Annotated in this window: 231 protein-coding genes, 9 tRNA genes, 6 rRNA genes, 8 pseudogenes, 2 riboswitches and 2 other annotated features (1 of these 258 only partly in view); of the genes and pseudogenes, 44 read left to right on the top strand and 210 right to left on the bottom strand. The window is 41.2% G+C overall.

The window, feature by feature from the left end; all coding sequences use genetic code 11:
* The 3 genes in view from cydD to KFZ58_RS01895 are tightly spaced (at most 46 nt apart) and all read right to left on the bottom strand, a layout consistent with a single transcriptional unit that may run on beyond the window.
* Positions 1–793 carry the beginning of a thiol reductant ABC exporter subunit CydD gene (cydD, locus tag KFZ58_RS01905; protein WP_235793187.1) on the bottom strand. 941 nt of this gene lie to the left of the window's left edge, so only the first 793 of its 1734 coding nucleotides appear in the window; the start codon lies at positions 791–793; the stop codon falls past the left edge of the window.
* A 46-nt stretch (positions 794–839) separates the two neighbouring features.
* Positions 840–1853 carry a cytochrome d ubiquinol oxidase subunit II gene (locus tag KFZ58_RS01900; protein ID WP_235793186.1) on the bottom strand — a complete coding sequence of 338 codons (1014 nt, stop codon included), beginning with the start codon at positions 1851–1853 and terminating at the stop codon, positions 840–842.
* A complete protein-coding gene (locus KFZ58_RS01895) occupies positions 1850–3211 on the bottom strand; it encodes a cytochrome ubiquinol oxidase subunit I (protein WP_235793185.1) in 1362 nt (453 codons plus the stop codon). Before KFZ58_RS01895 ends, KFZ58_RS01900 begins: the two co-directional genes overlap by 4 nt.
* 497 nt (positions 3212–3708) lie before the next feature.
* Here KFZ58_RS01895 and KFZ58_RS01890 point away from each other — a divergent pair, with 497 nt between their 5' ends.
* The gene (locus KFZ58_RS01890) at positions 3709–4710 is read left to right on the top strand and encodes an LLM class flavin-dependent oxidoreductase (protein ID WP_235793184.1); all 1002 of its coding nucleotides are present in this window, start codon (positions 3709–3711) and stop codon (positions 4708–4710) included.
* Between the two features lie 188 nt (positions 4711–4898).
* On the opposite strand, the gene KFZ58_RS01885 is transcribed toward KFZ58_RS01890, so the two are convergent.
* The 7 genes and pseudogenes from KFZ58_RS01885 to KFZ58_RS01855 all read right to left on the bottom strand — a co-directional run bounded on the left by KFZ58_RS01885 (position 4899) and on the right by KFZ58_RS01855 (position 13430).
* Positions 4899–6251 (bottom strand): MATE family efflux transporter, encoded by a 1353-nt coding sequence (locus KFZ58_RS01885; RefSeq protein ID WP_235793183.1) that lies wholly within the window; start codon positions 6249–6251, stop codon positions 4899–4901.
* A gap of 179 nt (positions 6252–6430) precedes the next feature.
* Entirely contained in the window at positions 6431–7078 is a 648-nt protein-coding gene (locus tag KFZ58_RS01880; protein WP_235793182.1) for an SDR family oxidoreductase, read from the bottom strand.
* Between the two features lie 222 nt (positions 7079–7300).
* Complete coding sequence (locus KFZ58_RS01875; protein ID WP_235793181.1) at positions 7301–8743, bottom strand: RNA-guided endonuclease InsQ/TnpB family protein; 1443 nt, start codon at positions 8741–8743, stop codon at positions 7301–7303.
* A 193-nt stretch (positions 8744–8936) separates the two neighbouring features.
* Positions 8937–10886 carry an ABC transporter permease gene (locus KFZ58_RS01870; protein ID WP_235793180.1) on the bottom strand — a complete coding sequence of 650 codons (1950 nt, stop codon included), beginning with the start codon at positions 10884–10886 and terminating at the stop codon, positions 8937–8939.
* Positions 10876–11634: an ABC transporter ATP-binding protein gene (locus KFZ58_RS01865; protein ID WP_235793179.1), complete on the bottom strand. Its 759-nt coding sequence runs from the start codon at positions 11632–11634 to the stop codon at positions 10876–10878. The genes KFZ58_RS01870 and KFZ58_RS01865 overlap by 11 nt, the downstream gene beginning before the upstream one ends.
* 103 nt (positions 11635–11737) lie before the next feature.
* Positions 11738–12741, bottom strand: a pseudogene (locus KFZ58_RS01860) (sensor histidine kinase).
* Entirely contained in the window at positions 12738–13430 is a 693-nt protein-coding gene (locus KFZ58_RS01855) for a response regulator transcription factor (RefSeq protein WP_235793178.1), read from the bottom strand. The pseudogene KFZ58_RS01860 and the gene KFZ58_RS01855 overlap by 4 nt, the downstream one beginning before the upstream one ends.
* A gap of 202 nt (positions 13431–13632) precedes the next feature.
* Here KFZ58_RS01855 and KFZ58_RS01850 point away from each other — a divergent pair, with 202 nt between their 5' ends.
* Positions 13633–14526 (top strand): patatin-like phospholipase family protein, encoded by an 894-nt coding sequence (locus tag KFZ58_RS01850; RefSeq protein WP_235793177.1) that lies wholly within the window; start codon positions 13633–13635, stop codon positions 14524–14526.
* Between the two features lie 69 nt (positions 14527–14595).
* Here KFZ58_RS01850 and csaA read toward each other — a convergent pair whose 3' ends face one another.
* A complete protein-coding gene (csaA, locus tag KFZ58_RS01845) occupies positions 14596–14925 on the bottom strand; it encodes a chaperone CsaA (protein WP_235793176.1) in 330 nt (109 codons plus the stop codon).
* Positions 14926–15153: 228 nt separating this feature from the next.
* Here csaA and moaC point away from each other — a divergent pair.
* Positions 15154–15639, top strand: a pseudogene (gene moaC / locus KFZ58_RS01840) (cyclic pyranopterin monophosphate synthase MoaC); the annotation flags it as partial.
* A 386-nt stretch (positions 15640–16025) separates the two neighbouring features.
* Here the strand turns inward: moaC and KFZ58_RS01835 are convergent.
* From KFZ58_RS01835 to mobA, 9 genes are all read right to left on the bottom strand, one after another.
* Positions 16026–17342 (bottom strand): TIGR02679 domain-containing protein, encoded by a 1317-nt coding sequence (locus KFZ58_RS01835; protein ID WP_235793175.1) that lies wholly within the window; start codon positions 17340–17342, stop codon positions 16026–16028.
* A complete protein-coding gene (locus tag KFZ58_RS01830; protein ID WP_235793174.1) occupies positions 17329–21474 on the bottom strand; it encodes a TIGR02680 family protein in 4146 nt (1381 codons plus the stop codon). Before KFZ58_RS01830 ends, KFZ58_RS01835 begins: the two co-directional genes overlap by 14 nt.
* Positions 21471–22694: a TIGR02678 family protein gene (locus KFZ58_RS01825; protein ID WP_235793173.1), complete on the bottom strand. Its 1224-nt coding sequence runs from the start codon at positions 22692–22694 to the stop codon at positions 21471–21473. Before KFZ58_RS01825 ends, KFZ58_RS01830 begins: the two co-directional genes overlap by 4 nt.
* A gap of 3 nt (positions 22695–22697) precedes the next feature.
* Positions 22698–24206 (bottom strand): TIGR02677 family protein, encoded by a 1509-nt coding sequence (locus KFZ58_RS01820; RefSeq protein WP_235793172.1) that lies wholly within the window; start codon positions 24204–24206, stop codon positions 22698–22700.
* 134 nt (positions 24207–24340) lie between these two features.
* Positions 24341–25261 (bottom strand): S66 peptidase family protein, encoded by a 921-nt coding sequence (locus KFZ58_RS01815; protein ID WP_235793171.1) that lies wholly within the window; start codon positions 25259–25261, stop codon positions 24341–24343.
* A 278-nt stretch (positions 25262–25539) separates the two neighbouring features.
* Positions 25540–26199 carry a molybdate ABC transporter permease subunit gene (gene modB, locus KFZ58_RS01810; protein WP_235793170.1) on the bottom strand — a complete coding sequence of 220 codons (660 nt, stop codon included), beginning with the start codon at positions 26197–26199 and terminating at the stop codon, positions 25540–25542.
* Positions 26199–26969, bottom strand: a complete 771-nt coding sequence (modA, locus tag KFZ58_RS01805) for a molybdate ABC transporter substrate-binding protein (RefSeq protein ID WP_235794632.1) — start codon at positions 26967–26969, stop codon at positions 26199–26201. The genes modB and modA overlap by 1 nt, the downstream gene beginning before the upstream one ends.
* Before the next feature lie 5 nt (positions 26970–26974).
* Positions 26975–27502 carry a MogA/MoaB family molybdenum cofactor biosynthesis protein gene (locus tag KFZ58_RS01800; RefSeq protein WP_235793169.1) on the bottom strand — a complete coding sequence of 176 codons (528 nt, stop codon included), beginning with the start codon at positions 27500–27502 and terminating at the stop codon, positions 26975–26977.
* A gap of 12 nt (positions 27503–27514) precedes the next feature.
* On the bottom strand, positions 27515–28093 hold the full coding sequence (gene mobA, locus KFZ58_RS01795; protein ID WP_235793168.1) for a molybdenum cofactor guanylyltransferase: 579 nt from the start codon (positions 28091–28093) through the stop codon (positions 27515–27517).
* A 130-nt stretch (positions 28094–28223) separates the two neighbouring features.
* Here mobA and KFZ58_RS01790 point away from each other — a divergent pair, with 130 nt between their 5' ends.
* Positions 28224–28943: a Crp/Fnr family transcriptional regulator gene (locus KFZ58_RS01790; RefSeq protein ID WP_235793167.1), complete on the top strand. Its 720-nt coding sequence runs from the start codon at positions 28224–28226 to the stop codon at positions 28941–28943.
* 31 nt (positions 28944–28974) lie between these two features.
* Here KFZ58_RS01790 and mobB read toward each other — a convergent pair whose 3' ends face one another.
* The 10 genes from mobB to KFZ58_RS01740 form a co-directional block, all read right to left on the bottom strand.
* Complete coding sequence (gene mobB, locus KFZ58_RS01785) at positions 28975–29466, bottom strand: molybdopterin-guanine dinucleotide biosynthesis protein B (RefSeq protein ID WP_235793166.1); 492 nt, start codon at positions 29464–29466, stop codon at positions 28975–28977.
* Between the two features lie 15 nt (positions 29467–29481).
* Positions 29482–29703: a MoaD/ThiS family protein gene (locus tag KFZ58_RS01780; protein ID WP_370642388.1), complete on the bottom strand. Its 222-nt coding sequence runs from the start codon at positions 29701–29703 to the stop codon at positions 29482–29484.
* Positions 29700–30173: a molybdenum cofactor biosynthesis protein MoaE gene (locus KFZ58_RS01775; RefSeq protein WP_235793165.1), complete on the bottom strand. Its 474-nt coding sequence runs from the start codon at positions 30171–30173 to the stop codon at positions 29700–29702. The genes KFZ58_RS01780 and KFZ58_RS01775 overlap by 4 nt, the downstream gene beginning before the upstream one ends.
* A complete protein-coding gene (locus tag KFZ58_RS01770) occupies positions 30166–31470 on the bottom strand; it encodes a molybdopterin molybdotransferase MoeA (RefSeq protein ID WP_370642485.1) in 1305 nt (434 codons plus the stop codon). Before KFZ58_RS01770 ends, KFZ58_RS01775 begins: the two co-directional genes overlap by 8 nt.
* Positions 31471–31479: 9 nt before the next feature.
* Positions 31480–32490, bottom strand: a complete 1011-nt coding sequence (locus KFZ58_RS01765; RefSeq protein WP_235793163.1) for a MoeB/ThiF family adenylyltransferase — start codon at positions 32488–32490, stop codon at positions 31480–31482.
* Between the two features lie 35 nt (positions 32491–32525).
* Positions 32526–33530 carry a GTP 3',8-cyclase MoaA gene (moaA, locus tag KFZ58_RS01760; RefSeq protein WP_235794631.1) on the bottom strand — a complete coding sequence of 335 codons (1005 nt, stop codon included), beginning with the start codon at positions 33528–33530 and terminating at the stop codon, positions 32526–32528.
* Between the two features lie 117 nt (positions 33531–33647).
* A complete protein-coding gene (gene fdhD, locus KFZ58_RS01755) occupies positions 33648–34445 on the bottom strand; it encodes a formate dehydrogenase accessory sulfurtransferase FdhD (protein WP_235793162.1) in 798 nt (265 codons plus the stop codon).
* 72 nt (positions 34446–34517) lie between these two features.
* Positions 34518–35156 (bottom strand): helical membrane plugin domain-containing protein, encoded by a 639-nt coding sequence (locus KFZ58_RS01750; RefSeq protein WP_235793161.1) that lies wholly within the window; start codon positions 35154–35156, stop codon positions 34518–34520.
* A complete protein-coding gene (gene fdhF, locus KFZ58_RS01745; RefSeq protein ID WP_370642484.1) occupies positions 35149–38130 on the bottom strand; it encodes a formate dehydrogenase subunit alpha in 2982 nt (993 codons plus the stop codon). Before fdhF ends, KFZ58_RS01750 begins: the two co-directional genes overlap by 8 nt.
* Before the next feature lie 584 nt (positions 38131–38714).
* Complete coding sequence (locus tag KFZ58_RS01740) at positions 38715–39413, bottom strand: Crp/Fnr family transcriptional regulator (RefSeq protein WP_235793159.1); 699 nt, start codon at positions 39411–39413, stop codon at positions 38715–38717.
* A 239-nt stretch (positions 39414–39652) separates the two neighbouring features.
* Here KFZ58_RS01740 and KFZ58_RS01735 point away from each other — a divergent pair, with 239 nt between their 5' ends.
* Positions 39653–40129: a flavodoxin domain-containing protein gene (locus KFZ58_RS01735; RefSeq protein WP_235793158.1), complete on the top strand. Its 477-nt coding sequence runs from the start codon at positions 39653–39655 to the stop codon at positions 40127–40129.
* Between the two features lie 128 nt (positions 40130–40257).
* On the opposite strand, the gene KFZ58_RS01730 is transcribed toward KFZ58_RS01735, so the two are convergent.
* From KFZ58_RS01730 to KFZ58_RS01700, 7 genes and pseudogenes are all read right to left on the bottom strand, one after another.
* Positions 40258–42150 carry a heavy metal translocating P-type ATPase gene (locus tag KFZ58_RS01730; protein WP_235793157.1) on the bottom strand — a complete coding sequence of 631 codons (1893 nt, stop codon included), beginning with the start codon at positions 42148–42150 and terminating at the stop codon, positions 40258–40260.
* A 320-nt stretch (positions 42151–42470) separates the two neighbouring features.
* A complete protein-coding gene (locus KFZ58_RS01725; RefSeq protein ID WP_235793156.1) occupies positions 42471–42680 on the bottom strand; it encodes a heavy-metal-associated domain-containing protein in 210 nt (69 codons plus the stop codon).
* A gap of 265 nt (positions 42681–42945) precedes the next feature.
* Positions 42946–43500: a tetratricopeptide repeat protein gene (locus KFZ58_RS01720; RefSeq protein ID WP_235793155.1), complete on the bottom strand. Its 555-nt coding sequence runs from the start codon at positions 43498–43500 to the stop codon at positions 42946–42948.
* A pseudogene (locus tag KFZ58_RS19270) lies at positions 43470–44018 on the bottom strand (tetratricopeptide repeat protein); the annotation flags it as partial. The pseudogene KFZ58_RS19270 and the gene KFZ58_RS01720, both read right to left, overlap by 31 nt.
* A gap of 443 nt (positions 44019–44461) precedes the next feature.
* Positions 44462–44929, bottom strand: a complete 468-nt coding sequence (locus KFZ58_RS01710; RefSeq protein WP_235793154.1) for a hypothetical protein — start codon at positions 44927–44929, stop codon at positions 44462–44464.
* Positions 44930–44956: 27 nt separating this feature from the next.
* The gene (locus tag KFZ58_RS01705; protein ID WP_235793153.1) at positions 44957–45631 is read right to left on the bottom strand and encodes a TDT family transporter; all 675 of its coding nucleotides are present in this window, start codon (positions 45629–45631) and stop codon (positions 44957–44959) included.
* Positions 45628–45993, bottom strand: coding sequence for a hypothetical protein (locus KFZ58_RS01700; protein WP_235793152.1), 366 nt, complete (start codon positions 45991–45993; stop codon positions 45628–45630). Before KFZ58_RS01700 ends, KFZ58_RS01705 begins: the two co-directional genes overlap by 4 nt.
* Before the next feature lie 188 nt (positions 45994–46181).
* Between KFZ58_RS01700 and ric the strand changes: the two genes are divergently transcribed.
* On the top strand, positions 46182–46874 hold the full coding sequence (ric, locus tag KFZ58_RS01695) for an iron-sulfur cluster repair di-iron protein (protein ID WP_235793151.1): 693 nt from the start codon (positions 46182–46184) through the stop codon (positions 46872–46874).
* 51 nt (positions 46875–46925) lie between these two features.
* Here ric and KFZ58_RS01690 read toward each other — a convergent pair whose 3' ends face one another.
* Positions 46926–47627 carry a Crp/Fnr family transcriptional regulator gene (locus KFZ58_RS01690; RefSeq protein WP_235793150.1) on the bottom strand — a complete coding sequence of 234 codons (702 nt, stop codon included), beginning with the start codon at positions 47625–47627 and terminating at the stop codon, positions 46926–46928.
* Positions 47628–47935: 308 nt separating this feature from the next.
* On the opposite strand from KFZ58_RS01690, the pseudogene KFZ58_RS01685 reads away from it, so the two are divergent.
* The 6 genes and pseudogenes from KFZ58_RS01685 to KFZ58_RS01660 all read left to right on the top strand — a co-directional run bounded on the left by KFZ58_RS01685 (position 47936) and on the right by KFZ58_RS01660 (position 52484).
* A pseudogene (locus KFZ58_RS01685) lies at positions 47936–49836 on the top strand (heavy metal translocating P-type ATPase).
* A gap of 124 nt (positions 49837–49960) precedes the next feature.
* Positions 49961–50170, top strand: a complete 210-nt coding sequence (locus KFZ58_RS01680; RefSeq protein ID WP_235793149.1) for a heavy-metal-associated domain-containing protein — start codon at positions 49961–49963, stop codon at positions 50168–50170.
* 156 nt (positions 50171–50326) lie between these two features.
* On the top strand, positions 50327–50824 hold the full coding sequence (locus KFZ58_RS01675; protein WP_235793148.1) for a Dps family protein: 498 nt from the start codon (positions 50327–50329) through the stop codon (positions 50822–50824).
* 729 nt (positions 50825–51553) lie between these two features.
* A complete protein-coding gene (locus tag KFZ58_RS01670; RefSeq protein WP_235793147.1) occupies positions 51554–51727 on the top strand; it encodes a hypothetical protein in 174 nt (57 codons plus the stop codon).
* Entirely contained in the window at positions 51724–52023 is a 300-nt protein-coding gene (locus KFZ58_RS01665) for a hypothetical protein (RefSeq protein WP_235793146.1), read from the top strand. The genes KFZ58_RS01670 and KFZ58_RS01665 overlap by 4 nt, the downstream gene beginning before the upstream one ends.
* Positions 52024–52064: 41 nt before the next feature.
* Entirely contained in the window at positions 52065–52484 is a 420-nt protein-coding gene (locus KFZ58_RS01660) for a hypothetical protein (protein ID WP_235793145.1), read from the top strand.
* Here KFZ58_RS01660 and KFZ58_RS01655 read toward each other — a convergent pair.
* Positions 52477–52629 (bottom strand): hypothetical protein, encoded by a 153-nt coding sequence (locus tag KFZ58_RS01655; protein WP_235793144.1) that lies wholly within the window; start codon positions 52627–52629, stop codon positions 52477–52479. The genes KFZ58_RS01660 and KFZ58_RS01655 overlap by 8 nt on opposite strands.
* Before the next feature lie 489 nt (positions 52630–53118).
* On the opposite strand from KFZ58_RS01655, the gene KFZ58_RS01650 reads away from it, so the two are divergent.
* Together KFZ58_RS01650 and KFZ58_RS01645 are read left to right on the top strand one after the other, a co-directional pair.
* Positions 53119–53505, top strand: coding sequence for a hypothetical protein (locus KFZ58_RS01650; RefSeq protein WP_235793143.1), 387 nt, complete (start codon positions 53119–53121; stop codon positions 53503–53505).
* A gap of 26 nt (positions 53506–53531) precedes the next feature.
* Positions 53532–54257: a prenyltransferase gene (locus KFZ58_RS01645; protein ID WP_235793142.1), complete on the top strand. Its 726-nt coding sequence runs from the start codon at positions 53532–53534 to the stop codon at positions 54255–54257.
* A gap of 259 nt (positions 54258–54516) precedes the next feature.
* Here KFZ58_RS01645 and narI read toward each other — a convergent pair whose 3' ends face one another.
* The 8 genes from narI to KFZ58_RS01605 all read right to left on the bottom strand — a co-directional run bounded on the left by narI (position 54517) and on the right by KFZ58_RS01605 (position 62867).
* A complete protein-coding gene (gene narI, locus KFZ58_RS01640) occupies positions 54517–55209 on the bottom strand; it encodes a respiratory nitrate reductase subunit gamma (RefSeq protein ID WP_235793141.1) in 693 nt (230 codons plus the stop codon).
* Positions 55210–55250: 41 nt separating this feature from the next.
* Positions 55251–55856, bottom strand: a complete 606-nt coding sequence (gene narJ, locus KFZ58_RS01635) for a nitrate reductase molybdenum cofactor assembly chaperone (protein ID WP_235793140.1) — start codon at positions 55854–55856, stop codon at positions 55251–55253.
* Complete coding sequence (narH, locus tag KFZ58_RS01630; protein WP_235793139.1) at positions 55853–57355, bottom strand: nitrate reductase subunit beta; 1503 nt, start codon at positions 57353–57355, stop codon at positions 55853–55855. The genes narJ and narH overlap by 4 nt, the downstream gene beginning before the upstream one ends.
* Entirely contained in the window at positions 57345–61031 is a 3687-nt protein-coding gene (locus KFZ58_RS01625) for a nitrate reductase subunit alpha (RefSeq protein ID WP_235793138.1), read from the bottom strand. The genes narH and KFZ58_RS01625 overlap by 11 nt, the downstream gene beginning before the upstream one ends.
* A gap of 3 nt (positions 61032–61034) precedes the next feature.
* Positions 61035–61307, bottom strand: a complete 273-nt coding sequence (locus KFZ58_RS01620) for a hypothetical protein (protein ID WP_235793137.1) — start codon at positions 61305–61307, stop codon at positions 61035–61037.
* Between the two features lie 15 nt (positions 61308–61322).
* The gene (locus KFZ58_RS01615; protein ID WP_235793136.1) at positions 61323–61652 is read right to left on the bottom strand and encodes a hypothetical protein; all 330 of its coding nucleotides are present in this window, start codon (positions 61650–61652) and stop codon (positions 61323–61325) included.
* Positions 61653–61682: 30 nt separating this feature from the next.
* Positions 61683–62099: a hemerythrin domain-containing protein gene (locus tag KFZ58_RS01610; protein WP_235793135.1), complete on the bottom strand. Its 417-nt coding sequence runs from the start codon at positions 62097–62099 to the stop codon at positions 61683–61685.
* Between the two features lie 657 nt (positions 62100–62756).
* Entirely contained in the window at positions 62757–62867 is a 111-nt protein-coding gene (locus tag KFZ58_RS01605) for a YjcZ family sporulation protein (protein ID WP_235793134.1), read from the bottom strand.
* A 267-nt stretch (positions 62868–63134) separates the two neighbouring features.
* Here KFZ58_RS01605 and KFZ58_RS01600 point away from each other — a divergent pair, with 267 nt between their 5' ends.
* Positions 63135–63569 carry an Hsp20/alpha crystallin family protein gene (locus tag KFZ58_RS01600; RefSeq protein ID WP_235793133.1) on the top strand — a complete coding sequence of 145 codons (435 nt, stop codon included), beginning with the start codon at positions 63135–63137 and terminating at the stop codon, positions 63567–63569.
* Positions 63570–63781: 212 nt separating this feature from the next.
* On the opposite strand, the gene KFZ58_RS01595 is transcribed toward KFZ58_RS01600, so the two are convergent.
* The 3 genes from KFZ58_RS01595 to KFZ58_RS01585 all read right to left on the bottom strand — a co-directional run bounded on the left by KFZ58_RS01595 (position 63782) and on the right by KFZ58_RS01585 (position 65291).
* Entirely contained in the window at positions 63782–64222 is a 441-nt protein-coding gene (locus KFZ58_RS01595) for a GNAT family N-acetyltransferase (RefSeq protein ID WP_235793132.1), read from the bottom strand.
* 31 nt (positions 64223–64253) lie between these two features.
* The gene (locus KFZ58_RS01590; RefSeq protein ID WP_235793131.1) at positions 64254–64964 is read right to left on the bottom strand and encodes a class I SAM-dependent methyltransferase; all 711 of its coding nucleotides are present in this window, start codon (positions 64962–64964) and stop codon (positions 64254–64256) included.
* An 87-nt stretch (positions 64965–65051) separates the two neighbouring features.
* Positions 65052–65291: a YppG family protein gene (locus KFZ58_RS01585; RefSeq protein ID WP_235794630.1), complete on the bottom strand. Its 240-nt coding sequence runs from the start codon at positions 65289–65291 to the stop codon at positions 65052–65054.
* 154 nt (positions 65292–65445) lie between these two features.
* On the opposite strand from KFZ58_RS01585, the gene KFZ58_RS01580 reads away from it, so the two are divergent.
* Positions 65446–66219 (top strand): DUF2268 domain-containing putative Zn-dependent protease, encoded by a 774-nt coding sequence (locus tag KFZ58_RS01580; RefSeq protein ID WP_235793130.1) that lies wholly within the window; start codon positions 65446–65448, stop codon positions 66217–66219.
* Positions 66220–66301: 82 nt separating this feature from the next.
* Here the strand turns inward: KFZ58_RS01580 and KFZ58_RS01575 are convergent, their stop codons facing one another.
* Positions 66302–66574 carry a hypothetical protein gene (locus KFZ58_RS01575; protein ID WP_235793129.1) on the bottom strand — a complete coding sequence of 91 codons (273 nt, stop codon included), beginning with the start codon at positions 66572–66574 and terminating at the stop codon, positions 66302–66304.
* A 209-nt stretch (positions 66575–66783) separates the two neighbouring features.
* Between KFZ58_RS01575 and KFZ58_RS01570 the strand changes: the two genes are divergently transcribed.
* Both KFZ58_RS01570 and KFZ58_RS01565 read left to right on the top strand, forming a co-directional pair.
* Positions 66784–66885: a YjcZ family sporulation protein gene (locus tag KFZ58_RS01570; protein WP_235793128.1), complete on the top strand. Its 102-nt coding sequence runs from the start codon at positions 66784–66786 to the stop codon at positions 66883–66885.
* A gap of 31 nt (positions 66886–66916) precedes the next feature.
* Positions 66917–67081, top strand: a complete 165-nt coding sequence (locus tag KFZ58_RS01565; RefSeq protein WP_304956809.1) for a YjcZ family sporulation protein — start codon at positions 66917–66919, stop codon at positions 67079–67081.
* A 72-nt stretch (positions 67082–67153) separates the two neighbouring features.
* On the opposite strand, the gene KFZ58_RS01560 is transcribed toward KFZ58_RS01565, so the two are convergent.
* Complete coding sequence (locus tag KFZ58_RS01560) at positions 67154–67723, bottom strand: NADPH-dependent FMN reductase (protein WP_235793127.1); 570 nt, start codon at positions 67721–67723, stop codon at positions 67154–67156.
* A gap of 348 nt (positions 67724–68071) precedes the next feature.
* Here KFZ58_RS01560 and KFZ58_RS01555 point away from each other — a divergent pair, with 348 nt between their 5' ends.
* From KFZ58_RS01555 to KFZ58_RS01535, 5 genes are all read left to right on the top strand, one after another.
* Positions 68072–68446, top strand: a complete 375-nt coding sequence (locus KFZ58_RS01555) for a GntR family transcriptional regulator (protein WP_235793126.1) — start codon at positions 68072–68074, stop codon at positions 68444–68446.
* The gene (locus KFZ58_RS01550) at positions 68446–69312 is read left to right on the top strand and encodes an ATP-binding cassette domain-containing protein (RefSeq protein WP_235793125.1); all 867 of its coding nucleotides are present in this window, start codon (positions 68446–68448) and stop codon (positions 69310–69312) included. Before KFZ58_RS01555 ends, KFZ58_RS01550 begins: the two co-directional genes overlap by 1 nt.
* Before the next feature lies 1 nt (position 69313).
* Entirely contained in the window at positions 69314–70084 is a 771-nt protein-coding gene (locus KFZ58_RS01545) for a hypothetical protein (RefSeq protein ID WP_235793124.1), read from the top strand.
* 157 nt (positions 70085–70241) lie between these two features.
* The gene (locus KFZ58_RS01540; RefSeq protein ID WP_235793123.1) at positions 70242–71429 is read left to right on the top strand and encodes an amidohydrolase; all 1188 of its coding nucleotides are present in this window, start codon (positions 70242–70244) and stop codon (positions 71427–71429) included.
* A 169-nt stretch (positions 71430–71598) separates the two neighbouring features.
* Positions 71599–73185: a peptide chain release factor 3 gene (locus KFZ58_RS01535; RefSeq protein WP_235793122.1), complete on the top strand. Its 1587-nt coding sequence runs from the start codon at positions 71599–71601 to the stop codon at positions 73183–73185.
* Here KFZ58_RS01535 and KFZ58_RS01530 read toward each other — a convergent pair.
* The gene (locus KFZ58_RS01530; protein ID WP_235793121.1) at positions 73150–73455 is read right to left on the bottom strand and encodes a hypothetical protein; all 306 of its coding nucleotides are present in this window, start codon (positions 73453–73455) and stop codon (positions 73150–73152) included. The genes KFZ58_RS01535 and KFZ58_RS01530 overlap by 36 nt on opposite strands.
* A 328-nt stretch (positions 73456–73783) precedes the next feature.
* Between KFZ58_RS01530 and KFZ58_RS01525 the strand changes: the two genes are divergently transcribed.
* The 7 genes from KFZ58_RS01525 (at position 73784) to KFZ58_RS01495 (ending at position 78131) form a co-directional block, all read left to right on the top strand.
* Positions 73784–74989 carry a Bcr/CflA family efflux MFS transporter gene (locus KFZ58_RS01525; RefSeq protein WP_235793120.1) on the top strand — a complete coding sequence of 402 codons (1206 nt, stop codon included), beginning with the start codon at positions 73784–73786 and terminating at the stop codon, positions 74987–74989.
* A 173-nt stretch (positions 74990–75162) separates the two neighbouring features.
* The gene (locus KFZ58_RS01520) at positions 75163–75474 is read left to right on the top strand and encodes an AbrB/MazE/SpoVT family DNA-binding domain-containing protein (RefSeq protein WP_235793119.1); all 312 of its coding nucleotides are present in this window, start codon (positions 75163–75165) and stop codon (positions 75472–75474) included.
* Positions 75475–75744: a type II toxin-antitoxin system RelE family toxin gene (locus tag KFZ58_RS01515; protein WP_235793118.1), complete on the top strand. Its 270-nt coding sequence runs from the start codon at positions 75475–75477 to the stop codon at positions 75742–75744.
* A gap of 113 nt (positions 75745–75857) precedes the next feature.
* Complete coding sequence (locus tag KFZ58_RS01510; RefSeq protein WP_235793117.1) at positions 75858–76571, top strand: GNAT family N-acetyltransferase; 714 nt, start codon at positions 75858–75860, stop codon at positions 76569–76571.
* A 110-nt stretch (positions 76572–76681) separates the two neighbouring features.
* Positions 76682–76960 (top strand): hypothetical protein, encoded by a 279-nt coding sequence (locus tag KFZ58_RS01505; protein ID WP_235793116.1) that lies wholly within the window; start codon positions 76682–76684, stop codon positions 76958–76960.
* 238 nt (positions 76961–77198) lie between these two features.
* Entirely contained in the window at positions 77199–77741 is a 543-nt protein-coding gene (locus tag KFZ58_RS01500) for an NADPH-dependent FMN reductase (RefSeq protein ID WP_235793115.1), read from the top strand.
* A gap of 54 nt (positions 77742–77795) precedes the next feature.
* The gene (locus KFZ58_RS01495; protein WP_235793114.1) at positions 77796–78131 is read left to right on the top strand and encodes a DnaJ family domain-containing protein; all 336 of its coding nucleotides are present in this window, start codon (positions 77796–77798) and stop codon (positions 78129–78131) included.
* 80 nt (positions 78132–78211) lie between these two features.
* On the opposite strand, the gene KFZ58_RS01490 is transcribed toward KFZ58_RS01495, so the two are convergent.
* Positions 78212–78886, bottom strand: a complete 675-nt coding sequence (locus tag KFZ58_RS01490) for a Fic family protein (protein ID WP_235793113.1) — start codon at positions 78884–78886, stop codon at positions 78212–78214.
* A gap of 261 nt (positions 78887–79147) precedes the next feature.
* On the opposite strand from KFZ58_RS01490, the gene KFZ58_RS01485 reads away from it, so the two are divergent.
* Positions 79148–80314 (top strand): RNA-guided endonuclease InsQ/TnpB family protein, encoded by a 1167-nt coding sequence (locus tag KFZ58_RS01485; RefSeq protein WP_235793112.1) that lies wholly within the window; start codon positions 79148–79150, stop codon positions 80312–80314.
* 234 nt (positions 80315–80548) lie between these two features.
* On the opposite strand, the gene KFZ58_RS01480 is transcribed toward KFZ58_RS01485, so the two are convergent.
* From KFZ58_RS01480 to KFZ58_RS01470, 3 genes are all read right to left on the bottom strand, one after another.
* On the bottom strand, positions 80549–80800 hold the full coding sequence (locus tag KFZ58_RS01480; RefSeq protein WP_235793111.1) for a hypothetical protein: 252 nt from the start codon (positions 80798–80800) through the stop codon (positions 80549–80551).
* Between the two features lie 53 nt (positions 80801–80853).
* Positions 80854–81174 (bottom strand): cupin domain-containing protein, encoded by a 321-nt coding sequence (locus tag KFZ58_RS01475; RefSeq protein ID WP_235793110.1) that lies wholly within the window; start codon positions 81172–81174, stop codon positions 80854–80856.
* 141 nt (positions 81175–81315) lie between these two features.
* Entirely contained in the window at positions 81316–81768 is a 453-nt protein-coding gene (locus KFZ58_RS01470) for a MarR family winged helix-turn-helix transcriptional regulator (RefSeq protein WP_235793109.1), read from the bottom strand.
* Between the two features lie 192 nt (positions 81769–81960).
* Here KFZ58_RS01470 and KFZ58_RS01465 point away from each other — a divergent pair, with 192 nt between their 5' ends.
* Entirely contained in the window at positions 81961–82404 is a 444-nt protein-coding gene (locus KFZ58_RS01465; RefSeq protein WP_235793108.1) for a MaoC family dehydratase, read from the top strand.
* Between the two features lie 70 nt (positions 82405–82474).
* On the opposite strand, the gene copZ is transcribed toward KFZ58_RS01465, so the two are convergent.
* The 6 genes from copZ to KFZ58_RS01435 form a co-directional block, all read right to left on the bottom strand.
* Positions 82475–82684, bottom strand: a complete 210-nt coding sequence (copZ, locus tag KFZ58_RS01460; RefSeq protein ID WP_235793107.1) for a copper chaperone CopZ — start codon at positions 82682–82684, stop codon at positions 82475–82477.
* Positions 82685–82716: 32 nt separating this feature from the next.
* Complete coding sequence (locus KFZ58_RS01455) at positions 82717–85107, bottom strand: heavy metal translocating P-type ATPase (RefSeq protein ID WP_235793106.1); 2391 nt, start codon at positions 85105–85107, stop codon at positions 82717–82719.
* 16 nt (positions 85108–85123) lie between these two features.
* Positions 85124–85426 carry a metal-sensing transcriptional repressor gene (locus KFZ58_RS01450; RefSeq protein ID WP_255695003.1) on the bottom strand — a complete coding sequence of 101 codons (303 nt, stop codon included), beginning with the start codon at positions 85424–85426 and terminating at the stop codon, positions 85124–85126.
* 315 nt (positions 85427–85741) lie between these two features.
* The gene (locus KFZ58_RS01445; protein WP_235793105.1) at positions 85742–86356 is read right to left on the bottom strand and encodes a YdhK family protein; all 615 of its coding nucleotides are present in this window, start codon (positions 86354–86356) and stop codon (positions 85742–85744) included.
* Positions 86357–86618: 262 nt separating this feature from the next.
* Complete coding sequence (locus KFZ58_RS01440; protein WP_235793104.1) at positions 86619–86897, bottom strand: glutaredoxin family protein; 279 nt, start codon at positions 86895–86897, stop codon at positions 86619–86621.
* Positions 86898–87030: 133 nt separating this feature from the next.
* On the bottom strand, positions 87031–87756 hold the full coding sequence (locus tag KFZ58_RS01435) for a DUF1385 domain-containing protein (RefSeq protein ID WP_235793103.1): 726 nt from the start codon (positions 87754–87756) through the stop codon (positions 87031–87033).
* A gap of 379 nt (positions 87757–88135) precedes the next feature.
* Here KFZ58_RS01435 and KFZ58_RS01430 point away from each other — a divergent pair, with 379 nt between their 5' ends.
* Positions 88136–89431 (top strand): N-acetylmuramoyl-L-alanine amidase, encoded by a 1296-nt coding sequence (locus KFZ58_RS01430; RefSeq protein ID WP_235793102.1) that lies wholly within the window; start codon positions 88136–88138, stop codon positions 89429–89431.
* 470 nt (positions 89432–89901) lie between these two features.
* On the opposite strand, the pseudogene KFZ58_RS01425 reads toward KFZ58_RS01430, so the two are convergent.
* Positions 89902–90294, bottom strand: a pseudogene (locus KFZ58_RS01425) (alpha/beta fold hydrolase); the annotation flags it as partial.
* Between the two features lie 94 nt (positions 90295–90388).
* Here KFZ58_RS01425 and KFZ58_RS01420 point away from each other — a divergent pair.
* Positions 90389–91429 (top strand): annotated as a pseudogene (locus KFZ58_RS01420) (IS4 family transposase); the annotation flags it as partial.
* Positions 91430–91640: 211 nt separating this feature from the next.
* On the opposite strand, the gene KFZ58_RS01415 reads toward KFZ58_RS01420, so the two are convergent.
* From KFZ58_RS01415 to KFZ58_RS01390, 6 genes are all read right to left on the bottom strand, one after another.
* Positions 91641–92024 carry a DoxX family protein gene (locus tag KFZ58_RS01415; protein WP_235793101.1) on the bottom strand — a complete coding sequence of 128 codons (384 nt, stop codon included), beginning with the start codon at positions 92022–92024 and terminating at the stop codon, positions 91641–91643.
* Positions 92025–92536: 512 nt separating this feature from the next.
* Positions 92537–93550: an LLM class flavin-dependent oxidoreductase gene (locus tag KFZ58_RS01410; protein ID WP_441360049.1), complete on the bottom strand. Its 1014-nt coding sequence runs from the start codon at positions 93548–93550 to the stop codon at positions 92537–92539.
* 24 nt (positions 93551–93574) lie between these two features.
* Positions 93575–94606, bottom strand: a complete 1032-nt coding sequence (gene lplA, locus KFZ58_RS01405; RefSeq protein ID WP_235793099.1) for a lipoate--protein ligase — start codon at positions 94604–94606, stop codon at positions 93575–93577.
* A 16-nt stretch (positions 94607–94622) separates the two neighbouring features.
* Positions 94623–95507, bottom strand: a complete 885-nt coding sequence (locus KFZ58_RS01400; protein ID WP_235793098.1) for an SIR2 family NAD-dependent protein deacylase — start codon at positions 95505–95507, stop codon at positions 94623–94625.
* Positions 95508–95516: 9 nt separating this feature from the next.
* Complete coding sequence (locus tag KFZ58_RS01395) at positions 95517–96311, bottom strand: protein-ADP-ribose hydrolase (RefSeq protein WP_235793097.1); 795 nt, start codon at positions 96309–96311, stop codon at positions 95517–95519.
* Between the two features lie 3 nt (positions 96312–96314).
* Complete coding sequence (locus KFZ58_RS01390; RefSeq protein ID WP_235793096.1) at positions 96315–96677, bottom strand: glycine cleavage system H family protein; 363 nt, start codon at positions 96675–96677, stop codon at positions 96315–96317.
* Between the two features lie 257 nt (positions 96678–96934).
* Between KFZ58_RS01390 and KFZ58_RS01385 the strand changes: the two genes are divergently transcribed.
* Positions 96935–98119 carry an NADH-dependent flavin oxidoreductase gene (locus tag KFZ58_RS01385; RefSeq protein ID WP_304956829.1) on the top strand — a complete coding sequence of 395 codons (1185 nt, stop codon included), beginning with the start codon at positions 96935–96937 and terminating at the stop codon, positions 98117–98119.
* 93 nt (positions 98120–98212) lie between these two features.
* Here KFZ58_RS01385 and KFZ58_RS01380 read toward each other — a convergent pair whose 3' ends face one another.
* From KFZ58_RS01380 to KFZ58_RS01335, 10 genes and pseudogenes are all read right to left on the bottom strand, one after another.
* Positions 98213–99646 (bottom strand): sodium:solute symporter family protein, encoded by a 1434-nt coding sequence (locus tag KFZ58_RS01380; RefSeq protein WP_235793094.1) that lies wholly within the window; start codon positions 99644–99646, stop codon positions 98213–98215.
* Positions 99647–100015: 369 nt separating this feature from the next.
* Positions 100016–100702, bottom strand: coding sequence for a thiaminase II (gene tenA / locus KFZ58_RS01375; protein WP_235793093.1), 687 nt, complete (start codon positions 100700–100702; stop codon positions 100016–100018).
* A 39-nt stretch (positions 100703–100741) separates the two neighbouring features.
* A pseudogene (locus KFZ58_RS01370) lies at positions 100742–101100 on the bottom strand (Lin0512 family protein).
* A 164-nt stretch (positions 101101–101264) separates the two neighbouring features.
* Complete coding sequence (gene thiM / locus KFZ58_RS01365; protein WP_255695000.1) at positions 101265–102044, bottom strand: hydroxyethylthiazole kinase; 780 nt, start codon at positions 102042–102044, stop codon at positions 101265–101267.
* Positions 102045–102246: 202 nt separating this feature from the next.
* Positions 102247–102726 carry an energy coupling factor transporter S component ThiW gene (gene thiW / locus KFZ58_RS01360; protein WP_235793091.1) on the bottom strand — a complete coding sequence of 160 codons (480 nt, stop codon included), beginning with the start codon at positions 102724–102726 and terminating at the stop codon, positions 102247–102249.
* Between the two features lie 142 nt (positions 102727–102868).
* Positions 102869–102980: riboswitch (TPP riboswitch) on the bottom strand.
* Positions 102981–103092: 112 nt separating this feature from the next.
* Positions 103093–104637, bottom strand: a complete 1545-nt coding sequence (locus KFZ58_RS01355; RefSeq protein WP_235793090.1) for a solute symporter family protein — start codon at positions 104635–104637, stop codon at positions 103093–103095.
* Complete coding sequence (locus KFZ58_RS01350) at positions 104634–104981, bottom strand: DUF485 domain-containing protein (protein WP_235793089.1); 348 nt, start codon at positions 104979–104981, stop codon at positions 104634–104636. Before KFZ58_RS01350 ends, KFZ58_RS01355 begins: the two co-directional genes overlap by 4 nt.
* Before the next feature lie 199 nt (positions 104982–105180).
* Entirely contained in the window at positions 105181–105939 is a 759-nt protein-coding gene (locus KFZ58_RS01345) for a LytR/AlgR family response regulator transcription factor (RefSeq protein ID WP_235793088.1), read from the bottom strand.
* Between the two features lie 99 nt (positions 105940–106038).
* Positions 106039–107787, bottom strand: a complete 1749-nt coding sequence (locus KFZ58_RS01340; protein ID WP_235793087.1) for a LytS/YhcK type 5TM receptor domain-containing protein — start codon at positions 107785–107787, stop codon at positions 106039–106041.
* The gene (locus KFZ58_RS01335) at positions 107784–109328 is read right to left on the bottom strand and encodes a solute symporter family protein (RefSeq protein WP_235793086.1); all 1545 of its coding nucleotides are present in this window, start codon (positions 109326–109328) and stop codon (positions 107784–107786) included. Before KFZ58_RS01335 ends, KFZ58_RS01340 begins: the two co-directional genes overlap by 4 nt.
* Before the next feature lie 169 nt (positions 109329–109497).
* On the opposite strand from KFZ58_RS01335, the gene KFZ58_RS01330 reads away from it, so the two are divergent.
* The gene (locus KFZ58_RS01330) at positions 109498–110586 is read left to right on the top strand and encodes an NADH:flavin oxidoreductase/NADH oxidase (RefSeq protein WP_235793085.1); all 1089 of its coding nucleotides are present in this window, start codon (positions 109498–109500) and stop codon (positions 110584–110586) included.
* A 376-nt stretch (positions 110587–110962) separates the two neighbouring features.
* Here KFZ58_RS01330 and KFZ58_RS01325 read toward each other — a convergent pair whose 3' ends face one another.
* From KFZ58_RS01325 to sigW, 22 genes are all read right to left on the bottom strand, one after another.
* Positions 110963–111976 carry a WD40/YVTN/BNR-like repeat-containing protein gene (locus KFZ58_RS01325; RefSeq protein WP_235793084.1) on the bottom strand — a complete coding sequence of 338 codons (1014 nt, stop codon included), beginning with the start codon at positions 111974–111976 and terminating at the stop codon, positions 110963–110965.
* Positions 111977–112390: 414 nt separating this feature from the next.
* Entirely contained in the window at positions 112391–114193 is a 1803-nt protein-coding gene (glmS, locus tag KFZ58_RS01320; RefSeq protein ID WP_235793083.1) for a glutamine--fructose-6-phosphate transaminase (isomerizing), read from the bottom strand.
* Between the two features lie 473 nt (positions 114194–114666).
* On the bottom strand, positions 114667–115386 hold the full coding sequence (locus KFZ58_RS01315) for a hypothetical protein (protein ID WP_235793082.1): 720 nt from the start codon (positions 115384–115386) through the stop codon (positions 114667–114669).
* A gap of 7 nt (positions 115387–115393) precedes the next feature.
* On the bottom strand, positions 115394–115981 hold the full coding sequence (locus KFZ58_RS01310; RefSeq protein ID WP_235793081.1) for a cob(I)yrinic acid a,c-diamide adenosyltransferase: 588 nt from the start codon (positions 115979–115981) through the stop codon (positions 115394–115396).
* A 2-nt stretch (positions 115982–115983) separates the two neighbouring features.
* Positions 115984–116433 carry a bifunctional adenosylcobinamide kinase/adenosylcobinamide-phosphate guanylyltransferase gene (locus KFZ58_RS01305; RefSeq protein ID WP_235793080.1) on the bottom strand — a complete coding sequence of 150 codons (450 nt, stop codon included), beginning with the start codon at positions 116431–116433 and terminating at the stop codon, positions 115984–115986.
* Entirely contained in the window at positions 116385–117005 is a 621-nt protein-coding gene (locus tag KFZ58_RS01300; RefSeq protein ID WP_235793079.1) for a histidine phosphatase family protein, read from the bottom strand. The genes KFZ58_RS01305 and KFZ58_RS01300 overlap by 49 nt, the downstream gene beginning before the upstream one ends.
* A complete protein-coding gene (gene cobS, locus KFZ58_RS01295; RefSeq protein ID WP_255694997.1) occupies positions 116963–117769 on the bottom strand; it encodes an adenosylcobinamide-GDP ribazoletransferase in 807 nt (268 codons plus the stop codon). The genes KFZ58_RS01300 and cobS overlap by 43 nt, the downstream gene beginning before the upstream one ends.
* On the bottom strand, positions 117759–118613 hold the full coding sequence (locus tag KFZ58_RS01290; RefSeq protein WP_235793077.1) for a cobyric acid synthase: 855 nt from the start codon (positions 118611–118613) through the stop codon (positions 117759–117761). The genes cobS and KFZ58_RS01290 overlap by 11 nt, the downstream gene beginning before the upstream one ends.
* Positions 118579–119172, bottom strand: coding sequence for a bifunctional adenosylcobinamide kinase/adenosylcobinamide-phosphate guanylyltransferase (locus tag KFZ58_RS01285; protein ID WP_235793076.1), 594 nt, complete (start codon positions 119170–119172; stop codon positions 118579–118581). The genes KFZ58_RS01290 and KFZ58_RS01285 overlap by 35 nt, the downstream gene beginning before the upstream one ends.
* Positions 119154–120230, bottom strand: a complete 1077-nt coding sequence (gene cobD / locus KFZ58_RS01280) for a threonine-phosphate decarboxylase CobD (protein ID WP_235793075.1) — start codon at positions 120228–120230, stop codon at positions 119154–119156. Before cobD ends, KFZ58_RS01285 begins: the two co-directional genes overlap by 19 nt.
* Positions 120205–121155 (bottom strand): adenosylcobinamide-phosphate synthase CbiB, encoded by a 951-nt coding sequence (cbiB, locus tag KFZ58_RS01275; RefSeq protein WP_370642376.1) that lies wholly within the window; start codon positions 121153–121155, stop codon positions 120205–120207. The genes cobD and cbiB overlap by 26 nt, the downstream gene beginning before the upstream one ends.
* A gap of 18 nt (positions 121156–121173) precedes the next feature.
* Entirely contained in the window at positions 121174–122634 is a 1461-nt protein-coding gene (locus KFZ58_RS01270; protein WP_235793073.1) for an adenosylcobinamide amidohydrolase, read from the bottom strand.
* Complete coding sequence (locus KFZ58_RS01265; RefSeq protein WP_370642373.1) at positions 122634–123704, bottom strand: FecCD family ABC transporter permease; 1071 nt, start codon at positions 123702–123704, stop codon at positions 122634–122636. Before KFZ58_RS01265 ends, KFZ58_RS01270 begins: the two co-directional genes overlap by 1 nt.
* Positions 123664–124674 (bottom strand): ABC transporter substrate-binding protein, encoded by a 1011-nt coding sequence (locus KFZ58_RS01260; protein WP_235793072.1) that lies wholly within the window; start codon positions 124672–124674, stop codon positions 123664–123666. The genes KFZ58_RS01265 and KFZ58_RS01260 overlap by 41 nt, the downstream gene beginning before the upstream one ends.
* Before the next feature lie 133 nt (positions 124675–124807).
* Positions 124808–124992: riboswitch (cobalamin riboswitch) on the bottom strand.
* A 224-nt stretch (positions 124993–125216) separates the two neighbouring features.
* Positions 125217–125384, bottom strand: coding sequence for a hypothetical protein (locus KFZ58_RS01255; RefSeq protein ID WP_235793071.1), 168 nt, complete (start codon positions 125382–125384; stop codon positions 125217–125219).
* Positions 125381–125872 carry an ECF transporter S component gene (locus tag KFZ58_RS01250; RefSeq protein ID WP_235793070.1) on the bottom strand — a complete coding sequence of 164 codons (492 nt, stop codon included), beginning with the start codon at positions 125870–125872 and terminating at the stop codon, positions 125381–125383. Before KFZ58_RS01250 ends, KFZ58_RS01255 begins: the two co-directional genes overlap by 4 nt.
* A 28-nt stretch (positions 125873–125900) precedes the next feature.
* Positions 125901–127691, bottom strand: coding sequence for a S9 family peptidase (locus KFZ58_RS01245; RefSeq protein ID WP_235793069.1), 1791 nt, complete (start codon positions 127689–127691; stop codon positions 125901–125903).
* Between the two features lie 406 nt (positions 127692–128097).
* On the bottom strand, positions 128098–129444 hold the full coding sequence (gene glmM, locus KFZ58_RS01240) for a phosphoglucosamine mutase (RefSeq protein WP_235793068.1): 1347 nt from the start codon (positions 129442–129444) through the stop codon (positions 128098–128100).
* Between the two features lie 81 nt (positions 129445–129525).
* Positions 129526–130749 (bottom strand): CdaR family protein, encoded by a 1224-nt coding sequence (locus KFZ58_RS01235; protein WP_235793067.1) that lies wholly within the window; start codon positions 130747–130749, stop codon positions 129526–129528.
* A complete protein-coding gene (gene cdaA / locus KFZ58_RS01230) occupies positions 130742–131560 on the bottom strand; it encodes a diadenylate cyclase CdaA (RefSeq protein ID WP_235793066.1) in 819 nt (272 codons plus the stop codon). Before cdaA ends, KFZ58_RS01235 begins: the two co-directional genes overlap by 8 nt.
* A 155-nt stretch (positions 131561–131715) precedes the next feature.
* On the bottom strand, positions 131716–132354 hold the full coding sequence (locus KFZ58_RS01225; RefSeq protein WP_235793065.1) for a zf-HC2 domain-containing protein: 639 nt from the start codon (positions 132352–132354) through the stop codon (positions 131716–131718).
* A 15-nt stretch (positions 132355–132369) separates the two neighbouring features.
* Entirely contained in the window at positions 132370–132933 is a 564-nt protein-coding gene (sigW, locus tag KFZ58_RS01220; protein ID WP_235793064.1) for an RNA polymerase sigma factor SigW, read from the bottom strand.
* A 148-nt stretch (positions 132934–133081) separates the two neighbouring features.
* Between sigW and KFZ58_RS01215 the strand changes: the two genes are divergently transcribed.
* Entirely contained in the window at positions 133082–133234 is a 153-nt protein-coding gene (locus KFZ58_RS01215; RefSeq protein WP_235793063.1) for an aspartyl-phosphate phosphatase Spo0E family protein, read from the top strand.
* A 100-nt stretch (positions 133235–133334) separates the two neighbouring features.
* Here the strand turns inward: KFZ58_RS01215 and rocF are convergent, their stop codons facing one another.
* The 10 genes from rocF to KFZ58_RS01165 all read right to left on the bottom strand — a co-directional run bounded on the left by rocF (position 133335) and on the right by KFZ58_RS01165 (position 139563).
* The gene (rocF, locus tag KFZ58_RS01210; protein WP_235793062.1) at positions 133335–134237 is read right to left on the bottom strand and encodes an arginase; all 903 of its coding nucleotides are present in this window, start codon (positions 134235–134237) and stop codon (positions 133335–133337) included.
* Positions 134238–134339: 102 nt separating this feature from the next.
* On the bottom strand, positions 134340–135449 hold the full coding sequence (locus KFZ58_RS01205; protein WP_235793061.1) for a phosphomevalonate kinase: 1110 nt from the start codon (positions 135447–135449) through the stop codon (positions 134340–134342).
* A gap of 13 nt (positions 135450–135462) precedes the next feature.
* Complete coding sequence (gene mvaD / locus KFZ58_RS01200) at positions 135463–136440, bottom strand: diphosphomevalonate decarboxylase (RefSeq protein ID WP_235793060.1); 978 nt, start codon at positions 136438–136440, stop codon at positions 135463–135465.
* A 14-nt stretch (positions 136441–136454) separates the two neighbouring features.
* Positions 136455–137420 (bottom strand): mevalonate kinase, encoded by a 966-nt coding sequence (gene mvk / locus KFZ58_RS01195; protein WP_235793059.1) that lies wholly within the window; start codon positions 137418–137420, stop codon positions 136455–136457.
* The gene (locus KFZ58_RS01190; RefSeq protein ID WP_235793058.1) at positions 137417–138706 is read right to left on the bottom strand and encodes a hydroxymethylglutaryl-CoA reductase, degradative; all 1290 of its coding nucleotides are present in this window, start codon (positions 138704–138706) and stop codon (positions 137417–137419) included. The genes mvk and KFZ58_RS01190 overlap by 4 nt, the downstream gene beginning before the upstream one ends.
* 307 nt (positions 138707–139013) lie before the next feature.
* A tRNA-Lys gene (locus tag KFZ58_RS01185) sits at positions 139014–139089 on the bottom strand.
* A 92-nt stretch (positions 139090–139181) separates the two neighbouring features.
* Positions 139182–139256 (bottom strand) — tRNA-Gln (locus KFZ58_RS01180).
* A 10-nt stretch (positions 139257–139266) separates the two neighbouring features.
* A tRNA-Tyr gene (locus KFZ58_RS01175) sits at positions 139267–139351 on the bottom strand.
* A 58-nt stretch (positions 139352–139409) separates the two neighbouring features.
* Positions 139410–139482, bottom strand: a tRNA-Thr gene (locus tag KFZ58_RS01170).
* A 6-nt stretch (positions 139483–139488) separates the two neighbouring features.
* A tRNA-Glu gene (locus KFZ58_RS01165) sits at positions 139489–139563 on the bottom strand.
* A gap of 205 nt (positions 139564–139768) precedes the next feature.
* Between KFZ58_RS01165 and fabI the strand changes: the two genes are divergently transcribed.
* Complete coding sequence (gene fabI / locus KFZ58_RS01160; RefSeq protein ID WP_235793057.1) at positions 139769–140545, top strand: enoyl-ACP reductase FabI; 777 nt, start codon at positions 139769–139771, stop codon at positions 140543–140545.
* Positions 140546–140615: 70 nt separating this feature from the next.
* Entirely contained in the window at positions 140616–141335 is a 720-nt protein-coding gene (locus KFZ58_RS01155) for a YwaF family protein (RefSeq protein WP_235793056.1), read from the top strand.
* A 91-nt stretch (positions 141336–141426) separates the two neighbouring features.
* On the opposite strand, the gene KFZ58_RS19105 is transcribed toward KFZ58_RS01155, so the two are convergent.
* Positions 141427–141555: a hypothetical protein gene (locus KFZ58_RS19105; RefSeq protein ID WP_255694994.1), complete on the bottom strand. Its 129-nt coding sequence runs from the start codon at positions 141553–141555 to the stop codon at positions 141427–141429.
* Between the two features lie 245 nt (positions 141556–141800).
* On the opposite strand from KFZ58_RS19105, the gene KFZ58_RS01150 reads away from it, so the two are divergent.
* Entirely contained in the window at positions 141801–141956 is a 156-nt protein-coding gene (locus KFZ58_RS01150) for a hypothetical protein (protein WP_235793055.1), read from the top strand.
* A 616-nt stretch (positions 141957–142572) separates the two neighbouring features.
* Here KFZ58_RS01150 and KFZ58_RS01145 read toward each other — a convergent pair.
* From KFZ58_RS01145 to KFZ58_RS01095, 11 genes are all read right to left on the bottom strand, one after another.
* Entirely contained in the window at positions 142573–143607 is a 1035-nt protein-coding gene (locus KFZ58_RS01145; protein ID WP_235793054.1) for a flavin-containing monooxygenase, read from the bottom strand.
* Positions 143600–145771 carry a heavy metal translocating P-type ATPase gene (locus KFZ58_RS01140; protein WP_235793053.1) on the bottom strand — a complete coding sequence of 724 codons (2172 nt, stop codon included), beginning with the start codon at positions 145769–145771 and terminating at the stop codon, positions 143600–143602. The genes KFZ58_RS01145 and KFZ58_RS01140 overlap by 8 nt, the downstream gene beginning before the upstream one ends.
* Complete coding sequence (locus KFZ58_RS01135; protein WP_235793052.1) at positions 145764–146132, bottom strand: ArsR/SmtB family transcription factor; 369 nt, start codon at positions 146130–146132, stop codon at positions 145764–145766. Before KFZ58_RS01135 ends, KFZ58_RS01140 begins: the two co-directional genes overlap by 8 nt.
* Positions 146133–146559: 427 nt before the next feature.
* Positions 146560–146632, bottom strand: a tRNA-Thr gene (locus KFZ58_RS01130).
* Between the two features lie 7 nt (positions 146633–146639).
* Positions 146640–146714 (bottom strand) — tRNA-Asn (locus KFZ58_RS01125).
* Positions 146715–146804: 90 nt separating this feature from the next.
* A 5S ribosomal RNA gene (gene rrf, locus KFZ58_RS01120) occupies positions 146805–146920 on the bottom strand.
* Positions 146921–147081: 161 nt separating this feature from the next.
* Positions 147082–150000: ribosomal RNA gene (locus KFZ58_RS01115) — 23S ribosomal RNA — on the bottom strand.
* Between the two features lie 80 nt (positions 150001–150080).
* Positions 150081–150153: transfer RNA gene (locus KFZ58_RS01110), tRNA-Ala, on the bottom strand.
* Between the two features lie 15 nt (positions 150154–150168).
* Positions 150169–150245, bottom strand: a tRNA-Ile gene (locus KFZ58_RS01105).
* Positions 150246–150359: 114 nt separating this feature from the next.
* Positions 150360–151930 (bottom strand): 16S ribosomal RNA (locus KFZ58_RS01100).
* The 16S, 23S and 5S rRNA genes sit together here with 4 tRNA genes alongside, the layout of an rRNA operon.
* Positions 151931–152549: 619 nt before the next feature.
* The gene (locus KFZ58_RS01095; protein WP_235793051.1) at positions 152550–152771 is read right to left on the bottom strand and encodes a hypothetical protein; all 222 of its coding nucleotides are present in this window, start codon (positions 152769–152771) and stop codon (positions 152550–152552) included.
* 259 nt (positions 152772–153030) lie between these two features.
* Here KFZ58_RS01095 and pdaB point away from each other — a divergent pair, with 259 nt between their 5' ends.
* Positions 153031–153789 carry a polysaccharide deacetylase family sporulation protein PdaB gene (gene pdaB, locus KFZ58_RS01090; RefSeq protein WP_235793050.1) on the top strand — a complete coding sequence of 253 codons (759 nt, stop codon included), beginning with the start codon at positions 153031–153033 and terminating at the stop codon, positions 153787–153789.
* A 36-nt stretch (positions 153790–153825) separates the two neighbouring features.
* Here the strand turns inward: pdaB and KFZ58_RS01085 are convergent, their stop codons facing one another.
* On the bottom strand, positions 153826–154479 hold the full coding sequence (locus KFZ58_RS01085; protein WP_235793049.1) for a KinB-signaling pathway activation protein: 654 nt from the start codon (positions 154477–154479) through the stop codon (positions 153826–153828).
* Between the two features lie 152 nt (positions 154480–154631).
* On the opposite strand from KFZ58_RS01085, the gene gerD reads away from it, so the two are divergent.
* A complete protein-coding gene (gerD, locus tag KFZ58_RS01080) occupies positions 154632–155291 on the top strand; it encodes a spore germination lipoprotein GerD (RefSeq protein WP_235793048.1) in 660 nt (219 codons plus the stop codon).
* Positions 155292–155349: 58 nt separating this feature from the next.
* On the opposite strand, the gene salA is transcribed toward gerD, so the two are convergent.
* Positions 155350–156405, bottom strand: coding sequence for an iron-sulfur carrier protein/transcriptional regulator SalA (gene salA, locus KFZ58_RS01075; RefSeq protein WP_235794626.1), 1056 nt, complete (start codon positions 156403–156405; stop codon positions 155350–155352).
* Positions 156406–156514: 109 nt separating this feature from the next.
* Entirely contained in the window at positions 156515–157243 is a 729-nt protein-coding gene (gene cwlD, locus KFZ58_RS01070; protein ID WP_235793047.1) for an N-acetylmuramoyl-L-alanine amidase CwlD, read from the bottom strand.
* A 571-nt stretch (positions 157244–157814) separates the two neighbouring features.
* Between cwlD and KFZ58_RS01065 the strand changes: the two genes are divergently transcribed.
* The gene (locus KFZ58_RS01065) at positions 157815–158234 is read left to right on the top strand and encodes a DUF948 domain-containing protein (RefSeq protein WP_235793046.1); all 420 of its coding nucleotides are present in this window, start codon (positions 157815–157817) and stop codon (positions 158232–158234) included.
* A gap of 42 nt (positions 158235–158276) precedes the next feature.
* Here the strand turns inward: KFZ58_RS01065 and KFZ58_RS01060 are convergent, their stop codons facing one another.
* Genes KFZ58_RS01060 through KFZ58_RS01050 form a run of 3 tightly spaced genes read right to left on the bottom strand, consistent with a single transcriptional unit; the run spans position 158277 to position 159431 of the window.
* Positions 158277–158501 (bottom strand): hypothetical protein, encoded by a 225-nt coding sequence (locus tag KFZ58_RS01060; RefSeq protein WP_235793045.1) that lies wholly within the window; start codon positions 158499–158501, stop codon positions 158277–158279.
* A complete protein-coding gene (locus KFZ58_RS01055; RefSeq protein WP_235793044.1) occupies positions 158485–158940 on the bottom strand; it encodes a DUF948 domain-containing protein in 456 nt (151 codons plus the stop codon). Before KFZ58_RS01055 ends, KFZ58_RS01060 begins: the two co-directional genes overlap by 17 nt.
* A complete protein-coding gene (locus tag KFZ58_RS01050; RefSeq protein ID WP_235793043.1) occupies positions 158937–159431 on the bottom strand; it encodes a DUF948 domain-containing protein in 495 nt (164 codons plus the stop codon). Before KFZ58_RS01050 ends, KFZ58_RS01055 begins: the two co-directional genes overlap by 4 nt.
* 140 nt (positions 159432–159571) lie before the next feature.
* On the opposite strand from KFZ58_RS01050, the gene KFZ58_RS01045 reads away from it, so the two are divergent.
* Complete coding sequence (locus tag KFZ58_RS01045) at positions 159572–160423, top strand: YihY/virulence factor BrkB family protein (RefSeq protein ID WP_235793042.1); 852 nt, start codon at positions 159572–159574, stop codon at positions 160421–160423.
* A 30-nt stretch (positions 160424–160453) separates the two neighbouring features.
* Here KFZ58_RS01045 and KFZ58_RS01040 read toward each other — a convergent pair whose 3' ends face one another.
* The 80 genes and pseudogenes from KFZ58_RS01040 to KFZ58_RS00645 form a co-directional block, all read right to left on the bottom strand.
* A complete protein-coding gene (locus KFZ58_RS01040) occupies positions 160454–161752 on the bottom strand; it encodes an efflux RND transporter periplasmic adaptor subunit (RefSeq protein ID WP_235793041.1) in 1299 nt (432 codons plus the stop codon).
* The gene (locus KFZ58_RS01035; protein WP_235793040.1) at positions 161752–162387 is read right to left on the bottom strand and encodes a hypothetical protein; all 636 of its coding nucleotides are present in this window, start codon (positions 162385–162387) and stop codon (positions 161752–161754) included. The genes KFZ58_RS01040 and KFZ58_RS01035 overlap by 1 nt, the downstream gene beginning before the upstream one ends.
* A 339-nt stretch (positions 162388–162726) precedes the next feature.
* Positions 162727–163860 (bottom strand): GNAT family N-acetyltransferase, encoded by a 1134-nt coding sequence (locus tag KFZ58_RS01030; RefSeq protein WP_235793039.1) that lies wholly within the window; start codon positions 163858–163860, stop codon positions 162727–162729.
* 99 nt (positions 163861–163959) lie between these two features.
* Positions 163960–164673: a polysaccharide deacetylase family protein gene (locus tag KFZ58_RS01025; RefSeq protein ID WP_235793038.1), complete on the bottom strand. Its 714-nt coding sequence runs from the start codon at positions 164671–164673 to the stop codon at positions 163960–163962.
* Positions 164674–164962: 289 nt separating this feature from the next.
* A complete protein-coding gene (locus KFZ58_RS01020) occupies positions 164963–165787 on the bottom strand; it encodes a dioxygenase family protein (protein ID WP_235793037.1) in 825 nt (274 codons plus the stop codon).
* 60 nt (positions 165788–165847) lie between these two features.
* Positions 165848–166081 (bottom strand): hypothetical protein, encoded by a 234-nt coding sequence (locus KFZ58_RS01015; protein WP_235793036.1) that lies wholly within the window; start codon positions 166079–166081, stop codon positions 165848–165850.
* A gap of 68 nt (positions 166082–166149) precedes the next feature.
* Positions 166150–166794, bottom strand: a complete 645-nt coding sequence (locus KFZ58_RS01010) for an ABC-2 transporter permease (protein WP_235793035.1) — start codon at positions 166792–166794, stop codon at positions 166150–166152.
* Positions 166772–167653, bottom strand: coding sequence for an ABC transporter ATP-binding protein (locus KFZ58_RS01005; RefSeq protein WP_235793034.1), 882 nt, complete (start codon positions 167651–167653; stop codon positions 166772–166774). The genes KFZ58_RS01010 and KFZ58_RS01005 overlap by 23 nt, the downstream gene beginning before the upstream one ends.
* A 5-nt stretch (positions 167654–167658) precedes the next feature.
* Positions 167659–168030, bottom strand: a complete 372-nt coding sequence (locus KFZ58_RS01000; protein ID WP_235793033.1) for a GntR family transcriptional regulator — start codon at positions 168028–168030, stop codon at positions 167659–167661.
* Between the two features lie 429 nt (positions 168031–168459).
* A complete protein-coding gene (locus KFZ58_RS00995) occupies positions 168460–169932 on the bottom strand; it encodes an MDR family MFS transporter (RefSeq protein WP_235793032.1) in 1473 nt (490 codons plus the stop codon).
* Complete coding sequence (locus KFZ58_RS19100; protein WP_304956808.1) at positions 169929–170780, bottom strand: TetR/AcrR family transcriptional regulator; 852 nt, start codon at positions 170778–170780, stop codon at positions 169929–169931. The genes KFZ58_RS00995 and KFZ58_RS19100 overlap by 4 nt, the downstream gene beginning before the upstream one ends.
* 198 nt (positions 170781–170978) lie before the next feature.
* Positions 170979–171371, bottom strand: coding sequence for a 30S ribosomal protein S9 (rpsI, locus tag KFZ58_RS00985; protein ID WP_235793031.1), 393 nt, complete (start codon positions 171369–171371; stop codon positions 170979–170981).
* Positions 171372–171389: 18 nt separating this feature from the next.
* Positions 171390–171827 carry a 50S ribosomal protein L13 gene (gene rplM / locus KFZ58_RS00980; RefSeq protein WP_235793030.1) on the bottom strand — a complete coding sequence of 146 codons (438 nt, stop codon included), beginning with the start codon at positions 171825–171827 and terminating at the stop codon, positions 171390–171392.
* Positions 171828–171992: 165 nt separating this feature from the next.
* Complete coding sequence (truA, locus tag KFZ58_RS00975; RefSeq protein WP_235793029.1) at positions 171993–172739, bottom strand: tRNA pseudouridine(38-40) synthase TruA; 747 nt, start codon at positions 172737–172739, stop codon at positions 171993–171995.
* Positions 172740–172760: 21 nt separating this feature from the next.
* Complete coding sequence (locus KFZ58_RS00970; protein ID WP_235793028.1) at positions 172761–173558, bottom strand: energy-coupling factor transporter transmembrane component T family protein; 798 nt, start codon at positions 173556–173558, stop codon at positions 172761–172763.
* On the bottom strand, positions 173555–174424 hold the full coding sequence (locus tag KFZ58_RS00965) for an energy-coupling factor ABC transporter ATP-binding protein (RefSeq protein ID WP_235793027.1): 870 nt from the start codon (positions 174422–174424) through the stop codon (positions 173555–173557). The genes KFZ58_RS00970 and KFZ58_RS00965 overlap by 4 nt, the downstream gene beginning before the upstream one ends.
* Complete coding sequence (locus KFZ58_RS00960) at positions 174400–175239, bottom strand: energy-coupling factor ABC transporter ATP-binding protein (RefSeq protein WP_235793026.1); 840 nt, start codon at positions 175237–175239, stop codon at positions 174400–174402. Before KFZ58_RS00960 ends, KFZ58_RS00965 begins: the two co-directional genes overlap by 25 nt.
* Positions 175240–175897: 658 nt before the next feature.
* Positions 175898–176251 (bottom strand): 50S ribosomal protein L17, encoded by a 354-nt coding sequence (gene rplQ / locus KFZ58_RS00955; RefSeq protein ID WP_235793025.1) that lies wholly within the window; start codon positions 176249–176251, stop codon positions 175898–175900.
* Positions 176252–176290: 39 nt separating this feature from the next.
* Complete coding sequence (locus tag KFZ58_RS00950) at positions 176291–177235, bottom strand: DNA-directed RNA polymerase subunit alpha (protein ID WP_235793024.1); 945 nt, start codon at positions 177233–177235, stop codon at positions 176291–176293.
* A 206-nt stretch (positions 177236–177441) separates the two neighbouring features.
* Entirely contained in the window at positions 177442–177831 is a 390-nt protein-coding gene (gene rpsK / locus KFZ58_RS00945; protein WP_235793023.1) for a 30S ribosomal protein S11, read from the bottom strand.
* Between the two features lie 21 nt (positions 177832–177852).
* The gene (rpsM, locus tag KFZ58_RS00940) at positions 177853–178218 is read right to left on the bottom strand and encodes a 30S ribosomal protein S13 (RefSeq protein ID WP_235793022.1); all 366 of its coding nucleotides are present in this window, start codon (positions 178216–178218) and stop codon (positions 177853–177855) included.
* 63 nt (positions 178219–178281) lie between these two features.
* Positions 178282–178395, bottom strand: coding sequence for a 50S ribosomal protein L36 (gene rpmJ, locus KFZ58_RS00935; protein ID WP_235793021.1), 114 nt, complete (start codon positions 178393–178395; stop codon positions 178282–178284).
* A 27-nt stretch (positions 178396–178422) separates the two neighbouring features.
* Complete coding sequence (infA, locus tag KFZ58_RS00930; protein ID WP_010095735.1) at positions 178423–178641, bottom strand: translation initiation factor IF-1; 219 nt, start codon at positions 178639–178641, stop codon at positions 178423–178425.
* Complete coding sequence (locus KFZ58_RS00925; protein ID WP_235793020.1) at positions 178634–178954, bottom strand: KOW domain-containing RNA-binding protein; 321 nt, start codon at positions 178952–178954, stop codon at positions 178634–178636. The genes infA and KFZ58_RS00925 overlap by 8 nt, the downstream gene beginning before the upstream one ends.
* Positions 178955–179119: 165 nt before the next feature.
* Complete coding sequence (locus KFZ58_RS00920) at positions 179120–179764, bottom strand: adenylate kinase (RefSeq protein WP_235793019.1); 645 nt, start codon at positions 179762–179764, stop codon at positions 179120–179122.
* A 34-nt stretch (positions 179765–179798) separates the two neighbouring features.
* Positions 179799–181091, bottom strand: coding sequence for a preprotein translocase subunit SecY (secY, locus tag KFZ58_RS00915; protein ID WP_235793018.1), 1293 nt, complete (start codon positions 181089–181091; stop codon positions 179799–179801).
* Complete coding sequence (gene rplO / locus KFZ58_RS00910) at positions 181091–181531, bottom strand: 50S ribosomal protein L15 (protein ID WP_235793017.1); 441 nt, start codon at positions 181529–181531, stop codon at positions 181091–181093. The genes secY and rplO overlap by 1 nt, the downstream gene beginning before the upstream one ends.
* 24 nt (positions 181532–181555) lie before the next feature.
* Positions 181556–181741: a 50S ribosomal protein L30 gene (gene rpmD / locus KFZ58_RS00905; protein WP_235793016.1), complete on the bottom strand. Its 186-nt coding sequence runs from the start codon at positions 181739–181741 to the stop codon at positions 181556–181558.
* 12 nt (positions 181742–181753) lie between these two features.
* A complete protein-coding gene (rpsE, locus tag KFZ58_RS00900) occupies positions 181754–182257 on the bottom strand; it encodes a 30S ribosomal protein S5 (RefSeq protein ID WP_235793015.1) in 504 nt (167 codons plus the stop codon).
* Between the two features lie 23 nt (positions 182258–182280).
* Complete coding sequence (gene rplR / locus KFZ58_RS00895; protein WP_235793014.1) at positions 182281–182643, bottom strand: 50S ribosomal protein L18; 363 nt, start codon at positions 182641–182643, stop codon at positions 182281–182283.
* Between the two features lie 36 nt (positions 182644–182679).
* On the bottom strand, positions 182680–183216 hold the full coding sequence (gene rplF, locus KFZ58_RS00890; RefSeq protein ID WP_235793013.1) for a 50S ribosomal protein L6: 537 nt from the start codon (positions 183214–183216) through the stop codon (positions 182680–182682).
* A 31-nt stretch (positions 183217–183247) separates the two neighbouring features.
* Positions 183248–183646, bottom strand: a complete 399-nt coding sequence (gene rpsH, locus KFZ58_RS00885; protein WP_235793012.1) for a 30S ribosomal protein S8 — start codon at positions 183644–183646, stop codon at positions 183248–183250.
* Between the two features lie 29 nt (positions 183647–183675).
* Positions 183676–183861 carry a type Z 30S ribosomal protein S14 gene (locus KFZ58_RS00880; RefSeq protein WP_019375521.1) on the bottom strand — a complete coding sequence of 62 codons (186 nt, stop codon included), beginning with the start codon at positions 183859–183861 and terminating at the stop codon, positions 183676–183678.
* Between the two features lie 28 nt (positions 183862–183889).
* Entirely contained in the window at positions 183890–184429 is a 540-nt protein-coding gene (gene rplE, locus KFZ58_RS00875; RefSeq protein WP_235793011.1) for a 50S ribosomal protein L5, read from the bottom strand.
* Between the two features lie 26 nt (positions 184430–184455).
* Entirely contained in the window at positions 184456–184767 is a 312-nt protein-coding gene (gene rplX, locus KFZ58_RS00870; protein ID WP_235793010.1) for a 50S ribosomal protein L24, read from the bottom strand.
* 33 nt (positions 184768–184800) lie between these two features.
* Positions 184801–185169, bottom strand: coding sequence for a 50S ribosomal protein L14 (gene rplN, locus KFZ58_RS00865; protein WP_235793009.1), 369 nt, complete (start codon positions 185167–185169; stop codon positions 184801–184803).
* Positions 185170–185211: 42 nt separating this feature from the next.
* Entirely contained in the window at positions 185212–185475 is a 264-nt protein-coding gene (gene rpsQ / locus KFZ58_RS00860) for a 30S ribosomal protein S17 (protein ID WP_235793008.1), read from the bottom strand.
* A gap of 26 nt (positions 185476–185501) precedes the next feature.
* A complete protein-coding gene (gene rpmC, locus KFZ58_RS00855) occupies positions 185502–185702 on the bottom strand; it encodes a 50S ribosomal protein L29 (RefSeq protein ID WP_222639491.1) in 201 nt (66 codons plus the stop codon).
* A complete protein-coding gene (rplP, locus tag KFZ58_RS00850; RefSeq protein ID WP_235793007.1) occupies positions 185692–186126 on the bottom strand; it encodes a 50S ribosomal protein L16 in 435 nt (144 codons plus the stop codon). The genes rpmC and rplP overlap by 11 nt, the downstream gene beginning before the upstream one ends.
* An 18-nt stretch (positions 186127–186144) precedes the next feature.
* Complete coding sequence (gene rpsC / locus KFZ58_RS00845) at positions 186145–186789, bottom strand: 30S ribosomal protein S3 (protein WP_235793006.1); 645 nt, start codon at positions 186787–186789, stop codon at positions 186145–186147.
* A 3-nt stretch (positions 186790–186792) separates the two neighbouring features.
* A complete protein-coding gene (gene rplV, locus KFZ58_RS00840; protein WP_235793005.1) occupies positions 186793–187134 on the bottom strand; it encodes a 50S ribosomal protein L22 in 342 nt (113 codons plus the stop codon).
* Positions 187135–187152: 18 nt separating this feature from the next.
* Positions 187153–187431: a 30S ribosomal protein S19 gene (gene rpsS / locus KFZ58_RS00835; RefSeq protein ID WP_235793004.1), complete on the bottom strand. Its 279-nt coding sequence runs from the start codon at positions 187429–187431 to the stop codon at positions 187153–187155.
* A 59-nt stretch (positions 187432–187490) separates the two neighbouring features.
* The gene (gene rplB, locus KFZ58_RS00830; protein ID WP_235793003.1) at positions 187491–188321 is read right to left on the bottom strand and encodes a 50S ribosomal protein L2; all 831 of its coding nucleotides are present in this window, start codon (positions 188319–188321) and stop codon (positions 187491–187493) included.
* 31 nt (positions 188322–188352) lie between these two features.
* Positions 188353–188664: a 50S ribosomal protein L23 gene (rplW, locus tag KFZ58_RS00825; RefSeq protein WP_235793002.1), complete on the bottom strand. Its 312-nt coding sequence runs from the start codon at positions 188662–188664 to the stop codon at positions 188353–188355.
* Complete coding sequence (rplD, locus tag KFZ58_RS00820; RefSeq protein WP_235793001.1) at positions 188664–189287, bottom strand: 50S ribosomal protein L4; 624 nt, start codon at positions 189285–189287, stop codon at positions 188664–188666. The genes rplW and rplD overlap by 1 nt, the downstream gene beginning before the upstream one ends.
* Before the next feature lie 26 nt (positions 189288–189313).
* On the bottom strand, positions 189314–189943 hold the full coding sequence (rplC, locus tag KFZ58_RS00815; RefSeq protein WP_235793000.1) for a 50S ribosomal protein L3: 630 nt from the start codon (positions 189941–189943) through the stop codon (positions 189314–189316).
* Positions 189944–189973: 30 nt separating this feature from the next.
* Positions 189974–190282: a 30S ribosomal protein S10 gene (gene rpsJ, locus KFZ58_RS00810; RefSeq protein WP_235792999.1), complete on the bottom strand. Its 309-nt coding sequence runs from the start codon at positions 190280–190282 to the stop codon at positions 189974–189976.
* Between the two features lie 543 nt (positions 190283–190825).
* On the bottom strand, positions 190826–192016 hold the full coding sequence (gene tuf / locus KFZ58_RS00805; protein ID WP_235792998.1) for an elongation factor Tu: 1191 nt from the start codon (positions 192014–192016) through the stop codon (positions 190826–190828).
* Positions 192017–192145: 129 nt separating this feature from the next.
* Positions 192146–194224, bottom strand: a complete 2079-nt coding sequence (gene fusA / locus KFZ58_RS00800; RefSeq protein ID WP_235792997.1) for an elongation factor G — start codon at positions 194222–194224, stop codon at positions 192146–192148.
* A 41-nt stretch (positions 194225–194265) separates the two neighbouring features.
* A complete protein-coding gene (rpsG, locus tag KFZ58_RS00795) occupies positions 194266–194736 on the bottom strand; it encodes a 30S ribosomal protein S7 (protein WP_235792996.1) in 471 nt (156 codons plus the stop codon).
* A 40-nt stretch (positions 194737–194776) separates the two neighbouring features.
* Positions 194777–195196 (bottom strand): 30S ribosomal protein S12, encoded by a 420-nt coding sequence (rpsL, locus tag KFZ58_RS00790; protein ID WP_235792995.1) that lies wholly within the window; start codon positions 195194–195196, stop codon positions 194777–194779.
* 125 nt (positions 195197–195321) lie between these two features.
* Positions 195322–195582: a ribosomal L7Ae/L30e/S12e/Gadd45 family protein gene (locus KFZ58_RS00785; RefSeq protein ID WP_235792994.1), complete on the bottom strand. Its 261-nt coding sequence runs from the start codon at positions 195580–195582 to the stop codon at positions 195322–195324.
* Positions 195583–195787: 205 nt separating this feature from the next.
* Positions 195788–199396, bottom strand: coding sequence for a DNA-directed RNA polymerase subunit beta' (rpoC, locus tag KFZ58_RS00780; RefSeq protein ID WP_235792993.1), 3609 nt, complete (start codon positions 199394–199396; stop codon positions 195788–195790).
* 101 nt (positions 199397–199497) lie between these two features.
* A complete protein-coding gene (gene rpoB, locus KFZ58_RS00775; RefSeq protein ID WP_235792992.1) occupies positions 199498–203034 on the bottom strand; it encodes a DNA-directed RNA polymerase subunit beta in 3537 nt (1178 codons plus the stop codon).
* 336 nt (positions 203035–203370) lie between these two features.
* Positions 203371–203973, bottom strand: a complete 603-nt coding sequence (locus KFZ58_RS00770) for a class I SAM-dependent methyltransferase (RefSeq protein ID WP_235792991.1) — start codon at positions 203971–203973, stop codon at positions 203371–203373.
* Positions 203974–204078: 105 nt separating this feature from the next.
* The gene (gene rplL / locus KFZ58_RS00765; protein ID WP_235792990.1) at positions 204079–204444 is read right to left on the bottom strand and encodes a 50S ribosomal protein L7/L12; all 366 of its coding nucleotides are present in this window, start codon (positions 204442–204444) and stop codon (positions 204079–204081) included.
* A gap of 203 nt (positions 204445–204647) precedes the next feature.
* A complete protein-coding gene (rplJ, locus tag KFZ58_RS00760) occupies positions 204648–205148 on the bottom strand; it encodes a 50S ribosomal protein L10 (RefSeq protein WP_235792989.1) in 501 nt (166 codons plus the stop codon).
* Positions 205149–205195: 47 nt separating this feature from the next.
* Positions 205196–205344, bottom strand: a sequence feature (ribosomal protein L10 leader region).
* 46 nt (positions 205345–205390) lie between these two features.
* The gene (gene rplA / locus KFZ58_RS00755; RefSeq protein ID WP_235792988.1) at positions 205391–206083 is read right to left on the bottom strand and encodes a 50S ribosomal protein L1; all 693 of its coding nucleotides are present in this window, start codon (positions 206081–206083) and stop codon (positions 205391–205393) included.
* A gap of 173 nt (positions 206084–206256) precedes the next feature.
* Positions 206257–206682, bottom strand: a complete 426-nt coding sequence (gene rplK, locus KFZ58_RS00750) for a 50S ribosomal protein L11 (protein WP_235792987.1) — start codon at positions 206680–206682, stop codon at positions 206257–206259.
* Positions 206683–207352: 670 nt separating this feature from the next.
* Positions 207353–207889: a transcription termination/antitermination protein NusG gene (gene nusG, locus KFZ58_RS00745; protein ID WP_235792986.1), complete on the bottom strand. Its 537-nt coding sequence runs from the start codon at positions 207887–207889 to the stop codon at positions 207353–207355.
* A 163-nt stretch (positions 207890–208052) separates the two neighbouring features.
* Entirely contained in the window at positions 208053–208226 is a 174-nt protein-coding gene (gene secE, locus KFZ58_RS00740; RefSeq protein ID WP_235792985.1) for a preprotein translocase subunit SecE, read from the bottom strand.
* A 43-nt stretch (positions 208227–208269) separates the two neighbouring features.
* A complete protein-coding gene (rpmG, locus tag KFZ58_RS00735; protein ID WP_235792984.1) occupies positions 208270–208416 on the bottom strand; it encodes a 50S ribosomal protein L33 in 147 nt (48 codons plus the stop codon).
* A gap of 48 nt (positions 208417–208464) precedes the next feature.
* Entirely contained in the window at positions 208465–209130 is a 666-nt protein-coding gene (sigH, locus tag KFZ58_RS00730) for an RNA polymerase sporulation sigma factor SigH (RefSeq protein ID WP_235792983.1), read from the bottom strand.
* A 117-nt stretch (positions 209131–209247) separates the two neighbouring features.
* Positions 209248–209757, bottom strand: a complete 510-nt coding sequence (locus tag KFZ58_RS00725) for an NYN domain-containing protein (RefSeq protein WP_235792982.1) — start codon at positions 209755–209757, stop codon at positions 209248–209250.
* On the bottom strand, positions 209754–210503 hold the full coding sequence (gene rlmB, locus KFZ58_RS00720) for a 23S rRNA (guanosine(2251)-2'-O)-methyltransferase RlmB (RefSeq protein ID WP_235792981.1): 750 nt from the start codon (positions 210501–210503) through the stop codon (positions 209754–209756). Before rlmB ends, KFZ58_RS00725 begins: the two co-directional genes overlap by 4 nt.
* A gap of 1 nt (position 210504) precedes the next feature.
* Positions 210505–210906, bottom strand: coding sequence for a Mini-ribonuclease 3 (locus KFZ58_RS00715; RefSeq protein WP_304956807.1), 402 nt, complete (start codon positions 210904–210906; stop codon positions 210505–210507).
* Positions 210906–212309: a cysteine--tRNA ligase gene (gene cysS, locus KFZ58_RS00710; protein WP_235792979.1), complete on the bottom strand. Its 1404-nt coding sequence runs from the start codon at positions 212307–212309 to the stop codon at positions 210906–210908. The genes KFZ58_RS00715 and cysS overlap by 1 nt, the downstream gene beginning before the upstream one ends.
* Positions 212290–212957: pseudogene (cysE, locus tag KFZ58_RS00705) on the bottom strand (serine O-acetyltransferase). Before cysE ends, cysS begins: the two are co-directional and overlap by 20 nt.
* Positions 212958–213012: 55 nt before the next feature.
* Positions 213013–213241: a binding site (T-box leader), on the bottom strand.
* A 47-nt stretch (positions 213242–213288) separates the two neighbouring features.
* Entirely contained in the window at positions 213289–214758 is a 1470-nt protein-coding gene (gene gltX / locus KFZ58_RS00700) for a glutamate--tRNA ligase (protein ID WP_235792978.1), read from the bottom strand.
* Between the two features lie 120 nt (positions 214759–214878).
* Entirely contained in the window at positions 214879–215979 is a 1101-nt protein-coding gene (locus KFZ58_RS00695) for a PIN/TRAM domain-containing protein (RefSeq protein WP_235792977.1), read from the bottom strand.
* 172 nt (positions 215980–216151) lie between these two features.
* Positions 216152–217525 carry a DNA repair protein RadA gene (gene radA / locus KFZ58_RS00690; protein WP_235792976.1) on the bottom strand — a complete coding sequence of 458 codons (1374 nt, stop codon included), beginning with the start codon at positions 217523–217525 and terminating at the stop codon, positions 216152–216154.
* Positions 217526–218315: 790 nt separating this feature from the next.
* Positions 218316–219428, bottom strand: a complete 1113-nt coding sequence (locus tag KFZ58_RS00685) for an IS110 family RNA-guided transposase (protein WP_235792975.1) — start codon at positions 219426–219428, stop codon at positions 218316–218318.
* 539 nt (positions 219429–219967) lie between these two features.
* Positions 219968–222400, bottom strand: coding sequence for an ATP-dependent protease ATP-binding subunit ClpC (clpC, locus tag KFZ58_RS00680; RefSeq protein WP_235792974.1), 2433 nt, complete (start codon positions 222398–222400; stop codon positions 219968–219970).
* 17 nt (positions 222401–222417) lie between these two features.
* Entirely contained in the window at positions 222418–223482 is a 1065-nt protein-coding gene (gene mcsB / locus KFZ58_RS00675; protein ID WP_235792973.1) for a protein-arginine kinase McsB, read from the bottom strand.
* The gene (mcsA, locus tag KFZ58_RS00670) at positions 223479–224027 is read right to left on the bottom strand and encodes a protein-arginine kinase activator protein McsA (RefSeq protein WP_235792972.1); all 549 of its coding nucleotides are present in this window, start codon (positions 224025–224027) and stop codon (positions 223479–223481) included. The genes mcsB and mcsA overlap by 4 nt, the downstream gene beginning before the upstream one ends.
* Before the next feature lie 12 nt (positions 224028–224039).
* Positions 224040–224507, bottom strand: coding sequence for a CtsR family transcriptional regulator (locus KFZ58_RS00665; protein ID WP_235792971.1), 468 nt, complete (start codon positions 224505–224507; stop codon positions 224040–224042).
* Positions 224508–224694: 187 nt separating this feature from the next.
* Positions 224695–225348: an MgtC/SapB family protein gene (locus KFZ58_RS00660; RefSeq protein WP_370642483.1), complete on the bottom strand. Its 654-nt coding sequence runs from the start codon at positions 225346–225348 to the stop codon at positions 224695–224697.
* Between the two features lie 280 nt (positions 225349–225628).
* Positions 225629–225744 (bottom strand): 5S ribosomal RNA (gene rrf / locus KFZ58_RS00655).
* 162 nt (positions 225745–225906) lie between these two features.
* A 23S ribosomal RNA gene (locus KFZ58_RS00650) occupies positions 225907–228826 on the bottom strand.
* A 173-nt stretch (positions 228827–228999) separates the two neighbouring features.
* A 16S ribosomal RNA gene (locus KFZ58_RS00645) occupies positions 229000–230571 on the bottom strand.
* Positions 230572–230686 lie beyond the last annotated feature (115 nt).

The following is a 230686-nucleotide window of genomic DNA, read 5'->3' as shown; positions in this document are numbered from 1 at the left end:
TGATAAGCTGGATCGCCAATTCAAGAGCCACCAGCCCAATGCTAAGCATCGAAATCAGCTCAAGCATAAAAGAAGAAGTAAAGGCAACTTTTAATATCTCCATCGTCGCATCCCTAAAGCCTAGACTGCTCTTTTCAATCGCTTCTTTTTGCTGTTTTGCACGCCCGAATAATTTAAGTGTAGTAAGTCCCTGCAATGTATCCAGAAAGCGTCCGGAAAACGCCGCAAGCTCATCCATCTGTTCTTCTGATTTCTGTTTGGTTTTCATGCCAATGATGACCATAAAAATAGGAATGAACGGTGCGGTGATGATCATAATAAGGCCTGTGTTCACATGTTGTGTGAAAACAACAACGAGAACCAAAAGCGGGATGAAAGATGTTTGAATCATTTGAGGAATATACTGACTGAAATAGTTATCAATTTCGTCGACAGCATCCATCATCACACTTACCTTCTGTCCTGACTGCCCACGCAAAGAGGCCTGCATAGGATTTCTCGAATATTTAGCTAAGATACGTTTGCGAAAATCAGCCTTCACTTTTGCTGCCATTTGAATACCCTTACGACCGTTCATATAGCTGAACGCCGTCCTTGCTAGAAGAACGAGCAATAATCCCCCCAAGGCTGGGAGGATTTCTTGAAAAGATGCCCCTTGCAAAAAGACACCATCAACGATCATAACGATAAGATAAGCTTGAGCGATAATCGCTGCACCTGTTACTACAGTTGACATAAGCAGAAATAACATGCTTTTTTTCTGTGTGAATGCTATTTCTTTTAAACTAGACATTATATGCAAATCCCCCCAACGTCAGATTTGTTTAGCTCATATGTCATTATTTTTTCCCCTTCACATAATCCGCGTCGAATAAAAATAACCGCATTAATAAAATTAGAGAAGGTATTAATAAAAGAAGGCCACCAATAAACGCTACAATCAAGGCAATTCCCATGGATGGATGTGTTGCACCATCTGCAATGGTGATATACGGGTCCAAGATATACGGATAATGACCTATTCCGTATGCAAAGAAGGCAAAGAAGAATTGTAGCATTACACTAATAAATGCCAGCCCATAACGTTTCCCTTGATAAAGCAGCCACATGGCAATCATGAAGAACCCTACAGATAAGCCCAACATCCACCATAGATCCATCATGTTTTGAAAATGCCTTTCATTATGCTGACTTAAGAAAATAAATGTTGTCAGCCCAGCAATTATCGTTGGCGTACTCCAGAACAATGCATAATTCCGAACAAGCTTCAATGCAGGTTTATCATTTGCATAGGAAGCATAGAATGTCAGAAATGTACTACTGATAAACAGTACCGATACAATAGCTAAGCCGACAATACTCCATGCCAGTGGGCTTGTAAATAGTTCCATATACTGCAATGAAACGACCCCATTTTCTTCAACAATAAACCCGCCTTCTGATAATGTTAAAGCGACGGATAATGATGCAGGTATTAATAACCCGGTTGCACCATACAAGAACATATACACATTACTTTTCTTTGAGCCATAATTTTCAAATGCGTAGAACGATCCTCGTATCGCCAGCAATATGATTGCAATACTGGCAGGAACCAACAATGCACTACCATAATAATAAGCTGTGTCCGGGAAAAATCCTACCACACCAACGAAGAAGAACACGAAGAATACGTTGGTCACTTCCCACACCGGCGATAAATACCTGGATATCAACTGATTAATAATGTGATCTTTTTTCGTGACTTTTGCATAATAGGCAAAGAATCCCGCGCCAAAGTCAACAGAAGCTACGATCAGGTATCCATATAGAAAGATCCATAACACTGCAAGACCAACTATTTCATAACTCATGATTCATCACCCTTTTCTATGGTTGGGTACTGTTTTTCCAGTTCTTCCTCGACAGGATTATTACGAAATAGCTTACGTAATACTACTACACATAATGTTCCTAATACGATATACAAGCCTAGGAACAATAAGAACATTAAGCCAATGTAAGGTGAAGACGTTGCTGCCTCACTCACTGTCATATAGCCGCGTATAATCCATGGCTGCCGGCCCTCTTCTGCATAAATCCAGCCAAACTCAATCGCAAGAAATGCTAAGGGTCCGCTTAAAACGATGCCCCAAAGTAGCCATTTATTATGCTCATTCCATTTTTTCACCTTACTAACAATAAGATAAAGCAGTGATATACCCAGGAGAAATCCTCCTATTACTACCATTAAATCAAACATATAATGGATCCAAAGTGGCGGTCGCAAGTCTTCAGGAGTTTCTTCTAATCCAGTTACTTCACTGTTAAAGTCACCATGTGCCAAAAAGCTAAGTACATTAGGGAAGCGGATCTCACCTACTGGTTCATTATTATCATTCAGCCAGCCAAATAATATCAGATCTGCACCTTCTTCTGTCTCGAAATGCCATTCAGCTGCAGCCAATTTTTCCGGTTGTTCATCAGCAAGAAACTTAGCCGAAACATCTCCTGCCAAAAAGTTAATAGCTGCGAATACAAACGTAACCGTTAATGTGAATTTTAGTGCTTTTTTATGATAGGCAGATGCCTGTTTAGAAAGCTTTTTCTTTAACAGCATAAAAGCTGCAAAGGCAGCAAGAAGAACCGCACATGCTAAATAGGCCGAACTTAACACATGAAATATTTTTGATGGTGCAGCAGGGTTCAACATTGCTTCAAATGGATTAACAGCCGCAAAAACCCCATTCTCCATTTCAAAACCATCCGGCGTGTTCATAAAAGCGTTAACTGTTGTTATAAATACAGCTGACATTCCACCACCAATGATAATCGGGATGGATAGAAACCAATGTGTTATTGGCTTTTTAAATCGATCCCATGTATATAAATAAATACCTATGAAAATCGCTTCAAAGAAAAATGCGAAGACTTCCATAAATAATGGCAGGGCAATAACATTACCTGCAACCTGCATAAAGTTAGGCCATACTAAAGATAATTGCAGGCCAATAGCGGTACCGGTTACGACACCAACTGCAACCGTAATAACAAATCCGCGCGCCCATCGTCTAGCTAACATGGTATAATGCGGATCCTTCTTTTTAATCCCAAGAAACTCTGCTATTGAAATCATCAAAGGAACCCCAACACCAAGGGTTGCAAATATGATATGGAAGCCTAGTGTCATAGCAGTAAGCAATCTGCTCATCAAGACCGTATCTAATTCCATCGTGATTTAAACCTCCCTAATAATCGTGTTCACCATTGAACAAGTGTAGTTATATTTAGTGCGAAATTAATTCACATCGTAATTATTTCGGAAAAAGGCGACCGAAGTTCAATTTTCACTATACAGCTAGTATAAACCCATTTTGACATGATATAAAGACAATAGTATTGACAATTACATGACATTCCACCAGTTTCCAGTGATTTATATTTTAAACCATTTAGCCATATATCATACCTCGGGGGTCTATCCTGGTTTGCCCCTAGCCGCTTTATCACTTTATTGTAGTGAGGACAGGGCCTTTCCTTCATATGTATAATCGTTTGAGAGGTGGAATTGGTGGCAAACAAATCAAATTTCCTGATGAACACCACCCACAAGTGGATACGAACGATTATAGTTGTAGAAAGGGGGCTAAAAAACCAATTAGTTGCCTTCTTTAACTAAAAGTAAGAAAATTGAAGTTAATCAGTACGTGATATAAGGAGGGCTCTAAAATGATTGCCTTAAATATACTCGATTATTCACCTGTAGATGAGGGCTCTGACCCCAGAGAAGCATTGCTCCAAACAACAGAACTAGCCAAACATGCTGAAGAGCTCGGATACAGGCGCTTTTGGGTTGCAGAGCATCATCACGTGTTATCTGTTGCTGGAAGTACGCCCGAAATGCTTATGATGCACTTAGCCACTTCCACTAACCGTATTCGTATTGGATCAGGCGGTATTATGCTTCCACATTACAGTGCTTACAAAGTTGCAGAAAATTTTCGCATGCTGGAAGCCCTTCACTCAGACAGAATTGACTTAGGAATCGGTCGGTCTCCTAGCTACCGACTTGTTAATAAAGCGATGAACGAAGAAAAAGGAGAACGACTATCTTATGAACAGCAAATAGAAGATATATACAAATTCCTAACAGATGATACATCAGAAGATCATCGTTTCCGTAATCTGATCGCAACCCCAAAAGTACAAACAGTCCCGGAATTATGGATGCTTGGAACAGGTGGCGGGAGCGCAAAAATTGCAGCAGCAAATGGATCCGCTTATGCCTTCGCTCATTTTACCAAGCCATCTGAAACAGGCATCGAGGTTGTTGCCGATTACCGAAAACAGTTTCAACCATCTCCATTACTGGAAAAACCAAAAGTAATGATAGCTGTTTTCGCCATTGTCGCGGAAACAGAAGAAGAAGCGGAGGAAATTGCCACGGCCTTTGACTTATGGCTGCTATTTGTCGAATCATCTAATCCGTCACCCTACTATCCATCTATCCAAACAGCCAAAAAACGGGGTATAAGTGTTGCTGAAGAAGGAAAAGTAAACGAGAACCGTAAGCGAATGATCATCGGGGACCCACAGCAAGTAAAAGCAGAAATTGAGAGAATAGCCGAACTTTACCTAGCAGATGAAATAACAATAATACCGAACGTAGCAGGAATTCATAATCGGATGAGGGGGATAGAGTTGCTGGCAAAGGCTTTTGAGTTAGAGTAGGTACCATGATGGCTCTCATGACTACTGTCTTGACAGCTTTCTCGCGTTTTCGGGCGTCATGAAGCTCTCATGACTACCGTTTTGACTAATTTTTCATGTCTTTGGTCGTCATGAAGTTTCCATGACGACCGTTTTGGACTCCTTCCAATGTTTTCGGGCGCCATGATTCCCTCATGACCACTCACTTCTCAACTTGAAAAAGCCCTCCTAAATTCCCTATTCCGCTTCACATAAATAAATATCGTAGTCATCACTACCAACTCGGCCAATGGAACTGAGAGCCATACACCATTTATGCCTAAAAACAGCGGCAGCACTAGTATAAAGATCATCATAAAAATAATTTCTCTCGATGCGGTAATCCAAGTTGCCATGCGTATTTGTGCAACAGATTGAAAATAAGTCATCATGACAAAATTGATCCCCATAAACAGATAGGCTATGAAAAATAATCGAATTCCCGTAACAGCAATTTCCATGACTTCTTCCGGAAACTGCCCGAAAATCGATACGATCTCTCTTGTGGCTAGCTGACCAATCGCAAATGCTGCAACTCCTACCATTACGGCCACTCGTAGTGCTATCTTCAATGTCTGCCTTGTTCTTTCCGCCATTTTAGCACCGTGATAATAACTGACTAGTGGTTGGACGGCCGAGGCCATTCCTAGAAACATCATCAGCATCACACCATGGACATAATTCAGGACAGAGAACGCGGCAACCCCAGCTGTTCCTGCAATTCGAGCCAACGTGACGTTAAAAGCCACTGTAAACACTGAAATTCCGACTTCCGATAAAAAGCTGGGAAATCCCACGGTCATTGTATTTCGAAATAAAGACCGCTGAAATTTAATTGGAACAAAGCGTAAATTATTTCCTTCTCTAAAGAAATGCATAGCCAACACAAGCACCCCAAGAAAAGACGCTATGATGGTCCCTGCAGCTACAGCAGCTACTCCCAATTCTAATACATATAAAAAGTAATAGTTTATCCCAATATTGGATACAGCAGTAAGAATTAGTGCAATCATTGCCAGGTTCGGGTTTTGATCATTCCGTACAAAGGTGCTCAATGCATTTTCTACTGTAAAAACAAAGCCGAATAGCAACATAATATGTAAATAATCAATAGTGAAAGGAAATGTATCCTCGTTTGCCCCAAGCATATAAGCAAGCTGCTCCTGAAAAACAAAAGCAGATAGTCCAATGACAATGGTAAACACAGCAATTAACACCATAGAATGGGTAAAAATAAACTGCGCACGTCTCGGTTTTTTCGCGCCCATTTCCTGGGAGAACAACGTAGCTCCACCAATACCGATCCAAAGCGACATCGCTATGAAAATGGTGAATACAGGTGAGGCAATACCGACTCCGGCAAGCGCAACCGGACCTAATCGATTTCCTACCATAATCCCATCTACCACGATATTCAATGCCATCAGCATCATGCCGGTTAAGGAAGGAATCAAATATTTGAAAAATACTTTGCCAACAGGCGCTGTGTCTAACATATCTGATTTATTTTGTTCGGAGTCCATGATTTGTTCCTCTATTCTTTTTTGAATGCAGTCTTATAGGATACAGCTTAGCAAAAAAAGATCAAAAATACTAGAAAACTTGGTTGTCACCAAGCTTTTCGGTGACACCCTTAGTTGCACTTGTGCAGCAAGAAAAAAGACGACTCAGCCATATACTGGCCAAACCGTCTTACGCTATCTTATAGAGCATTCATCGCTTCGCCAATGGATTTCTCACCTTGCAAGACCTCAAACGCTTTTTTCGAAGTGTTTGGACGTTCGAGCACGTTCACAAGTACATGTGCCACATCCGCCCTTGTTATAGACTTATCATCAATATTGCTCGAAAAGACGTCTGCAGTCTTGATTTTTCCTATCGGGTCTTCATCGGTAAGAACACCCGGGCGAACGATTGTGTAGTCAAGGTCTGTTGCTTGCAAGCTGCGGTCGGCAACTCCTTTGGCAACCATATAATGCTTAATCTTATCACCTTGTTCATCCGGATTGCCGGCACCAATAGAGCTTAATTGTACAAAACGTTTAATTCCTTTTTCCTTGGCCATGTCCATTGCTTTTATGGAACCCCATAGGTCAACGATCAAGGTCTTATCTGCCCCTGTTGATCCACCGGAACCTGCTGCAAAAATAACTGCGTCAACACCATCGAATGCATGACTGAAATCTTTCTCAAGGTCGGCGAGAACTACGTTGGATGCACCAATTTCTTTTAATTTATCCATCTGTTCTTCTTTTCGAACCATCGCTATCGCTTCGTGTTTGGAGTCGGCAAGCTTCTGCACAATCTTCTTACCTACCTTACCATTCGCTCCGATAACTAATACATTCATATTGTCTCACTCCTTTTGTCTCTAATTAGACTTTTCCCGTCAGCCTAGCTATTAAACATGATAATCAACTTCTCCCACTTAAACGCTGATACGTTTTGAAGATGGGAGTTTGCAACGTATCGATCTTATAAAGCGAACGATTAACGTTACCGGACCTGCGACATCAGTGGACTATTCACACTCAGACCCGCTATTCCGTTGGTCTAGCCTTCGGAACTGCATTTAGGCGATTTGATAACTTAAAACCTGATTTATTTCAACATCTTTGATGCATAAAGGGATCGCTTTTTTAACTAAATACTTTCTCATAATATTAGCAGAACCGTTTACATCTGCATTAACCATTTGGTTTTCCTTTGTCCGGTATAAACCGCTTGAGATTCTCTTCCCTGAAAAGTTAGAAACAATCTCTTCCCCATAAGTTGGTATATCGTCCCCATCAAGAAAACTAGCTTTAGAAGTATAGGATTCTTCGGTCACAATGATATGAATACCATCACGCTCCGCTTTGTATTTGATCATATTAATGAGCAGGCTGAAAGGAATACCAACAAACCTCTGGTTATTCTTTGTCCCCATGTTAGCGTTTTGCTTCCATCCCTTATTTTGCCCAATTATAATGGTATCTATATCTTCTAATTCAGCTATACTCATAATAAAAAAGCTTGCTTTGTGAAACAAATCCTTTAATTTACGATGTTTAAGCGCATCGAGATTTTGAAGCCGATGAGATGAAAACAATGCTTCTTTCGATGACTTTCCTTGGCGTAGAATACGGTTGTAATACGCACGTATTTTATTATAAAACTGATTTATTGATTTGATATTTTTGCCCTTCAACAAAACAGGCGCCTTTCCTGTGTTTGTTGTAATGGTTGCAAGGTTATCAATTCCTAAATCAATCGCCATCACACGCTTCGGAATTTCGGAAATAGGTTTGGCAATATTTCCTTCAAAAACAATTTCCACAACAAATTGACCGTACTTCGGAATCACACGAACCGATTTTAGTTTTTCATTTGTGTAACCCAGTTTTCCCAGGTTAAGCTTTTCTTTTATTTTGGGAAACCTCAAACATTTATTTTTAATAATGCAATCTTGGTTTGAAAATGTAGCTATTCGCATTGCGCTCTTAATATAGCCTGGTATTCTCGGTCTTCCTAAATATTTAGATGGATTTTCTTTATAATCTTTTAAACTCGCAAAGAAAGACTTCCAGTTATCAAACACATTACGCATAACAAATTGGCTGTTTTGTGCAGGAAGTGATCGGTAATCTGATTGTTCGATTTGCTTAAAGAGTGCATCTAAAAAGTTATAACTTACATACGGGTTGTTTTTATCAGGCACCCCAAAGAGATTACAAGTAACTTTGCTTTGTTTTTCTTTTGGTTTTTTCTTTTCTTTAGCCAGACGTTTTTCGTATGTTATTAATTGTTTCACATTTATCTTTTCGACATTAGCATGAATCGTATCTAATACTTCTTCTTGCAATGATTGTAATGGTTTATTTGTGGTCAATCCTGTGTATACTTGCCGAATGTAAAAATTAGTGGTGTTATACAAATTCTTGCTGTTTTCACACATATCTTGAAAATAAGCGAACATCCGATGACCCGGTTTAATCCAGATTTGCTGCGTGTTATAAATTGCTTTTTCTCCCAAATCCTAACCCCCTTTCCTTCATTTTAATTATTAATCATATTATATAATTTTTACAATTTAAAAACAAACGTTTGGCTATCATATACTTCTATTTTTGTCGATTCACCTCGCCACGTACGATTGCGCTAAGAGGTAGGGGCACTTTCGACATTGGTGATAAATTTCTGCATTTTCAGAGGCAAAGCATTACCTATTAAAGTGCTTCTTTAATCAACCGTTTATAATAGATTACCGAGAGTATCCCAAAAATAGAGTACAAGCCCGTATACACCAACATAACAAGAATCATCGGTGTCCACAGTTCCGTGCCGAACAAGAACCATCCAGACTTCACTGCAAAATAGCTATGCAATAATCCAATCACCAATGGGATCCCGAAGTTGAAGAGTTGTTTCATTTGAATCCCCCGTAATATGTCTCCTCGTGTAAAGCCGAGCTTTCTCAGGATAGTATAACTCCCCTTCTCTTCTTCCCCCTCATCCATTTGTTTAAAATAAAGAATACATCCCGATGTAATCAGAAAGGCTAATCCTAAAAAGCCGACGATAAACATAATCAGACCCATATTCATTTTTTGACTGTTGCTGGTTCCGAGTTGAGAAGAATTTGCATTCGCATTAAACGTCATGTCCTGAAAAATTTCATTTGCTTGTTCCATATCTGATCGATCTTTCATATCAAGTCCGATGTAAATAGATGATTCTCTTTGAATATCAGGGTCAATATCCTGTGCGAGCCGTTGAAAGATTGTGTTGTCTACAACTGCTACCGGAAGCCCGCCAGCAGTAAAATAGATAGGCAGGATGGAATCATCTCTTAATCCTAAATAATTTTGCGGAATGGACTCATTTTCTCCTTCCATCACGATTTGGCCTGACTCATTCAAGGACATCATTTGCTGCATCACCTGACTATAACCAGCAAAATAGGTTTCTTTAGGAGATACATCGAACGCCCCAACTGCTTCCTCACTGACAACAGATAACTGCATGATGCTCGGATCATACTGTAATGCGGGATCATCAACATTTGATTCCATGATTTGTGATATATCCGTTTCCACCTGGATCACATCTATACGCGTTTCACTATGTGGGATTTGATTTTCCTCCAAAGCACTTGTAAACTGTTCCGCATCTTCCGTGTTTATCATGGAAAAGTGACTTGGAACGTATTGTTCTGCAGATTTTTCTGCTGAGTAATAGGTAATATAGGTCAGTGATAAGAGTCCAATCGCTAGTGCTGATATGGTGGTAATGACCGTGAGCAATAAGGCGTTTGATTTCATCCGGAACATAAGAGAGGAAAGTGAAAGCACATCATTAAGATTTAAGTATCCATCTTTCCTTTTCCGAATGAGATAAAAGATGAAACTGACAGATCCTTTATAGAAAAGATACGTCCCGATAATGACAGAACCTAATATAAAGAGTATGGCCGCAGATAATTCAGTCATCATAGAAAATTCGCCGCTGAATAATTTGGTAGACACACAGTAACCAAAAATAATTAATCCGATTCCCAAGATGCCAATGATCATCTGCCACAGTGACATTTTCTTCACCTTTGTTTCCGTTGAAGACTTAACCTGAAATAAGACTAGAATGCTTTGTTTCTTAATGAAAATATAATTCAATAGCATAATGAAGAGATAGATTCCCGCAAAAACAAGTAGTGTCTGCACCAGTGCTTCGGTTGAAAAACGTAACGTTGTAACTGCCTCTACGCCAGTGATTCTAAACAATATCATCACGATCAGCTTTGAAACGGAAAATCCAATAAAGATGCCGATAACAAGGGAGCCAAAGTACAGACAGGCATTTTCCACACTGAGAATCCGAAAAATCTTTCCCTTAGTCATGCCAATTAATTGAAATAAGCCGATTTCTTTGCTGCGGCGCTTAATAAAAATATTGTTGGCATAGAAAATAAACACGGCGACAATAGCGACAAGCAAAACAGATCCTGCCTGTATTGCTGCAGCCCCTTTAATGGAGCCCTCTACTTTGTCCATAGACGGATCATATTGCAGCGTGACAAAGGCAAAATACAGTGCGACACTGAAAACCAGTGCAAAAACGTAAAGGTAATAATTCTTTATATTCTTTTTCAGGTTTCGATAGATGAGATGATTAATGCTCATTTTGCACCCCACCCAGTACACCCTGTGTTTTTATGATGTCCTTAAAGAATTCTTGTCTCGTTTCCTCGCCCTTGTTTAATTGCGTATACATCTCGCCATCCTTAATAAATATGACTCTTGAGGAATAGCTTGCCGCAGCGGGGTCGTGTGTAACCATAATAATAGTTGCATTCCGTTTCTGATTTAATTCGCTCAGCTTATTTAATAGATCAGAAGCGGATTTGGAATCCAATGCACCAGTTGGCTCGTCGGCAAAAATAATACTCGGATCATGAATAAACGCCCGTGCTGCGGATGTTCGTTGTTTTTGTCCGCCGGATATTTCGTTCGGATACTTATCCTTCACCTCATAAATGCCAAGCTCTGTGGCAATAGACTGAAATGTGTGATCCACTTCTTTTTTGGATACTTTGGTGATGGATAATGGCAGTAAAATATTTTCTTTGACTGTCAGTGTATCCAGAAGATTATATTCCTGAAAAAGAAAGCCTAAATGATGCTTTCGGAATTCGGCCAGCTGTTTCTCTTTCATTCCCGTGAATTCTTTTCCTTCAATTTTTATCGTTCCCTGACTGACCCTATCAATAGAAGAGAGGACATTAAGCAAGGTCGTTTTACCGGACCCGGACGCCCCCATGATGCTTAAGAATTCTCCTTTTTGTACGTTAACGTCTATACCCTTTAATACTTCCTGTTTATTAAATTTATTCCCGTAGCTTTTATGAATTTTTTTTGCTTCAAGTATCATGTCGATGAATCACTCCTTTTTCCTGATAGTTTTATCATATAAGAATCAACATCTTATTTCCTTCGATTCGCCGAACAAATAAGAGAAGCATGTGACGTTTTTGTCACATGCTTGTAAGATGCACGAAATCATTCTTTTTTGGGAAGGTAAGAGTGAACGTAGTGCCTTCCCCTAATTTCGAGTCTACCTCAATATCAATCATTAAGGAACCTGCTACTTTTCTAGTTAAATAAAGCCCCATTCCGGTTGCTGAACTGTCCTGATGTTTGATCGTGGATGTAAACCCCTTCTCAAAGATACTTGAGATATCCTTTGGATCAATGCCTCGCCCAGAATCGGTGATCTGGATTTTTATCTGTCCATTTGCGACATAACTTTTAACAATAATATCTGATTCCTCGCTGTATTTCACCGCGTTTGTAAATAGCTGCCTGATCATAAATGAAAGCCATTTGGCATCTGTCTGTACTTCTGCAGCTCCAAGTGAAACGTCAAAGCCGATTCCTTTTTGTATACACCATGACCGGAGTACTTTAATTTCTGTATAGATCAGCTCTTCCAATGCTATTTTTTCAATGTAAAGATCATTTTTTATAAAAGGAATGCGCTTATGATGCAACTGCTGATCAAGCAAGAGGTGGACACGAAGCCACTCATTCATTAGCTGTGATTTTAAGGTGTGATCATCAATCCGCTCAATCATCAATTGCATTGTTGTGATAGGTGTTTTGACCTCATGAATCCAGGACGTCAGGTCATCCTGTTCCTCTTCGATATTTTGCAAATATTCAGCTGCTCCTTTACTATACTGCTCTGTTTGGATTGTGACACTATCCTCGACGATCTTTTCAAAAGGACTCTCTGCCTCGATTATACTTGTTAAGTCCGAGGTTTTATCCCATTCATCCATGCTTTTATAGAATTTCGCCTCTTTGTTGTAACGAATGATGAAAAAGATCATAAAAATAAGCATATTTAAAAAATGATATAGAAACTGGATTCGAACGGGATGGAAGCGTCTATATAAGAGATAAGGATGACAACAAGTTGTGTGAACAAGAAGAGAAGGATCCAGCTTTTTCTTTCGATGATATATGTTATCATCATACTTGTCCCTCTTCCAAAGCGATGTAACCCTGTCCAACCTTTGTTTCGATAAAATGACTTAAACCTAGCTCACCCAGTCTTTTCCGCAAGCGGTTTACATTGACTGTCAAAGTATTATCGCTAATAAAACGTTCATCCTTCCACAAGCTCTCAATTAGTTTTTCCCGGGTGACGATTTGGCTTTTGTTTTCAATTAGGACTTTCAATATATACATTTCATTTTTCGTAAGTTCAATCGAACCCACTTCATTGGAGACTGTATTTTTCATATAATCTACGGTTGCACCACACCATGTATGTAATTTGAACTGACTTTCCGTGTTGTAATTATAGACACGGCGTAGGATAGCCTGGATCTTTGCAATCATTACATCAAAATGAAATGGTTTCTGAATATAGTCATCTGCCCCTAATTGCATGGACATCACCATATCCGTAGGGTGATCTCGTACCGATAAAAAGATAATCGGAACATTGGAATGGGAACGAATCATCCGGCACCAATGGAATCCGTCAAATTTAGGAAGCTGAATATCAATAATGACCAAATCTGGCTGAATGGCTGTGAATTCCTGGATGACTGCATCAAAATCAGTAACCCCAAAGATATCATAAGACCATTGGGACAGCCTTTCCTTCGTTTCTTGAAAAAGATTGGCGTCATCTTCAATTAACATAATTTTAAACAAGGTTTTTCACCACACTTTTGATTTTTATATAAACTCCCCATTTTCCCTTCACTTATAATATATTAGAAACCATCACATACATTGTATAATAAAGCCAATTGACAATCCGAGCTATAGAAAAACATTCCAGAAACGGCATATTGGTTACTTTCTCATAAAACTGCTATACTTTTAGTATATTTAATAAAGGAAGTGTATTAATGTGTTAGACGATGTAGGCCTTGTATTAGAAGGCGGTGGCATGAGAAGCGCTTATACTGCAGGCGTACTTGATTTCTTTCTTGATAAAGAAATAGAATTCCCACTTGTTTCAACAGCATCAGCAGGGGCGTTGATTGGGAGTTCATTCATAGCTAAACAACGGGAAAGGAATTATGAAATACTTACTACATTAGGGAAAAACCCGGAGTCCATTTCTTACAGGCGGGTGCTTCGTCAAAAGGACCTATTCGGAATGGATTTTATTTTTGATAAAATTCCCAATGAGTTAATTCCATTTAATTTCGATGCTTTTTCTCAAGCAAACAGTAAATTTGTAATTGGGACTACAAATATAAATACAGGAAAACCAATCCATTACGATACCTATCAAACGAAGGATGAGCTGCTTAAAATCATTCGGGCTTCCAGTTCTTTACCCTTGCTAGCACCAAGTGTTTCATTTAAAGGGAATAACTTAATGGATGGTGGCATCTCTGACCCTATCCCCATCACACCTTCAATAGATAACGCGAATAAAAAGCATATCGTGGTTCTCACCAGAAACAGAGGATATGTAAAAAAAGCAACAAAATTAAATTGGCTTTTCAAACGGGCGTTTAAAGACCACCCCGCATTTGCAAAAGCATTAAAAGAACGCCATATTACGTATAACAAGAAGATGAAGATGCTGCTGGAAATGGAAAAACGGGGAGAGGTGTTCATCATACAACCGAATGAGCCATTGGTAGCCAGTCGTATAGAACGTAATAAATCGAAACTTGATGATTTATATATTCAAGGATATAGAGAGGCAGAAAAGAAAAGCAGCGCACTCGATAATTTTCTTAAGGGTACCAAAAAATCAATTTATTTAGAGAAAAATATTTCTTCTTAATGCACTTATATTTTTTAAAATAAAATGGCCGAGAATACCGCATATATGTATTTTCGGCCTTTTTACATATTACGAAATTGGCGTGCCGTTTTTAACCGGTGCGTCCGGCTTTAGCAGTACCACATCGTCTTCTTCAGGAACTCCTCCGATTACTAATACCTCTGATTTAAAACCCGCGATGCGCCTGTCTGGAAAGTTTACTACTGCGGCTACTTGACGACCAATAAGGTGTTCTGGCTCATATCTCTTGGTAATTTGGGCAGAAGACTGTTTCATCCCCGCCTCACCAAAATCGATCTCCAATTTTATGGCTGGCTTCCGCGCTTCTGGAAAGGGTTCTGCATCTACTACAGTACCAATTCGAATTTCTAACTTTGAAAAATCCTCTATTGTTGCCATGAATTTCACCTCCATTTTTGTAATTACTATACGATATGCAAGAGAAAAAGCGAAATATTTTGGCTAATACGCTGATAAAATGAAGGTAATCGCTGATAACCAGAGTCCAAGCGCTAATAAAACACAATCCCCGCTGATATTCACAGGCTTATTGAATTCCATTCCCGCCTGAATTAAACTAGTAATAGAGTTCTTGGAATCACATTACTTGAGGAGCAGGTGAATAGATTGACAGATTTCACACATTTTAACGAACAGGCTAGAGCAAAAATGGTTGATATTACAGATAAAAAGGAAAGTTCCCGAAAAGCAATTGCCCATTCCAGTGTACAAATGAATCAGGATGTATATGAAAATATCGTAGAGCAGAAGAATAAAAAAGGAGATGTATTAGCTGTTGCCCAGGTTGCCGGCATCATGGGGGCAAAACAAACATCTTCGTTAATACCAATGTGCCACCCTATCCCAATCAGCGGCGTCGATCTTTCGTTTGAATGGCTATCCCTGGAAAACAATATGTATGAATTAGACATTGCCGCAGAAGTAAAAACAATTGGCAATACGGGCGTGGAAATGGAGGCATTAACCGCTGCATCCGCTACCGCATTAACTGTATATGATATGTGTAAAGCAATCGACAAGGCAATGATCATTGGACAAACGTACCTGCAGGAAAAAAGCGGCGGGAAGAGTGGCGATTTTAAGCGGGACGAGGGGGCAGGTTCCTCGTCCCTGCAGCAGGTACAGGATTCATTTGACGGTGAAGCTGAAAGGCTAGGGCTTGAGACAGAAGAAGATGTTGTAGACCTTGTGAAAGAAATTAGACGGGAAATGCATGAGGAGGGAAAGAAGCGTGACAAATAACGAGAGATAATGTTGGATACAAATGTACTCATTTCTACAATATATTTACACAACTTTCACTTTGGCTTAATCTTAATTAGTTCCAGGCATACAATACCTCCGTTAAATACCTGCCAATGCCTGATTAAAACCTTATCGTCGCTTATCTAAAAAAATAAATCGTACGAGCAGGGACGCATGTCCTGCTCGTACCGCTTATCAAAAAGTGGGACGAGCAGCCTACTCCCCTCGTCCCACTACAATCCTTTCAAATTCTCCACAATCTTTACCAACATCTTTTCCTGATAACCGCTCTGCTTTATTTCCGCTATTTCTTGAATCAATGGCTGTAATGCTGGATCATTTATATTGTTCAATTGCTTTAATCTTCTTTCCGAAATCGGCTCATGAGATAGTGCCGCATGGTAATTTTTTACATCATAGTTCCAATAGTTCAACCTATCACCATATCGCTTTTTCAGTTTAAATGCCATCAGTATTCCCTCTGGGTCAAAGTCACCGCTATAATAAACAGTCCCGCCATTTTCGACAAACGCATCAAGGAATTTCAGGGTTGCGATTTTGAACTGTCCGTTTCCTGATACGATGGTTTCATCAATATCATGCTTCAATAGTTCACTTACAACATGCGAAGCTACACTGGAATTTTCGATCATAAACAGACGTTTTTTGCCTGAAGCTGACGTGACACTGCTCAATTTAACCACTTCTTTTAATGGTAAATGAAAAAAGGATTTTTCCTGACTCGCACCATATAGGAGCATATTATCGATGCCGTTTTTGTTTTTACCTGTTGCTTGAAATACGGAAACAAAATTTAATAAGTCATCTGTCAGGATGTGAAATTCATATAATAGTTCTGCTCTTTCTTCTGCACTCAATTCCCTGATTTCCCAATCACTCTCTAAGGAATGGATAATTTGCAATGCATAAATAAACAGCTTTCCTTCGTTCTCATTTACGTCAAAAGCATGTGGATTTCCGGTTGCATTAGAAGCGAAAACAGCTAGGTATTCATAGTTTTCTAACGGTAATAATGCAAATGCGTTATCCAAATAATGCATCACCTTGGTTAAAGATACCGTGTCATTATTGTACATTTGATAAAATCGATTGTTCTTTGTTCTTCTGATCCAATCAATTAGTGCCACAAAAAGACTGGAACTGCAGGTGCTTTCCAAGTTATCGAAATAGGCTTTTCTATCTGTCAGGAAAAGCTCTTCTTCTTCCCGATTACTAACTAGTGGCACGCCTAAATAGGCTTCTACGATTTCTTGAAACGAGACGGAATCCAGCTGTTTACCATATTTCGTTTTTAAAATAGCTTTTTCCATTGTTGCTGCTGTTAATTTTATTGTGCTATTTTTCGAATAATCCTTACCGATAAAACCGGATATGGCACGTTTTTCATCAGGCGTTGGATTATTCAACACGACGGATATACCTTTTTCGACACGTTCATAGCTTTTATATTTTTTTATAAAAAGGGAGAAAAGGCGGTAGAACCCCTTTTCGCGTCTGAAAATAGTTGTAATCTCATCAAGAGGTGACAAGCCGCTCTTCCCCACTTTCCAATTGTTCTGTTCTGACTTTTTTCTTTCCGTTCCAGTAATACGAATCAATCAATACATGTGGCCTGTTTTCCGGACGACTCAATTCATATATATTGAGGGACGGAACAGACGCGTAGCATCCCCATAACGATTGGGAATTGAGTATATAATTGAAATTCAATTTGCGGATGTATTCAAACATGATATTAATATTATCATCATCCACACGTGAAAATGCTTCATCCAATGTAAAAATTCGTGGGCAGGTCTCACTTGCTTCCGAGTATTTTGCATATAATGCTGCCAGCACCGGTGTGATCATTGCCAGCACGCGTTGTCCGCCACTTAATTCCCCGTACGTGTTTCTCGTTAATTTCTTTTCTTTGTCATTTTTCTTCGTAAAGTAGATTTCAAACTCAAACCATTTACGGTAATCCAATTCTTCACGCATGATTTCTTTTAAATTATATTCCTTATGGGTTTGGCTTTCGTGCCTGCGTCTGGCTATCTTGATTTTGGAACGGAAATGGCTGCTTATCTCGTCAACATCAATCCATTGACTATCCCTTTTCAATGCTTCCACCAATTTCAATGTATCAAGCTGTTCCTCATTTTCCTTTTTCTTCGGTTTCCATGACAAGCGAAACTTGATTAAATTTTCGTGTTCCATAAATTTATTCATTTCTTTTTCCCAGCGCTGTACATAGGTAATTTTTCTACGGATCGTATCGCCCAATGTGTTGACCAGGATACGTTCATATAAGTCGCGATCCTTCTCATTGATGTCTCTATCCAACCGCTCGATACGCTCTGTCAAATGTTTTACCGCGTATGTCGGTGGAACGCGTTCTCCATCGACATTCATGGTGACAATAATGCGTGACAATTGATCACTCATCAAATTTAATGTTGCATTTTTACTATCATCATCCGTATCAAAAGATGGAAGGTAATCGGATTTTGCTGTTTGCATTTCCAGTTCATAATGGAATAATTCAATATTTTGGGTATTGAAGGTATTCGTCAATCTATTTTTTACTTTCTCGATTTCCTCCCTTTTCTTATCAATCATCGAGCCATATTGCTTTTCAATTTCTTCGGCGATCTCCAAGTAATCGGATGCGTCATTTTCACCGACCAGATAACCCAGTTTATAATGTGCCTGGAATTCTTTCTCCCACGCTTCATGAACCACTGTTTTAAAAGGGACTTCATTTTCCTTTTTCTCAGTAATAAATTGTTCTCCTGTCTCAATATCACGTACGACATTCGCATGTTCTGTCACTATTTCATTTAATTGTTCCGGAATGGATGTATTGATTTCCTGGGTAAGTTCCGTAATTCTATTGCGAATGTCTTCGGAGCCCATTTCCCTTAACCGGTTTTCATAGGTGGAAATTCTCTCTTTGGCCTTGTCCTGTTTCGATTCATTGTCCAGGACATCGGAACGGTTTTCATCAACTTGTGTTTCATATTCTGTGCAGCGATCACTATAGTCAGCAAAACTTGCCTTCGCATTCATTTTCTTCGTGAAGGAAGTTTCCATATCCTGCAAACATTGCATGTAGTCCTGTTGATTCCTCAGCTCTGTCTCGAACGCCTCGATGGTTAAATCAAGTTCCGTGAAATCCAGTTTTGCTTTAATTTGTACCAATAGTTTCTTGCTTTCCTCATCTATGTCGCTATATTCGTCACTCAATTTTTTTCGTGAAGGTTCATAGATTTGTGTGATAGTTTGCTGTTCGGTATTTATTTTGGTGTATAATTCGGATAAGTTAGCTAAAGATGGGAAAGATTCATATTCTGCTTCCATGTTAGCCTGTGCTTCTTTTGTTTGTGTAAGCCTGCTTTGTTGTTCCGCTATTTGTTCATCTGTTAGATCCCGAGCTTCTTTCAGACTGCGGACTTTTTCCTGTCGGTACATCTCTCTGGCTGCTTTTCCAATAAATAGAGCATCTTCCTGCTGGGATGCCTTCCCTTTTACGAGGCCACTTTTAAAAGCACCACTAGCTAAAATATACGTCCCGTTCTTTTCCTCAACTGAAATGGAGGTGAGCACCTTTTCCAAATGACTGCCATGACTTGATTTTAGCACGGTTGCTAAATTACTTTTTTGCCTGTCTCCATATTCCAAGACAGTTGTATACTGTTTCGCTTTGTCGACATCTTCCGGTTTTACGATTACTGCCTGAAGAATTCCGGATTCCATTAGCGCATGTTGATAATTTAGCGCCTCGTGGGGGTTAATAGCTTCATCAAATTCAAAAGCTTCATAAAAAGGCACGTAGTCAATTCCGGCTTCTGTGAGTGCTTTCCAAGCCTTTCTTTTCTTTTCAACAAAGGTTGGTTCTATCTCTTCTTTATTTTCCCATTCGGTTATCTCACTTTCTATGTTTGCTTTTTCCGTTTCTAGGAGACTAATTTGATGGGAAATGGATACTTTTCTTGATTGGTTTTCTTCCTTTCGCTGTTGATATAACATTTCTAACGGGTTAAGATAAGCTTCTTTTGATAGTTGATCAAATACATCTTCTACCGCTTCAATCAGACTATCTTTCGTTTCTTGGTCGACTTTTAGTGATGTCGTATTATCGGCCCATTGCTGCACTGCCTCTACTACATTTATAATTTCTTCATCTATTTTATCTTTGCAGTCACTAATAACGGTTTGTGACGCGTCAATTTTCATTTGAATGTCGCCTAAATCATTATCAATCCGGCCAAGTTGGTCTCTTAGTTTCTCATATTTTTCCAGATCGGATTTAATCGTTGTTAGGAATTGGCCATATTTTTTCACCTCTTCTTTCCATGCCAGGAAGGAATAAGCGGGTTCATTTTGATTTGCGACCAGATGTGTCATGTATTGATGATGCTTGGAAAAATCCATTTCTTCCGTGATACTATCAAGTTCCTGGATAAAACCCTTAAATTCCTTTTCAAATGTATAAAGATCTGCTTCCATTGCTTCTTTTTTCTTTTGCGCCTCTTGCTTCCGCTTGACTGTGTTATCTAATTTTTCGTTTAAAGATTGTAGTGTTTGACTTAAGACGTTAAAGTCTCTTTCTGCTTCCTGCTTACGTCCCTCGATTTCCTCAATATCTTTCACACCAAGTGAATTTAGCTCTTCCCTTTTTACCTCCAGCTGGTTAGACAGCTTTGTTCGACTTGACTCGATTTCTTCTAATCGCTCGTTCTGTTTCTTTACTTCTTTTTCTCTTTGGGAGATTTCGGTTTTCAGTTTGTTTAAAGACTTCTCTGCTTTCCTATATTCCGTCGCCTTTTCAACCAATGCGATCTGGTTGTATTTCACAAAAACATCATTTAGTTTTTCCATGGATTTCAAGTCTTTTCTTGTATCCTGCAAATCCTTTTCGATACGATCAATGGACTCAATCGAATCTGTTAACGGGCGTAATTCGCCTTCTGTCAGTTGGGGGAGTGAGTCATTAATCACTTCTGCCACGCCTTCTGGTCTATTTTTATCACTTAGCTTTGGACTTCTGATTTGAATTAATAAATCAATCAGTCCCATGAAGTTTTCCAGTGTATCAAACCCAAATAGATGCTTGTTTACTTTGTCGGCATAGTCTTTCCTGTCGGTGAAAATTCTTCCACAGCGATTTTCTGTTTCGATCAGATTACGAAGCTGGTTTTCATTTAAAGGTAGCTTTTTAAGTGATCCCTCGATGATTTCTTCTTTATAAAGCTTGAGAAATCCTTCACCGTTACCAAAGCGTTTGCCATCAACAATGAAATACCAGACCTTGTTTTGCGCTTTCCCTCTCCGTGCTTCGATTCCCATCCCGATTGTTTTGTAAGTTTGTGAATTCTCCTTTTTAAATTCCAGTAAAATGTAGCCGATGCGTTCATTAATCCCGAGTAAACCTTCTTCACCCAATACAGTGTCCGTGATATTACGTTCTCTTCCACCGAAAGGGTCCAGTTTGTGACTCCGTACATCTCCATCCAGTAATACAGTAATTAAGCTTTGGGTCGTTACCGATTTACCACTGCCATTATGTCCACGGAGTACCGCACAGCCATCTGTAAAATAAAATTCCTGATCCGGATAATACCAGAAGCTAAATAATTTCGCACGATGCATTTGCCATTTGTCTACTGTTTCGCTCATGTTTGATTTCCCTCCTTATCCTTTGTATGTTCATTGGAATAGTTCCCAACAATACGGAAAAGCCCTTCTTTTAATGTCAGTGTTTTATCATCTTTCACATCTGCAAAATTCCAGTTCACCAGATAATTTGTAACAACATTTCGTAGGTTTTCGGAGGTCATTTGCTTAAAACTTTTCGACCAGAAACGGGAGTCGCTCATCTTTAGTTTTGTTAGAATCTGCTGTATTTCATTATTGGACATGTCGACTTCATTCGTAAATGAAAATTCATAGTCTGTCTGATTTTCCAGTATACACCCGGCGAATCTCAAGATAAGGTTTGACAGCATATTTTCGGCAGGGTGGACTACTTCACCGGAAGCCATCGTTGTTTTCGTTAATACCGAGTTATGCTTATAGCGCTCGTATTCATAGCCTGTATATTTGTGAACATTGCTTTCGATCTTATGATAGAACCGCTTCACATAATCTTGTTCATCTTCCGTTATTTCATGATGATAAACAATTGGCTCTAAAAACAGGCGCCGATAAAATCGGTGTTTCCCATCGATATATTCGTCATTTTCATTATCCAGGTGCGCCTTGAAATCATTATAGGTTTTCCATGCAAATAAATCTTTGAAATTACGAATAAAATAAGTAACATATGGTGTTCGCTCAAATAATACGTCGTGTTCATCGTCCGCGGCAAAGTCTTCCAGATGTTGATCCACTTCAACAATCAACTTCATTTTCAACGCGTATTTTAAGACACGGATTAAGGAGAGTCGGTTTTGATAACCGGAACCTTCTTTCCAGGTAATCGTTACATGCTCCCTGTCGTCTGCTTGTGGGTAATATGCCTGAATTGCCTCACATATATTTTGCAGCGAAAACTGGTCGTCTCTTCCTTTGCCCTCAATAAATGCTAGTATACAAAACAAAAAGACAAAGTCACGTTGTTTTTTGAAGGTGGTCTGACTCTTTACCTCTTTATTTCCCATCCAGTTGTATGTTTTGACAGGAACTTTCTCGAGTTTTACTAAATCATGGGTAATGATCAAGCGGTAGCGAAACGTGTCCCGAAAAAATGCTTTAATTTCTGCTTCATTATCTTTGATGAGATAATATAATTCCTCATTATCATCTCTTGTAATCCAAAAGCGTTCGATTAATAGCCTAATGCAACGCTGCACTTCTTCACTAATTTGTTTTTTGTTTCCCTCTACTACATCTATCACTTTTCACACCTCGAAATGAATGACATAATCATCGACTGTTAGTGTTCCTTCTGTTGTATGAACGCTTACCATTTGATCACTATTTTTTGCAATATGGTAATTAACGCCGTTATCCGTCTTGCCGCGTTTTTCCGTTGTGGAATTTGCTTTGCTGATCCAATCCAGAATGGCATATAAAATAAAGTTTTCTATTTCTTCTACTTCGCCCAACGCAACCCTGCCTCTTTGTGTGAATTCCTCCAGTTGTTGCTCCTCATAGGCCTTCTGTCGTCTCAAGTTTTCCAATAACTGTTTATCTTCCGCGCTCGGTTCAATGACGGCTATTTGCTTTTTCTTTCTGATGCCAACTGTTTTGACGTTTTGTAGTGGCTTGATTTCTGAACCTTGTTCGATAATTGTTTCATCAGCATAAATTTCTTGATTTCGCTCGGAAAAGAAATGTGGTGGCCTTTCAATGTTGGTGATCGCTCCGAACATTTTCAAGCAATGATCGAAGTTCGCTTCTTCCTCAAACAATTTTGCCAAATGTAGAAATTCATGCTTTTTACTTTTCATTTGTTGTTCGCGTTCGGTGAGTTGTTCCAGAAATTTCATGAATTTACTAATCGTTTCATTAGTTTGGGTTAATAGATAGTCAACATACCGCTCTCCGTATTCATCTTCAACAAACCATTTTTGAATCCCTCTCCATTGCATTTGATAGATTTCTGCCATCTCTTCATCTTTGATTTCTTCTTCAAGATTGGGCTTGTCCTTCTGGTAGATAATCAGTTCTTGAGTAGCCCGATCAACCAGGCCTTTATCCTGGATATCTTTCAATGCATATTCAATAACAAGTGTGTTATTTTGCAAGGCTATAATGAAATCTGTCAAATAGTTCGTGAATTTCACCCTGAATGCACTAATATCTTTGTTTTCCATCGCTTCTTCAATGTTTCTGCTCTGAATGATACCTAAGTAATCCGATGCTTCTTCTCTTAAAGTCTTAAACCGATTGATAATCTCTGTCCAAAGTTCATGAAACTCCGCGCGTTCTTCTTTCGTTAGTGGGGCCTGAAACTCCATTTTTTGAAATTGCAATACAAGCGCTGCCAACGAACTGACCATTTTCGAATCCAGGGAACCTTTTATGCGATGGATTTGACCATCGAGCTTTTCTAACATACGTTCTATCTCAATTGTTTCATCGGAACACTGATAGCGCAATCTACTTCGATTGTAGTCCTGGATTTTGCTGACTCTGGCATTATCCGCATGTGAAACGACATTTCCCCATTCCTCAAGCTGTTTTAAATCTTCATCCAGTTGTTTCTCTGTGTAATTCTCGAACAATTGCAAGGAGTCATTTTCTACTATATGATTATAAATATCACTCGGCAAAGCAGGAGGACCATAATAGTACTCATGCTGCTGGTATAAGTAATGAATGATACTTGTATATCTTCTAAAATTGGGTTCTGATAAGTATTTTGCTTTTACAAAGGGAGTTAACATCCGCTGCTCCAACTTCATTTTAAGCACCTCTCTTGTTGAAAAATTATACTGTATTGGGTGGGGGATGTCTAGGGCATGAGTGGTGTAAGTTGTCGAATTATCATCTTTCTTAATTCATTCGGAATTGTGCCTAAAATAAGCTTTACCTATGGTTAGCTAACCGTTGATTCCATTACAGTCAGCGTATTATTTATCGTATTAAGGTTGACCGTTGCACCAATTGGAATTGTTGCTTTATAAGCCCCATGTGCTGTTGCAACATTCGTCATCAATGGCTTCCCTAGTGGAACAAGAAAGTTATTGATTAAATCTTCATACGTCACTCCGTATGAAACTGGACATTCTGGGCATTCTCCCATCACAATACCAATACAATCCTCAAATTTTCCAGCCAATTTGAGGGCATTCATATATCTATAAACTGTGTTAACCGGCTCATGTGTATCTTCCAGTAACAGAATTCTCCCGCTCGTATCGATCTCATAAGGTGTACCAAGCGTATCCACAAATGATGTGAGATTCCCGCCAACAATAGGTCCAGTTACATTCCCGCTAACCCTGCTAATTTGGGGCATCTCTGGGGGATTTTCAATTTGTCTTTGGGAAGTCATAACGGAAGTTGCTGCAAAGAATTGATCATAATTATAGCTAGGAGTACTTAGGGAAAAATTAATCAGCATAAGGCTATGAAAGGTGATGAGGTTTGCGTATTGGGCCAATACATTCAATAACACGGTAATGTCACTATATCCGGTTATTAATTTGGGATTTTCTTGTATAAAAGAATAATCAAGATAGGGAAGAATACCAGCGACACCGACGCCACCTCTAGTTGGCAAAATCAACTTCACGCTATCATCGGCAAACATATTCATCAAATCAGAGGCACGTTCCTCATCTGTTCCGGCAAGAAAGCCATCCGCCGCATAGACGTGTTCACCAAGCACAACCTGAAATCCCAGGTCCTGCAGTGTTTGGATTCGATCATTGATAACAGCTGCAGATTGCGGACTGCCCAGTGTTACAACACCTATCGTATCGCCAGGCTGCAGAATAGGTGGCTTTATCGCCATCACGTACACCTCCCATAAAAATAAAGATCAATTTATAGTATTCATGGGTGGTGATATTGTGCTTATTTTATGGTGCGAAAAGTAGGTCACCGTATCAAAATCGGTTGTCCCGCGCTCGTGGGAACTCCTTCCGCGCTCATAAGCATTGGTTCCGCGCACACATCCGTTCGTTCCGCGTTCGTGAGCTTTTGTCCCGTGCTCACACATGCTCATCCAGCGTTCGCACGAATTCGTCCCGCGCTCGTCCACATTACAATGGGTTTAGCATAGCACCACTACTACCTCTTCACCCTAGTCTGATTAATAATTAACAAAAGAACAAACGAAAAACTAATACTAATCAACACATAATACCAAGCTACATTTGTCTGTCCGGATTCTATAGCAAAATAAATCGCAGTAGGAATGGTCTGTGTCTTGCCTGGAATATTCCCCGCAAACATCAGCGTAGCACCAAATTCACCAAATGCTCTTGTAAAGCTTAATATGACTCCTGTCACAATCGACCGAAAAGCTAAAGGAATAGCGATTAATATTAATAATTTCCAATCCGTCGCCCCATCTACTTTTGCAGCTCCCAGGATGTTGCTATCAACAGATAGAAACCCTGTTTTTAGAGATTGGTACATTAAAGGGAAAGATACAACAGCTGCAGCTATAACGGCAGCCGTAACTGTAAATAATACACTCCTCCCGGTAAATGCTTCAATCGCTCGCCCCACAAAACTGTTATTACCGAAAATGATGATTAACATAAAACCTATCACTGTCGGCGGCAACACGAGCGGCAGAAAGAAGATGGTTTCAATAATCGCTCTTCCTTTAACCTTCTTCGCTACCATCCAATAAGCCGCAAGTATTCCTAAGAAAAAGGTAATAACTGTTGCTGCGGTAGCCACAAGAAAAGAAAGCTGCACCGGAAACCAAGACCATTCCATTATTCATTCTCCTTAGGCTTTGTTTGAAATCCATACCGTTCGAAAAGCTCCATACTTTTTTCACTTTGCACATAGTTATAAAATATTTCTATCGCTTCATCCTTTTTGCTACCCCCATTTTGAATGGATGCTGAAAAATATTCAATCGGCGGATGGTAACTAGGATTAACCTCTTCAAGGATGTTTACATTTTCCGCTCCATATAGGTCACTCAAATAAACCATCCCCACATCGACGGCTCCATCATTTACATAGGTAAGTACTTGCTGGACATCTTTTGTAAAGACAAGCCTTTCCTCCAATTTTTCCCATACATCCATTTCCTGTAACACCGCTTTGGAATAGGAACCGGCTGGTACCGCAACCGGCGTGCCGATAGCCATTTCGTTATCCGATTGCAAAAATTCCTCAAACGAATTAAGCGTCACATGATCAGATGTAATTACGACCAATTTATTTTCAAGAATGGCAGTTCCTTTTTCAATCAAGCCATCCTCTTTCAACGCTTCATAATCTCTCTTAGAAGCTGAAAAGAACAAATCGATTGGGGCACCCTGCTCAATTTGCCTGCGTAATGTTCCTGACCCGCCGAAGTTATATGTAAGCTCAATCGTTGGATACTCCGCTTCAAATGCTTCTTTTAACTCCATAAGACTTTCCGACATACTGGAGGCTGCTGAAATGGTAAGCTTTGACGTTTTATTATTAGCTTCAGAAGCTTGTCCGCATCCTGCAATAATGAGAAAAACCAACAAGCTAAAAATTTTCATCCGTTTCAATGCCTTTCATCCCTTTGATCAGGTAAATCTTTATTTACCTCTCTAACTGTATGCCCAAGCTCTGGCAGAATAAGCCGCTCCATCGCCAGTTTCACTGCACCTGAAGAACCAGGAGTGGAAAAAATAACCCGGTTATTGGCCACACCGCTGATTGCCCTAGATAGCATGCCTGCCGTTCCTATATCGAATTGATAGCTCAGATAGCGGAACAATTCACCAAAGCCCGGTAATTCTTTATCAAACAATGGCTGAATCGACTCGATTGTCACATCCCGATAAGAAATTCCCGTTCCCCCATTTACAATCACCGCTTCAACCGCTGGATGCTTTATCGCTTTTTCAACTGTACCTCTAATAATCTCACTATCATCACGGATAATCTCGTACATGTTAACCTTGTGCTCCGCGATAGTTAGTAACTCCATAATCAGTCTGCCGCTTTTATCTGTCTCTACATTTCTAGTGTCACTGACCGTTATCACTGCACAATTTACGGGAGAGCTCTTCTGATGATCGTGTGCCATATGATCCCCTCCTTATAAAAACGTTTGGTAATCCGATTGGTGATTTATATTAATAAAGGCTTTTTCACGATCCAATTGTATATAATTGACATTACGCCTTTTCAACAATAGGTCAACAGCTCGTTCCCCATTATCCAGCTGATTTTTGATTTTATCTTTTAAAGAATGATGAAAAATGGAAATGAGCGGCTGCATTTTTCCGGAGACAACAGGGATAATAGCATCCACATCTGAATCGATGGCACGGACCAGCTCTTCTATTACACGAGTTTCCATAAAGGGTACGTCAATAGGAATGACTATATACCACTCAGATCTGCTGGTTTCCATTGCAGTGTAAATCCCGGCAAGCGGTCCCTGGCCCAGGTAACTATCCAGGTCATTTACAACTGGAATACTTTCATCTTCTTGTTTAAACAATGGTTGCAGTTTAGGATTTGTTACAATAAGCGTAGAAGTAACAAAAGGCTTCAATGATGCAATAGAATGTTGATAAAATGGAACACCATCTTTTTCAGCGAACGCTTTCGGTGAACCAAATCGTCTTGACATTCCACCAGCGAGAATGACTCCCTTTAATTTTCCTGTCATTTCGAATGCTCCTTCCATACAACAAAAGTCACAATTTTGTTATTTTCAAACTTACAATTAAATGTCCCAGGTGATACAATTGACGTATACGTTCGATCATGATTCTCCTAATAGGAAAGGGGTTAGTTTAATGCAAGCAAGTCTGCTAACAAAAAACCGTCATGAAGAATTACTATCTGATCAACTGCGTGCCCTTTTGGACTCTATCGGTACAACGAAGGAAATTCATAAGGATACCTTTCTTTTTCAAGAAGGTATGGATGCTCACGACATTTATTTGGTAAAATCAGGACTGGTACAAATCGGCAAGCTTGGTGAAGACGGAAAAGAGTTAACACTAAGAATTTGCAAAAAAGATGACGTTGTCGGCGAACTAACCTTATTCAGTGATAACGCAACATACTTACTCAATGCGAAAGTATTAACATCGGGTGAAGTCCTTGCTATTAATAAAGATAAATTAGAAAAAGACTTAATGCAAAATAGTGAACTTACCTTTGAATTTATGAAATGGGTCAGCAATGAAATGCGAAAATTTCAATACAAGATTAGAGACTTGCTTCTAAACGGGAAAAAAGGCGCCCTCTATTCAACACTCATCCGTCTATCAAACAGTTACGGAATCGAAAAAGATAATGGTATTCTCATCGATTTGCCCTTAACGAATCAGGAGCTGGCAGCATTTTGTGCCGCCACCCGCGAAAGTGCTAACCGTATGTTAGTCGACCTCAGGAAACAAGATGTTATTTCCACGGGGAAATCCGGGAAAATTTTCATCAAAGATATGCAATTTCTGAGAGATGAAATTGGTTGTGAACAATGTCCGATTAAGATCTGTAATATTGACTAGACTGATGAGAGACATGGAAAATGTCTCTTTTTTATTGGATCCTAAGACTGATCCATTCAACTAAAGCATCCATCTCTGTTTTTTTAAAAACCAGATAAGCATAGTTTTCCTGCTTTAATTCCAATGGTGTTAGTACCGCTTTTATATTTGTTACCTCATTTAATAAGTGAAGATCTTCTTCGCTTCTTATTAAAACGATCTTGTTGTAACTTTGCTTCTTAAAGCCTTCCATGATCACTACTTCTATATCCATTAGCCTAAAGATTGCCAGCATTTGGTCGATATCCCAAGCCTGCTCTTTGGAAACCTGAAATAGGCCATCACCTTCCACACCTGATAGAACAGCACCGGCTCGTCTGTGCTGTTCGCTATCGGTTTCTTCTATACCTAAAGGAGCTCCACCATGCCCATGATGTTTCAAGGATGCTACTCTAATGCCTTGATCGGCGAGCGTTTCAATCAAGGCCTTTACAAGCGTTGTTTTACCGCTGTTTTTATACCCGACAATTTGGATGATTTCCATCTACTTATCCACCACTTACAGGGGGATAAACGCGACCGTATCACCAGATTTTATCACATCATCGTTCAGTGCATACTCTTCATTTATTGCGGTCATCACAGAATTCAGCTGTGTGAGATTATATTTTTCCTGCAGGCTCACTTTTAAATCGGTAACTGTGGTTTGTTCCAGTTCCAATTCAAGTCGATTTTGACCAATATCTTCTTGTAACTGGGCAAATAATAAAATAGTTATCATTTTTCAACACCCTCCATATTCGGTTTTCCTTCTAGATATGGTACATTCTCCAGCTGATCGCCAACCCATTTTTCCCCGTCTTCCCAGTGTTCCTTCTTCCAAATTGGCACGATCTGTTTAATTCGTTCAATCGTGTACTCATTTGCTTCATATGCTGCCTTCCGATGGGGAGAAGAAACCGCAATAGCAACCGCAACATCAGAAATATCTAACTGACCGACACGGTGTGTAATCGCAATTTCTGTATCCGGCCATTTCGACTGAACTTCTTCCCCGATCTTCGCCAGCATTTTGACTGCCATTGGTACGTAAGCCTCATACGCAAGATAAATGGTTCTTTTCCCTTTTGTCCACTCTCTCACTGTTCCCATAAATGTCGTTATGGCACCGGCTTCTCTTCGCTCTACCTTTTTTATCAAGGTTTCTATTTGAATCGATTCTTCCGTGATTTCAAAGCGTGTATCAGCCATGGCTCAGGCTCCTTTTTTCTATTTCAAAAAAATCAGCCAACTTTGTTCCTTCTTGATCCTCCAGCAAAATCACATTAACTTCATCGCCTGCTTCATATCCCCTTGTTCCACCAGGCAGGACAATGAGTACATTCGCTTCCCCTAAAGCGGAAACAACATTTGATTTATCCAACCCTACAGAAGTAGCAACCAACTTTCCTTCGCTGTATGTTAAATGCCCCCTCACAAAACGATTAAAGGGATTCGGCTTTGGAAAATCAGCACCAAGTATTGCGATTTCTTTTTTCGAAACCGGATGAAATGCATGCAAGAATGTACGAATAACTGGCCTTGTGAAAAGCTCAAATCCGACATAGCATGCGGAGGGGTTTCCCGATAGACCAAATAATAGCTTACCTTCCTTCTCGGCAACAGTTGTGACACTGCCCGGACGCATACCTACTTTATTAAATAACACATTTGCATCCAATTTTTCATAAATGGCCGGTAGATAATCGTAATCCCCAACGGAAACCCCGCCTGTCGTGATTAAAAAGTCAACTTTTTGCAGTGCATCGATTACCTGTTTGAAGCAGGTCTCAAAGTCATCACTGAATTGTCCAAAGTAAACAGGCTCTCCACCGGCACGTTCGACTTGCGCATAAACCATGTATGCATTGCTGTTTCTAATTTTTCCTGGCTGTATTGCCTCATCAACTTCCAATAATTCACTGCCTGTAGCAATAATTCCGACTTTTGGCTTCCTGCCGACAGGAACATTTTTATAGCCAAATGTCGCCAGTAATGCAACAATTCCCGGATTAATGTATGTACCCTTGTATGCTAGGACCTCCCCCTGCTTCGTATCTTCACCCGTAAAGGAAACATTGTCGCCTCCTTGAAATCTGCGTTTGACTTGAATCATCTTTTTTCCGTCTATATCCATTTCTTTTACAGATTCAAACATAACAACCGCATCGCAGGTTTCCGGCATTTGAGCCCCTGTCATAATTCGTACGGCCTGCATTTCGCCAACGTTCCCTTCAAAAACACTTCCTGCTCCAATTTCGCCAATCACTTCAACGAACACGGGATTGTTACTGGCAGCTGTTTCTGTATCTGCTGATCGTATCGCAAATCCATCATAAGGCGACCGGTCAAAAGGAGGTACATGATGATCTGCAACTAAATCCTCTCCGAGAAAATGTCCATAGCTTGCTTCGATAGGCACATGCTCAACACTACCTGTTTCCGCATATTTCATCAGTCGCGAGATTGCTTCATCTACTTTAATTGGTTTTCGCCGTTCAACCACAATTGTTTCCTCCTATCCTACCAATTGATAATAGACACTCTTGGCCTTTTCAATAGAATTCGTTCCATGAATCAATGCCCTGCCATCATGGAAAAATACGATTCGACAGGACTGATACTCCATCGATAGTAAAAAATCATTTGTTTTTACAGGAGCAATTTTTTCCAGGCGATTCGCCAGTTCCTCCAAATAAATTTCCCGGTTTGGACGGATTTGTACCGTGTTTCTGCCACAAAGTATCTCCATCTTCGTCTGCGCCGCGTAAGTTAGATATCTATAGCTTGGATCTACACCACAAGCTGGACACTCTGTATTCTTCGCTCGCTCAACATTAATCGTTTGATAGTGATTGTTCCATAGATCAAACGTGACAAGTCTTGTTCTTAGAGCATCCTCATCTTCCACCAATAGTTTCAGTGCTTCTGTTGATTGATGTGCCACCACCATTTGCACTGCTGGAGAAATAATTCCCACAGAATCACAAGTAGCACCGGACACTGGGATCCTGTCCAGTAGGCACTGCAGACAAGGCGTTTCCTTTGGTAAAATCGTGTAACTCATCCCTGTACTGCTGACACAGGAACCGAATATCCAAGGTATAGCCAATTTTTGCAGCAGATCATTCATCAAAAAGCGGATATCAAAGTTATCCGTCGCATCAATCACAAGATCTACATTTTTCAATAGCGGTATTAATGACTGACTTGTCGCGTCCATGACATGTGCTTCAACTTTTACACTTGAATTAATATCTATTAGTCTCTCTTTTGCAGAGATTGCTTTTGGCATTTGATCGATCGCATCTTTTTCTGTAAACAGTTGCTGTCTTTGCAGATTGCTAAACTCCACATAATCACGGTCAATGATAGTTAGTTTCCCAATACCAGCCCGCACTAGATTTTCAGCATTTGGGGACCCTAAAGCACCACAGCCGATAATGAGGACATGCTTCTGCCTGATTTTATTCTGGCCCTCTTCACCGATTGGTTTGAAAAGCGTCTGACGGGAATATCGATCTTCCATTGTTTTTTTATCCTCCCCGAAACAAATGATAGCGACTAGCCTCCAATATAGGACATCTCTATCTTTTTCCTGTTTTTCGCTGTTTCTTCTGTCCGTTCATCGGAGTAACGGTCACTTCGCTTTTTCCATGTTGGTACAACGGCAGCCTTAACGTCCGCATCACTGGCACCAGACCTGAGAATATCTTTCAAATCAAAGCCGTCTCCGGCAAACAAACAGGTATAAAGCTTTCCGTCTGCTGCAATTCTTGCCCGTGTACATGTGGAACAAAACGATTCAGATACTGATGTAATAAAACCTACTTCCGTATTCGTACCCTTATACCGATAACGTTTTGCCACTTCTCCTAGGTAATCCGGGTCAACAGGTTCTAATTCAAAGTGCTTAGAAAGCTCCTGAAACAGTTCTTTTTTTGTAATAACTTTACTGAAATCCCAGCCATTTGTCTGGCCAACATCCATAAATTCGATATATCGTAGGGTCATTCCCTGCTCTTTAAAATATTTAGCCATCGGAACAATTTCCTGGTCATTCATCCCTTTTTTTACGACCATATTCACTTTTACTTCCAGTCCGACATCACGAGCTTTCTTCATTCCTTTTAAAACACGTTCTGTTTTTACACCACTATCATTAATAGATTGGAAAAGGGTATTGTCTAATGCATCCAAACTGACATTCACCCGCTTCAGCCCGGCATCCTTTAACTTCTGTGCCATATTTGCCAGAAGCGATGCGTTTGTTGTCAGTCCAATATCCTCCAGGCCATCAATAGCAGCTAATTTTTCGATCAATGTCGGTAGATCTTTCCGCAATAAGGGCTCACCACCTGTTAAGCGGATCTTTTTGACCCCAAGTTGGACAAATATTTTCCCCAACCGTTCGATTTCCTCAAAATTTAATAAATGGTCTTTCGGCATAAATGCATAATCATTGCCAAATATCTCCTTTGGCATACAGTACGTACATCTAAAATTACAACGGTCTGTCACTGAAATCCGCAGATCCTGCAGTGGTCGACCTAATTTATCAGTTAACATAGACACGGAATAATCTCTCCTATTAATTATGTCTTTCTTTCATTCTAGCAGAACCTTTTATGAAAAACTGTTAAAAATGTCACAGATTCCTACATCTATACAAACACCGAATTACAGTTACCGATTGGCTTCTATAATTCGGTGTGGATGTGTATAGACATTCATCTTGTTCCCTCTGGCAAAGCCGATCACCGTAATTCCTAAATCACTTGCCAGCTTTAGCGCTAAATCTGTTGGTGCCGATTTGGAAATAAGAACACCTGCGCCAATTTTGGATATTTTTAATAATACCTCAGAGGAAATGCGACCACTAAATACGATCAATTTATCAGTTAGGCGCACTCGCTCTTTTAGAATATGCCCGTATATTTTGTCTAATGTATTATGCCTGCCGATATCTGTTCGAACAGCTAGAAGCTCATCACGATTTGCAAGAGCGGCATTATGAACACCACCTGTTCGAATAAATTGTTCCGATTGGATTTGTAGCTTTTCCATTAATGCGAAACATTGATCGACAGTTATCATTAACTTGCTGTTAATCGTTTTGGCTGTTTTCACATCACTTTTAAAATAAAATTGGCGGCTTTTTCCACAACAGGATCCGATAAATCGCTTGGAATGGTCGTGTTGGTCTGCATTAATCGGTTTCGTTAGTTCAATATAAGCAAATCCAACGTCTGCATCAATTTGTATCTGTTTCATCTCATCATAAAAGCGGATGATGCCCTCTGATGCGAGAAATCCGACTAACAGATCGTGAAGGTGAGAGGGGGAACAGACCATTGTTGCAAACTCCTCGCCATTCACCATCACGGTAAATGGGAATTCTTCTGCAACTTCTTCATTCAAACGTGAAGCAGTACCTTCTTTGAACCGGACAATTTCCCAGCCTTTTAGCTCTATATTATGCATTTTATACACCCTTTGTAAGAGGCTATTTTAACTGATGGAGGAGGTCTCTCTTGGAGATTCCTCCCCCTGGTCCTACTTTTTGAAAAATAAAGGCAATGCCGCAAGCAATGAGACTCCAGCTGCAACAGCGTACCATTTACTACTGGATCCGGATTGCTGTTCATCACTTTCTTTATTTCGTTTTTCACGTGCATGCTGCAGTCTCTGTGTTTCCGATTTTGCCTTTTCTCTGTCCTCCTGATTGACGCCTAGACCTTTTAGAAAGGCCATTAAGACATTCATACCTTCGATGACTTCAGGATCCTTCAAGGAACGCAGAAGGGCGGGGTACCCGACTCTTTCTTTCCCATAATGCTCATAGGCCGCCACCTTGGAAACAGCCGTATTCATCTTTAAAAGCAGTGGCTCAAGCTCTTCCAAGTTGAACTTTCCAAGTACATCCACCAGTAGAAGTAAATTTTTCATCGACTTGGTTGTATCTGATTCATCGATGGCTGTCACGACCCGCTCAAGCACTTGATCGCTTTCGGCAAAGAGGGCATTGAGCATATTGAAAATTTCATTATCCCGTAAATGATTCATCAGCTTCAGTGCATCAGCAACCGCTTCTTTATTTTCCAGCAATTTTCCCTCCAATTGCCTCAACTCTTGTTCCCGTATTTCTTTTTCCGTTGGTTCGATTCGATGGATCACTTTGGTTGCTTTAGCCATTGCTTCTTGACCTCCTTGCTCGCGCGACATCACCGGGGAAGATATAATCCTTACGTGCCCATTTTCTTTCAACCTGTACACCGATTTGTGGCTGCGGATGGCCGTAGCGATGATTGATTTTCGGCAGCGGACTTTCCCCTTTGGCCTCAAGGACTTCCATTTTCACCTGAACTTCCTTATACGCAGGGGTGGAAGTATCCTTGTCAGCATGAAAGCTCGTCAGGTAATTAATCGCACCTTCTCCCTGAGAATTCATTGGTAAATATAACTCATCGCCCTTTACTCGATCTGTTACAATGCAGGAAACCTTCACCCTTCCGTATGGAGATATCAGCCTGACAACCGATCCATCTTCCAAACCACGCTCATCCGCCAGTTCAGGAGATACTTCCAGGAACACGCTTGGTGTTTTTTTCGAAATTGCTTCAGACTTATAGGTCATATTTCCTTCATGAAAATGCTCAAGCAGACGGCCATTATTGACATGAAGATCGTATTCTTCTCCGAAGTCAATCGGTTTTGTCCAGTCAACCGGATAAAGTTTTGCTTTCCCATCCGGGAATGGAAATTTCTCTTTGAACAATAGCGGTGTATCCATTCCGTCCGCCGCTACTGGCCACTGCAAGCTATCATAGCCTTCTAAACGATCGTAGCGAACGCCGGCAAACATTGGGGCAAGGGAGGCCGCTTCATCCATAATTTCACTTGGATGCATATAGTTCCATTCTGCCCCGAGAAGATTAGCGATGTCTTGAATGATCTGCCAATCCGGCTTCGATCCTCCTAGTGGTTCGAGCACTTGGTACAACCGCTGGAAACGACGCTCCGTATTAGTAAATGTTCCATCTTTTTCAAGGCTAGGACTGGCTGGCAGAACAACATCTGCAAATTCGGCTGTTTTGGAGAAAAATACATCCTGAATTACGAAAAAGTCAAGTTTCTCAAATGCTGCCTGCACATAGTTTGCATCTGAATCAACCACAGCCATCTCTTCGCCTTTGATATACATAGCATTCAGGCTACCTTCATGAATTGCCTCAACCATTTGATGGTTATTAAGCCCTGGCTCAGTTGAAAGCTCCACCTGCCATCCTTTTTCATAACGGGTGCGGACGTCATCATCTGATACGAGTTCATAGCCTGGGAATCGGTCCGGCATACTGCCAAAGTCACTTGCACCTTGGACATTATTGTGTCCGCGCAATGGATAGGTACCTGCACCAGGCTTCATGTAATTGCCTGTAATCAGCATCAGGTTAGAAATCGCTGTACTTGTATCGCTTCCACCACCATGTTGCGTAATCCCCATTGCCCACAGGAAGCAAGTAGTATCCGCTTCATGGATCGAGCTAGCAATCTCAATCATTTCCTTTTTCGTAAGATTCGTTACCTTTTCCGCATAATCAAGCGTATATGGCTCCAGGCTCTTGATATAGTCATCCATGCCATTGACATGTGTTTTCAGAAATTCCTTAGCTTGCCATCCCTGGTCCACGATGTATTTTGTCACAGCGGAAATCCAGACAAGATCACTGCCTGCTGCTGGTTGAACAAATTGATCTGCCCGATCCGCCATTTCGTGCCTGCGAAGATCAGCGACAATTACTTTCTGGCCATGCAATTTCTGAGCGCGCTTAATTCTTGTCGCAAGTACTGGATGTGCTTCCGCCGTGTTGGATCCGGTTATGATGATAAGTTCTGCATTTCCAATATCCTCAATCGATCCAGAGTCTCCCCCGTATCCAACTGTCCGCCACAATCCCATCGTTGCCGGGGACTGACAGTAACGGGAGCAATTATCAATATTGTTTGTCCCAATTACAGAACGACTCAGCTTTTGCATGAGATAGGATTCTTCATTTGTACATTTAGAAGAAGAAACAAACGCAAGTGAATCTGGTCCTTTTTTCTTTATCTGTTCTTTAAATTTCTGTTCAATTAAACCATACGCCTCTTCCCATTCTGCTTCGCGGAATCCGTCTCCCTCACGAATCAACGGTTTTGTCAGGCGTTCTTCGCTATTGACAAAATCCCAGCCAAATTTCCCCTTCACACATGTTGAAATTCCATTCGCTGGAGCATCCTGATGTGGCTCTACCTTCAATATTTGTCGATCTTTTGTCCATACATCAAAGGAGCACCCAACCCCGCAGTACGTACAAACGGTTTTTGTTTTTTCAATACGGTCTTCCCGCATGGAAGCTTCGACGTCAGAGATAGTCATCAACTGCTCATATCCGGTCTCCACTTCTTTGGTGATGTTAATGAGTGGGCGCATCGAAGACTCCGGAAGCATTCCAGCCAAGAAACCGGCTTCTCCTTCCATCCCCACTTCCATCATGGCATTACATGGACAGACCGTTGAGCAATGCCCACAATTGACACAGGAGGATTCATCAATCGACGTGTCATTATCCCAAATCACTCGCGGACGTTCCCGCTCCCAGTCAATGGTTAATGTCTCGGTCACCTGAACATCCTGACAGGCCTCCACACATAGACCACACAGAATACACTGATCCGGATCATACCGGTAAAAGGAATTGCGATTCACCTCGTAACCCTTCGATTCAAAAGGTGTCTCCTGGTGATTGACCTTCATTTCCTTGACGGTGTTATGTATCTCGCAATTGCCATTATTATAATCGCACACTGTACAATATAATTCATGCTTACCCAAAACCTTGTCCAAAGCGTAAAGCTGCGCCTCATGCGCTTCTTCCCCGTTCGTACTAACGACATCCCCATCAGCCAGTTTGGTTGAACACGAGCGTACCAGCTCACCATTCACACTGACAATGCATGTATCACATGTCTCAATCGCACCAAGACTTGGATGGTAACACAAACTCGGTACCTCCACATTATTTGCAGTCATCGTATCCATAGCAGTATGGGCTTCTCCTACAGTTACTTGCTTTCCATTCAGTGTAACTTCCACATCCTTCTGCAAAAAGTGACCCCTTCCTTTAATTTTATTGTCATACTCCTTTTATTCAGTCTCCCTGTTTGCAATCTACGTACCTATTGCAACGTCTCACACTCTCTATTCACTATCTTCAAATATTTTTAATTATTTTTTAAGGAAGTTAGCCAGTGAGCAGTAGGAAGATTTTATACTTTTGTATGTAAAAAGGCATTTTTAAGTACTAATGAAAATTTATTTATAACTAATGTGAATTTATTCAGGTGAATTTCCAATTTGCCTTTTTTCGTGATAGTTGGTGGCTCGTTCAAGGAGAGTCATGGTGGTTTCCTATCTGCTAAGAAAATTGGGAACCCCTTTAATTGATGGAGGAACTTACCTTACCTTTATTCTCATATGCAGAAGTTTATGTTCTATTGTTAAAATTGTTTATAATTCTATGTTACTTCATCTTATCACAATATTGTCTAAAAAGTAAACGGATACATTAGTTAAATTGTACTTTTCGATCATTGGTATTCTCACGTATATAAGGCATACACCAAGATAGCGATCCTTGGTGTATGCCTATCATAATTCCTATCTGTCGTGTCAATTGTTCCATCTATAGTATCGTTACAGAAAAGTCAGGTTTATTGACTTTCAAAAGCAACATCAGATAGCGCATCTTTATTCAAAATTTTTATATTGCGATTCCCCTTCTGTTCAATCAATCCAGTTGTTTGCAGGCTTGATAACTTTCTACTAATCGTTTCCTGTGTAGTGCCCAAGTACGATGCAAGATCTTTTTTACTCATTGGTAGCACAATTTCGACCGTGTTATTTTTATCAGCAAGGTCAAGCAAATAACCAGCCGTACGTGATTCAACATCTTTAGAACTTAATTGGCCCACAAGCTTTTCCGTGTTATCCAGACGATTGCTGAACTGTTCTAAAATTTTTACCGCTATCGTTGGATAATCTTTCATCAGATCCTGCATGTCATCACGATGTATCGTGCATATATTAGTATCTTTCATTGCTTCCGCATAACTGTCTAATGTTTTTTCTGTAAACAGTGCCAATTCACCCATGAATTCTCCGGGGTCTAAAATGCGTAATAGTTGCTCCTTACCAGATTCAAATATCTGATAAATCTTCACACGCCCTTTATGGACAATATACAAATATTCCAGTGGGTCACCTTCACGATAAATGCTTTCCCCTTTTTTAAAATCCTTGTGCCTGCTCTTCTCAGCTATTTTAAGCATCTCATCATCATCTAGGTGATTAAAAAAAGGGACTTTAGAAACACATAGTTGCGAAGGATTTACCTTTTTATTCTCGATCACGAACCCCTCCTTCTCCATTTCCTACAGTATAACTTAGTTGGATAGAGGTTATGGATAAAAATGCTTAAATTATTAACGTATCTGAATTCATAATTCCTTAAAAATTGACCTACGTCAAATCATATAGAATACATTTGTCTTATAATAGAATGGGGAACTGTAAAAGCAATATATTGAAGGATAACATAGAGAGTATGTTGTTTGTTTATAATACGAGTCTTAACAGAAGGAGGGTAATCATGGCTAAATTATTGATGTTGTATGCAAGCGGAACTGGAAACACAGAATTGATGGCTGAAGCAATGGTTGCATACCTTGAGAATAAAAACCATGCAGTAGTTACCAAAACATTTGATTTTGACCCGATCGATGTTGCGGAACTATTGGAATATGATGCAATATTAATCGGGACACACACATGGGATGATGGCGACCTGCCATATGAAGTAGAGGATTTTTATGAAGAGTTGGATGATGTGGCTATTACTGGAAAGCTCTTCGGTGTATTTGGTTCTGCTGACTCGTTTTATGATACGTATGGTGGGGCAGTGGATCTGATGGCTGATCGCTTGTCAAAAGCAGGAGCGGTATTAGTTCCCGAGCAACTAAAGGTTGATTTGGAACCGGATCGAGTGGATATTGAAAGATGTGAACAGTTGGCTGAGACCGTGCTTGTGATGGCAGATGAAGAGATGAAAAGAAATGCTTACCTCTGATCTTATCTATCAACATAAAGTACTAATATTCACGTTGCGATTTCTAATTTCAATTATACGAACAAACGAGCATGTACACTGTGTACATGCTCATTTCATCGAAAGGGGTTGGGTAATGTTTCAATCATTTAATTCATTTCAGGAATTGCGGTACGACCTTGCTTCTTTTCCCCCTGTCCGCGTTGTTTATATCGTACTAATCGGATTGCGTTGAGGATAACAACCAACACGCTCAGTTCATGAATCAGCATACCCGATGCAAGGAATATTTTTCCTAAAATGACTCCTGCCAGAAGAAAGGCTACCGTTCCGACCGCTACGTAAATATTCTGTTTCATGTTTCGTACGGTTGCTTTTGCTAATGAGTAAGCATATGGAATTTTATCCAGTTTATCTGCCATTAAGACGACATCTGCTGTTTCCATTGCTGCGTCTGTTCCCGCTGCACCCATCGCCATACCCACATCTGCCAATGCAATTGCTGGTGCGTCATTGATACCATCGCCAACCATTGCGACTTTGTATCCTTCTGCTTTTAATCGTTTAATATGATTCACCTTATCTTCTGGAAGCATTTCTGCAAACACGTGGTCAATTCCTAGCTGTGCTGCTACTTTTTCAGCTGTGTGTGTATTATCACCAGTGAGCATTACCGTTTGTTTAACGCCTGCGTCTTTCAATTGTTGAATCGTGCCAATTGCTTCTTGACGGGTCTGGTCAGCAATTGAAATAATACCAGCTAATTTTTCATTTACGCCAACAAAGATTGCTGTATTTCCTTTTTTCTCTTCATCAATTGCATACGTTTCAATTGCTGATGACAAGTCAATCCCGTTTTTCCTTAACAGTTTACGATTTCCAATGACTACGGATTTGCCAGCTACCGTTGCGTAGAGGCCGTGGCCTTTTTCTACGGTGAATTTTTCTGGTTCGTTTGTTAGTGTCAATCCTCGTTTCTCTGCTTCTCCAACAATGGTTCTTCCTAAATGATGCTCTGAAATAATTTCTGCTTCTGCAGTAATCGTTAAAAGTTCTGATTCTTCCATATCAAAAGCTTTCAACCCTGTCACTTCTGGTGCCCCTTTTGTCAGCGTACCAGTTTTATCAAAAACAAGTACATCGATTTTTGCGAGATTTTCCATTACTTCCCCGCCTTTTACCAATGTACCATTCTTTGCACCGTTACCGATCCCGGCAACAAGAGAAACTGGTGTTGAGATAACAAGTGCTCCAGGGCATGCAATGACTAAGAACGTGATAGACAATTCGAAGTTCTGTGTAAAAATGAGGACAAGAATCGATAGTACTAGAATCCCTGGTGTATAGACATTCGCAAAACGGTCAAGGAATTTTTGTGTTTTTGCTTTAGACTCCTGTGCTTCTTCGACCAGTTCAATAATTTTTGAAAATGCGGTATCATCACCGATTTTTTCCGCTTCTACTTCAACATATCCATTATCAATGATGGTCCCACTGAAAACCTGATCCTCTATTTTTTTATTAGCTGGTACAGATTCCCCAGTTATTGTCGCTTCATTGATAAATGCTTGGCCAGAAATGATTTTCCCATCAATGGCGACTTTCTCGCCAGATTGAATTAAAATACGATCTCCTGTTTCAATCTCACTAATAGGCTTGACGAAACGTTCTCCATCTTTCAAAACCGTTGCTTCCATTGGTGCCATTCCGATTAACGTTTTTAAAGAAGAACGGGTTTTTTCCAGCGTTCGTGCTTCTAAATAGGAACCAAATAAGAACAAGAATGTAACTGCTGCGGATTCAACGTACTCTCCGATAAATAGAGCGCCTATTACAGCGATTGTAACAAGTAATTCTATACTGAACGCTTTCATCATGGTGGTTTGTATTGCTTTTTTAGCAATAGAATATCCAGCAATAAAAGTTGCTACAATTAAAGCAATGTCTTTCCAAACTGCCATATCCATAAAATGAAATAATAATGCTAGAATCAATAAACTTCCTGAGGCTATAACCACATGAATCTTTTTCACTTTACCCATTTTCATTAACTCCTTTCGATTTTGTAGTAGCTACCCTATATAGAACAGCTACTAGTTCGTGTTCAAAAAGGAGGATAAAAAGGACCGAGAAGTTCGAGGCGGCGTAGCTTTGAGTAGCAGAACGTATGCAATTAATACGTGAGCAAACGTTCTAGCACGCAGGAAAAGTGTTTTTCTTTTCCAATGAACGGAAAGCAAGCCAACGAACTTCCACAGGATGTGGTGACTTCTGCATTGCCCACAGGACGTGGGCGGTTTTAGCAGAAGGTCCCCTTCGATGTGTCATTTTTACCGGTTTTTTTGAACATCCTCTACTAGTTCTATGAAACTACTGGATAGCCGAGTTTCTCAATTGTTGCCTTTAATTCATCTGATGTGACTTGTTCCTGATCAAATGTTGCTTTTACTTTACTGGAGTTGAACATCACTTTCGCTTCTTCGACTCCATTCATTTTCCCTAGTTTTCCTTCAATTTTCTTGATACATGATGGACAAGTTAACGGCTCTAATTGATATTTAATGGTTTTCATTTTTTGTTCCTCCTTTGTTTTCTATCTTTAGTATAAGGCGTTTTTAAACTTAGTTCCTTGACGCAGGTCAAAATTTATAAAGGTTATTTATATTTTTTTGTAAAGACTGTTTCATATGCTTCTTTGCTATATGCAACCACAGTCCGAATACACTTTGCTCCCACAACTTTAAGGACAGCCAAATAACTATAGAGGTATGTTGTCCTGCCAAAAAAATAACCCGACCCTCCCAGCAATTACTAGGTAGGTCGGATTAGAACGAGCTTTATTTCCTTTTTTTACGTTGCAGTTTGACAAATTTATCCTCATATTTTCGTTTCTTTTTCGGATTATCCATACGTGTGAAAAATTCAATCATTCCAGCTAATGCCTCTTGCACCATTTCCTGATCCGGCATTCTCTCTACCCGTTTAAATCCTTTTTCATAATAAAATTCTGCTTTTTTCAGATCTTTGTCCTGTTTATTTTCATAACAATAAGCCAGACGCATACAAATCATTCCCGCTTCTTCAGGATATCCGGGTTTTAGTTGTTCATGAATGTCTAATGCCTCTTGAAAGTACGCATACGCCTCCTCTAATCTATCCTGATACCTCAAATTAAATCCAATATCCTGAAGGGTATCCGCATATCCCTTCGATTGATTGCCTCCATCTTGCTTAAGTCCTTGCAAGAATTCCTGAAAATAAGAAAATGCTTTATCATAGGCTGCTTTTTCGGAATAAACTCCCCCAAGGCATGTAGAAATTGGCGTCTCATCTTCGGAAACGGATCCGAAAGAGCCAAGCCTTTTTCTAGATATTCTTCCGCATGATCCCATTCGTTTACAGTGATGGACAGTGTTCCTATTTTGGAATAGGCATACACAGTCAGGAAATGACTTTCGCTGTAAAAACGATCCATTTGTTCAAGAGACCTTTTGTAATACTTAAGCGCTCTCGGGATGCCTCCCATCGTTTCATCCAGCTCACCTAATAGTAAATTTCCCTTGGCAATATCTATATGCTTGTCTTCATACACTTCCCCGAACAGCTTCACTGCTTGTGTAATCGTCCTTCTGGATTTTTTCGCATCAATATAAAAGTAGACTTCCCCAATTTTAAGTAGCGATTTCCCCTCAGAAACTTTATCTCCAATCTGTTGGTATGTTTCCAGCAACTGTTGATGAAGATGTAGTGCCTGGTCGTAATCTTCCAAACGAATATAGATGTCCGAAATGGCATAGACTGTTTGTCCAATAATGGAGTTCTCTTCGGCTACTGATTCGCGAAAATACGTTAACGCCTTTTCCAAATTTCTCAGAGCGGATTCATCGTCTCCTTCATCTACTTCTACCATACCTAGACTCCTATAAACTAGTCCATAATAATAAGCATCTTGCCAGTCCGTTGATTCCAGCAAACCCAATAATTCTTTTAACAATTTCCTGGCGTTTGAAAATTGTCCATGCTCTCTTTCCAGTCCGGCATAGTCCAAATACGTGTCTATTACTAGTTCAGTATGTGTTTTGTCCATTTCCTTGATGTGTAGTGCCCGCTTACTGTAATTCTTAGTCTTATCATAATTTTTAACAGTATGATAAAACTTGGCCATCATACGCAATGAAAGAAATTGTACTTCTTCATCTATTTTTTCATCAGAATCAAGAATCTCTTCCAATTCCTCCACTTGCTCCCAGGCCAATTCATATCCCTTTCCGTTCACATGAGCTTTTATCTGTTCTCCCAGAGACAGGAGATGCTCTTCTACCTCTTGACTTGTCATCAAATTCACAACCTTTTTTAGAAAATCATATGTAACACAATAAAGAAAAACAGCAATATCCCTAATCGCAAATGAAATCTGCGCAGTCTCCCGGATGGTTTGAATAGCCTCATCCATCCAGTAGCAACCATGCCAATTAAAATGATACCTGTTAGCAATCCGCTTACCATTTTAAAATTTTGCCAGTAAAATCCGTAGCGAAAAATAACTAGCGATGCATGCATAATAATGATTAATAGGGACGCTGTACCAATCCACCTGTGAAACGGCATTATTTTTTTGGATAGATTCGCAAGTTTAATCTTTGTACTTCGATCCCGAGAAGAACGTATTGTAGAGAAAACAGCATGTCTGGTCCAATTAAATAGTACTAAAAATAGACCCAGTAACCCTAATAGAATATGCACGCCTAATGTGCTGCTGTTTAGCCCATTCCATATCGCTACGATTAATACAAGTATATTCAAATAAAACCATTTGTTCATGTGACCCTCCATTACAGATGCCAGTAACTAGACCCTTCTTTGTACGAATTTAGTTGTTGCGACCCGTGATTTGACATATACTGCAATTTGTCCAACCAGTGCAAGTAATACAATCCAAGCCCAAACAGGCATAAATAATTCCTGAAAGTTAATCAGTCGATCAGGCATGGTATAAATCGGATTATTGTACATCACTAACGTAAATGTATAAAACATGCCAAACGTAAAGTTTCGTGACCATTGTGTTACATTGTAATTGAAGACTCCCTTGTTCCATCCATATAATTGGATCCGCTTTATTGCCCGAATAACCTCGATAATTTCTACAATAACAAGTAATAAGAATACAATGACCCAGAAAACAGCAACAAAACCCGCTGTAAATGTATTGGTCGTTACAATTGCTAAGCCAGTAATCGATAGTGCACCATGGATAATACAATTTGTATTTGCCCAATCATCAGCAAGATTCCACCCCTTATGTCTCCCATATCGATTTCCGATTAATAGCATTCCAGCAAAGTAAAAGATGAAACCCAAAATAATAACAGATACTGCAAAATAAGTCGGTAACTGAAAGAAAACATTATTTAACAGAACCATAATAGATTGTGTCCCAACGGTTGATAGCAAAATTGCACCATGAACAGGATAATCTTTATGATCAAATAATAGCTGTTTAAAATTATAAAAACAATTCAATAAAAAAAGAGCCACAAGAATGTATTAAGAATTGCCATGGCTTGCGTGATTAATAGAATACCAGGAAAGTATTTGAGAAATACATTACATAATACCGACACACCAGCGATCCATGTGCCAATGGTGAAGGAATTTACCGGATTCCGAATAAAAGGAATTAAAAAGTCACGGTGAAAAAATTGTACGCTAAGCGATTTGTAGATGACAATCCATGTTATTAATAATATAAACGCTAAATATTTTCCTAATTGAATGTCTAAAATTGGGAAAGCCTCAACCGTTCCAATTAGAAAAATCCCAATTGCCATAATGATAGCACCGGAAGCCGGTTCGATTTTTTTGTAATCGCCCTTTAATAACAAGTCAAACACGTCCCATCAAGATCATCTATAGATAACATATCATAATCTGTTGCATCTTTTCTGTGAGAAACATCACTATATATTTTCAAGGATCCCCTAAATATTTGGATAATCAGTGAGTTCACTCACAGAATATCCTTCTAAAATAGCTTATCATCATAACCAAGCTAATCTTAGGAGGTTATAAAATGAATGCATTTACTGCTGAGCATACGCCAGCTGATATTGTAAAGATTTTCCCGAAGGCCAGTGATTTATTTAAGGAACGTCAGATTGACTTTTGCTGTGGTGGGGATCGAGTACTCAAGGAAACCTTTTCCGAAAAGAATCTTGATGAAATAACTGTTTTATCAGAGCTAAATACAGCTTATGAAAGTTGGCAAAAGGAGGATCACCAGGTAACCGATTGGGATACCATACCTCTCACTGAACTTGTTGATCATATTGTCTATAACCATCACGCCTATCTAGCAGAGGAACTCCCTGCACTCGGGGAGTTCGTTACGAAAGTGTTCCGTAAACACGGGGGAGATCAGCCGCATTTACAAGAATTGCATCGCCTGTACAACGATTTCAAGGTCGAAATGGACGAACATACCATGAAAGAAGAGCGTGACGTTTTTCCTTTAATTAAAGAATATGAAAAAAACCCTAGTGAAGAACTTTTACAACAGATCCACGTGGCAAATGGGGAGTTAGAGGAAGAACATGACGTGACCGGTGATATGTTGAAAAGAATGCGAGTCATCACAGGCGGATTTCAACCACATGCCAATGCATGCGGTTCTTATCAGATCACCTATGCTCGATTAGCAGAGCTGGAAGAGAACACATTCCAACACATCCATTTGGAGAATAATGTGTTGTTTAAAAGATTGTAATCAAAACGGGAGCGACATGCTTATGTCCCTCCCGTTTTTTCTGCTGCTCGCCTAAAGTCTGCATATCTCCACCGGACATTCTTCACATTGATTAACTTCTTTTAACCCGGCTAGATCTAAAATCTCGATCCTTCCCTTCTTGTATTGTATCAAATCATCCTGCCTAAATGCTGTTAGTATCCGGTTTACCGTTTCCCGGGTTGCTCCAATCAATGCTGCCAATTCCATATTGGTAAACTTATTGGTGATTTTTATTTTATTTCCCTCATGGATTCCATAGGTATTGGCAATACGTATCAGCGTTGAAGCAAGCGCCCCGTTCTTCCCATACAATAGCAAGTCTCTTAATTTTAACTGGGTATGTCGATGCGTCTGACTAAGCCAATAGGAAAATTCAAGGGCCAGATCTCCAGATTCTTTGAAAAGTTTTTCTATATCACAACGTTGCATTACTCCTATTTCAGACTTTTCCATGGTTTGGGCTGTATATGAGCTGAGATGACTGCGCTCTGAAGGGTATTCTCCAAACATATCACCAGAGAAAAAACAATACATTGTCAATTCTTTACCTTCTTCATTTATTTTGGTAAGGTTTACTTTTCCTTTCAGCAGGAAATATAACTTTTCATTTTCTTCTGCCTCCCAGTAAACACGTGAACCTTTGTCATATTCCTCCACGACCATCATTTCTCTAAATTTGTTAAAGCTATCAACTGAAAAATGCCCTGTATTCGTCGACCAAAGCCATTCCAATTCCCCCTTTCGGAAGGATGATTTTTCAGCAGTATGAACATTACTTCGGCAAATTATTCCAAATTTATATTTCTAACAAGTATAGTATATACAGCTTTTAAATTACAACTAATAATTAGTGTTTTATAAAATAATTAGACATTTTAATTTGCATTAACACTTCGTAAGATAAAGATAAACTAAAAGATATTTTCAAATCTTGACGCCCGTCAATTTCAAATATGGCTTCCTCCTTTATGATGGATTTGTAAGGAAAAACAAATGATGATTGCAATCAAGCTAAAATTTTAAAAAAGGAGTAGATTGCCATGTTTATTAAGTGGATTAATACGTACAAAAAGCAAATTACATTTTTGTCAGGTGCTTTATTAATACTCGCATTGATCGCTCATTTCACCGGTTTTCATGATTTCCGTCAAGGGATTTTGGTTGCCACCACCTTTATTGCCGGTGTCCCTATTTTCATTAAAGCTTACCAAGCACTTCGCATGAAAGCATTCAGTATTGAACTGCTCGTTACAATTGCCGTGATTGGTGCGCTATTCATCGGTGAATACGTCGAATCAGCAGTTGTGACATTTTTATTCCTATTCGGAGATTACTTGGAAGCACGTACGTTAGAAAAGACCCGTTCTTCCTTAAAAGAATTGGTTGACATGGCACCACAAGATGCAACCGTAATGCGTGAGGGAGAAACAGCAATTGTTCCAGTTGAGGAAGTGGTTGAAGGGGATCATATTATCATCCGATCAGGCGGGAAAATTCCGGTTGATGGCAGCATTATCACAGGTTCTGCTTCTTTAAACGAAGCAGCGGTTACTGGTGAGTCAGTGCCAGCCTCGAAAAAACTGGATGACACAGTTTTCAGTGGAACGATTGTGGATAACGGTTACATTGAAATTGTCGCCGAAAAAGTTGGCGATGATACCACTTTCGCAAAGATCATTGAACTCGTGGAAGAAGCACAAGAATCCAAATCGAAAACACAGAAATTCCTGGATAAATTCGCGAACATCTACACCCCATCTGTCGTAGTTTTATCAATACTTGTTTATCTGATCACACGTGACTTGCACTTATCCATTACCTTCCTGGTTGTTGCTTGTCCTGGTGCACTTGTCATCGGTGCTCCGGTTTCGAACGTCGCTGGTATCGGTAACGGTGCGAAAAACGGGGTACTCGTTAAAGGCGGCGAAGTAATGGATAATTTCTCAAAAGTCGACACGCTTGTATTTGACAAAATCGGCACATTGACGAAAGGAAAACCAGAAGTAACAGACATTAAAACATTCAATGGTCATGAAGAAAGCTCGTTATTACAACTAGTTGCAGAAGCCGAAATGATTTCAGAACATCATTTAGGTCAAACCATTGTAAAAGAGGCCAAAACAAGAAACCTTTCACTTGACCAAGAACCTAAAGACAGCGAGGTCATCAAAGGAAATGGAATCCGCGCGACACTCGGAGGCGACGTGCTTGCCATTGGAAACCGCAAATTGATGCATGCTGAAAATATAGCTCTCGACAAAGACGCTGTAGCATATGCGGTAAATCGTGAAAAATTAGGTAACACCGCTATTTTCGCAGCAATCAATGGTAAAGTCGCTGGTATCCTTTCAATCGCAGACCAAATCCGTGAAGACGCAGCAAGCGCGCTTGCTGAAATGAGAAGCAATGGCGTCAAGAAAATCGTTATGCTAACCGGTGACAACAAACACACCGCGGAACTCGTTGGAAAACAACTCGGAATGATGAAATCCACGCGGAATTACTACCAGAAAATAAAGTAGAATACGTCAAACGCTTAGAAGAAACTGGTCATGTGGTCGCAATGGCAGGAGACGGAATCAATGACGCACCAGCAATCGCAACCGCCGATATTGGACTTGCGATGGGTAAAGGCGGAACAGACATCTCGATGGAAACGGCAGACGTTGTCCTGATGGCTGACAAACTGTCCCAATTCTCCCATGCCTATTCTCTATCCAAAGCTACCATTCGAAACATGAAACAAAATACAGGCATGGCAGTAGGTATCGTCTTCATTCTCTTAGTAGGCGTACTTGCAGGAACCGTACACTTGGCATCCGGCATGTTCATTCATGAAGCCAGCATCCTGATTGTTATCCTAAACGCTATGCGGCTCATCCGCTTCAACAATAAAAAGACAAGCGAAAACGAAAGAAAACTGGAAGTCAAAGCAGTCTAAACAGGATTAGAGTTTCAACGTGTCCAGCCATCAAAAAACGTTTCAAATTTTGACGTAGGTCAAGGAAAGAAGATCCATCTCGTTTTATACTAAAGATAGAAAATAAGCAAAGGAGAGATTTAATATGACAACGAAAAAATTCCAATTAGAACCATTAACTTGCCCATCTTGCATAGCAAAGATCGAACGTAAATTAGGAAAAATGGATGGTGTCGAAGAGGCAAAAGTAATGTTCAACTCCAGTAAAGTAAAAGCAACATTCAACGACGGGAAAGTAACTGCCGACGAGATTAAAGGAACCATTGAAAAACTGGGATACCCAGTCATTGCATAGGAAGCATAGGGACGGTTCTCATGCTTCCTCAATAACCAGTAAGCACACGAACCGTCCCTATGCTTCCAAACTTTTCAAGCTGTGATATAGATCATGGAAAAAAGGCTCATATCGTTTTATAGTAAAGATAGAAGATAAGAAAAGGAGAGATTTAACATGGCAACCGAACACATACATGAAGACCATCACGCAACGGCCGCATTTATGACAAACCATATCGTAGCAAATTTAGGGGTATTAAACATTAAACTTCATCAATATCACTGGCATATTCAAGGACCACACTTCTTTACCTTACATGCCAAATTCGAGGAGCTATATAATGAAGTAAACCAATATTTTGATGCATTCGCTGAACGATTGATAGCACTTGGACAAAATCCATATTCCACATTGGAGGAATTCCTGGAGCACACATTCATCCATGAAAAAACCTATGATAAGAAAATTGCCGCTGATAAAATGGTAGAAAACCTAGTAACTGATTACCGGACCATTCAAGATGTTGCGATCAAAGCAATTGAATTAGCAGGAAAAGAAGAAGACGCTGTAACAGAAGATTTATTAATAGACTATAAAGATAGTATTGATTCAACAATTTGGATGCTGCAGGCTTATCTTGGAAAAGATGCACAAGATGGAGAAGAAGAATAAATCAGAGGTGATTTGAAGAAACTGCACCCTAGAAGTCATTAGGGCGCAGTTTAGTATACTTTTTCCTTTTTTACTAAAAAAACCATTTTAGCGTTTGCTTTAATCAACAGACATAAGAAAAGAACCGGGCAAACCCACCCGGTCCTTTTCCATTTTGTTTTCCTGCCCATGTATGCCCCTATAATTCCCCAAACACATTTCTCCTCCGCATTGTTCACAGTTGAATCTTAGTGGAGTCGTTGGGTCCCCTCCATCCATCAAATCGAAGTCCCTTACAACGTCATAAGGAATTTCCTCCTCATGACACATTAAACAATGATATTTGATCGACGTCTTTTTGGTTTTGTAGATTACCTTACCCCTCTTTCTTTTTGGGTCTCTTTTGTTTGATTTGGTTTCGGAGTTTCTTGAGATAGGCAATCACCCTTTCCATATAGCGTCTTGTGTCCGTTGAAAATGCCACTTTAATTCCTCGTATACCACTCTCCGGACACACTTCTCCCATGTATTCATAATAATTGTCGTAATGTGAGCATATCATGGGGTCTTTTTGACCACTGGAAATAACACGCTCTCAGGTTTGGCGGCGTAATGTTTTCTTTACTTTCAGTATCCAGCGTTTTCTTCCTTGCTCTTTTAAAAAATATTTTCTCCATTCAAGAAAAATTGACTTACGTCAAGGAATTTCATTAAGAAATAAGAGATACTTGATTCAAGGAGGAGATATACATGAAAAATGTAACTTGCAACTTTCACAGCGGAGTGGATGAGATGATCAATGAAGGATTGGGTGGTGGTCTCATCATTTATGAATATGACAAAGATAAGCTGGAGCCAAAACAAATGAAGCCTGAAGCAAAGGGAATCAGTCCTGGTGATACAGAAGGGATTGATAAAAAATGACATTGGCTTTAATTCTTGCCATCATATCCCTTGCCGGTTTTATTATCTTACGGTCAGCAAAGCTTTTCTTCATTCAATTATTACTCGTCATTTCAATTTTTGCAACAGAATTAGCAGGGATTAATGTATTACCTACTGCATTGGGCATTATTCAAATTTTACTTGGAGCGTTCTTTATTTTCAAGTTTATCAAAGCAATCGACCGAAATTATCAGCTTGTTCTGGAAAAAACACATCAAATACCATCTGAACTAACAAGCAGGGGAGCCAATGGTACTCAGTCATCCTTTATATAGTACGATTCTTTGAAAGTCTATTTCCCCAGGGAGAGATAGGTATGAGAAAAATAATTCCCTTCCTTTTCATTATTACAGCATTATTTTCAATATGGCTTATTGTAATCGCATACTCGGATTATGTAAAGGAACTAGAAGATACCTTACATGTGAATCCAGAAGAAGTTACAAAAATAACGATAGCAATCTCTGAATCTACTAGTCATAAGAGCACCAGAGATAAGGAAAAAATAATTAGTCTCATGGATTATCTGAGTCAAGTCGGTTACCAAAGGCTCTCCGGAGATCAAACTTCCTACATGCCTATGAAAGCAAGTATCATTTACCTTTTTGAAAATAATAAGCAGAGTTTTATAGTGCCATATGAGACCGAAGCTATGATTGATCATAAAGTTTACAAGATTAGAAATGGCAGCATTGAAGACACGTTCCTTGAAGAATTTTATCATTCTATTAATTGATCATGTATCTTGCCACATGAAAATAGATGGCTCTTTTCGTAAGTTTTGTAGCTTTTAAATCTTCGCAGTTGATATAAAAGACGACATTATGTGCAATAATTGCCGTCGTCCGGGATCGTTCCGGGCAGTCGCTTTCCGCGGGCACGGCCTCAGCCTCCTCGCGGAAAAAACACCGCTGCGGGGTCTTCGGACACGTGCTGTTCCCGCAGGAGTCGACTGCCCTCCACTCACCCGAACGACTAGTGATAGCAACGAAACTGCTTCGTTTTATGACACAAATAATATATAGCAGCCAATGCTAGCGGAAACACATGAAGACTCCTGCGGGAGGAAAGGCCTCGGTGAGACCGCGAAGTGCGATAGCACGAGGGGGCTCACCAGCCGCCCGCGGAAAGCGAAATGTGTTTCCGTAGCGAATTCCTGCTCTCAACCAGTGTTTGCAAAAGAATTGTCACTAGTCGTCTTCTATATCCTTTGTATAAAAAGCAACAATCTTTTAGAAAACAGCCAAATAGAATAGGGAGTGTTGGATACCATGCGGGAGGTCCTTCTTATCGGTCATATTTCGTTAGGAGTTATGTGGGCTGGGGGAATTATGTTCATTGGCTGGGGAGTTTTTCCTGCGACAATGTCAATGTCACTAGCTAACCAGCGGCAATTCCTTATCCAACTTATGAAATGGGCACATCACCTGTTTGCATTAATCGGCACCGGGGTTATCGCGACCGGTATATTACTTGGAACCGTCTTCGGCCCCATCCATAGCATAGATGTTATTTGGAATACACCCTACGGCAATATATGGCTGGCTGCTCTGCTGATTGGGATTTTCAATTTACTATGGGGGATATTTGTAGGCTACAGGGAAATGATGATCATTTTCACAGATGACTATTTTTGGAAAGAAGCAGACAAAGGGAATAAAAGTCCGTTGCGTCGACAATTATTCAGGCTGGCCGTTTTGGAGTCCATCGAAGTATTCGGATTTATCGTTCTCATTAGCCTTATGGTTGCATTTTGATAAATCATTTAAGGGAGGTAAGCATTATGGGTATCATTCGAGAAAATCAAGTTTGGAATTCTAACGCAAGAAATTATGTGTATCGTTTTTCATGGCTGCATCTCATGAGGCCAATGACATTCAGTGCAACCATTAGTCCAGTACTGGCAGGTACTACTTTAGCAGCTTTAGAAGGGCCAATACGGTTTGACATTCTTATAGTGTTACTAATAGCCGCCCTCTTCATCCAAGCTTCTGCAAATATGCTCAATGATTATTATGATTTTAGCAATGGGCAGGATGAGGAAAAATGGGTGGCTGCGGAAAGTGTGAATAGTTCTAAACCCCTGCACCATAGAATCCCCTATGTGGCATGGACCATCATTGGCATGGCTATCATCTTAGGTGCATGGATTTCCATTCAGACTACATGGTGGATTGCCTTTATTGGTACTGTCGGCATCCTGGTCGGTTTTGCCTATTCAGCCGGACAGCGTTCCTTAGCATCCTTAGGGTTAGGCGAACTCGTGGCAGCTTTATTTTTGGGATTTGTGACAACTGGACTCGGGTATACTGTCCAGGGCCACGCTACAGGCGGGCTAGTCTTGATGATAGCTTTCCTCTATGCACTACTGATTTCCACTATGATTCTGACAAACAATATACGTGATTTTCAAAAAGACAAGGGACACCGCAACACATTAGCGATGAGACTTGGACGCAGGAATGCGGTTCGTCTGTTAACAGTCCTTCTCGCTACTTCTTATCTGTAGCTGATTATCCTTATCATTTTCCAAATTGTTAGCTGGACTACAATAATCACTATTTTAGCTCTTCCCATAGCATATCGGCTTCGCTGGTCTTTTCGTAAGACTGCAACTCACGAAGATGAAATGATTGCAATGAAATGGGCGGGCAGGCATCACTGGACATTTGGATTGCTTTTTGTTTTAGGAATGGCGCTAAGCCTATAAACGCAAATAGCGAACAGTAAATACACTGTTCGCTTGGTACACCTATTCTATTTACCCTTTACCCTTTTCTCTTATACCCGGATCGTGAACGATATTGCTGCGGCGCCCGTGATGGATATGTCACCGGAACACTGTAAAAATGGATAAGACGTGTAAACGGAATAGATGCAAATAACCCAAAAGCCGAAATGACGTGTAATTTAAAAATCAAAGGAACGCCTGCCATTAATTGATATTGCGGCTGCAGGATGAATAGGCTCCTGAACCATGGCCCAATCGTCTCCCTGTATTCATATGCAGTCACTGTTGTGTTATAAATAATTGTCATAAATGTTCCGCTTCCTGCTACAATAAGCAAGGCTACGATTGAGAAAAAATCTGCAAATGTAGCATGTACACGAACAGGATCAAAGACCATCTTTCGAATCAGTAAAATCACGAGACCAACGATGACCATTAAACCGGCAATACCGCCACCGACAATTGCTCCGACATGATACAGATGATCACTTATTCCTAAAAAATGATAAAATTCTATAGGTATAACCATCCCCATCACATGTCCGATAAATGCAAAAACAATCCCCCAGTGAAATAAGGGTGAACCAATGCGCAGCCATTTCTTTTCAAAAAACTCTGTTGATGGTGCGGCCCAGCTTAGTTGACTGAAAGCATAGCGATAAAGGAGTCCTAAAATCATGATTGCTCCTGTTAGATACGGGAATATGACCCACCAAAAAATATCGGCCATCTATACCACCCCTTGGTTAGTTAATGGATGGCCTCAGCCTATCATTGGTACATGATAGGATAAGGCAATTCTTCTAAATCTGCTTCTTCTCTGTCGAACTCCAATTTCGCAACCTCTTCCGTTGTAGGTTCAGGGAATATATACCGCATTAAAACCTGAAGAATACCCTTATACGGATTCTCTGTGTCAATATTATTTAACATACGCTGAATAGCTACTGCAAGGCGCCTGTAGAGTCGCTCATGATACTTTGACTCAGGTACGACAGCTAAGAGTTCAAAAAGCATTGGCATATAATCGGCTAATTCATCACCTTCACGTTCAAAACCGGCCTCATTAATAATCTTTTGCAATTTTATTAACGCAGCACCACGCTTTGAACTATCTCCAAACTCGTGTGCTGACAAATAAAGACCTAATTTCGACTTCAGATCAAACGTGGATACATATAATTCTCTTATTTCCTGGGAAGATAAGCGAAATAATGGATCATAAGATGCGATAAGCTCAATTTTTAATTCACTTGTTTCAATATTCTCCTCAACGCATTCTTGGATATTCTGCTTTTCTTCAATAAATGTATCCGTGGGATAACCCAATAGACGGGACGCGATGACTAGAACAGCCTGTTCTTCCTGCTTTATCATAGCATGCCTCTTTCGTATGCGAATGTAGCTGCAGCCCCTTCACGTGGTGCTAAATCCTCCAGACTGCAGGCACCTTGTTGATAGTCCAAATCATCGTCCATTTCTCTGCGGCCTGTTGGAATGACGTAGCGCTCAACATATTTTGCCACACCGAGTAGTCGTGCCATGTCTTCAATTTCTTCGGGACTTGTATTTGCTTCTCTTACCAATTCGCTTTGTTTGAACTCATCAACGCCGCCAACTGTTTTTCCTCGCATGAAGACGCGCATTGCTGTTAATTTAAGCAGTACTTTGCGAATCACTTCGGTATCACCGGCTGAGAGAATTGATGCTAAATACTCCATCGGGATACGCATTTGATCTACGGCCGGGATGTAGCCATCCGTGTTTAACTCGTCTTCATTGGTAATGTGGTTCATGATCGGGCTAAGTGGCGGTACATACCAAACCATCGGCATTGTACGATATTCCGGATGTAATGGAAGCGCAATTTTCCATTTGATAGCCATCTTGTAAACAGGTGAATCCTGTGCAGCTTCAATCCATGCATCGTTAATACCAGCTTCGCGTGCTTTATCTTGAATTTCAGGATCAAACGGATCAAGGAAACAGCCAAGTTGAGCTTCATAAAGATCTTGCGGGTCCTCCACAGAAGCAGCATCTTTCACTTTATCTGCATCATAGAGAACAACACCGATATAACGAATACGTCCAACACATGTCTCCGAACAAATTGTTGGGAGTCCTGCTTCTGTACGTGGATAACAGAAGTTACATTTTTCTGCTTTATGTGTATTCCAGTTATAATACACCTTGTGATACGGGCAGCCACTCATACAAAAGCGCCAGCCGCGGCATGCATCCTGATCAACCAGAACAATACCGTCTTCATCACGTTTATACAACGCACCTGATGGACATGAAGCCACACATGATGGATTTAAGCAATGTTCACAAATTCTTGGCAGATACATCATAAACGTTTTTTCATATTCCATGGAAATATGGTCCTGCAATTCCTGCACGTTTGGATCAAGTGGAACGATTTCACTTCCACCTGCCAAGTCGTCATCCCAGTTAGAGCCCCACTCCGGTTTATCCATAAATTTACCGGTGATCATCGACTTTGGTCTGGCGACAGGAAGATTTTCCGATTTCGGGCTGTGAATCAGATTGTCATAATCGTAAGTCCATGGTTCATAGTAGTCTTCCATGGTGGCCATATCCGGGTTATAAAAGATGTTGGCCAGTTTGGTGATCGGGCCTCCTGCTTTAAGTTTTAGCTTCCCATTCTTTAATTCCCAGCCACCTTTGAAGCGATCAGTATCTTCCCATTGTTTCGGATAGCCTGGTCCCGGGCGTGTTTCTACGTTATTAAACCACATATATTCTGTTCCCGGGCGGTTTGTCCATGTGTTTTTACAGGTTACCGAACACGTGTGACAGCCAATACATTTGTCAAGGTGCATTACCATTGCAACTTGTGCTTTAATTCTCAAGCCAATCTACCTCCTTCAATTTTCGTATCACGGCGACGGTATCGCGTTGATGACCAGTCGGACCGTAGTAATTAAATCCATAGCTTAGTTGTGAATAACCACCGATCATATGCGTCGGTTTTAAAGAAATTCGTGTAACACTGTTATGTGTACCACCGCGTTTTTTATTGATTGCAGTTCCCGGCACACCAAGCGTTCGATCCTGGGCATGATGCATGTAAGCCAACCCTTTTGGAATTCGGTATGTTAGTACCACTCTTGCCGAAATCACGCCATTTCTGTTATAAACTTCAATCCAATCATTATCTTTAAGTCCGATCGAATTACCGTCTTTTTCATTCATCCAAACGGTCTGCCAGCCTCTAAATAACTGGGCCATTGCCGTCGTATCCGTGAACATGGTATGAATGCCCCATTTTTGGTGTGGGGTTAAATACCTTACCGTAATCGAATCTCCGTTGCTGGCGACCCCTTTTTCATTCGCTAAGAATGGTCCATGGTTTAATGGCGGTAAATATAAAGGTAATCCTTCACCGAAATCAAGCATCATCTCATGATCCAGATAAAAACTCTGCCGCCCTGTCAGCGTATGCCACGGAAGTTTATATTCCGTATTGACGGTAAATGGTGAATAACGCCGATTGTCTTTCTCCAAGCCGCTCCATACCGGTGTTGAAATAGCATGCTGCGGACGAGCAGTTAAGTCATCCAGGGTGAAGGCTTCCTCTTCCCGACCTGATGCAATATCAGATAGGTTCTGACCTGTTTTTTCCTCCAGCGATTTCCACCCTTCCACAGCCCGTTTCCCGTTTGTCGCTCCAGACATTAATAGGATGGCCTCAATTGCCTGTTTGTCGGTATAAAGATCAGGATGTCCTTTGCCAATTCCATCTCTTTTTGATAAACCAAGACGGCTTTCTAATTCGTTGTAAACACCCTCACCCTTTATTTTTACGCCTTTTGCCCCATAGCCTTTTTTAATTTCAGGGCCAATTGTCGTCATTTGCTGGTACACATTCGGGTAATCGCGTTTAACGATTTGGAAGTTCGGCATTGTTTTCCCCGGAATTGCTTCAACTTCACCTTTGCGCCAATCCTTAATTTTTCCAAGCGGTTGGGCAATCTGTCCTGTGGAATCATGACCAAGTGGTGTCATCATTAACTCCTCTGTCGGCGGCAGATGTTCTTCTGCAAGCTCAGAGAAGACCTTCGCAATCTCCCGGAATGTATTCCAATCACTTTTGGATTGCCATGGCGGTGAAATAGCTGCATTAAACGGATGGACGAATGGATGCATATCGGTACTGCTTATATCGAATTTCTCGTACCATGTTGCAGCAGGCAATACAATATCTGAAAACAATCCTGAACTCGTCATCCGAAAGTCAACACTGACAAAAAGGTCGACTTTCCCTTCAGGTGCTTTCCCTTCTGCGTTTACTACCTCAGGCTGCCATGAATCTTCCGGATCTGTTAAAACTTGATCTTCGCCGCCAATTAAATGCTTCGCGAAATATTCATGACCTTTCCCGCTGTCTCCAAGTAAGTTCGAACGCCAATTGAAGAATACTCTTGGGAAGTTCTTTGGATCATCCGGATTTTCTATTGCCCAATCCACTTTCCCGTCCTTAATTTGCTTAACAACGTCATCGATGATTTCCTGATCACTATCTGCCCCGCGCTCCCTGCTATCCTTGACCATGTCAATGGAGTTTTGTGTAAACTGCGGGAAGGAAGGAAGCCACCCGAGTCTTGCTGACATAGCGTTGATATCTGCTGGATGCATGTTGTTATACTTACTACCCCAGCTGGACTGAGTCTGATCATCATTTACATCCACTTCATACCGGAATTGATCTGTTGCAAAATAGAACCAGGATGTTCCGTTTTGATGACGCGGCGGTTTTATCCAGTCTCCGGCAAACGCAACCTGTTGCCAACCTTCCAGCGGGCGAACTTTTTCCTGGCCTACGTAATGAGCCCAGCCACCGCCATTGACTCCTTGAGATCCTGTCAATAAAACCAGGTTGAGAATAGCGCGGTAAATTTGATCACTATTGTACCAATGATTTGTTCCGCCCCCCATTGCTATCATCGATTTACCATTTGTCCGCGCAGCATTATCTGCAAATTCCTTGGCAATCTTGATGACATGATTTTTATTAACACTTGTAATCCCTTCCTGCCATGCAGGTGTAAATGGCTTCGGATCATCATAATCTAATGGGTAATCTCCCGGGAGGTCTCTGCCTACACCTGTATGGGCCATCATCAAATCATACACTGTCGTAACCTTGAGCACATTCCCATGATGATCATTTATATATTTTACCGGCACACCACGTTTAACGGTGTCGCCATTCTGTTGAGCAAAATTCGGGAAAGTCACCATCGCTGTTTCATCGGATTGATGAATGAAACTTAACTCTGGATCAATCTCTGTTCCATCTTCTTTTTCCAGATTTAAATTCCACTTATTCCCTCCGTCCCAGCGGAAACCTTCTGTACCATTTGGCGCAACCAATTCATTCGTACTCACGTCCCACACAAGCGGCTTCCACTCACCAAGTTCCTGTGTATCTTCGATATCTGAGGATCGCAGGAATCGATCAGATCGGCAGTCCGTCTCACTCTCGTTTAATGTAACGAGAAAAGGCAAGTCCGTGAACCGTTTAACATAATCGATAAAATAAGGTATTTGCTGCTTCACATAAAATTCTTTCAGGATTACATGCGTCATCGCCATCGCCAGTGCAGCATCTGTTCCAGCTTTTGCCGGCATCCAGATGTCGGCAAATTTCTCATATTCCGCATAATCCGGGCTGACACCAACGACTTTCGTTCCGTTATATCTTGCTTCTACCATGAAATGTGCATCCGGCGTCCTTGTTTGTGGCAAATTGGTCCCCCAAATAATAAAGTATTTGCAGTTATACCAATCAGCACTTTCTGGTACATCCGTTTGTTCACCCCATACTTGTGGTGAAGCTGGTGGCAGGTCAGCATACCAATCATAGAAGCTTAAAATGGTTCCTCCAACTAAAGAAAGAAAACGTGTCCCTGCCGCATAGCTCACCATGGACATTGCCGGTATTGGACTAAAACCCACAATACGGTCAGGTCCATACGCTTTAATGGTGTAAATGGATGCACTGGCAATGATTTGGCAAACTTCTTTCCAATCCGCACGAATAAATCCCCCTTTACCACGAGATTTCACATATTTATCCCGTTTTACCGGATCACTCGCAATATTCTCCCAGGCAGCTACAGGATCATAGCCTTCATCACGTTCTGCTTTCCACATCTCATATAAGTCACCGCGGATATATGGATATTTCACTCTAACCGGGCTGTATGTATACCAGGAAAAGCTCGCTCCCCTTGGACAGCCACGTGGTTCATATTCCGGGAAGTCATCTCCAGTTGTCGGATAATCGGTTTGCTGTGTTTCCGATGTAATGATCCCGTCTTTCACGTAAATTTTCCAGCTGCAGGAACCGGTGCAATTGACCCCATGTGTAGATCGTACCACTTTGTCATATTGCCATCTGCGGCGGTAAATATCTTCTGAATCCCTTGGACGAGGACTTTCCTCTGTAAATCCATCATTAATCCGATTTCCTTTTTTCAAATGCTTTAGCTGGTCCAATAATTTATTTGTTCGTTTCACCATTCGTTATTCGCTCCCTCCGGCACCTGAGTCGATTGGATTAAAGCGTTCTCCGTGAATACGAAAAGTCCCTGTTCCCTCTTCCAATTCTTCCAGGAAAACCTTTAACGTCGGCGCATTTGCCGCAACCAATATCAACCGCTCCAATGTATCAAGATCATTCATCTCGTAAATGGATTCAATAATCCCTGGAGATAGATCACCAAACCGCATTCGTAATACGTAAATCAAATCTTCCCGGTCCTGAACAAATTCTGCATCCTCTTCAAAACCAAACAATTGAATTCCTCCTTTTTAAACTTTTGACTTAGGGTTCATCATTTTGAAATAATCAGCAACCATGACTTCTTGACACTTATCCGCAGTCGATTTCACAAATCCCTCTAGTTCGGTACTTTGCTCCTCTATTGCTTCAAATGTAAAAAATTGTTCTTCTTGATGTGCAAATTGATCACCAAACTTTAATCGAATATGAAGCCCGGTCTCCTCTTTGATTGCATCTGCTTGAATATCATACGTATGAACATTATGGAGTTCTTCAAATTTACCGGTTATATACCAATAAAGATCCGGCGATATCACCCTTAACGACTTTCTTCTCCGGTGCTGTTTATCTTCATTCATGGACTATCCCTCCCTATGAATGACTTTATATTAATGATTTGGTAAAATTCTTTCTTCCTCTTGATTATGCAGTAAATCGACAAGAACTAAAGCCTGGAACCGCTGCAGGACCGCATCACTAAATCCATCCGAATCCAATATCTCCTTAATTTCTTTAACAAGCATTCGCAAAAGATCATGATCGCGGGTCAGCTCAATAATGGAATCTTTTAATTCCGGTGACTCCTCAACCAAGTCCTTATATAATCCTTCTTCTTCCGAGTCCGCGTGTTGCAGTGTTCTTGTTTCCCAATGTTCAACGGCAACATAAGCTGTTTCCAATGCCTTTTCTTCCTGCCCGTTCTTTAAAAGGAACTCGAGAATTTCGTTTAATTCTTCCGCCTCATTTAGCGCTGCTTCATGAATGGCAGAGTGACTATCTATATGTTTCAAACCTGGACCTGACATGTAACATTCACTCCTCTTCTTTTCCTGAAATGTAGATATTCCTAGTATTACTTTTCATTGTAAACAACACAGGGGAAAATAAGCTGTGACAAACGTCACAACTTTTCATTTTTTCTCCTATAATTCTGGATCTTTTTGTAAGTTCTATTGCTTTTAAACCTTCGCAGTTAATATAGAATGTAACATTATGCGCAATACTCTCCGCCGTCCGGGATCGTTCCGGGTAGTCGGACTAGCGATAGCAACGAAACTGTTTCGTTTATTAAAAATAATATATAATAATCCAATGCTAGCGTAGGAAATACACGGAGACTCCTGTGGGGGCTAAAGGCTAGTGAGACCCCGCAGAGTGGAGCTCGAGGAGGCTCAGGCAGCCGCCCACGGAAAGCGTAGTGTATTTCCATAGCGGGTGAATACACCAACCATTTCCTGCTTCGTCACAGTTTATATCTTGTATGTCAAAACACCCATTTTTAAACAACCTATTGCTCCATTAAAAAAAGACTGACAAGAGTAATCTCGCCAGCCCTTTTAGAGGAGGAATCAGTAATATCACTTACCGTCATATATAATAAAATAAAAGGAGGTAATTATTATTTAACGGCAATTTACAAACGTTTACGGGAGGGAAACTGATATCCTGATCCTAATCAAAATTTAGTAGCCGTATCCACCAGCAAAACCGCCGGCACCAACGATGATTAGCAGGATGAAAAGGACTACAATCAATGCAAATCCTCCACCAGCGCCATATCCACCTACACTCATTTTAACACCTCCTAACCCTAATAGAATATGCAGCACATCATAACCTGCGTGGGTCATCCAATCACTTTTGCCAGAATGGGCTATTAAGAAAAACTACCGCGCATTTTTCCAGAAATCGGATACCGGAGGTCGAATTGATGGAAATCGGCTAAAATCCTGGTTTCTTTATCATAAAAATAGGCGGTGGAAAATTCCGTTTTCATAGTGTTTGCCGAGCAGACCTTTGCATAAGTTATAAGTGTAATCATAGAAAAAGAGGTGAAAAAAATGAGTTCGAATAAATACAATAATAATTCATCGTTTGACGGTCTGATGAAAGGGATGGATTCCTTTCTTAATGATTCCTTTAGAAATTTCAATTCCCTGTTTAGTCGAAGATCATTTGATGTAGATATGTATGAAACAAAATCCGATGTTGTTATTCAGGCGAAATTACCTGGAATCAAACGTGATCAGATTGAACTGGAAATTGTAGGGAACCAGATTCGAATAGCTGTCCAAAATACTACAATCTATGAAGAAATCAATGATAGAGAGAAGCATCAGCACAAAGAACAGTCCGAGCAAAGGATGGAACGCTTCGTCACATTACCGTTTACCATTTCCGAAAAAGAAACAACAGCTGCATATAAAGATGGAGTGTCAAAAATTACTACTCCTATAAATAATGCAAGCAGAAAGTTCATTGATATTGACAAATGACGGTAATACATTAGAAAACTTGGCATACGTTAAAGGGATTCTTATGAAAGCGTACTTTGCTTTCTTAGAAACCCTTATGCTTTGGAGTGCAAGTCTTTATGGCGAGTGCCTTAGTTGCACTTATGCAGACAGGAAAGTTTTGTACTTTCCTGTCTGCCAAAAAAACCGGTGATCCACACAAGCTGGAAAACCGGTTTTTACATCGTTTATCGCTATTCAAGATTTCTCTCCATAAGTGAAGAAACTTCCTGAAAACCAAGCCTCTCATACAAATGTTTCACATGATTCCCGGAATATACATGTAACTGTACTTTCTTATATCCCTCTAATTTCAGTTGTTTGAATGCTCCCTCACATAACTCTTCCGCTATCCCCTGCTTACGGTATTGCGGCAAGACATAAACTTCCGGAATAACCCCGACCATTTCTCCCGTATGATAATCCATTATGCTTCCAACGCCGATCCATCCTTGAATGACATTATTTTCAATAGAAACAAGGTAATATCCGCCGCTCAACAAAAACGGAGATACCATTTGCATTGCTTTCTCCCAGCTTGGTTCAACATGACCCATGGTTGATTCCTTTAATACATCCAAAGCGTGACCAAGTATTTCCTGCGACTCACGAGAAGTGGCTTTTCTAACTGTCATTTGCCATTACATCCCCTTAGGCACTGTATTCCTATATCATGCATCGAAATATCCGAAAACCTAAACTATCTTTATAAACATAGGATAAATGCTCATGCTGTTCGTGAATGGTTAAGTAAGTTTCTTTTATGTTTTCTGACAGGGAGAAATCAGCGGCGTTCTCCACATCATCCCCATCAAATTTCTTTTCATATTTTTCTACACCAATCTGCTTGAAACCACCTTTTTGAAAAGCACTTACCCATTCTGCTTCTGTTCGTAGTGGAGAAACACCATAAAAATCAATGATGGACTTCATGTCTTTTTCCGGAAGTGATTTTTCAAGTACCATTTCAATAGCCAGTAACACGCCATTTGGCTTTAATATCCTTTTCAATTCCGGGATGGCCAAAGTGCCATTTGTAAATTGTATTACCGACTCTGAAAGGACCATATCAAAGAAATCCGTATCAAAAGGGAGATTCTCCACGCTACCCTGCTTCACTTCAATAGGTAATTCTAAGGATAAAAATCTTTGTCTTGCTTTATCTATCATTACTTTGCTGCTATCTATAGAAGTAACACTACATTTATACTGTTCGGCAATGTACGCAGAGGTCTGACCTGTACCGCAGCCAATGTCAAGGATTGATGTTGTATGATCTACATTTTCCTTTGATAGAATTTCCTTTGTCAGTTGCAGTCCCCCAGGATGTGCGCCACCAACACCCATTAATGCCAAATAATCAAGATATGTGTCCACATTCGGGCCCCCTCCCTTATTCAATAACACCTTATGTTGGCAGGAGGGATTTGTTCCGCTATTCCTATATAATCCCCCTTGCTGCTCCTACCTTTTGATAAATTTTGTGATCATAGGACTCACCTGACTATATAGATCCATCACCTGTTTACCAGTACCTGTTATCTTATCAAAATCTAATTTGCCATCATCTGTTTGAAACATGGACATTAAGTTTGATTTAGCGGAACCTCCTGGATCTATAGGTGGTCTGGATCCCCCCTGAGGCCTCTGCGATGGTCTAGGCCCTGGTGGCCTGTGCGGTGGTCTGTTTGGGAATAATGGCATTGGCATATAGATAACACCTCCTAATGAAACGTACTATATATTATTCCAATAGAAAAATTTTGCGAAGGTATCTGTCCTGATTATAAAAAAAGATGCGCAACGTTCGTTGTTCGCGCATAGCATAGTTAGAAAATGTGCAGTTAGGGGTGCTAATATGGGCGTTATTCGGACAGATAAGTGGTTACTGGATTTGTATGATGAGCCAGTCGAACTATGTGAAAAGTTAGTGGATTACTTTGATAATGTTTTAGCTTCCGAAATCTATGAATACTTAACAATGCATGGTATGTATCGTTCTCCTTTCAAAAACGCAGAAGATTTTCTAAAGAAATTAAAGAATAATAACGTATGGAAAACGGTACATAAGGAGAAACGGCAGCTCCAAGAAAAATGGGACGGACCGGATATACCTATCTTTCTTTTTCCATCAGATACAAATAACCAAAAATTAATGCGGGACTCCAATGGAAAATCAGGATTGGCATTCAGCGATAAATTATTCTTATTTATTTCAGAGGATAACGAAGAAGATGAAATAAGAGCATTGTTTACCCATGAATACCACCATGTTTGCCGATTATCCAACTATCAGAAAAACATGAAAGATTTCGTATTACTGGACACCATTATTTTGGAGGGTCTAGCTGAAAACGCAGTAAGGGAAAGATTAGGGAAAAAACTAACAGCCGACTGGACCTCGTATTACACAGATCAACAGCTGGAAAAAATGCAGAACAGACTAGTGATCCCAAATAAAACCATCCAGCAAACAGATCCGAGACATCAGCGTATATTATACGGGCTAGGTCTTTATCCCAAGATGGCAGGATATAGTGTTGGCTATTACATCGTAAAGAAATATATGGAGGAAAATAAAAAAACGGCTAAAGATTTATTGCATAAGTCGACGGAGGAATTTATATCCTAAGTTGTATCACTGAAAAAAATAAAACAGACGAAAACATTCTCGTCTGTTTTGCAGTTTGTGTTTTTACTGCAGTATTAAACTTCTACCAATAGAAAAGTGGTAATAAAGCCAATGTACCGATAGCCCCTAATGCAAGACCATAGCCGAAGCCACCGCCACCATATCCATAACCAGGACCATAATATCCGTAGCCAAATCCACCTAAATTCCTTTTGCCGCCAAAGGGTTGTAAATATACGCTTCTATTATCAACATGCTTAATTATTCCTCTGTGAGCTCTTCCATCATGGGTTTTAATTTCAACAGCCCTTCCTTTGTATCGCTGACATACGCCATAAAAATGTTCAGCCGACATTTTTCCACCTCCAATAATCAACCATATGACATCATATGTTGCGACATAAATTATCGTAAAGGACAAATGCATTAGTGTATGCGCGGATATCGAGGAAGCATGCTTCCCAGAAATTAGCGCCCAAAATACTTAGAATATGGGTTATTGTCCCTTCCACTCTTAGGTTAACTACATAGATTAATTGTAAAGAGTCAGGGGGTGTTGTGATAATGAGTGAATCAGTTGGATATGGTGGAGGTTTTGCCTTCGTCGTAGTATTGTTTATCCTATTAATTATTGTAGGTGCATCTTACGGCGGGTATGGATATTAATAATAAAAATTATGAATAGGAGGATTTTATTATGAGTTATGGAATGGGATGTGGCTGTGGAGGACACGGCCAAGTAGCAGGAGCTGGATATGGTGGTGGCTATGGCGGTGCCGGATATGGCGGTGCTGGCGGCGGCTTTGCGTTAATCGTCGTATTATTTATCCTTCTCATCATCGTTGGAGCGGCTTGGTGCTAGACCGTTTTTAAAATGCCGTAGTAAATAGAAGATATAAAAACACACACGTCAATTCGGACGTGTGTGTTTTTATTATACTGTTACTGTTTCTCTCAATGGTTTCAACGCACCGCTCCATGCCAAAACCTGATCAAGCATTTGATTCGCATTATCTGCATGGTAATCTGCAGGCTTGAATACACTCATATTTTCAAAATCAGTCATAATCGAGAATGTAACTGCTGTACGCACATCTGCTACTTGCAGTTCACCTAAAATAAGACGTAGATTTTCATGTGCACGCGTACCACCTAAGCTGCCATATCCTACAAAACCAGCTGCTTTATTGTGCAATTCTGGTTTCAGGTAATCGAGTGCATTTTTAAGTACTGCTGATATCGCATGATTGTATTCCGGTGTTATAAATATATAGCCATCGAAAGAAGCCATCTTTTCTGACCAGGCTTTAGCAGCCGCTTCCGCTTCTTGTTGGCCGGATTCAGCTACTTTTGAACCCAAGAACGGCAAGTTATAGTCAGCGAGATCCACGATTTCATACGTAGCATCATTGCGTTTTGTCGCAAAATCGTATATCCAGTTCGAAACTGCTTCTCCGTTACGACCTTCCCGTGTGCTTCCTAAGATAATTCCAATGTTCAACATGATAATTCCCCCTTGTAGTTGTTATTAAATTGAATTCATTTATCTTTAATTAAACGTTTATGAACTCAATATAGCGTATATTACCATGTATTTCAATCAGATGCAATTTATTTGATCACTTTTTATTATAGGGTTATTAAAAGTAATTAGTAAGGCGCGAGTGTAGCTTTTTTCCTTTGTTTTTCCACAATTGCCCTATTGATGATATTGCTTACACCTATAATTCATGAAGCAGCAAATAAAGTTGGAAGGTTTCAACAAAAAATATTGACAACTAAGAGTTACGCTGTTATGGTTATACACATAAGTATATAACTGCATTAGCAGTTAACCTAAAGGAGGGCCGTAATGAAAAATCTTTTCAAAGAAGATAAACCAATCTATACGCAAGTTCGTGAACAAATTGAAGATCAAATTATAAATAAACAACTGCAAGAAGGTGCTCAGGCCCCTTCTACAAATCAGATAGTAAATTTCTACAAAATAAACCATGCGACAGTTTCAAAAGGGATCAATCAACTGGTAGAAGAGGAAATACTTTTTAAGAAAAGAGGAATTGGTATGTTTGTCGCTGAAGGAGCCAGAGAAAAGCTAATCGAAAAACGACGCGAATTATTTATTGAAGATTATATCGTTACACTCGTTCAGGAAGCCAATAAATTAGAAATTACAACTGAAGAAATTCTAAAGTATATTAAAAAAGTGAAAGGAAGTGAAAAATAATGCATATTGAAGCTAAGAATCTTCAACTCGCATATGGACGTGATCAAATCTTACATGATATCAACTTTCAAATCACCGAACCGATAATATATGGTTTACTAGGTAGAAATGGTGCAGGTAAAACATCGATCCTTTCCCTGCTTGGTTCATTTCGCGAACCAACATCGGGTAAATTATTGCTAAATGGAGAGGAACCATTTGAAAACGCCCGACTCATGCAACAGGTAACTTTTATGTATAACAAGGACTTTACTGGAGAAAGTTCCCCCCCAACAAGTGTCATAAAAGATATAAACCGCTACCGTCCAAATTTTGATTTAGCGTATGCAGAAGAACTATTGAAAAAATTCAAGTTTGAAGAAAAAAAGCCACTAGATAAATTATCTACAGGAAAGCAATCTGCCTTTAACGTCGTTGTCGGATTAGCAAGCAGATCACCGATTACCATTTTTGATGAAGTATATCTTGGAATGGATGCACCAGCTCGAGATTTATTTTATAAAGAATTATTAAAGGAACAAGAACTCCATCCGCGAATTATGATTTTATCTACACATCTCGTTTCTGAAATGGATTATCTATTTGATGAGGTCATCATTATTGACCAGGGTAAGTTACTCCTTCACGAAACATACGATGACTTGGTATCCCGTGGGGTAACCGTGGTTGGAAATAAACAGGCAGTGGATGCATTTGCTAAAGATAAAGAAATATTAAATGAAGAACAATTAGGTGATACAAAATCAATAACACTCTACGGCACATTAAGTGAAGCGGATAAAGCTTCTGCAAAAGAGCAAGGACTTACTATTGGTCCTGTTTCACTTCAAGATTTATTTATTCAATTAACGATGGAGGAGGAATAACATGATGAAACCAGTATCTTTTACTAAAACCGGCCTAGATTTATTTGTCTTACAATTATCATGGACATTTTGGGCTCTTGGAATTTTCCTTCTAATTAACCTGGGTAGAATACTATTTCTGTCACATGTAGATTCATTTTATAGTGCGGGCTATATCGCAGGTAACATCTATATGCTTGTTATTGGGATTATTGCAATTGGCTTCCTAACCTACTACGTGGAAAATGGAATCACAAGAAAGAACTATTTTCTTGGAAATGTCATTGCAAGTATTGGTTTATCAATCGTCATCCCGATTCTAATCTACGGTATTAGCCTTATACAACAGTTTGTAATAAATCGTTTCACCTCCATTGTTTTAAATGAAGACGCACTGGAAAACGTAGTGATTGATATTGATGGAAATATTTTCGGGGAGATTATTCAATCGGTTATCCTAACACCCTTTATTAGTCCGGAGACAAATCTAATACTATCACTTGCATTATTTAGCCTAAATATATTTGTGTTTTATATTATTGGCTGGTTGATTGGAGCGGCATTCAAACGTTTAGGTGTTATTGGTGGTTTACTGTTCATTGTGATTGGGATTGCTCTAATCGCAGTGAAAGATTCTATGATACGATTAGCAATGGGTATACCACTATTTGAAAGCTTTTCATTTTTAGATATTGTTCCTGAAGCATTGGCTTTTCCATTAATTTTTGTAGTCATTGTAGTAACACTTATGATGATACGTCTATTAACGAAACGAGCTGAAATAGATATATAAGAACAAAGCCGATGCATCGTCTGCATCGGCTTTGATGAATAGATTATCTTTGGAATAAATCTACAGCGATCTCAGAGAATCTATACCTTTGGATCGATTCTTTTTTGCGGGATAAAATAAACCAGTACATTGCTAATTCTGAAAGGAGAATTTCTTAATGATAGATAATTTGATGAATATGTTGGAGGAACGGGAAGATGAAATGATTGAAATACGTCGCTATTTACATGAGAATCCTGAGCTTTCTTTTAAAGAGGAAGCAACGGCAAATTATATCGTTGATTTCTATAAAGATAAAAATGTCGAAGTCGAAACGAATGCAGGAAATGGCCACGGCGTTATTGTAACGATAAAAGGAGGGCAGCCAGGTAAGACAATTGCGCTTCGGGCTGATTTTGATGCACTGCCTATTACAGAGGAAGCGGATGTGCCATTTAAGTCAAAAAATGAAGACGTGATGCATGCTTGCGGCCATGATGCGCATACCGCATATCTTTTAGTGTTAGCCGATTGCCTTATCGAATTAAAAGATAAAATCAATGGTACCGTAAAAATCATTCACCAACATGCAGAAGAGCAACCTCCCGGTGGGGCAAAGAGCATCGTAGAAGCAGGTTTTCTAGACGAGGTGAATGCTATTTTTGGTATTCATGTCCTGCCAATGGCTCCTGCAGGAACAGTTGGCTATCATAATGGATATTCCTTTAATGGACGTACCTATTTTAAATTAAAGCTTAAGGGAAGCGGAGGACATGGCTCATCACCCCATAAAGCAAATGACGCTATTGTTGCAGGCGCTTATTTTATAACAGCTGTACAAACAATTGCCAGTCGTAGAGTCGATCCGCATCATGCTGGAGTAGTGACAATGGGTTCATTTGACGGCAAGGGAAGTTTTAATGTTATTAAAGACAGCATTGAAATTGAAGGAGATATACGCTATTCCAATGAGGAAACACAGCATGTTATTGACAAAGAATTTCACCGGATCGTTAACGGGATCGAGGAATTATTTGGTGTAACTTGCGAACTCAGCTATGAACCAGATTATCCACCATTGTATAATGATCCAAAACTAACTGAATTTGTAGCGAATACATTAAATGATGCTAAAGATCAAGATATTAAAGAAGTAAAAGAATTCCCGAAAATGGCACCATCTGATGATTTTGCCCACTATTTGGAGAAGGTTCCCGGTTCTTATTTCTTTGTTGGTGCTACACCAAAGGGAGTGGATGATCCATACTTCAATCATCATCCTAAATTTGATATTGATGAGGACGCCATTCTTGTCGCAGCCAAAGCAGTCGGGCATGTGGCTTGCAGTTATTTACAAGAACAATAATCCCGCCGAAAAGAAGGAAATGTTTATTGACTTCCTACTTGTACTCGTGATATGTTTTTATTCGTATAAATCAAACGGTGTAAGGAGAATCATTCCGATGTAAAAAATCCCCTGATTACAAATAGTGTACGATACGCATAAACTAAATTTTGAATGGAAGGGATTTTTTATGAGTCTACAAGATGAGGTTAATAAACGAAGAACATTTGCAATTATATCGCATCCGGATGCGGGAAAAACAACATTAACAGAAAAACTGCTTGTATTTGGAAATCAAATTCGCTCAGCCGGAACGGTAAAAGGGAAAAAATCCGGGAAATTTGCTACGTCAGACTGGATGGAAATAGAAAAGCAACGCGGCATCTCAGTAACGTCGAGTGTGATGAATTTTCCATATAATGATTATGAGGTAAATATCCTGGATACTCCAGGCCACGATGACTTCAGTGAAGATACGTACCGGACATTGACTGCAGTGGATAGTGTGGTCATGATCATTGATGCTACAAAGGGAATCGAAGCGCAAACGAAGAAGTTATTCAAGGTATGTCGCATGCGTGGTATTCCCATTTTTACATTTATTAATAAATTAGATCGCGAAGGAAGAGAGCCTCTTGAATTACTGGAAGAAATTGAAGCGGTTTTAGATATTAAGACATATCCGATGAACTGGCCAGTAGGAATGGGCAAACGATTCCTCGGTATTTTTGACCGTGATGGGAAACAATTTATTCAATATAATGGAAATGAAGAGGAAACCTATATTCCATATGAAGATTTAGATAAGCCTGCACATGAGGAATTGATTTCTCAGGCAGCGTACCAAGAAACAGAAGAGGAGCTTTCTTTAGTGGAGGAAGCCGGAGATACATTTTCAATGGATGCGGTTATGTCTGGAGAGCAGACACCTGTTTTCTTCGGTAGCGCCCTAGCGCCTTTTGGAGTACAAACTTTTTTCGACACGTTTATATCTATGGCACCATCGCCGACGTCAAGAAAATCAACAGAAGGTGTCATTCAGCCTGATAACCCGGACTTCTCGGGATTTATTTTTAAAATTCAGGCCAATATGAATCCTGCCCACCGTGATAGGGTGGCATTTTTACGCGTTTGCTCCGGCAAATTTGAACGGGGAATGAGTGTGAAGCTGGCAAGGACCGATAAGCCCGTCAAACTCGCTCAAACGCAGCAATTTGTTGCATCTTCCAGAGATACAGTTGAAGAGGCGTACGCTGGGGATATTATAGGTGTCTATGATCCGAATGCATACCGAATTGGAGATACATTAGTTGAAGGCAAAACATCATTTGAATATGATGAGTTACCACAATTTCCGCCAGAACTCTTTAAAAAGGTGACAGCAAGCAATGTCATGAAATCCAAACAGTTTAATAAAGGAATTGAACAACTTGTACAAGAAGGTGCGATTCAATTATTTAAAAGACACCGCAGTGAATCCAATATTTTAGGGGCAGTGGGCGAGCTGCAATATGATGTATTCAAATATAGAATGAAAAATGAGTATAATGTTGAAGTCATGCTGGAGTCAATTGGTGAGCGAATCCCACGTTGGTTAAAAGAAGAACAAGTAGATGAATCTCTCTTTGATGAACGGAATCAGCTTGTCCGGGATCGTGAAGATAATTATGTTGTTTTATTTAGAAACGAGTTCGCTTTAAATTGGTTCAAAGATAACCATCCTAAAATAGAATTGATTGATCTATTTGAGTCTAATATGTATGAGCAGAGTTATTGATAGCTCGTTTTGCTCAGTCTCAGTTAGGGTGGGGCCTTTTCCTGTTTTCAGGAGGAGGCTTTTTTGTTTTTGAATCGCTGTAGATAATTCATTCTCGCTCAGCATGTTACCCGAGTTTATAGTTCTATCCATTTTGCTAATAATTCTATCCAATTTCCCATTTATTGAGATCAAGCATTTGTTCTTTTTCTCAACCATATAAAGAAGCTCTTCCAACGATTTTTCTCTGCGTTTCATACGTTCATCTAATATAGCTAATCGCTCATCCATTACTCATTCTCCTTTGTAAGTAATTACGCGAACTCCTCGTATTTATTACAGTTAAATATTTTATACTTGATTATAACTCTATTCTATCATATTTTTCATCAAAATTTTCATTGAAATTTATTAAATAAATGCCACTTGATCCATTTTCATTTCGATTATAGTTAAAAGGAAAGGCTACGCGCTTGGTGCATGGGGGCTATTCTTTGCTATATTATCACTTTAGAATGGCACAGGACAGACCCCAGAAAACACTAGACTGTCTTTCTCCTCTAGCGTATAATTAAAATGTTTGCTATTAAAAGTAAGATAGAAAGGTGATTGATTATTCATGCTTCATAACCCAACAGGAAAAACGCGTGTGGGGTTAGCTTTACTTCTTGCTATGCTTGCCATTTTAGGTCCCCTAAATATCGATATGTATTTGCCAAGTTTTCCTGGGATCGCTGAGGATTTCAGTACAAACGCTACACTGGTACAGTTAAGTCTGACAGCATGTTTAATCGGACTTGCGATCGGCCAGTTGGTTGTTGGCCCGATCAGTGATGCACAGGGCAGGAGAAAGCCTTTGTTAATTGCTACTACCCTGTTTGCATTATCTTCCATTCTGTGTGCATTAGCACCTAATATTACAACACTGATTGCTGCAAGGTTCCTGCAAGGGTTCACTGCTTCTGCAGGGGTTGTTCTGTCTCGTGCTGTAGTTCGTGATGTATTCAGCGGTAAGGAGCTTACGAAGTTCTTCTCGCTACTAATGGTAATCAATGCTGTTGCCCCTATGGTTGCGCCTATCTTAGGAGGAGCAATTCTGGCGTTTCCATCAGCAGGCTGGCAAACGATCTTCTATACACTGGCTGTAATTGGAATTTTAATTGTTATTATTGTTGCTGCGAAATTAAAAGAAACGTTGCCACCGGAAAAACGTATCCCTAGTTCCATCGGCTCTTCTGTGATGACAATGGGCAGTTTGATGAAAGACCGTTCTTTTATCGGCTATGCGTTAGTTGTCGGGTTTGTCCATGGCGGAAGTTTCGCCTATGTATCAGGAACTCCTTTCGTCTACCAGGATATCTATGGCGTTTCTCCGCAAGTATTCAGTGTGCTATTTGGGATCAATGGAATTGCCATTATTACAGGGAGTTTTATTATCGGACGTCTTAGTGGAATTATCTCAGAAGTGAAAATGCTCCAGGCGGCTGTCACGATCGCACTGACTGCCACTTCTCTATTATTAATTATGACAATTATTCAAGGACCGCTTGCATCGCTTGTCATATTAATTTTTATATACATGACCACCATGGGAATGATTATCACAAGTACCTTCACCCTGGGGATGGCCAAGCAGGGACACCGTGCCGGGAGCGCAAGTGCTATCTTAGGCATGCTACCAATGCTGCTTGGAGCGGGATTTTCCCCACTTGCCGGTATTAATGAAGCCTCAGCTGTTCCAATGGGAGCGATTCTTTTTACAACTTCCCTCATCGGGTTTATTGCTTTCTTTACATTGGTAAAAACGGATCAGAATAAAGAGTAGAGATAAAGAGTCTGTCCCTCACCGCGCTAAAATGATAGCGGTGAGGGACAGACTCTTATATTGGTTTAGAATAACTTTAGTGATAAAATAGATAGTAACAAAGTAGGAATCCAGGAATATATTAACGAATGTTGGATATAATCATGGTAAATACGACTGAAAGCAGGGGTACAATGCCTAATAAGCGTGTACGTTTACGTGGAAAAAACCAAGTAACGATCCCAACTGAACTAATTGAACAATTAAATTTAAAGGAAGGAGAACAATTAGAAGTAACGATTGAAAATGGACGCATCGTCTTAATTCCCGTAATAACCATCGAAAAAGACCAAGCTTGGTTCTGGACGGAAGAATGGCAAAAAGGGGAGCGGGAAGCAGATGAAGATATTAAAGCAGGACGCGTAAAGTCTTTTAAGAATGCAGAAGAAGCTATAGAATGGCTTGATAGTGATGAGGCTGATTCATGGGCGAATGAGGATAAATAAATGGAACTATATTTTACAACTAGTTTTGTTAGGAAATATAAAAAATTAGATACACAATCTCAAAATATCCTCAAGAAAACATTGAAATTGATGGAAGAAAATTTTTCTCATCCTTCACTAAGAATAAAAAAGATGAAAGGTTATCAAAACCCGGATATATGGGAAGCAAGTGCTAGTATGGATTTACGAATTACTTTTGAAATTGAAAAGCCTAAAAAAGTAATTCTGCGTAATTGCGGACATCATGATCAAACTTTAAAAAATCCTTAAAATGCTATACGGTTTGAATATCACTCAAGGAAGACACGGAAAGAATCTTACAATGAAAGTACTCAGTTAATCTCACTCTAATATAGTAGAGTGAAGATAGGAGATACAATCTATTGAACTTATTTAACATCATCAAAAATGAACAGAAATATTGGTTAGTTGATCAGGTGAAACGCGACAGCGTAGTAAAAGGGGAATATAAAGATCAACTTGAACAATTACTGCCTGAATGGAAACAAGAAAACGTTGATTATTTATCACTGGTTATAGATGAATCTTTTCACAATTGGCTAGTTTCCAAAGGGTTTCATCAAGTTTCAACCACCGTGGAATACAAAAGAAAATTGAGCGCTTTGCCTGAGATAAATAACGAAATCCGTTGGCATTCTCTTTCCGAGGGATGGATAGGGGACGCGGATTATGGGAATTTATACGATCGATGCAGCTCCGGATCGGCTAATAAAAGTTCGCAAGCAAAGGACCAATTCTTGCTTTCACTGGAGAGTGAACTAGGTGTTGAATGGCGCAATCATTGCTTTTATTTCACAAAAAATGAGGCCTTGATAGGCATTTGTATCCCCCATATAGAGATGGGAACAGAAAATGAAGGCAGGTTGTTTTACTTTGGTGTTGTTCCTGAATGGCGTAAGAAAGGCATCGGAACGGAGATTCACAAGATAGCATTAAGACTGCTGCACCAACTGGAAGCCACCTATTATATCGGCAGTACTGATATTAGTAATGTACATATGGCACAAATTTTTAAACAAAACGGTTGCGTACTTCATGACCGAAAAGGGCAATACAGGATCGCACAGACCCCTTAGTAATTGGTTGTAAAATTATTTAAAGCACTTTAAAATTAATTTAAAAGCTTCAAAAGATGTGATTACAGTTACAGAAAGGAGAACTAAAATTGTTCAGATGTGCATGGTGTATGAAAAAAATTGCTGATGACGAACCATTATCCGCAGTAAACGTCAAATTTGCGGAAGGGATCGATTACAAGGATGTGGAGGGAGAAATTATTCAAATCTATTTAAACTCCCGGAAGACCAGTGTCCCGATGATTGTCACAACATCCGACTCCGAAGCCAAGAAACATGGACAAGATGGCCTGTTTGCAGTTTGCAATCATAAATGTGGAGAAAAAATGAAAGCTGAACTTGCAAAGGAAATCAATACCTTCAAGAATTTTTCAGATGCAGATCTATAGAATCTTAGATTGAAGAACAAGGTCTATGGAACTTTTTACCGAATAAATTATCATACATTAATACATTCACCTCAACTTACTAATCAATGATTGAAAAACCATATATAAGCTGTTCTCCGTTTGCAAAAAATTATCCTATTGAAGTGATGACATCGGTAAAATAATAATATATCTTGTTAAGGTGCCATAAGGCATCTTAGTGTAAATACAAATGATAATGTGAAAAGAGGGTATAATGATGAAACTTGTGGGGGTATCGGGAGCGCCGGCTGGTGAAAAGACGTCTCTAGCTGTACATGACGTTCTAGTCGCAGCTCAACACCTTGACTCAACGATACAGACAGAGTTAATTGACATAAGGGAGTATGAGATCGAATTTTCTGTTGGTGCTGCGTTATCAGATTACAACGATGACACCTGGAATGTTGTTAATAAAATCTCGTCTGCCGATTTTCTCGTATTTGGCACACCGATTTATCAAGCATCCATTTCAGGAGCATTAAAAAATCTCTTAGACTTTTTTCCGGATAATGCCTTCAAATATAAAGTTACAGGTATTGTATCAACTGGTTTATCTAACAAACATTTTCTAGTACCAGAATACCAATTAAAACCAATCCTCACTTATTTCAAAGGATTAACACCAACAGGTAATGTTTTTATCCATAATGATTGCTTTGACGACGAAAGTGAAGCAATTATAGATCGGGATGCTTCCGATCGAATTCAAAAACTTGCTCATGAAATGATTTATCTTCAACGGGGAATTAATAATAGATAATGCCTCATGATTCGTGCAGGGTTTCGTGAAAGGAGTGCAACTATGTATATTTTTGTGGAAGAACAAATCAAAAAGGCGGTTGATAATGGCGAGTTTGAAAATCTGCCAGGGAAAGGAAAACCACTTAATCTGCATGATGATTTGCAAGGAGTCCCTCCAGAATTAAGAATGGGATATAAAATACTGAAAAACGCTGGATATATGACGGAAGAAACAGATAAAAAGGGCGATGTCACCCTGGATGCTTTATTAACTTCTGCAACAGGCAACAAAGAAAAAAATGAAATACAAAACAAGCTGGAATTTGATGAGCTTGTCAGAGAAAAAAAATTGCATAAGAACAAGAAATTTGCCACCTACGCGCAAAAAATTTACAAGAAACTATTTTAATCATTTGACGGAGGGAGTGCGGGCCTGGTGAAAATGAATAAAGAAGCATGAGAACCGTCCCCGTGCTTCCCCCACCTTGTTCATTTACCCCTGAATGAACAAATCCTTTTCATTTCCTTCTCTATTTTCTTTTCTGCATATCTACTAAATCCTTCTGCATCTTGTGTTGACAGGAAAAATATATATCTTTCTTTTTCTTCTTTTTCTATAATTAAAGGGGCTAAATCGTTTTTTAAAAGCAAGTAATTCATTATTAGTCTTCCAACTCGGCCATTTCCATCTGCAAATGGGTGAATTCGCTCAAATTCAATATGGCTTTCACATACCAATGGAATAATATCTTCTTTTATATTTGTTAACGCCATTCGATAAGAAATGTTATCCACCCATTGTTCCATCGTTAAAGATGTTTCACTTGGTTTCGTTGTTTCGAATTCTGCTCCTTTAACATCATTCACTTCTGTTTTAAATTTTCCTCTTTCATGATGCAGACGATTCATTAATAAGGAATGTGTTTCAAGCAAAATATCCATCGTAAATTCTCTTTCCAATGTATCAGGATCTAACAAAAATGCCATAGCATACCGATGATTATCAATCTCATATAGTTCTCGTAAGGAAACCTTGTTCGGTACGGTATTGTGAAGAATAATCGATACCGTTTCAGGTAAACTAATCGTGTTATTTTCAATTGCGCTCGAATGGTGAGACATTCTGACAAAGAAATCATCGATATATTCTTGCGGCAGCTTCATTTTGTAACCTCCAACGTTCCAATTGTATGAAACAGTATACCATACTACTTATGATTTCATCACCTCTGCTTCAGTGCATTAATTCCTGATTAGATTAATCAAACGTTTGTTTAACAACTTTGCCGAGAAGTCCCCTTCAAAATCTTTGATTTAGTAGGGGATGAATCGGCGCTTTATTATAATAAAAAACAAAAAAGTCTAGACAACAAAACAAATGTTTGGTATGATTGTTACAAATCAAACGTTCGGGAAGTGAAAAAAATGCTGGTACGCATGAATTACAAATATGAAATGTTTCCAAACGAAGAGCAAATTCAAAAGCTGGATAGCTGGCTGTCTATTTGTCGTCAGCAGTACAATTCTGCACTTTTGGATAAACAGCGCTTTTACCAACAAAACAAGTCAGGACTGTCCCGAACTACATTACAAAAACAACAAAAAGCGGATAAAGAAAAGATTCCTTTGCTTAAAACAATCCCGTCACAGCCTTTGCAGGAGGTATTATTCCGTCTGGAACGATCCTACAAGAACTTTTTCGACGGGCGAGCACGTTATCCAAAGATCAAGAAGCATAAAGATTATAATTCGATGACGTTCACACAATTTGGGGTTGAAAAACTTACTATAAAAAACAAGAAGACCGGTAAAGTCAACATACGTGATGTGCGTTACGCTGCATCGTTAGACGAGAATAACCGTCTAATGATCTCAAAGCTTGGGGCAGTATACGTAAACTTTCATCGCCCATTGGAGGGCAAGGTGAAACAAGTTACCATCAAACGCCAGGGCAACCATTGGTTTGCGATATTCAGTGTTGAAAAACACGTAAACGAAACGGTTGATTTCCCTGTTCCATCAACAGGAATTGATGTTGGTATCCAAAAGTTTGCCGTACTAGCGGATGGGACTAAAGTCGAAAATCCGAAGTTCCTTGTGAAAGAAGAAAAGAAATTAAAACGAGCGCAAAAGAAACTTTCCCGCATGAAAAAAGGCTCAAATAACTGGAAAAAACAACTTCAGAAAGTGCAGCAACTTCATATAAAAGTTGCGAACCAGCGCCGTGATTTTCTCCATAAGTTGAGCTATCATCTTTCGAAAACGTATAAATTCGTTTTTGTGGAGGACCTGAATATACGAAATATGGTTAAAAATCGTCATTTGGCAAAGGCGATTCATGACGCCGGTTGGGGTGCTTTTTGTAATAAGCTCGGATACAAAAGTGAGAACAATGGTGGGAAACTCGTAAGAATGAAAGCGCACTATACCAGTCAAGACTGTTCCAATTGTGGGAAACGCGTGAAAAAGTCTCTTTCCGTTCGCACACATGTATGCAAGTCATGCGGGACAATTTTAGACCGTGACCATAATGCTGCCATCAATATTGAAAAAGTTGGACTGGGTATTTTGGGTTTGCATCCAACTGCATAAATGGATTGGTTTGACTGTAGGGCAAGGTCCTGTCCGAACAGTATAAAACAAAGCCCTGGGAGATGATGTAAGACTCGGTTCCATAGAACAAAGCCATCGTCTGTGAATGGGGAAGCTCCATCAAAATCTTTGATTTAGATGGAGAGGTTCACTGTCTTATCATATTACAGAACCAAGCAGTTTTTTAACAGGTAATTAAGCCCTGAAATAGAGGTAGAAACCCATATCCATAATCTAGTCGTCTCCGTTTCCAAGTAACTCTTTTAGTGATTTCCTTGAATAATCAGGAAGTATTTCAATAAAGTGATCTAACCCCATGTTGTAGATCAGAGCAAGGCAAAAAGTATCTCTTTGTTCCCCAGATGGGTCAAACGCAACACCATCCCATAATTCTAGCTTATTTTCATGCGGAGTTACGTTCTCCCAATCTGATGCTGTTAATGGTTTACCTTCTTTTGTTGGCTCCATTTTTTCATGGATTCTCACCCCCTAACCACCTTTTTTTCCTTCTTTTTAAAGCCCCATATTTTATATGCTTGCTAATCACTAAGTTTTGTCATCGTACAATAAATAGATACATTCTCTTCGCCGTTATTTGTGAAGCCAATTTGTTCCTCCTTGCCACAATAAATGACGTCTCCTTTTTCTACTTCCAGTTCTTCGCCATCTATCAAAAACACGCCATCTCCCTGGATCAGGTATAAATACAATTCACGTTTCGGATGATTATGTGATTTCATATGCTGACCTGGTAAAAAATTCAGAAGGAAAGCGACACTGTGTTTGTTTCGAATTATATTGATCTTTGTAAACCGCTTTTCATCAAATTGCTGTGCGTCTGTAATTAACTGTTTCTCCATTTTTTCCGCTCCCTGTTCTTTTAAAATTTAGCATGCTAGATGATAATCTCTTATAAGGTTTACTTGATTACAATAAACCTGATGTTCTTCAACGCTTTTCCTATAATGACTATACCTGCAAGTTATACATAGTTATGAACTTTAGTATGCGCCAACAACCTCTTGTAAATCTGTTAGCGCCTCTAACAAGTTTGCATATTTTTCCTTGCCTATACGACTTTCAATATTTTCTTGAATCTCTAACCATATAGGCGTAGCTTCTTCTAATTTATCAATACCTGCATCGGTTATTGAAATAGATTTTGTTCTTGAATCATTTTTATCTTTTGTAATGTACACATAACCACTTTTCTGTAAAACATTCACATTACGAGTTACTGTAGTTTGATCCAGTAACATAATTTCCCCTAGCTTGCTAATTGAAATTACTTTATGATGGGTGATATTTACTAACATGTAAAATTGGGTCACTTTTAATCCGGTAGATTGCATTTGCTTTTCATAACGTTGGGTAACAATTCTTGCTGCCTTTCTAAGGTTTGCACAAGCGCAAAATTGTATTATATGATCCATCTCATTCTGTTTGTTATTCATAAAGGACGCCTCCTTCGTAAAATTTTGATAATTATCTCTTGACAGATGATTTATTCACCCATATTATATATGTATATACATGATTTTTAAAGAGGAAACATTTTTTATTCTATACATGTATACACATATAAATCAAAGTAAGCAACGAATATACTCGACCCAATCAACAACATATCGGAGGGGATAATGATGATGAAACAGGAACTTTATCTTGATGATGTCAACGTAGGGGATACGTTTATCAGTGAAACATATCACTTAAATCCAGACAAAATAAAAAGATTCGCCAGTGAATTTGATCCGCAAGACTTCCATCTTGATGAGACGCTAGCAGAAGATACTTTCTTCAATGGATTAGCTGCTAGTGGCTGGCATACTGCAGCAATTACGATGCGATTATTGACTAGTAGCCTCCCCTTTGCTCACGGAGTTATTGGAGCCGGTGGAGAAATTAAATGGCCACGCCCAACAAGGCCGAATGATATTTTATATGTAAGGAGTACCATTAAAGAAATAAAGCCCTCTAAATCGAAACCTAATCAAGCACTACTATCTGTTGAGAGTGAAACTTTAAATCAGCGTGATGAGGTTTGTCAAAATTTAACATCTAAACTTTTGAGTTTTAGAAAAAGTTGAAGCAACCTTTTCCCTATGACACAAAAAGCTGATTTTCCTCCAACAGGAAAACCAGCTTTTTCTCATATATTTAAGCACTAACATCATAGCCTTGATCTTCAACAGCTTCTTTCATTGCATCCACATTTACTTTTGATTCGTCATAAGTAACATCTACTTTGCCGGAATCTAAATTAACTTCAGCTGCTGAAACACCATCTAATTCGTTTAATGCACCTTCAACGGACATTTTGCAATGACCACATGACATGCCTTGAACATCTAGCGTTTTTTGTTCCATGTTTTTTCACCCCCTTTGAAGGTTTAGAAAAATTATATCTTGACTCTCTTCAAGCGAAGGGAGTTAGAAACAACACTTACGGAACTTAGTGCCATTGCTGCACCAGCAACCCATGGTGCAAGTAATCCGATAGCTGCAACCGGGATTCCTGCTGTATTGTAGCCGAATGCCCAGAAGAGGTTTTGACGGATATTTCGAATCGTGGCATGACTAATTTTGATTGCTTTCGGTATGAGCAGTAGCTCACCACCAAGAATAGTAATATCTGCAGCTTCAATAGCTACCTCCGTACCAGTTCCAATGGCGATTCCAATATCGGCGATTGCAAGTGCTGGAGCATCATTTACCCCGTCCCCAACCATGGCAACTTTTTTATCCTGCAGCTGAATCTCTTTTACTTTATCCGCTTTTTCTTCAGGTAATACTTGAGCTATGACTTGGTCGATGCCAACCTGCCCGGCAATGGCTTGTGCCGTTCGCTCGTTATCGCCTGTTAACATGATCACTTCTAATCCTTGACCTTGTAACTCTTTAATTGCTTGTGGCGCTGTCTCTTTAATCGTATCTGCAACCGCAACAATTCCGCGATATTTCCCATTAACAGCAATCAGCATAGCCGTTTTGCCTTCCACTTCATACTCGGCCATTTCTTGCCCCTCATCACCAACAGTGACTAAGCGATCCTGCATTAGTTTTCGATTTCCAACAAGAATTTGATTGCCAGAGATCGTAGCTTCAATACCGTGTCCGGGTATAGCGTTAAAATTATCTACTTCATCTAAATCAATGTCTTGTTCTGTTGCATAGGCAACAATCGCTTCTGCAAGTGGATGTTCGGAACCTTTTTCCGCACTCGCGAGTAACCGTAATGTCTCATCATCACCTGTAAAGTTTGTTACTTCAGGTTTTCCTTTTGTGATTGTTCCCGTTTTATCCAACACGATTGCATCTAATGCATGGGTACGTTCGAGATGTTCTCCGCCTTTGAAAAGAATGCCGTTTTCTGCACCCTTTCCTGTGCCAACCATAATGGATGTTGGTGTTGCAAGCCCTAAAGCACATGGACATGCAATCACAAGAACAGCAATCGCTGCGACTAAAGCAGGCTCAATTTGCCCAGGTTGTACAAATGAAATCCATACGATAAATGTTAGAAGGGCAATGCCTACAACGATCGGTACGAAATAGCCAGAAATGACATCAGCTAATCGTTGGATTGGTGCTTTCGATCCTTGTGCATCCTCAACTACTTTTACAATTGATGCAAGTGCCGTATCTTTGCCAACTTTTGTGGCTTCCATTTCAATCGAGCCATTTTTATTTATCGTTGAGCCAATCAAGCTAGCATCTACGTCTTTTTCAATCGGGATGGATTCCCCGGTGATCATTGATTCATCTATAGAGGTTCTACCCTTTACAAGCCTACCGTCTACAGGTATTTTCTCACCAGGTTTTACAACTAACCGATCACCTACAGCAATTTCCTCCACTGGAGTCATGATTTCCTCGCCATTTCTTATCACGCGGGCTTCTTTTGCCTGTAAATTCAGTAACGAGGATAATGCATTCGTTGTCTGGGTTTTCGCTCTTGTTTCCAAATATTTACCAAATAAAATCAACGTTATGATGACAGCACTTGTTTCAAAATACAAATGCGGATCGTACGTTGGATTTCCGATGGTCCTAAATGCTTCGAATAGACTATAGAAATATGCTGCACTCGTTCCTAATGCAACAAGCACATCCATGTTTGCCCCGCCATTACGAAGGTTCTTATATGCACCAACATAAAATTGCCAGCCGATAATAAATTGTACTGGTGTTGCGAGTGCAAATTGGAACCACGGATTCATGAATATATCCGGTATATTCATATTAAATAAATGAACCAACATGGTTACTATTAGCGGCGCAGTTAACACGGCTGAAACGATTAATTTCGTCTTCATATTTTTAATTTCTTTTTCTTTATGCGTTTGCTTTTCTTCTGCTTCCGCTTTAGGATGTGCATCATAACCCAATTTTTTGATTTTATCAATGATTCCTTTTGTATCAACGAGTCCTGGGTTATATTCGACAGATGCCGTTTCTGTTGTTAAGTTTACATTTGCAGATTTGACACCGCCTTGCTTATTCAATACCTTTTCAATACGGGTCGAACATGCGGCACAGGTCATTCCAAAAACATCTAAATCAGTCTGTTCCATTAAAACACCATAGCCGACTTTTTCAATTTTATTCGAAATATCTTCGACGGAAGTTTTTTCTGAATCATAATCTACCGTTGCCTTTTCTGTCGTTAAATTGACCCGGGCTTCTACTCCATCCATTTTATTTAAAACTTTTTCAATACGATTGGAACAAGCAGCACAGGTCATGCCTGTTACACCAAGTGTTGCATGGTTTGTTTCGGTTTCACTCATGAATGCTCCCTCCTAACTACTTGGAAAACTGCTTCAGTACACTCATTAATTCCTCAATCGTTTCCGCGCCTTCACCTTGTTTAATCGCATCACTGACACAATGGTTGATATGTCGTTCCGTGACAGCGAAACCTACATTTTTTAACGCGGATTGAATGGCGCTAATTTGTACTAAAATATCTACACAATAGCGATCCTCTTCCACCATTTTCTGTATTCCACGAACTTGACCTTCTATCCGTTTCAGGCGGTTAATCGTTTTTTCCTTTTCAGCTTCTGTTCTTGGGGTAGTTGGGTGATCACGTAAAAACTTATCCAAATGAATCACTTCCTTTTCTTTTATAATTATACTATACCCCCATATGGTATGTTTGTCAATGAAAACTACCTATTTAGCGATTTTAATTTTTCACATCGGTCTCCATATTCATTTCTTTCTACCTAACATACTAGGGGAAGGGTATAATTTAATTTTAAAAACCCTCCCTAACATGCTCAGGTGTATAATGTCAGCAACCCTACATTTAGTTCTATTATGAAAGGATAAACGTGTACGTTATCATCAAACTTAAATTCGGCCCAGTTCTTGTACATGTCAGGCTTATCCTCTTGTGATATTCAATCCATATCACAATTATTCAGCAGATTCAAGTTCACTTTCAACAACCCATTTATGGTCAACAACTTTCACTCCACCTGTAGTTGGAGTGAAGTCCACCATATATACGGTGGTATCTTCTGCTGAATCAATTGTTGCAGTTGCACCATTCATCCCTTTCATATGATCTGTATTCAAGGTAACTTCAGTACCTGGTTCTAAAGGGTCATCTCCCGGATCTTCAACAAGAAGTTCCTCATGTATGACCCATTTGTGATCTTCCACAGGTTCACCGCCTGTTGTCAGGGTGTATGAAACAGTATAGGCAGTAGTGTCATATGCTCCTGTAATGGTAGCTTCAGCGCCACTCATACCCTCCATATTCATATGTTGGACGTTAATAATAGCAGTACTTCCGACTTCATATTTTGGGTTCTCTGCCTCTTGCATACCTGCAGGAACTTCCCCGGAACTAGACATGTGCTCAGACATATTACCTTGGGAATGGGAGGTTGATTCCTCATTTGTATTTTCCCTGTTTTCCTCATTTCCTTCTGCGTCGGTTCCCCTGTTACCACCGCCACATGCAGCTAATGTAAATGCGGAAACGATTAGTAAAACTGCAATTATTATTAATTTTTTACTTTTCATGTTAATCCTCCTTCAAATCTCTCGGTTTTGTTATTATTTTTCATACTTTAGCATGCGTTAATAGCTCTACTACAGAATTATTGATATAAGTAGCTTGCACCAGCGGCATAATACAATTCCTATTGGAGACAATCATAAATTTCATCACCCCTTACCTTCATTATTTATAATTTTAAATATTGATCAATCCTCTATAACCTGTACAAGAGGTATAAGCTAGTTAAAAAACAACCCACTAACCATTTAGGTTATATAATGTTAGTTACCCTACTTTTAATAGCTTCATTATTTCCTCCTTATTCCTCTCGAACCCTATCATGCTTTTCGGTTTTTTCACCAACCCCAAAAGAGAAGGATGGGAAAATACAAGAGCTGGTACGATTCTGCTTCCTGTTATTTTTTTAAGATCTCCCTCTTTAGCTGGTTGTTTTGATAGATCGTATTGCTTGTGGGGAATACGATGGCTTTGCAGGAATTTTTTTAAATCCTGACAATCCGAACAAGTAGGTCTCGTATAGATTTCCAGTTGATATTTAGCCATTTCTTTAATTCCTCTCCTTTAGCTTAAAAATGACCTCCTACATTTCAACCTTACCATACCCCGGATAGGTATTGTCAAATTTAAAAATTGATATAAGCTAAAAGCCATGCCACAATAACATGGCTTTAGGATGCTAATTTCCACCCATTGCTAATTCTTTCTCTTCTAATTTTGTAATCGCCTCTATTGCCACGTTTAAATGTTTTTCTTTCGGTTTTGAGGTGAATAGAGCATATTGCGCAGATTTTCCTATTACCAATACTGCATCCCAGATTATTTGTGGTTCATTTTTCCACAACTCATACCCAACACTCCAGGAAACCAAATATACCCAAAGCGGATCACCAAATACCATAAATAGTATAGAGTAACAGATGAAAATGGATATTACTAAATTTGTTCCGCAATCCTTATGTGTCCTCGGTTGCTTTTCTACTTTTTCCAACGTTAAATTCGAATCCTTCTCGTAAGCACTGTCAGCCATATGTTCTGCTGCATGATACTTCCCGATAGGTGTTATTTTTATAATAAGACCAGCGATAATTAGATAGCAAAACAATATCACGAAGGAGTTAATTGGGATGGTATATGAATTTGAGTTTCTAAATAATAAAAGCTCCATTAGGAACAAGATCATTACAAATGAAAATGGCTTCCAATTTTCGATTATAATCTCAAATATCATGGTGAAAGCACGAACAAAAGGCACCTTCGAAAGTATAATAAATATTTTCTTGTCCCCCTTTTTCAGTCTCGTTTCTGTAGTGATTTTCCCCTTCTTGAATCGGGATATTGCCTGATAGTTTTCTCCGGTAAAACGCACAGAGTTATAGCCGGCTCTTCCTCCGTATATTTCCAAAATAATCCCTCCTATAATCGCATTCAATTTTTTGAGCTATATTTTAATAGATTTTTTAGATGAGAGACAGTTTTTCAAATTCTATGTAACTACGACTATTTTACCATATATTCTTAATATTTATATCTATTTATTACTGATTATTTAATAGACTCTTATAAATTTATCAGTGTTTCTATCCCATTTTCAACATTTTTTGGTATTTGTGACCAGATAACCAACAAAGTTTATATGGAAAATATGAAGGTCGCTGTAATAGTACGTTGGAATGACTTCCTACCATACCGTGAAACTCTCAATCTAATTATTGGAATGTATATTGGTAAATTATGTTGGCAAAACTGTCAATATAGCAAACTACTAATTGGAGGCACTCAATATGAAAAACAACATTATTATAGGTATTAGTTTTCTAGTTTGCCTATTTATTTTTATCCCAACAGTTCATGCGGATAGTGGACAATTATACAAAGTCGATTCGGAAACATTGGAGTTACGGGATGCACCAGACCAAAACGCAAACATTCTAGCTGAACTAAAAAGAGGTGCAAAAGTTACTGTTTTTCAGGAATCATATGGCTGGGGAAGTACATTTTATAATGGAAATGAGGCATGGGGAGCACTGCATCAACTTGCGGCAGTGAATAATCCACAGAAGGGCGCAAAAGAACGACAAGTTCAAACTGCTTCATCTTCGGAAATAGATGCAGCGCCCGGTGAATCTGTAGAAAGTGCAAAACTGTACCAAGTGAAAGCACCTGTCGTAAGATTACGCAACGCTCCTGATAATAATGCAACTATCATTACTGAATTGAACAAGGGTGCAAAGGTTAGCATTTTTCAAGAATCATATGGTTGGGGGAAAACTTTTTATAATGGGAAAGAAGTATGGATCGCCCTGTACTTACTTGATGAAAGAAATAAATCTGCAGATCACGCGATGTCAGAGGTTAATGAAAAAGCTGATCCGCAACAAATAACAGAAGGAACTGAAAAAGAGGACTCAGAGGCAGAATCTGGCCAAAAAGATGAGGATGCGGAAGTAGAAGAAGAATTTGATGAAAAAAAAGAGTCAACTGCCAAAACTAAAGAAAAGGAGGAAAACCAAGATATTCAAGGAAAGCAACGTGGAGAAAAGACACTGTCCGGTTATCATTTTGTTATTGACCCAGGCCACGGTGGAAAAGACTCCGGTGCAATTCGATCAGAGGTAAATGAAAAAACTTTAGCACTATCTACAGGGAAAAAAGTCGAAGAACAGTTACGTGATAAAGGGGCTTCCGTTACATTAACCCGAACCGATGATACGTTTATTCCATTGGAGGAACGGGTGCAAATTAGTAATTCCACGAATGCAGATACATTTATCAGTCTGCACTATAATACATTTGAAGACCAAAATATACGTGGAATCCATACCTTTTATTATGACGTAGGTGATAATCAGAAGCTTGCCGATACCATTCAGAAATCATTGATCAATCACACAAACCTCAATGATCGCAGAGCGAAACAAGCTGATTATAAAGTGTTAACAGATAACCAACAACCGGCTTTATTAATTGAACTTGGTTTCATTAGTAATCCAGAAGAACGGCAGCTTGTCCAAACTGATAAGTATCAGGAGAAAGCCGCAAAGGGTATTGTCACCGGATTAGAAGATTATTTTAATTAGACCCCGAGTTTCGCCATAAATCAATAAAGTATGATAAAAACAATCCTTTAAGATGAAATGTTCTTAAAGGATTGTTTATTTCTCTAGTAAATAAAGGTTCACAAAGCAAGGTGCTCCTAATTCTACATACATTTCTTGAAAAGTTTTTTAAACCTTGATGCTCGTCAATTTCAAATATGTCTTTCTCCTTTATGATTGATTTGTAAGGAAAAACAATTGGTGATTACAATCAAGCCAAAATTTTAAAAAGGAGTTTATAGCCATGTTTATTAAGTGGATTCATACGTACAAAAAGCAAATTACATTTTTGTCAGGAGCATTGATGGCAAAAAGCTAAAGCCCATCAACCAATACTTCAAAAAACGATAAGCCACCAGATGGGGAAGAAGAATCATAGAGAAGAATTGAAGTGCACCCTAGAAGTTATTAGGGTGCACTTTTTTGCTCCGAAGTAAGAACCCGCCACATCATCAGTCCTTCAAAAATGTTAGAAGTTTTTCATTAAATTCTTTGGCATGAGTTACATTTAAACCATGTGGCCCACCTTTTATTAAGGCTAATTTACTTCCAGGAATCATTTCATGTGTTCGCTTCCCACTAAGTTCAAATGGTACAATTCCATCCGAATCGCCGTGAATAACAAGGGTAGGTACATTAAATTTAGCCAAATCCTTTCTAAAATCTGTCTTTCCGAAAGAAGAAATACAATCTAGTGTTCCCTTTGGCGAGGCCCATGCCGCAATATCTCTATTATATAATCGAAATGGTTCACTTACTAAGTCAGTCTGATCACCAGCAGCGAAAAAGTTTTTTGTAAACCCATCAAGAAACGCAAGACGATCATTCTTCACTCCATTTTCAAATTCCTAAATCCATTATAAAGGTTTTTTTATGCCAAGAACAACGAAAAACCGAAGATTCCCATTAATTTTTATTTTTGTATAAAATTAATGCAATGAAAATCTGAGACTAGATGATTACACGAAAAAGCTTACGACCAAAGCTTATATCAAAATTTTGCTTTTCGCACAGCTTCACGAAACCGATAGTTTAGAGGCAATGAGTGATGCATTACTTGATGATGACTTCCAGAAAGCGCTTGGCTTTGATTCCATTAGTGCATCCCAGCTGTCACGTAAAAATAATGAAGTAGCTCCATCGATTCTGGCTAGCATATTTTTGGATCTCGTTGGTCAGATCAAGGGATTTCACAAAAAGCAACCGAACGCTTCCATGCCATTAAAAGTCATTGATTCCAGTACGTTGCCCCTAAATCTCACAAATTTTAAATGGGCAGCGTTCCGTAAAACGAAAGCTGGCGCGAAACTTCATTTAAAGCTGGTATTCATGGATAAATATACGGTTTATCCGGAACAGGTGGTTATCACTCCAGCGAAAGAACACGACCGGAATCAATTAGAAGTTCTCGTTGATGATAAAGAAGCCATGTATGTGTTTGACCGTGGCTACGTAGATTACGAGCGCTTTGATCGAATGACAGATGAAGGATATTTCTTCGCTTCAAGACTGAAGAAAAATGCCGTCATTCGAGAAGTTCACTCTTTTTCACTACCATCAGAATCTGCGGTGTTATCCGATAAAATGGTTAATATTGGATCCACTCAGAACCGGGCGGAGAATGTATTCCGCTTGGTGGAAGTGGAGGATACGAAAGGAAATATCCTTCGTTTAATCACCAACCGATTTGATTTAAGTGCTGACGAGATCAGCGATATCTATCGTTCACGCTGGGCAATCGAGTTGTTTTTTAAATGGTTGAAACAACACGTAGAAATCAAACATTTTTATGGAATGAGTGAAACGGCATTACAAAACCAAATTTATATCGCACTCATCACCTACTGTTTACATGTACTTATTCAATTAGAAACAAAAAGTAACAAGTCGCTGCTTCGTATTAACCGCTGGTTAAAGGCAGCGTTATGGAAACCAGCCTATCTTTGGCTAAGCAGGTTTGACAACCAAACCGTTCCGTAATATCAACTATTGTCGTCGTCCCTTCTGGAATAACTGTGTATAATTTTCAAAAAATGGACAAAGCCACTTTTAGGTCGGCGTTGACTTTTTGGCAAAAAATAGTGGAACCTAGTTTACTGAATGTTCTCACTACATTTATGCAATGCTAGTGATATCTTTTAATCAACTCGACAAATGTATCGATAAATGATTATAAGAATTGAAGCGTCTATTAGCCTATGGCGTAAGCACCAGGGCCAATTAAAGCGATGCCGATGACGATTGCAATCGTAACAAACGGATATTCAATGCCGCCTTTATCGGACCAATAACCATTCGCCAAGTGGACTTTAAAAATAGCACCGACCATGACAATCGTAATCAGAGCAGCCGCAACCCATGGCAAGAAGCCTACTGCTAGCATCAAACCGCCGGCAAATTCAAATAAGCCAACTAAAGCAGCCATTGTCACTCCTGGTTTGATACCGATCGATTCAAAAAAGCCCCCTGTATTTTTAAGCCCGTTACCACCAAACCAGCCAAATAGCTTTTGTGCACCATGTCCTGCCATGCTGAGTCCGATGACTAATCTTATTATTAATAGGCCTATATCCATAAATATAAAACCTCCTACTTTTTATTACTATGTTACTTTTTGTAACGAGAACCAATATATTATAAATTCAAGATGTTGTCAAACAGCAAAACTTGCCAAATATAGAAGTAGGTAATTTCGTTTCTGACATCCTATAAGGATCATGTAAGGCTCAGAATTTAACATCTGCTCGCTAGAAAAATTATAGTCTTGGATGTGCAATAGATAAAAAGAATCCATTTTGAAAAAGATTGATCAAAATGGATTCCTATCCTGCAGATTTTTTTAAAAAGATAATTATTTCAGTAATCCTTATTCTACTAAACTGCATCATTTACTTTACGTACAACGTTTTACGATCTTCCTTACAACTAAAATCAACATTTTACTTGCTGCTCTGTTCCGATACAGATACAGTAATTTTTAATATGAATGTGCCGGTGAGAAAGATTGATGGAACAGATGCGATAACTTTATACGCAGCTCACCTAAAGATTAAAGTTAGAAAAAGGCATTCCGAACTCTCACAAATCCTAATTAAATGCTTCAGCCAATAATTCAATCGCTTTTTTGCGGGCTTCCAACCCTGGCATAAGCGGTATTAACAGAACTTCATCAGCCTTAAATTGAGTAATTAACGCCTTTAATTGTTCTGTAACACTTTCAATATCGCCCACTACCATCCGGATTCGATTCGCTTGAATGATCGCCTTTTCTTCTTCCGTATATGAATAGTTTCGAGCGGTTTCAACGGATGGAAATTCTATCAAATGACCAAAGTTATCCTTGCCGAGAAGCCATAAATCTAAGGCTTCTGCGTATTTTTCCGCTTGCTCATTCGTTTCAGCAACGACAACAAACGGGGAAATGGACACTTTTGGCTCTGGCATGAAAGATGAAGGGTTAAATGCCTTACGATATACTTGTGCTGCTTGGATACCAATATGCAATTTATCAATCCCTGCAAGTGGAAATAATCCAAACGTATAGCCAATTCCTAACTTAGCAGCCATTTTAGCACTCTTGACACTAGTTGATAACACCCACATCTGAGGAACGGTTGAAACAACAGGGTTAGCAGTAATGCCAGAGAAACGATGGTTTTCATCCACTTGATCGCTCAAATACTTGGTTAAATCAACAATACTCTGCTCGTAATTGATTTTATTCTTTTTATTTTCATTCAATGTCCGATTCACAATGGCCGTTCCTACCGTATTGCCTATTCCCAGATCAATTCGACCAGGATGAAATGCTTCGAGAATCCGAAAATTTTCAGCTACTTTATATGGACTATAATGCGGAATCATCACACCACCCGAGCCGATACGAATCCGCTCCGTCGCATCTGCCAAACGCATCATGATTAATTCCGGTGAACTACTGGCAAAAGCAGGAACGTTATGATGTTCCGCCATCCAAAACCGTTCGTAACCTAAGACTTCAGCTAATTGAGCTAGTTCAATCGTATTCTGCAAAGCTTTCTGGGCACTTGAACTTTCATCAATTTGCGCATAATCCAAAATCCCTAATTTAATCAAGTTCACCCTTCTTCCTGCGTCTCATAGTGCTTACGCCTTTTCACTTAAGATAAAGCTAACGAATTCTTCTTTCGTTAGCTTTCCAAAGTAATTAGCCAGATCCAGCGGCTCTAACGCATTTAATAAGTCCTCTTTTCTTAACCGTACCCCGACTAAAGCTTCTTCCACTTCTTTTATTTCTTTTGATCCGAAGAAGTCACCCGTAATCTGGATGGAAGCAATTTTAGCATGCTCAACGCCTAAGCCGACACTAATCGTTCCAATTGGAAAGCGTTCTGTTAAACTATATTCGAACTGATGAAAGCGACCATAGTTCCAGTCCCAATTATGGTATTTCTCTGCGGCAATTTTATCGACACCCGCCCAATCCTCTGGCGTTAATTCATATCGCTTCGCTTCACTGACGTCATTAACTTCAAGTAATTGGCAAATCATGTAATCCGTAAATTCCCAGACCGTCATTTCCTGATATTCTGGTGCTAAATAAGGACGGATTGATCCTATTCGACTACGGACGGACTGAATCCCATGTGCTTCAATTTTCTTTTGGTTTGGATTCAAGACGGACACAATTGCTTCATAATTAGGATCTAATAGTAACGAATACCCAGCATAAACGCGGCCTTTCTGTAAAGTCATCGCTGAACCAGAAATTTTCTTACCATCTAAAACTAAATCATTACGGCCTTTGTATTCTACATTATCTACACCTAAATTCTCCAGTGCTTTGACGACCGGTTCATATAAACGTGCATAGTTCCCATAAATGTCAGTACTGCCATCAAATAAGAAACAAAAACTCATATTACGATCATCGAGGTAAATCGCACCACCACCTGATTCTCGGCGAATGATTTTAATATCATGCGCATCCATATAAGGCTGATTTACTTCTTCGTATGCATTCTGGAATTTTCCAATTTGAACAGCTGGGTGCATCATATAGGCGAACAAAACATCATCATCTAAGAAAATATGATCTTTCACATAGTCTTGTAAGGCCATTACCATTCCCGGATCATAAATCCATTCTCCATTACGCTTCGATTCAATTAAATACATACGCTACCTCCATTATTTATTCAGGTGCCACTGAATGTAAGACGCTTGCGATATCTTCATCAATTCTTACTGTTTGCGTGAGAATCGCTTGTGGAGTGAAGTAATCCTTCTGATTCATTGTCACAAACAATGATTTAGGATTTCCTTTAGTCATTTGTTGAAATGGATGTTTAATAAATTGCGGCGTTGTATGCCCAACCCCAATTTCCAAGAAGAGTATTTTCTTCGCTTGGTTCTCTTCTAAGAATTGCTTGTAACGCGCTTTCTGCTCATGAAAATGATCATCCTCCACCATTCCTTTTACTTCATCACGTTTGTTCACTTCCATAACAGCTCCACATTTCGGACAATACGGAACTAAATTTGCAGGTATCTTCATATCCGATTGTTCCCTTGCCATTTGGCGTATTAAGGCTTCATCATGATACGTCTGTTGATGACAATGCTCGGAACATTGCCATAGCCCGTACTCTCCTTGAATACGAAACACTTTATCCATATCGAAATCGGCCGCATAAAACGCATTATCAGCATTCGTTGTAATAATATGATAGTTTTTATCCGATATTATTTGGCGCAGATCAACATATGCCTTTCCAACTGGCTGATCAAAGAAATTCAACAAACTGAAGCGACTTTTAAAAGCCCAATATTCTCTCGCGTCCTCAAAATCAAAGACACTTGCTTGCAGCATATCATAGAAGCGATACTTCGCAATGAAATCGGGAAAAGCGTCCGTAAATCTTTTCCCTACATATGTAAATCCAGTCGCTGCAGACATGCCTGCACCAATCCCAATGACAATTGCCTCAGCTTCTTCTATTACTTGATGTAAAAAATCAGCTTGTGACATGGATGATTCCATCGGTAATGCCTTCCAATGTGTTTGCATTTGTTCCATAACAATCTCCTATTCTTTTATCCCTAATAATGACTGATAAATTTGTAGGTCCTCATCTTTAAACACATTAAAGATAACGTTAAGCGTTGACCCGGTATCACGTAAATATGCTCGCGCAGTCTGAATCGCAATCTCAGCCGCACGCTCGTTAGGGAAATTAAATTCACCTGTTGAAATACAGCAAAAAGCTATCGTCCCTTGTTGGTGCGCATCTGCCAAAGCCAAACAAGAACGATAGGACGAAACTAATAATTTTTCCTTTAAGGATGAGACACCACGATCGTCGATATAAGGACCGACTGTATGAATGACATTGTCAGCTGGTAAATTGTAAGCCTTGGTTATTTTTGCTTTACCCATCGGTTCTCTGCGGCCTTGTGCTTTTATTAGCTTGTCGCAATCTAATCGCAATTGTACACCAGCACGTGTATGTATAAAATTGTCAATACAGTCATGATTAGCTTGCGTACAACCCAGAAAATCACTATTGGCTGCATTAACAATTACGTCTACCGCTAGGCTAGTAATGTCGCCTTGCCATAAATAAATTTGCGGTTGTGCGTCTTCCAAATCATTCAATGAGGTTAATGGCCGTTCGGTATTCCACTGTGTTAAGAAGGCATCTTGAACCGCCATAAATTGTTCTGTTACTGGTTCAGGGGGTCGGACATTACACAGCCCCCGAAATAATGCTAATTTTTCCTGTGCAGTATCCCTTTTGTACTTCACCACTTTGCCCTTCACATCTATGTTCTCGTTCCATAAATAGTCAATTAGATAGTCTAATCTCTCCTCTTGGTCCATACCCTACTCCTGTTCTGAAAAGTATCTTGTAACTCCTTCTAATTGGTTAAACGCCTCTTCATCAACATCCGTTAATGTAACCATCCAATTATCTTCTGCTTTCGCTGAATTCAACAGTGCTGGTTCACTTATTAATGCTTCATTTCGCTTAACAATTTTACCAGCCAACGGGGAAGCCAATTCAAGAACCGTTTTCGAAGCTTCTAAATTTAAAATGGTATCACCTGCTTCAAGGGTATCAGTATCAGCAACTATGTATTCAACAAAGCCAACTGTACCAATATCATCTTGTAACTCTGGCGTCATACTTAACGTATAATCATCACCATTTTTTTCAATAAATAAATATTCGCCACGCTTTTTCATTATAAATCCCTCTTTCTTTTTAAATATTATAATATATTTAAGTATATCATATTAGCAATACCTACCTCCAACAGGGCAGCTCATTCTTTTTTAAAAATGTATTAGGATAGCAAGTTATAACAACGTATGTTAAATTTATCTTGAACAAATCTATTATATAGGTAGAAAAACTGTATCACATTGACACTATCTGGCAAAGTGGTAGCTTTAAGTTAACAGCAAGTATAGCGTGATGGAGGGAGTTGGGTAATATGCGAATGAAAACAACGGAACAATACAGACCTTTATTTGAGACAATAACTCTACCAAATGGTATTGAATTAGATAATCGTTTTGTCCTGTCACCAATGATCACAAATTCTTCAACTGTGGAAGGTTATGTGACGCAAGAAGACTTAGCATATGCAAAGCGACGCGGTCGTTCAGCACCCTTACAAATTACAGGGGCCGCTTATATCGAAGAATACGGTCAATTGTTTGAATATGGTTTTAGTATCGATGATGACCATAGTATCGAAGGACTTAAAGAACTCGCTCAAGCGATGAAAAAAGATGGTGCGAAGGCAATTATTCAATTAACACATGCAGGTCGTTTTTCCAAAATATCGCTTAAGGATTTCGGTGTCGTTTATGGTCCAAGTAAAATGCACTTGAAAACTCCCGTTGAACATACGGTTTTACCGATGACCAAACGTAAAATCAGGCATGTAATTACTCAATATGCTGACGCAACCCGTCGTGCGATTAAAGCCGGTTTTGATGGCGTTGAAATTTCAAGTGCCCAGCGCTTATTAATTCAAACATTCTTATCCACTGTTTCAAATCAGCGTGATGATGAATATGGCGCGGGGAATATTGAAAATCGTTCACGTTTTGGTATCGAAGTGATGGAGGCTGTTCAGAAAGTTATTGATGAAGAAGCACCTGCTGACTTTATTCTCGGGTTTCGCGGCACACCAGAAGAAACACGCGGGAATGAAATTGGCTACAGTGTAGAGGATTTCTTTTATTTCATGGATCGAATTATGGGAGTGGCAAATATCCACTATTTAGCTACTGCAAGTTGGGGCAAGAACATTTATAAACAAACGATTCGCCAAGGTAAATTTAAAGGTGAAATCATGAATCGTATTGTGTACGAACATATCGCTTGTCGTACTCCGGTTATGGCCACTGGCGGTATCAACTCACCAGAAAAGGCACTTGAGGCCCTAGAGTTCGCCGATATGGTTGGTGCATCTACACCTTTCGTTACCGAACCTGAGTTTGTTACCAAATTAAAGGAAGGCCGGGAAGATGAGATTAACTTAGGTTTTTCTCCAGACGAAATAGCCGATTTAGCAATTCCGGAAAGAGCTTTTAAAGACATTGTTGAATTAATGGATATCGGCGGATCGCTTTCAGAATCCTCCCGTCATGAATTTCGTAAACTGTATAAATAATGCTCAGGAAAACACCAATCCTTATTGAACTCATTTAGAGGTAAGGATTGGTGTTTTTTCTGGGAAATAAATTAGCTTTGCTTATAATCGATTTTATTTCATAGTTAACGCTGCGTTTTGATTATTATGTCTTGTTAAAAACGTTACAATCAGCAGTATTGCTATCGATAATGGTAAACCGATAAAAATAGGATGTAAACCAAAAGGATGGCCTAAAATCTGCCAAATGACTGCTGCGACCAGACCTCCCCACATGGAAGCAATACCAGCAGCTTTGGTCACCTTTTTCCAAAATAAACCAAACATTACTGGTGCTAATAGACCTGAGACAGACATCGCCGTTCCAGTTACCATCAGGTTAACCAATCCAGGAATTGCCAATGCTAACACAAGGGCAACAATGGATACGATTAAAACGGAAATCTTACTGTAAATAAGCATTTTTTTATTATCAAGATGTTTGAAGTTTGGCCTGATAATATCGTTTACGATAGAGGATGACCCCGCTAAAAGAAAGGAGTCCGCACTAGATATAACGGCCGCCAATAACACAATAACCATCACAACCACTAAAGAGAACGGAAAAACATCCCCAACAACACCGTAATAAATGTTTACTGGATCAATATTTTCCAGTCGTAAACCGAATCTGCTGAACACACCGATTGCAACAGCAAATGCACCTATTAAAACAGCAATGATCATCGAAACCCAATATCCATTCATTGCGGTTTTTACATTTTTGGCTGCCCAAACACGCTGCCAAAGATCTTGTCTAATAAATTGAAAAACGCCTAACGTCAAGAGATATATGAATATTTCACTTGGGTCAATATTCATCACGCTGAGCATATTTTCTTGATTAACGGAGCTGGCGTTTTCTGAAATTGTATCCCATCCCCCGGTGGATATCACCACTGTTATAAACAAGGCGATGAAGCCCAATGTTAGAATTGTTCCGTGAATAACGTCCTGCCAAATAACAGTCTTCAGTCCGCCAAAATAAGTTTTAAATGTCAACAATACCCAGCCGATAAAAATTCCCAAAGTCACATTTAACCCGATTGTCAAATTCAGTATCGTGGCAATAGCAACAAACTGCATACCGGTCATGGCACAATAGGAAAATAATATACTAATAACAGTCGGAATACGAGCTTGATTACCATAACGCAAGGAAGTATAGTCACCCACCGTGACCATGTTATGATTTTCCCCCAGGCTTCTGATCCGCCTGAGCAAAAATGATGCAAAAATAATGACACAAAGGAACATCGAGATATGTATCCACTGCTCTCCCATTCCTAAGCTATAACCATTCTCCATATAACCTAATAATGTTGATCCGCCAACGCCAGTTCCAATAAATGTTAAAATTATAGGAAAAATTGAGACAGATCTGCCGGCAACATTATAATCTTCATACGTTTTCGTTTTCCGGTTTATATATAATGCCAACACAAATAGAAAAATAAAATAAACAACGACAATGACTGATAATATAATTCGTTCATTTCCACTAAACATATAATTACTCACCTCTAAAAAATTCAAATAATATAAAGCTTATCATAAACCTCCTTGTGGTGTGCCTTTAACCGGGAAACCTTGTAGCGTGGTAATTATATCTGTAACCGATAATGAATGACATAACCCTTCAGTATTAGAAAATTAAACTGCCTGACCTATACCTTAATTACCATTTTCCTTAGAAATGAAACACGTCGAACGGCTTTTTTGCACCGGTTATGTCTCCCGATTCTTTAACGAATATTTATTTCTCAGTGAATTTTTGCATCAGCTTGTACAGGCGAGGGTGCGAATGTTTATGTGCAAAAAACTAACATAGTGCTTACATTAATGCGGGGGCACTATGTTCCATAATGGAAAAAATAACTAAATATTTGCTGCTTGTTTCTCTTCCGAAAGCCACGTTTCAAACGTATAGGCCATTTCCCAGAAGGCGAGTTCATATTCTTTGGCCATCACAAACTGAGCTTTAATTTTTTCTTTTTCCACCTCGCTCGCTTTAGCTACCAGATCATCCAGCAAGTCAATCATCTCACAGGTAGATTCTTGGAACCAATTACTTGCATACATCTGAATCCAATTGTCGTAAATTCCTACTCCAGGTTTAGCATCCCGATTTTCCAAGCCAATATCGGCATATAGCCAGTAGCATGGAAGCATCGACGCAACGATTTGCGCCAGGCTGCCGGACAATGCAGTTCGATACAGATGGGATGTATACGCATAGGCTGTTGGTGTTGGCTTAAAATTACTTAAATCGTCATCGGTAATATTTAGAATTCGGGCGTGTTCCTTATGAACGGTAAGCTCTGCTTCAGCGGTATTTTGTGCTTTTCCAGCTAATAATGCAGCCTGACTAAAATCATCCGCATGTGCGGCGGCAAATGCATGGACTTTTCCATAATGCTTCAAGTAATAGATATCCTGCATAATATAATTTTTAAATGTTTCCAGTGGTAAATCGCCTTTGATAATACCCTGGACAAATGGATGATTCATGCTGTACGCCCAACTTTGTTTAGTTGCAGTTTTCAAGGATTCCGAAAATCGCATTGCTATGTCCTCCTTAAATTTAATGAAAAAAACGTCTACTTAGTATCCTACTTCCACTGCAGCATTCACCATGTACATCAAATCATTTTTATCTTGCTGATCTTCAAGGAAAATGCCGCTTGTCGTTGCCATACCGCCTGTTATAACCTCAACCGAGACACGGCCATATGGAACCATACTCTTAATTTTGTCGTGTTCTAATTGATCCAAATCTTGAGGAATCGCTAGTTTTATATTTATCTTCATATTATTTATGCGCCATCAGGCAGCATACTGCGAATACCGAGCATTGAATTATAATGAATAGCGTCCTTTACAGCACGACACGCTGCCACATTGACATCTTGTCCATGTACATCGAGACCAGTACCGGTTTCTATAAAAAGAATTTTTTCCATAATGAAATTCCTCCATTAACTATAATAATTGTTATGTCCTTGCGTTAGCCAGCTGTTCCATCGGGTGACAGAAATCATTCTGTAAGTCGATCAATACGAGGCAGTTTTCTTATCAAGCAATGACTCCTGCATCATTTACACAACTCCTTCACATCGTTGTATACTTATTGTTCCAGGTGTTGATGAGCAGCAATGGTGTCCTCGTTCAAAAAATATAACTGATCCAAAAAAGTCGGAATAAATGAACCTGGTCCTGTCGCTGTTTTCATGGCTAATTCCGCTGCAATTCCATACCCCGTTACTGCTTCAATGCTTGCTTCGTAAATATCTTCTCCAGCTACACCGGCAAATGCACCGATAACAGAGGTGAGCAAGCAGCCACTGGTCGTGATGTTTTGTAGCATGACGTGTCCATTTTTACAAAGGGAAGTTCTTTTTCCATCTGTGACGATATCCGTTTGGCCGGTCGCAATAACGACCGTTTCATACTTTCGCGCCACTTTTTCAGCAATGGAAGGATCATTTTCTTCAAGAGAACTATCCGGACTCGTTGTCTTTTCCAATGATTCGCCTAAAACCGCAATTTCACCGGCATTGGCACAAATAGCAGCTATTTTAATCTCGGACAGAATTTCATGAATCACAGTTGTACGAAAATCAGTCGCACCAATTGCTATGGGGTCTAAAAAAACCGGTACTCCCGCTTCATTTGCAGCTCTTCCTGCTACCATCATTGCTTCTGCCCGGGCTTTGCTTAAAGTTCCTAAATTTAATATAACAGCATCCGCCTTCCTTGCCATTTCGTCTGCTTCTTCTGGCATGTTGGAAATCGAAGGAGAGGTGCCCACAGCTATCAATCCATTTGCTATAAAATTGGAACCTACTTCGCTCATAATATTATAGATCAGCGGTGATTTTTTTCTTGTTTTCATCAGGTATTGCATGATAAGACCCCTTTCTTTTAAAATTGAATAAGAAAACTTAATTATGGGAAGAATTGCTCCTACTGACCACTCGTTAAACCAAAATTGAGAATTCCTGCTCCTCCTGTTAGATACGTTCCGGTAATCGTTAATGCATCGTATTTTTGTCATTTTATCAATCCTTTTCCATGACATGCGAGGGAAGCGATTAAAATAATGTTTCTTAAATGTGATGTTTGCTTATTTTTTTAACTCTTGCAACAATCATCCACCCTATTAATGAACCTGTTATACTACTAACCAAAAATGACGGCATGAAAAAAAGGGCTCCAACTGAACTTCCCATTAGCAGCTTAGCAAAAGGAACGGAAAATAATGAGGAAATGACCCCGGTCCCAATGATTTCTCCAATAACTGCCCACCTGTATTTGCGAAATTTGTTATAAAGATACCCTGAAAGGAAGGCACCGATCATTCCCCCAGGAAAAGCCAATACCGAACTAGTGCCAGTCAAAACACGGAGCAGCCCAATCATAAATGCAACACTTACAGCTGGCTTTGTTCCAAGTATAACAGCTGCCATAACATTGACGGTATGTTGAACTGGATACGCCATCAGTAGACGTGCTGGAAACCAAATAGAGCCAATTGTTCCAATAGCCACAAAAATGGCCATCATGGTCAACATTCGTGTTCGATTCATATATCGTGTTTCCCCTTTTCAAGAAAATGATTAGCTCTTCATATTAATTGTTCTTATTTGTCTCGCAGACCCAATCATTTAGGAAACAGCTAAAAAATAAAGAGCCAAGTCTATAAATAAGACCTGGCTCGAATAATCGATTTTATTTCTTCGACTACTTCCCTCCGCTGGTATTAACCAGATCAGGTCTGTAAGAGTCGGAAAGCTCCACGCTTTCCTCTCAGCCCGCATTTTGGGCACCTCTAGTAGTTACTTTTTATTAACTTATTATTCTCATCCTAACACAAGAAAGGGGTCTGTCAAGTATTTACGGGAACCATTGTTGTTGGAGAACCTCGAGTCTCCTCGGAACAGAGCACCTCCTCCTTAATGACTTGATCCACTGGCTTTATAACCCGTATTCGCCTTCACCTTCACCTCCGCATAGCGTCTCAGATCTTTTTCTTTAGAAAGAATCGTCCCAAGATAACCGCCCAAGAAGCCTATTGGAACGGAAACGAGTGCAGGATTATCCAGCGGGAAGATAGGCTCCCCGGTAAATAATGCCGCTCCCTCGACTGGTGAAAACACACTCGGACTGATAGACACCAGTACCAACGCTGAAATCAATCCGCTTAGCATCGCGGTAACGGCACCTGACGTGTTGAACCGTTTCCAGTAAACCGTGTACAGGATTACCGGCAAATTGGCACTTGCCGCAATACAGAAGGCAAGTGAAACAAGGAACGCCACATTAAGATATTGGGCAAACAGCGCGAGAACAATGGCCAGCACCGATACGATCAGGGAAGCCGTACGAGCTGCAACTACCTGCTCTTTTTCCGACGCTTTTCCTTTTTTGATTATTTGCCCATAAAAGTCATGGGCCAATGCCGAGGCTCCTGAGAGCACAAGGCCCGCGACCACAGCCAGAATCGTGGCAAATGCGACCGCTGATATGAAAGCAAACAGGAGATCTCCGCCAATTGCTTGTGCCAGTAACGGTGCTGCCATATTTCCTGCCGGGTTGGCCTGAAGAATCGCACTTTCCCCGACAAACGCCGCTGCACCAAACCCTAAAAATAAGGTCAATATATAAAAGGCTCCGATCACCCATGTTGCCGTAATGACCGAGCTTCTTGCTGTTTTAGCATCCCTTACCGTGAAAAAGCGCATGAGAATATGCGGTAATCCAGCAGTACCAAGCACAAGTGCCAGCATCAGGGAGATCGTCCCCAGCGAGTCGGTATACTGCAGCCCCGGCTCCAAATAAGCCGCACCATGACTGGTGGCCGTTTTCATATCAGTAAACATTTGTCCAATATTAAAGTTGAACCTGAGCAGAACGAGAAACGACATGATAACCATACCAGCCATTAGAAGCACAGCTTTCACAATCTGCACCCAGCTTGTCGCTGTCATCCCACCAAACAGTACATAAACTGTCATCATGACACCAACAATCAGAACGGCCAGCCAATAATCAATCCCGAATAAAAGCTGAATCAAGGCACCTGCGCCAACGAGCTGGGCGATCATGTAAAACGTGCTGATCGTCACCGTGCTAAATGCAGCTGCTCCCCTCACCTTTCTCGCATCAAAGCGAGAATTGATCATATCTGCAAGCGTGTATTTACCCAGATTCCTTAACGGCTCGGCAACCAGAAACATGACGACCAGGTAGGCAATCAGGAATCCGATCGAGTAAAAGAAGCCGTCAAAACCATAAAGCGCAATTGCCCCGGCAATCCCCAAAAAGGAAGCAGCCGATAAGTAATCTCCCGCAATGGCTAGCCCGTTTTGCATCCCGGTCAGACCGCCGCCTGCGGTATAGAAATCACCGGCTGTCTGGGTCTGTTTCGCAGCAAAATAGGTAATCACTAGCGTCAGAAGGACAATAGCAAGAAAGAGAATAATAACTGTCGGGCTCATTTATCATTACCTCCTTTCTGTATTTTTTCGATGATTTTATCCGCCTGTTTGTCAAACGTATTCGCCTTCTTCACATAAACCATACACAACACCCATGTCATCACAAACTGGGCAAAGGCAAACAGCCACACCCAGGAAATATCTCCGATCGCCGGTGTGTTCAGAAAGGTCGTATACGTTGTCAAAATCGGCAGCAAGAAGTAAAAGATCAGGAAAAAAATCGTCCATGGAACAATAAATTTTTTCTTGTCTTTCATAAATTTTTTAAACGATGGGCTATTAGCAACCTTTACGTAATCAACTTCTTTCTCTTTCTGCTGCTGATATTCTTTTTCTAAAGCCATGTGTATCCTCCTTGTTTTGTCATTGAATATATGCCGAAGCTGAATATTCACATTATTGTCAGCCTGTAATTGAATTTTGCTGCATATACCCTCCTTCAATTTGAAAGCGCTTGCTAAAAGTATAAAGAAGAAGAAAAACGCTGTGGGAAAATCCGTTTCAATGGTAGAAATCCTTGCACGAATGGTCGCCATACCGTTATCAATTGCCGAAAATATTAAATAATTGCTTTCTCGCTGCGCGGCTTACTGGTATCGTAGTCTGGTTTTTGTCCTTCAAAGTCACATTGCTTGTGCCATTAAACCATGGAGTAATTTCCTGCACATGATCCAAATTCACCAGATAGCTCCGGTGTGTCCGGAAAAAGGAGTGCCCTTTTAGTTTGTGTTCCAACTCCTGCAGGGTCATTTTACTTGTAATCACCTGATTCTCTGTATGTATTTCCAGCATTCGTTTAAAAGGGGCAGCATAATAAATCGATTCCGGTGCCACCACCATCATCCGCTCGTCATCATCAATCAGCAGTTTTCCCGGTGTCGGTGTCGTCTGTTGCTGGTAAGCAGCTACTTCTTTTTTGGATCTCAATTGCTCAAGTTTATTGCGTGCCCGCTGCATTGCTGTTTGAAAGCGCTCCGCATCATACGGCTTCAATATATAGTCGACCGCTTCGATTTCAAAGGCTGTCACCGCATATTCCTCGTAAGCGGTGGTGAATATAAACAGCGGTGGGGCCAGGTAAGCAAGCTCGGTAATCTTTTTCGCTGCCTCCACCCCATGCATCCCCGGCATATGAACATCTAAAAATACCACCTCCGGTTCATGCTCCACGTATAATTCGATTAACTGCTCTCCTGTCACTGCACTTGGACAGGCAATCACATCCGGTTCGTCTTTCAGTAAATACGTCAGTTCCTCCCTTGCCAGCTCCTCATCCTCACAGACCATGACATGAATACTCATTGCAATACCTTCTCCCTTTTTTCTGCTTTGTAGAAAAAATAAAAAACTAAATTGTAACTTCTTGTCAGCAGAGGACTCGATCAACTCCAGCACCAACGGCTAGTATGCTTCCGTTTTTGTTTCAATCTGAAAACTCACTTCACTACCACCCTCCGGCAGATTTCTTGCCACGAGACGCGCATCTTCCCCAAGCAGGCTGATCAGACGCTGGTTAACATTGTATAAACCTGTTCCACTGTTTTTCTTTTCCATCCGTACTACCTGGCCGGCCTCTCTAACAATATCCTCCGGAAAACCAATACCATTATCGCGAACGCTGACATGGACATGACCGGCAACTTTCACGATGCGGACCTCAATTTCCCCGCCTTCCGTAACCGTAGCCAATCCGTGCTGCACACTGTTTTCAACGAGCGGCTGAATGGTCGATGGCGGAATGGAAAGCTCCGCCAACTCCTCTGGCTGCACAAATTGAATATCCAGCCGGCTGGAAAAACGCCGCTGAACAATATCGATATACGCCTGCACGTGCTGGCATTCCTTATCCATGGAAATCAGCTGTTCAGAGACCAATTTAATATTAAATCGCATAAAATGAGCCAGTTTCACCGTAATATGGCGCGCTTCCGCAGGATCTTTGCGGACAAGTGCCGCAATCATGTGAAGCGTATTAAACAGAAAATGCGGATTGATTTGCGCCTGCAGATTACGAAGCTCAGCATCACGGCTGTACAGCTCTAGCCGCTCTCCTTTTATCGTTTGAAGCTGATTGGAAATAAGTTGACCCAACCCTCTTGCCAGCATCAATTCCACCGGACGAATATGCTGGGATTTCTTAAAATATAGCTTAATCAGTCCTGTCGCTTCATTTCCTTCCATAATCGGGATAATGATCGCCGCCTCTAATGGACATTTTTCCTGTTCGCACTCTATATCCTCTCGGGAATGGGCGATGAGCATTTGCCCCTCAGCAATCGCCCGCTTGGATAAATCGGTGGTGATTTGGTTACCCACCAAATGATGGTCATGCCCCAATCCGCGGTGTGCCATGATTTCTTTCTCGGTTGTTACACTAACTGCTGCCAATTTCAGCCGCTCATACAAAAGATCAGCAATCCCATTTGCCCGCTCAGCAATCGATTCGTTTTTTAAATAGGGAATGGCTTCCTCAGCCAGCGCCAATGCCTGTCTCGCCGCCTGTGCTGCCTCATTTTCCTGCTCCCTGAGAACAATCCCAATCATGGCGGTAAATATCGCTATGGCAATACTGTTGGAAAGCACCACAGGCAAACCGATCGTGTTGACCACCGCGATCATATCCATAGTAGTTGTATCAAAAATCAGCAGCAAATGTATCAGCAAAATTGGTGGAAAAACTCCGATGAACAAAGCCTTCATCGGTGAAATCACCCTTTCCCGGGAAAAGAACCGGGCAGTATACCCTGCCAAAAGCCCAGTCAGCGGGTTGACCAAACTGTTGGCCAAAAAGCCGACCCCGCCGAGCATAAACAGATGCGCACCAGCAATGACCCCTGCTCCGGCACCAACCAGCGGACCGCCCAAAAGCCCAGCAATCACAATCGCGACAAGGCTGGAGCTAACAATCATCTGATCATCCTCCACTGTCCAGACGAAATTCCTTAGCACAGTAAAGTCCTCCGTAATCACTACCCCGGTAATCGTGCCGGCAATTCCAAACAAACCAAACATCCCAGCATGAATCAGCGCCATTTTCCCGCTGAATTCCCGGTAAATTAGAGACCGGAACCCCGGAATTCTCGTCAGGACGAAAGCAATCACCAATAACAAGCCTAATCGTTCAAACAGGATAATCGTAAGTTCCATCATCGGCGTTCACTCCCAGCATCCATCCCGGTGTGCGCCTTTACAGTGAATTTTGCAAAATCTGCGGCGTTTTCTGGTGTCTTTCCGGAAAATATCGTCCCTAAATAGGCGCCCAGAAACCCGAATGGAATGGCGATAATACCGGGATTATAAAGCGGGATCAGCGGCTCGCGTAATATCCATCCATGATCCGGATGCATGATATGCGGGCCAAACAAGACTAGGACAAACGCACCGGCGAGTCCAGTGATCATCCCGGTAATTGCCCCCGCCCGGTTAAATCGCTTCCAATAAATCGTGAACATTAGTACCGGAAGAATGCTGGATGCTGCGACAATAAAGGTTAAAGACACTAGAAACGTCACATTTATATTTCTTAACCCAAGGGCAATCAGGGTGGAAACCAACCCGATAATAAATGCAGAAACCTGCGCCGCACGAACCTGTCTTTTTTCCGTTGTCTGCCCTTTTTTCATAATATGAAAGTAAATATCATGAGAGAATGCAGTCGTCGCGGAAATCACCAAACCGGCAACCACAGCGACAATCGTCGTAAAAGCAATCGCCGATATAAACGCCATCAGGAAATCCCCGCCCAATTGATCTGCCAGCAAGGGTGCCGATAAATTGCCTGTTTCGTCAAGAGTGATCAGTTGCTGGTACCCGACCAACGCCACCGCACCAAGCCCCAAAACGAGGGTAATGATATAAAATACGCCGATAATTCCGCTGGCAGCGAGCACGGATTTTCGCACTTCCTTCGTGTTCCTTACTGTAAAAAATCGAATCAAGATATGCGGCAACCCTGCTGTCCCAAGAATTAAAGCAAGCTGAAGCGACAGACTCTCCATTGGGTCGGCAAATAAATTTCCGGGCAGGAAGAACTGCTCACCCAGCGGAGTGCCAAGCTGAACCTGTTGGAGTAATGCTGACAAATTCCAGTCAAAGCGGGAAAAGACGATCAGTGACAGCAAAAAAGTTCCGGAGAGGAGCAACACGGTTTTCACAATCTGTACCCAAGAAGTCGCAAACATCCCGCCAAACACTACGTAAATAGTCATCAGACTTCCAATAATCAGAACAGAAGTGGAATACTCAATGTCGAGCAGCAAACGAATCAAGAGTCCAGCCGCCACGAGCTGGGGGATCATATAAAGCACGGAAATTATCAGTGTGCCTACAGCCATTGTACTTCTCACTGTATCAGACGGAAAACGCGCACATATCACATCACCAAGCGAATATCTCCCCAGGTGATGCACCGGCTCAGCAATAAAAAATAAGACGATCAAATAAGAAACCAAAAAACCAATAGCATACATAAACCCATCAAAACCATGCAGCGCAACCATACCGACAATCCCTAAAAACGACGCAGCACTGATATAATCCCCGGCAATCGCCATGCCGTTCTGCATCCCTGTCAAACTTCCCGCTGCAATATAAAACTGATTTGTCGTCTTGCTTTTCCTCGCCGCCCAGTAGGTGATGATTAATGTGCAGACAATAATGCAAAGAAAGAAGAGCAAATAGGTAATGTTCATTTCTCGTCACCTTCAATTAGTGGACATTCGGATCCGGATACTCTCCTGTACTTTATCTATGGTATAAATGATAAATTATTAAGAAAAATACGTAAAGTGGAAAGGTTTTTGTTGAAATAATATTAATGATATTATAAGTGATATAACAACAAATAAGGAGGCTTCACCTATGCCACATCTTTTTTCTCCATTAACGATCAAGGATTTAACGTTACGAAACAGAATCGGCGTCTCTCCCATGTGCCAATATAGTGCAGATGATGGCTTGCCGAATGATTGGCATCTCGTTCATCTTGGTTCACGTGCCGTTGGCGGTGCGGGGCTAGTTATTGTTGAAGCTACATCTGTTGAACCACGAGGACGAATTTCACCTGAAGATTTAGGGATATATTCCGAAAGACACACAGAAGCTTTCGGGCGGATCACGCAGTTTATCAAAGACCAAGGAGCTGTTCCTGGAATTCAATTGGCACACGCTGGGAGAAAAGCATCTACATATGCACCTTGGAAGCAAAATGACTACGGTGTCGATGTTTCTGATGAGCAAGGTGGATGGGAAGTTGTCGGGCCAAGTGCTATACCCTTTTCAGAAAACAATCGAACACCAAAAGAACTGTCGATTAACGATATTCATGAGATCCAAGAAGCGTTTCGTCAAGCGACGATCAGAACTCGAGAAGCAGGGTTTCAATGGGTCGAATTTCACGCGGCGCATGGCTATCTGGCACACAGCTTCTATTCACCTTTAGGAAACGAACGGACAGATCAGTATGGAGGCAGTTTTGAAAATCGTATTCGATTCGTGATTGAAACGACCCGGATCATGCGTCAGGAATGGCCGGAAAACTTACCATTTACCGTTCGTATATCTAGCTCCGATTGGGTTGATGGCGGTTGGACGATTGAAGATTCTATCGAACTGTCCAAACGTTTAAAAGAGGAAGGAGTGGACCTTATCGACTGCAGTTCAGGCGGAAATACATCGAATCCATCGATTGATGTTGGTCCAAGCTATCAAGTTCCTTTCGCCGAAAAAATCCGACATTCCGCGAACATTGCAACAGCAGCTGTAGGCTTGATCAACCAAGGCATGCAAGCAGATGATCATATTCGTAACGGTCGCGCCGATATCGTACTTATGGGGAGAGAAATGTTACGGGATCCATATTTTCCGTTAAAAGCTTCCCATGATGTTCACCAGACAGATAACTTGGATATACCGCCCCAATATGAGCGTGGGTGGACAGGCTGGAATTAAGGATTGAGCCCAGTATTTTTTAACATAGGATGTTGCTTCTGTATTAATAGAAGTTCTGAATAAGAAAAATATATTTGGTAAGAAACTGGAAACCTTGCAGGGCGAAGAATCTATCCAAGGAGTGGTTGAGCAAATTTAAATTTAAGTACAAAAGATTTTTGATAAAATATCAAAAACTACAAAAGAGACAACTTTGTGGAGTTGCCTCTTTTTTTGCAGTTAAGAAAGCATATCATATTTCTTACTGCAAAAGTGCAACTAAGGCTGTCACCGAAAGGCTTGGTGACAGCCAAGTTTTCTAAAATATCGGTATCTCAGCGTCCGTGAACCTCTCCAGCTAATCCAAGATTTTGAAGGAGACTTCTCGGCAAAGCTGTTAAATCAACGCCAGCCCCTGCGTTCTTTTACTTTTCAAATGATCCGGCCATTCCACCGGTACTTTCTCCCAAGTGCGCCCGGCATCATAAGAAATATAAAAGCCGAGATTATTAACTCCGTAGAAAACACCTGGCTCGTCTGCATCAGAGGCCAGCGCAAAAACAGTGGAGCCCTCCGGTTCAGGAAGACCATCATATACAGGAATCCAAGAACCGCCATTTTCGCGTCGCACCAAAATCGTACTTGCTCGCGAAGGGTCATATGCTACACGCGGGCCTTTTGCAGCCGATGCTACCATCGTATCTGCATCACCCGGATCCACGGCAATATTGACCAGGTAGTTATAGGGTTCCAGCCCCTTGTTGACTGTCTGCCAAGTGTTCCCAGCATCAAAACTTTCGGCATACCCGCCACCCGCGGCTTCGTATATTCGCCCCGGAACTTGAGGATGAATCGTTAATGCATGGCAATCATATTGGGAATTCGGTTTGCGATCCTCCCAACGCCCCCCTTTATTTTCACTTTTCATGACACCGCCAAGTTCAATCCCGACAAAGATACGATTTCCATCATGAATATCCGGTTCAATCCAACGCACATGATGGGTATGGGGACGAGGTGGAAAGCTCCAGGAAGATCGTGACGGTAATTCTAGTAATCCCGGGCAATCAGTCCATGTTTGACCACCGTCTTCGGAACGAAATAGGCCGCTGGGTTCCGTGCCTGCCCATACAACACGATAACCATTCCTTTCCTCAATTGGACTGACGGCCACACTCATTACCCGGTTATGTGTTATGCCTGGCCCGGCAGGCTCCCACGTCTCGCCACTGTCATCACTAATCCACAGACCATTGTCAAATGTCCCCCCATACAGCCTTCCAGGCAGAGAGGGATCTGCTGCAAGACTCAACAATACATTCGGTGCCGATCTTTCTTTCATCACCCAATCATTCTCGATTTTTTGAATTTCATAAACAGAACTTCCCGCGGAAAAATATAAGGCTTTCATGTCTTCACCACCTTGGTGTATTTTAAATTTTGATAATTAACCACCAGATAAACGCTTAAATACCTCTACCCTTATTTAGTTTTCAAAAACATCTTCCTGCTATTCTTTCAAATTGTAAAAAGAGTGAATAGCAATTAAAGATCCTTTAAATTATGTAACATTTTTCACCCTCATAACCCAAGCTTTTCGCTTTTTGTTGAACAAATTTTGGAACAAGTTCATTTTGTCTATCCATCATCTTTCTTTCCTTTCTTATCTTAAAACGTATTAGAACCAATTTCCTGACCTTCTTTAATCCACTTATCGACTTTAGATGTTCTTTTTCGTTTCGCCACAAAAACACCCCTTTAGACAATCATATCCAAAGGGGTAAATTTTTTATAGACGGTTAAACTTTATTTCAAATCTAAAAAATTACTCAACAGTAACTGATTTAGCCAAATTCCTCGGCTTATCAACATCACACCCACGATGCAATGCCGCATAATAAGCCAACAGCTGCATTGGCACAACACTTACAAGTGGTGTCAGCAGTTCATGCACATGTGGCAAAACAAATGCATCCTCATCCTGCTCCAGACCTTTCATGCTAATTACCATTGCATTCGCACCGCGTGCTACAACTTCCTGCACGTTACCTCTGATTGAATAGTTCACATTCGCTTGAGTTGCCAGTGCGATAACCGGTGTTCCCGCTTCAATTAGCGCAATAGTTCCGTGCTTCAATTCTCCTCCGGCAAAACCTTCTGCCTGGATATAAGAGATTTCTTTCAGCTTCAATGCTCCTTCTACACAGACATTGTAGTCTGCGCTGCGGCCGATGAAGAATGCATTGCGTGTTGTTGGTAAATAGTCTCTTGCCAGGCCTTCAATCTCATCTTTCTGATCTGTTAAAATTTCCATCGCATTTGCGGCAATGGCAAGCTCCTGCATGGGATCGAATTCTAACTCAAGACCTTTTGCCTGTGCCGTATCTACTGCTAAAATTGCGAGTACCGCAATTTGTGCCGTGTATGCTTTTGTTGAGGCAACGGCAATTTCCGGCCCTGCATATAAATTTAAGGTGTAATTTGCTTCACGAGAAAGGGTGGATCCTGGCACATTTGTCATCGTTAATGCTGGATGTCCCATTTCTTTAATTTTTACTAGTACGGAACGGCTGTCAGCAGTCTCTCCACTTTGTGAGATGAACACAAATAATGGCTTTTCTGACAACAGTGGCATGTTATATGAAAATTCGCTTGCTACATGGACTTCAACTGGAATGTTTGCGATTTTTTCAATGAACGATTTACCAACCAATCCGGCGTGGTAACTTGTGCCTGCAGCAATGATATAGACGCGGTCTGTTTTTTGCATAGCGCTTCGGATATCTGCATCAAGCTTCAGTTCATTGTTTTCGTTTTGGTATTCGTTGATAATTTTACGCATAACAAATGGCTGTTCATCAATTTCTTTCAACATGAAATGCGGATAGGTTCCTTTTTCAATATCACTCATATCGATTTCTGCTGTATACGGCTTACGGTCAACCACTGCACCACTTAGCTTCTGGATTTCAACAAAGCTGCGGTTCACAATGACGATTTCCTGATCGTAAATTTCCAGGTATTGATCCGTCACTTTTAATGTTGCCATTGCATCACTGGCAACAACATTGAATCCATCGCCTAAACCTATCAATAATGGGCTTTTATTTTTTGCTACATATATATTGTCTGGATCTGCCGTATCGATCATTGCAATTGCATAGGAACCTTTTAAAAGGCTTATGGCCTGACGAAATGCCTCAGCTGTATCCTGATATTTGTCAAAAAGCTTTTCGATTAGATGAATGACAATCTCCGTATCTGTTTCACTAACAAAAGCCGTATCGTTTAGATATTCTCTTCTCAATTCCTGATAATTTTCGATAACACCATTATGAACAAGAGTAAATCTTCCAGACGCACTAGTGTGTGGGTGTGCATTCTCTTCACTTGGCACACCATGTGTTGCCCAGCGGGTATGGCCGATTCCCATTGTTGCATGAGCAGTATTATCCACGCTTTCTCTAAGCGTTGCTATACGGCCTTTTACTTTCGTAAGATTTATGCCGTCTTCGTTTAACATTGCTATTCCAGCTGAATCATAGCCGCGATATTCTAACTTTTCCAGTCCATTTAATAAAATCTCTTTCGTATCGTTTTGCCCGATATAGCCTACAATGCCGCACATATCGTTGTCCTCCTTAGATGAAAGGGGCAGACAAAAACGACCTTCCTTCTGTTCTATTTCCGGGGGCGTTATGCTGCCCCTTTCTCGTGATTGTTTTGGCATCTCACTTTATCCTTTGGCCAACGAGTCACCTCATTGTTTTGGAGAACAAAGCCTATCGATTGAGATGTACAATCGGGAGGAATCCGCCGAACTTCTCGATTAACCTCCACCTCGTCAACTATTTTCAATCATCGGTCTAAAAAATAGTCCTGGCGCTTTTTCTTGCTTTTGTAACTTCTATGCTCCTTTCTATTTTTGACTGAAGTCTATCGCCTCATTTGCGAGTAGACTATTACATTTTATCTAAGAATGAGTAGGCGGTCAACAATTTTTTCAATGAGTTTAAGTTAGTTTATGAAGGTGATTTGCGATGTGTTCATTTTGTTGGCCCATCTCATGAAACACAGGTAAGCTTGCAGGGATTTTATCCGCTACAAGCTAGATCCCTCAGAAGGCACTAAATGATGAAAAAAAGATCCTGTGGCCTTCTGGATTGTCTCTAAATTACTGTTGTCAAAAGCGATCAAGATACAAGTCGCCGGGCCACCCGACTTTTCCAAATCAATATCAGAGGAAAGCTTATCGTCCCGTTTTGTCCAACTTCTCCAAGCCGCTGCAACTCCCTTGGAGCCAATAGGCAACACTGCTTTTACCTCTTCCATCTGACAAAACCTCTGAAACAAAGCAAGTGGTATGACTTCATCCTGCCGCTCGAGTACTTCGTTCCCAACTAATGGGGCTCCAATCACAGCAAATTTTTCTTCACCAGACCATTCAGAGTCTCGGTTATCCTCTATTGTTCTGGTCCCAATAACCGTTATACCAAGACCTGACTGCAGACTGGCAAAATTACTTTCCGTACTTCCCGTGATTGGAAGCATATCCCGCTCCAACGCTTTCAAAACATCTTCGGCTCCATTTTTATAATCCTGCCAGGCTTTGTCACTGGTAAAGTTTTGCATGACAATTGTTCGAGGCTCTGCTCCTTCAGCAAGGCATTCCATCATAGCAACACGCAAGGTTGAGTAACCTACAATTGTATTCGATGTACTCACCGCATCCTGTGGTTTTTCACCGATAGCGCCACTATTATCAGCAGTAATGACTAATTCTTGATCGGCGTTTAATGGTACTATGACAGCATTGCTCATCTATTCCTTAATCCTTTTTCTTCTTATTGCTGCCACGGAAAACTTTGGCGCTTCGTTCATATTCTACATCAGGGACATCTAGTCTGGCATTGATGACACGTGCTACGGCAAATAAATAATCAGACAAGCGGTTCACATATTTTAATGGGATGGGAGAAACCTCTTCTTCAGCCTTCATCAGCGATACAATGGCTCTTTCTCCCCTTCTTGCAACTGTCCTGGCAATATGGAGGGAAGCCGAAGCATCTGAACCACCTGGTAAAATAAATCGTTCCAGTTCCGGTGCTTCATCTATCAGTTCATCCATTTTGTCTTCCAGATAAGTGATAGGTTCTTCGGTTAATGGATGTTCCCTTTTCTTCTTTGAGATATTGGATAATTCGGATCCGCAATCAAATAATTCGTGTTGAATTTTCTCCAGGTCTGCTACAATATCTTTGAATAATTCCTTATCTAATTCTGAGACAGCCTTTCCTACAAACGAATTCACTTCATCAATGGTTCCATATGCTTCAACACGGATATCATCTTTATCGACTCTTCCGCCAATGACACTTGTTTGGCCTTTGTCTCCAGATTTTGTATATAATCGCATTGTTACAACTCCCTTTTGTTTTTTATCGTTTCTTCCATTCCATACCAGATGATATCGACCCGTTCCGCACGACCTGCTAAGTCCTGATATGTCCATCCTGTAATGTCTCGCCACATGCGATCACGTTTATCAATTGGTACGATACCTTTGGAAATATCAGTACCAATGATGACAAGGTTTCGCCCACTGTCCACTTTTTCCCACTGCAGCCATGGCGTGAATAGATTTATCACGTTCTTACGCAATGTGTTTGTTGAGCGTTCAGGACCTATTTGGGCATGAATCCATTTTTCAACACCTTCTAAAATTACGGTAGCTGATAGATCTGTACTCACGGGGGTCATTAGCGTATCTGTATCATATGCGGATAGCCATCGATATTGATTCGGTTCATAATGTTTTTTTACCCATTTTCGCTTTCCATTGTAGGCACCGCCTGTAATGAAGTGCATCGGTTATTCTCCTTCCAGTCTAGCGTCTCCCAGTAAAGCTTGATCCCAGTGCTATGAAGAATTTGCCATTCCCAAAAGCCTCTCTTCTCCTTAGTGAGTTTTGTTAACAGGAAACGTATTACCCCGCCATGCGTGACAAGTAAAATATTTCTATGCTCATCTTCATCTACTTGGCTTTTCAGTGTTTGCCAGCCGCGATTCAGCCTGCTTTCCATTTCAGAAAAGCTCTCCCCATCAGGCGGACGATTAATAAGCGGATTGTCCACCCAGTTTCGATATTCAGGTTCATGGCAAAGTTCCGCGTAGGTCGCCAGTTCCCACTTGCCAAAATTCATCTCCCGAAATGCAGCACTTTCTACATAAGGGGCATTGGAACAAAGTACAGCGGCCGTTTGCCTACACCGAAGTAAATCACTAGAAACACAGAGATCGTACGCCTCACATGGCAATCCTGTTAACTTATCCCGTGCTTCATCAGTAATCGGCGGATCACTCCAGCCAAGGTACCTTCTTTCCAGATTTGCCTTTGTTACACCATGGCGAAAGAGTGTAACAGCCACACCGCTATCCATAACAAAAGTTCCATCCCTTCTGAACTCGCACCTAACGTGTCTCCTGTAATGCCGCCGAAGTTTTTCTTTATTTTCCCAGCAACAATAAATCCTATAACAATCATACTACTTATCAGAATAAAATAGAATACAAGCAATTCCGTATTTAGTAGCGCTAGCATTATACCAATGATAATTAAATAGATACCATAAGTAACCCAGAATGCGTTGCTTCTCCCCTGTTGAAAAAAGACAGCCATTCCGCTATTTCTTGCTGCCGGCATTAGTTGCAAATAGGCACCCAACAGCATTTTACCAAGAAAGGGTATCAACATCACCATTAAATATGTCCAAGGTATAGCTATTGTCAGCAATTCATATAAAACAACAAAGCGAACGCCAAGAAAAACGATGATCGTTAGTGCGCCAAATGCACCAACACGAGGATCCTGCATAATTTCCAGCCGCTTCTGCTTATCCCTATACGAAAAATAAGCATCGCCTGTATCAATTAGACCATCCAAGTGAATTCCGCCAGATAAAAATATCAGTACAAGCCACAAACAAAGGGCAATCACGACATCTGAAAAAGGCGTAAAAGACTGAAGTATCAATAAGACAGCTGCATAGAATGCCCCTTGCAATAACCCAAGCAGCGGGAATGTCTTTAGCGCACGTGAAATATAGAAGCGACTCATCGGGAGCTCCCTTTTTATTGGAATACTTGTGAAAAATTGCAGGTTTATGCAGATTCCTATGAAAAATCCTCGTAAATTAGCGAGCATCGTTTTCACCCGTAATGATGTTTAATAGTTTTTCCCAATCGATATAGGCTCCCAAGTGCTCTGCCAGATTGTCGTAATTGGACTGCTTATCCGTTGGACGGGGATGGGTTTCGTTTTGGGGGCACCATCCCTTAACACTATCCTCTTCAGCAAGATTATGTTCAATATGCGGCACAACTCCTAGAACAGGAACCCCGCTATACGACTCCAGCCATTCTCTGCCGGTAGCAAAAGAAGAAACATCCCCATGAAATTTATTTATAATAATCCCTTTTACCTGCTTCCTTTCATCCGATGTCAGTAATTCCAGTGTCCCGACAATACTGGCAAATGCACCTCCCCTGTCAATATCAGCCACTAGGATAACAGGAACTTCCGCCATTTCCGCTACAGCCATATTAGCAAGATCGCTTTCTTTTAAATTCATCTCCACCGGGCTGCCAGCACCCTCTATCAAAACTAAGTCATAGTCTTGTTCCAGTTGATTCAATGCGTCCTGAATGGCTTCTCTCGCTAGATCATAATAGGATTTCTTATAATCCTGTCCAGAAACGATGCTTCTTTTTTCCCCGAAAAGGATCACCTCTGTCTGCTGATTTTCGCGAGGCTTTAATAGAACAGGATTCATGAGAACAGAAGGGGCGAGACTGGCCGCTTCCGCTTGCTGGGCCTGCGCAATACTTATTTCTTTTCCGTCACTTGTTACAACCGAGCGATCGGACATATTCTGTGCCTTAAACGGTGCAACATCATATCCTTTATTTGCAAAAAGGCGGCATAGACCAGTTGTGAGTATGCTTTTCCCGACATTAGAAGCAGTTCCCTGGATCATTATCCCTTTCATTTTCAGCCCCTCCCTTCTTGCAAACCGGTATACCGCTCTCCACCAAATAGGCAGCATCCGCCCACTCCACGATGTTTTGATGAACGTTTCCGAGTATGTATTGGTATTTTCTTGTTACCGATGCTTGATGCGGGACATCTTGCATTACTTCATTAGAAACAACAATCACCCCACTAGAAGCCTCCTGTAAACTGAATATATCTGTTAACATATAGTTCATCACCACACTGGAGTCATTGATGTTTTGATCAAATAAATAATTGTTTAATAATGTTGTCGCACAATCGAGTACGAGAATATCCTGTTTTGAAAAATTACTTGAAATACGTTGCAGGTTAGTCGGACATTCCCATGTTTTCCAATTAATAGATGCGATCGAGCGATTTTCCTGATGACGCGTTATTCGTTGACGCATTTCCTTATCGGAGGGAACACCACATGCAATATAATGTAAATTCGCGTCTAGCTCCCTGCTCCAATCTGTTGCCAATTCCTCAGCAAAAGAGCTCTTCCCACTGCGAACACCGCCAGTAACAAAAATCAGTTTACCCTTTTCCATTCGGATAACGCCTCCATCAACAAACTATTTTCCGCTTCCTTTTTAATAGCCACGCGAAGCCACTCCCCCTCGATCCCAGGGAAATTATACGTGTGACGTAATACAATTCCCTTCCTGAGTAAAAATGTAAAAAGTTCCTGCTGGTCGTCCATGGATGGATCTCTAATTAGATAAAAATTGATGGCTGATGGACTATGCTGAAAACCTGTTTCCCTGAAAAAAGAAAATAACCGATCCCTTTCTTTCTTGATATAGTCACGGGTTTGTGAGACGTGCTGCTGATCATCCAAGCATATTTTTCCAGCCTTTAAAGCAATTGCATTTATACTCCAATGGGCCTGCCTTTTGCCAATTTCCGTCAGCACTTCCGAATGCCCTGCGAGATATCCCAGACGCAAGCCAGCAATACTGTACATCTTTGTCAATGAGCGCAGCACCAATAGGAATGGCGATTGGCTGGCTTCATCAATAAAGGTTACAGGATTGTCTGCGAAGTCATAAAATGCTTCATCCAAGATTAACAGGGTTTCGGACTGTTCACATGTACCAATAAGCCAATCAATGGTTGTACGATCATATTGCATACCTGTTGGATTATTCGGATGGCAAAAAAACACAGCGTCAGCCGTTTTCAATTTCTGCTGCAATGATTCCATATCCATCCCCCATTCGGATGGATAAAGAATATGGTAAAAAATGATGCAGTTTTCACTCCGACATGCAGCCTCATATTCGGAAAAAGCCGGGTGGATGATCAGCACCTTTTTTCCTTGGAGATAGCGGGCAATTAACGTAATGAGTTCGGACGCGCCGTTTCCAGGTAGCAGACAGGATTCCTCGATACCTTCCTTTGCAGCAATTGTTTGTTTCAATTCGGCAAAAGTAGGATCTGGGTAATCATAAATATCCGCAAGCCAATTTCCCCAGTTGTGTTTGATCGCCTCAGGTGCGCCTAACGGATTAATATTCACACTGAAATCCACAATTTTCTCTGGCGGATTTATCCCAAGCGCATTGTATAAATGATGCGGATTAGAACCATGTGACGGCAGCTGCATAACATCCTCCCCCTATCCATAAAAGTATTAAAAAGAGCCTAACCGAACGTTCCATGATGGAGAGAGCGCCCAAAATGTGTTCCTTATACAAGTTTTTATAAGCTTGCCCCATTACAGCGCGCTCTGACTTAATACCCTGATAATAGTTCGTTCCTCCCAGCTGCACACCCAGTAGAATAGCAAGAGCCGCTTCGCCCCAGCCGCTATTAGGACTTGGATGCTTCCTAGCCTCCCGCTTCAAGTCATAGGCTGCCTGTTTTTTCGTTACGAAAGGAGATGAGCTCGACGTAATCATGCAAAAACCAGTAATGCGGCTTGGCAGCCAATTAAGCAAATCATCAAACCGAGCGGACGCCCAGCCAAATTGACCATACCTTTCATTTTTATACCCAACCATCGAATCACAAGTATTAACCACGCGGTACACTATCGCCAGCGGTGCACCGCCAACCAGCGCCCAGAATAACGGTGCCGTAATACCATCACTAATATTTTCTGCAACTGTCTCGACTGTCGCCCTTGTTATTTCTTCTTCATTCAAGTTGTCTGTGTCTCTTCCAACAATCATCGAAACCTGTTGTCTGCCTTTCGTAACGTCCCCTTTTTTCAAAGGCAGATAAACACGATGAGCAGCCTTTTTCAAATCGTTCCCGGCAATGGTAGTTGCTATGATGAGCGATTCTGCTACAATCCCTGCAAAAACATGAACTTGGTATGCACCGTATACAATTAATACTGTAATAGAAAATGTCACGATACCAATCACAATCAGCATGAGAATTCCTTTTGTTACGCGCCCGTCTCCCTTATTCAAACGCCGATCCAGCCATGAAATCATGGAGCCAATCCAGCGAACCGGATGCGGCCAGGAAGGGGGATCACCAATTAGTCGGTCTATGACCAAAGCGAGTGTTATACTAAGCAAATGATGAATCACCATAAGTTACATTAAACCTTGAGAACGCTGGATTGCTTTTTTTGTTTCTGTATAGACACTTTTTCCAATTAATTGGCCAAGCTTCGTCGCGGAACCTGCATAGGAAAGAACAGGCCCCTGCTGCACGGCAGCAACCAGAATGCTATCAGTTGAGGTGCCGGTTGCGATAGTATTAGTCTCGCTATCTTTAACCCCCAGCTCCATTAGCGTTTTCGTTTTCGCCTCTGTTGCAGTCATTACCGCCTGTATAAAGGCTTCTTCCGTCAGTTTCCCATTTACAAATAACCATATATTGATCGTCCCAGGCTTTACCTTCCCAAAAGCCGCTTCTGTTCGCGTGCTATCTGTCGCGTTCCCGACCCCTGCTGTCACTACAGTAAAAAGGGAAACGTCTTCTTTTTCCCATAACCCATAAGCAACACCTTCCATCTGAACGGCCGTCATCATTCCCACCGTAAGAGAGGCGTCGAATCCATACGCTTCTAGGTAATTCCGCATCTCACTTTCAGGATCCGAACAGTCATAGTCTCTCGGAACATGACGATTAACAAAATAACTATTCCAGCCATGACCGGCACCACACACGCCTGATGATAATGTTCGCATTGGGACTTTAGATGTGAGCGTAATATGTTCCTTTTTCACATGCAGCATGGAAGCATCAATCTTCGCATCAGATAAAAAATCGTCACCAGCAGGAATTAAATGCATCTGCGGTTTGGCAATTTCCGGGTGGGGATGCTTTTTCACCTCGGTTTGGTACACCTCTTTAACTAATTCCTCTGTCAGTACACCATCCGGGGCGTCCAAGGCTCGTGTCTGTCCTTCGTGCAGTAGTAGCAATCGATCACAATACAAACTGGCAAGGTTTAAATCATGAAAAATAGAAATAACCGTCAGCCCTTGCTGTTTTGCCCCTTTTTTCAACAAATCAAGCAAATCTTTTTGATAGGCTAAATCCAGATGGTTGGTCGGTTCATCGAGTAATAAAATTTCCGGCTGCTGGGCTAAGGCTTGTGCGAGAAACACCCGCTGTTGCTCACCACCTGAGAGCTGCTCCACCAAATCATGCTGGAAGCGGGTGATGTTCGTTTGCTCCATGACCATTTGCAGTACTTCTTCATCCTTCGTTGTCCAGCTTTGAAACAAGCCTCGGGTGTGCGCGTATCTTCCAAGTGCCACCGTCTCCCTCACCGTATAGGAAAATGCGTGTGCAGAGAGTTGGGGGAGTACTGCCATTTTCCTTGCCAGTTCTTTTCGCGAAAAATCCGCTATGTTCGTGTTATTTAGTTGAATGGAACCATCTGTACAGGCAATTAATCCGCTAACCATTTTCAGCAAGGTTGTCTTCCCGCTGCCATTAGGGCCTAAGATACCAAAGAACTCTCCTTTAGAAACAGAAAAGCTGACATCTTTTATAACAGGCTTCCCATCATAGCCTCCAACAACTGCATCCAAACGTAACATTACATCCCCCCTCGATTTCCTTTTCGTTGTTTAATCAAAATGACTCCAAATACTGGCGTCCCAATTAATGCCGTGATCACACCAATCGGCAAAATTGTCGGCGAGATAATCGTTCGTGACAACAGATCTGTCAGCATTAAAAATCCTGCACCGGTTAAAATGGAGAGTGGCAAGAGGTGAACATGATCCGGTCCCCACAGGCGTCTAGTTAAATGCGGAATCACCAAACCAACAAAACCTATTGCCCCGGAAACCGCCACCGCCGCACCAGTCAGTATCGACCCGGCAACCAAAATGATTAATTTCCGTTTTTGGACATCGACACCTAGATGCTGTGCCCGTTCTTCTCCAAATGACATCGCATTTAACTCTCTTGTGTTGATAAGCAGCAAAAGGGCTCCAATAATGAAGAATGGAATAATAATACCAACATAGCTCCATCCCCGCATCGACACACTACCAAGCAGCCAGCCCATGATTTGCTGCAGTTGGTCACCTGTAAAAGCAATGATAAGGGAGATAAATGCACCTAAAAAAGAACTAAAAATAATCCCCGTTAAAATAATCGTCTCCACCCGCATCGTCCGGTCCACTCTTCTAGCGAAAAATAACACAGATAAAATAGTCAATAAGGCTGTCGTAATACTTAAAACCGGCAGCGTATAAAGTCCAAGGAATGGAATAGAAATATTAAAAAACAATGTCGCAACTGCCCCAACAGAAGCACCTGAAGAAACTCCCAAGATATATGGATCCGCCAGTGGGTTTCGCAGTAAGCCTTGAAAGGCCGCTCCTGCAATGGCAAGAGAGGCTCCAACTAACCCTGCCAAAATCACTCTGGGCAGGCGAATTTGAAAAACAATATTTCTATATGTCTCATCGACCTGTTCAGCTATCGGTAAGTGAAAAATCTGTGCACCGAGAATTGTGATAATTTCTGAAACAGGAACGGACACACTACCAACCGATATAGCGGTCAGCATGGAAATGATTAAAAATACGAGTGCCATTATATAGGCAACTACATATTTACTCCGCTTCAAAATATTCCGGATAAACAACTTCAGCAATCTCCTCTGCACCCTCAACTAAGCGTGGGCCCGGACGACTTACAATGTCAGAATGTATGTCATAAACATCTTCATTTTCAACAGCAGTCACGGAGCCCCAACCGTCACGACTTACTACTTGTTCTACCGGATTATCCGAATAATGCCCGTATGTCGTTATAATAACATCAGGATCCAGCCCTACAATGGACTCCGGATCGATTGGCACCCAGCCATCCAGTTCTTCAGCAGCATTATCTGCATCAACAACCTCTAGGAGTGAATCGAAAAATGTGTTTTGTCCTGCAGTAAAAATATCCGGTGCCGGTGATACTTCAAAAAAGACCGATTTGCGTTCCTCTTCAGGAATTTCCTCTGCCGTTTCACTTAAGTTTGCAAATCCTTCTTCCATATTGTCGACGATTTCATCTGCTTCTTCCTGCGTTCCTGTAACTTGTCCGATTTGGTCAATGGCTTCATAGGTTCCTTCAATATCCTGTGCATCATTTACAACAAATACATTGATGCCGGAAGCACGAATCTGTTGCAGTCCTTCCTGAGAGGATTCCGCACTGGATCCATGAGCAAGAACGAGGTCTGGATCCAAACTAAGGATTACTTCGATGTTCATTTCTAAACCACCTATTCTTTCTTTTTCCTGCACTTCTTCCGGATAATTATCATGGTCTGAGACACCAACGATTTCATCCTCCAGCCCAAGCGCAAATGCGATTTCTGTATTGCTTGGAATCACCGAAACAATACGCTCCGGTTTTTCATCTATGGTCACTTCATTATCAAGCGCATCTGTGATCGTTAACGGAAATGCTCCTTCTTCTGATTCCTCTGTGCCCTCTGATTCTTCCGTTTGTTCTGTTTGTTCGGCACTGTCATCTGAAATTTGCGAATCATCTTCGGATTCAGAGCCACAGCCGATTAAAAGACCAAATGTAAGTATTAATACAAATAAAAATGATAAAATCTTTTTCACGTTCGTACCCCCTTATAGTATTTGTATAAACTAAAAAAACATCTTCACGAGAAATGAAGATGGATATGTAAAAGGGCAGCCAACAAATAAAATAAACCTGTCCCATTACACCCTCCTATTCCTCGTAGGTTTGGTGCGCGTCCGGTTACAGGCAGGTCTCCTGGCTTATGATCATCGCTTACTGTCCTTCCCATACATCGAATGCACAGTGGTCATTACAGCTAGCTCACATATACAGTGGCGGGACCGCGTTGGATTTTCACCAACTTCCCTATTATAATTTCTGAAGTCGAAATCACCTGAAGCCTTAAACTATTAATTTTTTCACAACTTAAGTATACATAGTTCTACAGGATTTGTCATTACTTTTAGTTCAAGGAAGCACGGGTTCTGATGGGAGAGAGGATCCTCAACTACTCTCCTCAGCCCAAATATTAACTATACTCTACACCTCTCTTCACCCGTTTATAATACAGCAGGGCTTTGACCATAAACGTGCCAAATTCAGCGACTAGAATAGTCATTTATTATCGCTAAACTGGTTAAAATTCAAAGTCCTTAGAAGAAAATGATTCAAGAAGATCTGAAGTTGGCATGCCAAATCCCTGCCTATATTCTTCTCTAATTTCTTGTATCATCTTTTTAATTTCGGGGTTTATTTCTACTTCCTTACTAATAGTTGTTTTTTCTTTTTCACTAAAGTATCTCATCCCCTCACTTCTCCCTTATAATAATATCTCTGAAATCCAAACAAACGCGGAATAGCTATATAAGCTATAGTTATATTTAATAGAGAGCCTATGAATAACGAAGGTAGCATTGCAATATAAAATGCAATATCAAATAAGAATATAAATGGTAATGGGGCGATCAAGGCATTACCGAACAAGAATAACACTCCAGCTAAAACCTTTTGTTCTTTTTGAAAAAGTATAGCAAACAGTGAAACAAGCAAAGCCATTTCTATCGCAATAATTAAGTGTAGGATTCCGAGTGGCATTCCCCCAATAAGCGCTGAAAGCAAATGGCCGAAAGCCCCGACCATAGCTCCGGCTCCCGCCCCAAAGAAAGCCGCTGCTAATAAAGCCGGGAAAACATCCAATGCTACACTTCCAATCACTGCAGGTACCTTAATAGCCGCGCCTACTGCAGATAGACTTATAAATAAGGCTAGTAAACTCATTTTTCTAACATTCATTTTCAGATTTCCTTTCTCAATATCTATCCTATCCCTGATGCTTCTCCAAAAAGTCCAGCATCAAACTGTACACCTTAATCTCATTTTCTCTTTTCGAAAAGCCATGCCCCTCGTCTTCCAGCACGAGATATTCCACATCGCGGCCTTTTTCTTCAAGTTTAGCGACGATTTGGTCGGACTCCTCTTTGACGACACGTGGATCTTTTGCCCCTTGAATAACGAGCATTGGTTTTGTCATACCGTCCAGGTAAGTTACGGGTGAATCCCTAATAAAACGCTCTTTATCACGTTCTGGATCACCTACCCAGCGCTCCATAATTGGCTTCCAATGAGGCGGGACGGAATTAACGAATGTGAATAGATCAGACGGCCCGAAGATATCGACTACCGCTTTGAAATATTCCGGATGGCGTCCGTGTAATAGAAGCGCCATGTAGCCACCATAGCTGCCACCAACGAGAAATAATTTTTCCGGATTTGTGATATTATTATCAAACAGCCACTGAATGCCGGCCACATTATCCAGGCGCGGCCCTTCTCCCCAGTCTTGTTCCACTAATTTTACAAAAGATGAGCCATAGCCTGTGCTCCCACGGAAGTTTGGCGCGAAAATGGTATATCCGCGATTCAGGAATGCCTGGAACATCGAACGGAACATTTTTCGCTCAGATGCCTGTGGCCCCCCGTGTGGCCAAAGAATCGTATAACCGTTGTCATTTTCAGGCTTTGCCTTGAATAATAGAGATTCTATTTCCATACCGTCAAAAGATTTATAGGAAACCACATCAGGCTCAACCATGTCCTCCGTGCTAAGACCCAGTACGCGATTGTTTGTCAGTTGCTTCCATTCCTCCCCATTTGTTGTTTGGAAAATATTAAGTGGTACGGTGCTGCTTCTTCCCAGCATATACAGATTCCCGGATTTGGCAACATGTACCTTTTCAATCACATCAACTGGTGTGGACAGCCTTTTAAGATGCTCCGATTCCGGTTCGTAACGGTATAAAATATCTTCCACACCTTTTTCAGTTACTAGATAAAGTGATTCATTTTCCTTGTCCCACTTTAGAGATTCTACACTTTCTTCCTCGATCGCCAGTACAGACGCAAATTCCTTTGTAGCCAGATCAAATTTTGCCACATAGCTGTATTCACTCTCGTAATCTGTTACAAAATAGATCGTTTTATCATCGACAAAAACAGCATCCCCAACAACGTGAACCTTTTCGGGATCAGGTGTTAAATCATAGGATTTATTACCAATTTTCACAAAGCCTGTAATATATGTATTTGCAAACATGCGCAAATATACAAATGCATCTTCATTGTCAGATACCGCTACTAGATGCGTTGGCGATACTTCTCCCTCGTTCAGTAATGTATCGGTATTATTTTCCAAGTTACGCATGCGCGCGTTCAGGAAAGATGGATTCTCTTTCGATGTCATATAATAGATTCGTTTTCCATCTTCACTCAGATGGGTAAAATAATACTTTTCCTCCGGTTCCCCAGTAATAAGCGGCTGCGGGAGTCCGCCCTCATGAGGAATAGCGTAGATCTGATGGTTCTCATCCCCGTCTTTGTCATACCCTGCGAGCACATAGCGATTTTTCGGATCAACCTGGATAAAGCTAATTGACTCATCATGATGGGCAAACAAATATGGAAATGTATCCGGTAAATCCATTGCCCATAAATTCACTTTCCCGTCTATATTGGAACTGAAAATAAGCCGCTCTTCATTACTGCTCACTGTAAAATCTTTAATCACATTTGTGCGGAAAAATTGTTCTACGGTTGGCTTTGGAAATTGTATCATTGTTGACCTCCTCATTCGTATGTTTTTTCAAAATTAATAGATAATCCTAGTATAAATGATTTCTCTCGCATGTGGTAGAGATATTGGGTTTTTTTATTAGACTTAATCGTGTAGCTGCTCGGACTACGGGACTCGTCCCATTGGGGTCGGGATTCGGTCGGCGGATCGCTCGCGGGAGTTTTTATCAATCTGGCAGAACCAGTTATCAACATTGAAAAGAAGAGCACGTTCAAATCGGGAGAGAAAACATCCAAAATGGGAGGGGGCAACTTCATATCGGGACAGCATGCATCCAATACGGGAGGGAGCACACTCAAACGGGAGGGGCCATCCACTTATTACACATCATTTTAAACAATCCCAATCAAAAAACCGCCCCCATCCCAGAGAGCGGCTCCAATCAAATCTATTCCTTCATCCCCAACAAATCATCAATCACTTTCGCAACACGTTCAACATACATTTCGCAGTCTTCTTTCGTAGGCGCCTCTACCATGACACGGACAAGAGGTTCTGTCCCCGATGGCCGGACCAGTACGCGTCCTTCATCACCCAGTTCTTTTTCAACTGCCTCGATCTCGCTATTAATGCGAGAATTCGTCAGGGCTTCATTTTTATCGACAACTTTTACATTTTTCAGTACTTGCGGAAAGATACGCATTTCTCCTGCGAGCTCTGATAGGGGCTTACCTGTTTCTTTCATGACATTTACAAGCTGGATAGCGGATAACATCCCGTCGCCTGTTGTCACATAATCGAGGAAAATAATATGCCCTGATTGTTCTCCGCCAAGGTTGTAGCCGCCTTTTCGCATTTCTTCCATGACATAACGGTCCCCTACTGACGTTTTATCACTGTGTATTCCGTTTTCTTCCAGCGCTTTATAAAACCCTATGTTGCTCATCACCGTTGATACGACCGTGTTATATTTTAGTACACCTATTTCATTCATATATTTTGCACAAATATACATGATTTGATCACCGTCAACGATGTTTCCTTTTTCATCGACAGCGATTAGGCGATCCCCATCGCCATCAAAAGCAAGTCCGATGTCGGCATCCTTTTCTGCTACAAATTCCTGCAGCTTTTCCGGATGCGTTGAGCCAACATTATCATTTATATTTAACCCGTCTGGTGATGAGCCAATTGAGACAATATCGGCTTCCAGGTCAGCGAATAAATGTGTCGCCAGGGTAGATGTTGAACCATGAGCACAATCCAGCGCAATTCGCATACCCTCAAAGTCATTATCTATCGTATCCTTCAAGAAGGAGAGGTATTTTTGGCCACCTTCAAAATAGTCATTAACGACACCTACATCCCCGCCAACAGGACGCGGCAGATCATCATCCCCGTCCATGAGGCGTTCAATTTCATTTTCCTGATCGTCTGATAATTTATAACCGTCCGAGCCGAAAAATTTAATGCCATTATCTTCAACTGGGTTATGTGATGCCGAAATCATGATGCCAGCTTGTGAGCTTGTGGCTGTTGTTAAGTAAGCAACACCTGGCGTTGAAATGACGCCGACACGCATGACTTCTGCACCAATCGATAGTAACCCGGCTAAAAGTGCACCCTCAAGCATGTACCCGGAAATGCGTGTATCACGTCCTATGATGATTTTAGGCTTTTCTGTATCACTAGTTAAAACGTGTCCACCAAAACGTCCTAATTTAAATGCCAGTTCTGGTGTGAGTTCCTTATTTGCAACTCCTCTGACACCATCTGTTCCAAAATATTTTCCCATTGCTATACCTCTCCTTTATATCCAATTCGACCTAGTGAGAGCGATGTTTATTAATCTCGGTAAATCTCTTACAGGCGTCACTTAAGTGATTTCAATTGTTACTTCTTCAAATTCCCCTGTGATTGTCACATCATCCGGGCCTTCAATCGTTACAGGCAAGGAATGCTCACCTTCTTCCAAATCACTTACATCAATGAATAGATTAAAATCTCCTGCTGTTAATTCACTTACATCTGCGCCATTTCCTGCAATTGTTATATCCATTTCCGAGTTGTCCGGATCCACAAAGGTCACATCTTGTCCATCCTGCAAGCCTTCTGTTTCAATAGGAACGTCTTCAATGGTTTGCGCTGGCTCCACCTCAACATCGACCTCCACCGTCTCCGTTTCCGATACTGCTCCTTCAGGCAGAGACAGGCTTGCATCAATTGTTTGTGACTCTGTAATTTGCGATAAATCTATTTCCTCTGTAGAAACACTTTCTATTTCTTCCAATACATCTGTCGTAGCAAAAATTTCAACCTCATCTATATTAGCATCAAGCGACTCTAATGCATACCCATCCGGCAATTCACCTGTTGTTGAGATATTGAGTGATACGGTATCGCTTGGATTATTTATATCAGCAGACACGACAGCATTTTCAGGTTCCACTAAAACATTCAATTCATTTCCTTGACTATCATATACATTAACAGGTACCTCACGATTGTTAATCGATTGATCTAATCCGGATACATTCACAAACACTTTTACCATTCCGATTTGATCGATAATACTTCTTGAACTGGTAATGGATACCGACGTGGGCTCTACTTCGAAGTCACCAAGTTCAAAACCCTCCGCAAGCTGGTCGCTATTAATGAAGTCTACAGTCACCGGAAATTCCTCTGTAGCTCGTTCTTCAATCGTCACCTCGGCTGTTTTTGGCTCGATGTATACGGACAATTCGGGTGGTATATCTTCATACTGAATTTCCACTTCATGTGTCCCTTCTCCTAACCCTTCCAGGTTAACAAACACATCAAAATTCCGTTGTCTCTCTACTGGAGTCAATATTCTCGCAACACCTTCTAAAGTAACGTTGACATACTCCGGAACACCACTCACAACATAATTTTCTTCATCCATACGTATATCTACCGGAACATTTTCTAGTGTACTCACCTCATCTGATGTCTCTGGAAAAAGGGTATTCTCATTTTCTGCCGTATCTGTTTCCATACTAACCATCACATATAGTAATATGGCAAAAACCAATGCTATAATCCTTACAAACCATTTACTTTCAAACCACTTATCCATTCTTTTCCCCCTTTCGTTTCCATGACTTCTTTTCAGGGGTTTTAAGATGTAATGATAAGTTTTCATTTAATATTTTACGAAGATCTTCTGGGTCAAGTTCTCTATGTAATTCTCCATTACGTGTACAAGAAATATTACCGGTTTCTTCAGATACAACAATCGTCAGTGAATCTGTCACTTCACTAATACCCATTGCCGCTCTGTGCCTTGTCCCCAGTTCCTTTGATATATAAGGGCTTTCTGATAATGGCAGATAACAAGCCGCAGCCACAATATTTTCCCTTTTTATAATGACAGCACCATCATGAAGTGGTGTATTTGGTGTGAAAATATTTGTAAGCAGTTGATGAGTCAGTCTCCCGTTTATCGGTATCCCTGTTTCTGCATAATCACCCATTCCTGTTTCACGCTCAATTGAAATTAATGCGCCTATACGCCTTTTAGCCATATATTTACATGATTGTATGATTGCTTCAATATTTTGTTCCATCAATTCCTCTTCAGATCTTGCACTTCTTGCGAAAATATTTCCCCTTCCAAGCTGTTCCAATGCTCTTCTTATCTCTGGTTGGAATAAAATAGCTATAAGGAGAAATCCCCATAGAATGGCTTGTTCTGTAATCCATTCGATTGTTTGTAAGCTAAATAAAATACTTAGCATTCTGACAGCCAACACAACCACAATCCCTTTTAAAAGCTGGATTGCCTTTGTGCCCCTAATCAGCATCATTAATTTATATAATACATACCAGACGAGAGCTATATCTACGCCTATTCTTAGCAGATTTAAAAGGAATCCCCCATCAAGCATGTTCACACATCCCTCTGTACATAAAATCACTCCCCAACAACTGGAAAGTAGCCTTCTTATTATAACATATTTTTGTATGGTACATGTATAAAAAAATAGGAAGCAGAGGGGAGGTTCTTTTGCTTTTTTTCAAGCAGGGAATTTTTGAACATCCCCTAAAAGTCAAATACACCTTGAAATACATTTTTTACCTGATACCATATCCAATCGAAAATTTGATCTACCTGATTCAGTTCACCGCTTACTTCTCCGACAGATCCTGCCATTAGCGGTTCCTCATCCATGGCTTCATTCTCTATTAGCTGACCGTTGATCAATGTAACATTTCCATCCACTGTTCCATCAATAATTAAATCACCGTTTTCAACATATAAATCTCCGGATACCGTTACATCTGCGGGAACGATAACGGTATCTCCCTCGATAATTAAATCCTCCTGTTTCGAGACAACCAATTCATTATCCTGATTCCATGAGGAAAAAACACCACTAATCATGAATATAAAAATTAGCGCTGCCGAGATCACCAGGGGATGTGCCTTAATCATGCGCAGATATGTCACACGTTTCTTTTCAGCTGGTAATTTTTGCATAACATTATTTGAAAAATTCGCTGGTGCTGCTATATGCTCCGTACTTTGTAGAAGTGTGATAGTCCTTTTTAGCTCATATAAATGCTTCTGACATGCTTCACATTCTTCTAAATGGCTGCCAAGTTCCTTCTCTTCTGCTTTGGTTAAGTCTCCATCTAAATATTTATGGATAAGCCCGTGAGCCTCATCGTTACAATTCATATGAATCACACTCCCTTACACATAACGCAATTTTCTCCTTAACGCTTCCCTTCCACGATGAATGCGGGTTTTAACCGTTCCGAGTGGAATATCCAGGGTATCACTGATCTCCTGAAGGGAAAATTCCTCTAAATAACGCAGAATAATGATACTCCGATATTTCGGTGGTAGCCTTAAGATCTCCTGATGTATAGATCTCTGCAATTCCTGACTCTCCACCTGTTCACCTGGAGACGGGTCTCTGCTGGTCAACTGGGAATACATATCCAAACCCTCAGTGCCTTTGATCTTATCATCAAGATAATAGTCCGGCTTTCGTTTTCGAATATGATCAATCGTTAGATTCGTGGCAATGCGATATAGCCATGTCGAAAATTTCCTGCGATCATCAAACGACTGGATATTCACATATGCCCGAATAAAGGCTTCCTGTGCTATATCCTCCGCCTCATGTGTATTCCCAATCATGCGAAAGCAATGTCGATAAATTTTATCTTGATATAATGCGATCACATCTTCAAAAGCGGATTGATCCCCTTTTTTCACCTGTCTTATTTTATCTCTAATTAGTTGCTCCATACTTCTTACCTCCGCTAATGATGCGGTATTTATGTTACGAATTGTGGTTCATAAAGGTTTCATTAAAGTTTTAAATAATTTAGGCGTTTAGACTTGCTTTTTTCTGGATACTTTTATAGTATATTATACTGGATAGGAGGATAGTTTTGTGGAAAAAGAGCAGTTATTAGAAAAAATTGAGGAATGTCGGCACGAAATGATTTTATTAAGCCATTCAAATGACTTAACTTCTGAGGCCGTCATCGCAACCAGTGTAAAGCTGGACAACCTCATCAACGATTATCAAAATTTTGCACATTAGTACGAGCAGAGCTCCTTAGATTAGACAAAAAAGAAAAATAGGGTAAAAAAAAGACATCAAATTTCTCCATATTTAGAGGTTTAATGTCTTTTTTAATGCATTATTTCAGTTTTTCGCCAAACAGTGAGCCCATTAGACCAACTGCTACCTCAGCTGTTTTATTTTTTTCATCTAATATCGGGTTTACTTCAACAAATTCAGCAGACGTTAGGATATCTGCCTCTGCAAGCATTTCCATCGCCAAATGGCTTTCACGATATGTAATCCCACCAATTACAGGAGTGCCAACGCCAGGCGCTTCGGATGGATCCAGCCCGTCAAGATCAAGACTTAAATGAATACCATCTGTTCTCTCCCTCAGATAGTCGATGGCTTCCTGCATTACATTTGACATGCCTATCCGATCAATTTCATGCATGGAGTACACGTTAATGCCTTTTTCACGGATTAATTCCTTTTCTCCAGGATCAAGTGAACGTGCGCCTACAATAACAATGTTTTCGGGCTTTATTTTAGGTGTATAACCTAATATATTCGTTAATTTCACGTGACCAATACCAAGGCTTGCTGCTAGTGGCATCCCGTGAATATTGCCTGATGGGGATGTTTCACTTGAATTCAAATCACCATGCGCATCATACCAGATCACACCTAAATTCTCATAATGCTTGGCTATTCCAGCTAAGCTGCCAATAGCAATACTATGATCTCCACCGAAGATTACCGGGAAGCGATTTTTCGTAATTTCCTGATCTACAATAGAAGCAAGCTCCGCGTTTGCTTGTATGACTTGTTGTAAGTTTTTCAAATTACTCTCTTCCACCGCTTTAGCTGTATCTGGGCGGGCAATTGCTATATCACCTAAATCATGTATATCATTTTTTAGTTCCTGTAGCTTTTCAATAGCACCAGCGTAACGCAACGCACTCGGCCCCATATCCACACCGCGGCGGCTTTGGCCCAAATCCATTGGTACACCAATAACTGACATATTATCTTGCATGCTCCATCCAGCCTCCTTCTCCTTTATTGTAGCCAAAAAAGTTCTAATGACTCAACTCGACATTTTATTGTATATATATGCATTAGAAAAAGCAGGCCTTGACTACCTGCTCACGTCCGCTTCTATAGCCCCATAGCCGCACGGCTGGATGTCCAATGGCTTAATCCCAGCTTGCTCCCAGGCCTGCATTAATGCTTCAGCCTTTTCCTTTGATGGCATAAACGCAATACCACAATCACCGCCCCCAGCTCCTGAAGGCTTGCCGGCACCACCATATCCTTCAGCTAAATCACATAATGTCCTCAGTAATGGTGTTTCAATTGCTACATCCGCATGTTTTCCTACTGTAGCTAGAGCCTGCCTATTTTTTTTGACACCTCTCAACAAAAGATCGACGTCTGATTCTGTCATACCCTTTAAAAAATATCCAACCGCTTCCTCACTATTTGTGAGAAACTGTTGAAACTTGGCGAGGGCATCATTTTTTAGTTTTAGTATTTCATCGACAAGTTTCTTCGTGGAAGCAGGCTTTCCAGTCCAGCCAATACACACATATATATTTTCAGGTAGTTTTATTGGCTCCACTGAAAAATAAGTCCACTCGCGCTCCAGAAGTTCTGTCAGTGTCTTCCGATTCTCGTACGCTTCGATTAACCAATCAGCCTGAAAAGATGAATATTGAAGAAAACCACCATAGGACGATGCTGCTACATCAGCTCCTGAACCATTTCGTTGTGTTATAACATGTGAAATAGCTGCAAGTTTAAATATCAACATTGCAGATGGTTTTTGAGGCAGATGTTTTTTTAAAATGGCAGAGATAACCGATGTTACCACGGCAGCACTTGATCCAAGGCCATATTTTACACCTGAAGCATCATCAAGCTCGCTTCGAATCGATAACTTAAAATGGCCAGGATTTATTTCATGCTCTCTTAAATAGGTAAACGCAAGGCTCATTGCTTTTTCTACAAAATGAACCCTTGCGTCATTTGTGTCGATCTTCACTTCATTATTTTTATATTCAAAGCGAAGGTCATGTAGCTTAAAATCTTCAAGTGTCAAGCTGTATTCATCACTTTGCTGAATATGTGCATATACAAAACGATCTACAGCCATGACAACCAGATTATGATGAGGTTCGAGCACAGCAAACTCTCCAGCTATCATCAACTTTCCGGGTACTTTTATGGTCATTGGTGTATTAGGCAAACTTTTTCAACCCCTATAGAAAGCTTACTCCCTGTCCTGATTTACTTAAGATTACGTCTTCTGCACCAGGTATGTCGCGGAGTGTCTTTTCGACAGTTTTTTCATTTTCAGGTAAATAGAGGACTTTCACATTCGGTCCTGCATCTATGGTAAAAAATGCTGGAATTCCTTTTGCTCGCATTGCTTGTACAGTTTGCATGACATCTACTGTTCTGTCTGTCCAATACGTGAAGGGAGGACTTGCACCCAGTGTCGTAGCATGCATTTTCAGACAATTTGCTTCTGCAATCTGTCCCGTTTTTTCAAAATCTCGTGTCATAATGCCTTCCTTAATTTGCTCCAAGTCTCCGGCTGCGCTCCTCAACCAGCCATCATAAAAAGGGGACGTTTCAACCGTTCGCTTCATTCCCTCACGACTCGACACATTTTTCACCGCATCAGAAAGGACGACAGCAGCAACGCGGATGTCCCAATGATCTTGTGCGGCTACGGGCACAGCATACGAATCGGAACCATCTAAGTGTTCACCCATCTGCCACTCTGCAAATCCGCCATAAATCGAGCGCGTGGCGGATCCTGAGCCTTGACGAGTTATTCTTGATAATTCCTGATCACTTAATGGTAAGCCAATCGCTTTTGTTGCTGCGGCGGCAAGTGCTGCAAAACCGGATGCCGACGATGCAAACCCGGCTGCAGTGGGGACATTATTTATGGAATGGACATCAGCATATAAATCTGTTTTCCCTGCAGTTTGGCGGATTAGATCGAGAAATTCGCGCACGCGGCTATACGATTCACCTGAAACAACCTCATCATTTATTGTAAAATGATCGACGGGCAAATCCTCTCGAAATTCTACCATTGTCGTTGTATGAAAACCGTCCAACGTCAGGGAAAGACTACTGTTCGTAGGTAATATTAGCGACTCATTGCGTTTTCCCCAATATTTAATTAAGGCAATATTCGTGTGTGCTTTCGCAGTAGCCTTCATTGTTCTTCCCCTTTTTAATATCTAGTTTTTTGCTTTAGCACAAATGGCCACACAGCCTGTGCTCCGACTTTCTTTAATTTCTCAGCAAGCTGGCGTGAGTGAACTTCATTTTGGGCAAGCGCAATAATGCAACCCCCATTGCCACCGCCTGTTAATTTCGCACCTAGAGCACCTTCCTGACGTGCAAAGTAGATAAGCCGATTTAATCCGGCATCACTTACACCGAGGGATTCGAGTTCTTTCTGTGCTTCATTTAACATATGTCCTAAAAAGTTTTTGCTTGCTTTTTCTAATGCATCTTTTGCATGGTGGGTTAATTGACCTATACGATCCAGTTTTGCCTGGATTCTTTTCGGCGCAGACTTTAGTAAATTGCCTACAGATTCAACGGATAATCTTGTATCCCCAATTCTGCCGGAGTCTGCTACAACAAAATGAAACTCATCACTTAGATCTATGAAATCAATCGGATGTTCTTTTTCATACCATACCGGCGATTCAGTTGTTATAGTAAGAGTATCAATACCGCTTGGAGCACCGTGGGCATATGTCTCGGAAATATTTGCAAGCTCCAGTAATTCATCTTCTGTATACTCCTCATTTGAATATGCAAATAAAGATTTAATCACAGAAATAGCCACGGAAGCACTGGACCCAAGACCTTTGCCATGCGGTATAGATGAATTTATATTGATCAATAAATCCTGGTATGGCAATTGCAGGTGATTTAATGTTTCTTTAATGCAATTGACGATACCACTCAGGGATTCAGGTGCTGATTCAAGTGGCCCATGATAGAATGAGCTATCGATTTTAATGGATCCAGGCACATATTCAACGACGGACTCTACACCTACTAACGGAAAGGGAATAGCAATTGCAGGTTGCCCGTGTACAACTGCATGCTCTCCTATCAAAATTAGTTTACTATGAGCTATTCCTATAGCTGTTTGTTCTGTGGTTGCTTTTTGTATACTCATTTTATATTTTGTTCCACCAATTCTTTAGCTTTTCCGACACGGATTTCTTTTTGTTCAATTAATTGTTCAGCAATAATATCAATCATCTCCCCAGAGGCCCCTGCTGCAATGGCAACAGAGCGAGAATGTAAAGCCATATGGCCTTTTTGAATACCGTCAGTTACTAAGGCTTTTAAAGCACCGAGGTTTTGTGCTAAACCGACCGAGACAATAACTTGGGCTAATTCCTGAGCCGATTTAACATCCAACATACTATATGCAATTTTTGACATGGAATGAACCTGGGTAGATCCACCTACCGTAGCCACAGACATTGGTAATTCCAGCTCACCAACAAGATTTCCTGACGGGTCCTTTGACCAGGTCGTCATGGAACTGTACTCGCCGCTTCGTGCTGCATAGGCATGCGCGCCTGCTTCAACCGCCCGCCAATCGTTACCTGTAGCAATGACAATTGGATCAATTCCGTTCATAATCCCTTTATTATGCGTGACCGCGCGATATGGATCCGATGCTGCAAATTCATAAGCATGTACAACTCCATCGCGGACTTCTTCCCCTGAAAAATCATCCGTTTGAAGTAGATCTGGAGGAATCACTACTCGCGAACGTGCCAAGCATTTATCTGCATAATTTGATAAAATTCGCAAGTAAACTTTCCCTTTCGTCAAGCCCTCCACTGTAGGGGCTAGGGCTTCCACCATAGTATTAATGATATTTGCCCCCATCGCGTCACATGTATTAACATATACATGCAACACAAGCATTTGACTGTATTTAGAGTCCGATCCTTCATTGAGTATTCGAACCTCCAAATCCTCGGCACCTCCGCCTCTGGCTGCTAGGCTCGGATAGGCTGCATTTGCATCTTCTATTAAAGATTCCTTCTCGCTTAAAAGAGCGCTCTTGGCAGCCTCCAAATCAGGGCTGCCCACTACTTGAATTTGACCAATCATAACTCGATCCGTAGCCTCAGCAGTAAAACCGCCCGTCTCCCGTACGATTTTAGCAATATGGCTTGCTGAAGCTACGATAGATGGTTCCTCAACCGCCATTGGTACTACATATTCTTTCCCATTTATGAGGAAATTCAATCCTAAACCGAGTGGCAATGGAAAGGTTCCAATCACATTTTCAATCATTTTATCTGCAGTATCTGCCGGCAGGGACTCATTTGAAAATAAATCAGCAGTCTCTTCATCTGTAAATGTATGCATATCTTGCAATAATTTCCTTCGCTCATCAACAGTCATATTATAAAAACCAGGAATTCTGGAGGTTTTCATACCCATATCATCCTTTTGTATAGCGTCATTGTTTAAAAAAGATCTATTTACATTTTAATATAAAACATGCTTAGAATAAAATTATAACATGTATATGCCTATTTCGTGGTTAGAAAAGTTATTTTAGTTATTAATGCCCTAATGGCAATTGTTTTTCTATTCTTATAATCCCTTTCCGAAACAAAATTACTCTATCTATTATGTAAAAAAAACACCCAAAATGCAAATAAACAAGGTTGCCTATTGTTACGACTACCTTGTTTATGTTCGATTGCAATATAATGTTGCTTTTTAGAATGATAAATCATGGTGAGCCATGGAGGAATCGAACCTCCGACCCTCTGATTAAAAGTCAGATGCTCTGCCGGCTGAGCTAATGGCTCATGATTTGGCGAGCTGCTCATTATGGATGAGATCTTGCTCGTAAGTTTTATGTAACGTCGAGTATTGAATAATTTCGCTTAAAATAAAAAAATGGCTGGGCCACCAGGATTCGAACCTGGGGTGCACGGGATCAAAACCCGATGCCTTACCGCTTGGCTATGGCCCAAAAATAGAAATGGTGGAGGGGGAGAGATTCGAACTCCCGAACCCTGAGGGAGCGGATTTACAGTCCGCCGCGTTTAGCCACTTCGCTACCCCTCCGATAGTCTTGACAGATATAATTGATTTATACATCAAATTCAATTGAAATAAAAAATGATGCCGGCCAGAGGACTTGAACCCCCAACCTACTGATTACAAGTCAGTTGCTCTACCAGTTGAGCTAGGCCGGCTATTGTTGGTGACCCGTACGGGATTCGAACCCGTGTTACCGCCGTGAAAGGGCGGTGTCTTAACCACTTGACCAACGGGCCATGAAGCAGCGTATTCATATATTTGTCGTAAACCGACGAATTGTATTATAACCAATCCGGCAAACTTTGTAAAGGGGAAAAGAGATTTTTTTAAAATAATTTTTTCTCAGGGATAAAAGTTCTTTATTTTAATCTAAAATTCGATTTCTCTAAAGAAACCAATTAAGTTATAATAGATAAAAGAAAATCAATTGGAGGTTTACTTATGTCTTGTTTATTAGAAGGAAAAAACATCATTATAATGGGAGTTGCAAACGAACGAAGCATTGCCTGGGGGATAACGAAATCATTACATAACGCAGGTGCGAATTTAATTTTCACCAATAGACAGGAGCGATCCTATCAAAAACTAACCAAGCTTCTTGAACAAAATGATATCGAACCAAAATTAATTGTTTCCTGTGATGTTGCGAGCGACGAAAGTATTAATCAAGCTTTCGATGAAATCAAGGAAAAAATTGGCGTTGTTCACGGGCTTGTACATGCGGTTGCTTTTGCGAATCGGGATGAATTAAGTGGTGAATTTGCAGACACTTCACGTGAGGGATTCTTATTGGCGCAAGAAATCAGCGCGTACTCACTTGCAGCTGTCACTAGGGCTGCCAAAGAGTTAATGACAGAAGGCGGCAGTATTGTTACCCAAACATACCTGGGAGCAGAACGCGTCATCAAAAACTACAATGTCATGGGTGTTGCAAAAGCATCATTGGAAGCTAGTGTGAGGTATTTAGCAGAAGATGTCGGAAAGTATGGCATTCGCGTTAACGCAGTATCTGCAGGCCCAATACGCACCTTATCCGCCAAAGGAGTATCAGGCTTCAACGAGAAAGCAGGAATTATTGAAGAAAAAGCCCCATTACGTCGAAATGTGGATCAGGATCAAGTTGGCGATGCAACATTATTTTTCATGAGCGAACTTTCCAGAGGCGTAACCGGCGAAGTCATGCATGTAGATTCCGGATACCATATCATCGGTGGATAAATTTTATCAGGGCGCCTGTCTGCTTGCATGCAGTAGCAGGCCCTTTTCTCTATATGGGGAGGTTAATCTAATGAAAGAATGGTTCAGTGATATACATGGAGAGCCCTTTATTGCTTTTGGTTCCAGTCATATTACGGTGCTAATTATATATTTTGTCGGGCTTATCACTCTTTTACTAACATATAAAAGAATTCTAACTAACCCATCTACATACAACTTCATAAGATGGACTCTTTTTGTTTTATTAATCCTTTCAGAGTTATCTTATCAAGTGTGGACAGCTGCTAATGGCATATGGAATTTACGCGATCATATGCCACTGCATTTATGTGGCATAGCCGGCATCACCGGAGCCATCGCCCTCGTTACGCATAATAAGAAATTAATCACCATCACATTTTTTATCGGATTCGTCCCTGCTTTCTTGGCACTTATGACACCTGAATTACCATATGATTATCCGCATTTCCGCTTCTGGAAATTTTTCATTCATCACATGGCGATTTCGTGGGTCAGTATTTTTCTAGTACTAACCAACGCTGTAAAAATTACATTTAAGTCAACTATGCAAGCGTACGGATACTTACTATTATATGCCGCGATAATCGGGTACTTTATTAATCCCGTATTGGATTCTAATTATCTATATCTCTCGCATACGCCATCTGCGAATACCCCGCTTGATTTGCTTGGAAGTGGCGTGTGGTATTATATTAATCTTTGTTTATTGGCGCTGGTCGTGTTTGTTGGGTTATTTGGGATTTATAAACTCTTTCGTATTAAAAAATAATGGAGACCAGGTTAATGCTTCCCCGGCCTCCTGCGAATGATAATTCATCACCTATTGCGTTCGCTAAATATTTTAATAAAGTTATCCTGCACTATATCTTCAACTGTATCCACTGCGTTGGCATTGCACCAAAAAATGATGCCAGATAACCAATTAGCAAACCGATCCCAAGCAAAATCAAAACAGCGATAATAGTTCCGAGTAACCTTTTGTTATCCATCCACACCTCCCCCTTCGTGTAAGCTGTTAAATTGCCCTCGTGTGTAAAGGTAGTGAATATGCCTATACATTATATTTATTAGTGGACGTGATAAAATGTTACTGGGATAGAACGTGTATTTATGTAAACAAATGTGAAAGCTTTAAATTAGATGTTAACCGAGAGATGGCAGAAAACAATCCTACGAAACGTATTACATAATGGGTTAAATGCCATTGTTTTAGAATAAAGTGAGGATGACTAGTATGGATACGATCAAAATCCCAAATGATGCAGGGATGATTATAAGCACATCGAGCAAAGGGGATCAGGCCAAATGGCTCGTAGGCGATAAATGGGTAAAGGAAAATCCACGTGGTTATGAAAACATCGCTGAATACATTACTTCTCTCGTACTATAATGCTCAACCAAATAAACAGATTTATTTATCCTTCCAGTTTTTTAAAATTAGACGATTCATTAAGTGTCTAAATCATCCATTTTTTACACATCTTACACTTATTCGGATTTATCTAGTAACAAATCATTTTTCTATACCCTTCGCCTGTCCCATATCCATTTTCAACTAGGAATATGAAAGGTTCTAATTGAAGAAAATATATTAGAAATCCCTTTTCATCTAAAAAATGAGTTTCTCCATCATAGGAGAAACTCTATGCACCTACACTTATATAAAAGCTTCCAAGCAGATTCGAACTGCTGCCCCACCTTACCATTTCTGTGTCAATAAGATTATTAAAGAACCTACGTTCCATACCCTCTGTTTTTACAAGGTTAATTCGCGTCTAATGGAGTCCTTTTATTGTTTTTTCCATCTACTTGTATCTTTTATGTTTGCAGTTTGGTTTGCAATTCATATAATCTTCCTGATTTACTCTTTTATAATAGTACTATTAATAAGGAAGAAACACGGGTCATAAATTTAATCCAGATTCGTAATAGGTGATCCACTAAATAATTCGAGGTTGTTTTGATCCCTTTATTAAACAATCGCGCGTTTGTGGAAGACCGACTGTTCACCTTTGTATAATTTTTTCTGCAATCGCATTAGCATCATCACTTACACCATAGATCAAAGCTGAACTTCTTTTACTTTGCCAACTTAATCCAAGAAAATAGAGCCCCTGAACATTCGTTACTCCAAATTTATGAATGGGTTTACCTACATCGTTTAGAACACCCTTAATATCAACCCAAGAATAATTATTGCGATACCCTGTTGCCCAAATGATTGACTTTACTTCCTTGGAAGGCGAATTTTTAAAGGATGCTATACCTTCCTTGACAGCCTCGACTCGACTAACTACTTCAACATACTTTTTGATTGTTTTATAATCATCACCAATAATTGGATCTCTCTTTTGAATAAACTTTCCTACTAATGAATCGGGCTTTACTATAGAAACCCCTAAAGTTTCTAACCACCAAAACAAACTTTTCCCCGCAATCCTTTGTGGAATCCTTTTAATTGATTTACTTTTTGAAAGTGTAACTGTGTGCGTGCCACTCAATTCAGCTGCAATCTGGATGCCAGTATTTCCTGCCCCAAAAATCAACACATCACCTTTAGGAATTTGTTCCGGGTTTTGATAATCCGAAGCATGAATCATGAAAGGAATAGAATCATCATGAATATGCGGGATGAAAGGATGATGGAAAGCACCTGTAGCCACAACGACATAACGGGCAGTATAACATTGATCCTGCGTAAAGATACGGAATTTCTGATTACTTACATTTGATAGTTTTATGACTTTTTGGTTATTAATTACGGGTAAATTATTTACTGATTTGAATTTTTGTAAATACAAAACTACTTCATCTTTATGAGGAAACCCATTAGGATCGCCTTCAAAAGTAAAATTATGCAATTGACTATAATTTCTTGGGGTGAACAACCTTAATGAATCATAACGTTTTCTCCAAGATGTCCCTGTTTCACCATTTTCATCAAGAATAATAAAACTTATCTTATGTTGCTTGAGTGCATATCCCATCGCTAAACCAGCCTGGCCGCCACCGATTATAACAACCTCTTTAAACTTACTCATCTTCCTTCACTCGCATAAGCCTTAAACTATTCAGAGCTACTAAAAGAGTTGCACCCATATCCGAGAGAATGGCAATCCAAAGTGTTAACCAGCCTGGGATGACCAGAAATAAGGCGACAAGTTTAATAGCAATGGCAAAAGTTATGTTCCCTTTGATGATGTTTAAGGTTTTTCGGCTAAGTTTAACAGTAAAGGGAAGTTTCTTTAAATCATCACCCATTAAAGCAACATCCGCTGTTTCAAGTGCAGTATCCGTACCAACTCCACCCATGGCTATCCCAACTGTAGAAGCTGCTAAGGCTGGGGCATCATTGACTCCATCACCCACCATAGCAACATGGTTATTCTCCGATTTTAATTGTTTAATTACATCCAATTTATCCTGTGGTAATAACTCTGATTGAACATCCGTTACGCCGACATGCTCACCTATCGCATTCGCAGTGCTATGGTTGTCACCTGTAAGCATAACCGTTTTTTTAATTCCTGCCTGGTGTAACTTTTGAATAACTTCCTTGCTTGATTCCCGCACTTCATCTGCAACAGCAATAATAGCTTCAATTTTATCCTCTGTTCCTACGACCATAACTGTTTTTCCTTGCTTCTGAAGTGCTATAACATCCCATTCTATTGCCTTATTAAGATTAGTTACCGATAACTCTTGAAATAATTTCGGGCTTCCAATATAATATATTTTCCCATTTATCTTACCCATTATCCCTTTGCCTGTAATTGAAGAAAAATCTTCTATGGGTATGTCAGAATAAGAAATATTATCACTGTCAGCTTTTTTCATAATCGCTGACGCTAATGGGTGCCCGGAACGATATTCTAATGCAGTTATGATTGACAGTAGCCCTTGTTCATCTGTTTGTTCCTCGATTACTCTATAATCTGTTACAACGGGAACTCCTTTGGTGAGCGTACCTGTCTTATCAAAAGCAATAGCCTTCAATCCACCGATTTCTTCTAGGTAAACTCCACCTTTTACTAGGATACCTTTTTTCGCTGCATTTCCTATTGCAGATACAATCGATATTGGAGTAGAAATAACCAATGCACAAGGACAACCAACGACAAGCACAGCTAAACCTTGATAGATCCATGTTTCCCAACCTGCGCCAAAGAATAATGGAGGAAGAACAGCAACTAATGCTGCAACAATCACAATGACAGGAGTATAATATTTTGCAAATTTATCAACAAAAGCCTGGGCTGGCGCACGCTCGCCTTGCGCTTCCTCAACAAGATAAATAATTTTTGAAATTGTCGTATCTTCAACTAATTTTGTTATTTTTACTTCAAGCAATCCTTCTTCATTAAGCGTACCTGCAAACACTTCATCGTCTAGGTTTTTTTCAACAGGAACCGACTCGCCTGTTATTGCTGCTTGGTTAATGGCGGAGTAACCATTTACAATAACGCCATCCATCGCAATCTTTTGCCCCGGCTTAACAAGCATAATATCCCCAACTGCGATATCATTGACATGGACCATTATTTCCTGTCCATTTCTTCTAATAACCGCCTCTTTGGGTGCAATATCCATCAATGAACGAATCGATTGCCTTGCTCGATCCATTGAGAAGCGTTCTAAGGCTTCACTAATGGCGAAGAGAATGACAACAATTGCAACCTCTGCCCATTCCCCTATAATAACACCGCCGATAACAGCAATCGTCATAAGAGTTCGCATATCAAACTCAAATCGAACTAAATTTTGCAGGCCTGTTTTTAAGAGTGACAGCCCTCCGACAAGCATTGATGTAATAAATAATAGTGCCGTAACAATATTCTCATTCCCATTTACAAACATGGAAAGAAAACCGAGAGCCATAAATAAAACCGAATAAAGCAACGTACTGTGCTTTTTATAAAATGGCACTTTTTCTTCCTGTTTCTTTTCTTCTTCATTGACTACTTCCGCGGATTTCTCAGGTTTCACTTTAAGATTCTCAAATGCCCCTGCCTGTTCTAATTGTTCAACAGTTGTTTCACCATACACGGAAATTTTAGATGCTCCAAAATTAACTTTCGCATCTTGGACTTCCGGTAACTTTTTAACATTTTTCTCGAACTTTCTTGCACAATTTGCACATGAAAATCCCTGGACCCGATAATCGTTCATTTCTTCTTTCATTACTTTTGCCTCTTGTTCAGACATTGACCTTCACTTCTTTCTTATGTGCTAAGGCAATTATCATTATCTGATTGATATGTTCATCATCTAACGAATAAAAAGCGAGTTTTCCTTCTTTTCTAAACTTGACAATCCCTTGCTTATGAAGCGTTCGTAAGTGATGAGAAGCATTAGCAACTGTAACGCCTAAGATATTTGCTATATCACAAACACACAGTTCTTCATCCTGACACAAAGCATAGGTGATTTTTGCTCTATTTTCGTCGGCAATTGCTTTTAACATTTGAGAAACACCAGAAATATCTACTGTCTGTAAATCACCCTGTATTCGATTGACCTTTTCCTCGTCATAACAAAAAACTTCACAAGTATCTTTTTTATTCATACTTATCACCCATCATCATTCAAATATTTATTTGAATATATTATAACCATTTTTGTTGTTTCATTCAAGTAATTATTTGAATAAACATAAAAAGAAGAATCAGGGCACGTACCCCCAATTCTTCTTCAACTTAACTGCCAGTTACAATCCTTCCCTTTAGCTTAATAAAATTATTTAAAATTCCTTCATTGTGAACAATACTTTATTCCATTAAATGGACCTATTGCTGAATTGGAACAATCCAACATATCAACATTGTATCAATCTTTATTATAAATTATCAAACTTTATTTCAAAGCCACAAATTGCATGATAAAGTCAGTCTTTCAACGCTTTATCCTAATAAAGGTTTGCAAACCTCTTTTTAACCAAAAAAATAAGTTTCCCCTTTATAGGAGAAACCCTTCTATACCAACGTTTTTGACTAAGCTTCCAAGCAGATTCGAACTGCTGACCCCCACCTTACCATGGTGGTGCTCTACCTGCTGAGCTATGGAAGCATAAAAATGGCTCCACAGGTAGGATTCGAACCTACGACCGATCGGTTAACAGCCGATAGCTCTACCACTGAGCTACTGTGGAATAATCTAATATATTTCATCAAAATCATACTTTATTATTATGTATTTCATTATACTTTTTTATACAATAAAAAAGTATATAAAAAAATCGGCCTGGCGGCATCCTACTCTTGCAGGGGCAAAGCCCCAACTACCATCGGCGCTGGAGAGCTTAACTTCTGTGTTCGGCATGGAAACAGGTGTGACCTCTCCGCTATTACTACCAGACCTAATGTGTTAGGTCGTTCTGTGTTGATCAATCAGAACTTCCTTCTTTAAAATGAAGACAAGATATATTATATGCATTTCTAATAGAAAATGCAAGGGTTTTTTTCATTTATACCCTAAAAACTAAATAAGAGTTTCATGAACGACCATCAAAAAAGAAATTAGTTAAGTCCTCGATCGATTAGTATTCGTCAGCTGCACGTGTCACCACGCTTCCACCTCGAACCTATCTACCTCATCGTCTCTGAGGGATCTTACTCACTCGAAGTGATGGGAAGTCTCATCTAGAGGGGGGCTTCATGCTTAGATGCTTTCAGCACTTATCCTTGCCACACGTAGCTACCCAGCCATGCTCCTGGCGGAACAACTGGTACACCAGCGGTGTGTCCATCCCGGTCCTCTCGTACTAAGGACAGCTCCTCTCAAACTTCCAGCGCCCACGACGGATAGGGACCGAACTGTCTCACGACGTTCTGAACCCAGCTCGCGTACCGCTTTAATGGGCGAACAGCCCAACCCTTGGGACCGACTACAGCCCCAGGATGCGATGAGCCGACATCGAGGTGCCAAACCTCCCCGTCGATGTGAACTCTTGGGGGAGATAAGCCTGTTATCCCCGGGGTAGCTTTTATCCGTTGAGCGATGGCCCTTCCATACGGTACCACCGGATCACTAAGCCCGACTTTCGTCCCTGCTCGACTTGTAGGTCTCGCAGTCAAGCTCCCTTCTGCCTTTACACGCTACGAATGATTTCCAACCATTCTGAGGGAACCTTTGGGCGCCTCCGTTACTCTTTGGGAGGCGACCGCCCCAGTCAAACTGCCTACCTGACACTGTCTCCGAACCGGATCACGGTTCTGGGTTAGAAGGTGCGTGCAGCCAGGGTGGTATCCCACGGGTGCCTCCTCGTAAGCTAGCGCTCACGATTCTAAGGCTCCCACCTATCCTGTACAAGCTGCACGAACATTCAATATCAGGCTACAGTAAAGCTCCACGGGGTCTTTCCGTCCTGTCGCGGGTAATGCGCATCTTCACGCATAGTATAATTTCACCGGGTCTCTCGTTGAGACAGTGCCCAAGTCGTTGCACCTTTCGTGCGGGTCGGAACTTACCCGACAAGGAATTTCGCTACCTTAGGACCGTTATAGTTACGGCCGCCGTTTACTGGGGCTTCGGTTCTACGCTTCGCTCGGAAGCTAACGTTTCCCCTTAACCTTCCAGCACCGGGCAGGTGTCAGCCCCTATACTTCGCCTTGCGGCTTCGCAGAGACCTGTGTTTTTGATAAACAGTCGCTTGGGCCTATTCACTGCGGCTCCTCCTAAAGAGGAGCACCCCTTCTCCCGAAGTTACGGGGTCATTTTGCCGAGTTCCTTAACGAGAGTTCTCCCGATCACCTTAGGATTCTCTCCTCGCCTACCTGTGTCGGTTTGCGGTACGGGCACCTATGACCTCACTAGAGGCTTTTCTTGGCAGTGTGAAATCAGGAACTTCGGTACTCTATTTCCCTCCCCATCACAGCTCGCAATTGTTGGACGGATTTGCCTATCCAACTCGCTCACTGCTTGGGCGCACCATTCCATCGGTGCGCTTTCCTTATCCTCCTGCGTCCCCCGTCATTCAAACAGTCATGAGGTGGTACAGGAATATCTACCTGTTGGCCATCGCCTACGCCTTTCGGCCTCGGCTTAGGTCCCGACTAACCCTGAGAGGACGAGCCTTCCTCAGGAAACCTTAGGCTTTCGGTGAAAGAGATTCTCACTCTTTTTTCGCTACTCATACCGGCATTCTCACTTCCAAGCGCTCCACCAGTCCTCACGGTCTGACTTCACTGCACTTGGAACGCTCTCCTACCATTGTTCGAAGAACAATCCGCAGCTTCGGTGATACGTTTAGCCCCGGTACATTTTCGGCGCAGTGTCACTCGACCAGTGAGCTATTACGCACTCTTTAAATGATGGCTGCTTCTAAGCCAACATCCTGGTTGTCTGAGCAACGCCACATCCTTTTCCACTTAACGTATACTTAGGGACCTTAGCTGGCGGTCTGGGCTGTTTCCCTTTCGACTATGAACCTTATCACCCATAGTCTGACTCCCAGGGCTAAGTAGCTGGCATTCGGAGTTTGACTGAATTCGGTAACCCGGTGAGGGCCCCTCGTCCAATCAGTGCTCTACCTCCAGTACTCATTCCCCTGAGGCTAGCCCTAAAGCTATTTCGGAGAGAACCAGCTATCTCCGTGTTCGATTGGCATTTCACCCCTACCCACACCTCATCCCCGCATTTTTCAACATACGTGGGTTCGGGCCTCCAGTCAGTGTTACCTGACCTTCACCCTGGACATGGGTAGATCACACGGTTTCGGGTCTACGACCACATACTAATTCGCCCTATTCAGACTCGCTTTCGCTGCGGCTCCGTGTCTTCCACTTAACCTTGCATGGGATCGTAACTCGCCGGTCCATTCTACAAAAGGTACGCCGTTACCCATTAACGGGCTTCGACTACTTGTAAGCGCACGGTTTCAGGTTCTCTTTCACTCCCCTTCCGGGGTGCTTTTCACCTTTCCCTCACGGTACTGGTTCACTATCGGTCACGAGGGAGTATTTAGCCTTGGGAGATGGTCCTCCCGGATTCCGACGGAATTTCTCGTGTTCCGCCGTACTCAGGATACACTCCGGAGAAAACGCTCTTTCAATTACAGGGCTCTTACCTTCTATGGCTGATCGTTCCAGATCGATTCATCTAAAGCATTTCTTTGTAACTCCTAATGGAGTGTCCTACAACCCCGAAAAGCAAGCTTTTCGGTTTGGGCTCCTTTCCGTTTCGCTCGCCGCTACTTGGGAAATCGCATTTGCTTTCTATTCCTCCGGGTACTGAGATGTTTCAGTTCCCCGGGTCTGCCTCATCTACCCTATGTATTCAGATAGATGTCCTGTTCCATTACGAACAGTGGGTTCCCCCATTCGGAAATTCCCGGATCAACGTTTACTTACAACTCCCCGAGACATATCGGTGTTAGTCCCGTCCTTCTTCGGCTCCTCGTACCTAGGCATTCACCGTGCGCCCTTCTTCACTTAACTAAATTACTAGTTAATGGTTCCAAAGAACTTACATTTTTTGATGTCGTTATTACTCTTATTTAGTTTTCAAGGTACAAAAATGGAGCCTAGCGGGATCGAACCGCTGACCTCCTGCGTGCAAGGCAGGCGCTCTCCCAGCTGAGCTAAGGCCCCGTATTCGTCAATAGATGGTGGGCCTGGGTGGACTCGAACCACCGACCTCACGCTTATCAGGCGTGCGCTCTAACCAACTGAGCTACAGGCCCATCTATTTATATAATTCATCAGAGGAATTCACTCTCTCAAAACTGAACCAAACAACCATGTATGTCCTCGACCAGAGGTCTAAGACCTCTAGCGTTCCTTCTAAATATCCTTAGAAAGGAGGTGATCCAGCCGCACCTTCCGATACGGCTACCTTGTTACGACTTCACCCCAATCATTGGCCCCACCTTCGGCGGCTGGCTCACGTAAACGTGTTACCTCACCGACTTCGGGTGTTGCTAACTCTCGTGGTGTGACGGGCGGTGTGTACAAGGCCCGGGAACGTATTCACCGCGGCATGCTGATCCGCGATTACTAGCGATTCCGGCTTCATACAGGCGAGTTGCAGCCTGCAATCCGAACTGAGAATGGTTTTATGGGATTTGCTGAGCGTTACCGCTTCGCTGCCCTTTGTTCCATCCATTGTAGCACGTGTGTAGCCCAGGTCATAAGGGGCATGATGATTTGACGTCATCCCCACCTTCCTCCGGTTTGTCACCGGCAGTCAAATTAGAGTGCCCAACTTAATGCTGGCAACTAATCTCAAGGGTTGCGCTCGTTACGGGACTTAACCCAACATCTCACGACACGAGCTGACGACAACCATGCACCACCTGTCACTCTGTCCCCGAAGGGAACTCGGTATCTCTACCGATTGCAGAGGATGTCAAGACCTGGTAAGGTTCTTCGCGTTGCTTCGAATTAAACCACATGCTCCACCGCTTGTGCGGGCCCCCGTCAATTCTTTTGAGTTTCAGCCTTGCGGCCGTACTCCCCAGGCGGAGTGCTTAATGCGTTAACTTCAGCACTAAGGGGCGGAAACCCCCTAACACCTAGCACTCATCGTTTACGGCGTGGACTACCAGGGTATCTAATCCTGTTCGCTCCCCACGCTTTCGCTCCTCAGCGTCAGTTACAGACCAGAGAGTCGCCTTCGCCACTGGTGTTCCTCCACATCTCTACGCATTTCACCGCTACACGTGGAATTCCACTCTCCTCTTCTGTACTCAAGTCCTCCAGTTTCCAATGACCGCTCACGGTTGAGCCGCAAGATTTCACATCAGACTTAAAAGACCGCCTGCGAGCGCTTTACGCCCAATAATTCCGGACAACGCTTGCCCCCTACGTATTACCGCGGCTGCTGGCACGTAGTTAGCCGGGGCTTTCTGGTTAGGTACCGTCAAGGTACTGCCTTATTCAAACAGTACTTGTTCTTCCCTAACAACAGAGTTTTACGATCCGAAAACCTTCATCACTCACGCGGCGTTGCACCGTCAGACTTTCGTCCATTGCGGATGATTCCCTACTGCTGCCTCCCGTAGGAGTCTGGGCCGTGTCTCAGTCCCAGTGTGGCCGATCACCCTCTCAGGTCGGCTACGCATCGTCGCCTTGGTGAGCTCTTATCTCACCAACTAGCTAATGCGTCGCGGGCCCATCTGTAAGTGACAGCATAAAAGCCGCCTTTCAACTTCTCATCAGGAGATGAAAAGTGTTATCCGGTATTAGCTCGCGTTTCCACGAGTTATCCCAGTCTTACAGGCAGGTTGCCCACGTGTTACTCACCCGTCCGCCGCTCGTTCCACAGGCGCACACCCCGAAGGGTGATTGCCTGCTTCCCGCGCTCGACTTGCATGTATTAGGCACGCCGCCAGCGTTCGTCCTGAGCCAAGATCAAACTCTCCATAAAAGTTTGAATATAATTGACACCAATCAATCATATAATGTCTTAGCTTAAAAATTGATTTAGGGTTTGAAATCTTCCATTCAGATTATAATAATCTGACCTTCGATGCCTTACCACTAATATCTGTTTGACATACTGGTTGTTTTGTTCAGTTTTCAAAGAGCAAATTCATTTGTTGCGTTAAATTAGCAACTTTTTAATTATATCACATTCATTCTCTAAAAGTCAATAGTTTCTTTTAACTTTTCTTTTAAGAAATGAATATTTTGCTCGCCCTCAAAATAGCGATTTTCTTAATGAAACAGTTTGTCGTTTTTTGCGACGAAATATAATTTATCATGTTCAAGGATAAAAGTCAATAGGTTTGATAAAAGATTTTTTCCGTAAAAATGATAATCTGTTCCGTAAGTGACGACAGACAATAATATAGCATAATTATAAGGGTAAGATCAATAGGGAAAACAAAAAATTATGCTATACGCTTATCACCTACAAACCAAAAACCAAGAACCAGTATAAATAATTTCACCCAATAACTTGCCCCTTTTGCAAAAACAGTCGATTATATAGGTAAGAAAGGAAAGCCTGGGAGATTCATTCCACTAGACTTTCCACTCATAGCTTATTGATGGTCACTTCGTCTTGGCATGTATTTAATGCACTCTTGTTCAGTTGCTACCCGACGAAATAATTGAAATAAAGCCTGGTATCTTTCTCTCATTGCTTGCTTAACCATGTTGTCTATTCTATGATCCTCAAGATCCATAAGTAATTCGTCTAATTCGCGTTTCAGGAGATATTCGATCTCTTTTTGTTCCATTTCATTAATTAATAAGCCTAACATTACGCCACCTCAAACCTTCTTAAACTAGTCAGTCTTTCACCCAAAGTTACATTAAAATCAGTCACTACATGTATTCGTGAAAATTGACGAATTTCGTCGGTTACTCTATCACTTTTTATCATTACGCTTACTATTTCCACGTTTATGTACTTTTAATCCATACAACTCTCATTTTTATTATATAAAGATAGCTTGTTCTTATTCGAAGTTACTATTCATAGACTAAAGTAACGAAGGACATGTTATGGGGGAGTCGATGATGGAGCATTTTTATGTTTTGAAATTTAATAGGTGGAAACGTTGGGGAATTGTTGTACTGCTTGCTTTTTTCACAGCTACATTTGTATGGTTTGAACGGGATGGTGCATTTTCGGTTTCTTCGGATGATGAGCCTGCTGCTTTATCAAAAGGGGATGCCAATGAACCAAATATCGCCTTAACGTTCAATATCAGCTGGGGAGAAGAAAGAGTGTTTGATATTTTGGAGCAACTTGAACAAGAACAGGTTCAGGCAACATTTTTCCTGAGTGGAGAATGGGTAGAACGGCATCCTGATATTGTAGAAGACATTGCTGAAGGAGAGCATGAGATTGGGATGTTAGGCTATCGTTATAAAAGCTATCTTGATCAGGAAATCGATGAAGTACGAAATGATTTAGTCCAGGCAAGGGAAGTTTTTGAAAAAATGGATTATGAGGATGTAAACCTGCTTCGTACACCGAGTGGACATTTTAATACAGAAATCATTGAGCTGGCGGAAAAGATGGGTTTTGAGGTGATCCACTGGAATGTAAATTCGCATGACTGGACGAATCCTGGCACGGACACCATTGTCGATAACGTGATGACGGAAACAGCAAACGGTGATATAATCCTGATGCATGCATCTGATTCTGTGAAGCAGACCGCTAATGCATTAGATACAATTTTGCCAGGATTAAAAAATAAAGAATTTGAGTTCGTATCCATTTCCGAGCTAATTAACCAAGCACAGGCAGATTCTGAAATAGTAGAATAAATAAACACCCTGATAATCGTCTTATCAGGGTGTTTATTATGCCTTTTTAGGATTTGCCTTTTTAGATGGATTATTTTCCCTCGCCGTAGCCGCTTGATCCGAATCCGTCTCGTGCAAACGGTGGAGTTTAAGAAGCTGATAGGTGTTACACGCGAGTAGCGGGATAATCATTAACCATGCGTAATCTGTTCCTTCTGTTCGCATTCCGGGGATCCATTCGATCGTTGTCATCACAACCATTAAAAACAATGCAGGAATAAACGCCCGTGGTTTCGTTTCCTTTGCTTTAATCCAGGCAATGAGTAATCCGTAACCAAGGATCGCAGCCGCCATCAGCATATACCATAGAACAGAAACTTCCCCTTCTGTCGCTTGATAGGGGAAATATACCAAATCGAAGACAACAAAGGCGATTAATACAACTTGTACCGTCGGCCAATAGGAGCGGAACAAGCCTAACCCTAAACGATTAAGAAATAAATGGGCAAAGAACCCCATCTGACTAACTGCAGCAAAAACGAGCCCCAAGCCTATAAAAAACAATAGGAATCCAGCAATTCCCATAAAATCAAACGGATTTAAAACAAGGGCGTAATCTTCAGCTTTTACGAAGAAGCTTGTAACAAGCCCTGCTATCGTTCCAATAAATAATGTTTTAAAAAAGAAATTCACTAATTTACGCGTGTTCAAACCGATTTCCTCCTACTTAATATGTAAAAGCTATAATTTCACAAATGATTCAACAGCTATTTTATCACGAAGGAATATTTTTTTCCTTAACGAAGTGAATATTTTATAAATTTGTCACTCATATTAAGGGTGTAAGGAAGGAGGATCTCTTCATGAATCGCATAATTTTTATATTCGTTATTATGTCCATTATGTTAATAAGTGCCTGTAATGGAGAAGGCTCCTCCGGAAAAGAAGCAGAATATGATACAACAAAGAAAATGGTTGTTGATATATTACAGACGGAGGATGGAAAGAAGGCACTTCAAGAAATTATGTCTGATGAGGCAATGAAAGAAGAACTTGTTATCGAATCTGATGAAGTAAATAAATCCATAAATGAAACACTGACTTCCGATAAGGGAAAAGAAATGTGGAAAAGTTTGTTTGAAGATCCCGCGTTTGTTAAAAGTTTTGCCAGTTCCATGGAAGAGCCACAAAAGGATCTGATGAAAAGTTTAATGAATGATTCCAACTACCAAGAGCAAATGCTTGAGCTCTTGCAAGATCCAAAAATGACTGAACAAATGGTAAGTGTTTTAAAAAGCCAGGAGTTCCGCTCTCATTTGGAAGAAACCATCCAACAAACATTAGAAACCCCGACATTCCAGGCTAAAATCCAGGAAATATTATTAAAAGCTGCTGAGGAACAGGGCGGCGGCCAAAGTGGTGACAGTGGCGGTCAGCAAGGTGGCGGCGGCAGTGGTGGTAGTGGTGGTAGTGGTGGAGAAAGCGGCGGTGGTAGTGGCAGCGGTGGAGGAGGCGGCCAATAACCCAGCCGACCGGACAGTGTAAAAGGGCGCACGCGCGGGGACGCCCTCTTCTCTATTTTTATTCCTCTACTTTCGCTGCAATTTTCGAAGCAATTTTATGATATTCTTGTCCAATTGGATGGTCTTCTTGATATATCGATGGCGCAAAAATATCTTCTTCCTCATATGGCTGCTGGAGAGGCAATTGACCGAGCACCTTTGTTTTCAGTGCTTCTGCAAGCTTCGGTCCGCCACCTTGTCCAAAAACATACTCTTTATCTCCAGATTTACTTTCAAAATAGGCCATATTTTCAACAACACCCAGAATTTCATGTTCTGTCTTTAATGCCATCTGGCCAGCACGTGCTGCTACGAATGCTGCCGTTGGATGCGGGGTTGTCACAAGTACCTCCTTGCAGGTAGGTAATAGTTCATGCACGTCCATCGCGATATCGCCTGTACCTGGTGGAAGGTCAAGCAGCAAGTAGTCCAAATCGCCCCATTCTACTTCCTTGAAAAAGTTATTCAGCATTTTTCCAAGCATTGGCCCGCGCCAGATGATTGGCGAGTTGTCTTCAACAAAGAAACCCATGGAAATAAGTTTTACACCAAAACGTTCCACTGGAATGATCGTTTTACCGCGAACTTGCGGGCGTTCCTCAACACCCATCATATCCGGAACACTAAATCCGTATATATCCGCATCAATAATGCCTACTTTTTTACCGAGTCGCATTAATGACATAGCGAGATTAACCGTAACCGTTGATTTTCCAACACCGCCCTTACCACTTGCAATGGCGATAAAGTGTGGTGGATTTGCGCCGCCCATCAATGAACTTTCTTGTTCTTTTTCTACAGCTGGCTGGTATTTTTGAATAATTTCATCAGGCAATTGCTCAAAGCGCAGGCCAACTGTTGTAGCGCCATTTTGTTTTAAAATGCCTACAATTTCCTGTTGCAATTGCATCTGTTCTCCCGTATTTGTTTTCCCAATAGCTATCTTTAAACTGACATGCTTTTTCTCTTCTTTAATATTGATGTTTTTTATAGCGCCAGTTTCCTCAAACGTTGTATGTAAAAACGGATCCTTAACCGGGTTAAGTAGTTGTACAATTTCGTCATTTGTTAACATATATGTCACCATCCCCTTATTGGCTATATAAAAATTTCTATCAAAGCCAGTATAACATAAAACACATAAAATCTAAGTGATTTGAATTATGGGATTTATTTGCAGGAATTTATTCCTCTTGGCCTTCTATTTCTTCCGTGACATATCTCAAAATTCCTTCATAAATACTTGCTGCCATCTGGTCTTGATAATCGTCCTGTTTTAATAATTCACGTTCCTCCGCATTTGACAGGAAACCTACCTCAACTAAAGCGCCGGGTACTTCTGCATGTTTTAAAAGATACATGCCATTATTCGCTAACGGGGATCGATCCGTATTTTCCAGATTACGAATAATTTCCGATTGGATCATTTTTGCCAAGTGTCTGCTTTCGTCAAGTTCCGGATAGTAAAATGTTTGCGCGCCACGCCATTTGCTTGATGGCAGAGCATTTAAATGTAATGTCACGAAGAAATCGGCCTCGTGGTCATGAATAAATTGTAGTCGGTTACGAATATCCTCCGATTTTCTTCGGGAAAGCCCTTGTGTATCTTCCGCGGCCAGGTCCACGTCTTCTTCCCTTGTTAAATAAACAATCGCACCGGTTTGCTGCAAGTAACGCTGGAGCTTTTTAGCCATAGATAGTGCGATGTCTTTCTCCAATGTTTCATCTTCACCAACCGCACCCCCATCGACACCGCCATGACCAGGATCAATGACAATTGTTTTCCCGGACAATGGTAAGGACCAAGAGGAAGATTCCCACGTTTCTTCACTTTGCTGAAGCGGAAATTGAATAAGAAAAATTAATAATAAAAACCCTATTGCCCATAAAGTAATTTTGCTACCACGACTCATAACACTCGCCCCTTATCATTTGCTTTCTTTATTTTATGGGACGAGTTATGGTATTATGACAATACATAATAGCTGTTTTTCTTGGGACACTATATTCTAGAAGAGTGTAGCTTTTGACTCAAAAGATTTAAACTGCGACATAAGTGCTTGTTGATTTCCGCTGCGGACCCTTGCGCACCTTAGGCACGGCTCCAGTCAGAAGGAAACCACTTCCTGCGGGGTCTTCAGACACGTATTTTCCCCGCATGAGTCAACGGTCCTCCGCTCCAATCAACTATCGAAGGTGGATATCTGTTGTTCGATTTTAAAAAGCACAACACAAGCGGAGGAAATACATGGAGACTCCCGCGGGAGCTAAAGGCTACGATGAGACTCCGCAGTGCGCCAGCACAAGGAGGCTCATCAGCCGCCCGCGGAAAGCGGAATGTATTTCCGCAGCGGGTTAAAAGCATCAATCTTGATTTAAAATCAACAATACTTAGAACCTCAGGAAAAGCTATTAACGTTTATTTTTATTGATACAGTGGTAATAGTAAAAGAAAAAGTTCCATCCAAGAGAGGAGACTGTTAAATGGATTGGTTAGGAATTGGGGTATTGGTTATAGGTGTTGCTTTTCTTGCATTGGTAGTTCTTCTTATAAAACCATTAATGAAATTGTCAGGTGTTCTGGGAAGTTTGCAAAAAACGACCGACAAATTACCGCAAAATGTTGATGACATAAGTTCACAGGCAACAGAGGTACTTACAACAGGCAATGATACACTGAACCAATTAAATACCCAGATCAGAGAGTTAAGCCCTATTCTTCATATCATAGGTGACGCCGGAAATGCGACAAGGAAATTATCATCTTCTATGGTTGATGCAACAGAAGAGATGAAAGCAAGCACAGCAGGAGGCAGCGAAATCACGAAGGGCAGAAACCTTGAGGGCTTGTATGGAGCATTGACATTAGGGTATTACATTTTTCAGAAACAACGTAAAAATTAATGAAACTCCCTCGGTATTTTTAGTTATACCAAGGGAGTTTTTTTATTGCTCTATTTTGTGATGAACTTCCTGCTTAATACTTTCGATTTCCTTAGCTCGCTTGCGCCCTTCTGCATAAAAATTTCTTTCCCGATTCTTTACCCTTTCCACAAAAGGTTTATAGTCAACGCGCTCTTGCCGCTTCGAGACGGATTGTTTAACAACCCACCCAAGCAGTGCACCACTCACGGCACTTACCGCTATTAAAGATTTATTCGTTCTGTCCATCCGTCGTTGCTCCTTCACTTTTCGCTTGTCTGCGTTTCGTGAGCAGATAGTATCCTAATGCAAATGAACCGTATAGGCCGCCCAAATTATTCTTCTGGGAAATATCCTTGCTGTCATTTGTTTTATTTTTCACCGTTTCCGTTACATCTACTAATGAGGAGGAAAATCTCCTGGTGACATTTCCAACATCACCTACAATGTAGAATAACGGGCTCAATTGTCCTAATTTCTCGTTTACATCGGCAATCGTGTCATTGCTGTGATTTATTAGGTCTCCAGTTTCTTTAAACACATCATCTAGCTGATCCGGTAACTTTTCGACCGTTTTTTCAATGCCACTAAGAATTCCCGCCAAATTTTGCAATGTATGTGCAATAAAAATGGTTAATATAAGAAAAGCTACGCCGATAATGAGTACGCCTACCCCAGTTAATGTCATATGTTATCCCTACTCCCTGTTTGATTGTATGGTATCATTTCTGTATTTTCATCCTGAATCATCAGTTCATTTTTGTCCGTTTGTTGTTTCTTTTTCCACTTGGAATATAAAAGAAAAGCTGCTTCACTCCATTTGATTCCTTCAATAAATGGCGTCAGTTTGCGCCTGAACTCCTTGTTGGTAAGCTTTTCCCTGTTTTGTTTGTAAACATGATTCATGGAATTAACGGAACTCCCCACATTTTCCATGGTATCGAAAAGACTGTCCGTTGCTTTCAATTTAACTTCCATGTCGTCCACCATTTCCTCGGTTGCCTGAACAGTTGATTTAATCTCCGGCGTGATGGATTCAAACTTTTTCTCTACCTCACCTAAGGTTGTCCCAAGGGCTTCCATTGTGGTGGATACGCGTTTTAACACAAGACATATGTATACAACTACAACTGCGAATGCGATTGAACAAAATAAAATTCCTAAATAAATTACGCCCATGATTCACCAGACCTCCTTTTACTCAATTATACCACTTGTCGTCTGAAATAAAACGTAATTAACTTTGTCCCTATGAAAAGATTTAATGCTCCTCATTTAGGGTATAGAAATAGGTAAAACCAAAGAATGGAGGAACTTTAATGGATAGGGTAAAAAATTTTGCAAAAGACTTCATGACAAAATTCAAAGAAGATAATGTTCCATTATTGGCAGCAGCGCAATCCTATTACTATCTTCTCGCTATATTTCCATTGATTATTGTAGGATTTACCATTATCCCATACTTTAATATTAATCCAAATGATGCAGTGAATTTCATCGGGAATGTTTTGCCCAGTGAAATAGCCTCCGTTTTTGAAGAGAATATCGTAAGCTTGGTCGAAACACCTCAGGGAGGCTTGCTCACTGTCGGTATCCTTGGTGCCCTATGGGCCGCTTCTAACGGCATTAACGCATTTATCAAATCATCCAATGCAGCATATGGAGTAGAAGAAACACGTTCTTTCATTGTTGTGCGCCTTATCGCATTAGGACTGACACTTGGCATGATAGTAGCATTAGTTATCGCGTTTGTTCTCCCGGTGTTTGGTAACATTATTATAGGCTTCCTAGAGTCACTATTAGGCATCTCAGAGTCGATGACCTTGCTATTTCAAGTATTACGCTGGACGATCAGCATTCTCGTTCTCTCAGGACTTTTAATGATGCTATATCGGTTTGCGCCAAATAAGAAAATACCGTTTAAGCATATAATTCCTGGAGCACTTACCGCAAGTGTCCTGTGGCAATTGATATCCCTAGGCTTCTCTTTCTACGTCAGTAATTTCGGAAACTATTCCGCAACTTATGGAAGCCTTGGCGGTATTATCGTATTGATGATCTGGTTCTTTTTAACCGGCCTCATCTTAATGACCGGTGCTGTAATAAATGTGCTATACCACCGAAAACAGCGCCGGGCTGATCCTGAAAAGAACATTGCATCTGGAATATAAGGACACCCTCTGGTTTCAGAGACCGTTTCATCACCTGGAAAGTAATCCTGAAATCAGAGCCCTATTCCAATTTTCATAATTGAATACGTTCGTCCAAGGCACCTCTTGTACTTTTAGTGGTGTGATGAATACTGCGCGCCTGCGGAATTGTCCTGCCGGCTCTTCTGCTACAAATTCACCAACCTCTGCGCCCTCCGTTATTTCCTGCATATTATTCATCAAAATCCCTGTTTCAATTCCCTGTTCTACTAGTTTGCCTTCCGCGTTCATTTTCCATACAGCGTCAGTGAATACAAGATCTTCAAAAAGAACCGCAGCACCAAGTGATTCATCGAGCGTAATATTTAAGTTCGCATGATAGCCTGGGAGCAATTCTTCAAGCTCCCCTTCCTCACCAGTTTCATTCAAAGAAACATGAAACGGATAAACACTTTCCTCTTCTACCTCTACCGCTTTTGGTGAATCACTCACCCCAGCAACTTCTCCTTCGATTAGAGTATCCTCTTCCGTGAGAGTCACTTCTACTGTTTGCCCCTGTTCGATTTGGGTGCGTTCCTGTTCGGTTAATTCGCCCTCTGCATGTAAAGCTGTACTTTCAATTGTAATAAGTGGGTCATCGAGCGTTTCCTGTACGGTTTTTATTTTCCCCTGAAAAGGGCTTTCCACCGTGATGGTGTCACCATTTGATGTAAGCTCGGTTAATTGACTCTCTACACTCGTTAATTCCGCTGTCTTTTGAGCTAACTCTTTTTCTTTTTCGATGATATATTGTTCTTTCATCAATTCCGCCTCAACCGGGGTTTCAGGCTCCATTGTTTCCATCATTTCATCGTCTCCCGGTATTTCCGTGATTTCGTCTTCTTCGGGCATTTCCTCTTCAAAATCAAACGGCATAGGTGGTGGCTGTTGAGTCGAGGAGCCTCCCCCCTGGTCAGGAATTTGATAGAGCTCCATCTCCGAAATAGCAGCTTCAATCGCAGCTATTTCACCATTTAACACTTCGACCTCATTCATTAAATCGGCTTCTGCCTCAACATAATCATGAACCTGGTACGTATAAAGATCATCGCCTGCATTCACTTCTGTTCCTTCTTCGACAAGGAATTCCTGAAAACTGCCCAAATTCTCGTCAAAATAGACATGATCCTCACTCACAGATGCCAGCACCCCTGGTTTATGAAGTCGCTCAGCAACATCTGCCTCAAAAACTTGCGACCAATTTTTAATATACGATTTTCTTTCCACATTACCATCATCATCCACATAGACAAGTAAAAAATTAATACCAATAAACAAAACAACAGCTGCCTGAATTAGTCTTCTTCGCATCATCCAAACCACCCACTTATGATGAACTCATCAGCATAGGCTAAGAGCGCCGCAATACACCAAAATAGAATATGTAACAAGATAACATTCGCCCACAGCCAACGCTTTTTCACAACAGTCATCGTGCTCATATATTTAACCTGAAACCAAATAATCCATAATTGGAAAAGCGAGATGGCCCCGAAAAAATAAATGACCCACGGTGTTTCCGTTAAATAAGATGTGATTATTCCGAGTGACAGTGGTGACACATACCAATCCAGCCCAATTATAAGCATCAATGGGATCCAAATAATTCGCTCGATTAATAGAACAACAAGCACAACCTGTTGCATGATAATCAATTTCTGGTAAGGTATGTCTGTTAATAAATAAAAAAGCAAAGCAGGCACAAATAATATAAGTGCAGCAAATAAAACAGCAAATCCCGCGCGGCCGATAATAAACCAGAACTTACTTTGTTCATATGCAGCAGGCGAGAGTCTGGCAAAATTTTGCGAGATAAGGTCTGTCCCAATCCCCAAATAAGCCATCCCCGCATATATGAACATACTAAACAAAACGAGTAACACACTTACTTTCCATAGATTTTGTATTTTCTCCGCCTTGCGAATCCGAAATAAATGATTGTCCATCGATCGAAAAAATTTAAATAAATTAACAGAGTAGGTCATGATTACATTCCTTTTCTATCACTTTTTACATATTTTTCTTAATTTTAACCTAAAATCCGATAAAATTCTATCTTATTTGTTTAATTTTCGTAGATTAGGAAATTGTACCCTGTTTAATGGACGAACATGAAAAGGATGCTCTGAGGGAGGGGCATCCTTTTTGGAGGTCGGTGGGATTTATCGGCTGACGTGTGAGATTTATAGTTTTGCAGACGCTCTCCCGATTTAGTGCGGGTGTCTCCCGTTTTGTCGTGGGGCTCTCCCGTTTCAGACGTGCTCTCTCTCGATTTGGTCCGCATTCTAAAAGAAATCCATCAAATATGTCTGCCGCCTTGGAATGAGTTCCTCAAGCTGTTCGATAGCCTGCGCATCGCCTTTTAACAGCCCCACTTGATAATAATCACTTGGCCGCTTGTATCCTAAAAGCACGCCTGTCAGAACCTGAATCGAGCATTGAATAGCTTCTATATTTGCCACATCACCATGTCCCAACTGATAACTCCCGCTATTCTCCGGCAAAAACTCATCCTCCAACTCTAATGTAAGCTTGCCATCACCTTGAAAAGGATACGCCTCTAAAAAGCCTTTTACATCAACAATTCGAGCCATAAAATACGGAAGCAGCTTCTGCTCAAACCGTGGTTCATCCAGCAAAAGAGGTAGATTATCATCTTCAGGGACAACTAGGTTAGCCTTTTCAGCCATCGAATCATGGTTCCCGATAAACTGCACTAACAGCTTACGGGCATTTAAATTGTTATATACTACTTCCTTCACTGTTAACACTTGCTCTTTCACATTATATATTAAATAGCCCTCTGGATAGCCCTCAGCACTAAAAGCAACCGCAATATGCTGCGACTCATCCTTTAACACACGTTGCTTCCACCACTTTTCATCACGCTCCAATATGCCATTAAATGTTTTTGCGTATTCGGTATATATACGGTGCAGCATGGGTATATCAGGCTGTATGCGTCGCACATAACCTGCTCCGCCCCATTCCTTCTTCAATTTTTCCAAAGGGATGGAATACCGCTGTTGTGTGAAGGCATGCTCCCATCCGTACTTTCGGTAAAAGGCAAACGAAAATGGATGCAGAAAGGAGAGGGTTTGTCCATTCTGCTTCATTTGTTTTAATGCATGATAAAGCAAATGTTTGACCATCCCCTGCCTGCGGTATTCAGGCCATGTCGCAACAGAGCTAATTCCGCCCATCGCAAAAGACCTGCCATGGATATAACAGGACAGTGGTATCAGATGAACCTTTGCCGCTATTTGATCCTCTTCCATCCATCCCCAGACCGTATGCCGCTTCACTTCTTCCTTTTTCTTCTGCAACTCCTCTTCTGACAATTTATATTGAAAAGCAAATTGAGAAAGCGAAAAAATTTCATTGTAATCTGCTTCGGTTAATGTTTTGATATTTTTCAAAGTATGAGCCTCCTTCACAATAATACTTATTATTATGATAAAGGAAAAATGGTATTTTTGGTATCATGAAGATTAATTAATGATATGCAACAGTTAGAATCACTTTGCTTCACTTACATTGATTAATTCAGGAATAGTCACAAATTCCATCCCTTCTTGCTGCAGACGCGGAATAATTGTATCTAAAGCATTGACGGTACCTGATAAATCCATTGTCCAATCACCGCCATCATGCATGAGTATGATAGAACCAGGCATGGTATTTCCTAAAACATTGTCGGCAATTACATCAGCTTCCAATTGCCTCCAATCCAGGGAATCGACGTTCCAGAGAATTATCGTATTGCCCATGCTGCCGAGTAATTCAACAATCTGCCGGTTTAAATTACCATACGGGGGACGGAATAATCTGGGGCGGAATCCCAGAATTTGTTCAATCGTTTCCTCTGTGGTTGTTACTTCCCAATGAGCTCTTCCCAGGCTTTCTTCCGCTAAATTGGGGTGCCAATACGTATGATTTCCAATGGCATGCCCTTCAGCGTTAGCTCTCCTGACAATATCGGGGTATTCAGCTGCTCTGGCGCCCATCAGGAAAAAAGTAGCGTTTACTTGATATCTATTAAGAACATCCAGTACTTGAGGTGTAAAGCGCATATCCGGACCATCATCAAAAGTTAAAGCCACTCTATTCTCTTCAGATGAACCGCTTAAAAAAACAATGTTGGGGTATTCACGCTGCAGAATCGAATTCGCAACTAAATTAGGCTCTCTGCCAACACTTTCTGATCCCCCCTCGGGTTGACTTTGGCTCATTTGTCTAATGGGACCATCCCAATACCTCCATGAATCGCCATGATGAAAATACATATTCATTCAACCTCCATATCTCCATATTCACCTATATCTTTTACTATATGAAGATAATGGTTTGGACGTTACACAAAAGGGAATGACGCCAGAATGGTTTTAATATCGGACCAACACCTTTAAAGGTAAATTTTTACTGATTTTTATCAAAATGAACCAATTCAGAGGGACACAGTTTTGGAATGTCTATAGGGCCTTACGCAAATAAATTTAAACGGAGTAAGCTATAATTAGCTCACTCCGTTTGTAACATTACCCCGATTGTCAACGTTCCCATATAGGCTTGACCTTTACGAGCTATTTTTGGCCAAGCTCCTTGAACCCCGTGGGAGTCTCGTAAGACAAAATCATCTTCATTGATAACAGGACTAAAGTATCTCACATTATAAGGAAGCATTGATTGAATCATATAATTAAATCTCTGAGGGAAGAACAATTGTGTAGTAAGAACTTCTTTTCCAGCTACAAAGACCTTCATATGAATATGTATTGTCCTCGTTTCGTACCAACCAGGAAACTTCGTCAAGAACTCTACCATTCCGTTTTCATCTGCTCGCTGGCGGCCACGCAGATATGTTTCGTTATTCGTTGGCTCAATATGATCGGGGTTTTCTTCGTTTTCAAGAGCTGCATTATCGTAGCCTGAGTAAATTCCGAAAGCATTGCTATGCCAAACATCAACTTCTGCTCTTGGAATGGCTATGCACCCCTTTACATTTACAATTTTTAAACGCAGGCATAGATCTTCGCCAGTCTGCTTCTCGCGAATATCTCTGCGATAAGGAACGTTTTCTAAATAGAACGGACCTTCTTCCGCCTGACTAGTTAGCACACATTGATCGGTATCTTCAAAACTATAGCTTAGCGTTAGAAATGTGTTGTGTTGCTGGTGCAGGATAAACCTTTGAAGCCATTCCTGTTGTTGACATAACATCTGTTGATATTGAGGTGATTGCTGGTTATTTGCATTATGGAATTGTTGCTCGTATTTCGGCAATTGTCGATTTTGAAAGGAATAAATATAATGCGGATTATAAGAATTATATGGGTTATAGTACAAACAGTCCCCCCTTATATGCGGCATTTTTATTATCTTATGACGGTTTTTTTATTTTAGAAGTTAATGCGTTTTTCCACGGGTGGTTTCATAAGATTCTCCTTTCGTTACATTGTATATTTTCGAGAAATGGGCCGGGAAATCCTTTTTCCTATGAGTATTTGTTGCAACAAAAACAGCACCACAATAGCTATCAACACTACTTCCCTCGATGACTGCTCTTACAATCTTACATATGTTAATCACCAGCATGATTCCTAAAAATCCAATAGTCCAAGGCATTTGCATCCAAAACATATGCAAGTGCCTCCTAATTTCTTGTTTACATTTCGCAATGATAAAACGGCTCCCGTAGACACTCCCTTTTAAAAATCCTTCCGCTCATAAAGCCAAACGGATAAAGCATAGGATAGCAGTGTAATAATCAAACTAATGCCCGCAAGCAGCATGATGAAGACATTTGGATTTGCCATGATGGTCTCCACCATATTGTCTAGCGAGTCCATTCTAGGATTATGATAAATATTCATAACCATCTGTATGCTAATCGATGTTGCCACTGCTGCTATCACCGACAAAGCCATCGCTGGAACATAGCCGAACAAAAGATGGAGCGGATAGAAAACAGACATTAGCAAAAGAAGTCCGGCAAGGGCCAGCAACAAATCCCATCCCGTCATCAGCCGAGCCGGGAATGGAGCAAAGGTGACAAACAGAAAAACATAGAAAGACACAAGCGCCGCAGCCGGGATGAACCATATCAGTGGCGTGAGATATTTTGCTAAAATGATTTTCTTCCGAGTGACGGGCAAGGTATTCATCAGTGCCGGTTGCTCATAATAAGTCGCAGAGCTCGGGATCCAGGCAGCAAAAAGAATCAGTAATAAAATATGCTGGATTGGCGCACCGCTTGTAAAAAATCCTGTCATTGGAATGAACCAGAAAAAGACTAAAAGATAGATATAAGTGTTTTGACCGAACACTTCATTACGCAATAATTGAATGATCATTTTTACGCTCCTTTACCGTATAAAACATAATGTCCTCAAGCGATGGCCGCTCCAGCAGCACCTGGCCGGTTTCCTCCCCGGCAAACTGCTGTTTATCCGCAAGCAACCCCTCAAATCCGATATCCGTTTCCTTTAAGCCTTGCAGCAGTCGGCGCCGTCCTGGTGTCAACCACTCTTTCGGCCCTTTCACTACTGCATACTGATCCAACAACGCATCCTTTTCCTCACTCGCCATGACTTTTCCTTTATCAATAAACGTGATAAAGTCGGCAACCTTCTCCAGGTCTTGCGTGATATGGGTCGAGAAAAACACCGCTTTTTCTTCATCCTGAATAATGTCCTGCAAGAGCTCCAGCAATTCTCTCCGAAACACGGGATCCAGCCCTGAAGTGGGTTCATCCATGATAATCAGCTCCGGATCATGGGACAATGCCATCGCCAAAGAAAACTTCATCTTCATCCCTTTGGAAAGATGGTCCACCTTTTTCATACGAGGCAGCTCAAACAGATCAATATAATAGGTGAACAGCTCCTCATTCCACGTCTGATAAAAAGGGGCAATCAGTTTTTTGTTCTGCTCCAGGGACAAATGCCCGTAAAAGAAGCTCTCATCCTGGACAAATCCGATGCGCTGCTTAATTTCCTCCGTGTCCGCTTCATGTGTCTTCCCAAAAATCCGAATTTCTCCTTGATCAGGTCGGATCAGGTTCATGATGCAGCGGATCGTCGTACTCTTGCCCGCTCCATTCGGGCCGATGAAGCCGGTAATAAAGCCTTTTTTCACCGTTAAGTTAATCCCTTCCAAGGCAAACTTGAAAAATCGCTTCTCTAAATTTTTCACTTCAACTATATTTTCCATCTGGCTCACTCCTCATATAGCAATTTCATCATCTCGATCAGTTCGTTGAGCGGAATATTGAATGCTTTGCTGTCCTCCAGCATTTTTGCCATTTGATCCTCAATCAGCTTAAGCTGCTTTTCTCGAAGTAACTCGGAATTTTGCGAGGCTACAAACGACCCCTTGCCCGGAAACGTTTCAATGAAGCCCTCTTTCTCCAGCTCCTCATACGCCTTCTTTGTGGTAATCACACTGACCTGCAGATCTTTCGCCAGCTTGCGTATCGACAGCAGGCTTTCCTTTTCCTGCAGTTGGCCATGAAGAATCTGCTCCTTCATCTGGTTTTTTATTTGCACGTAGATCGGCTGATCCACCGCATTGGAAATAATAATATTCAACGCATCACCTGCTTTGCTCGATCTGTTAATACTGTATATGTGTAGTATATACAGTATGTACGGTGACGTCAAGAGATTTTATACAAAAATAACTGCCTTTTTTCCTATAAAAGCTTGGAAAAAGACAGTTTATACGCTGTTTTAACTCATATTACACATAAGCAAAGGGAATTTTCCGATAACCATTTCTACCAATGAATTGCAATCTTCAAACCAGCCGTTTAGTACTTCCATGGATTTATTCAGAACCGGCCATACCAGAGGTTGAACGAGCTACGATGACTATGTGAAAGATCGTAAGTTGCAGGAAGAGTGCACAAGCACGAAAAGGCCCCCTCCGACTCGCTTATTTTAAGCAATCTAAAACAGGCCCAACTCCATAAAAGGAATTGAGCCTGTTTGTTGGTATATTAACTTAACGCTTCCTTCTTACCTCAAACGCGCATCCTGACCATGAATACGCCGAACGATTTCTTTTTCTTTCTTCGGAGAGTGAAGAAACAGTGCCAAAATAAACGCAAGAAACGCAAGAATCGTACTGCCGATAAACGCCCATTCAAATCCAATAACCTGCGAAAGTCGGCCAACCATATCCGCAGAAGTATTGGCATCCGGTGCAAAGCTACCCGCGCCCATAGAAACAAGTGTCACAAGAATCGCCGTACCAAGCGCCGCCGAAATTTGCTGCAAGGTGTTGGCCATCGCCGAACCGTGCGAATACACCGTTGGCGGGAGCTGGTTCAATGCGGATGTCATCACTGGCATCAATGCAAACGACAGACCAAACATGCGGATAGCATAAATCGTTGTCAAGTACGCAAATGATGTTTCAAGCGATAGGCTGGTAAACATAAACGTTGTAACCGTCACAATACCCAGGCCAATCAATGCCAGCCACTTGGCTCCAAACCGATCAAACAGCCGTCCGGTAATCGGAGACATAATTCCAATTACAATTGCACCTGGAAACAGCATCATTCCGGATTGAAGCGGTGTAAATTGCAGCACATTTTGCATGAACAGTGGCAGCAGCGTCTCAGCCCCTATCATCGATACCATCACCGTCATCGTGATTACAATCGCCAAGGTAAACGTTCGATATTTAAAGATACGAAATTCCAGCATCGGTGTTTCCAAAATGAGCTGTCGCCAAATAAATAATCCTATCACTACTATACCAACTGCGATCATGGTGATAACTTCCGCACTACCCCATCCGCTTTCAGAAGCGATACTAAAACCGTATAAAAATGAACCAAAACCAACGGATGAAAGAATGATCGATAAGATATCTATTTTTGGCTTCCGCAGTTCCGTTACATTACGTAAAAATAATGCCGCGATCGTCATAGCAATAGCAACAATTGGCAGTACAACGTAGAATAGGGAACGCCATGAGAAATATTCCAAAAGTACGCCAGATAATGTCGGACCGATTGCCGGACCAAACGCAATAACAATTCCGATTAATCCCATTGCGGTTCCACGACGGTAAACCGGAATAACTGCCAAGAGCACTGTCATCAAAAGCGGAAGCATAATGCCAGATCCCGAAGCTTGAACTACGCGTCCCAGTAGTAGTACCGGATAAGCAGTCGCTATTGCTGCGATGAGCGTGCCCACGCCGAATAATCCAATCGCTGTTAAAAATAATCCCCTTGTGGTAAATCGATCGATCAAAAATGCCGATATCGGGATCATCACACCATTAGTCATCAAGAAAGCTGTCGTCATCCACTGGACTTCACCTTGCGTGATGGAAAATGCCTCTTGAATGGATGGGAGTGCAGTTGCGAGTAGCGTTTCATTGATAATTCCCATAAACGCTCCTGTTAGCAGCGCAGCTATCATCAATGCTTTCTGTTTTGTCGGCATATCCCAGGAATTTGCTGTGTCGCTCATATTTCATCATCCTTCCATACTTCCCATGTTGTTAAAATGACTGTTAATTGATTTTTTAGATTCGGACGGCGGTAAAGCTGGTTTAGCAACGCATCAATGAGAAATTCCCGTGGCTTTTCCTGGCCGAGTTCTTCAATCAACAAATCAATTGTTTGTATATCTTTTTTATCCCCTAATTCAGCGCGTATCGCATCCAAATCATGCTTCATGTTCTCCAGGATCGAAACAGGAACTGCGTCTTTAACATGACGTGGCAGTACCGGAAAAATATGTTCATCATTTGCAACAATTGCGTGAAGACATTCAGCGATCAAGTCCCCAATCCTATCCAATGGGAACGCTGGGGCCCCCTCCCAGATGATCTTCATCAAATAGCTGTGGACCGTACCTTCCATAACAACTGCCAAATCATTTAAATATTTTCCGGGCTTTGGTCCAAACGCTTCCAGCAGTGCATGTTTATGCCATTCATGAAGTTGATGCTGCATGCGATTTAGTGACTTGGGAATAGGTCCATCGTCATCTGGAGGGAAATCGGCCATAACAGCATGAAAAAAGTACCGATAATCAATTGATCTTTCCAGTTCAATGGTGATTTTCTTTTTAAGGACCTTGATAGGTGAACTATGTAAACCCTTTGAAAAATAATCTGCCTCCCGAAACATCTCATCATAATAGCGCTGTAAAACTTGCAGAATCATGCTTTCCTTCGAGTCAAAATGATTATAAAAAGCCCCCTTGGAAATACCACATGCACGTGTTATATCTTCTACAGAAGTCGAATGAAAACCGTTTTTCTGAAATAGCTGTACAGCCGCATCCAGCATTTCCTCTCTTCGCTGTCCCATTAGAACCTCCTTTTTGACTACCTGGTTACCAATAGTAAATTTATAGTCACCGCTACATGATAACATATGAATTTTTAAGATACAACAGATTTTTTAAAAGATCGGGAAGGATAATGCAGGAGAGGAGACAGTCAAAAATTAAGCAACATAAAACAAGCCCTCTTCCAAAAATGGAAAAGGGCTTTAAACATTGGTATATTAACGCTTGGAGAATTGTGGTGCACGACGAGCGCCTTTAAGACCGTATTTCTTACGTTCAGTCATACGTGGGTCACGAGTCAGGTAACCTTCTGCTTTAAGAGGAGCGCGGTAATCCGGATCTGCCTCTAGAAGCGCACGGGCAACACCGTGGCGGATAGCGCCAGCTTGGCCGGTAAATCCTCCACCATGAACGTTTACTAAGACGTCATAGGTTCCTTGTGTTTCTGTAAGCGCAAGTGGCTGATTCAAAATAAGCAGTTGCGTTTCATATGGAAAATAGTCTTTTGCATCGCGATCATTAATTTTTACATTTCCAGTGCCCGGTACTAAGCGTACACGTGCAGTTGATTTCTTACGACGGCCTGTGCCGTAATATTGTACTTGTGCCAATTACTTTACCTCCCTTTATTATCCGCGAAGCTCATAAGTTTGCGGTTTTTGTGCTTGATGATTGTGCTGTGAACCTCTGAATACATGCAGTTTCTTACTCATTTTACGACCTAGCGGGCCATTAGGAAGCATACCTTTAACAGCACGTTCCAGCATTTGCTCAGGGTATTTTGTACGCATTTCTTCTGCATTACGTTCTTTGATACCACCAGTGTAGCCTGTGTGACGGTAGTACATTTTGTCCGTCATTTTATTTCCTGTCAGTTCGATTTTTTCAGCATTAATGATGATGACATTATCACCAGTATCCGCATGTGGTGTGTAGGTTGCTTTATGCTTTCCACGAAGGATCGCAGCTACCTCACTTGCCAAACGACCAAGACGCTGGCCTTCAGCATCCACAACCAACCATTTGCGTTCGATATTGGCTTCATTCGCCATGAAAGTTGTGCGCATGATAGTTTCCCTCCAAATTTCATTCATTCGTTTCATATTTTTTATTCGTATATTTCAACACAATTAGATTCCGGGGCTAATCGTGGTTTAGAAATAAATTGCCATAGACCATCTTATCCCATAACACTAGGGTTTGTCAAGGGAAAGTCGTGATTCCCGAGCATTTTAATCTTCATATTTTACATCCCACAAATATAAGCCTTGTGGTGGTACGGTTTCGCCAACAAGCCGGCGATCTTTACTATCCAGTAACATAGCAATCTCGGCTGGTTCACGACGCTCTTGCCCGATGTCGAGTAGCACGCCAACGATGATGCGCACCATATTATATAAAAATCCACTTCCTCGAAAAATAAGTTCTAATTCGCTGCCCCGCTTTTCGCAAGTAACCTGATAAAGCGTTCTTTCCTTGCTTCCTTTTGTGGTGGCTTTAGCTGAGGAAAATGTGGTGAAGTCATGCTTCCCTTCCAGCTGCTTGCACGCCTCTTGTATTGCTTCTACATTCAAGCTATAGGGAAACTGATAAAAGTAGTTTCGTTTAAAAACGTCAGCCTCTTTTTCATTCCATATATAATAGCGATATTCTTTTTCCACAACATCATAGCGTGCGTGAAACGACGCGTGCGCGAGCTTTACTTCCTTCACATAAAGGTCACCAGGCAAGAGTGTATTGATGGCACGCTTCCAATTACTTACAGGGATGTCATATAGAGTCTCAAAATGGATTGTTTGATTTATGGCATGGACACCTGTATCTGTCCTTCCGGAGGGGTGCACACGTACATAAGAGCCTTTGTGCATCTTGGTTAGTGCCTTTTCCAATTCCCCTTGTACGGTGCGTTGTTTAGGCTGTATCTGGAAGCCGGCAAACCCGGATCCATCATAGGTAATAATGCATTTCACTTTTTGCATAACGACCAGCCTCTCTTGAAGTTAACTTCTTGTGATAAATAAAACTGCAAGTACGACAGCAAATAATAAATAGATGCCTATATCCCGTTTTTCAACTTTTAACTGCCTTAGTTTCGTACGTCCTTCTCCGCCTTGATAACCACGCGCTTCCATGGCCATAGCCAGTTCCTCAGCACGTTTAAATGCACTGACGAACAGCGGTATCAGCAATGGTACAACTGCTTTTGCCCGTTCTTTTATCGGACCAGTTCGAAAATCAACCCCTCTTGATGCTTGTGCTTTGGATATTTTATCCGTCTCCTGTATAAGTGTTGGGATAAACCTCAAGGAAATGGACATCATTAAAGCAAGCTCATGCACCGGGAATTTGAATCTTTTCAATGGATGGAGCATATCCTCAATCGCGTCCGTAATCTCTATCGGTGTTGTCGTTAATGTTAATAGGGAGGTCACTAATATAAGCAAGAAAAACCTGAGAGAAATAGCGAACCCTTGGATAACACCACCGGAATAGATTTCAACAATAAAAAGATCAACAAGGAGTGTTCCTTCATTTGTAACAAATAAGTGCAGTATAAACGTAAATATAATCAGAAACCAAACCGGTGTTAATCCTTTCATAATAAAGCGAATTGGTACGCGTGATGTAAACATACTCAGAAGAGCAAAAGCAATTAAAACCCCGTAGCTTAAAACATTGTTCGCTAAGAATACAATGATGACAAAAGCGAAGATGATCGTAATTTTCGTTCGGGGGTCCAATCGGTGGATAAGTGAGTCACCCGGGACGTACTGACCGATGATCAATGCATTGTTCATGAGGGCCTGACCCCCTTCAAACAATCATGGATCGATTGTGCTATATCCGTTATCGATTGCCTTTCAAAGAAAATAGACTCTCCAAATTTTGCTTCAAATAGATTTAAAAATTGAATGATTTCCGGCACATCGAGCTGAACCTGATGAAGTGCCTCTTTTCGCGTAAATACGTCTTCAGGCTTGCCTTCCATGTATTTGGTACCCTCGTTCAAAATGATGACATGATCCGCATAGTTTAAAGCGTCTTCCATGCTGTGTGTCACAAGAACCGTAGTTAATTCCTGTTCCTGATGAAGACGATAAAACATATCCATCATTTCCTTTTGCCCGCGTGGATCCAGTCCAGCAGTGGGCTCGTCCAGCACAAGGACATCCGGCTTGACTGCAAGCACACCCGCAATAGCAACTCTTCGCATCTGCCCACCACTCAGGTCAAACGGCGATCGCTCAAGTAACTCCTCTGGCAGTCCTACAGCTGGTGTTATCTCCTTGATACGCCTATCGATTTCATCTTTTGGTACACCAAAATTTTCTGGGCCGAATGCAATGTCCTTTTCCACCGTTTCTTCAAATAACTGATGTTCAGGGTATTGAAAAACAACGCCAACGCGACTTCGTAATTCTTTCATACTACTGGGCTTATTATCGCGCGTTAGATGAAAATCGCCAATGGAGACTTCCCCCACGCTTGGACGAACAAGTCCATTTAAATGCTGAATGATCGTCGATTTCCCGGAACCCGTATGACCAATAATCGCAACATAAGAACCTGAAGGAATGTGAAATGAAAGATCCTCAATCGCCTTATGTTCGAATGGTGAATTACGCTGATAGATGTAGCTCACGTTTGTGAATGTAATGTCCATAAATCCTCCACCAATTCCTCATGATTTAGCGGTTCCTTGGCTAGCCCCACACCTGCAGTTTTTAGTTCATCTGCTAAAATGGCAACAAACGGTACATCCAGCCCGATTTTCCGTAATGCTTCCCTCTTTGAAAATATCTCACGCGGCGCAGCCTCTTCCCAAACTTTTCCCTCGTTCATGACGATAACACGCTCAGCCTGGACAACCTCCCGCAAATCATGTGTAATTGTAATTAATGATAGATCATTTGATGTCTGGACATCGGAAACTGCCTGCATGATTTCCTTGCGCCCTTGTGGATCAAGCATAGCTGTAGCCTCATCTAAAATAAGCACCTTCGGGGAAATGGCTAATACGCTTGCAATGGCTACCCGTTGCTTTTGCCCACCTGAGAGACGATGCGGCTCAGTCAATAAGTAGTCATTCATTCCCACAGCTGTTAAATTTTCATCAATACGCTTCACCATTTCTTCTCGGACGATCCCTCGATTTTCCATCCCAAACGCGACATCATCCTGTACCGTTGTTCCAACAAATTGATTATCCGGATTCTGAAAAACCATCCCTACATCCCTGCGTATGTCCCAAATGGATTCTTGATTTACTTCTTGTCCATTGATTATAATTTCACCTTCTTGAGGAAATAATAACCCATTCAGCAACTTCGCAATCGTCGACTTGCCGGAGCCATTATGACCAATAATCGCAACTGATTCTTTATCATATATATCAAATGAACAATTCTCCAATACCCAGGGTTGGTCGTCCCCATAACGAAACGACACATTTCTGAACTCGATTAGTTTTTCCCTCATCGGTATTCCTCCTCCGGCTCCCCTGCTCAGCCTTTTCTTCCCTAGTTGCGCGTGAGCTAGCGACTCGAGTCTTATCTTTGTCACAAGCCTGTTAGCTAAAAGATTGTTGCTTTTGACACAAAAGATATAAAGTCTGACGTAACTTACCGCTACGGAAATACACTACGCTTTCCGCGGGCGGCTGGTGAGCCCCCTTGTGCTCGTCGTGTTGCAAGTGATTTCGGGAAGCAGCACTCCTCGCAAAAAAGATTGCTATCGCACTTCGGGGTCTCACCTATGCCTTTCCTCTCGCCGGAGTCTTCGTGTATTTCCTCCGCTAGCAGTGGCTAACTATATATTATTTGTGTAATAAAACGAAACAGATTCGTTGCTATCACTAGTCCGGGTGAGTGGAGGGCAGTCGACTCCTGCGGGAATAGCACGAGTCCGAAGACCCCGCAGCGGCGGTCTTCCGCGAGGAGGCTGAGGCCGTGCCCTAAGGTCCGCGACTGCCCGGAACGATCCCGGACGGCGTAGAGTATTGCACAGAATATCGCGATTTATATCAACTACGACGAATTAAAAGCAACAATACTTATGAAAAGAGTCTACTACAAAAAAAGGGCTTGGTCTCACCTCATTGAAGAGATTAGCCCCGCCCTTGACGCAAGTACTTGCATTAAACTAGTTCAATGATTGCCATTTTTGCTCCATCACCTTGACGAGCACCTAGTTTAAGCACACGCGTATATCCACCTTGTCGATCTTCGTAACGCGCGGCAACATCATCGAAAAGTTTCTGAATAACATTTTCGTTTTCGTTAGCTTCCTGGTTATATAAGAATGATGCAGCCTGACGACGTGCGTGAAGATCGCCACGTTTGCCAAGTGTAATCATTTTCTCTACTATAGATTTGAGTTCTTTCGCTTTTGCTTCTGTTATTTCAAGCCGTTCATGAATAATTAAATCAGATGCAAGGTTGCGAAGTAGTGCCAGACGAGTGTCTGTTGTACGACCGAACTTTCTAGCCATGGACTATCCCTCCCTTTCCTGTAACTCTAAAGGTGTTAATTAGTCGTCATCACGTAAACCTAACCCTAGATCATCTAGTTTTACTTTTACTTCTTCCAGTGATTTACGACCTAAATTACGGACTTTCATCATATCTTCTTCTGATTTGTTTGCAAGTTCTTGAACTGTATTAATTCCAGCCCGTTTCAAGCAATTATAGGATCTGACAGAAAGATCAAGCTCTTCAATTGTCATCTCCATCACTTTTTCTTTTTGATCTTCTTCTTTTTCAATCATAATTTCTGCACTTTTTGCCTCATCTGTTAAACTTACGAAAACATTAAGATGTTCTGTAAAGACTTTTGCCGCTAAAGAAACTGCTTCTTCAGGGCGGATACTTCCATCAGTCGATACATTCAGCGTTAATTTATCGTAGTCTGCAACTTGCCCAATACGCGTATTTTCCACGGTATACGACACACGTGACACTGGAGTAAAAATAGAATCAATTGCCACAACACCGATTGGTTGCTCGTCATGTTTATTTTGCTCTGATTGCCTGTAGCCGCGTCCACGTGCTGCAGTTATCTTCATATGCAAGTTGCCTCTGCTGTTAAGCGTTGCAATAGGTAGCTCAGGATTTAATACTTCTACATCACTATCATAGGTAATGTCTGCAGCTGTAACCTTTCCTTCTCCCTGTACATCGATCTCTAATGTTTTCTCAGCGTCAGAGTAAATCTTTAGAGCTAGTTTCTTCAGATTCAAAATTATTGTTGTCACATCTTCAACAACACCATCAATTGTCGAAAATTCATGTAGTGCTCCGTCAATTTGAACTGATGTCACAGCAGCACCTGGAAGTGAGGATAATAGAATACGACGCAAGGAGTTTCCAAGAGTGGCACCATATCCACGTTCGAGCGGCTCGACTACAAATTTTCCAAATGTAGCATCTTCGCTGACTTCTACCGTTTCAATTTTTGGTTTTTCAATTTCGATCATTCCATAAAACCCTCCTTTAAAACGTCGAAACTCCGGCTAGACTCACCTGCCTAACCGAAATTCCCCAAATAGGCAGCCCTAGTCTGCACTATTAGTTTACTTTTCGTACATCGTTGTCCTTCGAAGCTATCTATATAAGCTTTTAAACTTATACTTTTAGCCATCATAATCCATTATAGACAGGGTGACAACTTCTCATACATCCATTATACACGACGACGTTTGGGTGGGCGGCAACCATTGTGAGGAACTGGTGTTACATCCACAATTGCTGTAACTTCCAAGCCTGCTGCCTGAAGTGAACGAATTGCTGCTTCACGACCAGCGCCAGGGCCTTTAACAGTTACTTCCAATGTTTTCATGCCGTTATCTACAGCTGTTTTTGCAGCAGTTTCAGCGGCCATTTGTGCAGCAAAAGGGGTTGATTTACGAGAGCCTTTAAAACCAAGTGCGCCTGCTGAACTCCAGCCAATTGAATTACCTTGTCTATCCGTAATCGTAACAATTGTATTGTTGAACGTTGAACGAATATGCGCTACACCTGTATCAATATTCTTTTTCACACGACGTTTACGTGTATTTGTTTTACGTGCCATTGATTAGCTTACCTCCTTACTTTACTTTTTCTTGTTAGCCTGTGTACGGCGTGGTCCTTTACGAGTACGTGAATTGTTTTTCGTTTTTTGACCACGTAATGGTAACCCGCGACGGTGGCGAACGCCTCTATATGAGCCAATTTCTATTAAACGTTTAATGTTTAGTGATGTTTCACGACGAAGGTCACCTTCAATTGTATATTCCTCAATTGCCTTACGGATATTACCTAATTCGTCTTCTGTCAGATCGCGAACTCTCGTGTCTTCTGAAACACCAGCCTGTTTAAGGACTTTCTGAGCAGTAGTTTTTCCAACACCATAAACATATGTTAGGGAAATAACTACGCGTTTATCACGTGGAACGTCAATACCTGCAATACGTGCCATCTACACTTGCACCTCCTTGATTATTACTTTTTATCCCTAGAAACTTTTAATAACCAGCTAGTTTTAGCCTTGTTTTTGCTTGTGTTTCGGATTGTCGCAAATCACCATTACAGTGCCTTTACGTTTTATAACTTTACATTTTTCACAAATAGGTTTTACAGATGCTCTTACTTTCATCGTCTTTACCTCCTTTTATATCGGAGCTTATTTATAACGGTACGTAATTCGTCCTCTTGTTAAATCGTACGGAGAAAGTTCGACCGTTACTTTATCGCCTGGTAGAATGCGAATGAAATGCATACGGATTTTACCGGATACATGCGCTAATACTGTATGGCCGTTTTCAAGCTCTACATTAAACATCGCATTCGGCAATGTTTCCGTCACGGTACCTTCCACTTCAATTACATCGTCTTTAGCCATCGTGTCCTACTCCCTTCTTCAAATCAGTCACAACCTCACCTGCAAATTTAGCTATGGCAAATCTGAGTTTACCATTTGTGACACGACCAGTTTCCAGAAGGCTGTTTTGGACTTCAGGGGAAATGTAATCCATTAATTCAATATGACTTACATTTTTCTTTTTTGGTCGGTCATATTTACGTTTTTCCCCATCTGCCAGCAGAACATACCGGTCTTCAATTATTTTAATGACTACCGCGTATTGACCTGCCTCACGTCCTTGCATAATACGAACAACTTGACCTATTAGCGGAATCGAATCATCTTCGTTCAACAACGATCACCTTCACTTAGGCTATAGTTTATTTACTAACCTTTTTTAAAAAGTTTATTTTACTAACCCTAGTCACTATATCTTATATAGTAACTCACCGTTATATTATAACTTTTTACAGCTAGAATTGCATCTATTCTGCGACCTAAAATACAGTTTCATCGCTTATTTGTCAATTTTGGACTGAATATCCTGAAATACATGATCAATCTCCTGATCTCCATCTACTGTTACAAGATAACCTTTATCCTCATAGAAATCGAGTAACGGCTTCGTTTGTTCCAAGTTAACCGCTAAGCGATTTTTAACCGTTTCAGGCTTATCGTCGTCTCGTTGGATTAACTGGGAGCCGTCCTTATCACATTTCCCCTCTTCTTGAGGAGGATGGTACATAACATGATAAGTCGTTCCACATGTTGGACAAATTCTACGACCAGTCAGACGCTCCACTAATTTTTCTTCCGGTACCTCTACATGGATACAATAGTCAATCGCTTCGTTCATTTCTGTGAGAATTTCCTCTAAACTCTCGGCTTGAGCAATGGTTCTTGGAAATCCATCCAATAAAAATCCATTCCTGCAATCTTCTTTATTCAAACGTTCTCTAACAATCCCAATTGTTACTTCATCTGGAACAAGTTCACCTTGATCCATATATTCCTTCGCTTGCTTCCCAAGATCTGTACCTTCTTTAATGCTCAAGCGAAACATATCCCCTGTTGAAATATGAGGGATGTTATATTTATCGTTTATTTTCTCGGCCTGTGTGCCCTTTCCAGCACCAGGCAGACCCATCAAAATCAGGTTCAAAACCTTTCCCCTCGCTCTCGTTGGCAGCTAACCTTTACTTAATAAACCCTTTGTAGTGTCGTTTTACCAACTGACTTTCCAGTTGTTTCATTGTTTGAAGCGCAACACCTACAACGATTAGTAAGCTTGTGCCGCCTATTTGTATTGCTTGAGGCAGATTTGCAAGACCACCCAGAATAATAGGCATCACAGATACCGCTGCTAAGAAGAGTGAACCTACAAATGTTAATCTGTACATGACGCGTGTCAGGTACGTTTCCGTGTTTTTCCCTGGGCGAATGCCCGGGATATATCCACCTTGTTTTTGTAAGTTTTCGGCCATTTGTTCTGGATTAACCTGAACAAATGTATAGAAATAGGTGAAAGCTATGATCAGTGCTACATATATTACCATACCGATTGGCTGTGTATAATCAAATATCATTTGAATGGTTGAAGCAACCTGACTGCCTTCAAAGAAACTGGCAATCGTCGTTGGCGCCATAATGAATGCAATTGCAAAGATTACCGGGATGACACCTGCAGCATTTACTTTAAGTGGCAGATGTGTAGATTGCCCGCCCGCCTGCGAACGATTAACAACTTTCTTCGCATATTGAATTGGTATTTTACGTAATGCTTGCTGAATGAAAATTACACCAACAACTACTGCAATAATAACCAATACAATTAAGGCAACAATGACAATATTGATAAACAATTCATCACCAGGGTTAACAAAATACTGGCTATATAATTGACCAACACCATTTGGCACTGCAGCTACAATACCTGCGAAAATCAAAATCGAGATCCCATTTCCAACACCGTTTGCCGTGATTTGTTCACCAACCCACATCAAGAATGCTGTTCCACTTGTTAATACGATCGCAATAAACAAGAATTTCATAAAGTTTGGATCTTGAATCAGCATCCCTCCAGCCATTGCATTAAAACCGATAGACATCGCGATTGCCTGGACAAATGCAAGACCGATCGTAGCATAACGGGTTATTTGAGCTAGTTTTTTACGCCCACTCTCCCCTTGTTTTTTCCACTCGGAAAACTTAGGTACAACATCCATTTGCAATAATTGCATGATGATGGATGCTGTAATGTAAGGCATAATCCCCATAGCAAAAATGGAGAAATTCTGCAGGGCTCCCCCACCAAACGTATCAAGAAAACCAAACGCATTTTGTTGGTTCATAAAATCGATCGCTTCACTATCTGTAAAGGGCACAGGAATAAATGTACCAATACGGAAAACAACCAGCATTAATAATGTGAAAATTATTTTCTGCCTAATGTCTTTAATGCGCATAAAATTGGAGATTGTACGGAACATTAAACCACCTCTGTTTTACCGCCCGCTGCCTCGATTGCTTCTTTTGCTGAAGCAGAGAACTTATTAGCTTTTACTGTTAGATTCTTTTCGATAGTACCCTTGCCTAGTACTTTAATACCGGATTTAGGTTTACTTACGACACCTTCTTCAAGTAATAGCTCAGGTGTAATTTCTGTGCCGTCTTCAAAACGATTTAGCGCATCAAGGTTTACAATAGCAAATTCTTTGCGGTGAATATTTGTAAATCCGCGTTTTGGCAGGCGTTGGAATAATGGCATTTGGCCACCTTCAAAGCCTGGACGAGTGCCACCACCAGAACGTGCCTTTTGGCCTTTATGTCCTCTGCCGGAGGTTTTACCATTACCGGATGACATCCCACGACCCACACGGTTACGTTCTTTGCGAGTTCCTTCTGATGCCTTCAATTCATGAAGTTTCATGCGAGCACCTCCTTTTACGCTTATTTATTGTACTTCTTTTACCGTTAGAAGATGAGCTACTTGATCAACCATACCACGGATGGCTGGAGTATCTTCATGAACAACGGATTGACGAATTTTCTTTAGTCCTAATGCTTGAACAGTTTTACGCTGTTTTTCTTTTCCACCAATAACACTGCGTGTGAGGGTGATTTCTAATTTGTTAGACATTTGCTTCCCTCCTTATCCTAACAGTTCTTCTACAGACTTTCCACGTAATTTTGCTACTTCTTCTGCTGTTTTTAAGTTTGTTAAGCCAGTTAATGTTGCGCGAATCATATTAATTGGTGTATTGGAGCCTAGTGATTTCGTTACAATATCACCAACACCTGCAAGTTCCAAAATCGCACGAACCGGGCCGCCGGAGATAACTCCTGTACCCTCTGTTGCTGGCTTCATTAATACGTTGCCAGAGCCAAATTGTCCATGAATCTGATGTGGAATGGTAGTTCCAACGATTGGTACGCTGATTAAGTTTTTCTTCGCGTCATCAACAGCTTTTTTAATTGCTTCCGGTACTTCCAGTGCTTTACCTGTACCAAAACCTACATGGCCATTTTTGTCTCCAACTACTACTAATGCAGCAAAGCGGAAATTACGTCCACCTTTTACTACTTTTGCAACACGGTTGATCGCAACAACTCGTTCTTCAAGATCTAGATTGTTCGGATCGATGGTAGTTTTCATGTAAGGGTTCCCTCCTTTATCGATTAAAATTCAAGTCCTGCCTCGCGGGCAGCATCTGCCAATGCCTGCACACGTCCGTGATAAAGATAGCCTCCACGGTCAAATACGACTGATTTGTACCCTTTATCCTGGGCGCGTTTAGCGATCATTTCTCCAACTTGTTTTGCTGATTCTACATTAGCATGAGCCTCTGCGTTGAATTCATTATCCTTTGTAGAAGCACTTGCTACTGTATTTCCACGTTTATCATCGATTAATTGTACATAGATGTGTTTGTTTGAACGGTACACGTTTAAGCGAGGACGAGCTTCGGTTCCAACAACTTTATCACGAACACGTGCATGTCTTCTCTTACGTGTAACATTCTTGTCAGGTTTTGTGATCATCTAGGTCACTCCTTTCTGCTCCCTAACGAATCGTACTTACTTCGCAGTTTTACCTTCTTTACGACGCAGATATTCGTTTGCGTAGCGAATACCCTTCCCTTTATAAGGCTCCGGAGGTCTAATTGCTCTAATGTTTGCAGCAACTGCACCTACTAACTCCTTATCAATACCTTTAACAATTACTTGTGCGTTCGAGGGTACATCGATTTCGATACCGTCACGCTGTTCGAGTTCCACCGGGTGTGAATAACCCGCGTTAATCACTATTTTATCTCCCTGTTTCAGTGCGCGATATCCAACACCGTTAATTTCAAGGGATTTTTCAAAGCCTTTATGAACACCTTCAATCATATTACTGATCAAACTGCGAGTTGTTCCGTGCAATGCACGATGATCTTTATGATCGCTTGGGCGCTCAATTGTAATTATATTATCTTCTGTATTAATTTTCATATCCTGGTGTAGTTCCCTAGTTAATTCACCTTTAGGTCCTTTAACAGTGACCGTATTGTCATTAAATGTAACCTCTACACCCTCTGGAATTTCAATTGGCTTAAGTCCTATACGAGACATTCCATGCACCTCCTTGGGGTTAAAATGTTAATTACCAAACATATGCTAGAACTTCGCCACCAACAGCTTGAGAACGCGCCTCTTTATCAGACAAGACACCTTTTGATGTTGAAACGATTGCTATACCTAAACCGTTAAGTACACGAGGTACTTCGGCAGCTTTTGCATAAACACGCAATCCTGGCTTACTAATACGTTTGATACCTGTAATTACTTGTTGCTCCTCCACGCCATACTTAAGGAAAATACGCAAAATACCCTGTTTATTGTCCTCAATGAATTCATAATCGGAGACAAAACCTTCACGTTTGAGGATATCAGCGATATCTTTCTTGATAGTGGAAGCTGGAAGCTCTAATTTCTCATGTTTTACCATGTTAGCATTACGAATACGAGTTAGCATATCTGCGATTGGATCTGTCATGACCATTACTAATTACCTCCTTCCCGAATCGGGGTTTACCAGCTTGCTTTTTTAACACCAGGAATTTGACCTTTATAGGCAAGTTCACGGAAGCAAATACGGCAAAGTTTAAATTTACGAATTACAGAATGCGGACGACCACAACGTTCACAGCGTGTATATTCACGCACTTGATATTTTTGCGGACGTTTTTGTTTCGCAATCATTGATTTTTTAGCCACAATTTTCCCTCCTTTTTAGCTCGTTGGCTTATTTTTGGAAAGGCATGCCTAGCTGACCTAAAAGTTCACGCGCTTCTTCGTCAGTATTAGAAGTTGTTACAATAACAATATCCATACCACGCACTTTGTTTACTTTATCATAGTTGATTTCCGGGAAAATCAGCTGTTCTTTAACACCTAATGTGTAGTTACCGCGACCATCGAAAGCTTTTTTCGAAATACCACGGAAATCACGTACACGTGGAAGTGATACACCAATAAGCTTTTGAAGAAATTCGTACATACGCGCACCGCGAAGTGTTACTTTAGCCCCGATTGGCATTCCTTCACGAAGGCGAAAACCAGCGATTGATTTCTTTGCACGAGTAACTACAGGCTTTTGACCGGAAATTAATGCAAGTTCTTCAACAACACTATCGAGTGCTTTTGAATTTTGAACTGCATCACCAACACCCATGTTGATTACTATTTTTTCAATTGCAGGCACTTCCATAACCGATTCATAATTAAATTTATTCATCAATGATGGTAATACATCATCTTTATATTGTTGTTTTAGTCCATTCATCATGTCGCCCTCCTTTCGCCCGAAAATTAATTATCTATTGCTTCACCGGATTTTTTGGCGATGCGGACTTTCTTTCCATCACGTACTTCATATCCAACACGAGTTGGCTCACCGGATTTTGGATCAATTGGCATTACATTGGAAACATGTATTGCTGCCTCAAGATCAAGAATTCCACCTTGCGGGTTATCCTGCGAAAGTTTTGCGTGTTTTTTGACCATATTAACACCTTCTACAAGAACACGTTTCTTCGTTGGATATGCCTCTAAAATCGTACCTTCTTTACCCGCGTCTTTACCGGAAAGCACTTTTACTTTATCACCTTTTTTTACATGCATGGCTTAGCACCTCCTTGACAAGACTATTCATTACTATAAAACTTCTGGAGCTAGAGATACTATTTTCATGAATTTAGCATCGCGCAATTCACGTGCGACTGGTCCGAAAATACGAGTTCCTCTTGGACTTTTATCATCGCGGACAATTACCGCTGCGTTTTCATCAAAACTAATATATGATCCATCTTTACGGCGTGCACCAGATTTAGATCGTACAATAACAGCTCTGACAACTTCACCTTTTTTGACAACGCCGCCTGGTGTTGCTTGTTTCACCGCGCAAACCACAACATCACCAATATTAGCCGTTTTTCGTCCTGATCCACCCAATACTTTGATGGTTAATACTTCACGGGCGCCAGAGTTATCTGCAACTTTTAAACGAGTTTCCTGTTGAATCATATCGCTTGACCTCCCTTCGGATACCTACCGAGCAAACTTTACTTATAGAACTACCGCTTCTTCCACAACTTCAACTAGACGAAAGCGTTTCGTTGCTGATAGTGGACGGGTTTCCATAATACGGACAATATCGCCGGTTTTTGCTTGGTTGTTTTCATCATGTGTTTTGAATTTTGTAGAATAGCGGACACGTTTCCCGTATAGTGGGTGAAACTTGTATGTTTCAACAACTACGGTGATTGTTTTATCCATTTTATCTGACACTACACGACCTGTATATACCTTACGATTATTACGTTCAGACATTTTGAGGTTAACCTCCTCTCGGGTTATCAGTTATTTACGTTTAATTCACGTTGACGAGCAACAGTTTTCATACGGGCAATTGACTTTCTCACTTCACGAAGACGTGCCGTGTTTTCCAATTGTCCTGTTGCAAGTTGGAAGCGTAAATTAAATAGTTCTTCTTTCAATGAAGTAACTTTTTGTTCAATTTCAGCAGTGGTCAGTTCTCTAATTTCATTAGCCTTCATTGCTATCACCACCAATTTCTGCTCTACTTACAAATTTCGTTTTAATCGGCAGTTTATGTGCAGCAAGACGTAGGGCTTCGCGTGCAACCTCTTCTTCTACACCTGCGATTTCAAACAATATTTTTCCTGGTTTTACTACTGCTACCCATCCTTCTGGAGCACCTTTACCGGAACCCATGCGTACCTCAAGGGGCTTTGCAGTGTATGGTTTGTCAGGGAAAACTTTGATCCATACTTTACCGCCACGTTTCATGTAACGAGTCATTGCAATACGGGCAGCCTCAATTTGTCGACTTGAGATCCATGAAGCCTCGGTTGCTTGCAGGCCATACTCACCAAAAGATACGGTTGTTCCGCCTTTTGCTCGGCCTCCCATTTTACCACGATGTTGTTTACGATATTTCACACGTTTAGGCATTAACATAAGTTATGAGCCCCCTTCCTATTTGTTGTCTGTTTTAGTTGGAAGGACTTCTCCACGATAGATCCACACTTTAACTCCTAATTTACCATAAGTAGTATCAGCTTCTGCTGTACCAAAGTCAATATCGGCACGTAATGTGTGTAGTGGCACGGTTCCTTCACTATAATCTTCCGCACGGGCGATATCTGCGCCGCCTAGACGTCCGGATACTTGTGTTCTAATTCCTTTAGCTCCACCGCGCATTGCACGTTGAAGGGTTTGCTTCTGTGCACGACGGAATGAGACACGGTTTTCCAATTGACGGGCGATGTTGTCAGCAACTAATTTTGCATCAAGATCAACTTTCTTGATTTCAACAATATTAATGTGAACACGCTTGCCAGTCAAGCTATTTAATGATTTACGTAATGCTTCTACTTCTGAACCGCCTTTACCAATTACCATACCTGGCTTTCCAGTATGAATGGTGATGTTTACACGGTTTGCTGCACGTTCGATTTCAATAGAAGAAACAGCAGCTGTACTTAGACGGTTTTCAAGATATTCTCTGATTTTAATATCTTCATGCAGTAAGTCTGCATAGTCTCTGCCAGCATACCATTTTGACTGCCAGTCTTTAATGACGCCAATACGAAGACCGGTTGGATTTACTTTTTGACCCACTAACTATCCCTCCTTCTTTTCTGAAACAACCACTGTAACGTGGCTTGTGCGTTTATTAATTTTACTTGCACGTCCCTGTGCACGTGGGCGGAAACGTTTCAATGTGACACCTTCATTGACATATGCTTCAGATATCACTAAATTATCTGGTTCCATTTCGTAGTTATGCTCTGCATTTGCGATTGCAGAATTCAATACTTTCTCTACGACTGGAGAAGCACCGCGCTGTGTATGGCGCAATATTGCAACTGCTTCACCTACGTCTTTTCCTCGAATTAGATCAACGACTAAACGTACTTTACGAGGAGCAATACGAACTTGTTTCGCACTAGCTTTAGCTTGCATCTTGAGTGCCTCCTCTCATTATCGTCTTGTTTTCTTATCATCACCGGAATGTCCTTTGAATGTCCGGGTTGGCGCGAATTCTCCTAATTTATGTCCGACCATATCTTCTGTCACATAAATAGGTACATGTTTACGTCCGTCATATACACCAAAAGTGTGACCAACAAAAGTAGGGAAAATAGTTGAACGACGAGACCATGTTTTTATTACTTGCTTCTTGTCTGATTCATTTGCTTTCTCCACTTTTGCCATTAGATGATCATCTGCAAAAGGTCCTTTTTTTAGACTACGACCCATGGATAAACCTCCTTTTTTCAAATTGAGAGGCGGTTAGTCGCCTTCTCCATTATTTTGGTTTATTTCTTACGTTTACGAACGATATATTTATCTGTCGGCTTATTACGCTTACGAGTCTTGTAACCAATAGTAGGTTTCCCCCAAGGTGATACTGGTGAATCCAGTCCAATTGGCGCACGTCCCTCACCACCACCGTGTGGGTGATCATTCGGGTTCATTACAGACCCACGTACTGTTGGGCGAATGCCTTTCCAGCGTTGGCGACCTGCTTTACCGATACGAATCAATTCATGCTCAATATTACCAACTTGGCCAATTGTCCCACGACATGTTGACAGCACCAAGCGAACTTCTCCTGAGCTCAAGCGAACTAATGTGTACTTATCTTCACGTCCAAGGATTTGTGCTTCTGCACCTGCTGAACGCGCAAGTTGTCCGCCACGACCAGGTTTTAACTCAATATTATGAATGATAGTACCTACTGGGATATTTGCAAGCGGAAGTGCGTTACCTGTTTTGATATCCGCATTTTCTCCAGCCTCAATTTTTTGTCCTACTTTAATTCCTTTTGGAGCTAGAATATAGCGTTTTTCTCCATCAACATAATTGATTAATGCGATATTTGCAGAACGGTTTGGATCATATTCAACTGTAGCAACGCGTCCTGGTATACCATCTTTATTGCGTTTAAAATCAATCATGCGATATTGACGCTTATGACCGCCACCTTGATGGCGCACTGTTAATTTCCCTTGATTATTACGTCCGCCGCGTTTGTATACCGGGCTTAGCAAGGATTTCTCCGGAGTATCTGTTGTGATCTCAGCAAAATCAGATGTAGACATATTTCGTCTGGCATTTGATGTTGGTCTGAATTTTTTAATTGCCATCTTGTTTTCCCTCCTTCACTAACTGTCTTATTTAGCCTTCATAGAAGTCTAGGTCTTTACTGTCTTCTGAAAGCTGAACGATAGCTTTTTTACGGTCTGAACGGTAACCACCGTCACTCGGCATTCTTCTCATTGGATAAATACCAAATCGCTTGAATTTACCTTTAAGATTCATTGTGTTTACTTTTTCGACTTTAACACCAAAAACTAATTCAACAGCAGCTTTTATCTCTGTTTTATTTGCTTTTGGATCTACTTCGAAGGTGTATTTCTTCTCTTCCATTAAATCTGAAGTATTCTCTGTAATAACAGGGCTCTTAAGAACATCTCGTGAATCTTTCATTATACAAGCACCTCCCCTGCTTTTTCAGCTGCATCCTTCGTTACGATCAGCTTGTCATGCGAAAGCAAGTCCAGTACATTTATTTCATCTACTGTTAATACGTTAACGCTTTGTAGATTATTTGCTGAACGATTTACTGTTTCGTCTTTATCAGCCGTTACGATTAATGCTTTTGACTCTACCTGAAGTGCTTCAAGCATTTTCACAACTTCTTTTGTCTTAGGAACATCCATAGCAATACCTTCCAAAACAACTAGATTTCCCTCTTTCACTTTAGAAGATAGTGCAGATTTAAGTGCTAGGCGACGAACTTTTTTTGGCAGTTTATAGCTATAGCTACGTGGTGTAGGTCCAAAGACAACGCCACCGCCTACCCATTGTGGTGAGCGAGTTGAACCTTGGCGTGCGCGCCCGGTCCCTTTCTGGCGCCATGGTTTAGCACCGCCGCCGCGAACGTCTGAACGGTTTTTAACAGCATGTGTGCCTTGGCGCAATGATGCGCGTTGCATTACTACTGCTTCATGTAATACATGTGCATTTGGTTCAATGCCAAATACGGAATCATTTAATTCCACATCTCCGGCTTGTGAACCATCTTGTTTTAATAATGTTACTTTAGGCATGACTTATCCTCCTTTCGTATATGTGATTAGTTAGCCTTTACTGAACTTGTAACTTTCACAAATGATTTCTTCGCACCAGGAACATTTCCTTTGATTAATAATAGATTGCGCTCAGCATCTACACTAACAACATCGAGGTTTTGGATCGTAACTTGATCGCCACCCATTTGTCCTGGCAGTGGTCTCCCTTTAAATACACGCATTGGATCGATAACACCTAACGCACCTGGAGATCTATGAAAATGAGATCCGTGGGTTGTTGGTCCACGTTGTTGATTGTGGCGTTTGATTGCCCCTTGGAAACCTTTCCCCTTAGATGTACCAGTTACATCGATTTTATCTCCCGCTTGAAAAACTTCAACGCTGATTTCTTGACCAACTTCATATTCGTCAAGTTCTGCGTTACGGATTTCACGAACGTAGCGCTTAGGGTTAGTGCCCGCTTTTTCAGCATGACCTTTTTCCGCTTTATTCGTACGTGATTCCTTTTCATCAGCAAAACCGAGTTGCAATGCCTCATAACCATCATTTTCTTGTGTTCTTTTTTGTAGAACTACATTAGGCTCAGCCTGAATAACCGTTACAGGTGTTAACTCTCCAGTTTCAGAAAATAGCTGAGTCATGCCGATTTTACGACCTAAGATTCCTTTCGTCATCCGTCACACCTCCTATATAATACATTCATTTTATAATTTAATTTCAATGTCCACACCAGATGGTAAATCAAGACGCATAAGCGAGTCAACTGTCTGTGGTGTTGGATCAACAATGTCGATTAAGCGTTTATGTGTACGCATTTCGAATTGTTCACGTGCATCTTTGTACTTATGCACCGCACGTAACACCGTATAAATGGATCTTTCTGTAGGTAATGGGATCGGTCCTGAAACTTTTGCTCCGGAACGCTTCGCAGTATCTACAATTTTTTCACCGGATTGATCTAATATACGGTGATCATACGCTTTTAAACGGATACGAATCTTCTCTTTTGCCATTATTTTCCCTCCTTTTCGCCCATATCATAATAGACATACTCCGTGGAAATTCCTCGAGCACTCCGCCATGGCAATGGGGCCGGGCGTGCCAACAACCTTCCACTTCATCGCCTTTAAAGACCAACATTTGCATTATATAGAATAATGCTGGCCAATACAATCCATTCATGTCGAATCAATGATGTGATCGCACAACTATGTATTATACGCACTTCATCCAATGAATGCAAGGGGTAGCGTGAATTTTTTATAAAAAATTGTGGAACGTGTCTATGGAATAAAAACTTACCGAACCAAAGACCAGCAGAAAATGATCTTTTTCATTTGCAAAGGCTCTTTTCGTAAGTATTGTTTGCATTAAAATTTCGCAATTGATAGAAAAGACAACGTAAAATCAATGATAGTAGCTCTTCATTGACCGCTACGGAAACACACTTCGTTTTCCGCGGACGGTTGGTGAGCCTCCTTGTAGAAAAAAACAGCCTTTACAAATCCAGAAAGAAAACAGGCAGCGTGAAACGCGCTGCCTGTTACCTGCTATTATTATTCTTGGATTGATGTTACAACACCGGATCCAACGGTACGTCCACCTTCACGAATGGAGAAACGAGTTCCGTCTTCAATCGCGATTTGGGAGATCAATTCTACTTCCATCTCCACGTTATCACCAGGCATTACCATTTCTACTCCTTCAGGAAGTTGGATAACTCCTGTTACGTCCGTTGTACGGAAGTAGAACTGTGGGCGATAGTTAGCAAAGAATGCTGTATGACGTCCACCTTCTTCTTTAGATAGAACATACACTTCTGCTTTGAATTTCGTATGTGGTGTAATAGTACCAGGCTTAGCTAATACCTGACCACGGCTAATATCGTCACGTGAGATACCACGAAGTAGCGCGCCAATATTATCACCAGCTTCAGCATAGTCAAGAAGCTTACGGAACATTTCAACACCAGTTACTGTAGTTTTTCTTGGAGCTTCGTTAAGACCGATAAGCTCAACTTCTTGCCCAACTTTAATTTCTCCACGTTCAACACGTCCTGTTGCAACTGTTCCACGGCCAGTGATTGAGAATACGTCCTCAATAGGCATCATGAATGGTTTATCATTATCACGCTCAGGGGTCGGGATATACTCGTCTACAGCATTCATTAGCTCAACGATTTTTTCTACGTAATCTTCCTCGCCTTCCAGCGCTTTAAGTGCAGAACCTTTTACGACTGGTGTATCGTCACCAGGGAAATCGTATTCTGTCAATAGATCACGTACTTCCATTTCTACTAGTTCTAGTAGTTCTTCATCATCAACCATGTCTGTTTTGTTTAGGAATACAACAATCGAAGGTACCCCAACATTACGAGACAAGAGAATGTGTTCACGTGTTTGTGGCATCGGACCATCAGCAGCAGATACTACCAGAATAGCACCGTCCATTTGTGCAGCACCAGTGATCATGTTTTTAACATAGTCAGCGTGACCTGGAGCGTCAATGTGTGCATAGTGACGTGCATCTGTTTCATATTCTACGTGAGATGTATTAATCGTAATCCCGCGTTCTTTTTCCTCAGGCGCTCTGTCAATCTGATCATAGTCCATTGCAGAACCTTTCCCGGATTTCTGATGCATTACTGCTGAAATAGCAGCAGTCAATGTAGTTTTACCGTGGTCTACGTGGCCAATTGTCCCAATATTAACGTGAGCTTTTGAGCGATCGAATTTTTCTTTACCCATTATAGTTCCTCCTTTAAATAAATAGCAATTTTTATTTGTATAGTTCAGCCGGGAAATAATTGAAGCAAAAACCAAAATTATTTCTCGGGCTTCACTAAAAGTTATACGATAATTTTAAGCAAAAATCAATTATTCGCCTGTGTTTTTCTTAATAATTTCTTCTGTGATGCTTTTCGGTGTTTCTTCATAATGGTCAAATGTCATGGTATATGTTCCACGCCCTTGTGTGTTTGAACGCAATGCAGTTGCATAACCAAACATTTCAGACAGTGGCACAAATCCTTTTACAAGTTGTGCTGTGCCGCGTTGTTCCATACCTTCCACACGACCACGACGTGACGTTACATCACCCATGATGTCGCCCATGTATTCCTCTGGTATCACGACTTCCACTCTCATCATCGGCTCAAGTAAGACTGGCTTACATTTACTTTTTGCCGCTTTTAATGCCATGGATCCCGCTATTTTAAATGCCATCTCATTGGAGTCGACATCATGATAACTTCCATCATATAGGGTTGCCTTCAAATCAATCAATGGATAGCCGGCTAGAACGCCACTTTCTGTTGCTTCAACAATTCCTTGTTCAACGGACCCAATATACTCACGTGGAACCGTTCCACCAACAATTTTGTTAGTGAATTCGAATCCGGCTCCTTCTTCGTTTGGTTCGAATTTAACCCAAACATGACCGTATTGTCCACGTCCACCGGATTGACGTACATATTTACCTTCAACCTCTGCGGAACCGCGGAATGTTTCACGATATGCAACTTGCGGCGCACCGACATTTGCTTCAACTTTGAATTCACGTTTCAAACGGTCAACGATGATATCAAGGTGAAGTTCACCCATACCAGAGATAATGGTTTGACCTGTTTCAACGTCTGATTCTGTTCTGAAAGTTGGATCCTCTTCAGCTAGCTTAGCTAAAGCAATGCCCATTTTATCCATGTCTGCTTTTGTTTTTGGTTCAATAGCAACAGAGATAACTGGTTCTGGGAAATCCATTGATTCCAGGATAACAAGATTTTTCTCATCACAGATTGTATCCCCTGTTGATGTATCTTTAAATCCTACTGCAGCAGCAATCTCACCACTGTAAACCGTTTTAACCTCTTCACGGGAATTCGCATGCATTTGCAGGAGACGTCCTACACGTTCACGTTTTCCTTTTACCGAGTTTCTTACATAGGAACCGGAATCTACAGTACCGGAGTAAGCCCGGAAGAATGTTAATTTCCCGACATACGGGTCTGACATTACTTTAAAGGCTAAACCAGAGAATGGTGCATCATCATCTGATGGACGTGATGTTTCTTCTTCTGTCTCCGGAACAATACCTTCAATTGGAGGTACATCCGTTGGTGCAGGAAGATAGTCAATAACACCATCAAGCACTAATTGTACACCTTTGTTCTTAAATGCTGAGCCTCCAAATACCGGATAAAATTCAACATTTAGCGTTGCTTGGCGAATGGCTGCCTTTAGTTCTTCTTCGGAGAATTCTTCTCCTTCCAAATACTTCATCATCAGATCTTCGTCAAGTTCAGCTACTGCCTCTACAAGGCTTGCTCTGAGTTCTTCAGCTTTATCCTTATAATCTTCCGGAATTTCTCGAGAATCAGCACGTGTGCCTAAATCATCTGGATAGTAGTAGGCTTGCATGCTAATAAGGTCGATAATTCCTTCAAAATTATCTTCAGCCCCTATTGGTAACTGAACAGGATGAGCATTAGCTCCCAAGCGTTCTTTTAGTGTACTGGTTGAGTATAAGAAATCTGCGCCTATTTTATCCATTTTGTTAATGAATACAATTCTTGGTACACCATAATTTGTCGCTTGGCGCCATACAGTTTCCGTCTGTGGTTCTACACCTGATTGTGCGTCAAGAACAGTTACTGCCCCATCCAGCACACGCAAGGAACGTTCCACCTCTACTGTGAAATCCACGTGTCCAGGTGTGTCGATAATGTTGATACGGTGATTCTTCCACTCGGCAGTTGTTGCTGCGGATGTTATTGTAATTCCGCGCTCCTGCTCTTGACTCATCCAGTCCATCTGTGATGCACCTTCATGTGTTTCACCAATTTTATGAATACGTCCTGTATAGAAAAGAATACGCTCTGTAGTAGTGGTTTTACCTGCATCAATATGAGCCATAATCCCAATATTGCGCGTCTTTTCCAAGGAGAAATCTCTAGCCATGTATTCTTCTCCTTCCTCTTAAATAACTTTTTTTAGGTTTCTTACCAGCGATAATGTGCAAAGGCTTTGTTTGCTTCAGCCATCTTATGCATTTCTTCACGTCTTTTAACAGAAGAGCCTGTATTATTGGAAGCATCTAAGATTTCATTAGCTAGGCGTTCTTCCATTGTTTTTTCTCCGCGTAGGCGGGAGTAGTTAACAATATAACGCAGGCCTAATGCCTGGCGTCTTTCTGGGCGAACCTCCATTGGTACTTGATAGTTCGAACCGCCGACACGACGCGCACGAACCTCAAGAACTGGCATGACATTTTTCATTGCCTGTTCAAAGACGTCCATCGCGTTTTGTCCACTACGTTCGCCGATAATGGTAAATGCATTATAAAGAATTTTCTGTGCTATACCTCGTTTACCGTCAACCATGATTTGGTTGATCAAACGTGTCACCAATTTAGAATTATAAAGTGGATCCGGTAAAACATCTCGCTTAGGTACTGGTCCCTTACGTGGCATATGACATCCTCCTTTCTTAATCTTTATCTATAATATTACTTTATGCTTTTTTCTTCGGTTTTTTGGTACCGTATTTAGAACGTCCTTGCCGGCGACCATCTACGCCAGCAGTGTCAAGTGCACCACGAACGATGTGGTAACGAACACCAGGTAAGTCTTTAACACGACCGCCTCTTAACAACACAACACTGTGTTCTTGCAGGTTGTGCCCGATTCCAGGAATATATGCAGTTACTTCCATCGTGTTTGACAAACGAACACGTGCATATTTACGAAGTGCAGAGTTCGGTTTCTTCGGTGTCAATGTACCAACACGTGTGCACACACCACGTTTTTGCGGTGAATTTTGGTTAGTAGGTCTCTTTTTAAAGCTGTTATACCCTCTATTAAGTGCTGGAGAGTCATATTTTTTAGGTTTGTTTACGCGACCTTTGCGTACTAGTTGGTTTATTGTAGGCATGTTGTATCCTCCCTTCTATTATAAAAATGAAAACTTTAGATCACCCTTGATGCAAAGGTTTTGTAAGTCCACATATCCAGGTGGTTCATCTTAAAGCAAAAACAAAGCTTTCACAGAATCCCCTGTCAAAACAATGATCGTTTTATCGCTAATGCGGATGCTCCAACTTCTATGCCACAAGCAGCTCCCAGTTTTTTCATCGAATCTACGCGTTCACATGGTATATCTAGCTCCATAGCTAAACGTTCTACCTGTCTGGTTATTTGCTGATCAGCATCATCAGCAACAAACACTTCACTTACTTCGCCATTACGCATGGATTTCAGTGTTTGCTTTGTTCCGATAATTACCCGTGATCTGAGTTGCATCACTTTTTCATAAGACATTTTCTATCCTCCAAAGTAATTAGAAAGCTAAAATCCAGCCTAAGCCTTTTTCTTCTTTTTATAGCAGGTAAAATCGGAAGCACCTTGAGTATTCTATCATTCACGAATTTTAAAGTCAATATAAAATACCAATTTTTTCGGTGCTTCCGAACTTTTTATCACCAACTAAATGCAGTGGGGGCAGGTGACCCTTATACCCTTAGCCCTATTGCACTGTCTCAGATTCTTCGACTTCTTCTACATCTTCTTCAACTTCGTCCGTAGATGGCCTTACATTACGGTATCGATTAATCCCTGTACCGGCTGGAACAAGTTTACCGATAATAACATTCTCTTTAAGGCCTAACAGTTCATCCCGTTTACCTTTAATTGCCGCATCTGTAAGCACTCTGGTTGTTTCTTGGAAAGAAGCTGCAGATAAGAACGAATCTGTTTCCAGAGATGCTTTCGTAATTCCAAGCAAGACAGGCTTACCGGTTGCGGGTTGCTGGCCTTCGTTTAGAACTGTATGGTTCGCATCCCTAAACTGGTGTAATTCCAGTAATGCGCCCGGAAGTTCTGTCGTATCTCCGGATTCAATCACACGGATTTTACGCAGCATTTGGCGTACCATTACTTCAACGTGTTTGTCGCCAATTTCAACACCTTGCATACGATATACACGCTGTACTTCACGTAGTAGATAGTCCTGAACGCCTTCTACGCCTTGTATACGCAGGAGATCTTTTGGATCAATAGAACCTTCCGTAAGTGGGGCACCTGCCTCTACCTCATCACCGACAGAAACCTTCATACGAGCATTATACGGCACTGGATACGCACGTTGTTCTACATCACCCTGAACAATAATTTCCTGTTTATCTTTCACTTCTTTAATTTCTTCTATCGTACCATGAACTTCAGTGATAACGGCTTGCCCTTTAGGATTACGTGCCTCAAACAGTTCCTGGATACGTGGAAGACCTTGTGTTATATCGTCTCCGGCAACTCCGCCTGTGTGGAACGTACGCATTGTTAACTGTGTACCAGGCTCACCGATAGATTGTGCAGCAATAATACCCACTGCTTCTCCAACTTCTACCTCGTCACCAGTTGCAAGATTTCGTCCATAACATCTTTGGCAGACGCCATGTTTTGTATTACATGTAAATGCAGATCGTATCGTTACATGCTCAACACCGGCATCGACAATCTGTTTTGCCTGGTCTTCGTTCATTACTTCTTCTTTTTCTACAATAACGTCTCCTGTTTCAGGATGCTTGACGGTTTGGAAAAGCGTACGACCTACTAATCGATCGTATAATGGTTCGATAAGCTCGGCTCCATCCGACAGGGTTGATACTGTCAAACCACGGTCTGTTCCACATTCTGCTTCGCGAACAATAACATCTTGTGCTACGTCTACGAGGCGTCTTGTTAAATAGCCGGAGTCAGCTGTTTTAAGTGCTGTATCCGCTAGCCCTTTACGTGCACCGTGTGTCGAGATAAAGTATTCAAGAACAGTCAACCCTTCACGGAAGCTGGATTTAATTGGCAGTTCAATGATCTCACCAGCAGGGTTGGCCATTAAGCCACGCATACCTGCAAGCTGTGTGAAGTTCGATGCATTACCCCTTGCACCTGAATCACTCATCATGAAAATAGGGTTTCTATTACTTAATGAATACATTAATTTGTTTTGAATTGTATCTTTCGCCTGTGACCATACCGCAATCACTCGATCGTAACGTTCTTCATCCGTAATTAACCCGCGACGGAATTGTTTTGAAACATTATCCACTTTAGATTGTGCATTATCAAGGATTTCCCCTTTTTCAGATAACACAACAATGTCTGATATACCCACAGTCATACCAGCCTTGGTGGAATAGTAGAAACCAAGGTCTTTCATACGGTCAAGCATTTTAGATGTCTCACTGATTTTGAATCGTTTAAACACTTCTGCAATAATATCCCCCAATATACCTTTTTTAAATGGGTCGATAATATCGCGATTTTTAATTTCTTCTTGAATGTTTGTTCCGCTGTCCACAAAGTACTTCCCAGGTGTTTCAATTTCCAAATTGCTTTGTGTTGGCTCATTAATATACGGGAACGATTCAGGTAAAATTTCATTAAAGATAAGTTTACCTACAGTTGTCAGCAGCAATTGATCATGCTGACTCTCCGTAAATTTATTGTTTACACTGGCAGCTTCAACGGCAATCCGGGTATGCAAGTGTACATAACCATTTTGATAAGAAAGCAATGCTTCGTTAAGGTCTTTAAAGACGCTTCCTTCTCCAACCGCATTTTCCCGTTCCATCGTCAAGTAATAGTTTCCTAAAACCATATCCTGTGATGGCGTAACAACAGGCTTACCATCTTTTGGATTCAATATATTTTGTGCTGCAAGCATTAACACACGCGCTTCTGCCTGCGCTTCTGCTGACAGAGGAACATGGACTGCCATTTGGTCACCATCAAAGTCGGCATTGTATGCAGTACACACAAGTGGGTGCAAGCGAATCGCACGCCCTTCAACTAATATAGGTTCAAATGCCTGAATACCTAAACGGTGCAATGTTGGTGCACGGTTAAGCAGTACAGGGTGCTCCTTGATTACATCCTCCAAGACGTCCCATACATCCGGATGCACACGTTCCACTTTGCGTTTTGCTGATTTAATATTATGGGCGATTCCTTTTGATACTAGCTCTCTCATAACGAAAGGTTTAAACAGTTCCAGTGCCATCTCTCTAGGCAGACCTACTTGATACATCTTCAAACTCGGACCAACTACGATAACCGAACGTCCGGAGTAGTCAACACGTTTCCCTAGTAAGTTTTGACGGAAACGGCCTTGTTTCCCTTTTAGCATATGAGACAGGGATTTTAGCGGTCTGTTCCCAGGACCTGTAACCGGACGGCCACGGCGACCATTATCAATTAAGGCATCCACCGCTTCCTGAAGCATACGTTTTTCATTTTGAACGATAATACTTGGTGCCCCAAGATCCAATAAACGCTTCAAGCGATTATTACGATTAATAACACGGCGATATAAATCGTTTAGATCGGATGTAGCAAAACGTCCTCCATCAAGTTGTACCATCGGGCGTATTTCCGGTGGGATAACAGGCAAGACGTCTAATACCATCCAAGATGTATCGTTTCCTGAATGACGAAATGACTCGATTACTTCCAACCGTTTAATGGCACGCGTCCTACGTTGACCGTGCGCTGTTTTTAGTTCTTCTCTTAAAGCCTCAACTTCCTTTTCAAGATCGATATCCTGCAGAAGTTTACGGATTGCTTCGGCACCCATTTGCGCTTTAAATGATTTACCATATTTATCATAATAGGAGCGATATTCTTTCTCAGATAATAGTTGTTTTTTCTCTAAAGGTGTATCTCCGGCGTCTGTAACAATATATGCGGCAAAATAGATAACCTCTTCCAAAGCCCTTGGTGACATGTCTAATACAAGTCCCATACGACTTGGGATACCTTTAAAATACCAAATATGTGATACAGGGGCAGCTAATTCGAGGTGTCCCATACGTTCACGACGAACTTTTGATTTCGTCACTTCAACACCACAACGATCACAGACAACACCTTTGTATCGTACACGTTTATACTTTCCGCAATGACATTCCCAGTCTTTTTGCGGACCGAAAATTCGTTCACAAAACAAACCGTCTTTTTCCGGTTTCAACGTCCGATAATTAATCGTTTCTGGTTTTTTCACCTCGCCGTATGACCACGAGCGAATCTTCTCTGATGAAGCTAAACCGATCTTCATATACTCAAAGTTATTTACATCTAGCAAGGGGCCTACCTCCCTTTCAGTGTCCGATTTTATCATCAGCCTGCGTTGCCTTGATAAAGCTGGGAGTTGACTCGTTATCCGAACCAACACCCACCCGCTTTTTAATTTTCTCCGACTTCCAAATTAAGCTTGCTTGCTGCCTGTGTTTCTTCTTCTTCCAATTCACGCATGTCAATTTCCTCTTCATCTGCTGAGAGCATTTTGACATCCATTCCAAGGCTTTGAAGTTCTTTAATGAGTACTTTGAATGATTCCGGTATTCCCGGATCAGCTACATTATCACCTTTAACAATCGATTCATATGTTTTCACACGACCGACAACATCATCTGATTTAACGGTTAGTATTTCCTGAAGTGTGTATGCAGCGCCATATGCTTCAAGTGCCCAAACTTCCATCTCACCAAAACGCTGTCCACCAAATTGCGCCTTACCACCAAGTGGTTGTTGCGTAACCAGTGAATAAGGGCCTGTGGAACGTGCGTGTAATTTATCATCAACCATGTGTGATAGTTTAATCATATACATAACACCAACAGATATGCGGTTATCAAATGGTTCACCGGTTCTGCCGTCATAAAGTATGGTTTTCGCATCTGGTGACATACCTGCTTCTTGCATGGTTTCATATACATCCTGCTCATTCGCACCATCAAATACTGGCGTAGCTACATGAATGCCAAGGTTTCTAGCAGCCATTCCAAGATGCATTTCAAATACCTGTCCGATATTCATACGTGATGGGACACCTAACGGATTAAGCATAACATCGACTGGGGTGCCATCTGGCATGAATGGCATATCTTCTTCTGGTAATAGTTTTGAAATTACCCCTTTATTCCCGTGACGTCCTGCCATTTTATCCCCTTCGGATATCTTACGTTTCTGTACAATGTACACACGAACCAACTTATTAACACCGGGCGATAACTCATCGCCATCCTCACGGTTGAAGATTCTAACGTCGAGCACAATTCCCCCGGATCCATTTGGCACTTTTAGGGATGTGTCGCGGACCTCTCGGGCTTTCTCTCCAAAGATGGCATGAAGCAGACGTTCTTCAGAGGATAATTCTGTAACCCCTTTTGGCGTTACTTTACCAACTAAAATATCTCCATCTGTTACTTCAGCACCAACCCGGATAATCCCTTCTTCGTTCAGGTTCTTCAGTGCATCTTCCCCGACGTTTGGAATATCTCTGGTTATTTCTTCAGGTCCCAGTTTTGTATCACGGGCCTCCGATTCGTATTCTTCAATATGAATGGATGTGAAATCATCATCTTTAACGAGTCTTTCACTCATAATGATGGCATCCTCATAGTTGTAACCTTCCCATGTCATAAAGCCTACAAGCACGTTACGGCCTAATGCTAGCTCTCCAACTTCCATGGAAGGACCGTCAGCGAGGATTTCGCCTTTTGTAACTCGATCGCCCTGACTTACGATTGGTCGCTGGTTATAACTTGTTCCCTGGTTTGAGCGAATATATTTTTGTAGACTATATTTTTCTAAATCGCCTTCCACTTCTTTTCCATCAACTTCGGAAATACGGCGGACGTGAATTTCCTTCGCCTCAACACGTTCTACAATCCCATCGTTGCGGCAAATTATCGCAGCACCGGAATCTTTCCCGTCAACATATTCCATACCGGTACCAACAATTGGAGCCTTTGGATCCATTAATGGTACTGCCTGACGTTGCATATTCGCACCCATCAATGCACGGTTGGAGTCATCGTTTTCCAGAAATGGAATACATGCCGTTGCAGCTGATACAACCTGCTTTGGTGAAACATCCATGTAATCAAGCTGACTTTGTGGAACTACGGTGTTTTCACCACGGAAACGGGCAATAACTTCATCATCTGCAAAGCTTCCATCATCGTTTAACACCGCATTTGCCTGTGCAACAATATAATTATCTTCTTCATCTGCAGTCAAATAATCAATTTTCGCTGTTACTTTATTCGTTTCCGGATCAACTCGGCGATATGGTGTTTCAATAAAGCCAAATTGGTTTACTTTTGCATAGCTTGACAAGGAGTTTATTAAACCGATATTCGGACCCTCAGGTGTTTCAATTGGACACATACGCCCATAGTGGGAGTAGTGAACATCACGAACTTCAAAGCCTGCACGCTCACGGGTCAGGCCACCAGGTCCAAGGGCAGACAAACGGCGTTTATGCGTAAGTTCTGCTAACGGGTTGGTCTGGTCCATAAACTGTGATAACTGCGAGCTACCGAAGAACTCTTTAATGGAAGCAATCACAGGTCGAATATTAATCAACTGCTGTGGTGTGATGCTGGAAGTGTCTTGAATAGACATTCGCTCGCGAACCACACGTTCCATACGGGATAATCCAATACGAAATTGATTTTGTAATAATTCACCAACGGAGCGTAGGCGACGATTACCTAAATGGTCAATATCATCTGTACCTCCAACCCGGTGCAGGAGATTAAAGAAATAGCTTACTGCTGATACAATATCAGCTGGTGTTATATTTTTAATAGAATCATCCACATCTGCATTTCCAATAACATTAAGCTCCCGCTCCCCGCTAGGGTCAGTAGGATCTACAATTTTAATGGATTGAAGCGGGATCTGGTCTTCAATGACCCCTTCGCTAGGCTCAAGAATTTTCTCTCCCAGTTTTTCCTCTTCACTTTCCAAATATGGTATAATTTTATCTAATAATTTACGCTCCAGTTTATCACCTTTTTGTGCTAAAACTTCCCCTGTCTCATGATCGACAATGGTTTCAGCCAGTACTTGGTTAAACAGGCGATTTTTTATGTCTAACTTTTTATTCATTTTATAACGCCCGACATGTGCAAGGTCGTAACGTTTTGGATCAAAAAAGCGAGAAACTAATAAGCTTTTCGCATTATCTACTGTAGGTGGCTCTCCAGGACGGAGGCGTTCATAGATTTCCAGCAGCGCTTTATCAGTAGTTTCTGTGTTATCTTTTTCGAGCGTGTTTTTCAGGTATTCATTCTCACCTATAAGATCAATGATTTCCTGATCTGAGCCAAATCCAAGTGCACGCATAAGCACCGTAATCGGCAATTTACGTGTACGGTCAATCCGAACATAAGCTACATCTTTTGCATCTGTTTCAAATTCCAACCATGCACCACGGTTAGGAATAACAGTTGCGGTGATACCTCTTTTTCCATTTTTATCATATTTTTCATTATAATAGACACTAGGTGAACGCACGAGCTGTGAGACGATAACACGCTCAGCTCCATTGATAACAAACGTCCCTGTATCTGTCATAAGCGGGAAATCTCCCATAAAAACTTCCTGCTCTTTTACTTCGCCGGTTTCGTTATTGATTAAACGAACCTTCACGCGAAGTGGAGCATTATACGTGACATCCCTTTCCTTGGATTCATCTACAGGGTATTTTGGTTCTTCTAATGTATAATCCACAAATTCCAATGATAAGTTCCCTGTAAAATCCTCAATAGGTGAAATGTCTTTAAACATTTCCCTCAAACCCTCTTCTAGAAACCATTGATACGAAGCGGTTTGGATTTCAATTAGATTTGGCAGCTCTAATACCTCACTGATACGCGCATAGCTCCTGCGCTGGCGGTGCCGTCCATACTGAACTAGTTGACCTGTCAACAGCTTCACCCCTTAAATCAAGCATTTTTCTTAAAATGTTTATATATGAAAGAAAAACACACTGAAAATACGATTATTCAGCTTTGTTTTTCAGATCTACCCATACGTTCAACTGTTAAAAATGAGCTGAACAAACTTGCAATGCGGAGTTAATTGTTATATTCTTATCTTAGTGAAATAAAGATTTTACTGTAAAACCTCATCCGTTATATTTCTCGATTTTACCAGTGTCTCCGATCACCGGGGAAATATACGTTTCACTTTTTATAAAAATTCCTCTTGACAAAGAAATCCAATATTAACATTTACCTATAGTATCATAAGAGCATTACTTGGTCAAACATTAACAGCTCGCAGGATAAAATAACCTTTGTCTCTAGCAACTATTTCTACACTCCCAAATAGATCTTCTAATTTTGACTTTGCCGAAGGAGCGCCCTGTTTCTTTTGAATAACGACCCACAACTCTCCATTATCATGCAGTGCAGCCTTGGCTCCCTCAAATAATTGATGAACAACTTTTTTCCCGGCCCGTATTGGCGGATTCATTACAATCGCAGCAAATGAACGACTGACTAAATTGGAAAACTGATCACTTTGTATGCATTCGACATTATCGATACGATTAAGTGCTGCATTTTTTCTTGTTAGGGTTATGGCCCTTTCGTTAATATCCGATAGCATTACATTCCGATCAGGGAAATGATCTGCAAGGACAATACCAATAGGCCCGTAACCACAGCCAAGGTCTAAAAAATCTCCCAAAATAGCAGGTTCACGGAATTGCTCTATTAACAGTCTAGAACCAAAATCCACTTCATTTTTAGAAAAAACACCGACATCACTAGTGAATGTATATAATCTTGTTCGTAATTGATAATTCCAAGTCTTGGGTGAACTTTTGGATTGAGGTTGTTGTGAATAGTAATGCTCAGCCAACTGAGGTCACATCCTTTAATAGAATGGAGAAGATTTTTGTTCATTGATCAGATACAGAAAGCCCGTCGTTAAACGACGAGCTTCCTCTAATATTGTCAGTAAAAATTACTTAACTTCTACAGATGCGCCTACTTCTTCAAGTTGGCCTTTAACTTCTTCTGCTTCTTCTTTTGTTACGCCTTCTTTAACGGCTTTTGGTGCATTATCAACCACGTCTTTTGCGTCTTTAAGACCAAGACCTGTGATTTCACGAACTGCTTTAACAACTTTGATTTTGGAGTCTCCAGCACTTTCAAGTACTACATCAAATTCAGTTTGTTCTTCAGCAGCTTCGCCTTCAGCAGCTCCGCCTCCTGCTGCAACAGGTGCTGCAGCTGTTACACCAAATTCTTCTTCAATTGCTTTTACTAGATCGTTTAAGTCTAGTACGGACATTTCTTTAATTTCTTCAATGATTTGTTCCTTAGACATGATATTTCCTCCTAATTTTGGTTTTGATTTATAAGGATGTTCAAAAAGTCCGGTAAAAATGACACATCGAATTTCTCACGAATGCTTGCTTTTCCGTTCCTCACGTATTAATTGCATACGTTCCGGTACTCGGGAGCTACGCCGCCTCGAACTTCTCGGTCCTTTTTATCCTTCTTTTTAAACACATATTTATAAGGGCAAGTTTATGCGCCTTGCTCTTCTTTTTGCTCTGCAACAGATTTTGTAACATACGCAAAGTTACGTACAGGTGCTTGTAGTACACTAAGCAACATGGAAACCATACCTTCGTAATTTGGCAGGGTAGCAAGCTCTTGCATTTGATCAAGGGAAGCAACTTTACCTTCGATCACGCCACCTTTAATTTCAAGTTCCTGATGTTTTTTTGCAAAATCATTAATAATTCTTGCTGGTGCTACGACATCATCATTACTAAATGCAACAGCAGTTGGACCAACCAATGTTTCGTTTAGTTCCGTTAAATCTGCAGCTTCAACTGCGCGGCGGGTCATTGTATTTTTATAAACTTTAAAGTCAATACCAGCGTCGCGTAATTGTTTACGTAAATCAGTTACTTCAGCAACATCAAGGCCTCGGTAGTCAACGATTACTGCTGTTTGGCTCGCTTGAAATTTTTCAGTGATTTCATCTACTACCTGTTTCTTCTTTTCGATAATACTGGACATTGTTCCACCTCCTAGTAACATTCATCATACCGCGTGCGACCTGAGTCTATCACATAATAAAAGCCTCCATGTAGACATGAAGGCTTATAACAAATGACAATCAATCATAGATTTATCTCACTTGGTTCTAAACACCTCGGCAGGAATATTAAGCAATTTTTGCCCCTGCTGTCTACGGCACAACGTATTCATTTATAACGAAATTTAGTATAACTAACATTTCGGTAAAAGTCAACAGCTAATTAACGATAACTGGAAACGTCAACTCTGATTCCAGGTCCCATTGTAGAAGCTATAGAAGCATTACGCAGGTAAGTCCCTTTGGAGCTTTGCGGTTTCACTTTAACAAGTGTGTCCGTAATAGCTGCAAAGTTTTCGATTAATTTATCATTATCGAATGATAGTTTTCCAATAGGAACGTGAATGTTAGCAGATTTATCGACACGATATTCCACTTTACCAGCTTTAATATCATTAACGGCTTTTTCAACTTCAAATGTAACTGTTCCGGTTTTCGGGTTTGGCATGAGTCCTTTTGGTCCGAGTACACGTCCAAGTTTACCAACTTCAGCCATCATGTCCGGTGTTGCAACAATCACATCAAATTCGAACCATCCTTTGTTAATCTGGTCGATGTAATCTGATTCTCCAACATAATCTGCTCCCGCATCTTCTGCTTCTTTTGCTTTGTCACCTTTTGCGAAAACCAGTACACGTTGCGTTTTACCAGTACCATGTGGCAAAACGGTTGCACCGCGAATTTGCTGGTCTGCTTTTTTAGGATCCACACCTAAACGAAATGCAGCTTCAACTGTTTCGTCAAAGTTTGCTTTGGCTGCCTCTTTCGCTAATGAAACAGCTTCACTTACTTCATATGATTTAGAGCGATCAACAAGTTTTGATGCTTCTTGATACTTTTTACTTTTTTTAGCCATTTTGTTTCCTCCTCTATTGTGGTTATAACGGTAATACCTCCCACTTATAAGAGCACAAAAGCTCTTATAACGCATGCCACACCTTCGCTCATAGCAAAACCGCCGCATTAACGTAAAGGCTGCGAACAGGCATCTGAAGATCACAGCCTGCACCGTATTAAAATTGAATTAGATTAGTCTTCAACTGTGATACCCATACTGCGGGCAGTTCCTTCAACCATACGCATTGCCGCTTCTACATCAGCAGCGTTTAAGTCTTCCATCTTCGTTTCTGCGATTTCTCTTACTTTATCACGTTTTACAGAACCTACTTTATTACGGTTAGGCTCTCCTGATGCGGTATCAATACCAGCTTCCTGCTTCAACAAGACAGCAGCAGGTGGAGTTTTTGTAACAAATGTAAATGAACGGTCTTCAAAAACCGTAATTTCAACAGGAATAACCGTACCTGCCTGATCTTGTGTACGTGCATTAAATTCTTTACAGAATCCCATGATATTAACACCCGCTTGACCTAATGCCGGTCCTACTGGTGGTGCTGGGTTTGCTTTTCCGGCAGGGATCTGCAATTTCACTAACTTGATTACTTTTTTAGCCACGAGACACACCTCCTTAAAGTCCGTGATGTGGTAATAGGTATCCAAGAAGGATCCTCCCACTCATATTTACCTCGCTATTCAAAAAGCATGAATAACAAAAGAATTTTAGCATGCTTTATGAAATAATGCAAGTATTTTGTTGGCATTTTTAAAGACTCTTTCGCAATCATTGTTGGTTTTAAAGATTCAGAGTTGATATAAAATACGACGTAATGTGCAACGCTCATCCCACCGAAGACATTTGTTCTCGCAGGATTCGACTGCCCTCCGCTCACTCTGACTAGTGATAGCAACGAATCTGTTTCGTTTTATTACACAAATAATATTATAGTAAGCCACTGTTAGCGGAGGAAATACACGGAGACTCCGGCGGGAGGAAAGGCATAGGTGAGACCCCGAAGTGCAATAGCAATCTTTTTTGCGAGGAGTGCTACTTCTCGAAATCACTTGCAACACGACGAGCACGAGGAGGCTCACCAGCAGCCCTAAGGTGCGCGAAATGTATTTCCGTAGCGAACCCCCTGTTCTCAACCAGTGTTTGCAAAAGAATTGTCACTAGTAGTCACTGGGTTGTCTTCTATATCTTTTATGTCAAAAAAACAAATGTTTTCGGTGGGACGAACCTTTAGTGCAGTCTCAACCTTTTAGAAAGCAGCCTTTTAAAACAACTCTAAGTCATTTTCTCAATTTGTGAAAAGTCCAGTTCAACAGGCGTTTCTCTGCCAAACATGTTCACGTGGACTTTAACTTTTTGCTTGTCGGTATCAATATGCTCGATCGTGCCGGCAAAGTCCGTAAATGGGCCATCTGTTACTTGGACATTTTCTTTTAATTCGAAATCAACCTGCACAGGCGATTCATCCACACCCATGCGTTTTAATACGGATTCTACTTCATCAGGCAGGATCGGGGTTGGCTTTGCACCACCTCCACTGGAACCGATGAATCCTGTTACACCCGGGGTGTTGCGCACAACATACCAGGAGTCATCTGTCATGATCATTTCAGTCAGGACATAACCAGGGAAGAATTTCTTTTTGACAGTCTTCTTTTTGCCATCCTTAATCTCGGTTTCTTCATCTTCAGGAACGAGTACGCGGAATATCTTATCTTCCATCCCCATCGATTCAACCCTTTTTTCCAAATTCATTCTTACTTTATTTTCATACCCGGAATACGTATGAATGACATACCAATTTTTCTCCATTTGAACAGGACAATGTATTTTGTCCTTCCCTCCCTTTAGTTTTAAGTCATGTATATGTTCATGTTATGTTTTAACACCTTTTTTAGACAACTTAAAAAACCCGCTAGCCCGGGTTTTTAGTTAAAATATTAATTATTTTCATTATAGCATACATTACCTATTATTATTCAAAAAAACTATTTAAAACTTGTGAAATTCCAAAATCAATGACAGCAAAAAAGACAGCAACGAAACTAACTGTTAATATTACCGTTATGGTATAGCTTGTCAATTCACGACTTTTTGGCCAGGAAACTTTTTTCATCTCTCTGGTGACGTTCTTTAAAAACTTAATCATGCGAGCTTGTACCCCCTAAACTCCCTGAGAAAAATGCGCACTTTTATTTTGTCTCGCGGTGCAATGTATGCTTCCTGCATGTTTTGCAGTACTTATTTACTTCCAAGCGTGCAGGTTGTGTGGATACATTTTTATTCGTTGTATAATTTCTGCTTGAACAAATAGCACACGCTAATGTTATTTTATTCATTGTTTTCACCCCATTAAAGGGTATTTTCCTCATATTAATGTAGCATGGTTACGTCGAAGTGTCAACGCCATGTTTGATTCCACCACTTTCAATTAATTGTTCCAATTTCCGCTTCACACGTTGCAAGGCATTATCAACAGACTTCACATGACGTTTTAATGTAATAGAAATCTCCTGATAAGATTGTCCATCTAAATATAGGTGCAGAACATCCCTTTCAAATTCGCTCAATAATTCGGATAATTTAAGTTCCATATCGCCTAATTTTTCCCTGTTTATAACTAATTCCTGTGGGTCGAGCGCCCCTGACTCAGCAATTACATCCATCAACGTCCGATCCGATTCTTCATCATAAATCGGCTTATCCAATGACACATAGGAATTAAGCGGGATGTGTTTCTGTCTTGTTGCTGTCTTAATAGCAGTGATAATTTGCCGTGTTACACATAGCTCGGCAAAAGCTTTAAATGAAGACAGCTTGTCCCCATCATAATCCCTTATCGCCTTATAGAGGCCAATCATGCCTTCTTGCGTGATGTCCTCTTTATCAGCACCAATAATAAAATAGGTATGCGCTTTTGCCCACACAAAGTTTCTATATTTATGTATTAAAAAGTCGAGCGCATGACTATTTCCTTGATGAATCAGCTGTAATACCCCATCATCATCAAGCAAGCTTAATTTATGGTCTACCTCTAGTTGCTTGACATTCACCAGGAATGACCCCCTGACTATATTGCAGTCACTTTAAACGTTATTATACAGTAAGCGCTTAAATAGAGTCAATAGGCAAAACCGAGGAGAATAGGCAATTTAGAGGTATTTTCATGCTTATATATCCCCGCGGCGCCACTTTTCGAATTTTTCTAAAACATCTTCATCAAGTGCTATCTTTGATTGTGGCTGGATTTTCTTATGGTTCTGGATATTTTCTTTTATCTCTCTCTCCATATTTTTTAATTCAATATAGAGCTCTCTGGCTGGTTTTCTTAATGCGCCTCTTGAGAAAATAGTACTTTGCTCCGCATAGTCAGATGTTGCTACATATACTTGGTTCTGAACATTTTTCAGTTTCGTTACAAGCTTCTCGATACATTCATCTGCCGTTTCCTTTTCTTTGGTATAAATAATCTCTACTTTAAATGCCTCGAGTTTACTGGCCAACCCCTTGACATAATAGGCATCAAACACAATAATGACACGATGTCCGGAATATGCCTGGTATTCAGCCATCCACTCTATTAATCGATCGCGGGCCTGCGCCATGTCAATCTCTTTCAGGCGTTGTAATTCATCCCATGCCCCTATAATATTATATCCATCGACAACAAGTACAATCATCCGCCATCACCAATGGGATGTCGCCTGCGATATACCTCATATAACAAAAGGCTGCATGCGACAGAAGCATTTAATGAGGAGACATGCCCCTTTAATGGGAGGCTTACGGTCCAATCACATTTTTCCTTTGTTAATCGGCTCATCCCTTTCCCTTCATTTCCTATGACAAGTGCAATAGGAATGGTACCATCTAATACACGATAATCTTCTGTTGCGTTTGCATCTGTACCGACGACCCACACATTTTTTTCCTTTAATTCCTCGATGGTGTTGGCGATATTAGTCACTCTGACAACAGGAATATGTTCCATAGCACCCGCAGCCGTTTTGGCAACTGTTGCTGTTAAGCCTACCGAGCGTCTTTTCGGTATAATAACACCATGCAGGCCTGTTGCATCAGCTGTACGTAAGATGGATCCTAAATTATGCGGATCCTCTAGCTCGTCCAAAATAATAAAAAATGGATCCTCATTTCGCGCCGCAGCCCGATCGAACAAATCATCAAGCGTTGCGTATTGATAGGACGCCACGTATGCGATAACTCCTTGATGATTCCCGGCACTTAACTGATCCAATCTTTTCTTCGGTACTTTTTGCACAATGGTTCCGGCTGATTTTCCGAGGCTGATCAATTTGCCTTGCACATTTGCATTTAACTGCTCGGAAATAAATACTTTATTGACAGATCTTCCGGATTTTAATGCTTCAATAACCGGGTTCTTTCCTGTGATCATTTCCTGATCCATGTTACGTCTTCCTCCCTTCGATAAAGTGAATCGCTTTTTGTAATAATTCGGTTAAACGATCCTGATTACCAGCTAAATGGTGATAGCCTATCAACGCTTCGAATGCTGTACTGTACCGATAGGCTTGTACACTCGTGTTCTTAGGGATGGAGCCGGATTTTGCATTTCGCCCACGCCGGGCAATCCGCTCCTCATCTCCTGTGAGAATCCCTTCCTCAAGCCAATGCAAAATAATATCTGCTTGAGCCTTACCTGAGACAAACGTCACCGCTTCTTGATGAAGATGATTTGGCTTCACCTGGCCTGCATCGATTAAATGTTCCCTTACATACACTTCATAAACGGCATCACCCATATATGCCAGGGCTAAACTTTTCATCTGTTTTACATCACGAGGCTCCATCATTCGCCTCTTTTCCAACGAACACCCTGGTTTGTATCTTCCAGAATAATATTTTTTTCCTTCAGCATATCTCTGATGTCATCCGCACGGGCAAAATCTCGGTTTTTCCTGGCTTCCGTTCTCTCCTCTATTAATGCATCTATTTCTTCGTCAAGAAGTTTAGTTTCTCCTTGTAAAGTAATTCCAAGTACATCCAGTATAGAAGCGATTGCATCTTGAAATGCTTCGATAACCTTTGTTGATGTTTGCTCGGATTGTAAGTAAACATTCGCTTCTTTCGTTAGGTCAAATAAAACCGAGATGGCATTTGCTGTGTTAAAATCATCATCCATTTCCGCTTCAAACCGCTGTTTGAGCTGATCCACTTTGCCCAGCCATTCTTCTTTATCGTCTACTAAATTCATACTTGCTTGCTTTCGGTGCTCTAAATTAAAGTAGGAGGTTTCAATGCGATCAAGGCTATTTTTAGCAGCGTTTAATAATTCATTCGTAAAATTAATCGGATTACGGTAATGAACGGTCAACATAAAAAAACGAACAACACGCGGGTCATGTTCTTTTATAATATCTCTCGTTAACACAAAATTCCCCAGTGATTTGGACATTTTTTCATTCTCAATATTAATATACCCATTATGCATCCAGTAATTTGCAAATGTTTCACCATTCATTGCTTCTGATTGTGCAATTTCATTTTCGTGATGAGGGAAGGTCAAGTCCTGACCACCAGCATGGATATCGATGGTTTCACCTAAATATTTCTTGGCCATTGCCGAGCATTCAATATGCCATCCTGGTCTACCGCCACCCCACGGTGAATCCCAAGCAATTTCGCCTTCCTTCGCACTCTTCCATAGGGCAAAATCAAGCGGATCTTCTTTCTTTTCGCCAACTTGAATCCTTGCCCCTGAACGCAACTCGTCAATGGATTGATGCGAGAGTTTTCCGTAATCATCAAAAGACCGTGGTTTAAAATATACATCCCCATCCACCGCATAAGCATAGTCTTTGTCAATCAAGCCAGCAATAAAGCGGATAATATCATCCATTGCTTCCATTACCCTCGGATTGTAGGTTGCCTTTTTCACACCTAATGCACCGACATCCTCCAGATATGCATCAATGAATTTATTGGCAACATCCGTAACCTCTTCGTCTAGCTCATTCGCCTTTTTAATAATCTTATCATCGACATCAGTGAAATTTAATACGTAATCAACCGTATATCCCTTATATTCCAAGTACCTGCGTACAGCATCAAAAACAATGGCAGGACGGGCGTTTCCAATATGAATATAGTTATATACAGTTGGTCCACAAACATACATGCTCACTTTACCTTCTTCCAAGGTCTGAAAATCTTCTTTTTGGCGTGTTAATGTATTATAAACTTTTATCGGCATGGCGATCTCCTTCTTTCAACATAGCTAATTCCTTTTTTAGTTCATCCACTTCTGCTTGTAATTCGGCACATCTATCCGCGACAGGATCCGGCAGTTTATGATGATCCAGATCTGTTCGTACCTTTTCCCCGTTTTGGACAACGACTCTTCCCGGTACACCGACCACAGTGGAGTGGTCAGGTACATCCTTGACCACAACAGCACCACCGCCTATTTTGGAGCTTTCCCCAATCGTTAACGACCCAAGTACTTTGGCACCGGTAGAAATGAGAGCATTGTCTTTCACAGTCGGGTGGCGTTTTCCCTTTTCCTTGCCCGTGCCCCCAAGGTTACGCCTTGGAAAAGAGTGACATTATCCCCGATTTCGCATGTTTCTCCAATAACAACACCCATCCCATGATCAATAAATAGACGCCTTCCTATTTTTGCTCCTGGATGGATCTCAATGCCTGTTATAAAGCGACTCACTTGTGAAATAACACGTGCAATAAAAAATAAACGTTTATTATAAAAAGCGTGGGCAATCCGATGTGACCATACTGCATGCAAACCGGAATACGTCAAAATTACCTCCATATATGTTCGGGCTGCCGGATCCTGTTCAAATACAACATGCATATCCTCTTTCATCGTCCTGAAAAATCCCATTACGTTAAGCCTCCCTTAATAGAGAATCAAAAAAGCGTCTCTGTGTATTCAAATACACAGAGACGCTCATCAAGCGTGGTTCCACTCTGTTTGGAGAAGATTATTTCTCCCAACTTATGCTCTTATAACGGTAGAGTTCCGCCATTATGTACTAAAGGCAAAAGTTCCATAACAGACTCAGGAGGGGCACTTCAAAAATGATGCCTTAAAATCACTCGCAGCCGGGTGGTGATTCTCTCTGGATAAGACCTTCATTTTCTACTTTTCCTCGTCAACGTTCACTATTTGGTTACTTACTACTATATTACAAATTTGATGTAATGTGAATAAATTAAGCTCCAATTTGTTTTAATACTTTATCAAGTCTTGCCAGAATAACGTCTTTCCCTAAAAGCTCAATAGCCATTGGCAGCTCCGGTCCGTGGGTTTGCCCGGTTGTAGCTACACGAATCGGCATAAATAACTTTTTGCCACGGTGGCCTGTCTCTTTCTGCGTTGCTTTAATGTTTTGCTTAATGGAGTCTTTGGTAAACTCGTCCAAATGGATGAGTTTATCTGTGAAAACCTGCAGTACTTCTGGCACCTGTTCCTGCTTGAGGACATCCATGGAGCCTTCATCAAAGGTAATATCCTCATTGAAAAATAGCTCCGTTAACTCCACAATCTCCGCACCATAGCGTAATTGTTCTCTATATAAAGCGATCACTTTTTCTGCCCAGGTTCTTGTTTCAACATCCATATCCTTAGGAAGTCTTCCCGCATCAATCAGGTGCGGCATTGCTAAATCAATCACCGTTTCTAATTCAGATGCCTTAATATATTCATTGTTCATCCAATTTAACTTTTGACGATCAAAAATAGCAGCAGACGTGGACAGACGCTCAGGGTCGAAAATGTTAATCAATGTTTCTTTATCAAAAATTTCTTCCTCACCGACCGGAGACCAGCCGAGCAATGTAATAAAGTTGAATAATGTTTCCGGCAAATATCCCAAATTACGGTATTGCTCAATAAATTGCAGGATATGCTCATCACGTTTACTTAATTTCTTGCGCTCTTCATTTAAAATTAATGTCATATGGCCAAACTTCGGAGGCTCCCAGCCAAATGCATCGTAGACCATCATTTGTTTCGGTGTGTTCGAAATATGCTCCTCCCCACGGAGTACGTGCGAAATCTCCATCAAATGATCATCAATAGCAACTGCAAAATTATAGGTTGGAATACCATTTTTCTTCACAATTACCCAGTCACCAAAATCACTGGATTCAAACGTGATATTCCCGCGGACAATATCTTTAAATGTATAGGTCTGATTTGCAGGAACGCGCATACGGATACTAGGCTTACGACCTTCTGCTTCAAACGCTGCAATTTGCTCATCTGTTAAGTCACGATGTGCCCCGGAGTATTTCGGAACTTGTCCTTCCCTGCGCTGTTCCTCCCGTTCTGCCTCAAGTTCTTCTTCTGTCATATAACATTTATAAGCTAGACCCTTTTCAAACAATTCTTCTACATATTTATTATATAAATCAAGCCGCTCTGTTTGACGGTATGGACCATAATCCCCGCCAACATCAGCACCCTCATCCCAGTGGATACCGAGCCAATTTAAATATTTAAGCTGGCTTTCTTCTCCACCAGCGACATTCCTTTTGTCATCTGTATCCTCCACACGAATAATAAATTTCCCATCGAAATGTTTAGCAAATAAATAATTAAATAATGCCGTACGCGCATTCCCGATATGCAAATTACCTGTTGGACTTGGCGCGTAACGTACACGAACTTTATCTGTCATGGTGTTGCCCCTTTCGTTATTTCGGTTTTATATAAAAATTCACGACTATATGAACTGTAACAAAAAGTGATAACATCGAAGTTATCACTTTTTACTGTACCATAATAAGTTATACCCTTTTTATTGCGCTTTTTCAAGTAATTTTGGTTTTGCAAAAATCATTCTTCCTGCAGAAGTTTGCAAGACACTCGTAATTAATACCTCAATTTTTTTACCGATATAATTTCTTCCTTCTTCTACCACAATCATCGTTCCATCATCCAAATAGGCAACACCTTGATTATGTTCTTTCCCGTCCTTGATCACATGTACTTCCAGTTCTTCACCAGGTAATACGACAGGTTTAACTGCATTTGCCAGATCATTAATATTTAAGACGGGGACACTTTGCAGGTCACATACTTTATTTAGATTAAAATCATTCGTCACTACAATTCCGCCAATAACCTTTGCTAACTTAATCAATTTGCTGTCAACTTCTTGAATTTCATCAAAATCGCCTTCATAAATTTCCACTTTTACAGGTAAGTCCTTTTGAATACGATTCAGCACATCTAATCCCCGACGTCCTCTGTTACGTTTCAAGGCATCAGAGGAATCTGCGATGTGCTGCAATTCCCCAAGAACAAACTGTGGAATGACAATCGTTCCTTCCAGGAAGTTCGTTTGACAAATGTCAGCAATCCGTCCATCGATAATAACACTTGTATCCAGGATTTTTGCTTTTGGCTGATTGGTTTCCGGTGTGTCAACAGATCTTCGCTTATCACTTTTATCACGTTCTTTTTTATTAATATTTAATAAATTGACGAATTCCTCTCTGCGTCTGAATCCAACCTGAAATCCAAAGTAACCTAGTAAAATGGTAATAAATAGCGGCAATACCTGTGAAACAATATCAATGTTTATGTCCTGCAATGGCATATTGATAAAGTAAGCAATAACTAATCCCAGAATCAATCCTAAACTACCAAAAAACAAATCTACCGCCGGCAGTTTGATGAGTGCGTCCTCGACCCATTTTAGCGATTTTGCAACATAGTCTGCCAGAACATATGAAATAAGAAAGAAAATAATTGCACCGATTATCATGCCCAGATATGGTGATGCGACCCAACTTGCTTCTGTAAAATCCAATAAATTAATAATATATGGTATATATAAATACCCAATGGTACCACCTAAAACAATAAAGAATAAATAAACTATATATTTTAGCACCACTGTTCACCTCCTAACTTTATTATTACCTTCTTTAAATTAAAATAATCCTAAAACAATAAAGAAAACCCTATGATATCAACTAAATAATAGCATAACTAGCCCATACTATCAATTTGATAAACAATATATTTTATCACAGTGAAATAACAATAGCAATATTTTCTAATGCCTATCTTGCCAGACCGGTATCCAGCGCCTCCTGAACGGTATTCACACCGACAACTTGAATATTTTCGGGGACCGTCCAGCCATCTAAATTCTTCTTCGGACAGATAACGCGCTTAAACCCAAGCTTAGCCGCTTCCTGCACGCGTTGTTCGATCCGGGAAACGCGACGTATCTCACCTGTTAAACCTACTTCCCCAATAAAAATATCTTCCGGAAGTGTGGATTGATCACGGAAGCTCGAAGCAATACTTACAGCGATTGCCAGATCAATAGCCGGCTCATCAAGTTTCACACCCCCAGCTACTTTAATATATGCATCTTGGTTCTGTAGCATTAAGCCAACACGTTTTTCAAGTACCGCCATTAATAACGGGACCCTGCTACTATCAACCCCTGTCGCCATCCTGCGCGGATTCCCAAAACTTGAAGGCGAAATTAGAGCTTGTATTTCCACAAGTACCGGTCTCGTCCCCTCCATCGAGGCAACAACAGTAGAACCTGCAGCCCCTTGCGAACGCTCCTCTAGAAATATCTCGGAAGGATTCATGACTTCCTTTAAGCCTTCTTCCTTCATTTCGAATATACCCATTTCATTTGTGCTGCCAAAGCGATTCTTAACACCACGTAAAATGCGATACATATGATGTCTTTCACCTTCAAAATAAAGTACAGCGTCCACCATATGTTCCAGCATTCTGGGTCCGGCAATAGCTCCCTCTTTCGTTACATGGCCAACAATAAATATCGGAATGCCACTCGATTTTGCTATTTTCATTAATTCACTTGTAGACTCACGAACTTGAGATACACTCCCCGGAGCACTGCTGACTTCTTCGCGAAAAATGGTTTGAATGGAGTCAATAACCACAAAAGATGGCTGAATTTCGTTAATATGTTTGGTGATATCAAATAAGTTTGTTTCAGATAAAACATACAGTAAATCTGATGTAACGCCTAAGCGATCGGCGCGTAGCTTGGTTTGGCGAGTTGATTCCTCTCCTGATATATAGAGTACCGGGAGCTGTTTATCCGCGAGTTGCGAGGATATTTGCAGTAGCAATGTTGATTTCCCGATCCCCGGGTCGCCACCGACGAGGACAAGAGATCCAGGAACGACTCCTCCACCAAGCACACGATTTAATTCCATCATCGAAGTGGTTATCCGCGGTTCTTTCTGTGACTGTATGGCGGTAATTTTTTCAGGCTTGCTAGCAGTTTTTACGCCCCCACTTACTGTATGCTGAACAGTAGCACGCGATGCTTCGATTTCCTCAACTAATGTATTCCAGTTGTTGCACCCTGGACATTTGCCCATCCATTTCGCTGATTCATAACCACATTCCTGACATACAAATTTCGTTTTCCGTTTTGCCAATGCTCCTCATCCCCTCTCTTTATTATATAATACTTTTGCATCTGGCAGGTTACAGACGTCTATCAATTTGGCTAAACATTTCCATAGTCATGCCACAATTAGGAAGGTTCTTTAGTAAAAGCTGCTTTCTAAAAGGTTGTTGCTTTTGGGATAAAAGATTAAAAAGACGACGTAATTACTGTTTGCTATAAGTAATTGCTATAATGGCCGTTCGGGTCAGCGAAGGGCGGATGCTTTCCGCGGGCACGGCCTCAGCCTCCTGATATGAACGAAACTGTCAAGGCCCCCACTCTGCGCCAGGTTTTGAACTATTTTTGACAACTCTAAGAAGAGAAGCGATTTTTGGCTTCTTTACTTTCTTGGTTAAATGTGTAGCCTACTGGCTAGAGTGGCTTCTTCTTTAGCTTACTGAGCACTTCTCACCTCTTCGAATGGTTGTCAAGTGCTCTCCTTTACAACCATTCGAAGAGGTGAGACACTCTTTTAAGCTAAAGAAGAAATAATCTTACCTCCTTCATCATTTTTGGATATAGATGGGATAAGAACACGGCACGAAGGCAAAAATCTCTACTGCGGTTAGCATTCTGATATTCGTGGGTTTTCACATTTTATCTTTCCGTATAAAGGACTTTTCCACTAACTCGAGACGTGCGTTATTCTATACAGAAATGGCACAGAGGAGGCGCGTGGGTTTTCCTTTCCGGTTTTTCTCTTTGCCTTCGAGCCCTATTCTCATTCTTCTATTTTTATTAATAAAATTTGTATGCTTGCTTCCATCATTTATTAGACATTAGACTGTTGGAACATCCTCAATTTCTTGCGTAACCGCCCATATAAAACCTGCTAATTCCCTTGCCACTGCCGTAATCGCTTTACCACTTTCCTTTCCTCTGGATAATAATCGATAATATTTTTTGTGTAACCGGTTTTGTGCTTTCCAGGATATTGCTTGAACACTGGCACTCTGACCTTCTTGTCTTTTCTTCAGCTTTCCTTTCACGGCAGGTTGATAACGATAACTCCAAGCTGATTCTACTAATAGACGACGTACATGTCGATTTCCTGTTTTTGTAACATTCCCTTGATTTCTTCTGTCACCACTTGAATCCTCACTTGGAATTAATCCAACATAAGCCATAAAGTGTTTAGGGGTAGTAAATCTTTTGAATGATCCAATCTCAGCTACAAGGCTTGTAGCCGTAATTAGAGCCACCCCTCTCAAAGACTGTAGTGCCTGAATTTTTTGGGCATGTACACCTTCAGTTGCTTGTAATTTTATCTCTTCTTCATACCTTTTTACTCGCTGTTCAATCTCCTGTAATTGATGAAAATATTCCTGAAAGACAATGCTTGATGAAGACCGTTCGAATTTCAAAGTACTTAACCATTCCCTATACTTATAGGTCCACTTTCTTACTCCTTCTGGAGGATAGATATTATATCGTAACAGAAATTTGGTTAACCGATGTTTCGCTCTTAATTCATCTTCTTTCGCATCTTCCCTTGCCCGAACTAAGTCACGAAGGGCTTCATCGTCCTCGGTTGGTACATAAATAGATGTTAATTCACCAGCACGAAAAAGTTGAGCGAGTCTAACAGCATCTCTTTTGTCCGTTTTGATTCTCTCACCAGGCTTTTGGGGAATGAGAGATGGAGCAATTACATCACATTCAATTCCGAGACTAAGAAAGAATCTGTGCAGTTTGTAGCCTGTTGGCCCCGCTTCATAACATATTCGAAGTAATTTAGGATCCCCTAATTTCTTTACTAACCTTCTAACGTTTTCATACTTGTGAGGGACCATTCCCCAATATCTTGGTTTTTCTCGGCCTTCCTCTGCAATAGCAACTGAAATTTTTTCTTTGTGTACGTCTAATCCAACGTATTTAATGGTATCCTTCATAATAACTAGCTCCTTCCGTAATGTAGCTCTGATTTGGTTTTTGTCTTTCTAGTAGTCATTCTAACCAGATTAACCTACGAATTTACGAGTAAGGAGCTAGTTTCGTTCATGATAACTCGAGAAAACCACTCTGCGGGGTCTTCGGACACGTGCTATTTCCGCAGGAGTCACCACCCTTCGCTCACCCGAATGGTGAGTTGCTCGATATTTTGAATATTGATTACTAATGCAATTTAGCGGCAGTAACCGGAATATCAGCGTAGGAAACACATGGAGACTCCTGCGGGAGGACAGGCCTAGGTGAGACCCCGGAGTGTGTTAGCACGAGGAGGCTCACCAGCCGCCCTAAGGTGCGCGAAATGTGTTTCCGGAGCGAATCCCTAATCTCAACCAGCGTTTGCAAAAGAATTCTCACTGCGTCGTCTTTTATACCAACTTTGAAAATATAAAAGCAGCAATACTTACGAAAAAGCCTTAGTAAAAAAGCCAGAAGAGTTTATTCTTCCAGCTTTTCTACAGTTGCAGTAGGCAATGGTCACTTATGGGAGAACAATAAATTCACCTTTATTGTTCAGACCGACTTTTACTTTTTGTCCTTTTGAAATGTTCTCTTTGAGAAGTTCCTCTGATAATAGGTTCTCAATATTTTGCTGAATAGATCTTCTGAGGGGTCTGGCCCCATATTCAGGATCATAAGCCTCGTTTGCTATTTTTTCAAGTGATTTATCGGTCAATGAGAAGTCAATCTCCTGTTCGGACAGGCGTTCTTTTAATTGTTCAACCATTAGTGTAACAATACGTTTCATATGCTTTCTTTCTAATGCGTGGAAAACAATCATTTCATCGATACGGTTTAAAAACTCGGGACGGAATGCCTTTTTCATTTCCTCGGTTACTTTAGATTTCATATCTTTATAATCTTGACCTTCTTCCGCAAGATTAAATCCAACATGTTTATTACGTCTTAATTCATCGGCCCCAACGTTGGAAGTCATAATAAGAACCGTATTTCGAAAATCGACAACTCGGCCTTTTGAATCTGTTAAGCGACCATCTTCCAGTACTTGTAATAGAATATTAAATACTTCCGGATGTGCTTTTTCTACTTCATCAAGTAAAACAACAGAATAAGGCTTTGTACGAACTTTTTCCGTTAGCTGACCGCCTTCCTCATAGCCTACATAACCAGGAGGGGAACCAACGAGACGGGACGTGGAGTGTTTTTCCATGTATTCCGACATGTCAATTCGAATCATCGCTTCCTCATCTTCGAACATGGCCTCTGCCAACGCACGGGCAAGCTCTGTTTTACCAACACCTGTTGGGCCAAGGAAAATAAACGAGCCAATTGGACGTTTGGGATCTTTCAAGCCTGCACGAGCTCTACGAATAGCTTTAGAAACTGCATCGACAGCCTCTTCCTGACCAATCACACGATTATGCAACGTCTCCTCCATGTTTAACAAGCGTTCACTTTCATCTTTTGTCAGCCTTGCTACTGGAACTCCCGTCCATATGGATACAATACTCGCAATGTCTTCTACCGTTACTTCTGTGTCTGTTTGACCCTGCTTTTCCTTCCATGCCTTTTTCGTTTTTTCCAATTCCTCACGCAAACGTTGCTCGGAATCCCTTAATGATGCAGCTTTTTCAAATTCCTGACTTTGGACAGATGCATCTTTTTCTTTACGTACATCTTCCAGCTTTTGCTCCAATTCCTTCAAATCAGGTGGAACGGTATAGGAATGCAATCGAACTTTTGAACCTGCTTCATCAATGAGATCAATGGCTTTGTCAGGTAGGAAACGATCTGTGATATAACGGTCAGACAAGCTTGCTGCTGCTTCAATTGCCTCATCGGTAATTGTCACACGATGATGCGCCTCATATCTGTCACGTAGACCTTTTAATATTTTCACGGTTTCTTCAAGTGTCGGTTCATCTACTTGAATTGGCTGGAATCTGCGCTCGAGTGCTGCATCTTTTTCAATATATTTACGATACTCATCAAGTGTCGTTGCACCAATACATTGCAGGTCACCACGGGCAAGGGATGGTTTTAATATATTGGATGCATCAATCGCACCTTCAGCGCCTCCCGCACCAATTAACGTATGCAATTCATCAATAAATAGAAGGATATTACCTGCCTGGCGTATTTCTTCCATCACTTTTTTCAAGCGATCCTCAAATTCCCCACGATATTTCGTACCAGCTACAACTGTACCCATATCGAGTGTCATCACACGTTTATCACTTAATGTCTCTGGAACTTCATTATCGATAATCTGTTGTGCCAGCCCTTCTGCTACAGCTGTTTTACCAACACCCGGCTCTCCTATCAATACAGGGTTATTCTTTGTCCTGCGGCTTAATATTTGAATAACACGCTCAATTTCCTTGCTTCTGCCAATGACGGGATCAACACTGCCTTCTTTTGCAATTACCGTTAAATCTCTTGCCAACGAATCTAGTGTTGGCGTATTTGCATTTGATTGTTGGTTATTGCGGTGTCCTTGTCTCCCGCCCTGTGATTCATTGCTTCCAAGTAATTGAAGTACTTGCTGACGTGCCTTGTTCAGACTAACGCCAAGATTATTTAATACACGTGCAGCGACTCCTTCGCCCTCACGAATCAGTCCTAGAAGGATATGCTCTGTACCTACATAGGAGTGGCCGAGCTTTCTTGCTTCATCCTGGGATAGCTCCACTACTTTTTTGGCTCTTGGCGTATAATGGATCGATTGCATGGGCTTCTTTCCAACACCGATTAGCTTCTCAACCTCTTCCTGAATCTTAGGTACTTCAAGGCTTAAAGACTCAAGAGCCTTCGCAGCAATCCCTTCCCCCTCTCGAACAAGTCCCAAGAGAATGTGCTCTGTACCAATATTATTATGCCCAAGTCGCACAGCTTCCTCTTGTGACAGGGCTAATACCTTTTGTGCTCTTTCTGTAAAACGTCCAAACATCATATACATTTTCCTCCTGTCTATTTCTCCAATTGTAGGCGTTCACGAATCAGTGATGCCCTTAATTCATCCCGTTCATCAGCTGTTAACGTCGCGCTTGCATATTGTTGCAGGAATCCCGGCTGTGTCAAAATCATTAATTCATTAAGTATATTTCGGGATACATTTTTAATGAGTCCTAAATCAATTCCCAGTCGAACGTTTGATAAACATACCGCTGCTTCCTTTGATTCGATAATTCTGCTGTAATCCAGCACACCGAAAGATCGGAAAATGCGATCTTCAAGCTTTTTGCCTGATTGCTCCATGATACGATTCCGTGCATTTCTTTCGTGTTCAATCAATTGTTTCACAACACTTTGTAAATCCCCTATAATATCCGCTTCCGATTTGCCTAGTGTAATCTGATTCGAAATTTGAAAAATATTGCCTTGCGCTTCACTGCCTTCACCATAAATGCCCCTGACAACAAGTCCAAGCTGATTAATTGCCGGTGTCATGCGATTGATTTGTTTTGTCATCGCAAGAGCAGGGAGATGCATCATAACGGATGCCCGCATCCCTGTACCTACATTGGTTGGACAACTTGTTAAATATCCTCTTGTCTCATCAAAAGCATAGTTAATTTTCTCTTCCAGCCAATCATCCAGCTCAAATGCCTTCTCCAACGCCTTTGGTAATTGAAGGCCCGGGAAATACAATTGGAGCCTGATATGATCTTCCTCATTAATCATGACAGATACCTGTTCATTTTTAGAAATAATCGTCGCTGAAGCTTGATCGCTTTTTGATAAGTGTGGACTGATTAAATGCTTCTCAACTAACACCCGTCTTTCAACTGCTGTTAAATCCGGAATCGAAATGAATGCAAAGTCCTCATAATCCTGAAAAGACTGATGCTCATATTCCTTTTTAAAAAAATCCCGAATTTCCTCCAGCTTCCCCTGGTCTGCAAGAATAGGATACGAAACGTCTGAGAAATTCCTTGCCAGACGGATCCGACTACTTAAAACAATATCACTATCCGGACCTTCTTCGCGCATCCAAGGGCTAATAGCCTCATTCATAAATTGCTTTAGGGTCATGAATCATCACCTGCTTTCGAGCTATTACTCTGATCTTGCAATGCTTTAATCTTATCCCTTATTTGAGCAGCTTCTTCAAAATTTTCATCTTCAATCAACTGTTGCAATTCAGCTTTATAACTTTCCAGTTGTTTCTTTGTATGCAAGTCGCCCCCCATGCGTTTGGGAATTTTCCCATAATGCTTGGTGTTTCCTGAGTGTACCCTGCGCAATATCGGATCAAGCCTTCCTGAAAACGTATCATAGCACGTGGCACAGCCGAACTTTCCTACTTTTTTAAATGTTGAAAGTGACATTCCGCATTGCGGACATTTCAATTCCTTTACTTGCTTATACGAATTACTTTGCTGATTTTCCATCATTGCCGAGTCAAAATTGAATAGGCCTGTTAGCAAATTATGAAGGGAATACCCTTCCTCCGGATACGTCATATAGCCTTTTTCCTTCGCACACACTTCGCAAACATGAACTTCGGTTTTATTCCCATTTATGACTTGCGTAAAGTGAAGTGTGGCCGGCCGATGCTGGCATTCCTGACATTCCATCGTTTTTCCCCCTTACTTGTTTAGGTATTTTAACTCTGAAAGCATGGCAGTTAACACACGAGCCCGAACCTCATCCCGAAGTGGCAGCTGAAATGCTAACGTATTTCTATCTATTCCACTTAGAATAATTTTCGCCTCACGTTCGGTAATTAATTCCTCCTCCAATAGTCGCTCAAGCACATCAATGGAAGCTGCCTGCGTTACTGTAGGATTGATCATCCCTATTATTTCATCAATGAGTTCAGATTTATCCTGGTGTATAACCCGCATAATTCGAATATAGCCACCACCGCCACGTTTGCTTTCTACTATATACCCTTTTTCCAATGTAAAACGCGTTTTTATTACATAATTTATCTGAGAGGGGACACACTGAAACTGATTAGCAATTTCACTACGTTTAATCTCGATTGCATTTTGCCCTCTTGTTTGTAATATCTTTTTTAAATATTGCTCAATCACATCTGAAATATTACTCATGAGCCCACCTCCTCTTCCTCGTATGAGCTTTTGACTTTGACTATCTTTGACTATATGTTTATTATACCCTAAAATATGTGAGATGCAAATACATTGTTCTATATATAGAGTAGACAAAAATTTGGAAAACAAAACAAGAAAAAAACCCTACAGCATATTTTATGTGTAAGGTTCTTCGAGTCGTTCTCTATTTAAGTTCGGAAATATTTTTTACATAATCAATTTTAGAGATTTCTTCGACCAAGGCTATACGCTCTACATCGGGTTTTCGCTCAATCTTCACAAAGATATTCCTTACATCATGTTCTGACTTTGAAATTTCAACTTTCTTGATCGTCGAATTAAATTTTTCAAAAACAGAAACAATTTCATTAATTTGAAGATCAGGTAATGCCACAATTTCAATCAGATTAGAGGAACGCCCTTTTGTAAACAACTTTTCAAAGTTATTCAGGAAAACCAAGCTGAGCAGAATGATAAGTGTCGTAAACAAAGCAGCCCCGTACATTCCTGCACCAACAACTAAGCCGAGTCCCGCAACTGTCCAAATGGAAGCCGCAGTAGTCAGACCACGAATCGTTCCACCATAAACGATAATTGTCCCTGCACCAAGAAACCCAATCCCACTAATAACATAGGATGGTATTCGCGCCGGGTCAAAACGGACATTATCATATTCCTCTATAAAAGCCTCAAAACCGAATAAAGATAAAAGCATCATTAAGCAAGCCCCAACACCAACGAGTATGTGTGTGCGAAAACCGGCAGAATGATTATTCAATTCACGTTCAAAGCCAATAATACCTGATAAAACCAGTGCAATTAACACACGAGTCATCATGAGCGTAAAGTTATCATCAAATACGTGTTCCATAAATGCTTCCAATTCCCGCCCCTCCATTCTATATATATATTATATATTACAGTAAATTTGCGAAGTTACATAGTTAAGATAATTGGAATTCTCTATTTATATATATGATTTAATATAAAATTTAGCAGTAGAAAAAGGCTTTAAGCTTACATTTAAAAAATAAAAATAACGATACGACAAAATATAACAATCTTTAAATGCAGAAAAGAGCTGGAATGCAGTAACTGCATTCCAGCTCTTTTGATTTGCCTGGCGGCGTCCTACTCTTGCAGGGGCAAAGCCCCAACTACCATCGGCGCTGGAGAGCTTAACTTCTGTGTTCGGCATGGGAACAGGTGTGACCTCTCCGCTATTACTACCAGACCTAACGGTGTTAGGTCGTTCTGTGTTGATCAATCAGAACTTCCTTCTTTAAAATGAAGACAAGATATATTATATGCATTTCTAATAGAAAATGCAAGGGTTTTTTTCATTTATACCCTAAAAACTAAATAAGAGTTTCATGAACGACCATCAAAAAAGAAATTAGTTAAGTCCTCGATCGATTAGTATTCGTCAGCTGCACGTGTCACCACGCTTCCACCTCGAACCTATCTACCTCATCGTCTCTGAGGGATCTTACTCACTCGAAGTGATGGGAAGTCTCATCTAGAGGGGGGCTTCATGCTTAGATGCTTTCAGCACTTATCCTTGCCACACGTAGCTACCCAGCCATGCTCCTGGCGGAACAACTGGTACACCAGCGGTGTGTCCATCCCGGTCCTCTCGTACTAAGGACAGCTCCTCTCAAACTTCCAGCGCCCACGACGGATAGGGACCGAACTGTCTCACGACGTTCTGAACCCAGCTCGCGTACCGCTTTAATGGGCGAACAGCCCAACCCTTGGGACCGACTACAGCCCCAGGATGCGATGAGCCGACATCGAGGTGCCAAACCTCCCCGTCGATGTGAACTCTTGGGGGAGATAAGCCTGTTATCCCCGGGGTAGCTTTTATCCGTTGAGCGATGGCCCTTCCATGCGGTACCACCGGATCACTAAGCCCGACTTTCGTCCCTGCTCGACTTGTAGGTCTCGCAGTCAAGCTCCCTTCTGCCTTTACACGCTACGAATGATTTCCAACCATTCTGAGGGAACCTTTGGGCGCCTCCGTTACTCTTTGGGAGGCGACCGCCCCAGTCAAACTGCCTACCTGACACTGTCTCCGAACCGGATCACGGTTCTGGGTTAGAAGGTGCGTGCAGCCAGGGTGGTATCCCACGGGTGCCTCCTCGTAAGCTAGCGCTCACGATTCTAAGGCTCCCACCTATCCTGTACAAGCTGCACGAACATTCAATATCAGGCTACAGTAAAGCTCCACGGGGTCTTTCCGTCCTGTCGCGGGTAATGCGCATCTTCACGCATAGTATAATTTCACCGGGTCTCTCGTTGAGACAGTGCCCAAGTCGTTGCACCTTTCGTGCGGGTCGGAACTTACCCGACAAGGAATTTCGCTACCTTAGGACCGTTATAGTTACGGCCGCCGTTTACTGGGGCTTCGGTTCTACGCTTCGCTCGGAAGCTAACGTTTCCCCTTAACCTTCCAGCACCGGGCAGGTGTCAGCCCCTATACTTCGCCTTGCGGCTTCGCAGAGACCTGTGTTTTTGATAAACAGTCGCTTGGGCCTATTCACTGCGGCTCCTCCTGAAGAGGAGCACCCCTTCTCCCGAAGTTACGGGGTCATTTTGCCGAGTTCCTTAACGAGAGTTCTCCCGATCACCTTAGGATTCTCTCCTCGCCTACCTGTGTCGGTTTGCGGTACGGGCACCTATGACCTCACTAGAGGCTTTTCTTGGCAGTGTGAAATCAGGAACTTCGGTACTCTATTTCCCTCCCCATCACAGCTCGCAATTGTTGGACGGATTTGCCTATCCAACTCGCTCACTGCTTGGGCGCACCATTCCATCGGTGCGCTTTCCTTATCCTCCTGCGTCCCCCCGTCATTCAAACAGTCATGAGGTGGTACAGGAATATCTACCTGTTGGCCATCGCCTACGCCTTTCGGCCTCGGCTTAGGTCCCGACTAACCCTGAGAGGACGAGCCTTCCTCAGGAAACCTTAGGCTTTCGGTGAAAGAGATTCTCACTCTTTTTTCGCTACTCATACCGGCATTCTCACTTCCAAGCGCTCCACCAGTCCTCACGGTCTGACTTCACTGCACTTGGAACGCTCTCCTACCATTGTTCGAAGAACAATCCGCAGCTTCGGTGATACGTTTAGCCCCGGTACATTTTCGGCGCAGCGTCACTCGACCAGTGAGCTATTACGCACTCTTTAAATGATGGCTGCTTCTAAGCCAACATCCTGGTTGTCTGAGCAACGCCACATCCTTTTCCACTTAACGTATACTTAGGGACCTTAGCTGGCGGTCTGGGCTGTTTCCCTTTCGACTATGAACCTTATCACCCATAGTCTGACTCCCAGGGTTAAGTAGCTGGCATTCGGAGTTTGACTGAATTCGGTAACCCGGTGAGGGCCCCTCGTCCAATCAGTGCTCTACCTCCAGTACTCATTCCCCTGAGGCTAGCCCTAAAGCTATTTCGGAGAGAACCAGCTATCTCCGTGTTCGATTGGCATTTCACCCCTACCCACACCTCATCCCCGCATTTTTCAACATACGTGGGTTCGGGCCTCCAGTCAGTGTTACCTGACCTTCACCCTGGACATGGGTAGATCACACGGTTTCGGGTCTACGACCACATACTAATTCGCCCTATTCAGACTCGCTTTCGCTGCGGCTCCGTGTCTTCCACTTAACCTTGCATGGGATCGTAACTCGCCGGTCCATTCTACAAAAGGTACGCCGTTACCCATTAACGGGCTTCGACTACTTGTAAGCGCACGGTTTCAGGTTCTCTTTCACTCCCCTTCCGGGGTGCTTTTCACCTTTCCCTCACGGTACTGGTTCACTATCGGTCACGAGGGAGTATTTAGCCTTGGGAGATGGTCCTCCCGGATTCCGACGGAATTTCTCGTGTTCCGCCGTACTCAGGATACACTCCGGAGAAAACGCTCTTTCAATTACAGGGCTCTTACCTTCTATGGCTGATCGTTCCAGATCGATTCATCTAAAGCATTTCTTTGTAACTCCTAATGGAGTGTCCTACAACCCCGAAAAGCAAGCTTTTCGGTTTGGGCTCCTTTCCGTTTCGCTCGCCGCTACTTGGGAAATCGCATTTGCTTTCTATTCCTCCGGGTACTGAGATGTTTCAGTTCCCCGGGTCTGCCTCATCTACCCTATGTATTCAGATAGATGTCCTGTTCCATTACGAACAGTGGGTTCCCCCATTCGGAAATTCCCGGATCAACGTTTACTTACAACTCCCCGAGACATATCGGTGTTAGTCCCGTCCTTCTTCGGCTCCTCGTACCTAGGCATTCACCGTGCGCCCTTCTTCACTTAACTAAATTACTAGTTAATGGTTCCAAAGAACTTACATTTTTTGATGTCGTTATTACTCTTATTTAGTTTTCAAGGTACAAAAAGAGAGATTTACTCTCTCAAAACTGAACCAAACAACCATGTATGTCCTCGACCGGAGGTCTAAGACCTCCAGCGTTCCTTCTAAATATCCTTAGAAAGGAGGTGATCCAGCCGCACCTTCCGATACGGCTACCTTGTTACGACTTCACCCCAATCATTGGCCCCACCTTCGGCGGCTGGCTCACGTAAACGTGTTACCTCACCGACTTCGGGTGTTGCTAACTCTCGTGGTGTGACGGGCGGTGTGTACAAGGCCCGGGAACGTATTCACCGCGGCATGCTGATCCGCGATTACTAGCGATTCCGGCTTCATACAGGCGAGTTGCAGCCTGCAATCCGAACTGAGAATGGTTTTATGGGATTTGCTGAGCGTTACCGCTTCGCTGCCCTTTGTTCCATCCATTGTAGCACGTGTGTAGCCCAGGTCATAAGGGGCATGATGATTTGACGTCATCCCCACCTTCCTCCGGTTTGTCACCGGCAGTCAGATTAGAGTGCCCAACTTAATGCTGGCAACTAATCTCAAGGGTTGCGCTCGTTACGGGACTTAACCCAACATCTCACGACACGAGCTGACGACAACCATGCACCACCTGTCACTCTGTCCCCGAAGGGAACTCGGTATCTCTACCGATTGCAGAGGATGTCAAGACCTGGTAAGGTTCTTCGCGTTGCTTCGAATTAAACCACATGCTCCACCGCTTGTGCGGGCCCCCGTCAATTCTTTTGAGTTTCAGCCTTGCGGCCGTACTCCCCAGGCGGAGTGCTTAATGCGTTAACTTCAGCACTAAGGGGCGGAAACCCCCTAACACCTAGCACTCATCGTTTACGGCGTGGACTACCAGGGTATCTAATCCTGTTCGCTCCCCACGCTTTCGCTCCTCAGCGTCAGTTACAGACCAGAGAGTCGCCTTCGCCACTGGTGTTCCTCCACATCTCTACGCATTTCACCGCTACACGTGGAATTCCACTCTCCTCTTCTGTACTCAAGTCCTCCAGTTTCCAATGACCGCTCACGGTTGAGCCGCAAGATTTCACATCAGACTTAAAAGACCGCCTGCGAGCGCTTTACGCCCAATAATTCCGGACAACGCTTGCCCCCTACGTATTACCGCGGCTGCTGGCACGTAGTTAGCCGGGGCTTTCTGGTTAGGTACCGTCAAGGTACTGCCTTATTCAAACAGTACTTGTTCTTCCCTAACAACAGAGTTTTACGATCCGAAAACCTTCATCACTCACGCGGCGTTGCACCGTCAGACTTTCGTCCATTGCGGATGATTCCCTACTGCTGCCTCCCGTAGGAGTCTGGGCCGTGTCTCAGTCCCAGTGTGGCCGATCACCCTCTCAGGTCGGCTACGCATCGTCGCCTTGGTGAGCTCTTATCTCACCAACTAGCTAATGCGCCGCGGGCCCATCTGTAAGTGACAGCTCAGAAAGCCGCCTTTCAACTTCTCATCAGGAGATGAAAAGTGTTATCCGGTATTAGCTCGCGTTTCCAAGAGTTATCCCAGTCTTACAGGCAGGTTGCCCACGTGTTACTCACCCGTCCGCCGCTCGTTCCACAGGCGCACACCCCGAAGGGTGATTGCCTGCTTCCCGCGCTCGACTTGCATGTATTAGGCACGCCGCCAGCGTTCGTCCTGAGCCAAGATCAAACTCTCCATAAAAGTTTGAATATAATTGACACCAATCAATCATATAATGTCTTAGCTTAAAAATTGATTTAGGGTTTGAAATCTTCCATTCAGATTATAATAATCTGACCTTCGATGTCTTACCACT

The sequence above is a fragment of the Virgibacillus sp. NKC19-16 genome (genome assembly GCF_021560035.1).
Classification (GTDB): domain Bacteria; phylum Bacillota; class Bacilli; order Bacillales; family Amphibacillaceae; genus Virgibacillus_L; species Virgibacillus_L salidurans.
Note: the sequence above shows the minus strand (reverse complement) of the source record. Positions and strands in the feature narration are given on the sequence as shown.

Bases quoted from the DNA above. Each gene is read 5' to 3' on its own strand.
- KFZ58_RS01900 (WP_235793186.1), bottom strand. From the start codon at position 1,853: ATGAGTTATGAAATAGTTGGTCTTGCAGTGTTATGGATCTTTCTATAT.
- KFZ58_RS01895 (WP_235793185.1), bottom strand. From the start codon at position 3,211: ATGGAATTAGATACGGTCTTGATGAGCAGATTGCTTACTGCTATGACA.
- KFZ58_RS01890 (WP_235793184.1), top strand. From the start codon at position 3,709: ATGATTGCCTTAAATATACTCGATTATTCACCTGTAGATGAGGGCTCT.
- KFZ58_RS01885 (WP_235793183.1), bottom strand. From the start codon at position 6,251: ATGGACTCCGAACAAAATAAATCAGATATGTTAGACACAGCGCCTGTT.
- KFZ58_RS01880 (WP_235793182.1), bottom strand. From the start codon at position 7,078: ATGAATGTATTAGTTATCGGAGCGAATGGTAAGGTAGGTAAGAAGATT.
- KFZ58_RS01870 (WP_235793180.1), bottom strand. From the start codon at position 10,886: ATGAGCATTAATCATCTCATCTATCGAAACCTGAAAAAGAATATAAAG.
- KFZ58_RS01865 (WP_235793179.1), bottom strand. From the start codon at position 11,634: ATGATACTTGAAGCAAAAAAAATTCATAAAAGCTACGGGAATAAATTT.
- csaA (WP_235793176.1), bottom strand. From the start codon at position 14,925: ATGGCAACAATAGAGGATTTTTCAAAGTTAGAAATTCGAATTGGTACT.
- KFZ58_RS01830 (WP_235793174.1), bottom strand. From the start codon at position 21,474: ATGAGCGAAACAGTAGACAAATGGCAAATGCATCGTGCGAAATTATTT.
- KFZ58_RS01820 (WP_235793172.1), bottom strand. From the start codon at position 24,206: ATGAAGTTGGAGCAGCGGATGTTAACTCCCTTTGTAAAAGCAAAATAC.
- KFZ58_RS01815 (WP_235793171.1), bottom strand. From the start codon at position 25,261: ATGGCGATAAAGCCACCTATTCTGCAGCCTGGCGATACGATAGGTGTT.
- modB (WP_235793170.1), bottom strand. From the start codon at position 26,199: ATGGAATGGTCTTGGTTTCCGGTGCAGCTTTCTTTTCTTGTGGCTACC.
- modA (WP_235794632.1), bottom strand. From the start codon at position 26,969: ATGAAAATTTTTAGCTTGTTGGTTTTTCTCATTATTGCAGGATGCGGA.
- KFZ58_RS01800 (WP_235793169.1), bottom strand. From the start codon at position 27,502: ATGGCACACGATCATCAGAAGAGCTCTCCCGTAAATTGTGCAGTGATA.
- mobA (WP_235793168.1), bottom strand. From the start codon at position 28,093: ATGACAGGAAAATTAAAGGGAGTCATTCTCGCTGGTGGAATGTCAAGA.
- KFZ58_RS01790 (WP_235793167.1), top strand. From the start codon at position 28,224: ATGCAAGCAAGTCTGCTAACAAAAAACCGTCATGAAGAATTACTATCT.
- mobB (WP_235793166.1), bottom strand. From the start codon at position 29,466: ATGGAAATCATCCAAATTGTCGGGTATAAAAACAGCGGTAAAACAACG.
- KFZ58_RS01780 (WP_370642388.1), bottom strand. From the start codon at position 29,703: ATGATAACTATTTTATTATTTGCCCAGTTACAAGAAGATATTGGTCAA.
- KFZ58_RS01775 (WP_235793165.1), bottom strand. From the start codon at position 30,173: ATGGCTGATACACGCTTTGAAATCACGGAAGAATCGATTCAAATAGAA.
- KFZ58_RS01765 (WP_235793163.1), bottom strand. From the start codon at position 32,490: ATGGAAGATCGATATTCCCGTCAGACGCTTTTCAAACCAATCGGTGAA.
- moaA (WP_235794631.1), bottom strand. From the start codon at position 33,530: ATGTTAACTGATAAATTAGGTCGACCACTGCAGGATCTGCGGATTTCA.
- fdhD (WP_235793162.1), bottom strand. From the start codon at position 34,445: ATGCATAATATAGAGCTAAAAGGCTGGGAAATTGTCCGGTTCAAAGAA.
- KFZ58_RS01750 (WP_235793161.1), bottom strand. From the start codon at position 35,156: ATGGCTAAAGCAACCAAAGTGATCCATCGAATCGAACCAACGGAAAAA.
- KFZ58_RS01735 (WP_235793158.1), top strand. From the start codon at position 39,653: ATGGCTAAATTATTGATGTTGTATGCAAGCGGAACTGGAAACACAGAA.
- KFZ58_RS01730 (WP_235793157.1), bottom strand. From the start codon at position 42,150: ATGGGTAAAGTGAAAAAGATTCATGTGGTTATAGCCTCAGGAAGTTTA.
- KFZ58_RS01725 (WP_235793156.1), bottom strand. From the start codon at position 42,680: ATGAAAACCATTAAATATCAATTAGAGCCGTTAACTTGTCCATCATGT.
- KFZ58_RS01720 (WP_235793155.1), bottom strand. From the start codon at position 43,500: ATGGGATCATGCGGAAGAATATCTAGAAAAAGGCTTGGCTCTTTCGGA.
- KFZ58_RS01710 (WP_235793154.1), bottom strand. From the start codon at position 44,929: ATGAACAAATGGTTTTATTTGAATATACTTGTATTAATCGTAGCGATA.
- ric (WP_235793151.1), top strand. From the start codon at position 46,182: ATGAATGCATTTACTGCTGAGCATACGCCAGCTGATATTGTAAAGATT.
- KFZ58_RS01680 (WP_235793149.1), top strand. From the start codon at position 49,961: ATGACAACGAAAAAATTCCAATTAGAACCATTAACTTGCCCATCTTGC.
- KFZ58_RS01675 (WP_235793148.1), top strand. From the start codon at position 50,327: ATGGCAACCGAACACATACATGAAGACCATCACGCAACGGCCGCATTT.
- KFZ58_RS01670 (WP_235793147.1), top strand. From the start codon at position 51,554: ATGAAAAATGTAACTTGCAACTTTCACAGCGGAGTGGATGAGATGATC.
- KFZ58_RS01665 (WP_235793146.1), top strand. From the start codon at position 51,724: ATGACATTGGCTTTAATTCTTGCCATCATATCCCTTGCCGGTTTTATT.
- KFZ58_RS01660 (WP_235793145.1), top strand. From the start codon at position 52,065: ATGAGAAAAATAATTCCCTTCCTTTTCATTATTACAGCATTATTTTCA.
- KFZ58_RS01650 (WP_235793143.1), top strand. From the start codon at position 53,119: ATGTCACTAGCTAACCAGCGGCAATTCCTTATCCAACTTATGAAATGG.
- KFZ58_RS01645 (WP_235793142.1), top strand. From the start codon at position 53,532: ATGGGTATCATTCGAGAAAATCAAGTTTGGAATTCTAACGCAAGAAAT.
- narI (WP_235793141.1), bottom strand. From the start codon at position 55,209: ATGGCCGATATTTTTTGGTGGGTCATATTCCCGTATCTAACAGGAGCA.
- narJ (WP_235793140.1), bottom strand. From the start codon at position 55,856: ATGATAAAGCAGGAAGAACAGGCTGTTCTAGTCATCGCGTCCCGTCTA.
- KFZ58_RS01625 (WP_235793138.1), bottom strand. From the start codon at position 61,031: ATGGTGAAACGAACAAATAAATTATTGGACCAGCTAAAGCATTTGAAA.
- KFZ58_RS01615 (WP_235793136.1), bottom strand. From the start codon at position 61,652: ATGAATGAAGATAAACAGCACCGGAGAAGAAAGTCGTTAAGGGTGATA.
- KFZ58_RS01610 (WP_235793135.1), bottom strand. From the start codon at position 62,099: ATGTCAGGTCCAGGTTTGAAACATATAGATAGTCACTCTGCCATTCAT.
- KFZ58_RS01605 (WP_235793134.1), bottom strand. From the start codon at position 62,867: ATGAGTGTAGGTGGATATGGCGCTGGTGGAGGATTTGCATTGATTGTA.
- KFZ58_RS01600 (WP_235793133.1), top strand. From the start codon at position 63,135: ATGAGTTCGAATAAATACAATAATAATTCATCGTTTGACGGTCTGATG.
- KFZ58_RS01595 (WP_235793132.1), bottom strand. From the start codon at position 64,222: ATGACAGTTAGAAAAGCCACTTCTCGTGAGTCGCAGGAAATACTTGGT.
- KFZ58_RS01585 (WP_235794630.1), bottom strand. From the start codon at position 65,291: ATGCCATTATTCCCAAACAGACCACCGCACAGGCCACCAGGGCCTAGA.
- KFZ58_RS01580 (WP_235793130.1), top strand. From the start codon at position 65,446: ATGGGCGTTATTCGGACAGATAAGTGGTTACTGGATTTGTATGATGAG.
- KFZ58_RS01575 (WP_235793129.1), bottom strand. From the start codon at position 66,574: ATGTCGGCTGAACATTTTTATGGCGTATGTCAGCGATACAAAGGAAGG.
- KFZ58_RS01570 (WP_235793128.1), top strand. From the start codon at position 66,784: ATGAGTGAATCAGTTGGATATGGTGGAGGTTTTGCCTTCGTCGTAGTA.
- KFZ58_RS01565 (WP_304956809.1), top strand. From the start codon at position 66,917: ATGAGTTATGGAATGGGATGTGGCTGTGGAGGACACGGCCAAGTAGCA.
- KFZ58_RS01560 (WP_235793127.1), bottom strand. From the start codon at position 67,723: ATGTTGAACATTGGAATTATCTTAGGAAGCACACGGGAAGGTCGTAAC.
- KFZ58_RS01555 (WP_235793126.1), top strand. From the start codon at position 68,072: ATGAAAAATCTTTTCAAAGAAGATAAACCAATCTATACGCAAGTTCGT.
- KFZ58_RS01550 (WP_235793125.1), top strand. From the start codon at position 68,446: ATGCATATTGAAGCTAAGAATCTTCAACTCGCATATGGACGTGATCAA.
- KFZ58_RS01545 (WP_235793124.1), top strand. From the start codon at position 69,314: ATGATGAAACCAGTATCTTTTACTAAAACCGGCCTAGATTTATTTGTC.
- KFZ58_RS01540 (WP_235793123.1), top strand. From the start codon at position 70,242: ATGATAGATAATTTGATGAATATGTTGGAGGAACGGGAAGATGAAATG.
- KFZ58_RS01535 (WP_235793122.1), top strand. From the start codon at position 71,599: ATGAGTCTACAAGATGAGGTTAATAAACGAAGAACATTTGCAATTATA.
- KFZ58_RS01530 (WP_235793121.1), bottom strand. From the start codon at position 73,455: ATGGATGAGCGATTAGCTATATTAGATGAACGTATGAAACGCAGAGAA.
- KFZ58_RS01525 (WP_235793120.1), top strand. From the start codon at position 73,784: ATGCTTCATAACCCAACAGGAAAAACGCGTGTGGGGTTAGCTTTACTT.
- KFZ58_RS01520 (WP_235793119.1), top strand. From the start codon at position 75,163: ATGCCTAATAAGCGTGTACGTTTACGTGGAAAAAACCAAGTAACGATC.
- KFZ58_RS01515 (WP_235793118.1), top strand. From the start codon at position 75,475: ATGGAACTATATTTTACAACTAGTTTTGTTAGGAAATATAAAAAATTA.
- KFZ58_RS01505 (WP_235793116.1), top strand. From the start codon at position 76,682: ATGAAAAAAATTGCTGATGACGAACCATTATCCGCAGTAAACGTCAAA.
- KFZ58_RS01500 (WP_235793115.1), top strand. From the start codon at position 77,199: ATGAAACTTGTGGGGGTATCGGGAGCGCCGGCTGGTGAAAAGACGTCT.
- KFZ58_RS01490 (WP_235793113.1), bottom strand. From the start codon at position 78,886: ATGAAGCTGCCGCAAGAATATATCGATGATTTCTTTGTCAGAATGTCT.
- KFZ58_RS01485 (WP_235793112.1), top strand. From the start codon at position 79,148: ATGCTGGTACGCATGAATTACAAATATGAAATGTTTCCAAACGAAGAG.
- KFZ58_RS01475 (WP_235793110.1), bottom strand. From the start codon at position 81,174: ATGGAGAAACAGTTAATTACAGACGCACAGCAATTTGATGAAAAGCGG.
- KFZ58_RS01470 (WP_235793109.1), bottom strand. From the start codon at position 81,768: ATGAATAACAAACAGAATGAGATGGATCATATAATACAATTTTGCGCT.
- KFZ58_RS01465 (WP_235793108.1), top strand. From the start codon at position 81,961: ATGAAACAGGAACTTTATCTTGATGATGTCAACGTAGGGGATACGTTT.
- copZ (WP_235793107.1), bottom strand. From the start codon at position 82,684: ATGGAACAAAAAACGCTAGATGTTCAAGGCATGTCATGTGGTCATTGC.
- KFZ58_RS01455 (WP_235793106.1), bottom strand. From the start codon at position 85,107: ATGAGTGAAACCGAAACAAACCATGCAACACTTGGTGTAACAGGCATG.
- KFZ58_RS01445 (WP_235793105.1), bottom strand. From the start codon at position 86,356: ATGAAAAGTAAAAAATTAATAATAATTGCAGTTTTACTAATCGTTTCC.
- KFZ58_RS01440 (WP_235793104.1), bottom strand. From the start codon at position 86,897: ATGGCTAAATATCAACTGGAAATCTATACGAGACCTACTTGTTCGGAT.
- KFZ58_RS01430 (WP_235793102.1), top strand. From the start codon at position 88,136: ATGAAAAACAACATTATTATAGGTATTAGTTTTCTAGTTTGCCTATTT.
- KFZ58_RS01415 (WP_235793101.1), bottom strand. From the start codon at position 92,024: ATGGATATAGGCCTATTAATAATAAGATTAGTCATCGGACTCAGCATG.
- lplA (WP_235793099.1), bottom strand. From the start codon at position 94,606: ATGTATTTAATTGAATCGAAGCGTAATGGAGAATGGATTTATGATCCG.
- KFZ58_RS01400 (WP_235793098.1), bottom strand. From the start codon at position 95,507: ATGGAACAAATGCAAACACATTGGAAGGCATTACCGATGGAATCATCC.
- KFZ58_RS01395 (WP_235793097.1), bottom strand. From the start codon at position 96,311: ATGGACCAAGAGGAGAGATTAGACTATCTAATTGACTATTTATGGAAC.
- KFZ58_RS01390 (WP_235793096.1), bottom strand. From the start codon at position 96,677: ATGAAAAAGCGTGGCGAATATTTATTTATTGAAAAAAATGGTGATGAT.
- KFZ58_RS01385 (WP_304956829.1), top strand. From the start codon at position 96,935: ATGAAAACAACGGAACAATACAGACCTTTATTTGAGACAATAACTCTA.
- KFZ58_RS01380 (WP_235793094.1), bottom strand. From the start codon at position 99,646: ATGTTTAGTGGAAATGAACGAATTATATTATCAGTCATTGTCGTTGTT.
- tenA (WP_235793093.1), bottom strand. From the start codon at position 100,702: ATGCGATTTTCGGAATCCTTGAAAACTGCAACTAAACAAAGTTGGGCG.
- thiM (WP_255695000.1), bottom strand. From the start codon at position 102,044: ATGCAATACCTGATGAAAACAAGAAAAAAATCACCGCTGATCTATAAT.
- thiW (WP_235793091.1), bottom strand. From the start codon at position 102,726: ATGAATCGAACACGAATGTTGACCATGATGGCCATTTTTGTGGCTATT.
- KFZ58_RS01355 (WP_235793090.1), bottom strand. From the start codon at position 104,637: ATGAGCCCGACAGTTATTATTCTCTTTCTTGCTATTGTCCTTCTGACG.
- KFZ58_RS01350 (WP_235793089.1), bottom strand. From the start codon at position 104,981: ATGGCTTTAGAAAAAGAATATCAGCAGCAGAAAGAGAAAGAAGTTGAT.
- KFZ58_RS01345 (WP_235793088.1), bottom strand. From the start codon at position 105,939: ATGAGTATTCATGTCATGGTCTGTGAGGATGAGGAGCTGGCAAGGGAG.
- KFZ58_RS01340 (WP_235793087.1), bottom strand. From the start codon at position 107,787: ATGATGGAACTTACGATTATCCTGTTTGAACGATTAGGCTTGTTATTG.
- KFZ58_RS01335 (WP_235793086.1), bottom strand. From the start codon at position 109,328: ATGAACATTACCTATTTGCTCTTCTTTCTTTGCATTATTGTCTGCACA.
- KFZ58_RS01330 (WP_235793085.1), top strand. From the start codon at position 109,498: ATGCCACATCTTTTTTCTCCATTAACGATCAAGGATTTAACGTTACGA.
- KFZ58_RS01325 (WP_235793084.1), bottom strand. From the start codon at position 111,976: ATGAAAGCCTTATATTTTTCCGCGGGAAGTTCTGTTTATGAAATTCAA.
- glmS (WP_235793083.1), bottom strand. From the start codon at position 114,193: ATGTGCGGCATTGTAGGCTATATCGGGCAAAACGATACGAAAGAGATT.
- KFZ58_RS01315 (WP_235793082.1), bottom strand. From the start codon at position 115,386: ATGAGCAATGCTGTCATAGTACCATTAAACGCCGATCAAGAATTAGTC.
- KFZ58_RS01310 (WP_235793081.1), bottom strand. From the start codon at position 115,981: ATGCGATTATATACAAAATCTGGAGACAAAGGCCAAACAAGTGTCATT.
- KFZ58_RS01305 (WP_235793080.1), bottom strand. From the start codon at position 116,433: ATGCACTTCATTACAGGCGGTGCCTACAATGGAAAGCGAAAATGGGTA.
- KFZ58_RS01300 (WP_235793079.1), bottom strand. From the start codon at position 117,005: ATGGATAGCGGTGTGGCTGTTACACTCTTTCGCCATGGTGTAACAAAG.
- cobS (WP_255694997.1), bottom strand. From the start codon at position 117,769: ATGCTCGCTAATTTACGAGGATTTTTCATAGGAATCTGCATAAACCTG.
- KFZ58_RS01290 (WP_235793077.1), bottom strand. From the start codon at position 118,613: ATGAAAGGGATAATGATCCAGGGAACTGCTTCTAATGTCGGGAAAAGC.
- KFZ58_RS01285 (WP_235793076.1), bottom strand. From the start codon at position 119,172: ATGGAAAAGGGTAAACTGATTTTTGTTACTGGCGGTGTTCGCAGTGGG.
- cobD (WP_235793075.1), bottom strand. From the start codon at position 120,230: ATGCAGCTGCCGTCACATGGTTCTAATCCGCATCATTTATACAATGCG.
- KFZ58_RS01270 (WP_235793073.1), bottom strand. From the start codon at position 122,634: ATGTTACGTTTGGATGCAGTTGTTGGAGGCTATGATGGGAAGCCTGTT.
- KFZ58_RS01255 (WP_235793071.1), bottom strand. From the start codon at position 125,384: ATGAGATACTTTAGTGAAAAAGAAAAAACAACTATTAGTAAGGAAGTA.
- KFZ58_RS01250 (WP_235793070.1), bottom strand. From the start codon at position 125,872: ATGAATGTTAGAAAAATGAGTTTACTAGCCTTATTTATAAGTCTATCT.
- KFZ58_RS01245 (WP_235793069.1), bottom strand. From the start codon at position 127,691: ATGATACAATTTCCAAAGCCAACCGTAGAACAATTTTTCCGCACAAAT.
- glmM (WP_235793068.1), bottom strand. From the start codon at position 129,444: ATGGGAAAATATTTTGGAACAGATGGTGTCAGAGGAGTTGCAAATAAG.
- KFZ58_RS01235 (WP_235793067.1), bottom strand. From the start codon at position 130,749: ATGGATAAGTGGTTTGAAAGTAAATGGTTTGTAAGGATTATAGCATTG.
- cdaA (WP_235793066.1), bottom strand. From the start codon at position 131,560: ATGCTTGATGGGGGATTCCTTTTAAATCTGCTAAGAATAGGCGTAGAT.
- KFZ58_RS01225 (WP_235793065.1), bottom strand. From the start codon at position 132,354: ATGAATTGTAACGATGAGGCTCACGGGCTTATCCATAAATATTTAGAT.
- sigW (WP_235793064.1), bottom strand. From the start codon at position 132,933: ATGGAGCAACTAATTAGAGATAAAATAAGACAGGTGAAAAAAGGGGAT.
- rocF (WP_235793062.1), bottom strand. From the start codon at position 134,237: ATGCAAGATAATATGTCAGTTATTGGTGTACCAATGGATTTGGGCCAA.
- mvaD (WP_235793060.1), bottom strand. From the start codon at position 136,440: ATGAAGGCTACTGCGAAAGCACACACGAATATTGCCTTAATTAAATAT.
- mvk (WP_235793059.1), bottom strand. From the start codon at position 137,420: ATGAGTATACAAAAAGCAACCACAGAACAAACAGCTATAGGAATAGCT.
- KFZ58_RS01190 (WP_235793058.1), bottom strand. From the start codon at position 138,706: ATGAAAACCTCCAGAATTCCTGGTTTTTATAATATGACTGTTGATGAG.
- fabI (WP_235793057.1), top strand. From the start codon at position 139,769: ATGTCTTGTTTATTAGAAGGAAAAAACATCATTATAATGGGAGTTGCA.
- KFZ58_RS01155 (WP_235793056.1), top strand. From the start codon at position 140,616: ATGAAAGAATGGTTCAGTGATATACATGGAGAGCCCTTTATTGCTTTT.
- KFZ58_RS19105 (WP_255694994.1), bottom strand. From the start codon at position 141,555: ATGGATAACAAAAGGTTACTCGGAACTATTATCGCTGTTTTGATTTTG.
- KFZ58_RS01150 (WP_235793055.1), top strand. From the start codon at position 141,801: ATGGATACGATCAAAATCCCAAATGATGCAGGGATGATTATAAGCACA.
- KFZ58_RS01145 (WP_235793054.1), bottom strand. From the start codon at position 143,607: ATGAGTAAGTTTAAAGAGGTTGTTATAATCGGTGGCGGCCAGGCTGGT.
- KFZ58_RS01140 (WP_235793053.1), bottom strand. From the start codon at position 145,771: ATGTCTGAACAAGAGGCAAAAGTAATGAAAGAAGAAATGAACGATTAT.
- KFZ58_RS01135 (WP_235793052.1), bottom strand. From the start codon at position 146,132: ATGAATAAAAAAGATACTTGTGAAGTTTTTTGTTATGACGAGGAAAAG.
- KFZ58_RS01095 (WP_235793051.1), bottom strand. From the start codon at position 152,771: ATGTTAGGCTTATTAATTAATGAAATGGAACAAAAAGAGATCGAATAT.
- pdaB (WP_235793050.1), top strand. From the start codon at position 153,031: ATGGAGCATTTTTATGTTTTGAAATTTAATAGGTGGAAACGTTGGGGA.
- gerD (WP_235793048.1), top strand. From the start codon at position 154,632: ATGAATCGCATAATTTTTATATTCGTTATTATGTCCATTATGTTAATA.
- salA (WP_235794626.1), bottom strand. From the start codon at position 156,405: ATGTTAACAAATGACGAAATTGTACAACTACTTAACCCGGTTAAGGAT.
- cwlD (WP_235793047.1), bottom strand. From the start codon at position 157,243: ATGAGTCGTGGTAGCAAAATTACTTTATGGGCAATAGGGTTTTTATTA.
- KFZ58_RS01065 (WP_235793046.1), top strand. From the start codon at position 157,815: ATGGATTGGTTAGGAATTGGGGTATTGGTTATAGGTGTTGCTTTTCTT.
- KFZ58_RS01060 (WP_235793045.1), bottom strand. From the start codon at position 158,501: ATGGACAGAACGAATAAATCTTTAATAGCGGTAAGTGCCGTGAGTGGT.
- KFZ58_RS01055 (WP_235793044.1), bottom strand. From the start codon at position 158,940: ATGACATTAACTGGGGTAGGCGTACTCATTATCGGCGTAGCTTTTCTT.
- KFZ58_RS01050 (WP_235793043.1), bottom strand. From the start codon at position 159,431: ATGGGCGTAATTTATTTAGGAATTTTATTTTGTTCAATCGCATTCGCA.
- KFZ58_RS01045 (WP_235793042.1), top strand. From the start codon at position 159,572: ATGGATAGGGTAAAAAATTTTGCAAAAGACTTCATGACAAAATTCAAA.
- KFZ58_RS01040 (WP_235793041.1), bottom strand. From the start codon at position 161,752: ATGCGAAGAAGACTAATTCAGGCAGCTGTTGTTTTGTTTATTGGTATT.
- KFZ58_RS01035 (WP_235793040.1), bottom strand. From the start codon at position 162,387: ATGGACAATCATTTATTTCGGATTCGCAAGGCGGAGAAAATACAAAAT.
- KFZ58_RS01025 (WP_235793038.1), bottom strand. From the start codon at position 164,673: ATGAGCCAAAGTCAACCCGAGGGGGGATCAGAAAGTGTTGGCAGAGAG.
- KFZ58_RS01015 (WP_235793036.1), bottom strand. From the start codon at position 166,081: ATGTTTTGGATGCAAATGCCTTGGACTATTGGATTTTTAGGAATCATG.
- KFZ58_RS01010 (WP_235793035.1), bottom strand. From the start codon at position 166,794: ATGATCATTCAATTATTGCGTAATGAAGTGTTCGGTCAAAACACTTAT.
- KFZ58_RS01005 (WP_235793034.1), bottom strand. From the start codon at position 167,653: ATGGAAAATATAGTTGAAGTGAAAAATTTAGAGAAGCGATTTTTCAAG.
- KFZ58_RS00995 (WP_235793032.1), bottom strand. From the start codon at position 169,932: ATGAGCGACACAGCAAATTCCTGGGATATGCCGACAAAACAGAAAGCA.
- KFZ58_RS19100 (WP_304956808.1), bottom strand. From the start codon at position 170,780: ATGGGACAGCGAAGAGAGGAAATGCTGGATGCGGCTGTACAGCTATTT.
- rplM (WP_235793030.1), bottom strand. From the start codon at position 171,827: ATGCGCACAACTTTCATGGCGAATGAAGCCAATATCGAACGCAAATGG.
- truA (WP_235793029.1), bottom strand. From the start codon at position 172,739: ATGCAAAAAGTGAAATGCATTATTACCTATGATGGATCCGGGTTTGCC.
- KFZ58_RS00970 (WP_235793028.1), bottom strand. From the start codon at position 173,558: ATGAACAATGCATTGATCATCGGTCAGTACGTCCCGGGTGACTCACTT.
- KFZ58_RS00965 (WP_235793027.1), bottom strand. From the start codon at position 174,424: ATGGACATTACATTCACAAACGTGAGCTACATCTATCAGCGTAATTCA.
- KFZ58_RS00960 (WP_235793026.1), bottom strand. From the start codon at position 175,239: ATGAGGGAAAAACTAATCGAGTTCAGAAATGTGTCGTTTCGTTATGGG.
- rplQ (WP_235793025.1), bottom strand. From the start codon at position 176,251: ATGGCTAGAAAGTTCGGTCGTACAACAGACACTCGTCTGGCACTACTT.
- KFZ58_RS00950 (WP_235793024.1), bottom strand. From the start codon at position 177,235: ATGATCGAAATTGAAAAACCAAAAATTGAAACGGTAGAAGTCAGCGAA.
- rpsK (WP_235793023.1), bottom strand. From the start codon at position 177,831: ATGGCACGTAAAACAAATACACGTAAACGTCGTGTGAAAAAGAATATT.
- rpsM (WP_235793022.1), bottom strand. From the start codon at position 178,218: ATGGCACGTATTGCAGGTATTGACGTTCCACGTGATAAACGCGTAGTT.
- rpmJ (WP_235793021.1), bottom strand. From the start codon at position 178,395: ATGAAAGTAAGAGCATCTGTAAAACCTATTTGTGAAAAATGTAAAGTT.
- infA (WP_010095735.1), bottom strand. From the start codon at position 178,641: ATGGCTAAAGACGATGTAATTGAAGTGGAAGGTACCGTGACGGAAACA.
- secY (WP_235793018.1), bottom strand. From the start codon at position 181,091: ATGTTCCGTACAATCTCCAATTTTATGCGCATTAAAGACATTAGGCAG.
- rplO (WP_235793017.1), bottom strand. From the start codon at position 181,531: ATGAAACTTCATGAATTGAAGGCATCAGAAGGAACTCGCAAAGAACGT.
- rpmD (WP_235793016.1), bottom strand. From the start codon at position 181,741: ATGTCTAACAAATTAGAAATCACCCTCACACGCAGTGTTATTGGTGGA.
- rpsE (WP_235793015.1), bottom strand. From the start codon at position 182,257: ATGAAAACTACCATCGATCCGAACAATCTAGATCTTGAAGAACGAGTT.
- rplR (WP_235793014.1), bottom strand. From the start codon at position 182,643: ATGATCACAAAACCTGACAAGAATGTTACACGTAAGAGAAGACATGCA.
- rplF (WP_235793013.1), bottom strand. From the start codon at position 183,216: ATGTCTCGTATAGGACTTAAGCCAATTGAAATTCCAGAGGGTGTAGAG.
- rpsH (WP_235793012.1), bottom strand. From the start codon at position 183,646: ATGGTCATGACAGATCCAATCGCAGATATGCTAACTCGTATTCGTAAT.
- rplE (WP_235793011.1), bottom strand. From the start codon at position 184,429: ATGAATGGACTAAAACAACAATATAAAGATGATGTATTACCATCATTG.
- rplX (WP_235793010.1), bottom strand. From the start codon at position 184,767: ATGCATGTAAAAAAAGGTGATAAAGTAAAAGTGCTTTCCGGTAAAGAC.
- rplN (WP_235793009.1), bottom strand. From the start codon at position 185,169: ATGATTCAACAGGAAACTCGTTTAAAAGTTGCAGATAACTCTGGCGCC.
- rpsQ (WP_235793008.1), bottom strand. From the start codon at position 185,475: ATGTCTGAACGTAATAATCGTAAGGTATATACAGGTCGTGTAGTGTCA.
- rpmC (WP_222639491.1), bottom strand. From the start codon at position 185,702: ATGAAGGCTAATGAAATTAGAGAACTGACCACTGCTGAAATTGAACAA.
- rplP (WP_235793007.1), bottom strand. From the start codon at position 186,126: ATGTTAATGCCTAAACGTGTGAAATATCGTAAACAACATCGTGGTAAA.
- rplV (WP_235793005.1), bottom strand. From the start codon at position 187,134: ATGCAAGCTAAAGCTAGTGCGAAACAAGTTCGTATTGCTCCTCGTAAA.
- rpsS (WP_235793004.1), bottom strand. From the start codon at position 187,431: ATGGGTCGTAGTCTAAAAAAAGGACCTTTTGCAGATGATCATCTAATG.
- rplB (WP_235793003.1), bottom strand. From the start codon at position 188,321: ATGGCAATTAAAAAATTCAGACCAACATCAAATGCCAGACGAAATATG.
- rplW (WP_235793002.1), bottom strand. From the start codon at position 188,664: ATGAAAGATTCACGAGATGTTCTTAAGAGCCCTGTTATTACAGAGAAT.
- rplD (WP_235793001.1), bottom strand. From the start codon at position 189,287: ATGCCTAAAGTAACATTATTAAAACAAGATGGTTCACAAGCCGGAGAT.
- rplC (WP_235793000.1), bottom strand. From the start codon at position 189,943: ATGACGAAAGGAATCTTAGGTCGTAAAATCGGCATGACTCAGCTATTT.
- rpsJ (WP_235792999.1), bottom strand. From the start codon at position 190,282: ATGGCAAAAGAGAAGATTCGTATCCGTTTAAAAGCGTATGATCACCGT.
- tuf (WP_235792998.1), bottom strand. From the start codon at position 192,016: ATGGGTAAAGAAAAATTCGATCGCTCAAAAGCTCACGTTAATATTGGG.
- fusA (WP_235792997.1), bottom strand. From the start codon at position 194,224: ATGGCTAGAGATTTCTCCTTGGAAAAGACGCGCAATATTGGGATTATG.
- rpsG (WP_235792996.1), bottom strand. From the start codon at position 194,736: ATGCCACGTAAGGGACCAGTACCTAAGCGAGATGTTTTACCGGATCCA.
- rpsL (WP_235792995.1), bottom strand. From the start codon at position 195,196: ATGCCTACAATAAACCAACTAGTACGCAAAGGTCGCGTAAACAAACCT.
- KFZ58_RS00785 (WP_235792994.1), bottom strand. From the start codon at position 195,582: ATGTCTTATGAAAAAGTGATGCAACTCAGATCACGGGTAATTATCGGA.
- rplL (WP_235792990.1), bottom strand. From the start codon at position 204,444: ATGTCTAAGGAACAAATCATTGAAGAAATTAAAGAAATGTCCGTACTA.
- rplJ (WP_235792989.1), bottom strand. From the start codon at position 205,148: ATGTCCAGTATTATCGAAAAGAAGAAACAGGTAGTAGATGAAATCACT.
- rplA (WP_235792988.1), bottom strand. From the start codon at position 206,083: ATGGCTAAAAAAAGTAAAAAGTATCAAGAAGCATCAAAACTTGTTGAT.
- nusG (WP_235792986.1), bottom strand. From the start codon at position 207,889: ATGGAGAAAAATTGGTATGTCATTCATACGTATTCCGGGTATGAAAAT.
- secE (WP_235792985.1), bottom strand. From the start codon at position 208,226: ATGATTAAGTTTTTAAAGAACGTCACCAGAGAGATGAAAAAAGTTTCC.
- rpmG (WP_235792984.1), bottom strand. From the start codon at position 208,416: ATGAATAAAATAACATTAGCGTGTGCTATTTGTTCAAGCAGAAATTAT.
- KFZ58_RS00725 (WP_235792982.1), bottom strand. From the start codon at position 209,757: ATGATTGTACTTGTTGTCGATGGATATAATATTATAGGGGCATGGGAT.
- rlmB (WP_235792981.1), bottom strand. From the start codon at position 210,503: ATGGATCAGGAAATGATCACAGGAAAGAACCCGGTTATTGAAGCATTA.
- KFZ58_RS00715 (WP_304956807.1), bottom strand. From the start codon at position 210,906: ATGGAGCCTCGTGATGTAAAACAGATGAAAAGTTTAGCCCTGGCATAT.
- cysS (WP_235792979.1), bottom strand. From the start codon at position 212,309: ATGCCGATAAAAGTTTATAATACATTAACACGCCAAAAAGAAGATTTT.
- gltX (WP_235792978.1), bottom strand. From the start codon at position 214,758: ATGACAGATAAAGTTCGTGTACGTTACGCGCCAAGTCCAACAGGTAAT.
- KFZ58_RS00685 (WP_235792975.1), bottom strand. From the start codon at position 219,428: ATGAAGGATACCATTAAATACGTTGGATTAGACGTACACAAAGAAAAA.
- clpC (WP_235792974.1), bottom strand. From the start codon at position 222,400: ATGATGTTTGGACGTTTTACAGAAAGAGCACAAAAGGTATTAGCCCTG.
- mcsB (WP_235792973.1), bottom strand. From the start codon at position 223,482: ATGACCCTAAAGCAATTTATGAATGAGGCTATTAGCCCTTGGATGCGC.
- mcsA (WP_235792972.1), bottom strand. From the start codon at position 224,027: ATGGAATGTCAGGAATGCCAGCATCGGCCGGCCACACTTCACTTTACG.
- KFZ58_RS00665 (WP_235792971.1), bottom strand. From the start codon at position 224,507: ATGAGTAATATTTCAGATGTGATTGAGCAATATTTAAAAAAGATATTA.
- KFZ58_RS00660 (WP_370642483.1), bottom strand. From the start codon at position 225,348: ATGATGACTCGTGTGTTAATTGCACTGGTTTTATCAGGTATTATTGGC.